The 223,042-nt window shown below is 69.8% G+C and carries 208 protein-coding genes and 2 tRNA genes (1 of these 210 cut by a window edge); 136 read left to right on the forward strand and 74 right to left on the reverse strand.

The genetic code is table 11. The features are described 5' to 3' along the window. Positions 1-132: 132 nt before the first annotated feature. The 4 genes from RAMLITH_RS00005 to RAMLITH_RS00020 all read left to right on the forward strand — a co-directional run bounded on the left by RAMLITH_RS00005 (position 133) and on the right by RAMLITH_RS00020 (position 2,336). Positions 133-390: a hypothetical protein gene (locus RAMLITH_RS00005; RefSeq protein WP_168105305.1), complete on the forward strand. Its 258-nt coding sequence runs from the start codon at positions 133-135 to the stop codon at positions 388-390. A gap of 41 nt (positions 391-431) precedes the next feature. Continuing rightward, the gene (locus RAMLITH_RS25515) at positions 432-905 is read left to right on the forward strand and encodes a DUF6429 family protein (RefSeq protein WP_202883213.1); all 474 of its coding nucleotides are present in this window, start codon (positions 432-434) and stop codon (positions 903-905) included. A gap of 296 nt (positions 906-1,201) precedes the next feature. Beyond that, a complete protein-coding gene (locus tag RAMLITH_RS00015; RefSeq protein ID WP_238343964.1) occupies positions 1,202-1,744 on the forward strand; it encodes a GNAT family N-acetyltransferase in 543 nt (180 codons plus the stop codon). A 100-nt stretch (positions 1,745-1,844) separates the two neighbouring features. Then, positions 1,845-2,336: a hypothetical protein gene (locus RAMLITH_RS00020; protein ID WP_168105307.1), complete on the forward strand. Its 492-nt coding sequence runs from the start codon at positions 1,845-1,847 to the stop codon at positions 2,334-2,336. A 27-nt stretch (positions 2,337-2,363) separates the two neighbouring features. On the opposite strand, the gene RAMLITH_RS00025 is transcribed toward RAMLITH_RS00020, so the two are convergent. Beyond that, the gene (locus RAMLITH_RS00025; protein WP_168105308.1) at positions 2,364-3,158 is read right to left on the reverse strand and encodes an IclR family transcriptional regulator domain-containing protein; all 795 of its coding nucleotides are present in this window, start codon (positions 3,156-3,158) and stop codon (positions 2,364-2,366) included. 108 nt (positions 3,159-3,266) lie between these two features. On the opposite strand from RAMLITH_RS00025, the gene RAMLITH_RS00030 reads away from it, so the two are divergent. The 5 genes from RAMLITH_RS00030 to RAMLITH_RS00050 are packed head-to-tail and all read left to right on the forward strand — an operon-like array spanning position 3,267 to position 7,614. After that, positions 3,267-3,968, forward strand: coding sequence for a 3-oxoacid CoA-transferase subunit A (locus RAMLITH_RS00030; protein WP_168105309.1), 702 nt, complete (start codon positions 3,267-3,269; stop codon positions 3,966-3,968). Continuing rightward, positions 3,968-4,612, forward strand: coding sequence for a 3-oxoacid CoA-transferase subunit B (locus RAMLITH_RS00035; RefSeq protein ID WP_168105310.1), 645 nt, complete (start codon positions 3,968-3,970; stop codon positions 4,610-4,612). Before RAMLITH_RS00030 ends, RAMLITH_RS00035 begins: the two co-directional genes overlap by 1 nt. A gap of 18 nt (positions 4,613-4,630) precedes the next feature. Continuing rightward, positions 4,631-5,836 (forward strand): 3-oxoadipyl-CoA thiolase, encoded by a 1,206-nt coding sequence (gene pcaF / locus RAMLITH_RS00040; RefSeq protein WP_168105311.1) that lies wholly within the window; start codon positions 4,631-4,633, stop codon positions 5,834-5,836. A 4-nt stretch (positions 5,837-5,840) separates the two neighbouring features. Beyond that, the gene (locus RAMLITH_RS00045) at positions 5,841-6,569 is read left to right on the forward strand and encodes an SDR family NAD(P)-dependent oxidoreductase (protein ID WP_168105312.1); all 729 of its coding nucleotides are present in this window, start codon (positions 5,841-5,843) and stop codon (positions 6,567-6,569) included. Between the two features lie 40 nt (positions 6,570-6,609). Continuing rightward, positions 6,610-7,614, forward strand: coding sequence for a Bug family tripartite tricarboxylate transporter substrate binding protein (locus RAMLITH_RS00050; RefSeq protein ID WP_168105313.1), 1,005 nt, complete (start codon positions 6,610-6,612; stop codon positions 7,612-7,614). Between the two features lie 78 nt (positions 7,615-7,692). Here the strand turns inward: RAMLITH_RS00050 and RAMLITH_RS00055 are convergent, their stop codons facing one another. Further along, positions 7,693-9,639, reverse strand: coding sequence for a PI-PLC domain-containing protein (locus tag RAMLITH_RS00055; RefSeq protein ID WP_168105314.1), 1,947 nt, complete (start codon positions 9,637-9,639; stop codon positions 7,693-7,695). 220 nt (positions 9,640-9,859) lie between these two features. Beyond that, positions 9,860-10,771, reverse strand: a complete 912-nt coding sequence (locus RAMLITH_RS00060; protein WP_168105315.1) for a LysR family transcriptional regulator — start codon at positions 10,769-10,771, stop codon at positions 9,860-9,862. A 50-nt stretch (positions 10,772-10,821) separates the two neighbouring features. On the opposite strand from RAMLITH_RS00060, the gene RAMLITH_RS00065 reads away from it, so the two are divergent. Genes RAMLITH_RS00065 through RAMLITH_RS00075 form a run of 3 tightly spaced genes read left to right on the forward strand, consistent with a single transcriptional unit; the run spans position 10,822 to position 13,528 of the window. Beyond that, positions 10,822-12,204 (forward strand): acyclic terpene utilization AtuA family protein, encoded by a 1,383-nt coding sequence (locus RAMLITH_RS00065; protein WP_168105316.1) that lies wholly within the window; start codon positions 10,822-10,824, stop codon positions 12,202-12,204. Then, positions 12,201-12,527 (forward strand): AtuA-related protein, encoded by a 327-nt coding sequence (locus RAMLITH_RS00070; protein ID WP_168105317.1) that lies wholly within the window; start codon positions 12,201-12,203, stop codon positions 12,525-12,527. Before RAMLITH_RS00065 ends, RAMLITH_RS00070 begins: the two co-directional genes overlap by 4 nt. Positions 12,528-12,559: 32 nt before the next feature. Further along, entirely contained in the window at positions 12,560-13,528 is a 969-nt protein-coding gene (locus RAMLITH_RS00075) for a Bug family tripartite tricarboxylate transporter substrate binding protein (RefSeq protein ID WP_168105318.1), read from the forward strand. Positions 13,529-13,568: 40 nt separating this feature from the next. Here RAMLITH_RS00075 and RAMLITH_RS00080 read toward each other — a convergent pair whose 3' ends face one another. Together RAMLITH_RS00080 and RAMLITH_RS00085 are read right to left on the reverse strand one after the other, a co-directional pair. Continuing rightward, positions 13,569-14,831, reverse strand: a complete 1,263-nt coding sequence (locus RAMLITH_RS00080) for a phospholipase D-like domain-containing protein (RefSeq protein ID WP_168105319.1) — start codon at positions 14,829-14,831, stop codon at positions 13,569-13,571. Positions 14,832-14,946: 115 nt separating this feature from the next. Continuing rightward, positions 14,947-15,390: a VOC family protein gene (locus RAMLITH_RS00085; protein ID WP_181017722.1), complete on the reverse strand. Its 444-nt coding sequence runs from the start codon at positions 15,388-15,390 to the stop codon at positions 14,947-14,949. Positions 15,391-15,577: 187 nt separating this feature from the next. On the opposite strand from RAMLITH_RS00085, the gene RAMLITH_RS00090 reads away from it, so the two are divergent. The 5 genes from RAMLITH_RS00090 to pdxA all read left to right on the forward strand — a co-directional run bounded on the left by RAMLITH_RS00090 (position 15,578) and on the right by pdxA (position 19,555). Further along, on the forward strand, positions 15,578-15,976 hold the full coding sequence (locus tag RAMLITH_RS00090) for a hypothetical protein (RefSeq protein ID WP_168105320.1): 399 nt from the start codon (positions 15,578-15,580) through the stop codon (positions 15,974-15,976). 66 nt (positions 15,977-16,042) lie between these two features. Beyond that, positions 16,043-16,429: a cytochrome C gene (locus tag RAMLITH_RS00095; protein WP_168105321.1), complete on the forward strand. Its 387-nt coding sequence runs from the start codon at positions 16,043-16,045 to the stop codon at positions 16,427-16,429. 64 nt (positions 16,430-16,493) lie between these two features. Continuing rightward, the gene (locus RAMLITH_RS00100; RefSeq protein ID WP_168105322.1) at positions 16,494-17,318 is read left to right on the forward strand and encodes a phosphodiesterase; all 825 of its coding nucleotides are present in this window, start codon (positions 16,494-16,496) and stop codon (positions 17,316-17,318) included. A 36-nt stretch (positions 17,319-17,354) separates the two neighbouring features. Beyond that, on the forward strand, positions 17,355-18,548 hold the full coding sequence (locus RAMLITH_RS00105) for a four-carbon acid sugar kinase family protein (RefSeq protein ID WP_168105323.1): 1,194 nt from the start codon (positions 17,355-17,357) through the stop codon (positions 18,546-18,548). 14 nt (positions 18,549-18,562) lie between these two features. Beyond that, the gene (gene pdxA / locus RAMLITH_RS00110; RefSeq protein ID WP_181956242.1) at positions 18,563-19,555 is read left to right on the forward strand and encodes a 4-hydroxythreonine-4-phosphate dehydrogenase PdxA; all 993 of its coding nucleotides are present in this window, start codon (positions 18,563-18,565) and stop codon (positions 19,553-19,555) included. A 340-nt stretch (positions 19,556-19,895) separates the two neighbouring features. Here the strand turns inward: pdxA and RAMLITH_RS00115 are convergent, their stop codons facing one another. Then, complete coding sequence (locus tag RAMLITH_RS00115) at positions 19,896-20,534, reverse strand: class I SAM-dependent methyltransferase (protein ID WP_168105324.1); 639 nt, start codon at positions 20,532-20,534, stop codon at positions 19,896-19,898. 248 nt (positions 20,535-20,782) lie between these two features. Between RAMLITH_RS00115 and RAMLITH_RS00120 the strand changes: the two genes are divergently transcribed. The 9 genes from RAMLITH_RS00120 to RAMLITH_RS00160 all read left to right on the forward strand — a co-directional run bounded on the left by RAMLITH_RS00120 (position 20,783) and on the right by RAMLITH_RS00160 (position 30,627). Then, positions 20,783-22,813, forward strand: coding sequence for a penicillin-binding protein 1A (locus tag RAMLITH_RS00120; RefSeq protein WP_168105325.1), 2,031 nt, complete (start codon positions 20,783-20,785; stop codon positions 22,811-22,813). A 157-nt stretch (positions 22,814-22,970) separates the two neighbouring features. Beyond that, a complete protein-coding gene (locus RAMLITH_RS00125; RefSeq protein WP_168105326.1) occupies positions 22,971-23,672 on the forward strand; it encodes an aspartate/glutamate racemase family protein in 702 nt (233 codons plus the stop codon). Between the two features lie 91 nt (positions 23,673-23,763). Further along, positions 23,764-24,345 (forward strand): DUF2889 domain-containing protein, encoded by a 582-nt coding sequence (locus tag RAMLITH_RS00130; protein WP_168105327.1) that lies wholly within the window; start codon positions 23,764-23,766, stop codon positions 24,343-24,345. A gap of 85 nt (positions 24,346-24,430) precedes the next feature. Further along, positions 24,431-25,075 (forward strand): glutathione S-transferase family protein, encoded by a 645-nt coding sequence (locus RAMLITH_RS00135; RefSeq protein WP_168105328.1) that lies wholly within the window; start codon positions 24,431-24,433, stop codon positions 25,073-25,075. Between the two features lie 123 nt (positions 25,076-25,198). Beyond that, complete coding sequence (locus RAMLITH_RS00140) at positions 25,199-25,681, forward strand: J domain-containing protein (RefSeq protein ID WP_168105329.1); 483 nt, start codon at positions 25,199-25,201, stop codon at positions 25,679-25,681. 46 nt (positions 25,682-25,727) lie between these two features. Beyond that, entirely contained in the window at positions 25,728-26,516 is a 789-nt protein-coding gene (locus RAMLITH_RS00145; RefSeq protein WP_168105330.1) for an SDR family oxidoreductase, read from the forward strand. 51 nt (positions 26,517-26,567) lie between these two features. Further along, complete coding sequence (locus RAMLITH_RS00150) at positions 26,568-29,198, forward strand: sensor histidine kinase (RefSeq protein ID WP_168105331.1); 2,631 nt, start codon at positions 26,568-26,570, stop codon at positions 29,196-29,198. Between the two features lie 143 nt (positions 29,199-29,341). Then, positions 29,342-30,214, forward strand: a complete 873-nt coding sequence (locus RAMLITH_RS00155; RefSeq protein ID WP_168105332.1) for a lysozyme family protein — start codon at positions 29,342-29,344, stop codon at positions 30,212-30,214. 47 nt (positions 30,215-30,261) lie between these two features. Then, a complete protein-coding gene (locus RAMLITH_RS00160; RefSeq protein ID WP_168105333.1) occupies positions 30,262-30,627 on the forward strand; it encodes a translation initiation factor Sui1 in 366 nt (121 codons plus the stop codon). A 36-nt stretch (positions 30,628-30,663) separates the two neighbouring features. On the opposite strand, the gene RAMLITH_RS00165 is transcribed toward RAMLITH_RS00160, so the two are convergent. After that, positions 30,664-31,314, reverse strand: coding sequence for a hypothetical protein (locus RAMLITH_RS00165; protein WP_168105334.1), 651 nt, complete (start codon positions 31,312-31,314; stop codon positions 30,664-30,666). Positions 31,315-31,568: 254 nt separating this feature from the next. On the opposite strand from RAMLITH_RS00165, the gene RAMLITH_RS00170 reads away from it, so the two are divergent. Together RAMLITH_RS00170 and RAMLITH_RS00175 are read left to right on the forward strand one after the other, a co-directional pair. Continuing rightward, positions 31,569-33,317 carry a 7TM diverse intracellular signaling domain-containing protein gene (locus tag RAMLITH_RS00170; protein WP_168105335.1) on the forward strand — a complete coding sequence of 583 codons (1,749 nt, stop codon included), beginning with the start codon at positions 31,569-31,571 and terminating at the stop codon, positions 33,315-33,317. Between the two features lie 54 nt (positions 33,318-33,371). Continuing rightward, positions 33,372-33,932: a hypothetical protein gene (locus RAMLITH_RS00175; RefSeq protein ID WP_168105336.1), complete on the forward strand. Its 561-nt coding sequence runs from the start codon at positions 33,372-33,374 to the stop codon at positions 33,930-33,932. Between the two features lie 20 nt (positions 33,933-33,952). Here the strand turns inward: RAMLITH_RS00175 and RAMLITH_RS00180 are convergent, their stop codons facing one another. The 12 genes from RAMLITH_RS00180 to RAMLITH_RS00235 are packed head-to-tail and all read right to left on the reverse strand — an operon-like array spanning position 33,953 to position 47,881. Then, on the reverse strand, positions 33,953-34,786 hold the full coding sequence (locus RAMLITH_RS00180) for an aldo/keto reductase (protein WP_168105337.1): 834 nt from the start codon (positions 34,784-34,786) through the stop codon (positions 33,953-33,955). A gap of 58 nt (positions 34,787-34,844) precedes the next feature. Then, complete coding sequence (locus RAMLITH_RS00185) at positions 34,845-35,219, reverse strand: RidA family protein (RefSeq protein WP_168105338.1); 375 nt, start codon at positions 35,217-35,219, stop codon at positions 34,845-34,847. Next, on the reverse strand, positions 35,216-36,670 hold the full coding sequence (locus RAMLITH_RS00190) for an N-acyl-D-amino-acid deacylase family protein (protein ID WP_168105339.1): 1,455 nt from the start codon (positions 36,668-36,670) through the stop codon (positions 35,216-35,218). The genes RAMLITH_RS00185 and RAMLITH_RS00190 overlap by 4 nt, the downstream gene beginning before the upstream one ends. 10 nt (positions 36,671-36,680) lie before the next feature. Then, positions 36,681-37,667, reverse strand: a complete 987-nt coding sequence (locus RAMLITH_RS00195; RefSeq protein WP_168105340.1) for an ABC transporter ATP-binding protein — start codon at positions 37,665-37,667, stop codon at positions 36,681-36,683. Then, the gene (locus tag RAMLITH_RS00200; RefSeq protein ID WP_168105341.1) at positions 37,664-38,698 is read right to left on the reverse strand and encodes an ABC transporter ATP-binding protein; all 1,035 of its coding nucleotides are present in this window, start codon (positions 38,696-38,698) and stop codon (positions 37,664-37,666) included. Before RAMLITH_RS00200 ends, RAMLITH_RS00195 begins: the two co-directional genes overlap by 4 nt. A gap of 2 nt (positions 38,699-38,700) precedes the next feature. After that, complete coding sequence (locus tag RAMLITH_RS00205; protein ID WP_168105342.1) at positions 38,701-39,585, reverse strand: ABC transporter permease; 885 nt, start codon at positions 39,583-39,585, stop codon at positions 38,701-38,703. Positions 39,586-39,590: 5 nt separating this feature from the next. Next, positions 39,591-40,526 (reverse strand): ABC transporter permease, encoded by a 936-nt coding sequence (locus RAMLITH_RS00210; RefSeq protein ID WP_168105343.1) that lies wholly within the window; start codon positions 40,524-40,526, stop codon positions 39,591-39,593. A gap of 11 nt (positions 40,527-40,537) precedes the next feature. Next, positions 40,538-42,121, reverse strand: coding sequence for an ABC transporter substrate-binding protein (locus RAMLITH_RS00215; RefSeq protein WP_168105344.1), 1,584 nt, complete (start codon positions 42,119-42,121; stop codon positions 40,538-40,540). 11 nt (positions 42,122-42,132) lie between these two features. After that, complete coding sequence (locus RAMLITH_RS00220; RefSeq protein WP_168105345.1) at positions 42,133-43,617, reverse strand: M81 family metallopeptidase; 1,485 nt, start codon at positions 43,615-43,617, stop codon at positions 42,133-42,135. A gap of 7 nt (positions 43,618-43,624) precedes the next feature. Continuing rightward, positions 43,625-45,214 (reverse strand): ABC transporter substrate-binding protein, encoded by a 1,590-nt coding sequence (locus RAMLITH_RS00225; RefSeq protein ID WP_181017724.1) that lies wholly within the window; start codon positions 45,212-45,214, stop codon positions 43,625-43,627. Between the two features lie 29 nt (positions 45,215-45,243). Beyond that, a complete protein-coding gene (locus RAMLITH_RS00230; RefSeq protein ID WP_168105346.1) occupies positions 45,244-46,713 on the reverse strand; it encodes a M81 family metallopeptidase in 1,470 nt (489 codons plus the stop codon). Between the two features lie 25 nt (positions 46,714-46,738). Then, positions 46,739-47,881 (reverse strand): NAD(P)/FAD-dependent oxidoreductase, encoded by a 1,143-nt coding sequence (locus RAMLITH_RS00235; RefSeq protein WP_168105347.1) that lies wholly within the window; start codon positions 47,879-47,881, stop codon positions 46,739-46,741. 258 nt (positions 47,882-48,139) lie between these two features. On the opposite strand from RAMLITH_RS00235, the gene RAMLITH_RS00240 reads away from it, so the two are divergent. Together RAMLITH_RS00240 and RAMLITH_RS00245 are read left to right on the forward strand one after the other, a co-directional pair. Then, on the forward strand, positions 48,140-48,793 hold the full coding sequence (locus RAMLITH_RS00240) for a helix-turn-helix domain-containing protein (RefSeq protein ID WP_168106372.1): 654 nt from the start codon (positions 48,140-48,142) through the stop codon (positions 48,791-48,793). Between the two features lie 47 nt (positions 48,794-48,840). Beyond that, positions 48,841-49,839 carry an aldo/keto reductase gene (locus tag RAMLITH_RS00245; protein WP_168105348.1) on the forward strand — a complete coding sequence of 333 codons (999 nt, stop codon included), beginning with the start codon at positions 48,841-48,843 and terminating at the stop codon, positions 49,837-49,839. A gap of 12 nt (positions 49,840-49,851) precedes the next feature. Here the strand turns inward: RAMLITH_RS00245 and RAMLITH_RS00250 are convergent, their stop codons facing one another. The 3 genes from RAMLITH_RS00250 to RAMLITH_RS00260 all read right to left on the reverse strand — a co-directional run bounded on the left by RAMLITH_RS00250 (position 49,852) and on the right by RAMLITH_RS00260 (position 53,084). Next, a complete protein-coding gene (locus tag RAMLITH_RS00250) occupies positions 49,852-50,751 on the reverse strand; it encodes a dienelactone hydrolase family protein (protein WP_168105349.1) in 900 nt (299 codons plus the stop codon). Between the two features lie 80 nt (positions 50,752-50,831). Further along, the gene (locus RAMLITH_RS00255; RefSeq protein WP_238343965.1) at positions 50,832-52,076 is read right to left on the reverse strand and encodes an MFS transporter; all 1,245 of its coding nucleotides are present in this window, start codon (positions 52,074-52,076) and stop codon (positions 50,832-50,834) included. A 9-nt stretch (positions 52,077-52,085) separates the two neighbouring features. Continuing rightward, entirely contained in the window at positions 52,086-53,084 is a 999-nt protein-coding gene (locus RAMLITH_RS00260) for an LLM class flavin-dependent oxidoreductase (RefSeq protein WP_168105350.1), read from the reverse strand. A gap of 62 nt (positions 53,085-53,146) precedes the next feature. Here RAMLITH_RS00260 and RAMLITH_RS00265 point away from each other — a divergent pair, with 62 nt between their 5' ends. Continuing rightward, the gene (locus RAMLITH_RS00265; protein ID WP_168105351.1) at positions 53,147-54,382 is read left to right on the forward strand and encodes an MFS transporter; all 1,236 of its coding nucleotides are present in this window, start codon (positions 53,147-53,149) and stop codon (positions 54,380-54,382) included. Here the strand turns inward: RAMLITH_RS00265 and RAMLITH_RS00270 are convergent. Further along, positions 54,351-54,638: a DUF4389 domain-containing protein gene (locus RAMLITH_RS00270; RefSeq protein WP_168105352.1), complete on the reverse strand. Its 288-nt coding sequence runs from the start codon at positions 54,636-54,638 to the stop codon at positions 54,351-54,353. The two genes, RAMLITH_RS00265 and RAMLITH_RS00270, sit on opposite strands and share 32 nt — an antisense overlap. Positions 54,639-54,655: 17 nt before the next feature. After that, positions 54,656-55,096, reverse strand: a complete 441-nt coding sequence (locus RAMLITH_RS00275) for a universal stress protein (RefSeq protein WP_168105353.1) — start codon at positions 55,094-55,096, stop codon at positions 54,656-54,658. Between the two features lie 163 nt (positions 55,097-55,259). Here RAMLITH_RS00275 and RAMLITH_RS00280 point away from each other — a divergent pair, with 163 nt between their 5' ends. The 3 genes from RAMLITH_RS00280 (at position 55,260) to RAMLITH_RS25585 (ending at position 57,775) form a co-directional block, all read left to right on the forward strand. Beyond that, positions 55,260-55,811: a hemerythrin domain-containing protein gene (locus RAMLITH_RS00280; protein ID WP_168105354.1), complete on the forward strand. Its 552-nt coding sequence runs from the start codon at positions 55,260-55,262 to the stop codon at positions 55,809-55,811. A 102-nt stretch (positions 55,812-55,913) separates the two neighbouring features. After that, entirely contained in the window at positions 55,914-56,987 is a 1,074-nt protein-coding gene (locus RAMLITH_RS00285; RefSeq protein WP_168105355.1) for a L,D-transpeptidase family protein, read from the forward strand. After that, entirely contained in the window at positions 56,984-57,775 is a 792-nt protein-coding gene (locus RAMLITH_RS25585; RefSeq protein WP_238343966.1) for a M23 family metallopeptidase, read from the forward strand. The genes RAMLITH_RS00285 and RAMLITH_RS25585 overlap by 4 nt, the downstream gene beginning before the upstream one ends. Here RAMLITH_RS25585 and RAMLITH_RS00295 read toward each other — a convergent pair. Then, positions 57,732-58,991, reverse strand: coding sequence for a YbfB/YjiJ family MFS transporter (locus RAMLITH_RS00295; protein ID WP_168105356.1), 1,260 nt, complete (start codon positions 58,989-58,991; stop codon positions 57,732-57,734). The two genes, RAMLITH_RS25585 and RAMLITH_RS00295, sit on opposite strands and share 44 nt — an antisense overlap. A gap of 112 nt (positions 58,992-59,103) precedes the next feature. Between RAMLITH_RS00295 and RAMLITH_RS00300 the strand changes: the two genes are divergently transcribed. The 3 genes from RAMLITH_RS00300 to trxC all read left to right on the forward strand — a co-directional run bounded on the left by RAMLITH_RS00300 (position 59,104) and on the right by trxC (position 60,558). Beyond that, positions 59,104-59,715 carry an FHA domain-containing protein gene (locus RAMLITH_RS00300; protein ID WP_168105357.1) on the forward strand — a complete coding sequence of 204 codons (612 nt, stop codon included), beginning with the start codon at positions 59,104-59,106 and terminating at the stop codon, positions 59,713-59,715. Between the two features lie 80 nt (positions 59,716-59,795). Beyond that, complete coding sequence (locus RAMLITH_RS00305) at positions 59,796-60,095, forward strand: hypothetical protein (protein ID WP_337786079.1); 300 nt, start codon at positions 59,796-59,798, stop codon at positions 60,093-60,095. A gap of 10 nt (positions 60,096-60,105) precedes the next feature. Next, on the forward strand, positions 60,106-60,558 hold the full coding sequence (gene trxC / locus RAMLITH_RS00310) for a thioredoxin TrxC (protein ID WP_168105359.1): 453 nt from the start codon (positions 60,106-60,108) through the stop codon (positions 60,556-60,558). Here the strand turns inward: trxC and thpR are convergent. After that, positions 60,551-61,075: an RNA 2',3'-cyclic phosphodiesterase gene (gene thpR / locus RAMLITH_RS00315; protein WP_168105360.1), complete on the reverse strand. Its 525-nt coding sequence runs from the start codon at positions 61,073-61,075 to the stop codon at positions 60,551-60,553. The genes trxC and thpR overlap by 8 nt on opposite strands. A gap of 59 nt (positions 61,076-61,134) precedes the next feature. Between thpR and RAMLITH_RS00320 the strand changes: the two genes are divergently transcribed. Genes RAMLITH_RS00320 through RAMLITH_RS00330 form a run of 3 tightly spaced genes read left to right on the forward strand, consistent with a single transcriptional unit; the run spans position 61,135 to position 62,046 of the window. Further along, positions 61,135-61,524, forward strand: a complete 390-nt coding sequence (locus RAMLITH_RS00320) for a hypothetical protein (RefSeq protein ID WP_168105361.1) — start codon at positions 61,135-61,137, stop codon at positions 61,522-61,524. Continuing rightward, entirely contained in the window at positions 61,524-61,784 is a 261-nt protein-coding gene (locus RAMLITH_RS00325) for a DUF5985 family protein (RefSeq protein ID WP_168105362.1), read from the forward strand. Before RAMLITH_RS00320 ends, RAMLITH_RS00325 begins: the two co-directional genes overlap by 1 nt. Positions 61,785-61,788: 4 nt before the next feature. Further along, on the forward strand, positions 61,789-62,046 hold the full coding sequence (locus tag RAMLITH_RS00330; RefSeq protein ID WP_168105363.1) for a DUF5985 family protein: 258 nt from the start codon (positions 61,789-61,791) through the stop codon (positions 62,044-62,046). Between the two features lie 10 nt (positions 62,047-62,056). Here RAMLITH_RS00330 and RAMLITH_RS00335 read toward each other — a convergent pair whose 3' ends face one another. Continuing rightward, on the reverse strand, positions 62,057-62,683 hold the full coding sequence (locus RAMLITH_RS00335; protein ID WP_168105364.1) for a CDP-alcohol phosphatidyltransferase family protein: 627 nt from the start codon (positions 62,681-62,683) through the stop codon (positions 62,057-62,059). Positions 62,684-62,857: 174 nt separating this feature from the next. Between RAMLITH_RS00335 and RAMLITH_RS00340 the strand changes: the two genes are divergently transcribed. From RAMLITH_RS00340 to RAMLITH_RS00350, 3 genes are read left to right on the forward strand one after another with little or no spacing between them, the layout of a single operon-like run. Further along, positions 62,858-63,529, forward strand: a complete 672-nt coding sequence (locus RAMLITH_RS00340) for a hypothetical protein (protein ID WP_168105365.1) — start codon at positions 62,858-62,860, stop codon at positions 63,527-63,529. After that, the gene (locus tag RAMLITH_RS00345; RefSeq protein WP_168105366.1) at positions 63,526-63,984 is read left to right on the forward strand and encodes a signal peptide prediction; all 459 of its coding nucleotides are present in this window, start codon (positions 63,526-63,528) and stop codon (positions 63,982-63,984) included. The genes RAMLITH_RS00340 and RAMLITH_RS00345 overlap by 4 nt, the downstream gene beginning before the upstream one ends. Positions 63,985-63,994: 10 nt before the next feature. Next, on the forward strand, positions 63,995-64,330 hold the full coding sequence (locus tag RAMLITH_RS00350; protein WP_168105367.1) for a hypothetical protein: 336 nt from the start codon (positions 63,995-63,997) through the stop codon (positions 64,328-64,330). 12 nt (positions 64,331-64,342) lie between these two features. Here the strand turns inward: RAMLITH_RS00350 and RAMLITH_RS00355 are convergent, their stop codons facing one another. Continuing rightward, the gene (locus RAMLITH_RS00355; protein WP_168105368.1) at positions 64,343-65,476 is read right to left on the reverse strand and encodes an ABC transporter substrate-binding protein; all 1,134 of its coding nucleotides are present in this window, start codon (positions 65,474-65,476) and stop codon (positions 64,343-64,345) included. Positions 65,477-65,604: 128 nt separating this feature from the next. Here RAMLITH_RS00355 and RAMLITH_RS00360 point away from each other — a divergent pair, with 128 nt between their 5' ends. The 3 genes from RAMLITH_RS00360 (at position 65,605) to RAMLITH_RS00370 (ending at position 70,137) form a co-directional block, all read left to right on the forward strand. Then, positions 65,605-66,879, forward strand: coding sequence for an MFS transporter (locus RAMLITH_RS00360; RefSeq protein WP_168105369.1), 1,275 nt, complete (start codon positions 65,605-65,607; stop codon positions 66,877-66,879). Between the two features lie 23 nt (positions 66,880-66,902). Continuing rightward, the gene (locus RAMLITH_RS00365; protein WP_168105370.1) at positions 66,903-68,648 is read left to right on the forward strand and encodes a 7TM diverse intracellular signaling domain-containing protein; all 1,746 of its coding nucleotides are present in this window, start codon (positions 66,903-66,905) and stop codon (positions 68,646-68,648) included. A 124-nt stretch (positions 68,649-68,772) separates the two neighbouring features. After that, positions 68,773-70,137: a TrpB-like pyridoxal phosphate-dependent enzyme gene (locus RAMLITH_RS00370; protein WP_181017725.1), complete on the forward strand. Its 1,365-nt coding sequence runs from the start codon at positions 68,773-68,775 to the stop codon at positions 70,135-70,137. Between the two features lie 45 nt (positions 70,138-70,182). On the opposite strand, the gene serB is transcribed toward RAMLITH_RS00370, so the two are convergent. The 3 genes from serB to mfd are packed head-to-tail and all read right to left on the reverse strand — an operon-like array spanning position 70,183 to position 75,037. After that, positions 70,183-70,899 (reverse strand): phosphoserine phosphatase SerB, encoded by a 717-nt coding sequence (serB, locus tag RAMLITH_RS00375; RefSeq protein WP_168105371.1) that lies wholly within the window; start codon positions 70,897-70,899, stop codon positions 70,183-70,185. A 24-nt stretch (positions 70,900-70,923) separates the two neighbouring features. Continuing rightward, positions 70,924-71,538, reverse strand: a complete 615-nt coding sequence (locus tag RAMLITH_RS00380; protein ID WP_168106376.1) for a hypothetical protein — start codon at positions 71,536-71,538, stop codon at positions 70,924-70,926. A gap of 10 nt (positions 71,539-71,548) precedes the next feature. Continuing rightward, positions 71,549-75,037 carry a transcription-repair coupling factor gene (mfd, locus tag RAMLITH_RS00385; protein WP_168105372.1) on the reverse strand — a complete coding sequence of 1,163 codons (3,489 nt, stop codon included), beginning with the start codon at positions 75,035-75,037 and terminating at the stop codon, positions 71,549-71,551. Between the two features lie 93 nt (positions 75,038-75,130). On the opposite strand from mfd, the gene ispD reads away from it, so the two are divergent. Then, the gene (gene ispD, locus RAMLITH_RS00390) at positions 75,131-75,832 is read left to right on the forward strand and encodes a 2-C-methyl-D-erythritol 4-phosphate cytidylyltransferase (RefSeq protein WP_168105373.1); all 702 of its coding nucleotides are present in this window, start codon (positions 75,131-75,133) and stop codon (positions 75,830-75,832) included. Between the two features lie 49 nt (positions 75,833-75,881). After that, positions 75,882-76,358: a 2-C-methyl-D-erythritol 2,4-cyclodiphosphate synthase gene (gene ispF, locus RAMLITH_RS00395; RefSeq protein WP_168106377.1), complete on the forward strand. Its 477-nt coding sequence runs from the start codon at positions 75,882-75,884 to the stop codon at positions 76,356-76,358. Here ispF and RAMLITH_RS00400 read toward each other — a convergent pair. Further along, on the reverse strand, positions 76,355-77,806 hold the full coding sequence (locus tag RAMLITH_RS00400; RefSeq protein WP_420376878.1) for a sensor histidine kinase: 1,452 nt from the start codon (positions 77,804-77,806) through the stop codon (positions 76,355-76,357). The genes ispF and RAMLITH_RS00400 overlap by 4 nt on opposite strands. Before the next feature lie 65 nt (positions 77,807-77,871). Continuing rightward, positions 77,872-78,603, reverse strand: coding sequence for an osmolarity response regulator transcription factor OmpR (ompR, locus tag RAMLITH_RS00405; protein WP_168105374.1), 732 nt, complete (start codon positions 78,601-78,603; stop codon positions 77,872-77,874). 249 nt (positions 78,604-78,852) lie between these two features. Between ompR and RAMLITH_RS00410 the strand changes: the two genes are divergently transcribed. The 3 genes from RAMLITH_RS00410 to RAMLITH_RS00420 are packed head-to-tail and all read left to right on the forward strand — an operon-like array spanning position 78,853 to position 81,418. After that, entirely contained in the window at positions 78,853-79,578 is a 726-nt protein-coding gene (locus tag RAMLITH_RS00410; protein ID WP_168105375.1) for an SIMPL domain-containing protein, read from the forward strand. A gap of 47 nt (positions 79,579-79,625) precedes the next feature. Next, complete coding sequence (locus tag RAMLITH_RS00415; RefSeq protein WP_168105376.1) at positions 79,626-80,609, forward strand: diacylglycerol/lipid kinase family protein; 984 nt, start codon at positions 79,626-79,628, stop codon at positions 80,607-80,609. Next, the gene (locus RAMLITH_RS00420) at positions 80,606-81,418 is read left to right on the forward strand and encodes a metallophosphoesterase family protein (protein ID WP_168105377.1); all 813 of its coding nucleotides are present in this window, start codon (positions 80,606-80,608) and stop codon (positions 81,416-81,418) included. The genes RAMLITH_RS00415 and RAMLITH_RS00420 overlap by 4 nt, the downstream gene beginning before the upstream one ends. A gap of 158 nt (positions 81,419-81,576) precedes the next feature. Here the strand turns inward: RAMLITH_RS00420 and RAMLITH_RS00425 are convergent, their stop codons facing one another. Beyond that, positions 81,577-82,347 carry a 3-hydroxybutyrate dehydrogenase gene (locus RAMLITH_RS00425; RefSeq protein WP_168105378.1) on the reverse strand — a complete coding sequence of 257 codons (771 nt, stop codon included), beginning with the start codon at positions 82,345-82,347 and terminating at the stop codon, positions 81,577-81,579. A 76-nt stretch (positions 82,348-82,423) separates the two neighbouring features. Here RAMLITH_RS00425 and RAMLITH_RS00430 point away from each other — a divergent pair, with 76 nt between their 5' ends. The 3 genes from RAMLITH_RS00430 (at position 82,424) to RAMLITH_RS00440 (ending at position 85,699) form a co-directional block, all read left to right on the forward strand. Continuing rightward, positions 82,424-83,359, forward strand: coding sequence for an alpha/beta fold hydrolase (locus tag RAMLITH_RS00430; protein WP_168105379.1), 936 nt, complete (start codon positions 82,424-82,426; stop codon positions 83,357-83,359). Further along, positions 83,356-85,554: a RelA/SpoT family protein gene (locus tag RAMLITH_RS00435; RefSeq protein ID WP_168105380.1), complete on the forward strand. Its 2,199-nt coding sequence runs from the start codon at positions 83,356-83,358 to the stop codon at positions 85,552-85,554. Before RAMLITH_RS00430 ends, RAMLITH_RS00435 begins: the two co-directional genes overlap by 4 nt. Positions 85,555-85,622: 68 nt before the next feature. After that, a tRNA-Val gene (locus tag RAMLITH_RS00440) sits at positions 85,623-85,699 on the forward strand. Positions 85,700-85,784: 85 nt separating this feature from the next. Here RAMLITH_RS00440 and RAMLITH_RS00445 read toward each other — a convergent pair. Then, on the reverse strand, positions 85,785-85,973 hold the full coding sequence (locus RAMLITH_RS00445; protein WP_168105381.1) for a hypothetical protein: 189 nt from the start codon (positions 85,971-85,973) through the stop codon (positions 85,785-85,787). Between the two features lie 96 nt (positions 85,974-86,069). Here RAMLITH_RS00445 and RAMLITH_RS00450 point away from each other — a divergent pair, with 96 nt between their 5' ends. The 3 genes from RAMLITH_RS00450 (at position 86,070) to rimO (ending at position 89,608) form a co-directional block, all read left to right on the forward strand. Next, positions 86,070-87,500: a choice-of-anchor L domain-containing protein gene (locus tag RAMLITH_RS00450; RefSeq protein ID WP_168105382.1), complete on the forward strand. Its 1,431-nt coding sequence runs from the start codon at positions 86,070-86,072 to the stop codon at positions 87,498-87,500. Between the two features lie 132 nt (positions 87,501-87,632). Further along, positions 87,633-88,169 carry a polyhydroxyalkanoate synthesis repressor PhaR gene (gene phaR / locus RAMLITH_RS00455; protein WP_168105383.1) on the forward strand — a complete coding sequence of 179 codons (537 nt, stop codon included), beginning with the start codon at positions 87,633-87,635 and terminating at the stop codon, positions 88,167-88,169. Between the two features lie 56 nt (positions 88,170-88,225). Next, a complete protein-coding gene (gene rimO / locus RAMLITH_RS00460; RefSeq protein WP_168105384.1) occupies positions 88,226-89,608 on the forward strand; it encodes a 30S ribosomal protein S12 methylthiotransferase RimO in 1,383 nt (460 codons plus the stop codon). Between the two features lie 191 nt (positions 89,609-89,799). Here the strand turns inward: rimO and RAMLITH_RS00465 are convergent. Next, positions 89,800-89,884 (reverse strand) — tRNA-Leu (locus tag RAMLITH_RS00465). 57 nt (positions 89,885-89,941) lie between these two features. Here RAMLITH_RS00465 and rnr point away from each other — a divergent pair. Next, complete coding sequence (gene rnr, locus RAMLITH_RS00470) at positions 89,942-92,158, forward strand: ribonuclease R (RefSeq protein WP_181017750.1); 2,217 nt, start codon at positions 89,942-89,944, stop codon at positions 92,156-92,158. 30 nt (positions 92,159-92,188) lie between these two features. Here rnr and RAMLITH_RS00475 read toward each other — a convergent pair whose 3' ends face one another. Both RAMLITH_RS00475 and RAMLITH_RS00480 read right to left on the reverse strand, forming a co-directional pair. After that, complete coding sequence (locus RAMLITH_RS00475) at positions 92,189-92,377, reverse strand: hypothetical protein (protein ID WP_168105385.1); 189 nt, start codon at positions 92,375-92,377, stop codon at positions 92,189-92,191. Positions 92,378-92,399: 22 nt separating this feature from the next. Then, positions 92,400-93,866 carry a multicopper oxidase family protein gene (locus RAMLITH_RS00480; RefSeq protein WP_168105386.1) on the reverse strand — a complete coding sequence of 489 codons (1,467 nt, stop codon included), beginning with the start codon at positions 93,864-93,866 and terminating at the stop codon, positions 92,400-92,402. Between the two features lie 243 nt (positions 93,867-94,109). On the opposite strand from RAMLITH_RS00480, the gene RAMLITH_RS00485 reads away from it, so the two are divergent. Beyond that, entirely contained in the window at positions 94,110-95,807 is a 1,698-nt protein-coding gene (locus RAMLITH_RS00485) for a hypothetical protein (protein WP_168105387.1), read from the forward strand. Between the two features lie 143 nt (positions 95,808-95,950). Then, positions 95,951-97,747, forward strand: coding sequence for an AMP-binding protein (locus RAMLITH_RS00490; protein ID WP_168105388.1), 1,797 nt, complete (start codon positions 95,951-95,953; stop codon positions 97,745-97,747). 27 nt (positions 97,748-97,774) lie between these two features. Here the strand turns inward: RAMLITH_RS00490 and RAMLITH_RS00495 are convergent, their stop codons facing one another. After that, entirely contained in the window at positions 97,775-98,209 is a 435-nt protein-coding gene (locus RAMLITH_RS00495; RefSeq protein ID WP_168105389.1) for a hypothetical protein, read from the reverse strand. Between the two features lie 113 nt (positions 98,210-98,322). Here RAMLITH_RS00495 and RAMLITH_RS00500 point away from each other — a divergent pair, with 113 nt between their 5' ends. After that, positions 98,323-99,444, forward strand: coding sequence for a 3-deoxy-7-phosphoheptulonate synthase (locus tag RAMLITH_RS00500; protein ID WP_168105390.1), 1,122 nt, complete (start codon positions 98,323-98,325; stop codon positions 99,442-99,444). 271 nt (positions 99,445-99,715) lie between these two features. Here RAMLITH_RS00500 and RAMLITH_RS00505 read toward each other — a convergent pair whose 3' ends face one another. Further along, on the reverse strand, positions 99,716-103,303 hold the full coding sequence (locus tag RAMLITH_RS00505; protein WP_168105391.1) for an indolepyruvate ferredoxin oxidoreductase family protein: 3,588 nt from the start codon (positions 103,301-103,303) through the stop codon (positions 99,716-99,718). Positions 103,304-103,426: 123 nt separating this feature from the next. Between RAMLITH_RS00505 and RAMLITH_RS00510 the strand changes: the two genes are divergently transcribed. The 7 genes from RAMLITH_RS00510 to RAMLITH_RS00540 all read left to right on the forward strand — a co-directional run bounded on the left by RAMLITH_RS00510 (position 103,427) and on the right by RAMLITH_RS00540 (position 108,417). After that, complete coding sequence (locus tag RAMLITH_RS00510; RefSeq protein WP_168105392.1) at positions 103,427-103,936, forward strand: Lrp/AsnC family transcriptional regulator; 510 nt, start codon at positions 103,427-103,429, stop codon at positions 103,934-103,936. A 123-nt stretch (positions 103,937-104,059) separates the two neighbouring features. Beyond that, entirely contained in the window at positions 104,060-105,067 is a 1,008-nt protein-coding gene (paaA, locus tag RAMLITH_RS00515; RefSeq protein WP_168105393.1) for a 1,2-phenylacetyl-CoA epoxidase subunit PaaA, read from the forward strand. 42 nt (positions 105,068-105,109) lie between these two features. Then, positions 105,110-105,403, forward strand: a complete 294-nt coding sequence (gene paaB, locus RAMLITH_RS00520) for a 1,2-phenylacetyl-CoA epoxidase subunit PaaB (protein ID WP_168105394.1) — start codon at positions 105,110-105,112, stop codon at positions 105,401-105,403. 8 nt (positions 105,404-105,411) lie between these two features. After that, the gene (gene paaC, locus RAMLITH_RS00525) at positions 105,412-106,185 is read left to right on the forward strand and encodes a 1,2-phenylacetyl-CoA epoxidase subunit PaaC (protein ID WP_168105395.1); all 774 of its coding nucleotides are present in this window, start codon (positions 105,412-105,414) and stop codon (positions 106,183-106,185) included. Beyond that, positions 106,182-106,706 carry a 1,2-phenylacetyl-CoA epoxidase subunit PaaD gene (paaD, locus tag RAMLITH_RS00530; RefSeq protein WP_337786080.1) on the forward strand — a complete coding sequence of 175 codons (525 nt, stop codon included), beginning with the start codon at positions 106,182-106,184 and terminating at the stop codon, positions 106,704-106,706. Before paaC ends, paaD begins: the two co-directional genes overlap by 4 nt. Before the next feature lie 8 nt (positions 106,707-106,714). Next, complete coding sequence (gene paaE, locus RAMLITH_RS00535; RefSeq protein ID WP_168105397.1) at positions 106,715-107,800, forward strand: 1,2-phenylacetyl-CoA epoxidase subunit PaaE; 1,086 nt, start codon at positions 106,715-106,717, stop codon at positions 107,798-107,800. Between the two features lie 14 nt (positions 107,801-107,814). Beyond that, positions 107,815-108,417 carry a TetR/AcrR family transcriptional regulator gene (locus tag RAMLITH_RS00540; RefSeq protein ID WP_168105398.1) on the forward strand — a complete coding sequence of 201 codons (603 nt, stop codon included), beginning with the start codon at positions 107,815-107,817 and terminating at the stop codon, positions 108,415-108,417. Between the two features lie 51 nt (positions 108,418-108,468). On the opposite strand, the gene RAMLITH_RS25975 is transcribed toward RAMLITH_RS00540, so the two are convergent. The 3 genes from RAMLITH_RS25975 to RAMLITH_RS00555 form a co-directional block, all read right to left on the reverse strand. Then, a complete protein-coding gene (locus RAMLITH_RS25975; RefSeq protein WP_168105399.1) occupies positions 108,469-112,890 on the reverse strand; it encodes an Ig-like domain-containing protein in 4,422 nt (1,473 codons plus the stop codon). Positions 112,891-113,182: 292 nt separating this feature from the next. After that, positions 113,183-114,391: a pyridoxal phosphate-dependent aminotransferase gene (locus RAMLITH_RS00550; protein ID WP_337786081.1), complete on the reverse strand. Its 1,209-nt coding sequence runs from the start codon at positions 114,389-114,391 to the stop codon at positions 113,183-113,185. An 8-nt stretch (positions 114,392-114,399) separates the two neighbouring features. Further along, the gene (locus RAMLITH_RS00555) at positions 114,400-114,750 is read right to left on the reverse strand and encodes a RidA family protein (protein WP_168105401.1); all 351 of its coding nucleotides are present in this window, start codon (positions 114,748-114,750) and stop codon (positions 114,400-114,402) included. A gap of 186 nt (positions 114,751-114,936) precedes the next feature. Between RAMLITH_RS00555 and RAMLITH_RS00560 the strand changes: the two genes are divergently transcribed. The 15 genes from RAMLITH_RS00560 to RAMLITH_RS00630 all read left to right on the forward strand — a co-directional run bounded on the left by RAMLITH_RS00560 (position 114,937) and on the right by RAMLITH_RS00630 (position 130,334). Next, positions 114,937-115,917 (forward strand): D-2-hydroxyacid dehydrogenase, encoded by a 981-nt coding sequence (locus RAMLITH_RS00560; RefSeq protein ID WP_202883214.1) that lies wholly within the window; start codon positions 114,937-114,939, stop codon positions 115,915-115,917. 85 nt (positions 115,918-116,002) lie between these two features. Further along, on the forward strand, positions 116,003-116,989 hold the full coding sequence (locus RAMLITH_RS00565) for a Bug family tripartite tricarboxylate transporter substrate binding protein (RefSeq protein WP_168105402.1): 987 nt from the start codon (positions 116,003-116,005) through the stop codon (positions 116,987-116,989). Positions 116,990-117,063: 74 nt separating this feature from the next. Then, the gene (locus RAMLITH_RS00570; RefSeq protein ID WP_168105403.1) at positions 117,064-118,647 is read left to right on the forward strand and encodes an ABC transporter substrate-binding protein; all 1,584 of its coding nucleotides are present in this window, start codon (positions 117,064-117,066) and stop codon (positions 118,645-118,647) included. An 18-nt stretch (positions 118,648-118,665) separates the two neighbouring features. Continuing rightward, positions 118,666-119,616 carry an ABC transporter permease gene (locus RAMLITH_RS00575; RefSeq protein ID WP_168105404.1) on the forward strand — a complete coding sequence of 317 codons (951 nt, stop codon included), beginning with the start codon at positions 118,666-118,668 and terminating at the stop codon, positions 119,614-119,616. Next, positions 119,603-120,520 carry an ABC transporter permease gene (locus RAMLITH_RS00580; protein ID WP_168105405.1) on the forward strand — a complete coding sequence of 306 codons (918 nt, stop codon included), beginning with the start codon at positions 119,603-119,605 and terminating at the stop codon, positions 120,518-120,520. Before RAMLITH_RS00575 ends, RAMLITH_RS00580 begins: the two co-directional genes overlap by 14 nt. After that, positions 120,513-121,499, forward strand: a complete 987-nt coding sequence (locus RAMLITH_RS00585; RefSeq protein WP_168105406.1) for an ABC transporter ATP-binding protein — start codon at positions 120,513-120,515, stop codon at positions 121,497-121,499. Before RAMLITH_RS00580 ends, RAMLITH_RS00585 begins: the two co-directional genes overlap by 8 nt. Continuing rightward, positions 121,489-122,460: an ABC transporter ATP-binding protein gene (locus tag RAMLITH_RS00590; protein WP_168105407.1), complete on the forward strand. Its 972-nt coding sequence runs from the start codon at positions 121,489-121,491 to the stop codon at positions 122,458-122,460. The genes RAMLITH_RS00585 and RAMLITH_RS00590 overlap by 11 nt, the downstream gene beginning before the upstream one ends. Then, positions 122,457-123,485 carry a succinylglutamate desuccinylase/aspartoacylase family protein gene (locus RAMLITH_RS00595; protein WP_168105408.1) on the forward strand — a complete coding sequence of 343 codons (1,029 nt, stop codon included), beginning with the start codon at positions 122,457-122,459 and terminating at the stop codon, positions 123,483-123,485. Before RAMLITH_RS00590 ends, RAMLITH_RS00595 begins: the two co-directional genes overlap by 4 nt. Before the next feature lie 10 nt (positions 123,486-123,495). Next, positions 123,496-124,533 (forward strand): threonine aldolase family protein, encoded by a 1,038-nt coding sequence (locus RAMLITH_RS00600; protein ID WP_168105409.1) that lies wholly within the window; start codon positions 123,496-123,498, stop codon positions 124,531-124,533. Between the two features lie 12 nt (positions 124,534-124,545). Then, complete coding sequence (locus tag RAMLITH_RS00605; protein ID WP_168105410.1) at positions 124,546-125,553, forward strand: succinylglutamate desuccinylase/aspartoacylase family protein; 1,008 nt, start codon at positions 124,546-124,548, stop codon at positions 125,551-125,553. A gap of 147 nt (positions 125,554-125,700) precedes the next feature. After that, a complete protein-coding gene (locus RAMLITH_RS00610; protein WP_202883215.1) occupies positions 125,701-126,963 on the forward strand; it encodes an ABC transporter substrate-binding protein in 1,263 nt (420 codons plus the stop codon). Positions 126,964-127,030: 67 nt separating this feature from the next. After that, positions 127,031-127,882, forward strand: a complete 852-nt coding sequence (locus RAMLITH_RS00615; RefSeq protein ID WP_168105411.1) for a branched-chain amino acid ABC transporter permease — start codon at positions 127,031-127,033, stop codon at positions 127,880-127,882. Between the two features lie 10 nt (positions 127,883-127,892). Next, positions 127,893-128,885 carry a branched-chain amino acid ABC transporter permease gene (locus tag RAMLITH_RS00620; RefSeq protein ID WP_238343967.1) on the forward strand — a complete coding sequence of 331 codons (993 nt, stop codon included), beginning with the start codon at positions 127,893-127,895 and terminating at the stop codon, positions 128,883-128,885. Then, positions 128,882-129,637 carry an ABC transporter ATP-binding protein gene (locus RAMLITH_RS00625; protein WP_168105412.1) on the forward strand — a complete coding sequence of 252 codons (756 nt, stop codon included), beginning with the start codon at positions 128,882-128,884 and terminating at the stop codon, positions 129,635-129,637. Before RAMLITH_RS00620 ends, RAMLITH_RS00625 begins: the two co-directional genes overlap by 4 nt. Further along, entirely contained in the window at positions 129,627-130,334 is a 708-nt protein-coding gene (locus tag RAMLITH_RS00630; protein WP_168105413.1) for an ABC transporter ATP-binding protein, read from the forward strand. The genes RAMLITH_RS00625 and RAMLITH_RS00630 overlap by 11 nt, the downstream gene beginning before the upstream one ends. 87 nt (positions 130,335-130,421) lie before the next feature. On the opposite strand, the gene RAMLITH_RS00635 is transcribed toward RAMLITH_RS00630, so the two are convergent. From RAMLITH_RS00635 to RAMLITH_RS00675, 9 genes are all read right to left on the reverse strand, one after another. Then, positions 130,422-132,602 (reverse strand): DUF1631 family protein, encoded by a 2,181-nt coding sequence (locus RAMLITH_RS00635; RefSeq protein ID WP_168105414.1) that lies wholly within the window; start codon positions 132,600-132,602, stop codon positions 130,422-130,424. Between the two features lie 89 nt (positions 132,603-132,691). Next, positions 132,692-133,663, reverse strand: coding sequence for an NAD(P)-dependent oxidoreductase (locus RAMLITH_RS25605; protein ID WP_168105415.1), 972 nt, complete (start codon positions 133,661-133,663; stop codon positions 132,692-132,694). After that, the gene (locus RAMLITH_RS25610) at positions 133,660-134,613 is read right to left on the reverse strand and encodes a sugar kinase (protein ID WP_168105416.1); all 954 of its coding nucleotides are present in this window, start codon (positions 134,611-134,613) and stop codon (positions 133,660-133,662) included. Before RAMLITH_RS25610 ends, RAMLITH_RS25605 begins: the two co-directional genes overlap by 4 nt. Then, complete coding sequence (locus RAMLITH_RS00650) at positions 134,610-135,392, reverse strand: sugar phosphate isomerase/epimerase family protein (RefSeq protein ID WP_168106383.1); 783 nt, start codon at positions 135,390-135,392, stop codon at positions 134,610-134,612. Before RAMLITH_RS00650 ends, RAMLITH_RS25610 begins: the two co-directional genes overlap by 4 nt. Next, complete coding sequence (locus RAMLITH_RS00655; protein ID WP_168105417.1) at positions 135,389-136,183, reverse strand: amino acid ABC transporter ATP-binding protein; 795 nt, start codon at positions 136,181-136,183, stop codon at positions 135,389-135,391. The genes RAMLITH_RS00650 and RAMLITH_RS00655 overlap by 4 nt, the downstream gene beginning before the upstream one ends. Before the next feature lie 17 nt (positions 136,184-136,200). Continuing rightward, positions 136,201-137,007: a transporter substrate-binding domain-containing protein gene (locus tag RAMLITH_RS00660; protein WP_168105418.1), complete on the reverse strand. Its 807-nt coding sequence runs from the start codon at positions 137,005-137,007 to the stop codon at positions 136,201-136,203. Positions 137,008-137,061: 54 nt separating this feature from the next. Continuing rightward, the gene (locus RAMLITH_RS00665) at positions 137,062-137,715 is read right to left on the reverse strand and encodes an amino acid ABC transporter permease (protein WP_168105419.1); all 654 of its coding nucleotides are present in this window, start codon (positions 137,713-137,715) and stop codon (positions 137,062-137,064) included. 4 nt (positions 137,716-137,719) lie between these two features. Beyond that, positions 137,720-138,391, reverse strand: a complete 672-nt coding sequence (locus RAMLITH_RS00670) for an ABC transporter permease subunit (RefSeq protein ID WP_168105420.1) — start codon at positions 138,389-138,391, stop codon at positions 137,720-137,722. Between the two features lie 83 nt (positions 138,392-138,474). Then, the gene (locus tag RAMLITH_RS00675) at positions 138,475-139,539 is read right to left on the reverse strand and encodes a substrate-binding domain-containing protein (protein WP_168105421.1); all 1,065 of its coding nucleotides are present in this window, start codon (positions 139,537-139,539) and stop codon (positions 138,475-138,477) included. Between the two features lie 412 nt (positions 139,540-139,951). On the opposite strand from RAMLITH_RS00675, the gene RAMLITH_RS00680 reads away from it, so the two are divergent. The 7 genes from RAMLITH_RS00680 (at position 139,952) to RAMLITH_RS00710 (ending at position 151,006) form a co-directional block, all read left to right on the forward strand. Beyond that, entirely contained in the window at positions 139,952-140,872 is a 921-nt protein-coding gene (locus tag RAMLITH_RS00680; protein ID WP_168105422.1) for a sulfide/dihydroorotate dehydrogenase-like FAD/NAD-binding protein, read from the forward strand. Positions 140,873-140,956: 84 nt separating this feature from the next. After that, positions 140,957-142,453, forward strand: a complete 1,497-nt coding sequence (gltA, locus tag RAMLITH_RS00685) for an NADPH-dependent glutamate synthase (RefSeq protein ID WP_181017727.1) — start codon at positions 140,957-140,959, stop codon at positions 142,451-142,453. 58 nt (positions 142,454-142,511) lie between these two features. Further along, on the forward strand, positions 142,512-144,425 hold the full coding sequence (locus RAMLITH_RS00690; RefSeq protein ID WP_168105423.1) for a 2-oxoacid:acceptor oxidoreductase subunit alpha: 1,914 nt from the start codon (positions 142,512-142,514) through the stop codon (positions 144,423-144,425). A 10-nt stretch (positions 144,426-144,435) separates the two neighbouring features. After that, complete coding sequence (locus RAMLITH_RS00695; RefSeq protein ID WP_168105424.1) at positions 144,436-145,404, forward strand: thiamine pyrophosphate-dependent enzyme; 969 nt, start codon at positions 144,436-144,438, stop codon at positions 145,402-145,404. 17 nt (positions 145,405-145,421) lie between these two features. Further along, positions 145,422-147,605: a hypothetical protein gene (locus RAMLITH_RS00700; protein ID WP_168105425.1), complete on the forward strand. Its 2,184-nt coding sequence runs from the start codon at positions 145,422-145,424 to the stop codon at positions 147,603-147,605. Positions 147,606-147,782: 177 nt separating this feature from the next. Continuing rightward, positions 147,783-148,907, forward strand: a complete 1,125-nt coding sequence (locus tag RAMLITH_RS00705; protein ID WP_181017728.1) for an NAD(P)/FAD-dependent oxidoreductase — start codon at positions 147,783-147,785, stop codon at positions 148,905-148,907. Then, a complete protein-coding gene (locus RAMLITH_RS00710; RefSeq protein WP_168105426.1) occupies positions 148,904-151,006 on the forward strand; it encodes a TonB-dependent receptor family protein in 2,103 nt (700 codons plus the stop codon). The genes RAMLITH_RS00705 and RAMLITH_RS00710 overlap by 4 nt, the downstream gene beginning before the upstream one ends. Before the next feature lie 89 nt (positions 151,007-151,095). On the opposite strand, the gene RAMLITH_RS00715 is transcribed toward RAMLITH_RS00710, so the two are convergent. Beyond that, on the reverse strand, positions 151,096-152,151 hold the full coding sequence (locus tag RAMLITH_RS00715; protein ID WP_168105427.1) for a quinone-dependent dihydroorotate dehydrogenase: 1,056 nt from the start codon (positions 152,149-152,151) through the stop codon (positions 151,096-151,098). Positions 152,152-152,187: 36 nt separating this feature from the next. On the opposite strand from RAMLITH_RS00715, the gene rpiA reads away from it, so the two are divergent. Next, entirely contained in the window at positions 152,188-152,859 is a 672-nt protein-coding gene (gene rpiA, locus RAMLITH_RS00720) for a ribose-5-phosphate isomerase RpiA (RefSeq protein WP_168105428.1), read from the forward strand. Here the strand turns inward: rpiA and RAMLITH_RS00725 are convergent, their stop codons facing one another. The 5 genes from RAMLITH_RS00725 to RAMLITH_RS00745 all read right to left on the reverse strand — a co-directional run bounded on the left by RAMLITH_RS00725 (position 152,860) and on the right by RAMLITH_RS00745 (position 159,973). Then, positions 152,860-153,522, reverse strand: a complete 663-nt coding sequence (locus RAMLITH_RS00725) for a glutaredoxin domain-containing protein (RefSeq protein ID WP_337786083.1) — start codon at positions 153,520-153,522, stop codon at positions 152,860-152,862. A gap of 18 nt (positions 153,523-153,540) precedes the next feature. Then, positions 153,541-155,595, reverse strand: a complete 2,055-nt coding sequence (locus RAMLITH_RS00730; protein ID WP_168105429.1) for a M3 family metallopeptidase — start codon at positions 155,593-155,595, stop codon at positions 153,541-153,543. Between the two features lie 177 nt (positions 155,596-155,772). Further along, positions 155,773-156,624: a bifunctional methylenetetrahydrofolate dehydrogenase/methenyltetrahydrofolate cyclohydrolase FolD gene (folD, locus tag RAMLITH_RS00735; protein ID WP_168105430.1), complete on the reverse strand. Its 852-nt coding sequence runs from the start codon at positions 156,622-156,624 to the stop codon at positions 155,773-155,775. Positions 156,625-156,751: 127 nt separating this feature from the next. Then, positions 156,752-157,378: a response regulator transcription factor gene (locus RAMLITH_RS00740; protein WP_168105431.1), complete on the reverse strand. Its 627-nt coding sequence runs from the start codon at positions 157,376-157,378 to the stop codon at positions 156,752-156,754. Between the two features lie 54 nt (positions 157,379-157,432). Beyond that, positions 157,433-159,973, reverse strand: coding sequence for a PAS domain S-box protein (locus RAMLITH_RS00745; protein ID WP_168105432.1), 2,541 nt, complete (start codon positions 159,971-159,973; stop codon positions 157,433-157,435). Positions 159,974-160,184: 211 nt separating this feature from the next. Here RAMLITH_RS00745 and aceE point away from each other — a divergent pair, with 211 nt between their 5' ends. Genes aceE through lpdA (RAMLITH_RS00765) form a run of 4 tightly spaced genes read left to right on the forward strand, consistent with a single transcriptional unit; the run spans position 160,185 to position 167,039 of the window. Further along, the gene (gene aceE, locus RAMLITH_RS00750) at positions 160,185-162,890 is read left to right on the forward strand and encodes a pyruvate dehydrogenase (acetyl-transferring), homodimeric type (RefSeq protein WP_168105433.1); all 2,706 of its coding nucleotides are present in this window, start codon (positions 160,185-160,187) and stop codon (positions 162,888-162,890) included. Between the two features lie 25 nt (positions 162,891-162,915). Further along, positions 162,916-164,592: a dihydrolipoyllysine-residue acetyltransferase gene (aceF, locus tag RAMLITH_RS00755; protein ID WP_168105434.1), complete on the forward strand. Its 1,677-nt coding sequence runs from the start codon at positions 162,916-162,918 to the stop codon at positions 164,590-164,592. Positions 164,593-164,637: 45 nt separating this feature from the next. Continuing rightward, positions 164,638-165,228: an Ntn hydrolase family protein gene (locus tag RAMLITH_RS00760; RefSeq protein WP_168105435.1), complete on the forward strand. Its 591-nt coding sequence runs from the start codon at positions 164,638-164,640 to the stop codon at positions 165,226-165,228. Beyond that, entirely contained in the window at positions 165,225-167,039 is a 1,815-nt protein-coding gene (gene lpdA / locus RAMLITH_RS00765) for a dihydrolipoyl dehydrogenase (protein WP_168105436.1), read from the forward strand. The genes RAMLITH_RS00760 and lpdA (RAMLITH_RS00765) overlap by 4 nt, the downstream gene beginning before the upstream one ends. A gap of 51 nt (positions 167,040-167,090) precedes the next feature. Here lpdA (RAMLITH_RS00765) and RAMLITH_RS00770 read toward each other — a convergent pair whose 3' ends face one another. Continuing rightward, entirely contained in the window at positions 167,091-167,648 is a 558-nt protein-coding gene (locus RAMLITH_RS00770) for a C40 family peptidase (RefSeq protein ID WP_168105437.1), read from the reverse strand. Positions 167,649-167,791: 143 nt separating this feature from the next. Here RAMLITH_RS00770 and RAMLITH_RS00775 point away from each other — a divergent pair, with 143 nt between their 5' ends. Next, positions 167,792-168,904, forward strand: coding sequence for a PQQ-dependent sugar dehydrogenase (locus RAMLITH_RS00775; RefSeq protein ID WP_168105438.1), 1,113 nt, complete (start codon positions 167,792-167,794; stop codon positions 168,902-168,904). A 21-nt stretch (positions 168,905-168,925) separates the two neighbouring features. Here RAMLITH_RS00775 and RAMLITH_RS00780 read toward each other — a convergent pair whose 3' ends face one another. The 3 genes from RAMLITH_RS00780 to RAMLITH_RS00790 all read right to left on the reverse strand — a co-directional run bounded on the left by RAMLITH_RS00780 (position 168,926) and on the right by RAMLITH_RS00790 (position 172,370). After that, positions 168,926-169,567: a response regulator transcription factor gene (locus RAMLITH_RS00780; RefSeq protein WP_168105439.1), complete on the reverse strand. Its 642-nt coding sequence runs from the start codon at positions 169,565-169,567 to the stop codon at positions 168,926-168,928. Positions 169,568-169,596: 29 nt separating this feature from the next. Continuing rightward, a complete protein-coding gene (locus RAMLITH_RS00785) occupies positions 169,597-170,688 on the reverse strand; it encodes a histidine kinase (protein WP_168105440.1) in 1,092 nt (363 codons plus the stop codon). 92 nt (positions 170,689-170,780) lie between these two features. Continuing rightward, complete coding sequence (locus RAMLITH_RS00790) at positions 170,781-172,370, reverse strand: 4-hydroxyphenylacetate 3-hydroxylase family protein (RefSeq protein ID WP_168105441.1); 1,590 nt, start codon at positions 172,368-172,370, stop codon at positions 170,781-170,783. A gap of 92 nt (positions 172,371-172,462) precedes the next feature. Here RAMLITH_RS00790 and RAMLITH_RS00795 point away from each other — a divergent pair, with 92 nt between their 5' ends. The 8 genes from RAMLITH_RS00795 to RAMLITH_RS00830 all read left to right on the forward strand — a co-directional run bounded on the left by RAMLITH_RS00795 (position 172,463) and on the right by RAMLITH_RS00830 (position 183,272). After that, positions 172,463-173,107, forward strand: coding sequence for a TetR/AcrR family transcriptional regulator (locus RAMLITH_RS00795; RefSeq protein WP_168105442.1), 645 nt, complete (start codon positions 172,463-172,465; stop codon positions 173,105-173,107). Next, on the forward strand, positions 173,091-173,684 hold the full coding sequence (locus RAMLITH_RS00800) for an isochorismatase family protein (protein ID WP_168105443.1): 594 nt from the start codon (positions 173,091-173,093) through the stop codon (positions 173,682-173,684). The genes RAMLITH_RS00795 and RAMLITH_RS00800 overlap by 17 nt, the downstream gene beginning before the upstream one ends. Positions 173,685-173,797: 113 nt before the next feature. Beyond that, positions 173,798-175,693 carry a propionate--CoA ligase gene (locus RAMLITH_RS00805; RefSeq protein ID WP_168105444.1) on the forward strand — a complete coding sequence of 632 codons (1,896 nt, stop codon included), beginning with the start codon at positions 173,798-173,800 and terminating at the stop codon, positions 175,691-175,693. 186 nt (positions 175,694-175,879) lie between these two features. After that, positions 175,880-178,750: a 2-oxoglutarate dehydrogenase E1 component gene (locus tag RAMLITH_RS00810; RefSeq protein WP_168105445.1), complete on the forward strand. Its 2,871-nt coding sequence runs from the start codon at positions 175,880-175,882 to the stop codon at positions 178,748-178,750. A gap of 99 nt (positions 178,751-178,849) precedes the next feature. Then, a complete protein-coding gene (gene odhB / locus RAMLITH_RS00815) occupies positions 178,850-180,097 on the forward strand; it encodes a 2-oxoglutarate dehydrogenase complex dihydrolipoyllysine-residue succinyltransferase (protein ID WP_168105446.1) in 1,248 nt (415 codons plus the stop codon). Positions 180,098-180,102: 5 nt separating this feature from the next. Next, positions 180,103-181,518 carry a dihydrolipoyl dehydrogenase gene (gene lpdA / locus RAMLITH_RS00820; protein WP_168105447.1) on the forward strand — a complete coding sequence of 472 codons (1,416 nt, stop codon included), beginning with the start codon at positions 180,103-180,105 and terminating at the stop codon, positions 181,516-181,518. Positions 181,519-181,551: 33 nt separating this feature from the next. Then, complete coding sequence (gene zapE / locus RAMLITH_RS00825) at positions 181,552-182,649, forward strand: cell division protein ZapE (protein WP_168105448.1); 1,098 nt, start codon at positions 181,552-181,554, stop codon at positions 182,647-182,649. Beyond that, positions 182,646-183,272, forward strand: a complete 627-nt coding sequence (locus RAMLITH_RS00830) for a hypothetical protein (RefSeq protein ID WP_168105449.1) — start codon at positions 182,646-182,648, stop codon at positions 183,270-183,272. The genes zapE and RAMLITH_RS00830 overlap by 4 nt, the downstream gene beginning before the upstream one ends. A gap of 16 nt (positions 183,273-183,288) precedes the next feature. Here RAMLITH_RS00830 and RAMLITH_RS00835 read toward each other — a convergent pair whose 3' ends face one another. Beyond that, positions 183,289-184,050, reverse strand: a complete 762-nt coding sequence (locus tag RAMLITH_RS00835) for a PP2C family protein-serine/threonine phosphatase (RefSeq protein ID WP_168105450.1) — start codon at positions 184,048-184,050, stop codon at positions 183,289-183,291. 110 nt (positions 184,051-184,160) lie between these two features. Between RAMLITH_RS00835 and RAMLITH_RS00840 the strand changes: the two genes are divergently transcribed. Both RAMLITH_RS00840 and RAMLITH_RS00845 read left to right on the forward strand, forming a co-directional pair. Next, positions 184,161-184,364 carry a DUF465 domain-containing protein gene (locus RAMLITH_RS00840; protein WP_168105451.1) on the forward strand — a complete coding sequence of 68 codons (204 nt, stop codon included), beginning with the start codon at positions 184,161-184,163 and terminating at the stop codon, positions 184,362-184,364. Next, positions 184,364-186,412 carry a DNA repair helicase YoaA gene (locus RAMLITH_RS00845; protein WP_168105452.1) on the forward strand — a complete coding sequence of 683 codons (2,049 nt, stop codon included), beginning with the start codon at positions 184,364-184,366 and terminating at the stop codon, positions 186,410-186,412. Before RAMLITH_RS00840 ends, RAMLITH_RS00845 begins: the two co-directional genes overlap by 1 nt. Here the strand turns inward: RAMLITH_RS00845 and RAMLITH_RS00850 are convergent. Further along, positions 186,375-187,175 carry an outer membrane protein assembly factor BamD gene (locus RAMLITH_RS00850; protein WP_168105453.1) on the reverse strand — a complete coding sequence of 267 codons (801 nt, stop codon included), beginning with the start codon at positions 187,173-187,175 and terminating at the stop codon, positions 186,375-186,377. The genes RAMLITH_RS00845 and RAMLITH_RS00850 overlap by 38 nt on opposite strands. Before the next feature lie 50 nt (positions 187,176-187,225). Here RAMLITH_RS00850 and RAMLITH_RS00855 point away from each other — a divergent pair, with 50 nt between their 5' ends. The 22 genes from RAMLITH_RS00855 (at position 187,226) to RAMLITH_RS00960 (ending at position 209,049) form a co-directional block, all read left to right on the forward strand. After that, the gene (locus tag RAMLITH_RS00855; protein WP_168106387.1) at positions 187,226-188,224 is read left to right on the forward strand and encodes an RluA family pseudouridine synthase; all 999 of its coding nucleotides are present in this window, start codon (positions 187,226-187,228) and stop codon (positions 188,222-188,224) included. Between the two features lie 114 nt (positions 188,225-188,338). After that, on the forward strand, positions 188,339-189,007 hold the full coding sequence (gene scpB / locus RAMLITH_RS00860) for an SMC-Scp complex subunit ScpB (RefSeq protein WP_168105454.1): 669 nt from the start codon (positions 188,339-188,341) through the stop codon (positions 189,005-189,007). A 3-nt stretch (positions 189,008-189,010) separates the two neighbouring features. Then, positions 189,011-190,504 carry a pseudouridine synthase gene (locus RAMLITH_RS00865; protein ID WP_181017729.1) on the forward strand — a complete coding sequence of 498 codons (1,494 nt, stop codon included), beginning with the start codon at positions 189,011-189,013 and terminating at the stop codon, positions 190,502-190,504. Between the two features lie 178 nt (positions 190,505-190,682). Beyond that, positions 190,683-191,108 carry a nucleoside-diphosphate kinase gene (ndk, locus tag RAMLITH_RS00870; protein ID WP_168105455.1) on the forward strand — a complete coding sequence of 142 codons (426 nt, stop codon included), beginning with the start codon at positions 190,683-190,685 and terminating at the stop codon, positions 191,106-191,108. Positions 191,109-191,208: 100 nt separating this feature from the next. Next, positions 191,209-192,357 (forward strand): dual-specificity RNA methyltransferase RlmN, encoded by a 1,149-nt coding sequence (gene rlmN / locus RAMLITH_RS00875; RefSeq protein WP_168105456.1) that lies wholly within the window; start codon positions 191,209-191,211, stop codon positions 192,355-192,357. 2 nt (positions 192,358-192,359) lie between these two features. After that, positions 192,360-193,187, forward strand: coding sequence for a type IV pilus biogenesis/stability protein PilW (pilW, locus tag RAMLITH_RS00880; RefSeq protein WP_181017730.1), 828 nt, complete (start codon positions 192,360-192,362; stop codon positions 193,185-193,187). Beyond that, positions 193,180-194,127, forward strand: a complete 948-nt coding sequence (locus tag RAMLITH_RS00885) for a helix-turn-helix domain-containing protein (RefSeq protein WP_168105458.1) — start codon at positions 193,180-193,182, stop codon at positions 194,125-194,127. Before pilW ends, RAMLITH_RS00885 begins: the two co-directional genes overlap by 8 nt. After that, positions 194,124-195,380, forward strand: a complete 1,257-nt coding sequence (gene ispG, locus RAMLITH_RS00890) for a flavodoxin-dependent (E)-4-hydroxy-3-methylbut-2-enyl-diphosphate synthase (protein WP_168105459.1) — start codon at positions 194,124-194,126, stop codon at positions 195,378-195,380. The genes RAMLITH_RS00885 and ispG overlap by 4 nt, the downstream gene beginning before the upstream one ends. A gap of 83 nt (positions 195,381-195,463) precedes the next feature. Next, complete coding sequence (gene hisS, locus RAMLITH_RS00895; protein WP_168105460.1) at positions 195,464-196,747, forward strand: histidine--tRNA ligase; 1,284 nt, start codon at positions 195,464-195,466, stop codon at positions 196,745-196,747. Between the two features lie 50 nt (positions 196,748-196,797). Continuing rightward, the gene (locus RAMLITH_RS00900) at positions 196,798-197,481 is read left to right on the forward strand and encodes a YfgM family protein (protein WP_168105461.1); all 684 of its coding nucleotides are present in this window, start codon (positions 196,798-196,800) and stop codon (positions 197,479-197,481) included. 68 nt (positions 197,482-197,549) lie between these two features. Beyond that, a complete protein-coding gene (bamB, locus tag RAMLITH_RS00905; RefSeq protein WP_238344003.1) occupies positions 197,550-198,629 on the forward strand; it encodes an outer membrane protein assembly factor BamB in 1,080 nt (359 codons plus the stop codon). After that, positions 198,629-199,972, forward strand: a complete 1,344-nt coding sequence (gene der, locus RAMLITH_RS00910; protein WP_168105462.1) for a ribosome biogenesis GTPase Der — start codon at positions 198,629-198,631, stop codon at positions 199,970-199,972. Before bamB ends, der begins: the two co-directional genes overlap by 1 nt. 131 nt (positions 199,973-200,103) lie before the next feature. Beyond that, positions 200,104-200,352, forward strand: a complete 249-nt coding sequence (gene hfq, locus RAMLITH_RS00915; protein WP_168105463.1) for an RNA chaperone Hfq — start codon at positions 200,104-200,106, stop codon at positions 200,350-200,352. 61 nt (positions 200,353-200,413) lie between these two features. Then, positions 200,414-201,592 (forward strand): GTPase HflX, encoded by a 1,179-nt coding sequence (gene hflX, locus RAMLITH_RS00920; RefSeq protein WP_168105464.1) that lies wholly within the window; start codon positions 200,414-200,416, stop codon positions 201,590-201,592. A gap of 41 nt (positions 201,593-201,633) precedes the next feature. Continuing rightward, positions 201,634-202,974 (forward strand): FtsH protease activity modulator HflK, encoded by a 1,341-nt coding sequence (gene hflK / locus RAMLITH_RS00925; RefSeq protein WP_168105465.1) that lies wholly within the window; start codon positions 201,634-201,636, stop codon positions 202,972-202,974. A 15-nt stretch (positions 202,975-202,989) separates the two neighbouring features. Then, positions 202,990-203,895 carry a protease modulator HflC gene (gene hflC / locus RAMLITH_RS00930; protein WP_168105466.1) on the forward strand — a complete coding sequence of 302 codons (906 nt, stop codon included), beginning with the start codon at positions 202,990-202,992 and terminating at the stop codon, positions 203,893-203,895. A 3-nt stretch (positions 203,896-203,898) separates the two neighbouring features. Beyond that, entirely contained in the window at positions 203,899-204,087 is a 189-nt protein-coding gene (locus RAMLITH_RS00935) for a DUF2065 domain-containing protein (RefSeq protein ID WP_168105467.1), read from the forward strand. A gap of 117 nt (positions 204,088-204,204) precedes the next feature. Then, positions 204,205-205,362, forward strand: a complete 1,158-nt coding sequence (locus RAMLITH_RS00940) for an ATP phosphoribosyltransferase regulatory subunit (RefSeq protein ID WP_168105468.1) — start codon at positions 204,205-204,207, stop codon at positions 205,360-205,362. Positions 205,363-205,480: 118 nt separating this feature from the next. Continuing rightward, complete coding sequence (locus RAMLITH_RS00945) at positions 205,481-206,809, forward strand: adenylosuccinate synthase (protein WP_168105469.1); 1,329 nt, start codon at positions 205,481-205,483, stop codon at positions 206,807-206,809. A 69-nt stretch (positions 206,810-206,878) separates the two neighbouring features. Beyond that, on the forward strand, positions 206,879-207,403 hold the full coding sequence (locus RAMLITH_RS00950; RefSeq protein WP_168105470.1) for a phosphoribosyltransferase: 525 nt from the start codon (positions 206,879-206,881) through the stop codon (positions 207,401-207,403). 202 nt (positions 207,404-207,605) lie between these two features. Further along, positions 207,606-208,805 (forward strand): PLP-dependent transferase, encoded by a 1,200-nt coding sequence (locus tag RAMLITH_RS00955; protein WP_168105471.1) that lies wholly within the window; start codon positions 207,606-207,608, stop codon positions 208,803-208,805. Between the two features lie 67 nt (positions 208,806-208,872). After that, a complete protein-coding gene (locus RAMLITH_RS00960) occupies positions 208,873-209,049 on the forward strand; it encodes a hypothetical protein (RefSeq protein WP_168105472.1) in 177 nt (58 codons plus the stop codon). Between the two features lie 3 nt (positions 209,050-209,052). On the opposite strand, the gene mnmH is transcribed toward RAMLITH_RS00960, so the two are convergent. After that, positions 209,053-210,111, reverse strand: a complete 1,059-nt coding sequence (gene mnmH, locus RAMLITH_RS00965) for a tRNA 2-selenouridine(34) synthase MnmH (RefSeq protein ID WP_168105473.1) — start codon at positions 210,109-210,111, stop codon at positions 209,053-209,055. Further along, a complete protein-coding gene (locus tag RAMLITH_RS00970) occupies positions 210,108-210,779 on the reverse strand; it encodes an arylesterase (RefSeq protein WP_181017731.1) in 672 nt (223 codons plus the stop codon). Before RAMLITH_RS00970 ends, mnmH begins: the two co-directional genes overlap by 4 nt. On the opposite strand from RAMLITH_RS00970, the gene RAMLITH_RS00975 reads away from it, so the two are divergent. The 4 genes from RAMLITH_RS00975 (at position 210,778) to RAMLITH_RS00990 (ending at position 213,358) form a co-directional block, all read left to right on the forward strand. Then, complete coding sequence (locus RAMLITH_RS00975; protein WP_168105475.1) at positions 210,778-211,467, forward strand: ABC transporter ATP-binding protein; 690 nt, start codon at positions 210,778-210,780, stop codon at positions 211,465-211,467. The two genes, RAMLITH_RS00970 and RAMLITH_RS00975, sit on opposite strands and share 2 nt — an antisense overlap. An 8-nt stretch (positions 211,468-211,475) precedes the next feature. Next, positions 211,476-212,210, forward strand: a complete 735-nt coding sequence (gene rlmB, locus RAMLITH_RS00980) for a 23S rRNA (guanosine(2251)-2'-O)-methyltransferase RlmB (protein WP_168105476.1) — start codon at positions 211,476-211,478, stop codon at positions 212,208-212,210. A gap of 80 nt (positions 212,211-212,290) precedes the next feature. After that, entirely contained in the window at positions 212,291-213,007 is a 717-nt protein-coding gene (locus tag RAMLITH_RS00985) for an SIR2 family NAD-dependent protein deacylase (RefSeq protein ID WP_168105477.1), read from the forward strand. After that, positions 213,008-213,358: a hypothetical protein gene (locus tag RAMLITH_RS00990; RefSeq protein WP_168105478.1), complete on the forward strand. Its 351-nt coding sequence runs from the start codon at positions 213,008-213,010 to the stop codon at positions 213,356-213,358. Positions 213,359-213,394: 36 nt separating this feature from the next. Here RAMLITH_RS00990 and RAMLITH_RS00995 read toward each other — a convergent pair whose 3' ends face one another. After that, positions 213,395-215,050, reverse strand: coding sequence for a sensor histidine kinase (locus RAMLITH_RS00995; RefSeq protein ID WP_168105479.1), 1,656 nt, complete (start codon positions 215,048-215,050; stop codon positions 213,395-213,397). 129 nt (positions 215,051-215,179) lie between these two features. Next, positions 215,180-216,826: a formate--tetrahydrofolate ligase gene (locus RAMLITH_RS01000; RefSeq protein WP_202883216.1), complete on the reverse strand. Its 1,647-nt coding sequence runs from the start codon at positions 216,824-216,826 to the stop codon at positions 215,180-215,182. Positions 216,827-216,940: 114 nt separating this feature from the next. On the opposite strand from RAMLITH_RS01000, the gene RAMLITH_RS01005 reads away from it, so the two are divergent. The 3 genes from RAMLITH_RS01005 to RAMLITH_RS01015 are packed head-to-tail and all read left to right on the forward strand — an operon-like array spanning position 216,941 to position 218,635. Next, positions 216,941-217,399, forward strand: a complete 459-nt coding sequence (locus tag RAMLITH_RS01005) for a DUF2784 domain-containing protein (RefSeq protein ID WP_238343968.1) — start codon at positions 216,941-216,943, stop codon at positions 217,397-217,399. Further along, entirely contained in the window at positions 217,399-218,154 is a 756-nt protein-coding gene (locus tag RAMLITH_RS01010; RefSeq protein ID WP_168105480.1) for an alpha/beta hydrolase, read from the forward strand. Before RAMLITH_RS01005 ends, RAMLITH_RS01010 begins: the two co-directional genes overlap by 1 nt. Positions 218,155-218,182: 28 nt before the next feature. Continuing rightward, positions 218,183-218,635, forward strand: coding sequence for a PaaI family thioesterase (locus RAMLITH_RS01015; RefSeq protein ID WP_168105481.1), 453 nt, complete (start codon positions 218,183-218,185; stop codon positions 218,633-218,635). Here the strand turns inward: RAMLITH_RS01015 and RAMLITH_RS01020 are convergent. The 5 genes from RAMLITH_RS01020 to RAMLITH_RS01040 all read right to left on the reverse strand — a co-directional run bounded on the left by RAMLITH_RS01020 (position 218,591) and on the right by RAMLITH_RS01040 (position 222,143). Then, complete coding sequence (locus RAMLITH_RS01020) at positions 218,591-219,163, reverse strand: chromate transporter (protein ID WP_238343969.1); 573 nt, start codon at positions 219,161-219,163, stop codon at positions 218,591-218,593. The two genes, RAMLITH_RS01015 and RAMLITH_RS01020, sit on opposite strands and share 45 nt — an antisense overlap. Further along, positions 219,160-219,753 carry a chromate transporter gene (locus RAMLITH_RS01025; protein WP_168105482.1) on the reverse strand — a complete coding sequence of 198 codons (594 nt, stop codon included), beginning with the start codon at positions 219,751-219,753 and terminating at the stop codon, positions 219,160-219,162. Before RAMLITH_RS01025 ends, RAMLITH_RS01020 begins: the two co-directional genes overlap by 4 nt. 7 nt (positions 219,754-219,760) lie before the next feature. After that, on the reverse strand, positions 219,761-220,663 hold the full coding sequence (locus RAMLITH_RS01030; protein WP_202883217.1) for a DMT family transporter: 903 nt from the start codon (positions 220,661-220,663) through the stop codon (positions 219,761-219,763). Positions 220,664-220,689: 26 nt separating this feature from the next. Beyond that, positions 220,690-221,628, reverse strand: a complete 939-nt coding sequence (locus tag RAMLITH_RS01035; RefSeq protein ID WP_168105483.1) for a bifunctional helix-turn-helix transcriptional regulator/GNAT family N-acetyltransferase — start codon at positions 221,626-221,628, stop codon at positions 220,690-220,692. Positions 221,629-221,696: 68 nt separating this feature from the next. After that, positions 221,697-222,143 (reverse strand): cupin domain-containing protein, encoded by a 447-nt coding sequence (locus RAMLITH_RS01040; protein WP_168105484.1) that lies wholly within the window; start codon positions 222,141-222,143, stop codon positions 221,697-221,699. Positions 222,144-222,219: 76 nt separating this feature from the next. Here RAMLITH_RS01040 and RAMLITH_RS01045 point away from each other — a divergent pair, with 76 nt between their 5' ends. Next, positions 222,220-222,861 carry a TetR family transcriptional regulator gene (locus RAMLITH_RS01045; protein WP_168105485.1) on the forward strand — a complete coding sequence of 214 codons (642 nt, stop codon included), beginning with the start codon at positions 222,220-222,222 and terminating at the stop codon, positions 222,859-222,861. Here the strand turns inward: RAMLITH_RS01045 and RAMLITH_RS01050 are convergent. Further along, positions 222,818-223,042, reverse strand: the 3' end of a protein-coding gene (locus RAMLITH_RS01050; RefSeq protein ID WP_168105486.1) for a beta-ketoacyl-ACP reductase. It continues 525 nt past the right edge of the window; only the last 225 of its 750 coding nucleotides appear in the window; the start codon falls outside the window, past its right edge — the gene reads right to left on this strand; its stop codon occupies positions 222,818-222,820. The two genes, RAMLITH_RS01045 and RAMLITH_RS01050, sit on opposite strands and share 44 nt — an antisense overlap.

Genomic DNA, 223,042 nt, shown 5'->3' on the forward strand with positions numbered 1-223,042 from the left:
AGGCTGCCAGAATCGGCTGGAGATCAAATCGGCGCCCCGAGCGAGCATGACCGCGATGCAATTCCTGTTCGATCCAATCGCCCACTTCGCTGCGGCCGCGAAGGCGGTTTTTGCACAGCCTCGTTAGACCGCATGGACACCCTTGTTGGCACCGCGATAGAGGTTCTCCTGGCCATAACTGGCCGGTTCGCGGTTTGGTTGTTCTCGCTCGGACGCTGGCGGGCGGAGTCGCTGGATGGTGAAGAGGGACGCATCTATGGAGCGGCCGGTGCTCTCTCGTTTATCCGTGAAGGCCGCCGTGTGATTACAGCCACAGGGCAGCTCTTTGCCGGGATTTTGTTTTGCGTCTTTTTCGCGGGGTTGGGGATGCTGTATGCCGTCTTGGTCTGACAGATCCTTCAACGCGCCGGTCAACTCCGTCGTCATGCGCCATGAGTGAAGGGGGCACAAGGCCGGAGAGCGAGTTCGCGGCGTACGTCGAGGCCGCAGAGGACCGCCTCGCCCGCCGCGGGGGTCCTGTCGCGGAACGGTTGCGGGTCGCCTATGAGCAGGTGAAGTCACGCTTCGAGGATGATCTGGGGCAAGACCGGGATCTCACTGTTTCTCGGGCCGCTGCCTTGATGCTCGTGGAAGCCGTCCTGCGCATGGCCGGGGTTGTCGCTGCCGAAGATGGGAATACTGGAACTTCCGTCATTGACGAAATGGCTTTGATCGTTGCCGCGGAGACCCTCCACGACGAGGTACGGGTATGGAAGACGATCGACTACTCGATCACTGAACGCTGGCAGCAGCTTGGCTGGATAGAAGATCCACGCGGAAGTGCCAAGTCGCTCGTCCTGACTCCCGAAGGGCTTCGTCGAGTCCAAGCAGCCCGCGACAGGCTGGTGAAGGGACGTGCAGCATGAGTGCTCGAAAGCGCAATTCCACTGGCACCCACTGGTGCTCAACTATGTTGGTCTCGCGTTCGGTGTCCGCCTCATGCTGGCGCTTCGCAGGGACATGGGCGCGCGTTCGTGAGGTCAACGGATCATTCGATGCGCATACGCAGCGGCATTGCCGCCCGCGCCGACGGGATCCATGTCGCTGGATGAGGGAACAGCCTTCCGGCGGCGAGCTGTCCGGAAAGGATTTCCTATGGCCGCTTTTCGCGCGCAAGCGGTGAGCCATGCCGAACCCATTGTTGCTTGAGCCGTCGCCCACCTTGGCCACCGCGCGCCTGATCCTGCGCACGCCGGCGCCCGGCGACGGGCCGCAGGTGTTCGAGGCGGTGGCGGAATCGCTGCAGAACCTGCGCAGGTACCTGGCATCCCTGCCTTGGGTGGCGGCCGAACCCTCCGTGGAGGCGTCCGAGATCTTCTGTCGCAACGCCCACGCGAATTTCCATGCGAGAAAGGACTTTCCGTACCTGATGCTCGAAGCGGACACCGCTCGCCTCGTCGGTGTGTGCGGGCTGCACCGGCCGGAATGGAACACACCGAAACTCGAGGTCGGCTACTGGTGCAGGACGTCGGCGCTCGGCAATGGCTACGTCACCGAAGCCGTGCAGGCCGTCTGCGCGCATGGGTTCGAGCGGCTGGCGGCCGCCAGGCTCGAGATCCTCGCGGACAGGGAGAACCTGCCGTCGCGTCGTGTCGCGGAACGCTGCGGGTTTGTCCTGGAGGGCACGCTGCGCTCGGAACGGCGCGACCCCCACGGCTCGCTGCGCGACACCTGTATCTATTCCCGGTTGCGGGACGAGCGCTGAGGGCAGCGCGATGACACGCCGGTCGGCCCGCACCGCGATGGGGATGGCGCAAGTCGGGTGGCGCGGCGCGCATCCGGATTGACGAGCGAGGTCTCCTTCGATGCATGACACACGGGTCACGCTGAAACTCGCAGGCCGCGCGCTCGCCGCGTTCCTCGTCGGTATCCTGCTGGTCCGCGCCGTCCTGCTGGTGATCGCGCTGGTGGCGGCCGCGCCCGGGCTTCGCTCGCTCATCATGGGGATCAAGGCGTCCGGGCTGCCGCCACCTGAAACGTTCTACGTGCTCACCAATTTCCTGCCGGCACTGTTGTCCTCGTTCGTGGCCGGTTGGGCGATGTTCCGCTTCCTGCGCGGCAGCAGGTGGGTTCTGTGGGTCGCGGCCGCTGCACCCTGGGTGCTGCATGCCCTCGATCTCCATGTCGATCTCTGCCAGGGGACGGACGTCGCCTGTTTCGGCCCGTACGGTATCGCGGGGCTGGCCGTGGTGCCGCTCGCGCTGCTGCTGGCGGCGATGATTTCGAGGCCGCCGCGCGCCGGCGGACGATGGGATAGCGAATTGCGGGAGCAGCACGGGGCGGCGCGACAGGCCTGACGCCGAGGGAGCGGCGGCCTTGGCCCGCTAGGTCTGTCCCAGCAGCCGCGAGATGGACTGCGCCGCCGCCAGCAGGGGCGGCAGCATCTTCTCCTGCATCTGGCGCGCGCTGGTGCGGTTCGCCTGGCCGCTGACGTTCAGGGCCGCGACGACGCGGCCGCCGCGGTTGGTGATCGGCGCCGCGATCGAGACCAACCCTTCTTCCAGTTCCTGGTTCACCTGGGCCCAGCCCTGGCGCCGCGCCTGCTGCACCTTGGCCAGCAGCGCCGCCGGATCGGTGATGGTGTGCCGCGTGTGCTGCACCAGCGGACCGGCCGCGAGGCGACGCATCACTTCTTCGTCGGGCAGTCCGGCCAGCAGCACCCGTCCCAGCGATGTGCAGCAGGCCGGCAGCCGCGAGCCGACGCCCAGCGCGATCTTCATGATCTTGCGCGTGGGGACGCGCAGCACGTAGACGATGTCGGTGCCGTCCAGCACGGCGGCGGAACACGATTCCTTGACCTGGTCCGCCAGCGCCTCCATCGCCGGTTCGGCCAGGTTCCACATCGGCATCGACGAGAGGTAGGCGAAGCCCAGGTCAAGGATGCGGGGCGTCAGCGCGAACGACTTGCCTTCGCTTTCCACGTAGCCGAGCGTCTGCAGGGTCAGCAGGATGCGGCGCGCGCCGGCGCGGGTGAGCCCGGTGGCGGTGGCCACCTCGGTCAGCGTCTGGCGCGGTGCCGCGCCGCTGAACGAGCGGATCACGTCGAGGCCGCGCGCGAACGACTGGACGTAGCTGTCGCCGGGCTTGAGGGGGGCGTCCTGGGTTGCCGGGGGTGGCATTTGCTCTTAGAATTCAATACGCGAACAATTGTTCGGTATTAGAACAAATGTCCCGCAATCCTGGCAAGTGCCGCGCGGCGGCGCCGGCCATCCAAAGGAACCATCCCGATGATCGACAAGATCGCGGCCTCGATCGACGAGGCGCTGCAGGACGTGCCGGACGGCGCGACGGTGATGATCGGCGGCTTCGGCACCGCCGGCATTCCCAATGAACTGATCGAGGGCCTCATCCGCCAGGGCGCCCGCGACCTCACCATCGTCAACAACAACGCCGGCAACGGCGACCATGGCCTGGCCGCGCTGCTCAAGACCGGGCGCGTGCGCAAGGTCATCTGCAGCTTCCCGCGGCAGGTGGACAGCCATGTGTTCGACGAGCTGTATCGCAGCGGCAAGCTGGAACTCGAACTGGTGCCGCAAGGCAACCTCGCCGAGCGCATCCGCGCCGCCGGCGCCGGCATCGGCGCGTTCTTCTGTCCGACGGCGTTCGGCACCGAACTCGCCAAGGGCAAGGAGACGCGCGAGATCGGCGGCAGGCAGTACGTGCTGGAGTACCCGATCCACGCGGAGCTCGCGCTGATCAAGGCGGAGGCGGGCGACCGCTGGGGCAACCTGGTGTATCGCATGTCGGCGCGCAACTTCGGCCCGGTGATGGCCACAGCGGCGAAGAAGACCGTGGCCACGGTGCACCGCATCGTCGAACTCGGCGAACTGGATCCGGAGGCGATCGTCACTCCCGGCATCTTCGTCAACAAGATCGTGAAGATCGAGCGCGTCGCCACGAAGGCGGGCGGATTCAGGAAGGCAGCGTGATGGGGTACCAGAAGCGCACCAAAGAACAGCTGGCCGCGCGCATCGCGCAGGACATCCCGGACGGCGCGTACGTCAACCTGGGCATCGGCATGCCCACCCACGTGGCCAACCACATCCCGGCCGGCCGCGAGGTGATCCTGCACAGCGAGAACGGCATCCTGGGCATGGGCCCGGCGCCGGCCGAGGGCCAGGAAGACTACGACCTGATCAACGCCGGCAAGCAGCCGGTGAGCCTGCTGGCCGGCGGCGCGTTCTTCCACCACGCCGACAGCTTCGCGATGATGCGCGGCGGCCACCTGGACATCTGCGTGCTGGGCGCCTTCCAGGTTTCGGCCACTGGCGACCTCGCCAACTGGAGCACCGGCGAGCCGGGCGCGATCCCCGCCGTGGGCGGCGCGATGGACCTTGCGATCGGCGCCAAGCAGACCTGGGTGATGATGGACCTGCTCACCAAGAAGGGCGAGAGCAAGGTCGTCGAGCGCTGCACCTATCCGCTGACCGGCATCGCCTGCGTCAAGCGCATCTACACCGAGCTGTGCACGCTCGCCTGCACGCCGCAGGGCCTGAGGCTCATCGACGCGGTCGAGGGCCTGAACCACGCCGAACTCGAACGGCTGGTCGGCCTGCCGATCGCCGCCGCCTGACCCCTCCGGAGAACTTTCATGACCCGACAAGCCTTCATCTGCGACGCCATCCGCACGCCGTTCGGCCGCTACGGCGGGGCGCTGTCGTCGGTGCGTACCGACGACCTGGCCGCCATTCCGCTCAAGGCGCTGATGGCGCGCAACCCCAAGGTCGACTGGCAGGCCGTCACCGACGTCATCTTCGGCTGCGCCAACCAGGCCGGCGAGGACAACCGCAACGTCGCCCACATGGCCTCGCTGCTGGCGGGCCTGCCGGTGGAAGTGCCAGGCGCCACCGTCAACCGCCTGTGCGGCTCCGGGCTGGACGCGGTGGGCACGGCAGCGCGCGCCATCAAGGCCGGAGAAGCCACGCTGATGATCGCCGGCGGCGTCGAGAGCATGAGCCGCGCGCCCTTCGTCATGCCCAAGGCCGACAGCGCCTTCTCGCGCAACAACGCGGTGTACGACACCACCATCGGCTGGCGTTTCGTCAACAAGCTGATGAAGGAGAAGTACGGCGTCGACGCGATGCCGGAGACCGCCGAGAACGTGGCGGCCGACTACAAGATTGAGCGCGAGGCGCAGGACCGCATGGCCCTGGCCAGCCAGTTGAAGGCCGTGGCGGCGCAGCAGGCCGGGTTCTTCGAAGGCGAGATCACGCCGGTGACCATCGCGCAGAAGAAGGGCGATCCGATCGTCGTCAGCCGCGACGAGCATCCGCGCGAGACCAGCCTGGAGGCGCTGGCCAGGCTCAAGCCGATCGTCAGGCCCGACGGCACGGTGACCGCCGGCAACGCCAGCGGCGTCAACGACGGGTCGTGCGCGCTGCTGCTGGCCGACGAGGCGAGCGCCGCCAGACACGGCCTGACGCCCAGGGCGCGCATCGTCGGCATGGCCACGGCCGGCGTGGCACCGCGCGTCATGGGCATCGGCCCGGCGCCGGCGACGCAGAAAGTGCTGGCCCTCACCGGAATCAAGCTCGAGCAGATCGACGTCATCGAGCTCAACGAGGCGTTTGCCGCGCAAGGCATCGCCGTCTTGCGCCTGCTGGGCCTGAAGGACGACGACGCGCGCGTCAATCCCAACGGCGGCGCGATCGCGCTGGGCCATCCGCTGGGCGCCTCTGGCGCGCGGCTGGCGACCACCGCCGTCAACCAGTTGCACCGCACCGGCGGGCGCTACGCGCTGTGCACCATGTGCATCGGCGTGGGGCAGGGCATCGCGGTGATCCTCGAGCGCGTCTGAGGCGATGGGCAAGCAGGAAATCACCCTGGTCACCGGCGGCAGCGCGGGCATCGGCCGCGCCATCTGCGAGGCGCTGCTGGCGCAGGGCCGCAGCGTGGTGAACGTCGACTACCGGCTGCCGGAGTGGAGCCACCCGGCGCTCACCTCGCTGCAGGCCGACCTGACGGACGAGGCGCAGACACGCGAGCGCGGCGCCGAGATCGCGGAGCGATTCGCGATCACTGCGCTGGTCAACAACGCCGGCGCCACGCGGCCGGGCACCATTGACACGCAGACGGTCGCCGACCTCGACTACGTCGTGGCGCTGCATTTCCGCGCGACCATGCTGCTCACGCAGGCGGCGCTGCCCGGCTTGCGCGCCTGCGGCCACGGGCGCATCGTCAACATCGCGTCGCGCGCCGCGCTGGGCAAGACCGAGCGCATCGCCTATTCGGCCACCAAGGCGGGCCTGGTCGGCATGACCCGCACCATGGCCATGGAACTGGGTGGCGACGGGATCACCGTCAACGCGGTGGCCCCGGGGCCGATCGCCACGGAACTGTTCATGAAGAGCAATCCGCCGGACGCACCGCGAACCCGCAAGATCATCGACAGCATCGTCGTCAAGCGCATCGGCCAGCCCGATGACGTGGCCCGCGCGGCGCTGTTCTTCCTGTCGCCGGACAACGGCTTCGTCACCGGGCAGGTGCTGTACGTCTGCGGTGGCACCACGCTGGGCCTCGCGCCCGTCTGACGGCCGTTCCCTTTCTCCAACCATCGCCAAAGGATCCTCCATGAAGCGAATCTCCGGTTCCCGCCGCGCGTTCACCGCCGGCACCCTCTCGCTGGCCGCCGTGCTGGCCGGCGGCCTCGTCGCTGCCACGCCCGCCGCCGCGCAGAACTATCCGAGCAAGCCGATCACGATCGTCGTGCCGTTCCCGGCCGGCGGCACCACCGACATCCTGGCCCGCATCGTCGGCCAGGGCCTGTCCAAGGAGCTGGGGCAGCCGGTGGTGATCGACAACCGCGGCGGCGCCGGCGGCAACATCGGCGGTGCGCTGGCCGCGAAGGCCCCGGCCGACGGCTACACGCTGTTCATGGGCACGGTGGGGACGAACGCGATCAACGCGGCGCTGTACAAGAAGATGCCGTTCGACCACATCAAGGACTTCCAGCCGCTGTCCCGCGTGGCGATGGTGCCCAACCTGCTGGTGGCGCATCCCGCGCAGCCGTTCAAGACCGTGAAGGAACTGATCGCCTACGCGAAGGCCAATCCCGGCAAGCTGAACTTCGCTTCGTCCGGCAACGGCACCTCGATCCACCTGTCGGGCGAGCTGTTCAAGACCATGGCCGGCGTGGACATGGTCCACGTGCCGTACAAGGGCAGCGCTCCCGCCGTCACCGACCTGATCGGCGGCCAGGTCGCCATCATGTTCGACAACATGCCGTCGGCGATCCAGCACGTGCGCACCGGCAAGCTCAAGCCGATCGCCGTGACCACGGCCAAGCGCTCGCCCGAGCTGCCCGACGTGCCGACCATCGCCGAAGCGGGTGTCCCCGGCTACGACGCCACCTCCTGGTTCGGCCTGTTCACGACGGCCGGCACGCCGGCGCCGGTGGTCGCGAAGGTGCACGGCGCCCTGATGAAGGTGCTGGCGGACGCCGAAGTGAAGAAGCAGATCGCCGGCCAGGGCGGCGAGCCGATTGCCGAGAAGCCGGAACAGTTTGCCCAGTTCATCGCCGCGGAAACGGCGAAATGGGCCAAGGTGGTGAAGGCCTCGGGCGCGTCGCTCGACTGAACGTCCAGCCGGCGGGAGAAGCGGCTCAGGCTGCCGCTTCTTCCTGCACCGTCCCGCCGGTCCGCCGGCGGCGGCGAGTCACTTGTTCAGCCGCCGGACCGCGTCCACGAAATCGTCGCTGACGGCGTCCTGGATCACGATGTTGAGCTTGCCGGAGCGCCAGCCGGGCAGCCAGCCCAGCATCTCGGCGTTCACCTGTTCGGCCAGTTCGACCAGCGTGCCAGGCGTGTTGGTCGCATCGAGGTACGTCTGGTTGAAGTCGGCCAGCTTCTTCCTGGCGTCTGAAAGTGCGGTATTCGCGTTGCCGAGGGCCGAACTCTCCGTCGACTTGGTCGCCTCGTAGCCAGAGATCAATCCGTTGGCGATGGCGATCTGTCCTTCGCGCCACTTGCGGCCAGGATAGTCCCAGAAGTACGGGTGGTCGTCGATCCAGTCCTGGAGTTCCTGGATGTGATTGCGGTTCTCCCGGATCTTCTGGTCGAGCCACGCGATGTCCCCCTGGCGGCTGCTGATCGCGCTTTCCAGGCCCGCGATCTTCTCGTTCGCGGCTCGCACGATTTCCGTCATGACCTCCTCCGGCGTTTCCAGCGAGAAGAACACCCGCGAGTAATACGCCACGTCCGGCGTCGCGATCGTCTGGAGCACGAAGAAGCTGCCGTCGGACAGCAGCGGGCGATCGTTGCGCAACCGGTCTTCCAGCACCGTCTTCACCTCGGCCGTCGTCGGCTTGTTCGGCCACCACTTCGTGCCGCCGGGCGTCCCGTAACGCCACAGTTTCGGGTCGGCGGCGGCATGGTCGTCCTGATAGATGCAGACCACCTGCCACCCGTTGCCCTGGATGCCGCCGACGGTGTACTGGTTGGCCTTCGGATTGGCGGCGCCGGCTTCGGCCGGACGAGGCACCAGCCGACCTTCGAACGCCGTGTTGATGCGCGCCATGAGGGTCGCGTGATGCGCGTCCGACATCGCCGTGAAATGGCTGATGTCGAGGATCACCACTTCCTTGGGATGTGCCGCCAGGAACCTCGCGACGTCGTCGATCATGTTCAGGATGCTGCCGCCGTACAGCGAGTGCACGATGAGCAGGTCGTCGCCGTTTCCGTTGTCGGCCGCTCCCGGCCGCAGGTCGAAATACCGGACGCCGGTATTCAGTTGCTCGGTGATGGACCTGCTTTGGGCCCGGGCGAAGCGGGCCATGAAGGTGTTGACCTGTGGGGCGAGCGTCGCGTTGGCGAGCAGCATCTTCTTGAAATCCGGCAGCTGGTCGAGCGGCAGGTCAGGCGAGAACGGCGCGCCGTCGGCAATGGAGTACGTGCCGGCGTCATGGCTTCCCGGGATCGCCAGTTTCGTGAGCGGGATGTCGCGCAGGGTGTCCGACATCTCCGTCATCCAGTACGCGAACGGCATTCCCCCGGGACTGAGCGCCCACCGCTCCGCGTCCTCGAACCTCATCTCGGCCTCCCTGGATGCGGGTTGGCCCGCATCGCGGGTCGAGAGGAAGGTAGTGCACCCCTGGCAGCCCCACATCTGGGTGATGATCATGTGGGCGCCGAAGGTCACGTTCGCGGTCGACTTCAGGTTCGACGCGTCCTGGAATTTCATGTCGGTCCAGAACGGAGGCAGCCAGGCCGACGCGTTGTTTCCCCAATCCGGGACGAAGTAGCCCTGCCAATGCGGTGAATAGAGCCGCACCGGGGCGTTGAACGTGACCGTCGCCGTCGAGTTCGGGTCATCGGCGTTGATGATCTTCCACCGCTCGGTGGTCTGGCATTGCGGGACTGTCGTCACCACCGGAAAGGCGGAACCGCTTTCCCTGGCCGCCAGACAGAGGTCCCACCGGACGGACCTGATCTGCACCTCATCGCCGTAGTGCAATTCAGGCGTGGAATTCCTCGCCGCCCCTCCGAGCAGCGGTCCGCCCGATCCGGGCAACCCGGATTCGGGTTCTGCTTCGTTGGCTCCGCCGCACGCGGCGAGCATCAGGACCATCACCGCCGACAGCACGGCCCACAGGTGCTTGTTCATCTGCGCACTTTCGTTGGAAGAAACGGCCGCCACGCGGGCGCGGGGTCTGCAGCCGCCCGACGACTCGTGGATCGCGGGCAGGCGTGCCAACAGTAGGCGTGGGCTTGCGCATGCACCTTGACGCCCATCAAGGTTGAGCAGACCGACCGCCCGGTACGCGAAGAACCGTGCCCGAGCTGCCCGACGTGCCGCGCGGGGCTTTCTTTCGTCCGCCGGCCCCTTACGGGCGAGCGCGCGCCCGCGCCGTGATGTCGTCGACCATGGCCTGGGCCGCGACCGAGAGCGCCTTCCCCTTGCGGCGCGCGAGGAAGATCGGCCGCACCAGTTCGCTGGCGCGCACCGGCACCGCCACCAGCGCCTCGCGGCGGAAGTGGAAGAGCGTCAGTTCCGGCACGACGCTCACGCCGAGGCCGCGCGCCACCAGCGCCGCCACCGTCGCCAGGTGCTCGGCCTCCAGCCCGGCCGGTCGCCCGAGGCTGCCCGCGCCGGCCGCCTCCAGGCAACGCCGGACACTGCTGCTGCGCGCCAGGTGCACGAAGTCCTCGCCTGCCAGCTGGGGCAGCGTCACGGTGCGCTTGCGTGCGAGCGGATGGTCGGCGAGGCAGACCAGGAAGAAGCGCTCCCGCTTCAGCTCCAGCAGGTCGAACTCGCGGAGATCGCCGCCGGCGGTCACCGCCAGGTCGACGGCGCCGGCGCGCAGGAGGTCGATGCTGCCCTGCGCCAGCGTGTCGAACAGTTGCACCCGCACCAGGGGATTGGCGCAGCGGTAGCGCGCGATCACCTCCGGCATCCACACCGCCGCCACCGAGGGCAGAGCGGCGACCGCCACGGTGCCGACCCGCCGGTGCGCGAGGTCCTGCAGCTGCATCACCGCGTCCTGCAGGTCCTGCCGGATGCGGCGCGCCTCCTGCGCGAACACCTCGCCTTCCGGTGTCAACGTGACCTGGCGCGTCGAGCGGTCGAACAACGCGACGCCCGCGGCGCGCTCGATGCGTGCGATCTTCTGGCTGAAGGCGCTCTGCGAAAGGTGGCAGCGCTCCGCGGCGCGCGTGAAGTGCTGCGCCTGCGCCAGGGCGAGGAACGCGTCCAGGTCCCGCGTCGAGAGATTGATCGAGCGAATGGATGGATCCATCGAATAAATCCATTTTACAGATGGCCCGCGCGGCGGGAACACTGTACGGCATGACTGTCCGGCCCGCCTCGTCCCCGCCCGTCCTGCGCATCGGTTGCGGCGCGGGCTTTTCCGGCGACCGCTGGGATGCCGCCGTGCCGGTGGTGGAGACGCTGGCGGCAGCGGGCGGGCCCGCGGTGCTGATGTACGAAACGTTGGCGGAACGCACGCTGGCGCTGGCCCAGTTGCAGCGGCGCCAGCAGCCGGACGCCGGCTGGGAGCCGACGCTCGAGCGCTTCCTGGAACCGGTGCTGGCCCGCTGCGTGGCCGCGGGGGTCCCCATCGTCGGCAACTTCGGCGCGGCCAATCCGCGGGGCGCCGCCGGCCGGCTCCACGCACTCGCCGCCCAGCTCGGGCTGGGTCCGCTGCGCATCGCCGTCGTCGAAGGTGACGACCTGCTCACGGCACTGCCGGCGGCGTCGCTGCGCGAGTTGCTGCCGGCCGGGCTCGCCGGCCAGCCGCTGGTGAGCGCCAATGCGTATCTCGGCGCGCAGGAGATCGCCGGCGCGCTGCGCGCCGGCGCCCAGATCGTCGTGACCGGGCGCGTCGCGGATCCGGCCCTGGCGCTGGGCGCCATCCTCGCCCACTTCGACTGGCCCGCCGACGCCTGGGACCTGCTGGCCGCGGGCACCATGGCCGGCCACCTGCTGGAGTGCGGCGCGCAAGTGACGGGCGGCTACTTCGCGGATCCGGGCGTGAAGGACGTGCCGCGGCTGGCCGAGGCCGGCTTTCCGATCGTCGAAATGCATGCCGACGGCCGCTTCGTCATCACCAAGGCGGCCGACACCGGCGGCTGCGTGGACCGGCGCACCGTCACCGAGCAATTGCTGTACGAAGTGCACGACCCGGCCGCCTACCTCACGCCGGACGTGACGGCCGACATCAGCCAGGCCGAACTGGCCGAGGACGGCCCCGACCGGATCGAAGTCCGCGGCGTGCGCGGCCATCCGCGGCCGGCCACGCTGAAGGCGACGGTTTGCTACGAAGGCGGCTGGCTCGCCGAGGGCGAGATCTCCTATGCCGGTCCCAATGCCGCGGCGCGCGCGCAACTGGCCGGCGAGGTCGTGCGCGATCGGCTCGTGCACGTGGGGTTGGGCCATGTGCCGCTGCGCCGCGACCTGATCGGCGTGGTCAGCGTGTTCGCCGACGACGCGGGCCGCTGGCTCGAGCAGCATCCCGCGGCGCCGGATGCGCCCGACGTGCGCCTGCGCGTGGCCGGCGCCACTACCACCCGTGCCGAGGCGGAAGCCGTCGCCCGCGAAGTGCTGGCGCTCTACACCTGCGGCCCGGCCGCCGGCGGCGGCGTGCGCACGACGGTCACGCCGCGCCTGGCCAGCGATTCCTGCTATGTCCCGCGCGACTGGCTGCAGCCGCGGTGGAGGTTCGTGCCATGAACGCGCCGAAGACGGTGCTGCTGCATGCGCTGGCCCACGCGCGCACCGGCGACAAGGGCAACCGCTCGTCGATCAGCCTGATCGCGTACGATCCGACCGATTGGCCGCTGCTGGTCGAGCAGGTGACCGAGGCGCGCGTGGCTAGGTTGTTCGCGTTCCGGCGGCCCGGGGCCGTGCGGCGCTATCTGCTGCCGCGCCTGGGTGCGATGAATTTCGTCATCGACGACGTCCTGGATGGTGGCGTCAACGGCGCGCTGAACCTCGACGCGCATGGCAAGACGCTGTCCGCCCTGCTGCTGAGCCTGCCGATCGAGCTTTCCTGACCACCACCTGTTTTCCCGAGGAGACTTTCACCATGCGTATTGCTGTTCGTTGGCTGGCCGCGCTTTCCGCGGCGGTGCTGTGCACCTCGATGGCGTCGGCCCAACCCTATCCCAACAAGCCGATCAAGGCCATCGTGCCGTTCGCCGCCGGCAGCGCCACCGACCAGATCGGCCGCGCCTTCACCAACAAGATGGCGGAGGTCCTGGGCCAGCCGATCATCATCGAGAACAAGCCGGGCGTGAACGGCATGCTCGGCGCCGACGCCGTGGCCAAGGCCGCGCCCGACGGCTACACGATCCTGATCGGCACCAACAGCACCAACGCGGCGCTCAAGAGCCTGATGAAGAAACTGCCGTACGACCAGGACACCGCGTTCACGCCGCTGGGCTACATGGGCTCGGTGCCGCTGATCATCGCCGTCAACAACGACGTGCCGGCCAGGACGCTGCGCGAGTTTGTCGACCTCGCCAAGGCCAAGCCGAACCAGGTGACGTTCGCGAGCGCCAGCACCTCGCAGCTGGTGTCGTCGGAAATGCTGGCCAGCATGGCCGGTATCCAGATGACCAACGTGCCTTACAAGAGCGGTCCGGCGGCGATGACGGACCTGATCGGTGGCCAGGTGAACATGTTCAGCGCCGATTTCGCGGTGATGCTGCCGCAGGTCAAGGGCGGCAAGGTCCGCGGGCTCGCCGTGACGTCCACCAGGCGCTCCGCCGCGATTCCCGAGCTGCCGACGGTCAACGAGGCGCTGGGCCTGAAGGACTACGAGCTGATCGCGTACTTCGCGATGTTCGCGCCGGCCGGCACGCCGCCGGAGGTCGTCGCGAAGCTCAACGCCGCGATCAACGCGGCGGCCCAGAGCAAGGACATCCAGGACAAGTTCGCCGGGATCGGCTTCGTCGTGGAACCCGGCTCCCCCGAGGCGCTGGCGCAGCGCTCGAAGGCCGAGACGGCCAAGTGGGCCAAGGCGATCCGCGACGCGAAGATCGAGCCGCAGTAAGGCGCCACGCCGGCACAGGGATGCCGGCGCGTTCGTGCGCTCACAGGAACTCGTTGCCCAGGTAGAACACGTGGTCCTTGAGCTTGTGCCAGAGGCCGCGCTGCTGCCACCGTTGCAGCTCGATCTCCTCGGCGCGGGCCACGTACTTCTCGAAGATGGCATCGAACTGCGCCGCCAGTTCGCGGTCGAGGATGCCCAGCGTGATCTCGTCGTTCGTCTCGAAGGAGCGATCGTCGAAGTTGCTGGAGCCGACGGCGCTCCAGGTGCCATCGACGGTCATGATCTTCTGGTGCAGCAGCGTGTGCGGGTACTCGAAGAGGCGGACCCCGCAGCGCAGGAGCTTGGCGAAGTTGCGATGCCCGGCATGCTGCACCATCGGGTTGTCCGATCCGCTGGTGGACGGCATCAGCACCCGCACGTCGACACCCCGCTTGACGGCTTCGCCGAACGCGTCGATCGCGTCCGGCTCCGGGATGAAATAGGGGTTCTGGATCCAGATGCGTTCGCGCGCCAGGCAGATCGCCGTGTGGTGCAGGATCTTTACCGCCGGAGCCGAGTTCTCCGGCTTGGCATAGGCCGCGTGCATCAGCACGTCGCCGGCGGGCTCCAGCGCCGGAAAGTACGCGTCGCCGACGAACAGCTCGCCGGTCTCGCCGCACCAGTTCTCGCTGAACGCGCCCTGGATCGTGTGCACGATCGGCCCGTGCAGGTGCAGGCTGACGTCGGCGAAGTGCCGGCCGTCCTCGGCGTTGCCGGCCCATTCGTCCTTGACGCAGTGGCCGCCGACGAACGCCTCGCGCCCGTCGATGATGACCATCTTGCGATGGTCGCGGTCGTTGAGCACCCCCAGGTTGCGCAGCGAGCGTTTGTGGAAGAACGCCACCCGGCAGCCAGCCTCGCGCATCTGGCGGACGGTGGCCTTGCCCGCGCGGCTGCCGCCGGTGGCATCGAGCAGCACGCGCACCTTCACGCCCGAACGCGCGCGCTCGATCAGCGCGCCGGCGACGCGCCGCTCCAGCTCGCCTTCTTCCCAGAGGAAGGTCTCGAAGTGCACCGAGCGGCGGGCGGCGGCGATGCGCTCGACCAGCAAGTCGAAGAACGCGCCGTTCTCGATCACTTCGGCGCGGTTGCCCGCCACCGGCGTGCCGAGCGCCAGGCCGGCCAGCGAGGGCACGAGCTCATCGATGGGCGCGTCGCTGCTGACGCGCAACTGGGGGTCGCGGTGGCGGCGGATCGACCAGATGACGAGCGCCAGCAGCACGACCGCAGCCAGGGACAGGCCGATCCAGAAAGTTGCGCTCATCGGTAGTGGGCTCCTCGCGCCGCCGCAAGCCGAGGCGCAAGCACAGCTTACCGGTGCGCAGCGCGCGGCGTTGTCGGCGGCCGGCCCGTGGCCAAGCCCGACAGGAGCGCGCCGGTTATTTCGCGAACAGCGAGTCCATGTCGGCGAACGCCTTGATCTCGATGGCGTTGCCGGACGGATCGAGGAAGAACATCGTCGACTGCTCGCCCACCTCGCCCTTGAAGCGGGTGTAGGGCTCGATCACGAACTTCGTGCCGGCGGCCTTGAGGCGGTCGGCGAGCTGGTTCCACTGCGGGATCGACAACACGGCGCCGAAGTGGCGCACCGGCACGTCGTGGTCGTCGACCTTGCTCGACTGGCGATGGCCACATTCCCCGGGGGCGAGGTGCGCCACGATCTGGTGGCCGTAGAAGTTGAAGTCGATCCATTCCGCCGAGCTGCGTCCTTCCGGGCACCCCAGCAACTCGCCGTAGAAGCGGCGGGCGGCGGCGAGGTCGTGCACGGGAAAGGCCAGGTGGAACGGGGGCATGGCGGCGGCGGCAGGCAGCAAGGCGGACATCGGACTGGGGGAGGGGTACAGCAGGCGGGGCGGCGGGCCGCCCCGGGCGAAGCGCGGATTATCGCTGCGTCCGGCAGTCGCCGCAGCGGGCGCGGCCGGCGCAGAAGGTGCCTGCGTAGGGAATTTTCTGCCTGTCGCGCTTGACAATTCTCAACGGCATTCCGGCGGTCTTTTCTAGCATTGGCGCATGTCCTTCCTGCTCATCAATCTCGTGGTGCTGGCCGTGGTCGCCGCGGCGGGCGTGCTGGCCTATGCGCAGATGCAGCAGTGGTCCGAAGCCGAGGAGGCGATCGTGCCGGCGCCCGGTATCGATTACGCCGCGTTGCAGGCGCACTGGCGCGGGCTGGCCCCGGCGCGGGACTGGGAGAGCCTGCGGGCCCAGGTGCGGCGCTGGCACGAAGCGGCTGCCTCCAGCGCGGGCCCGGACCGTTGCGAGGAGGTGGCGCGCAACCTCAACCAGGCCGTGTTCCGCTTCGCCGTCCCGGGCGAGCCGCTCGCGCTGGGCCGCACGCCGGTCGACGGCGGTGCCGACCGGCAGGCCGCGGCGTACTGCCCCGCACGCGTGCGCGGCCGCACCCGCCCCTGAAAGCAGCGGCCCCGGCCGCTTGACGCAGCGCATTGGCAGCGGCGCACGCCGGCCTAGCATCGGAACATGAGTTCGCCATCGTTCCGGCGCGGCGTGCGGGTCGCGCTCGCCGTGCTGGGCAGCACCTTCGTGCTTGCCATATCCGCCGCCGACGTTCCGTGGCCCGGTTCGGCGCCGCCGGCGGCGACGGTGCCGGTGCCGAGCCGCGGGGCGCTGCTGTACGACACCCACTGCATCGAGTGCCACACGGCCCAGGTGCACTGGCGCGACCGCCAGCAGGCGCGCGACTGGGCCACGTTGAAGGCCGAGGTCTACCGCTGGCAGGCGGCCGCGCGCCTCGCCTGGACCGACGCCGAGGTGGATGCCGTCACCGGCTTCCTGAACGACACGATCTACCACTTCACGGCGCCGCGGGAGCAGGCGCGCCGCGCGCCGCCGGCCGGGGCGAGGTAGCGGCGGCCCCACGGCCGCTGCGCCGGCGGACAATCGCCGGTTCGTGCCATCGCTTCCGCCGCCAATGAACACCTTGCTCGTCCAGCTCACCGACCTGCACATCCGCGAGCCGGGGCGCCTTGCCTACGGCCGCCTGGACACGGCGCCTTACCTGCGGCGCGCAGTCGCCTCGGTCTTGCGCCTGAAGCAGCGGCCCGACGCCGTCGTCATCACCGGCGACCTGAGCGACTTCGGCCGCCCCGCGGAGTACGGCCACCTGGCCGAACTGCTCGCGCCGCTGACCATGCCGGTGTACCTCATGCCCGGCAACCACGACGACCGCGACCAGTTGCGGCGCAGCTTCCCGGGCCACGCCTACCTGGGGGAAAGCGGTTTCGTGCAGTACTCGGTGCAGGTGGGCGGCCTGCGGCTGGTCGCGCTCGACACCGTGGAGCACGGGCAGAGCCACGGCGCGCTGTGCGACTCGCGCCTGGACTGGCTGGACCGCGAACTCGCGCAGCACGCGCACCAGCCGGTGATCGTGGCCATGCACCATCCGCCGTTCGAGACGCTGATCGGCCACATGGACAAGATCGGCCTGCGCGACGGGGCCGCGGACCTCGAAGCCATTGTCGTGCGCCACCCCAACGTCGAGCGCGTGCTCTGCGGGCACCTGCACCGGTCGATCGACGTTCGCTTCGGCGGCACCATCGCGTCGACGGCGCCCGCCCCGGCCCACCAGGTGGCGCTGGACCTGCATCCGGATGCGCCGGCGGGCTGGATGCTCGAGCCGCCCGGCTTTCGCCTGTGCGCGCTCGACGGCGCCGGCCGCGTCGTGAGCCACCTCGCGGCTGCGGGCGAATTCGAAGGGCCTTATCCGTTCCACGACGGCGGCGCGGTGATCGACTGAAAACGGCCCCCGCAGCGGGGGACGTATATTCGCCGGGTGCCATCCAGCCGACCGCTCCCATTCCTGCGCATCGTTGCCGACGATCTTTCGGGCGCCGCGGATTGCGCCGCCTCCTTCGCCGATGCCCGGCGGCCGATTCCGGTCCACCTGCATGGGCTGCCGCAAGGCCCGTGCTGGGCGCTGGACACCGACACCCGGGCCATGGACGAAACGTCGGCCGTGGCGGAGACGCGCCGCCTGTTCGGGCAACTCGCCGCCGGCGCGGCGCCGCAACTGGTCTACAAGAAGATCGATTCGACCTTGCGCGGGCATGTCGGAGCCGAACTGGCCGCGGCGCTGGCGGCCGCGCCGCAGTTCGCCGCCGCGCTGGTGGCGCCGGCCTTTCCGCAACAGGGACGCACGCTCGACGGCGGCAAGGTGGTGGTGCATGGCCGCCCGGGCTCCGACCTCGTGGCGCTGCTCGAGGCCGCGGGGCTGAAGACGGCCTTGCTGCGTCCGGCTGCGACCGGCGAGCTCCTCCCGTCGATTGCCGCCGCGCTGGCTTCGGGCGCGCGGGCGATCGTGATGGACGCCGCGAGCGACGGTGAACTGGCGCTGGTCGCCGACGCCTTGCTGCAACCGTCGGCGCCGCGCCTGCTCGCCGCCGGATCGGCCGGACTGGCGCGGGCGCTGGCCGCCCAGGACGCGCGCGAACCGGCCGTGGACACGCCAGCCCCCGGGGCCGTGATGACCGTGGTCGGCAGCTTCTCTCCGGCGTCGGCGGCTCAGGCCGCGCAGGTGGAGCAGGGCGGCGACGCGCTCGTGCTGCGCCTGACGGCGGCGCAATGGACCGGCGAGCGGCACGCGGCGCTGCGCGAGGACGCTGTGGCCGCCGCCCGTGCGGCCCTCCTGCAAGGCCGGCACGTGCTGTTCGCCGTTGCCGGCGAGGTCGTCCAGCCGTTCACGCGTTCGCTGGTGCAGGGCATCGCCGCCGCCACCGCGCCGCTGGTGCCGCAGACGACGGCCTGCGTGCTGACCGGCGGTGACACGGCCCGCGCGATGTTCGACGTGCTCGGCATCGCCTGCCTTCAGGTCACCGGCGAGCTCGAACCCGGCATCTCCGCAGGCCTCGCGGCGTCGCAGGTGAGCCGCCGTTTCATCCTCAAGGCCGGCGGCTTCGGCGATGCGCTGGCCCTGCAGCGCGTCATCCGCCGCTTCGGCGCCAACCCGGGCGCACGCGCGCCCTCGTGAAGAAAGAAATCGAGATGGAGCTTCCCATCGTCCTCATCACCATGGGCGATCCCACCGGCGTCGGGCCGGAGGTCATCGTCAAGAGCGTCGACCAGCCGGCGGTCCGCGCCCGGTTGCGGCCCATCGTGGTCGGCGACACGCGCCGCCTGCAGGAAGCCGCGGCGATCGCCGGCGTGCGGCTGGCCGTGCACACCATCGCCGAACCCGAACAAGCCAGGTTCGATCCGGGCACCATCGACTGCCTGGACCTTGGCGTGGTGCCGCCCGGACTGCCGTTCGGCCAGCTCTCGCCGGCCGGCGGCGAGGCGGCCTACCGCTGCATCGAGCGGGCGGTGCGGATCGCGCAGAGCGGCTTTTCCAGCGCGATCTGCACGGCGCCGCTGAACAAGGAGGCGCTGCACGCGGCGGGGCACCGCTATCCCGGCCACACCGAAATGCTCGCCCACCTCACGGGGACGCCCGAAGTGTCGATGCTGCTCGTGGCGCCGGGGCTGCGGGTGATCCATGTCACGACGCACATCGGCCTGCTGGACGCGGTGGCGAAGATCGAGCCGGGGCTGGTCGAGCGCACCATCCGGCGCGGCCACGAACTGCTGGTGCGCGCCGGCATGGCCAGGCCGCGCATCGCCGTGTGCGGCATCAATCCGCACGCCGGCGAAAGCGGCTTGTTCGGCCACGGCGAGGAGGACGCGAAGATCGCCCCGGCGGTGGCCGCCTGCGTGGCCGACGGCCTGGCCGTGCAAGGGCCGCTGCCGGCCGACACGCTGTTCTTCCGCGCGCGGCGCGGCGACTTCGACCTCGTGGTCGCGATGTACCACGACCAGGGACACGGGCCGGTGAAGGTGCTCGGCCTGGAAGCCGGCGTCAACGTCACAGTCGGGCTGCCGTTCGTCCGGACCTCGGTCGACCACGGCACCGCGTTCGACATCGCCGGCACCGGCCGGGCTGATCCCGGCAGCATGGTGGCGGCGCTGGAGCTGGCGGCGGAGTTCGCGCCGCGTCCGTGATCTAGGGAAGCTCTGAATAAATCGCGTCGCGCGCGCTCGAGGCAAGAACGGGATGATTTGTCCGCCAACGTTTCGCAGCCGGTGCTGGACGCACCGGCTGTGGAACTTGGTGGGCAAAGCGCCCGTTGTTGCCCGAGCCCTCCGGGACGGCGCTTTTCCGGGCGCGCGCGCCCAAGGGCGCGCTTCGCATTGGCCGTCAAGGACGCTGCAACCGCCATGGCGGTTGCAGAGGCCGCGTTGCCAGACCAGGCAAGCCGTCCAGGCTTGCCTTGGGGCTGGCGCCTTGCATCTCATCCCGGAAAAGCACCGTCGCGCACGGCGGGATTTGTTCAGAGCTTCCCTAGTGGGGCTGCTTGACCCAGGTGAACACCCGCACCGGCGGCACGTTCACCATCTCCCACTGCTTGTCCGGCTCGCCCAGGTACGGCGTGACGAACCCGGCGACATGGGCGCGCACCTGGTAGGCCACGAACCGGCCACCCGGCCGCAGCACCCGCGCGACCGCGGCCGCGATGCGGTCCGAGACCTCCGGCGGCATGGTCGAGAACGGAATGCCCGAGACGATCGCATCGGGCGCCGGCAGGTGGTGCGCGGCCAGGCAGTCGGCGATCCGCTCGGCGCTGCCGAGCTCCAGCAGCAGCCGCGGATCGGGCAGGCTGGCCCTCAGGTGCTGGTGGAAGTCGGGGTCGAGCTCGATCGCCAGCAGGCGCGCGGGGCCCGGCATGGCCTGCAGCAAGGCGGCGGTGGTGCCTCCGGTGCCGGGGCCGAGTTCGACGACGGTGCGGGCTTCCCTGATGCCGGCCTGGCGCACCAGGCGCTGTTCCAGCCAGCGCGAGCTCGGCACGACCGAGCCCACCTGGGCCGGATTGCGCACGAAACCGCGCAGGAACTCGAAGCTGTCGCGCAGCTGGCCGATGGCGAGGTTGCCGTTGGGCAGCGTTCCCTGGCCGATCGGCCGTCCTGCTCGTGGTTCGTTCATCGTGAGACGTCTGTTGTGGTTCTGGTGACGGCCTCGGGCGGCCACGGGGCCGGCCGGCGGCCCGGACTGCGCGTATTCTGGAGTTGGCGGCTCCTTGCCGGCTGTCGGACAGTTTCGCCTGTGTTGCGCCCGTTGTCGACAGGCCGCCCGGCGCGTCGACGCCGGCCGGAAGCGGCCCGTGACGGCCGCGCGGCGGTCTGGCCGCCGTCCTACACGGCCGTGGCCGGTGCGGCTCTAGGCTCGCGGCCATGACTCCGGCCGTCCGGCGCGCCGCCGACATCGCTGCTGCGCAGTGGCTGCGCGCGCGGGAGGCCGCCCGGCGGCACCCGGTGCGGGCCGCGCTCGTCCTGCCTGGATTGCTGCTGCTGTACCTGCTGGTGCTGGTTCCCCTGACGCCGGGCACGGATGACCTGCGCAAGGCCAAGTCGGAGGTGCCGACCCGGGTGCTCTCCGCCGACGGCGTGGAGCTCGCCGCCTTCAAGCGGCTGAACCGGGAATGGGTGACGCTGGACCGGATCTCGCCCCACGTGGTGAACGCGCTCATCGCGACCGAGGACCACCGCTTCTACCAGCACCACGGCATCGACCTGCGGCGCACCGCCGGCGCGGCGCTGAGCACGCTCTCCGGACGGCGGCAAGGCGGGTCGACGATCACGCAGCAGCTGGCGCGCAACCTCTATCCGGACGAGATCGGCCGCGCGCCGTCGCTGCACCGCAAGGCCAAGGAGGCGATCACCGCCCTGAAGATCGAGGCGGTCTATACCAAGAACGAGATCCTGGAGACCTATCTCAACACGGTGCCGTTCCTGTACAACGCGTTCGGCATCGAGATGGCCGCGCGGACCTATTTCGACAAGCCGGCGCGCCAGCTCGACGTGCTGGAGGCGGCGACGCTGATCGGGATGCTCAAGGGCACCAGCTACTACAACCCGGTCCTGAATCCCGAGCGGGCCCTCGGCCGGCGCAACATCGTGCTGGCCCAGATGGCCAGGCACGGCAAGCTCGGCGGCGCGAAACTGGAGGCGCTGCAGAAGCGGGCGCTGCGCCTCGATTTCGAGCGCCAGGTGGAGCCGCCCGGCCCGGCGCCGCACGTGGCGCAACTGATCCGGCAGTGGCTGATCGGCTGGGCCGACCGCAACGGCTACAACATGTACGCCGATGGGCTGGTGGTGCGCACCACCATCCACTCGAAGATGCAGCGGATCGCCACCCAGGCGGTTGCGCGTCACGCGGCGCAGTTGCAGGCGCTCGCCAACGGCAGTCGAAAGCGCGGCCAGGAGATGCCGGAACTGCAGGCGGGCTTCCTGGCGCTCGACCCGCGCGACGGCCACGTGCGCGCCTGGGTCGGCAGCCGGGATTTCGAGCGCGAACAGTTCGACCATGTTTCGCAGGCGCGCCGCCAGCCCGGCTCCACGTTCAAGCCCTTCGTCTATGGCGCGGCGTTCGTGCAGGGCTTTCCGGCATCGCACACGTTCGTCGACCAGCCCGTGAGCTTCGCTTCGGGCGACGAGGTCTGGACGCCGCGCGACGTGGCGCCGCCCAGCTACGAGCCGATGACGCTGCGCGACGGGCTGGTGCATTCGAGGAACTCGATCACCGCGCAGCTGATGGACAAGGTCGGCCCGTCCAGGGTGGCGCAGCTGGCCCGGGCGATGGGCGTGCGGCAGAGCAAGCTGGAGCTCGTGCCGTCGCTGGCCCTGGGCACCAGCCCGGTCACGCTGCGCGAGATGGTGGCGGCCTACGGCACCATCGCCAACGGCGGCAGCTACATCGAGCCGATCCTCGTGCTGCGGGTGGAAGACCGCACCGGCCGCACGCTGGAGGGATTCGTCGCGCAGCAGCCTGAGCCCGCGCTGCCGCGCGCCAGCGCCTTGACGCTGGTGAACGTGATGCGCGGCGTCATCGACGAAGGGACGGCCACGGCGATCCGCAGCCGCTGGGGCATCCAGGCCGACGTCGCCGGCAAGACCGGCACGACGCAGGACAACAGCGACGGCTGGTTCATCCTCATGCATCCGCAGCTGGTGGCGGGCGCGTGGGTCGGCTTCAACGACAACCGGGTCACCATGGGGTCATGGGGGCAGGGCGCGCGCAGCGCGCTGCCGATCGTGGGCGAGGTCGTCCAGCAGTCGCTGCGGCTGCGCTGGATCGACCCGAAGGTGGAGTTCGACATCCCGCGGCCGCGGCCGAGGGCGCCGCCCGAGCCGGCGCGGGTGCACGACCCCGTGCGCGACTTCGTCAACGACCTCTTCCGGGGCATCCTGCGGCAGTTCCAGTGACGCCGCCTTGGATGGCACCGCCTGCCACGGGGCCTGCCGGGTGCGAGGCACCCCCGGTCGCCGGCCTTGCCCACCAACGTGGAGCGCGCCGCCGGCCGGTGCCAACCAACGTGGCGTGCATCGTGACAAACCCAGCCGCCGCTCCCACAATCCCGACATGACCCGGCACATCGGCATCGTCGCGTGTTCCGCCGAAGGGGCGGCATTGTGCTATCGCACCATCTGCACGGAGGGCGAGCAGTTCCTCGGACGGCACGCGCATCCCGAGGTGACGATGCACACGCATTCGCTCGCGTCGTACATGGAGCGGATCTACGCCGGCGACTGGCCGGGCGTCGGTGAACTGATGTTGTCGTCGGCCCGCAAGCTCGCCGCGGTCGGGGCCGATTTCCTCATCTGCCCGGACAACACGATCCACCAGGCCTTGCCGCTGATCGAGGCGAAGTCGCCGCTGCCGTGGCTGCACATCGCGCGGGTGGTGGCGCAGCAGGCGGCACAGCGGGGCTTCAAGCGGCTGGCGCTGACGGGAACGCGCTGGCTGGTGGAGAGCGAGGTCTATCCGCAGGCGCTGCAGGCGCTCGGGATCGCCTGCGTCCGGCCCACGCCGGCCGAGCGCGAGGAGATCAACCGCATCATCATGGACGAGCTCGTCTGCGGGGTGTTCCGGCCGCAGTCGGTGGCGTACTTCCAGCAGCTGCTGGCCCGCATGAGGGACCCGGAAGGCTGCGACGCGGCGGTCCTGGGTTGCACCGAGATCCCGCTCATCGTGAACGACGCCAACTCGCCGCTGCCGACGCTCGATTCGACGCGGCTGCTGGCGCGCGCCGCGCTGCAGCGGGCGGTGCAGGGCGGCGATTGAGCGGGCGGGCGCCGCGCGGCAGCGCGGGCCTGCCGCGTTCTGAGGGAAAATCGGACGTTTCCGCAGTCTGCCGCCTTGCGGCGCCGCCTCCATGCCTTTGCCTCCCCCGCAGCCCCGCACCCATCTCCATACGCGCCAGGTCGTCTACCGCGGCTACCACCGCGAGGACGGGTTGTGGGACATCGAAGCGGAACTCACCGACACGAAGACCTACGCGCTCGAACGCACCGAGCGCGGCAAGATGCCGCCCGGCACGCCGGTGCATGGCATGGCGATCCGCGCCACCGTGGACGACCACCTGAAGATCCAGGCCATCGCCACCTCGATGGACCACACCCCGTTCGACGAGTGCCAGCAGGGCCACGATCCGATGCAGAGGATGGTCGGCGCCACGATGGGGCCCGGCTGGCGCCAGGCGATCGAGCGCGCGCTTGGCAACAGCAAGGGCTGCACGCACCTGCGCGAACTGCTGTTCAACATGGCGACGGCGGCCTACCAGACGATCCCCGGCTACCGCCACCACCTGCGGCGCCAAGCCGGACTGCCCGAGCCGCAGCTCGAGAAGCCGCCCTACCACGTCGGCCGCTGCATCGCGTGGGACGTCGACGGCGCCGTGGTGCAGCGGCACTATCCGCAGTTCGCGGGCTGGCAGCCGCTCAGGCGCAAGGCCTGAAGTCCACGCGGCCGATGTCGCGTCGGCGCCAGCGGCGCGCGCGCGGCCGCCACTACACTGCCGCGATTTGCCCGAGGAGACACGGATGATCCAGCTGCATGGTTTCGCGGTTTCGAACTACTACAACAAGGTCAAGCTGGCACTGCTCGAGAAGAACGTGCCCTTCACCGAGGTGCACCAGGGCACGCGCAGCACCGACGAGGCGGTGCTTGCCGCGTCGCCGCTGGCCAAGATCCCGTACGTCACCACCGACCAGGGCAGCCTGTGCGAGAGCCAGGCGATCCTGGAATGGCTGGAGGATGCCTATCCGCAGCCGCCGCTGATGCCGGCCGATCCGTTCGCGGCGGCCAAGGTGCGCGAGCTCACCACCTTCATCGACTGGCACCTGGAGATGACGGCGCGGCAGCTGTACGGGTCGGTGTTCTTCGGCGCGCCGCCGCTGTCCGACGGCAACAAGGCGCGCATCCGCCAGGAGCTCGAGAAGAACATCGCCGCCTTCAGGCGCCTGGCGAAGTTCTCGCCGTACGTGGCGGGCGAGCAGTTCACCCAGGCCGATTGCAGCGCGTTCAACAACCTGCCGCTGGTCGGCATGGCGACCAAGGGCGCCTATGGCGAAGACCTGCTGCTGGCCGGCGGCGTCGATTACAAGCCCTACGTCAAGCTGGTGTCCGAACGCGCTGCGGCGCAGAAGGTGGCGGCCGACCGCAAGGCGGCACAGGCCAAGGCCTGAGCGGCCGGGCCGGCAGCGTGCCTTCGAAGCGACAACACGGGCCGCGTGCGCGGCGTGCGGCGCCGCGCGCGCTTGCCTTGCCCACGGAGCCGCTGCTATCTTCGGCGTACTGCGCCGCCGCGAATGACCAGAACGCTTCGCCACACCCACTACGACACCTTGCAGGTGGAACGGGGCGCCTCCGGCGAAGGCGTGCGCGCAGCGTACCGCCGCCTCGCGCAGAAGTTCCATCCCGACAAGCATCCCGGCCGCGGCGCCGCGGCCGTCGTGATGGCGGAGATCAACCAGGCCTACGAGGTGCTGTCGGATCCCGTCCAGCGCAGTGCCTACGACGACTGGCTCGCGGCGCAGGAGGCTCCGGCGGTGTCGGCACCCAGGTTCACGCCGGATCGCTTCGGCTGGGGCGCCTGGCTGGTCTTCGCGACGACCTCGCTGGCCGTGCTCACCGTCGGCTACGTCGTGCTCGCGACCTGGACGCCGGCCACGCCAGCGCCGCCGGCCATGAAGCGTGCCGCGGCGCCGTCCGCAACCGATCTGCCGGGCGGCGTTTTCGCCGTGCCGGCCGTGCACCAGTCCCTCCCGCGTCCGGCGGCGGGATCCCATTGAGCCGGGCCGGCCGCGACAGCGCCGGCGGCTCCCACCTGGAGTTCGCGTGAATCATCCCCGCAAGGTCGCCATCGTCACCGGCTCGGGCACCGGCGTCGGCGCCGCCACCGCCTTGTCGCTCGCCCGGCGCGGCTGGGACATCGTGATCAACTATTCGCGCAGCGAGTCGGAAGCGCGCGCGTCCGATGCCGCCTGCCGTGCCGCCGGCGCCGACACGCGGCTGGTGCGCGGCGACGTGGCGCAGGACGCCGACTGCCGCGCCATCGCCCAGGCGGCCGTGGACGCCTGGCAGCGCATCGACGCGCTCGTCAACAACGCCGGCGTGTCGGTCTTCGGCAAGGACGCCGCGTGGGAGGCGCTCGATGCCCAGGCCTTCCAGCGCGTGCTCGCCGTCAACACGGTCGGCCCGTTCCAGATGGTGCGGGCCTGCCTGCCGCATTTGAAGGCCGCGCGCGGCGCCATCGTCAACGTGTCCTCGGTGGCCGGCTCGCTGGGCATCGGGTCTTCGGTGCCTTACATCGCCTCGAAGGGCGCCCTCAACGCGATGACCCTGCACCTGGCGCGCAGCCTCGCCCCCGAGATCCGCGTCAACGCGGTCTGCCCGGCCCTGATCACGTCGCGCTGGTTCGTCGATGCGCTGGGCGAGGCCGGTTACGAGCAACTCAAGGCGCGCGCCGAGGCCGGTGCGCCGCTGCACCGCGCGTCGACGCCCGAGGACGTGGCGGAGGCCGTCACGTGGCTGGTCGATGGCGCCCGCACGGTCACCGGCGAGCTGATCCAGCTCGACGCCGGGCTGCACCTGGGCGGGCCGGCTCCGCTAGCGCCTGCGCGATAGCAAACTGTTGTCTTTCGCAGTAAGCTGCAACCCTGAGACGAGGGGTGCGGTATGGCGGCGGACGAATGGCCTGGGGGGGCGGACGGCGGCAGGCAGCGCTGGCCGCCCGATGTCGAACGGTGCGCGGCCGCACTCGGCGAGCCGCAGCAGTGGTCCCAGGCGCTGCTCACCCTCCTGGGCCTGATGCGCCGCTCCGGCCTGCCGACCCTGCTGGCCTGGGGTCCCGAGCTGCGGCTGCTCTACAACGAACCGTTCGCGCCCGTCCTTGGCACCAGGCACCCCGACGCCTTCGGCGAACGCATGCAGGACGTCTGGGCGGACGCCTGGAGCACCATGGGACCGGCGGTCCAGCGCGCGCTGGCCGGCGAGGCCTGCACCCTCAAGGACGTGCCGGTGCCGGCGGGGCCCGGCAGCCGCGGCGCGCGGCGCTGGTTCACCCTCTCCTTCACGACCGCCTACGGCGACGACGGCCTGAGCGCGGGCGTGCTGGCGGTGGCCAGCGAGACCACCGAACACGTGGCGCTGGAGCGTCGCAATGCGTTTGAATTGCTGCTCGCGGACGAACTCGGCACCTTGACCACGGGCGCCGAGATCGCCCGCGAGGCCTGCCGCCTGCTGGGCGTGCACCTGGACGCAAGCCGCGTGTCCTACCTCGAGACCCGTGCCGGCGCCGGCACCGTGCTGGTGGTACAGGACTGGACGGCCGGGGAGCTGCCGTCGCAGGCCGGCCGCGAACTGGGCGTCGCCGATTTCGGCACGCGGGCGATGGCGCAGCTGCGAGCCGGCCGGGTGATCCGGGTCAACGACTTCGCCGACGAGCACCACCTGCACAACACGGCGTGGGACGGCGACATGGTCTTCGCCGAAACGCGCTCGCTGCTCGCCGTGCCGCTGTTTCGCGGCGGGCGGCTCGCCGCCGTGCTGCAGGTCGACGGCAGCAGCGCGCGCTCCTGGACGGACGACGAGGTGGCGATCGCGACCGAGCTGGCGCAGCGCACCTGGTCGGCGCTCGAGGCCGCCGCGGCGCAGGAGCGGCGGCTGCGGGCGGAGCGGGAACTGCACAGCGCCGCCGCGCGCCAGTCGTTCCAGCTCGAACTGGCCGACCTGCTGCGGCCGCTCACGCAGGCCGAACCGATCATCGCGGCGGCGAGCGCCCTGCTCGGGCGCCATCTCGGGCTGTCGCGCGTGCTCTATGCCGAGGTGGACGACGGCGAAGGCCTGTTTCGCGTGCGCAGCGACTGGACCGACGGGCAGGTGCCCAGCATCGCGCGCACGGCGCGGCGCAAGCTCGACGATTTCGGTCCCGCCATCATCGCGGCGCTGCGGCGCGGCGAGACCGTGGCCGTCGACGACGTGCAGCACGATCCGCGGACGGCGGCGTGCGCCGCGGCCTATGCACAGGTGCAGGTGCGGGGCCTCGTGCTGCTGCCGCTGCTGCAGGGCGGGCGGCTTGGCATCGTGCTGAACCTGCACCAGGCGCGGCCGCGTGCCTGGCGCGAGTCGGACCTGCAACGGGCGCGGGACATGGCGGCACGGACCTGGCTGGCGCTGGATGCGGCGCGCGCCCAGGCCGCGCTGCGGGCCGAGCGGGACCAGGGGCGCTACGTGCTGGACACCATCGGCGAGGGTTTCCTGCTGCTGGACCGGGCCTGCCGCATCGTGCAGATCAACGCCGAGGGACTACGTCTCGTGCAGCTTCGCGCCGAGGCCGCGATCGGCGCCATGGTCTGGGACGTCTGGCCCGACGTGCGCGACGGCGCGCTGGCGGGGCTGCACCAGCAGGTGGTGCGTACCGCGCAGGCGGCAGCCATGGAGTATCGCCGCGTGCAACCCGGGCAGCAGGACTCCTGGCTCGAAGTGCGTGCGCTGCCTGCGCTCAACGGCGGCGTGGCGGTGTTCTACCGCGACATCGGCAAGCGCAAGCGGGCCGAGGAGCAGCTCAAGGAGGCCGACCGCCGCAAGGACGAGTTCCTCGCGACGCTCGCGCACGAACTGCGCAATCCGCTGGCGCCGATCGCGACCGCCGCAAAGATGCTGGCGTTGGCCGGGCTGGAGCCGGCCGCCGCCCGCCGCGCGGGCGAGGTGATCGCCCGCCAGGCAGGGCACATCAGCCGGCTCGTCGACGAGTTGCTGGACATTTCGCGGATCAAGCGCGGCGTGGTGGCGCTGGAGCGCGAAGTGGTGGATCTCAGGGCCATCGTGCCGGATGCGGTCGAGCAGGTCCAGCCGCTGCTCGAGTCGTGCCGGCACCAGCTGGTGCTGGACATCCCGCCCGCGGCCGCGCCGGTGTTTGCGGACCGGCGGCGCCTGCTGCAGGTGCTGGCCAACCTGCTGACCAACGCGGGCCGCTACACGCCCGCGGGCGGGCGGATCACGCTGGCGCTGGCGGCCGACCCGGCGCAGGTCACCATCGCCGTGCGCGACAACGGCATTGGCATGACGCCGCAGCTGGCGGCCTCCGCCTTCGACTTGTTCGCGCAGGCCGAGCGCAGCAGCGACCGCAGCAATGGCGGGCTGGGCATCGGCCTGGCGCTGGTGCGGGGCATCGTCGAGCTGCACGGGGGCAGTGTCGTGGCACGCAGTGACGGCCCTGGACGGGGCAGCGAACTGGTCGTGCTGCTGCCACGGGCCGACCGGGCGTCCGTCGGCGACGCGGCCCTGCCGGCAGCGGCCAAGCCTTGAGCGGGACCGCTCGCCGGCTGTGCCAGCCCCGGCAATGTGTGGAAAGTTCCGCGCGTGCGCGCTCATCTGCCGATGCAATTGAAACAACGCTGAACTTCACTGTTGACGGCCGGTCCCTTGGTCTTTTGTCGGAAGAGGACTACATGACCAGCGCCAGCGTGAAATGGGCCGCGTACTCCGGGGCCGCCGGATTCGTCACCGTCGGGCTCGCGAGCTTGCTGCTCATCGGGCCGAAGGGCCCCTTGCACGGTCAGGTCAAGCTGCAGGAAGCGGGGTCGGTGGTTGCCACCAGCGCACCCCGCGGCGCGGCACGCCAGCGAGTGGCCGCCGCGGCGCCGCGCCCCGTGCACGCAGTGCCCGTTGCCGCGGGCACGGCGCCGGTCGCGAATGGCCATTACGACCAACTGCGCAGCCGCCTGCGCTGGGTGCAGACGCGCATCGGCGGCGACGAACTGCTGACGCCCGACCTGCACTCGCGGGTGCTGCTCGCCAAGTCCGCGGCCGAGCGCGCCGGCCTGGAAGAGGTCGGGCTGAGCTTCATGGACGTCTACGGCATCATCAGCGCGGAGACTTCGTGGGTGCCGCGGCTGGGCGCCAGCAAGGACGGGACGCCCAACCTCGGCATCGCCCAGTTCGAGCCCGCCACCGCGCGGCTGCTGGGGCTGCGCAATCCGGACGACCCGGTGGAGGCGATCCACGCCGCTGCGGTGCTCATGAAGGAGGCCGCCCAGTGGAGCGCGGACCGCCTCGACGGATTGAAGCTCGGCGCGGGCGAGCGCGCGACGAAGCTGCGCGAGGGCGTGTCGATCTACTACAACCTGTCCAGCAAGGGACGGGCCAGGTGGAACGTGCACAACACGCGCCAGTTGCCGCGCGAGACCCAGTTGCACATCCTCAACGCCCGCCTCGGCGCTGAAGAAGCCGCGCTGCACGAGGCGCAGATGCGCGCCGCTGCCTTCCGCCGCCGGCACGACGACGCCGTGCTCACCGCTGGCAACGCCGCCGCCGGCGGCTGACCGGTGCGCGTACAGTGCTGCCGGTCGAGCAGCATGAGGAAATTTCGATGGCGGGGATCAAGCCGAGGTCCGGCGGACTGGTGTATTCGACCGACGGGGGGCGCATGTGCCCGGTCTGCCGGCGGCCGCTGGCGCAGTGCGGTTGCCGCCGTGCGCCCGCGCGGCCGGCGGGCGACGGCGTGGTGCGCGTGTCGCGCGAGAGCAAGGGCCGCGGCGGCAAGACGGTGACCCTGGTGCGGGGCCTGGCACTCGACGATGCCGCGCTGGCCGTGCTGGGCCAGAAGCTCAAGGCCGCCTGCGGCTCGGGCGGCACGGTGAAGGACGGGGTGATCGAAGTGCAGGGCGAGCACCGCGAGCGGATCGTGCAACTGCTCCAGGCGCAGGGGTTGACGGCGAAGATCGCCGGCGGCTGACGGGGCACGAGCCGGTGCCCCTCGGCCGCGGCGGCTTCAGCGCTGCCGCGGCCGTACCGGGCGCAACGCCTGGGGCTGCGTCTGCAGGTACATCGGCCGGGTCGCGTCGGGGCTGCCGCTCTCGGCGGCGTGGCGCTTCAACTCGGCGTCGCGCACGGCGAACAGCTTGTCCAGGTCGTGCCGTACCGAATCCTTCGCATCCACCGATCCGGCCGGCGGGGTCGGGATCCGTACCGGGCCTTCGATGATGTCCCCCGCGGCGGTGGCGGCGGCGAGCGGTTGCCGCGCCTCGGTGCGGCGGTGTTCGGCCGTCCAGAAGCCGGCCTGCGGCATCGGCGGGCACGCCGCCTCGTCCGGCAGGGCGAACTGCCAGGAAATCCCCATCAGCCAGTCGGCGGCCAGCGGGTCGTAGCCCAGCAGCCGCACCACCAGGCTGTTCTGCAATGCCACGGCGTGAGTGAGCAGGCGCGGGTCCCAATGCTTGATCAGAAGGCGCCAGTGCATTCCGGCCTCGCGCCCCCTGGCCGTGGCAACGAGCATCTCGGCGCCGATCCAGGACGCGGGGATGCCGTGCCGCGTCAGGGTCTTGCGCAGCACCGTCCGCATCATGTCGCGCCGCATCGAGGCAAGTTCCGCTGCCGATGACCGCGGGTCGGCCGCCATGTCGGGCGAGAACTGCGAAAACATCCGGGAGGCCTGTGCCGCCCTGGGATCTTCACGTCCGAACAATTGCCTGAGAAAACTCATCGCGGCCTCCGTCTGCCCGAAGCCGCGGACGCGGCTGGATCTGAACCGTCGAGCATGGTAACAAATTGTTATATGCTTTGGGCGCCGGCTGTGGTTTCACCGCATCGCCACCGGGGGCAGGGTGGCAAGGCGGGACCGCCCTGCTCGGCAGGAGTACAACACGGCGGACGCCGACAACACGAAGAAGCAACCGGATGGAACCAGCGTCTTTGCCCCTCCGCCGCTGGTGGCAGCGGCTGGCGCGCTGCTGCGTGGCGGCGTGCCTGCTGCCCTTGCTGGCCGCGGCGGCCGGGCTCGCGCCGCCGGGCCTGGCGCCGAACGGCGTCCAGTACTGGCCGGACGCGACCGGCACCGCCGGCTTCGCGCAGGCGCGGGCCGAACTCGACCAGGGTCGCGGCCTGCGCGTCGATACGCACCGCGTGATGCCGCTGGGCCCACGGCGCGCCGTGTGGTACCGCCTCGACATGCAACCCGTTGCCCAGCCACGGCAGGTGGTGCTCACCTTGCCGATCGCCAGCATCGACCTGGTCGAGCTGTTCCGGCCGGACGGCAACGGCGGCTGGCAGGTGCAACGCGCCGGCGACGCCCTGCCGGTGGGCGAATGGCCCGTGCGCTACCTGCACCCGGCCTTCGCTTTGACACTGCGGCCCCAGGCCGAGCCGGTCGCCTACCTGCGCGTGCAGCACAGCCATCCCGTGAGCATCCAGTGGACGCTGCGGGACGCCGGCGCCTTCAACGAGGCCAACAAGCTCTGGCACCTTTTGCTGGGCGGGTATGTCGGCTTCCTGCTGCTGGTGGTGGTGCTCGCCGCGGCGCATGCGGTGCTGTGGCGCGACAGCATCCACCTGTACTACGGCGGGCACGTCATCCTGGTGGGGCTGGTGGTGCTGTCGCTGACCGGCCTGGCCGGCGAGTACCTGTGGCCGTGGAATGCCTGGTGGAACGACGTGGCGCCGGCGGTGCTGGCCGCGGCGGCGCTGGGCGGCATCGGCCTGTTCGTGCGCGAACTGGTAGCCGAGCGCGGCCGGCGCCTGCTGTCGTCGGTCCTGCTGCTGCTGGCGGCGGGCTGCTTCGTGGTGGCGGCCGCGTACCTGGCGTTCGGCCGCGAGCGGGTGTTCCTGGTGCACAACATCAATGCCGCCGTCAGCCTCACTGTCTTTGTTGCCGCCGCCGGCTGGTACGCGCTGCGCCATCCCAAGGTAGGCGGCTGGGTGTTCGCGGGACTGGCCGTGCTCGCCCTCGGCGCCGGCTTTCCGCTGCTGCGCAACCTGGGCCTGGAGCCGCCCGCGGCCGTCACGCCGTATGGGCTGCAGGTCGGTGCGGCATTGCAGATTCCACTGGTGCTGATCGGCCTGTACTTCCGCAGCCGCGAGCGCCGGGACAACCAGTTGCGCGTCCACGCCCTGGCCCGCACCGACCCGCTTACCGGCGTCGGCAGCCACCGGGTGCTGCTCGAGCGGCTGGAGCAACTGCTCGGACGGCACCGGCGCGATCCGCTCGCTGGCGCCGTGCTGCGCCTGCGCGTGAGCAACCTTGCGGCCATCGGTCACGATTACGGGCGCGAAGCCGCCGAAGCCGCGATGGTTCGCGCTGCCGAATGCGTGGTGCACGAAGCGCGGGAGGGCGACACCGTCGCCCGCGAGCAGGGCGGGGATCTCGTGCTGGTGCTCGAGGGGCGGAGCAGCCGCGACCAGGCCGCCGCGACCGGACGCAATATCATTGCCGGGGGGCTGAAGTTTTCAGGTCGCTTGCCGCCTGGTGTGACCCTGTCCTTGCACGTCGCGGGCCTGTGCGCTCCGTTCCCGCGGGGAAATGCGCAGTTGCTGCTGGGGGCGCTCGGGCAGATGCTCCAGGACATTGCCGCTGATCCGGGCGGCCGCGCCATGCGCATCGTGGATGGCAGCGACGGGGCGGACTCGGGCCACGGCGAAGTCGCCCGATGAGCTATCGTGCAGGCGGCTGCGGCGCCATTGCACACGAACAGGGAGGGGCAGTACATGGCCGGTGGTGAGAAGAAGGCAGTGCCACGGCCGGGCCCGGCAGCGGGCGAGCGGTACCTGCCCGGCGACCCGATCCCGGCCCCCGAGGCGGTCGAAGGTAACAGCGATTCGGTGTGGGACCTGTGGCACCGCACCCAGCAGGCCCAGGAGGCCGGTTATGCCGAGACGGCGCCGGCCCCGGTCATCCCGTCCGAGTCCTCGGACCCGTACGCGCCGACCGCGCCGGCGCGCCTGACCAGGCGCGAGGCCGAGCGGGTTCGGCCGCCGGCGCCCAAGCCGCCGACGATCAACGACGCCATGCTGGAGGTGCGCCGCAACAACCGGGTCTGCCCCAGCCCGGCCCGCTGGCAGCAGTTGTACGAGATGCTGCCCAATCGCACCGAATCGCGGCCGACACCGCCGCTGGTCGGGCCTTCCTGGCAAGCCACGCCTTCATTGTCCAAGCGCATGTGCCTGCGCGAGCACCTGGCCTGGGCCGAAACCCACGAATCGCTGCCGCAGGTGCTCGACTTCCTCAAGCAGTTGCCCGAGGAAGAGTGGCATCACATGGGCGACTAGCGTTTCCGCGCGCGAGCCCCCTACACGCCGAGTTCCGCCAGCCGCGGCCGCCAGAACGCCGGTCCGGGCAACTCGCCCGTCCCCGCGCCGGCGTTGTCCCGCATGTGCCGCGGCGACGACGTGCCGGGGATGACGCAGGTGACGGCGGGCTGCGACAGCACGAACTTGAGCAGCAGCTGGTTCCAGCTCTCGCAGCCGATGTCCGCGGCCCATCCCGGCAGCGCTTGCTGCCGCAGCCGCCCGAGGAGCCGTCCGCCGCCGAACGGAAGGTTCACCAGCACGGCGATGCCGCGTTCTGCCGCGAGCGGCAGCAGGCGCTGCTCCGCGGCCCGGTCGGTGATGGAGTAGTTGAACTGGACGAAGTCCAGGACCTCCGCGCTCATCACGGCCTCCAGCTCGGCGTGCGCGGCGTCCGTGTAATGCGTCACCCCCAGGTACGAGATGCGGCCCTGGCTTTTCCACTCGCGCAAGGTGGCGAGGTGGGTGCGCCAGTCCAGCAGGTTGTGGACCTGCATCAGGTCGATATGCGGCGTGCGCAGCAGCGCCATCGAACGTTCCATCTGCTCGATGCCGGCCTGGCGGCCGCTGGTCCAGACCTTCGTGGCGACGAATGTCTTGGCGCGCGAACCGCTGCGCTCCAGCAACTCGCCGGCCACCTGCTCCGAACTGCCGTACATCGGCGAGCTGTCGACGACGCTGCCGCCGGCGGCGAACAGCGCCGCGAGCACCTCACCGCGCTGCGGCAGTTCCGCTGGCTGGTTGCCGACGTCGAAACCGCGCCAGGTGCCCAGGCCGATGACCGGCAGCGGCGCGCCTGTGGAGGGAATGATGCGGGTGTGCATCCGCGCGACCATACTGGGCCGGGGCTGCACTGGCAAGCTGGGCGCTGAGCAAGTGCGGGCCCCGCCGGCCTCAGCGCCCCGGCGCGAAGGCAGTCACCTCGATCTCCACCTTGGCGTCGCGATAGAGCTTGGCCTCCACCGTGGAGCGGGCGGGCAGGCCGGCCGTGAAGTGCTTGCGGTATTCGTCGTTGAAGGCGGCGAAATCGTCGAGGTTGCCGAGCCACACGGTCGTCTTCACGACGTCGCCCATGCCCGAGCCGAGTTCCTGCAGCGTGGCGGCGATGCGTTCCAGAACGACGCGCGTCTGGACCGTGATGTCGCCCTCGACGATGCTGGCGTCGGCGTTCATCGCGAGCTGGCCGGAAAGGAACAGAAAGCCCCCGGCGCGCACCGCCTTGGAGAAGGGGACGGGCATGGGGGTGGGAATGCGTTCGATCTGGTTCATGTCATGGTCTCCTGGGGAGTGCGGGTGAGGACCTGGCCGTGGCGCGCGCCGGTGTGGACGCCGCCCTGCCAGGTGACCGCGCCGTTGACGATCACGCTGACGATGCCCTGGGCGGGCAAGGTCGGCGTTTCGTAGTTGGCGGCGTCGCGGACCCGGGTGGCGTCGAAGACGACGACGTCGGCGTGGTGGCCGACCTTCAGCGTGCCCCGGCCGGCGAGGCCGAAGTTGCGCGCGGTCAGGCCGGTCATCTTCCACACCGCCGTCTCCAGCGGAAACAGGCCCACGTCGCGGCTGTAGTGGCCGAGCACGCGCGCAAAGGTGCCCCACAGGCGAGGGTGCGGCTTGTCGCCGACCGGAATGCCGTCCGAGCCGATCATGGTTTCCTCGAACGCCATGATCCGCTGCACGTCGTCTTCGTCCATCATGAAGTAGATGGCGCTGCCGGGCTGGAGGCGGCGCGCCGCCTCGTCCTTCGCGACGCCCCATTGGCGGGCGATGTCGTCGAGGTCGCGGCCGGCGCATTCCGGGTGCGGCTCGCTGGAGGCGATCAGCACGCGGCCGTCCAGCATCCCGCGGTCGGTGCGGATCATCGTCGAGCCGGCGGTGTAGGGATAGCAGTCCAGGCCGATGCACTGGTGCTTCATCGCTTCGCGGATGAACGGCAGGGTCTGCGCCGACCGGCCGAAGTTCTGCGTGTTCTGCAGTTTGTGGTGCGACACCACGACCGGAATTTCCAGCGCCCGCCCGATGCGGAAGGTCTCGTCCAGCGACTCCAGCACGCGGTCGCCCTCGTCGCGCATGTGCGTGACGTAGAGCGCTTTGCGCGCCGTCAGCGGCCGTCCGACCTCGATGATCTCTTCGGTCGAGGCGGCGGTGGCCGGCGGGTAGAAGGTGCCCGTGGACATGCCGATCGCCCCGGCCTGCATGGCCTCCTCGACCAGCGCCCGCATGGCGGCGATCTCGGTGGCGTTGGCCGGCCGGTCGAGCGCGGCCATGGTCACGGCCCGCAAGGTGGTGTGCCCCACCATGGCCGCGACGTTGACGGAGGACGGCTGCGCGCGCAGTGCCTCCAGGTAGGCGGCGAAGGTCGTGAAGCGGCCGGTGGCCGGCGCCTCCAGCAGGCTCAGGGGCATCGGCAGGTCCATGCCTTCGCGCAGCGGCGCCGCGCTGATGCCGCAATTGCCGCCGACCACCGTGGTCACGCCCTGGGAGACCTTGAAGCTCATGTCGGCCCGGGACAGCACGGCCTGGTCGTCGTGCGTGTGCGCGTCGATGAAGCCGGGCGCGACGATGCAACCCTCGGCGGCCATCGTGGCGCGCGCCTGCAGGCCGGCGGTGTCCCCGATCGCCACGATGCGGCCGCCGTCGATCGCGACATCGGCATCGAAGCGCGGCGCCTTGGTCCCGTCGATCACGGTGCCGCCGCGGATGATGAGGTCGACCGTCTTCATGAGCGCTCCTTCAGCGGAAATGGCAGGCGACGAAGTGGCCTTCGCCTTCGCGCGGCGTCAGCGGCGGCTTGCTCTCCCTGCACACCGCCTGCGCCAGCGGGCAGCGCGTGTGGAAGCGGCAGCCGCTCGGCGGATTGGCGGGGCTCGGCGGATCGCCTTGCAGCAGGATCCGCTTGACCTTCTTGCGCGGGTTCGGCACCGGCACCGCCGACAGGAGGATCTCGGTGTAGGGGTGGCGCGGCGCCGAGAACAGCGTGTCGCGGTCGCCCACTTCGACGATGTGTCCAAGGTACATCACCGCGACCCGGTGGCTGATGTGCCGCACCACGGCCAGGTCGTGCGCCACGAACAGGTAGGCGATGCCGAATTCGTTCTGCAGGTCCATCAGCAGGTTGACGACCTGCGCCTGCACGGAGACGTCCAGCGCCGAGACCGGCTCGTCGCAGACGATCAGTTTCGGGTTGAGCGCCAGCGCGCGGGCAATCCCCAGGCGCTGGCGCTGCCCGCCGGAGAACTCGTGCGGATACTTGCTCGCGGCTTCGGCGCGCAGGCCCACCTTCGAGAACAGCCACTCGACCCGCTCGCGCCGCTCGGCGGCGCTGTGCACGCCGAAGTTGCGCAAGGGCTCGCCCACGGCTTCGCCGGCCGAAAGGCGCGGGTTGAGCGAGGCGTAGGGATCCTGGAAGATGATCTGCACGTGCCGGCGCTGCTGCCGCATCTGCTCCGCCGACAAGGTCAGCAGTTCGCCGCCGTCCAGCTTGACCGAGCCGGAGGTCGGCTGCACGAGGCGCAGCACCGACTTCGCGGTGGTGGTCTTGCCGCAGCCGGACTCGCCGACCAGCGAGAGGGTCTCGCCGCGCGCCACGTCGAAGGAGACGCCGTCGACGGCCTGGATGGGCGGCCGCGCCTTCGCGAGCCAGCGGCGCGGGGCGATGTAATGCTTGGTCAGCTGCCGCACCTGCAGCACCGGCGCGCTGTTGGTCACGGGCTCGATCATGCGAGCGCCTCCTCGGTGGCTGGCAGGCGGTTCTCTTCGACCGCGAAGCAGGCGACGACGTGGCCGTTGCCGTGCGTGGCGAGCGCCGGGGTCTCCGCGCGGCACCGTGCCTGCGCGTACGGGCAGCGCGCGGCGAACGCGCAGCCGCGCCCGAGCTCGTGCGGCGCCGGCACCATGCCGGGGATCTCCGCCAGGCGCTTGCTGTGCGTGTTCATCGCCGGCATCGACAGCATCAGGGCCCGGGTGTACGGATGCAGCGGCCGGTCGAACAGGTCGATGACGTCGGCTTCCTCCACCTTGCGGCCCGCGTACATCACGACCACGCGGTCACAGCTCTCGGCGACGACGCCGAGGTCGTGCGTGATCATCACCACGCCCATGCCCATCTCCTGCTGCAGTGCCTTCAGGAGGTCGAGGATCTGCGCCTGGATGGTCACGTCCAGCGCCGTCGTCGGCTCGTCGGCGATCAGCAGTTCGGGGTTGCAGGCCAGGGCCAGCGCGATCATCACGCGCTGGCGCATGCCGCCCGACAGCTGGTGCGGATACTCGGTGACGCGCCGTGCCGGTTCCGGGATCTGCACCACGCGCAGCATCTCCACGGCGCGCTCCATCGCCTGCCGTGGGGTGGCGCCCTGATGCAGTTGCACCGTTTCGGCGATCTGGCGGCCGACGGTGAGCACGGGGTTGAGCGAGGTCATCGGCTCCTGGAAGATCATCGAGATCCGGTTGCCGCGGATGTCGCGCATCTCGCGCTCGCTGAGTCTCAGCAGGTCGGTGCCGCGGTAGCGCACCTGGCCGCCGGCAAATCGGCCGGGCGGGCGCGGGATGAGACGCAGGATCGACAGCGCCGTGACGCTCTTGCCACAGCCGGATTCCCCGACGACGCCGAGCGTCTGCCCGGCGTTCACGGTGTAGCTGATGCCGTCGACCGAGCGCACGGTGCCGGACAGCGTGTCGAAGTAGGTGCGCAGGTTGTCCACTTCGAGCAGCGGCGCTTCCTGGCGGGGAGAGGCGGGTTGGGCCATGGTCATGGTCACAGCTGGCGCGCCAGGCGTGGGTCGAGCGCGTCGCGCAGGCCGTCGCCGAGCAGGTTGATCGCCAGCACGGTGAGCGCCAGCAGGATGCCGGGATACAGGATGATGTGGAAGGCCACGGCGACGTAGTTGCGGCCTTCGGCCATCATGTTGCCCCAGCTCGGGGTCTGCGCCGGCACGCCGACGCCCAGGAAGGAGAGGGCGGCTTCGATCAGCACGGCGGAGGCCGCCACGAACGTCGCCTGCACCACGAGCGGCGCCACCGTGTTGGGCAGCACATGCCGCCAGAGGATGGTCGGCAGCCGGGTGCCGACGGCGTGCGCCGCTTCCACGAACAGCTGCTCGCGCAAGGTGAGCGCCAGCGATCGCACCAGGCGCGCCACCCGCGGGATCTCGGGAATCGTGATCGCGACGATCACCGTCGTGAGGCTCGCCTGCGTCACCGCCATCAGCGCGATGGCCAGCAGGATGCCCGGGATGGCCATCAGGCCGTCCATCACCCGCATGATCGGGCCGTCGGACCAGCGCACGAAGCCGGCGGTGAGCCCGAGGAACACGCCGGCCATCGTGGCGAGCGCCGCCACCGACAGGCCGACGATCAGCGAAACGCGACCGCCCCACACGGCGCGGCTGAAGACGTCGCGGCCCAGGGCGTCGGTGCCGAAGTAGTGCTCGGCCGAAGGCGGCTGCATCCGCGCGATCGGATCGAGGTCCTGCGGATCGTGGGTGGCGATCCAGGGCGCCGCCAGCGAGATGACGACGACCAGGAGCAGCATCAGCCCGCCGATGATCAGCGTCGGGTGCTTGCGCGCCCAGCGCCAGCGCCGCAGCGGCGGCGCGCCCTCGTCGGGCAGCTGTTCCGGGATCGAAATGGTGGCGGACATGGATTTCAGTACTGGATGCGGGGATCGAACAGGCGGTAGCTCAGGTCGATCAGCAGGTTGATCAGGACGTACACGCCGGCCGAGATCAGCAGCACGCTCTGGATCACCGGATAGTCGTGGCGCTGCACGGAATCAATCACGAGCCGGCCGACGCCGGGGATCGCGAACACGGTCTCGGTCACCACCACGCCGCCGATCAGCAGCGCGATGCCGACGCCGACGGTGGTGGCGATGGGCACGGCGGCGTTGCGCAGGGCATGGCCGAGGACCGGCAGCACGCCCAGCCCCTTGGCCCAGGCCGTGCGGATGTAGTCCTCGTGCAGCACTTCGAGGACGGTGGCGCGCGTCATGCGCGTGATCAGGGCGATGTAGACCAGCGCCAGGTTCACGCAGGGCAGCACCAGGCTCTGCAGCCAGCGCCCCGGATCTTCGGCGAAGCGCACGTAGCCCTGCACCGGGAACCACTGCAGCTGGATCGCGAAGCCGTAGATCAGCAGGTAACCGACCAGGAACACGGGCAGCGAAAACGCCAGCACCGCGAACACCATGACGATCCGGTCGATCCAGGTGCCGGCGCGGTAGGCCGCCAGCGTTCCGAGCGGCACGGCGACCAGCAGCGTGATCAGCATCGTGAAGGCGGCGATCGACAAGGTCGGCTCGATCCGTTGTCCCAGCAGCTCGGTGACCGGCACGTGGGTAAAGATCGAGGTGCCGAGGTCGCCGGTGAGCAGCTTGCCCAGCCAGATCATGAACTGCTCCCAGAGCGGCCGGTCCAGGCCCAGCGCCACGCGCAGCTTGGCGATGTCCTCGCCGGTGGCCAGGTCGCCGGCGATCAGCGCCGCCGGGTCGCCGGGCGACAGGTGGATCAGCAGGAACACGATGACGGCCACCACCGCCATCACGGGCAGCGTCGAGAGCAGCCGGCGCAGGAAATAAGCCATGCGAGGAAACCTTACTTGTCCAGGACCCAGACGTTGGGAATGCCCGACCACAGCTTCTCGGCGCCCTTGAGCTCCTTGCGCGCCGCGGCGGCCGGCGTGTACTGGCCGAGCACGAGGTAAGGCGGGACTTCGAAGGCGCGCGCCTGGAACGCGTCGAGCGCCTGCTTGCGCTTCGCCGGCACCGTCTCGCGGATCCAGGCAGTGCGCAGTTCGTCGAGCCGCTTGTCGCACGGCCAGCCGGGCAGGGTGTTGCCGCAGGCGGCGCTGAGATAGGTGCTGACGATCGGGCTGTTGATGGCGAACTCGTTGGCGACGGTGGCGTAGGCGCTCCAGCCGCCGGCTTCCGGCGCGTCCTTCTTCGCGCGGCGGGCGCCGATCGAGGACCAGTCCATCGTGACGCCTTCAACGTTCAGGCCGATCTGGCGCATGGTCTGCAGCGTCATCAGCGACAGTGCGTTGAGGTACGGCACGTCGCTGGTCACGAGCAGCACCACCTTCTCGCCCTTGTAGCCGGATTCGGCGAGCATCTGCCTCCCCTTGGCGATGTCGGGCGTGCGGAACGGTTCGGCGCCGGCGAGCGTCTCGTTGGCGCTGCCGCAGATGAAGTAGGTGCCGCAGTAGGCCATGCGCATGTCCAGCGGATAGCCCATCGCCGCGTTGAACTTCGCCTGGTCGACGGCCTTGAGCACGGCCTGGCGCACCTTGGCGTTGTTGAACGGCGGGTGCAGCTGGTTCATCACCAGCTGCGCCTGCTGCGTGCCGGCCGACATCAGCTTCACGTTGGCGTCGGACCGCAGCGGCGTGATGTAGTCCGCCGGCACCTGTTCGATGAAGTCGACTTCCCCTTTCTTCAGCGCGGCGACGGCGCTGTTCGAATCGGGCAGGTAGAGCCACTCCACGCGGTCGAAGCGCGGCTTCTTGCTGCCGGCGAGGCCGCTCGGCGGCTCGCTGCGCGCGACGTAGTGGGGGTTCTTCACGAACACGGTCTTGCTGCCCGGCAGCCATTCGTCGCGCTTGAAGATGAACGGTCCCGAGCCCAGCACTTCGGAGATCGGCGCGTTCGTCGGCAGCTTGGCGAGGCGCGCCGGCAGCACCACCGGCGGAAAGCCCGATGGCTTGGCCAGGGCGTCGAGCACCATGCCGAACGGCTCCTTCAGGACCAGCTTGAAGGTCTTGTCGTCCACGACCGACCACTGGGCGCCGGCGGAGCGCATGGCCCCGCCGAAGGTGTCGCGCGAAGCCCAGCGCTCGATCGACGCCACGGCATCCGTGGAGGTCACCGCCGTGCCGTCGGAAAACTTGAGCCCTGGCCGCAGCGTGAAGGTCCAGGCGAGGCCGTCCTTGCTGGCCGTGTACTTGTCGACCATCTGCGGCTGCGGCTTGCCCTGGGCGTCCTGGGCGAACAAGGTGTCGTACACCATGTAGCCGAAGTTCCGCGAGATGTAGGCGGTGGTGAAGGTCGGGTCGAGGATCTTGACGTCGGCGTGGGCGACGAAGCGCAGCGTCTTGGCCTGGGCGTGGGTCACGGCCGGCAGCAGCGCAGCCAGCGCGAACGCGCCGGCCGCCGCGGCGCGGGCAAGAAGGGAGGGTTGCATGGAGGGTCCTGTCAGAGGGGGCGGGCGAGCGGCAGCAGCTCGGGCGTGGACACGTCGTCCAGCGGCCAGCGTGGCCGCCGGATCCTGGTGTAGGGCAGCGTCGGCGTGTGCGGCGTGGCCGCCCCGGGGGCGCCGACGTAGATCACCTGCGAGGCGATCTTCGAGAACGACGCGTGGAAATGCTGCGCCGACTTGACGACGATGAAGCGCCTGGCCGCAAGATCGCAGCCGAGCTGTGTGAAGACGTCCGTGCCGAGCGCCTGGTTGCGGATCGAGACCAGCACGATCTCGATGCCGTCCGCCTCGACCAGCGCGCAGTCGCCCATGTCGGTCGGTGCCCCGGCGAGCCCCGTCATGACCATGTCGGCCCGGAGCGACTTGACGGTGCAGTCGAGGTCCAGCGGCTGCCCCGAGAGGGGACCGATCTTGCCGCCGATGCGCAGCGCCAGTTTCGCGCCTTCGCCCGCCTCGAAGGCGATGCGCACGGCGATCGGGTCCCAGACCGGGCCGATCGCGCCGTTGGTGAGGCCGCGCTCGATCATGCGTCGCAGCACGAACGTCGAGTCGCCCGGGGCGCCGCTGCCGGGGTTGTCGGCGCGGTCGGCCAGCACCACCGGACCGGGGTCGGCCGCCACTGCCTCGTCGAGCGCCGCGTCGATCCCGGGATAGCGCACCGCAAGCCGCTCCCGCATCGCGATCATCTCCGTGGCGAGCCGCAGCGCGAGCGTCTCGGCCTGCTGCCGGTTGCCGTCGGTGTATACCAGCACCTTGCTGCCCATGTCGGGCACGTTGCCGTGGGCGAAGCCCTGGCCGATGGAGACCGTCAGCACGCCGTCCCTGCCTTCCAGCGACTGCACGCGGTCGATGAAGCTGCGGGCCGGTTCGCGCGTCGTGTGGATCGGGACCACCATGCGGCAGTCGACCAGCGCCGCGACCGGCCGGACCCGTCCGGCCGCCGCCGCCTCGCACAGGTTCACCAGTTCACGGGCGCGCTCCAGGACGTCGGTGTGCGGGTACTCCTTCATCGAGACCAGCACGTCCGCCTGTTCCACCATCCGCGGTGACAGGTGCATGTGCGGATCCAGCTCGGCGCCGACGACCACGCCGGGACCCACGATCTGGCGCACGCGGGCCAGCAGGTCGCCTTCGCAGTCTTCGTAGCCGTCGGCCACCATGGCGCCGTGCAGCCCGAGCAGCACCATGTCGACCGGCAGCGCCGCGCGCAGGTCCGCGAGCAGTTCGTCGCGCAGCTGCTCGTAGGCTTCGCGCGTCACCGTGCCGCTCGGCTGGGCCGAGGCCACCATGCCTTCGATCAGCGTCCAGCCGCGCTGCGGCGCCGCTTCGCGCAGGGCGTACAGCGGCCCCGCGAAAAGGTTCAGATCCTTCGGATGCCGCCCGGCGGGGAAGTAGCCGCGGTCCTTGAAGGACGCGAGCCCGGTCGGCATCGGGGCGAAGGTATTGGTTTCGGTCGCCAGCGACCCCGTGAACACGCGCATGGCCGGCTCAGCGGTCGAGCATCCACACGGTGGGCATGCCGTTCCACATCCTGTCCAGGCCCTTCAGGTCGGCCCGCGCGGCGAGGGCCGGCGAGTACTGGCCCGCATTGACGTAAGGCACGGCCTCGTAGGCGCGCTGCTGGAACGCGTCGAGCAGTTGCCGGCGCCTGGCGGGGTTGGTCTCCTTGAGCCACGCCGTGCGCAGTTCGTCGAGCTGCTTGTCGCAAGGCCAGCCGGGCAGGCTGGTGCCGCAGGGGGCGCCCAGGTAGGCGTTGGTGATCGGCGAGTCCACGTCGAACTGCCCGGCCACCGTCACGTAGACGTTCCAGCCGCCGGCCGACGGTGCCTCCTTCTTGGCGCGGCGGGCGCCGATCGAGGCCCAGTCCATGTTCTGCGCGTCGACGTTCATGCCGATGCTGCGCATCGCCTGCACCACCATCAGCCCCTCGGCGTTCAGGTAGGTCACGTCGCTGGGCACCAGCACCACGACCTTCTCGCCCTTGTAGCCGCTCTCGGCCAGCAATTGCTTCGCCCTGGCCAAGTCGGGCTTGCGGAAGGGCTCGGCCCCGGCCGCGGTCTCGTTCGGGCCGCCGCAGATGAAGTAGCTGGCGCAATAGGTGACCCGCATGTCCAGCGGGTAGCCCATGGCCGCCATGAACTTCTCCTGGCTGACGGCATGCGCCAGCGCCTGGCGCGCCTTCGGGTTGTTGAACGGCGCGTGCAGGTGGTTCATCACGATGAAACCCTGGTACGCGCCGGCGGCCTTCACTTTCAAGTTCGGGTCCTGGCGCAGCGGATTGATGTAGTCCGGCGGCAGCTGCTCGATGTAGTCGACCTCGCCCTTCTTCAGCGCCGCGGTGGCGCTGTTGGAGTCCGGCAGGTACAGCCATTCGACGCGGTCGAAGTTCGGCTTCTTGCTGCCGGCCAGGCCGCTCGGCGGCTCCGAGCGGGCGACGTAATTGGGGTTCTTCACGAACACCGCCTTGTTGCCCGGCACCCACTCGTCACGCTTGAAGATGAACGGCCCCGAGCCGAGCACTTCGGTCAGCGGCGAGGTCGTGGGCATCTTGGCCAGGCGCTCGGGCATGATCACCGGGGGAAAGCCGGACGGCTTCGCCAGGCCTTCGAGCACCATGCCGAACGGCTCCTTGAGCTTCAGCGTGAAGGTGCGGGCATCGACGGCGGCCCACTCCGCGCCGGCATTCCCCATGGCGCGGCCGATGCTGTCGCGGGCGCCCCAGCGCTGCAGCGACGCGACGGCGTCGGCGGACGTCACGGGCTTGCCGTCGGAGAACTTCAGGTTCGGACGCAGCGTGAAGGTCCAGGTGAGGCCGTCCTTCGAGGTCGTGTGCTTCTCCACCATCTGCGGCCTGGGCTGGCCCTTCGCATCCTGGGCGAACAGCGTGTCGTAGACCATGTAGCCGAAATTGCGGGAGATGTACGCCGTGGTGAACGACGGGTCGAGGATCTTGAGGTCCGCGTGGGCGACGATGCGCAAGGTCTTGGCCTGCGCCAGCGCCGGCGAGCCGCCGAGCAGGGCGCCGTAAGCGAGTGCCGCGGCGGCGGCGAGCGCAGTGAGGGAGCGACGGTGGATCATGGTGTCTCCTTGGGAACTGTGGATTCGGTTCAGGCGATGACGGGTGTGGGCACGACCGGGTCGAGCGGCCACTTCGGGCGCCGCACCTTGCGGTAAGGCAGCGTGGTCAGGTCGAGCGTCACGGCCCCGGGCGCCCCGGCATAGATCACGTGCTTCGCGACCTTCGAGAAGGAGGCGTAGAAGTGCTGCGACGACTTCACCACGATCATCTTCTTGGCGGCGAGGTCGACGCCCAGCTGGGTGAAGAGGTCGGTGCCCATCGCCTGGTTGCGCAAGGTGATGAGCACGATCTCGACGCCGTTGGCCTCGACCAGCGCGCAGTCGCCGAGCGGCATGGCGGTGCCCGCCAGGCCCGTCATCACCATGTCGCGGCGCAGCGCCCTGACGGTGCATTCGAGATCGAGCGGATCGCCCGACAGCGGGCTGATCTTGCCGCCGATGCGCAGCGGCAGTTTCGCGCCTTCGCCGGCCTCGAACGCGATGCGGACCGCGATCGGGTCCCACATCGGGCCTACGGCCACGCTGGTGATGCCCCGCTCGACGATGCGCCGCGTGATGAAGGTGGCGTCGCTCGCGGCGCCGCCGCCCGGATTGTCGGCGCCGTCGCTGATCACGACGGGACCGCCGGGGAACGCCAGCGCTTCGTCCAGTGTCTCGTCGATGGACGGGAAGCGTACGTTGAGGCCTTCGCGCATCGCGATCAGCTCGGTGGCGAGCTGCTTCGCCAGGGCCTGCGCCTGCCCGCGGTCGCCGTCGGTGTAGACCAGCACCTTGGTGCCCATCTCCGGCACGTCGCCCCAGGCGAACCCGTGCGCGACGGAAATGGACAGCACGCCGTCCTTGCCTTCCGGCGACTGGATCCGGTCCACGAAGCCGCGCGCCGGCTGACGCGAGGTGTGCATCGTCACGATCATCTGGCAGTCGGCGACGGCGGCGACCGGCTGCACCTTGCCTTGCACCTTGGCGGCGCACAGGTCCACCAGTTCCAGCGCGCGCTCGAGCACGTCGGTGTGCGGGTATTCCTTGAAGGCGATCAGCACGTCGGCGTGCCGCAGCATCTCCGGCGTCAGGTGGCTGTGCGGGTCGAGTTCGCCGCCGACGACCACCTTCGGGCCGACGATCTCGCGCACCCGCGCCAGCAGGTCGCCTTCGCAGTCGTCATAGCCGTCGGCGACCATCGCGCCGTGCAGGCCCAGCACCACCATGTCCACCGGCAGCGCCTGGCGCAGATCGGCCAGCAGTTCATCGCGCAATTGCTCGTAGGCGGCGCGGGTGGTGGTGCCGCTCGGCTGCGCACCGGCCACCATGCCCTCGACGAGGTCCCAGCCCTGCTCCTTGCCGCGCAGGCGGGCCGCCCACAGCGGCCCGGAGAAGAACGTCATCTGGTCCGGGTGCTGGCCGGCCTTGAAGTAGCCGCGGTCGCGGAACGACGCGAGGCCGGTCGGCATCGGGCCGAAGGTGTTGGTTTCGGTGGCGAGGGATCCGCTGAAGACGCGCATGGCAGGCTCGTGGTGAAGTGGGGACTCAGATCAGGCGGGCGGGCGACAGCATGGCCTCGGTGAGGCCGAAGGCCGCAATGCGCTGCGGCAAGGGCAGGCCGCGCGCGAGCGCGGCGCAGGCTTCGCCCATCGCCGGAGAAGTCTGGATGCCGTAGCCGCCTTGCGCCGCGATCCAGAAGAAACCGGGCGCCCGCGGATCGAAGCCGCCGACCAGGTCGCCGTCGGCCACGAACGAGCGCAGCCCGGCCCAGGTCCGGGTGGGACGCCGGATGGCGAGCGTCGTCATCTCCTCGATCCGGTGGATCGCTAGCGCGATGTCCAGCTCTTCGGGCTGAACATCCTGCGGGTCGACGGGGTCGGCGTTCGCGGGCGAGCCCAGCAGCATGCCCGCGTCGGGCTTGAAGTACCAGTCTTCGGTGACGCCGATCGCCATCGGCCAGTGCGTGATGTCGCAGTCTTCCGGCGGCGCGAAGATCATCGCGGAGCGGCGGCGCGGTTGCAGGCCGATCGGGGGCAGGCCGGCCAGCTTCGCCACTTCGTCGGCCCACGCGCCGGCCGCATTGACCACGACCGGGGCTTCGTAGACCTGGCCGCCGGCCTCGACCTGCCACATTCCGCCCTCGCGCCGCACGGCGCTCACCGGTGCGTCGGTTGCGACGCTCCCGCCGGCACGGCGCAAACCGCGCAGGTAGCCTTGGTGGATCGAATGCACGTCCATGTCGGAGGCGTCGGGCTCGAGCAGGCCGCCGGCGACCTTGTCGGGGCGAAAGGCGGGAATCAGGGCGCGCACTTCAGCGGCGGTGAGCCGGCGGGCGTTGCCAGCCACCGCGCTCAGCACGGCCCAGTGCTCTTCCAGCAGCGCCTCCTGGCCGGGCGCCGCCACCATCAGCGCGCCGCGTGGCGAGAGCAGGGGATAGTCGCTGAATCCGGCGGGAGGCTGCTCGAGGAAGGCCCGGCTGGCCATCGTGAGGGCACGCACCTGCGGGGTGCCGTAGCTTTCCATGAAGAGCGCGGCGGAGCGGCCCGTCGAGTGGTAGCCGGGCTGGGATTCGCGTTCCAGGACAACGACGCGGCCGTGCGGCGCCAGCCAGAACCCGGCGGATGCGCCGGCGATGCCGCCGCCGACAATGAGGAAGTCGGCCCGGCGGGCCGTGGTGAATGCCGTCATGGAGGGTCCTGGTGCCCCGGCATCGATGCCGGCGGGCCTTCAGCGCTTGCGCGAATGCGGCGCAGTGTAGCGACAAATTTGCGCATCCGCAAATTTCCTTGACGCTGCGCAGACGAAACGGTTAGTCTCGCCGCTGGAAATTTTGCGTTTCAGACAATTGTCGCAGCTCCGGCGCCGGCCCGGGACGGCGCGCGCAGCGAAGGAGAAGGCTTGGCCGCATCGACGAAGACCATCGCGCACCCGCCCACCGGCGGCACCATGCTGGACCGCGTCACGTTCGGCAAGCGGCTGCGGGCCGCGCGCAAGCACTATGGCTGGACGCTCGCGCACCTGGCCGAACTCTCCGGCATCTCCATCACGACGATCTCGCGCGCCGAGCGCGGCCAGCTGGCCCTCAGCTACGAGAAGTTCTCGGCGCTGGGGCGCGCGCTGCGCATGGACATGGGATCGATGTTCGCCGAAGCGGGCGTGCCCGCCACGCCCTTCGCCGGGCCGGTGCTCACGCGCGCGGGCAAGGGCGTCGTGTACCGCGGCGTCGCGTTCTCATACGAATTCCTTGGAACGTCGGCGCTGGGCAAGCAGATGAGCCCGATCCTGGGCACCGTGCATGCGCGCCGCGTCGAGGGTCCCGAGGATTTCGCGCGCCATCCGGGCGAAGAGTTCGTCTACGTGCTCTCCGGCAGCATCGACGTGCACTTCGAGCACGGCGAGGTGATGCAGCTGCGCCGCGGCGACTCGCTGTACTTCGACAGCCGCATTGGCCACGCGTACGTCAGCGTCAGCCGCGAACTCGCCAAGGTGATCGGGGTGATCACCAGCGAGAGCAACATGATGCGGGAGGCCCGCGAGGTCGAGGTGGGCGCGCCGGCGTCGCGGACCCGCCGCTCGAGGGCCGCTGGCGGCCGGTCGTGAGCGGGACCGCCGCCGGCGGTAAGCTCCCGGTCGTAAAGGAGACATCCATGCAATACCGCCGGCTCGGCAAGAGCAACCTGAAAGTATCCGCCCTGTGCCTGGGCACGATGATGTTCGCCGACCAGACCGACCGCGCCGAGGCGCAGGCGATCGTGGCCGACGCCCGCGAGCATGGCGTGAACTACATCGACACGGCCGACGTGTATTCGCTCGGCGCCGCCGAGACGATGGTCGGCGAGCTGCTCAAGGGGCAGCGCGAGGAATGGGTGCTGGCCACCAAGCTCGGCAATCCGATGTCCACGCGGATCAACGACCGCCACTTCTCGCGCACGTGGATGCTGCGGGCGCTCGACGCGAGCCTGCAGCGCCTGCAGACCGACCACGTCGACATCCTCTACCTGCACCGCGACGTCAACGGCATGGACCTCGAGGAGCCGCTGCGCGCGCTGCAGGCGATGCTGCAGGCCGGCAAGATCCGCTACTGGGGCGTGTCCAACTACCGCGGCTGGCGCATCGCGGAGATGATGCGCATCGCCGGCCAGATCGGGCTGCCGGCGCCCGTGGTCTGCCAGCCGTACTACAACCTGCTCAATCGCATGCCGGAGGTGGAAGTGCTGCCGGCCTGCGAGCACTACGGCATCGGCGTGACGCCGTACAGCCCGGTCGCGCGCGGCGTGCTGACCGGCAAGTACCCGCCGGGCCAGCCGCCGGCACAGGATTCGCGCGCCGGCCGCGGCGACAAGCGCATCGCCGAGACGGAGTTCCGCGAAGAGTCGCTGGTGATCGCGCAGAAGCTCCAGGCGCACGCGCAGGGCAAGGGCGTCACGCTGGCGCAGTTCGCGACCGCGTGGGTGCTGGCCCACCGCGCCGTGAGTTCGGTGATCGCCGGGCCGCGCACGCTACGGCAATGGCAGGACTACCTGCCGGCCCTGGACTGCAGCGTCACGCCCGAGGACGAGGAACTGGTGGATTCGTTCGTTCGGCCCGGACATCCCTCGACGCCGGGTTTCACCGATCCTTCCCATCCGCTGCATCCCCGTCGCTGACGGGAACGGTAATCAGCCGGCCGCCAGGTTCGCCTTGAAGAAGGCGAGCGTGCGGTCCCACGCGACCCTGGCCGCCGCCGCGTCGTAGCGCGGCGTGGTGTCGTTGTTGAAGCCGTGCTGCGTGCCGGGGTACTGGTGCATCTGGTACTTCACGCCGGCGCCCTTGAGCGCGGCCTCGTACGCCGGCCAGGCGGCATTGATGCGCTCGTCGACCGCCGCCAGGTGCACCAGCAGCGGCGCCTTCACCTTGGCGGCCTGTTCCGGCGCCGGCGAGTTGCCGTAGAAGGGCACCGCCGCATCGAGCTGCGGCAGGTCCGTCGCCAGCCGGTGCACGATGCCCCCGCCGTAGCAGAAGCCCACCGCCCCGAGCCTGCCGGCCGAATCCTGGCGCGCGTCGAGCCAGCCCGCCGCGGCGAGGAAGTCGGCGTAGGCCTTCGGCTGGTCGAGTGTGGCGAACGCCGCGCGCGCCTTGTCCTCGTCGCCGGGATAGCCGCCCAGCGGCGCCAGCGCGTCGGGCGCGAAGGCCATGAAGCCGTCGAGCGCCAGCCGCCGCGCGATGTCCTCGATGTGCGGGTTCAGCCCGCGGTTCTCGTGGATGACGAGCACGGCCGGCAGCTTCGTCGTTGCGGCGCTGGCCGGCCGCGCGAGGTAGCCCTTGGTCGTCGTGTTTCCGTTGGGTGACGGATAGCTCAACCATTCGGTCTTGATCCGGGAGTCGTCCCGCGCCACCTGCTGGCCGGCAGCGAAATTGGGGCTCAGCGCGGCGAGCAGGCCGGCCGCCGTGACGCCGGCCTTGGCGAACTTCCGCGCCTGCGAGAGGAAGCCGCGGCGGTCGAGGTCGCCATGCACGTAGGCGTCGAAGAGGATCAGCAGTTCCTGGTCGAAATCCTGGGCGGTGAGGCGAGGCGGCATCGTGGGCTCCCTGGAAAAAACGCGCAGCATACGCGCGGCGTGAATTTCCTGCCGGGCAGCGTGGAATGGCGGAGCGCCGCTCAGTGCCGCACGGTGGCGGGCTGCGGCAGCAGGCGGAAACCCAGCGCGCCGAGGACCAGCAGCACCGAAATCGCGAGCAGCACCGCGGTGTACGCGTCGGCCTGGGCGGCGCGCGCGACGCTCGCGACGACGCCGGTGAGCCACTGCACCAGCGCCACGCCCAGGAACATCGCCATTGTGAACACCGCCATGGCGCGGCCGGTCAGCGCCTCGGGATAGGCCGTGCGCACGTCGGCGTACTGCCACACGATGAATCCCGTGAGGAACCCGGTCGCCACCGCGATCGCCACGGCGGCCCAGGCGCCGGCCACCGCGAGCCAGGCAAAGAGCCCGGCAAGCACCAGGCTGAACGCCACGATGCGCCGGCGCCGCGCCCGCGGCGGCGCGTCGAAGCGGCCGAACACCGGCGGCCCCAGCAGGGAGGTGACCGACACCGCGAGCGCCACGTTCCCGCCTTGCAGCAGCGTGAAACCGTAGCGCTCGATCAGCAGCGGCCCCAGCCACAGCCCGCGCAAGGCGATGAACGAGGCATAGGTGACGGCGGCCAGCGCGACGATGCCGGCCGTGTGCGGCATCGCCAGCAGCGCAGCCGCCTCGCGCAGCGCCGGGACGACGGCCGGGCCGGCGTGGGCGCGCGGGGGCGCCGGTTCGCGCACCAGGGCGAAGATCACCAGCCATGCGAGCACGGAGCCCGCGGCGAGCACCAGAAAGCCGGTGCGCCACGAGCCGGTCTCGACGACCCAGGCGAGCGGCGTTCCGGTGACCAGCAGGCCGACGCCGCCCATGCCGAGGACCAGGCCCGAAACCGACGCGAACTGCGCCGCCGGAAAGCGGCGGGCGATGAAGACGGTGCACACCAGGAAAGCCGGGGCGCAGCCGATCCCGATCAGCGCCTGCCCGAACACGGCGAGCGCATAGGTGGGCGCGAACGCCGACAGCAGCGACCCCGCGATCGTCAGCGGAAAGGCGGCCAGCACGGTGCGGCGCACGCCGTGCAGGTCGATCCCGATCCCCATCAGCAGCTGCAGCGCGCCGAAGCTGAAATGGAACATCGCCGCGAACACGCCGAGCTGCTGCGCGGACAGTCCGAACTCCTGCTGCAGCTGGGTCGCCATCATCGCCGAGACCGTGCGATACGCCTGGCTCAGGGAAAAGCCGGTGGTGAGGGCCAGCAGCATGATCCACAGGCCGCGCACCGACGGTGCAGCGTCGCGGACCGCCGGCGCCTCCTGCGAGGGCTGCATATCCCGGCGTCAGGCGCCCGTGACGAGCGATGCGCGGACTTGCGCGGCGATCTCGTAGGAGCGCAGCCGCGCGCGATGGTCGAACATCTGGCAGGCGATCATCAGTTCGTCGGCGCCGGTGCGGTCGACGAAGGCCTGCAGCGCCGCTCGCACCGTGTCCGGGGCGCCGATGGCGGAGCAGGCCTGGACGCTGTCCAGGATGGCCCGCTCCGCCGGACCAGCCTGCTCGCGATAGCCCGGCCGCGGCGGCGGCAACCGGGCGGGCCGGCCGCTGCGCAGGTTCACGATCGCCTGCTGCGCCGAGGTCGCGAGCACCCGTGCTTCCTCGTCGCTGTCGGCGGCGAAGACGTTGAAGCCGAGCATCACGTGCGGCCGTTCCAGGTGCGGCGACGGCTTGAAGGTCTGCCGGTAGACCGCGATCGCTTCCATCATCTGCTGCGGGGCGAAATGCGACGCGAACGCATAAGGCAGGCCCAGCATCGCCGCCAGCTGCGCGCCGAACAGGCTGGAGCCCAGGATCCAGACCGGCACCTTCGTCCCGGTGCCCGGCACGGCGCGGATGCGCTGGCGCGGCTCGTCGGACAGCAGGTCCATCAGTTCCACGACGTCGCGCGGGAATTCGTCGGGATCGCTCATGAGATTGCGGCGCAGCGCACGCGCCGTCGCCTGGTCGGACCCCGGCGCGCGACCCAGCCCGAGGTCGATGCGTCCCGGATACAGCGACTCCAGCGTGCCGAACTGTTCGGCGATGACCAGTGGCGAGTGGTTGGGCAGCATGATGCCGCCGGCACCGACACGGATGGTGCGGGTGCCACCGGCCACATGGCCGATCAGCACCGACGTGGCCGCGCTGGCGATGCCCGGCATGCCGTGGTGCTCGGCCAGCCAGAAGCGGCGGTAGTCCCAGCGCTCGGCGTGCTGCGCGAGGTCGAGCGAGTTGCGGAACGACTGCGCGGCGTCGCCGTCTTCGGTGATCGGTGCGAGGTCGAGGACGGAGAGCGGAATCATGGTGGTGCAGGTTGGGGTCCCGGCGCCGCGGCAAGGCCCGCCCCCTCCGGTATGCTGGGTCGATGAGCATAGCCGTTCCGCGCCGGGTCCTGCCGGTGATCGTGCTGTCCCAGTTCGCCGGCACCTCGCTGTGGTTCGCCGTCAATGCCGTGATGCCCGACCTCGAGCGGGCCTGGCAATTGCCGGCCGGCGCCGTCGGGACCCTGACGTCCGCCGTGCAACTGGGCTTCGTTGCCGGCACGCTCGTCTTTGCCTTGCTGATGGTGGCGGACCGGTTCCGGCCGCAGCGGGTCTTCCTCGCGTGCGCGCTGGCCGGCGCGGCGCTCAACGCGCTCATGCTGGCGGTGGGCGGCGCCTTCGGACTGCTGGTGCTGCTGCGCTTCGCGGTGGGCTTCGCGCTGGCCGGCGTCTACCCCGTGGGCATGAAGATCGCGGCCAGCTGGTACCGCCAGCGGCTCGGCGCCGTGATGGGCATCCTGATCGGGGCGCTGGTGCTGGGCACGGCCTTGCCGCACGGCTTGCGCGCCCTCGCCGGAGCGGCGCCGGCCGGCGCGGCGGCGGACGGGCTCGCGCCGTGGCACCTGGTGATCGTCGGCGTGTCGCTGCTGGCCGCCACCGGCGGCCTGGCGACGGCCTGGCTGGTGCCGGACAGCCCCCAGGCCACGCGTGGCGCTCCCATCACGCCGCGTGCGCTGGCCCTCATCTGGTCCGACCGGCGCCTGCGCGCGTCGATCTTCGGCTACTTCGGGCACATGTGGGAGCTGTACGCCTTCTACGTCCTGGTGCCGCTGATCGTGGCCGGCCGCACGACCGGGCCGGCGGCCAGCGCCGTCGCCTTCTGGACCATCGCCGCGGGCGCCGCCGGCTGCGTCGCGGGCGGGCTGCTGGTGCGCCGCTTCGGCAGCGCCAGCGTCGCCAACTTCCAGCTGGGCACGAGCGCCGCCTGCTGCCTGGCCGCGCCCTTGCTGATGGCGGCTCCATGGCCGCTGTTCCTGGTCTGGCTGCTGGTATGGGGCACGACCGTGGCGGGCGACTCGCCCCAGTTTTCCACCTTGACGGCGCAGAACGCGCCACCGGCGGTCGTGGGCAGCGTGCTGACGTTCACCAACTGCATCGGCTTCGCCATTTCGGTCGTCAGCATCGAACTGTTCGTTCGCGCCGCGCAGGCCTGGCCGCTCGCGTACCTGCTGCCGGCCCTGGCGGCCGGCCCCGTGCTGGGCCTGTGGATGCTGCGCCCGCTGCTGCGCGGCCTGCCCGCGGCCGGGCCTAGCGCGGCGGCGCCGCCGGCCAGTCGCTGAAAGGGAAGGGCACGGCTTCGCTGCCGAAAGTCACGAAGTCCGCGATCTGCCCGAGATAACGCCCGATGCTGGCGCCCAGCGAGCGCAGGCGCTCGTTGGTGCCGTCGGTGGCCACCGCCAGCACCAGCTGCAGCACGGCGACGACGACCAGCACCCACACGGCGATCTGGAACGCCACGCACATCAGCAGCATCTGCAGGGCACGCAGCCAGAGGTTGCGCGGCTGTTCGCCGGGCAGGCGGTTCGCGTCGTCCATCGCCGCCGGACCTGCCGTCAGCGCACCACCAGCACCGGCACGGGCGAGTGCGCCACCACCTGCGCCGCGACGCTGCCCAGCATCAGCCGGCTGATGCCGGTGCGGCCGTGCGAGCCGACGACCACCAGGTCGGCCTGCTCCTGGCGGGCCATGTCGACGATGCCGCGCATCGCGGTGACGTCCTCCACCAGCCGCACTTCCAGCGGCACGGCCGGCTGTACCTTGTTGCACAGCTCGGAAACCCTGGCATGCGCCTGGGCAGCATGCTGCTGGGCCGCAGCCATGTACGCCTGGAAGCCCATCGGGTTGGTTTCCCCGACGCCCAGATAGGGATACGGATCGACGACGTAGAGCGCGGTGAGCCTGGCGCCGTGGCTGCGCGCGAGGTCGACGGCGAGTTCGGCGGCATGCTCGGAGGCGGCCGAGCCGTCGGTGCCGAGCAGGATGTGCTTGAACATGGTGTGCCCTTTGCTTGTGAGGAACGAGTCGATTGTGCAACTTCATCGTGGGTCGCGGATGAGCCGGGGCGGTTGACGTGCGTCAAGCGCGGGGCAGGTGCGCGCCCCTACATTGATCCGGCCACGCCTGCGCGCGTGCTTCGCCACCAACCAGCCAGCCGCCATGCACTCTGCCGCTCCCAGCCAGCACCCGGTCGACCCGCAGCCGCCGCTCGCCGGTTTCTCGCAATGCCACGTCGGCATCACGCGGCAACTCGAGGCCCTGGGAGGCTTGCCCGAGCTGGTGCACGCGGCGCAGCGGGCGCGCGAGGTCGCCGCGGCGACCGAGGCGCTGTTCCGGGATGCGGTGCTGCAGCATCACGCCGAGGAGGAGAAGGACCTCTTTGCGGCCGTGCTGCGCAGCGCGGCGCCGGGGGAGGAGCGCACGCTGGTCGAGACCATGGTGCAGCGCCTGACGGCCGAACATCGTGCCGTCGAGGCCCTGTGGCAGCGCCTGCGGCCGGCGGTGCACGTGGCGGCGCAGGGCCGTCCGGCCGAACTGGATGCCGTCCTCGTCGGGCAACTGGTGCATGGCTACCTGCAGCACGCAAGATTCGAGGAAGAGCAGTTCCTGCCCCTGGCCGCCGCCATCCTCGGGCGCGACGGCAACCACCTGGCGGCGCTGGCGCTGTCGCTGCACTTGCGGCACGTGCCGCAGCCGGTCGGCTACATCTGAAGGCCGGGCCGATCGGAACCTGCCGACCGGCAGGCGCGGCCTCTACCGACAGGGGACGTGGCGCGACGGCACTACGGTGGAGCATCAACTCGCTCCATCGCCATGCCCACGACGAATGACCGCTTCTTCCGCTCCGCCCTCTCACTTGCTGCGCTGCTGAGCCTGCCGGCGCTGCCCCTGCTGGCGCAGGGCCAATCCGCCGGCGTTCCGCCGCCGCCGCCGGCCCAGGCGTTGTCCGCGGCGCCCCAGTCCGCCCCGCCGCCGGCCGATGCCACGGCACAGATGGAGCAGCTCAACGCCGACCGTTCCACGCCCTTGCTCGGCCGCGGGGCGCGCGGCGCCGCGGTGGTGCGGGCCCAGGTGCTGCTGGATCGCGCGTGGTTTTCGCCAGGGGAGATCGACGGGCGCTTCGGCAGCAACATGGCCAAGGCCGTGGCCGCCTTCCAGCAGGCGCGCGGCCTGCCGGTCAGCGGCCGTGTCGATGCCGTGACGTGGAGCGCGCTGCAGGAGGGCCAGGCCCCGGCGTTCGCGACCTACGCACTGACCGAGCAGGACGTGGCCGGTCCGTACGCGAAGCTGCCCGACGATCCCATGGAGCAGGCGCGCCTGCCGGCGCTGGGCTACCAGTCGCTCGAGGAAGCGATGGGCGAGCGCTTTCACGCCAGCCCGAAGCTGCTGGCCGAGCTCAACCGCGGCCGCCCGCTGCAGGCCGGCGCGCTGATGGTCGTGCCCGACACCCTCAAGACGATGCCGCCCGCAGCCGCCGTCACGATGCTGCGCATCGACAAGTCCGAGCGGCTGCTGCACGTCATCGGCGAGGGCGACCGGGTGCTGGCGAGCTTTCCGGTCAGCATCGGCGGCGCCCAGGATCCGCTGCCGCTCGGCCGCCTCGCGATCACCAGCAAGGCGAAGAATCCGCAGTTCACTTACGACCCGGCCTTGCTGCGCACGGCCAAGCCGACGGACGTCAAGACGAAGTTGCAGCCGGGGCCGAACAACCCGGTGGGCCTCGTCTGGCTGGGGCTGAGCAAACCGCACTGGGGCATCCACGGAACCAGCGAACCGGGACAGATGTCTCGCGTGGAGACCAACGGCTGCGTGCGCCTGACCAACTGGGACGTGCTGCGGCTCGCGGACCTGGTCAAGCCGGGGGTGGCGGTGGAGGTGCAGGCTTGAGGCGCCGGTGGCCGGCGGCAGCCGCGGCGGCGCTCGTGCTGCTGGCAAGCGGATGCGGCCGCGAGCCGACACGCACCGTGGTGCTGAGCGGACAAGGAGGGGCCGAACAGGCTGCCCGTACCATGGGCGCGCCGGCGGCGCCGGCCCTTGCCACGGCGCCGGCTGCGCCGGCGAGTGCCTCCGCCAGCGCGCCACCGGCCGCCGCCCCGGCCGTGCCGCCCGTCGCCACCCTCGAGCCCGTGCCGGCTGCCCCCGCCGAGCCGCCGGGGTCGAGTCCGCGGGACGAACAGCCCAGCGGCCCGGCGCCAGCCACCGGCGCAGTGGCCGCGGACGCCGCTGCCTTGCTGGCGTCCCGGCCGCTGATCGTGCCGGTCGCGGGCGTCCCGCCATCGGCACTCACGGACATGTTCGACGACGCGCGCGGCGGACGGCGCCACGAGGCGATCGACATCCTCGCGCCGACCGGCACCAAGGTATTCGCGGTCGACGACGGAACGGTGGCGAAGCTGTTCACGAGCAAGCCGGGGGGCCTCACGGTGTACCAGTTCGACCCCCAGGGCCGGCTGGCCTATTACTACGCCCACCTCGACCGGTATGCGGAGGGCCTGAAGGAAGGCATGACCCTGCGGCGCGGCGACCTGGTCGGCTACGTCGGCACCAGCGGCAATGCCGGCAACACGCCGCACCTGCATTTCGCCGTGTTCCGGCTGGGGCCGGAGCGGCGCTGGTGGGAGGGCGACCCGGTCAACCCCTACCCCGCGCTGCGCCAGGCGCGGCCGGCCGGCTGACCAGCGGGTAGCGCCGCAGCAGCGCCAGGTACAACAGTGCGCCCGCCACCAGGGCGGCGGCGGCGATCGCGAGGCTGCGCTCGAACCCCTGGGCCGGCGTGGCACTGCGGGCGAGCACCGCCGCCGCCAGCAGCGGTCCGGCGATCTGCCCGGTGCCGTACAGCACCGTCAGCAGCCCCATCGCGCTGTGGGCGGTGGCGGGCCGAAGCCGCCGCACTTCCTGCATCGCGAAGAAGGTGATGGTGGTGAACGGCAGCCCCAGCAGCAGGCTGCCGACGCCGAATCCCGCTGCCGACGGCAGCCAGACGCCGACGGCGATTCCCAGCGCCTGGACCGCGTAGCAGCCGGCCAGCAGCGCGCGCATGTCGCGCGCCGCGCGCAGGCGCGTGACCAGCACGGCGCCGACGACCGCGCCGGCACCGAAGATGGGCCAGAACAGGTCCAGCCACGCCGAGCCGGGGATGGCCTCGCGTGCGATCACGGGCAGGAAGGTGGCCGTGATGATGTAGCCGAATCCGGCGAGACCGTAGGCAAGCGCCAGCAGCCACACCTCGGCCGCGCCCGCACCGGCCGAGGCAGCGCCCGTCCCGGCGGGCCGGGCCGGTGTCGCGCCCGGCCCGTCGCCGTCGGCCATGAACGCCGGCCACACCACTGCACTGAGCGCGGCACCGAGCAGGGCGAAGGCCACCCAGCCGAGGGCGGCCGACCGTTCCCATTGCACCAGCAGGCCGGCGGCCAGTCCGCTGGCCACGATGCCGGCTCCGGGGCCGGCGTAGATCAGCCCGCCGAGCGCCGGTTCGTTGCGGCGCGCGAGCTGCATCAGGCACCAGCCGGAGGTGAATACGAAGACCACCGCGCTCGCCACGCCGGCGGTGAAGCGCAGCGTGGGCCAGAGCGCCGGCAGCGGCAGTGCCATGCCGGCCGTTAGCAGGCAGGTGGCGGCCAGTCCCACGCGGACGACGGCCCCGCTGTGCCACGCCGGCCACCAGGGCGCGCGCGCCCGCAGCCACGGCCCGAGCGTGCAGAGCAGGGCGCCCAGCAGATAGCCGAGGTAGTTCGCGCTGGCCAGCCAGCTGGCCCCGGCCAGGTCCACCGTGCGCTCGGCGAGCATCATCGGCAGCAGCGGCGTGAAGGCGAACCGGCCGATGCCCATGGCGACCGCCAGCGACAGCATGCCGGCGACGGCGATGCGCAGGGCGGTGGGGGAGGCGGGCATGTATCGCAGTGCGGCGTCGGACCGGGAGTGGGGATCGTACTTGCCGCGGCGGATGAGCCCGACTAGGATGAAGTGGCTGTACGCCAGCCGCAAGAACCGCCGGGGAGGCCCCATGCCGCAGCTGATAGTGTCCGTGGAAGGCGTCGAGATCAGGCACGTGCCGCTGCGCAAGGACCGCACGACGCTCGGCCGCTTGCCGGACAACGACATCGTCTTCGAGAACATGGTGGTCAGCGGCCATCACTGCGCGTTCGACCTCAAGGGTGTCGCCGACGTTTTCGTCGAGGACCTGCACAGCACGAACGGCACCTACATCGACGGCAAGATGATCACCCGGCAGTTGCTGCACGACGGCGACGTCATCGCGATCGGCAAGTTCCGCATCCAGTACCAGGCGGCCGCCGCGCAGAACAGCGGCTTCGGCGCCACCATGTCCTGGCTCGCCGAGCCGCAGCGCTCGGCGCACGCGAGTTTCCAGGTCGTGAGCGGCTCGTCGGCGGGCCTGGAGATGCCGGTCGTCAAGGCCGTGACCACCTACGGCAGGCCGGGGGTGGCCGTAGTCGCGGTGTCGCACCGGCGCGACGGCTATTACGTGGCCTACCTCGAAGGCAGTTCGCAGCCGACGCTCAACGGCGCGCCGATCGGCGTCGACGCCGTCCAGCTCGTCGACAGCGACGTGCTCGAACTGGCCGGCACCCGGATGCTGTTCCGCCTGTCGGCATAAGCCCTGCCTTTCGCGCAGGGCGGCGCGCCCCTTGCATTCGCGGCCGGCAACCCCAGTTGCACCGCATGAATACTTCTCCCGTGTCAGTCAACAGGAACCTGGTCGTCCTCGCCCGGGTGCTGGACCGGCTGGAGCGCAGCGCACAGCCGGTCGATCCAGAGCAGTTCCGCTCGCTCGTCGGGCGGCTGGCCGCCGAACTCGAGGCCACGCCGCGCGATGCCGGGCTCGACTCGGTGCTGGAGACCTTCCCGGCGGCGGCGGAGCTCTACGAGAACCTGCACTACGCCCATGCGGGCCTGTGCCGGTCGGCGCTCGAACCGGCCCTGGCGGCCGAGCTGGCGGCGCGCGCAGCCATCGAGTCGGCCCGGCGCACGGCGTGACGGAGCGATGATGAGCGATCCGTTGCACGTGGTGTGCCCGCACTGCCACACGACCAACCGGGTCCGGCCCGGCGATCTGCCCAAGGGGCCGGACTGCGGCCAGTGCCACCGCGCACTGTTCACCGGCCACTCCGCGGCGCTGGACGAGGCGGCCTTCGAGCGGCACGTCGCGCGCAACGACATCCCCGTGCTGGTGGACTTCTGGGCACCATGGTGCGGCCCTTGCCGGCAGATGGCGCCGGCATTCGAGCAGGCGGCGGCGCAGCTCGAGCCGCGGGTGCGCCTGGCCAAGGTCAACACCGACGAGGCGCAGTCACTCGGCGCGCAGCACCAGATCCGCAGCATTCCCACCCTCGCGCTGTTCGTCGGCGGCCGCGAGGTCGCGCGCCAGCCTGGCGCGATGGGTGCGGCCGACATCGTCCGGTGGGTGCGGTCGCACCTGGGTACCGCCGCGTTCAGCTGAAACGCGCGAGCACCTCGTAACCGGCGCGCTCCGGCAGCGAGCGCACCAGGGCGAAGCCGGCGTCGGCCCGCCAGATGAACTTGGGGTGCGCCTTCGGCGGCGCCGCGCCGATGGCCCGGCGGGCCAGTGTCACGTGCGCCTTGTAGCGCCGGGATTCCACCGGCCTGTCCAGCCAGGCGAGCGCGGCGGCGAGCCGGCCGTGCAAGTCGAGGAGCGCGGGTGGCGTGGCATCTGGACGCACCACGGCAGTCCCCCCCGGCCACAGTTCGGCATGGCCGAAGGCGAGCTCGAACGGCTCGAACGGGACCCGTAATCCCGCCGTGAGGGCCGCAAGCTGTTCCACCGGGACAGTACCGAGGAAATGGAGCGTCAGGTGCAGCCGATCGGACGGCACCAGCGCCGCGCCGGGCGGCCAGGTCCAGGCGCGCTGCCACCCGGCCAGCGCCTCGCGAACGGCCCCGCCCGGCCATACCGCCAGAAACAACCGCCACGACGGCGCGGTCCGCGCATTCACCATCGAGCCATTGTGCGGGTTATCGTGCTCGACAGTTCGAGTTCCCTAGAATCCGCGCCACGATGACATACAAGGACCTGCCGGACGATGTCAGGCGCTTCATCCTGACCAGCGTGCCGTCGGTGCCCTATCTCGAGGCCATCCTGCTGCTGCGGGGCGAGCCGCGGGCCCCCTGGAACGCCGCCGCCGTGGCGCGGCGGCTGTATCTCGCCGAACCCGTGGCCGGACAGTTGCTGCAATCGCTGGCCAGTGCCGGCATCGCCCAACCGTACCCGGAATCGCCTGGCGCCTTCACGTACGGGCCTGCCACCCCCGAGCTCTCGGAGATGCTGGAGGCGGTCGCGAAGGCCTACGGCACCAACCTGGTCAAGGTGACCGACCTGATCCACTCCCGCGTCGACCGCCGGGCCCAGCAGTTTGCGGACGCGTTCCGCTGGAGAAAGGACTCCTGATGGCAGCGGTCATCTATTCGCTGTGCGCGTTCACGTGCCTGGTTGCCTTCGTGCTGCTGTTGCGCGGCTGGCGCGCCACGCGGCTGCGGCTGCTGTTCTGGAGCGCCCTGTGCTTCGCCGGCCTGAGCATCAACAACGTGCTGCTGGTGCTCGACAAGCTGGTGTTCCCCACGCAGGTCGACCTGTCCACGTGGCGCCTGGTCACGGCCCTCATCGCCGTGCTGCTGCTGCTGTTCGGCCTGGTCTGGGAAGAGGAGTGAAGCGATGAACCAGATGCTGTCGGGCGCGATCGCCGTCTCCTCGTTGCTGGCCGGTCTGTTCTTCCTGCGCTTCTGGCGCAGTTCGGGCGACCGCTTCTTCCTCTATTTCGCCCTGTCGTTCGCCCTCGAGGGGCTCAACCGCATCGCCCTCGGGCTGCTGGTCGATGCCAGCGAAAACAATCCGCTCTTCTACAGCGTGCGGGTGGTCGCCTACGGCCTGATCGTCGTCGCGATCTGGCAGAAGAACCGGCGCCGGCCCTGAGCGGCCCGGATCACAGCTTGGGAATGCGCAGGGTCTTGCTGATCATGAGACTGCCCGACAGCACGAACAGCAGCGCCAGCGGGTGGAACTCCCAGGGCCCGAGCTGCAGCGTGCCGCCCCACAGCGCATCGCCCAGGCGGTCCTGCCAGGCCGCCAGGGCGAGCACCCCGGTGAGCACGACGCTGGTCGGGATCGGCGTCCCCTCGAAATAGGCGACCTTGTCGGCACCGGCGGACAGCGATTCGGCGGTGACGTTGTAGCGCGCCAGCCGGCTGACACCGCAGCAGACGAAGTAGATCAGCGCCGCCGCGTCCCAGCCGCCCTGCATGCCGGCCGCGAAGCCGAGCGCCGCCGGCGCCACGCCGAACGAGATCACGTCGGAAAGCGAGTCGAGTTCGCGTCCCAGGGCCGAATGCTGGTGGCGGGCCCGCGCGATCCGTCCGTCCAGAACGTCGAAGGCGAAGGCCGCCGGCGCCAGCGCCGCGGCAGCCAGGAAGTGCGCGAGCTCACCGCTGGCCATGAACGCCATCGCGAGGAACACCGCGCCGACCCCGCAGGCAGCGTTGCCCAGGGTGAAGAAGTCCGCGAGGTGAAAGCCTCGCAGCATGGAGAAATGGCGGGGGGCGGCGTCGTGCATGAGTTCACCTTAGACGCGGCCATCGCCCCGTCCCGTCGGACCCTGGCCCCGTCGGGTGTCGGTGCGCGCCGACGCGCGGCGCGGCGGGATGGCCCTGCTGCGCCCAGGGGAAGCCGCCGGCGCGCACGATCCGCCAACGCGTGTCCGGCACGCCGCCTTGGACCAGGAGGAAACATGCGCGCCATCGAACCAACCATGAAGGTCCTTCGCTGCGGCATGGCGGTGGCGGCGGCTGCGCTGGTACTGCTGCTGGCGTCCTGCGGCGGCGGGTCGGACGAGCCCTTGTCCGGGCCACAGCAGCGCGCGGCGCTGCGCGCGCCGCAGGTCCCCGACGCCACGACCCTGATGGACTGGGCCGAAGGCGAATACGGCGTCTACTTCCCCGGCCACCAGGACAACCGCGCCTTCGACGTCTACGTGTACCGGGTGTACGACAACGGGAACTACGTCGGCGTCGCCGGCCAGGACGTGTACGTCTGGGGTCCGGTGTCCGGAAACAGCGCCGCGCCGGTGCGCGTTGGCGCGCTGGCGGACTTCGCGTGCCGGGTTTTCCCCGCCAGCTGCGCCCCGGCGGTGTCCGGCTTGCGGGGCCAGGCGCTCTATGCGGCGCCGCTGGGAAGCGCCGGTAATGCCTGCCGCGACTGCCACGGCGACCCGCCGGGCAACGGGATCGCCGCGATCCTCAACGCCGCCGGTCCACGGGACTCGCAGGGCGAACCGGGCATCATCCGGGCGAAGATCAACAGCTACTTCCTCATGCAGCAGTTCGCCGGCGTGAGCGACACCGACCTGGCCGACATCGCCGCCTACGTCAACGCCGTGCGTTGGGGCAAGCCGCTGCAATGAGGGCGGCCGGGCGCCCTGGCTGGCGGCGCTACCTCTGGCCGGCGGCCTATTCGGCGATCGGCCTGGTGCTGGCCTGGATCGCGGTGGCTTGCGGCGGCTGGTGGCGCGTGCGCGCCGGCGCGCTCGAATGCGGTGGCGGGCGGCTGGCGGCGCTGGCGGCCCGGCTGCCGCGGCGGTACGCTTTCAGCGCGATCACGCTGGGCCACGTGATCCTGGGCCTCGACGGCCCGACGCTCGATGCCGTACGCCGGCACGAGCAGGTCCATGTATGGCAGTACGAGCGCTGGGGCCTCCTGTTCGGGCCGGCCTACCTTGCCTCCAGCCTGCTGCAATGGCTGCGCGGACGCCGTCCGTACCTGGACAACCGCTTCGAGCGGGAAGCGCGCGGCGAGGCCGGACGCCGCATCGACGCGACCCGGGGTCGGGAGCCGGGGCGGCAGGGGAACAGGCCTTAGCATCGGGTCCATGGCGCCGCCGCGAAAGCGCGATCACTACCATGTCTACGTCGTCGAACTGGCCGACCAGGTGTGGAACTCGGCCCGCTTTCGCCAGGCGAATCCCGACTGGCAGCTCGGCAAGCCGTTCGTCTACGTCGGGATGACGGGACTCGATCCCGACCTGCGCTTCGACCGGCACAAGGCCGGCATCAAGGCCAATACCTTCGTGCGCGACCACGGGTTGCGGCTGCTGCCGCAGCTGTACGAGCGGCACAACCCGCTGCCGTACGAGGCGGCCCGTACGCTCGAAGTGGAGCTGGCGATCGCGCTGCGCCGCGCGGGTTACGGCGTCTGGCAGGCGTGAGCGGCCGCGAGCCTATTGCCGGATCTTGCCGGCACCGGTGACGATCGACAGCTCGACGAAGCGCGAGCCGGAGTGCATGCCGGGCTTGAAGCCGACGACGTAGCCGCCCAGGTTGTAGCTGTCCATCGCGTCGAGCGCCGCCGTGATGCCTTCGCGCGAAGGCTTGCCTTTCTGGCGCCGCACCGCTTCGACGATGACCTTGCCGGCGATGAAGCCCTCCATCATCGAATAGCTCACCGGCACCTCGAGCTTGGCGGTCTTGGCCACGAGGTCGATGAACTCCTTGGTGAGCCGGTTGGAGATCTTGTACGGGCTGGGTGTCACCTGGGCGATCGCGACGCCGTGCATCTGCTCCTCCGAAAGCCGCTTCAGGAGCTGCTCCACGTCGGCGCCGGAGTGGGCGAACAGCTGCGCCTTGCCCCCGTCCGCGCGATAGCCTTCGATGAAGGCCGCCGCGGCGGCGCCGGTGGACACCATGATGATCGCCTGCGGCTTGGCCTTGACCAGCGCCGCCACCGCGTCGTCGGCCTTGTTGCTGCCCACGGCGTAGCCGGCCTTCGCGACGATGGTGGCCTTGGCCTTGGCGGCGGCCTCGTCGGCCGCTGCGAGGAGCGCCGGGGCGCCCTTGTTTTCCTCGTAGAACAGGCCCAGCTGGGTGATGCCTATGGTCGCCAGGTGCTCGGTCAGCTTGTTGATCTCGTCGCGCAGCGTGGCGCGCACGCTGTAGAGGAGCGGGGACTCAGGCCGGATCTCGGCGACGCGGTAGCCGACCAGCGCGATCCTGTCCTGTTCCAGGATGCGCGAGGCCACGAGGTCATTGATGTTGCGGGTGCCGAAATAGCCGGCGAGCACCAGCGGCTTCTGCTCGGCGAGCAACTGCTTCGTTGCCGCCACGGTGTCCTCGGGCCGGCCGCCGTCGTCCTTGCGCACCAGCGCGAAGGTATTGCCGTTGACGCCGCCTGCCGCATTGGCAGCCTGGAAGGCGAGCTCCATGCCGACGGCATAGGCACGGCCCTGCGTGGCCTCGAGCCCGGTCATGGGCGCGACCTGGCCGACGACGATCTGCCCCGCATGGGCGACGCCCGTCGCGACCGCCCCGGCCAGCATCATGCCGGCGACCCACTTCAGTGCTTTCATCCTGCGCATCTCCAGTCGCGCTGTTATACCCGAAGCTGAGCCGTGGACCGGGCCCGCGCGGTCGCGGAACTGTGGAAAAGCAACGGGGGGCGGCGGTGTTTCGCGGATGTCGCGCCCATCTCGTGTCCAATACGCGCGTGGCCGCACCGCAATCCACCGCCGCCGACATCGAATCGCCTTACGCCTGGCTGCGGCTGGCGGTGTCGCTGGTGCTCATGACCATCGGCGGCTCCGGCATGTATTCAGTCACGGTGGTCCTGCCGCGGATCCAGTCCGATTTCGGCATAGCCCGCGCCGACGCGTCGCTGCCGTACACGCTGACGATGATCGGCTTCGGCTTGGGCGGCATCCTGATGGGACGGCTCGCCGACCGCTTCGGCGTGCTGGTGCCGGTCGCCATCGGCGCCCTGGGACTGGGCGGCGGGTTCATCGCGGCCGGGCTGGCACCGAACATCTGGCTGTTCGGCGCCGCGCAAGGGCTGATGATCGGCCTCGTCGGCACCTCGGCCACCTTCGCGCCGCTGGTTGCCGACACCGCCCAGTGGTTCGACCGCCGCAAGGGGATGGCCCTGGCCATCTGCATGAGCGGCAACTACGCCGCCGGCGCCGTGTGGCCGCCGGTGATGCAGTACTTCATCGACGCCGCCGGCTGGCGCCAGACCTACATCGGTATGGGCCTGTTCTGCCTGGCGGCCATCCTGCCGCTGGCATTCCTGCTGCGGCGCCGGCCGCCGCTGTATGCGGTGGCGCCGGTCGCGCCGGGCGCGGCCGGGCTCGCGCCGCCCGACGGCCTGCGGCCGATGGGGCTGCGGCCGATGACGGCGCTGCTGCTGCTGTCGATCGCCGGCGTGGCGTGCTGCGTCGCCATGTCGATGCCGCAGGTGCACATCGTCGCCTACTGCAGCGACCTCGGTATCGGCGCGGCCCGCGGCGCCGAGATGCTGTCGCTGATGCTCGGGCTGGGCGTGGTGAGCCGGCTCGCGTCCGGCTGGATCTCGGACCGCATCGGCGGCCTGCGCACCTTGCTGCTCGGGTCGGTGCTGCAGGGCACGGCGCTGCTGCTGTTCCTGCCGTTCCAGGGGCCGGTGTCCCTCTACGTCGTCGCGGGCCTCTTCGGGCTGTTCCAGGGCGGCATCGTGCCGGCCTACGCGCTCATCGTGCGCGAGCATTTCTCGCCGCGCGAGGCCGGGGCCCGGGTCGGCACCGTGCTGATGGCGACGCTGCTGGGCATGGCCCTGGGCGGCTGGCTGTCCGGCGCCGTGTTCGACTGGACCGGCTCTTACCGGGCCGCGTTCATCAACGGCATCGGCTGGAACCTGCTGAACCTCGCCATCGCGGGGTTCCTGCTGTACCGGGTCTCCTCGATGGCACGGGCGCGGCGGGCGGCAACGCTGCCGGTGCAGGTAACGTAACGAATTGTTATAGTGGGCCTGCCATGGCCCTTGTCGCCGCTCTGCGCCGCATCCTGGAATCGGCCGCCGCCGGGACCGGAGCGCCGGTGCCTCGCCGGGCGCGCAACTGGCTGCTGCTCATGGGCTGCGTGCTCGCGCTGGCGTCCGGCGCCGGCGCCGCGGCGGACGGCGAGTTGACCATTGGCGAGGCTCAGCGCTACCCGCTCTCGCGGTCCTTGACCTTCCTCGAGGATCCGTCGGGCGAACTCACGCTCGACGAGGTGCTGGAACCCGCGGTGCAGGCACGTTTCGGCGCGGTGCCGCAGCGCGGTGATGGGGTCAATTTCGGCTTCACGCGCTCGGCGATCTGGCTGCGTCTCGTGCTGCATGCCCCGCCGGAAACCCAGCCGGACTGGTTGCTGGAACTGGCGTACCCGCCGCTGGACAGCATCGAGCTGTACGCCCCCGACGGGCCGGGACTCGACCGCCAGGCAGGGGGCGACCTGCTGCCGTTCTCGGCGCGCGCGGTGCCGCATCGCAACCACGTGTTGCGCGTCACCCTGCGACCGGGCGGGTCCACGACCTTGTACCTGCGGCTGCGCTCGCAAGGCGCGGTGGTCGCCGCCGCCACGTTGTGGCGCCCGACGGCGCTATGGCAGCACGACCAGGCCGTCTATGGCGTGCTCGGTTCCTACTTCGGGCTGCTGGTCGGCTTGTTGCTCTACAACTTGCTGCTGTACCTCTCGGTGCGCGACAGCGGCTACCTGATCTACGCCGCGTTCGCCGCGGCGTTGGGCGCCGGGCAGGCGGCCCTGAGCGGAATGGGCGCCCAGTTCCTGTGGCCGCAGTGGACCTGGCTGAACAGCGTGCTCCCGGCGGCGGCGTTCTCCGCGGCCGCCATCCTGGGCGTTCAGTTCGCCCGGCATTTCCTCTCCAGCGCGGCGCGCCTGCCGCGCACGGACCGGTTCCTGAGGCTGCAAGTGGCGGGTTGGACCGCAGCGCTGGTCGCCGCCGTGACCTTGCCTTATACGGCGACGGCCTGGCTGGTGACGGTGATGGCGATGCTGAGCGTCGGCACCGGCGTCGTGGTGGGCGTCGTCAGCATCCGGCGGCAGTTTGCCGGGGCGCGCCTGTTCTTCACGGCGTGGGCGGTCCTCCTGGCCGGCGTGCTGACCCTGGCCCTGCACAACGCGGGCGTCCTGCCGTCCAACCTCTTCACGGCGAATGCGCTGCTGATCGGCTCGGCCTTCGAGATGGTCCTGCTGTCGTTCGCCCTCGCCGACCGCATCAATGTCGCCCGCCGCTTCAAGGAAATGGCGCAGGCCCGCATCGCCGCGGAGCATGCGCTGGTCGGTGCCCTGAGCCAGGCGCAGCAGCGCCTCACCAACACGCTGCACGAGCGCGAGGCCATGCTCAACAGCCTCGTCGAAGGCATCGTCCTCACCGTTCCCGGCCGCATCGAATGGGTGAACCGGCGCTTCGCGCAGATGCTCGGTTATCCGGCGGAAGCGCTGGTCGGACAGTCGCCGCAGCAACTGGACGCCGACCACGACGGCTGGGAAGACTTCCGGCTCGCGGCCCGGGCGGCCATTGCCGCCACCGGCTCGTGCCGAGCCGAACGCCGGCTGCGCCGTGCCAGCGGCGAACTGTTCTGGGTCGAGATGAGCGGGACCTGCCTGCGCGGGCGCGACGCGGACGCAAGCGTCGTCTGGAGCGTCCGGGAAATTCCCGGCCGGCAGGCGGCGCCCGGCGAACAGCGGCACCGCGCCGCCGGCGCGGGATCGACTTGATCGAGCGCAAGGCGGCCACCGCCGGGGCCGCAAGGCCGGGTAAATGCGGGTAGTTGGACATTTCGAGGCGCCCATACTGGCCGGCCCGATTCACTCGCCATTCACTCGCGAAGGAGCCGCCATCATGAGCCTGCAGACGAAGTACCTGCTCGACGAAAGCCGGATGCCGAAGTTCTGGTACAACATCCAGGCCGACCTGCCCGCCCCCGCGCCCGCGGTGCTGCATCCGGGCACGCTGCAGCCCGTAGGCCCGGACGACCTGGCGCCCCTGTTCCCGATGGAACTGATCGGCCAGGAGGTGAGCACGGAGCGCGAAATCGAGATCCCGCAGCCCGTGCGCGACGTGTACCGGGCCTGGCGTCCGGCGCCGCTGTACCGCGCCCACCGCCTGGAACGCGCGCTGGGCACGCCGGCGAAGATCTTCTACAAGTACGAAGGCGTGAGCCCGGCCGGCAGCCACAAGCCCAACACGGCCGTCGCGCAGGCCTTCTACAACCAGAAGGCCGGCGTGAAGCGCCTGGTGACCGAGACCGGCGCCGGCCAGTGGGGGACGGCGCTGTCCTATGCCGGCGCGCTGTTCGGGCTGCAGGTGGAAATCTTCCAGGTCCGCGTGTCCTACGACCAGAAGCCGTATCGCCGCGCCGTGATGGAAACCTATGGCGCGCGCTGCGTGGCGTCGCCTTCGCGCGAGACCGCCTTCGGCCGGTCGGTGCTGGAGAAGACGCCGGACCATCCGGGAAGCCTGGGAATCGCGATCTCCGAGGCCGTCGAACTGGCCGTGCAGCGCGAAGACACGAAGTACGCGCTGGGGTCGGTGCTCAATCACGTGCTGCTGCACCAGACCATCATCGGGCTGGAGGCCATGGAGCAGTTGCAGATGGCGGACGAATGGCCGGACGTGGTGGTGGGCTGCACCGGCGGCGGCTCCAATTTCGCCGGCATCGCGTTCCCATTCATCGGCCACGGCCTGCGCGGCGGCGCCAAGCCGCGCATCGTGGCGGTGGAGCCCGCCGCCTGTCCCTCGCTCACGCGCGGCAAGTACGCCTACGACTTCGGCGATACCGGCCGCATGACGCCGCTGACCAAGATGCACACCCTGGGCAGCCAGTTCACGCCGCCGGGCTTCCATGCCGGCGGGCTGCGCTACCACGGCATGGCGCCGCTGGTGTCCCACTGCAGGCAACTCGGCCTGCTCGAAGCAGTGGCCTACAACCAGGTCGAGTGCTTCGAGGCTGGCGTGCTGTTCGCGCGCAATGAAGGCATCGTGCCCGCGCCCGAGGCGAACCACGCCGTCAAGGGGGCCATCGTCGAGGCGCTGCGCTGCAAGCGGGAGGGCAGGGCCGAAACCATCCTGTTCAACCTGTGCGGCCACGGGCACTTCGACATGAGCGCCTACCAGAAGTACTTTGCCGGCGAACTGACCGACGAGCACTACGACGAGAAGGAACTCGCGATGGCCTTGGCCGGCCTCCCGAGCGTGCCCGCCTGAGGCACGGCCCGGCGGGATCCCGCCGCGCGGACAAGGCGGGCCCTGCTAACCGTAGGCGACCGAAGGGACGGTGATTTCCAGCAGGCGGTTCAGGCCGCCCGTGTCGATGCTCACGTTAGCGCGTTCGCGCACCTTGGGCTTGGCGCGGTAGGCCACGGACAGGCCGGCGAACTCCATCATCGGCAGGTCGTTCGCGCCGTCGCCGACCGCGATCACCTGTTCCGGCGAGCAGCCGATCTCCAGGCAGGCCTTGGCGACGGCATCGCGCTTGGCCTGGCCGTCGACCACCCGCCCGACGATGCGACCGGTCAGGGCGCCGTCCTCGATCTCCAGCTCGTTGGAGAACGCATAGTCCAGCCCCAGCCGCGGCTTGAGGCGGTCGGTAAAGTAGGTGAAGCCGCCTGAAACCAGCAGGATCTTCAAGCCGTCCCAGCGGGCGTAGGCCAGCAGTTCCAGCGCCCCGGGATTGAGGCGCAGGCGGTGTTCGTAGACGCGCTGCAGCACCGACGCCGGCGTGCCCGCGAGCAGGGCCAGGCGCCGCGCCAGGCTCTCCCTGTAGTCGGCGATCTCGCCGCGCATGGCGGCCTCGGTGATCGCGGCGACGGCCGGCCCCTTGCCCACGACGTCGGCGATCTCGTCGACGCATTCGATGTTGATCAGCGTCGAGTCCATGTCGAAGGCGATCAGGCGGAAGCGGGCCAGCGGCACCGGCGGCGTGAAGCCCTGGACGGTGAGGCCGGGCGCGAATTCGAATGCGGTCATGGGAGGTGCGGACAAGCTGCCATCTTACCGGCGCAGGGAGAGGGCATCGGACCAGGTGGCGAGCCACTGCGGCCGGAAGGCGACGAAGATGGCGGCGAGCATGCCGGTGACGAAGGCGTCGGCCCAGGCGGTGAGCCAGTGGGCGACGAGCGACAGGTTGGGGCCGACGCCAGGCAGTGCCTCGCCGCTCCACTGCCGCAGCACGCTGGCCGCGAACAGCGACAGCACCGAGCCCGCGAACGCGCGCCCCAGCACGTAGACGAACGGATGCGTGCCCAGCACGCGCCGCACGGCGGCGCCGATCGCGAGGCCAAGCGTGGCCGGCAGGACGCCGACCCAGGCCGCCATGGCGACGGCCTCGACCCAGCCGGCACCGGCGATCGCCGTGGCGATCACGGCGACGACGCACAACACGGGGATCGCGAGGGGCCAGCCCAGCATCAGCAGCACCAGGCAAGCGCCCGACCACTGCAATTGCAGCGGCATGGCGTGCAGCGAGGGCAGGGCCCAGAGCCAGGGCAGCACCACGAGGCTTGCCAGCAGCGGCGTCAGCAGCCGGCCTCCCGCAAGCAGCCGCCACGGCCGCAGCGCCAGGGCCAGCGCGAGCGCCAGCAGTACCACGGCCAGTTGCACGGCCAGCATGGCGGTCTCAGACGACCTCGGCCGCTTCGGTGCGCGGCTGGCCGAGCGAGCGCAGCACGTCCCGCACCATCTGCGCCCGCTCGCGCGGCTCGGCCAGCGCGCGCTCGATGCGCAGCTTTTCGTTACCGGCGAGCTTGATGTGGCGGTTCTTCTGCACCAGCTCGATGATGCGCAGCGGCTCGATCGGCGGATTGGCCTTGAAGGTGATGTGGATGACCCCGGGCGCCGCGTCGACCTTGACCACGCCGTACGGCCGCGCCATCACGCGCAGCCGGTGCACGTCGACAAGCGTCTGCGCCTGCGGCGGCGGCTTGCCGAAGCGATCGACGATCTCCTCGAGCAGGGCATCGATCTGGTCGGCGCTGCGCGCCGTCGCCAGCCGCTTGTAGAACGACAGGCGCAGGTGCACGTCGCCACAGTAGTCGTTCGGCAGCAGCGCCGGCGCGTGCAGGTTGATCTCGGTCGTGACCGACAGCGGCGCCAGCAGGTCCGGCTCCTTGCCCGCCTTCAGCGAGCGCACGGCTTCGGCCAGCATCTCGTTGTACAGCTGGAACCCGACCTCCAGCATGTTGCCGCTCTGGTTCTCGCCCAGCACCTCGCCGGCGCCGCGGATCTCCAGGTCGTGCATCGCGAGGTAGAAGCCCGAGCCGAGTTCCTCCATCTGCTGGATCGCGTCGAGCCGCTGCGCCGCCTGCTTGGTGAGGCTCTCCGTGTCCGGCACCAGCAGGTAGGCGTAGGCCTGGTGGTGGCTGCGGCCCACGCGGCCGCGCAACTGGTGCAACTGCGCGAGACCGAACTTGTCGGCCCGGCTCATGACGATCGTGTTCGCGGTCGGCACGTCGATGCCGGTCTCGATGATGGTGGAGCACAGCAGCACGTTGTGGCGCTGCGCCACGAAGTCGCGCATCACGCGCTCCAGCTCGCGCTCGGGCATCTGGCCGTGGGCGACGGCGATGCGCGCCTCCGGGAGCAGCGCCTGCAGTCGCTCGCGCCGGTTCTCGATGGTCTCCACCTCGTTGTGCAGGAAGTAGACCTGGCCGCCGCGCTTCAATTCGCGCAGCACCGCCTCGCGGATCACGCCGTTGCCCTCGTTGCGGACGAAGGTCTTGATCGCGAGGCGCCGCTGCGGCGCGGTGGCGATCACCGACAGGTCGCGCAGGCCCTCGAGCGCCATGCCCAGCGTGCGCGGGATCGGCGTGGCCGTGAGCGTCAGCACGTCGACCTCGGCGCGCATCGCCTTCATCGCTTCCTTGTGGCGCACGCCGAAGCGATGCTCCTCGTCGATGATGAGCAGACCGAGGTTCCTGAATTTCGTCGACTGGCTGAGAAGCTTGTGCGTGCCGACCACGATGTCGACGCTGCCGTCGGCCAGTCCCTTCAGCGTGGCGTTCACTTCCTTGGTCGACCGGAACCGGGACACCTCCGCCACCTTCACCGGCCACTTCGAGAACCGGTCCACCAGCGTCTGGTAATGCTGCTCGGCCAGCAGCGTGGTCGGCGCCAGGAACGCCACCTGCTTGCCGCCCGTGACGGCGATGAAGGCGGCCCGCAGCGCAACCTCGGTCTTGCCGAAGCCGACGTCGCCGCACACCAGCCGGTCCATCGGCTGCGGCGACACCATGTCCTGCATCACGGCGTGGATCGCGGCGTTCTGGTCGGCGGTTTCCTCGAAGCCGAACTCGTTGGCGAACGCCTCGTAGTCCTGCGCCGAGAAGCGGAACGCGTGCCCTTCGCGGGCGGCGCGCCGGGCGTAGATGTTCAGCAGTTCGGCCGCGGTGTCGCGCACCTGCTGCGCCGCCTTGCGCCTGGCCTTTTCCCACTGGCCGGAGCCCAGCTTGTGCAGCGGCGCTTCCTCGGCGGAGACGCCGGTGTAGCGGCTGATCAGGTGCAGCTGGCTCACCGGCACGTACAGGGTGGCCTTGTCGGCGTACTCGAGGTGCAGGAATTCCTGCACCAGCGGCTGGCCGTCATCGCCCACGCCCTGGCCGAGGTCGAGGTTGACCAGTCCCTGGTAGCGGCCGATGCCGTGCTGCGTGTGCACGACCGGGTCGCCGACGTTGAGCTCCGACAGGTCCTTGATCAGCGCCTCGACGTCGCTGACCTGTTCCTGCTTGCGCCGGCGGCGCATCGTCGGGCCCGCGGCGAACAGCTCGGTCTCGGTGACGAGGTCGATGCCGGTTTCGATCCAGGCGAAACCGGCGGCCAACGGCCCGGTGGCGATGCCCACGCGCTCGTCGCTGGCCTGGAACTCCGCCAGCGAGTCGAAGGCGGGTGGCGTGAGGTGGCTGGCGCGCAGGAAATCAAGCAGGCTTTCGCGGCGGCCATCGCTTTCGGCCAGCAGCAAGGCGCGGTGGCTGGTCGCCGCGAGGTGTTGCTTCAACCGCGCCAGCGGTTCGTCGGCGCCGCGGACCACCGCCAGTGGCGGCAGCGCCGCGAATTCGGCATACGCATCGGCCTCGGCGCTCTCGCCGCCGGCGGGCGGGCGGATCGCCAGTTGCGCGTGCTCGTTGGCCCGCCCGTAGAACTGCTCGACGCTCAGGAACAGCGCCTCCGGCGGCAGGGCCGGCCGGTCGGGGTCGCCTTGCACCAGGCGGTAGCGCTCGCGCGTGTCCTGCCAGAAACGCTGGAACACGCCTTCGGTCTCGCCGTGCAGCACCACCGTGGCGCGCTCGCCGAGGTAGTCGAACACGGTCGCCGTCTCGTCGAAGAACAGCGGCAGGTAGTACTCGATGCCGGCCGTGGCGACGCCGTTGCCGATGTCCTTGTAGATGCGGCTGCGGGTCGGATCGCCTTCGAGCAGCTCGCGCCAGCGGCTGCGAAAGCGTGCCCGCGCGTCGTCGTCCATCGGGAACTCGCGCCCCGGCAGCAGGCGAACCTCGGGCACCGGGTACAGGCTGCGCTGGCTGTCGGGATCGAAGGTGCGGATCGAGTCGATCTCGTCGTCGAACAGGTCGACGCGGTAGGGAACCGGCGAGCCCATCGGGAAGAGGTCGATCAGGCCGCCGCGCACCGCGTACTCGCCCGGACTCACCACCTGCGTGACGTGGCTGTAGCCAGCCAGCGTGAGCTGGGCCTTCAGCTTCGCTTCCTCGAGTTTCTGCTTGACCGCGAAATGGAAGGTGTAGCCGGCGAGGAACGCCGGCGGCGCCACGCGGTACAAGGCGGTGGTGGCGGGCACGACGACCACGTCGGCCTCGCCTTGCGAGATGCGCCACAACGTCGCCAGCCGTTCGCTGATCAGGTCCTGGTGCGGTGAGAAGGTGTCGTAGGGCAGCGTCTCCCAGTCCGGGAACAGCGCGCAGCGCAGCTGCGGCGCGAAGAAGGCGAGCTCTTCGAGCAGCCGCTGGGCGTCGGTCGCGTCGGCGGTGACGATGGCCGTGACACGGCCCTCCGCCTGCTCGCGTCCTGCCAGCCGCGCCAGCAGCAGCGCGTCGGCCGAGCCGGGCGGCCGCGGCAGGGTGAACCGGCGTCCGGCGTTGAGTTTCGGTAGATCCATCGGCAAGGCGGCGCGTGCGGCCGCGGCAAAAAAATACAAAACACCCCGCGCCTGATCAGGGCGGGGTGTGCCACGCGATTCTAGAATGGACCCATGGTCACGAGTGAAAGCAAACCGCAATCCCGCTGTTTCGCGCTGGTGCCATGTGCCGGCACGGGCAGCCGCGCCGGCACCAACGGCCCCAAGCAGTACGAGCGCATCGCCGGCCACCCCATGGTCTGGCACACGCTGGCCGCCTTCGGCGCGGTCCGCCGCATCTCCAGGACGCTGATCGTCGTCGCCCCCGGCGACGGTTTCTTCGAACGCAATCCGACCCCGGCGCTGGTCGTGCCGTGCGGCGGCCCGACCCGGGCCGCCAGCGTCATGAACGGCCTGTACGAACTCGGGCGCGCCGGTGCCACCGAGCGCGACTGGGTGCTGGTGCACGACGCCGCCCGCTGCCTGATCACGCCCGCGCTGATCGATGCCCTGATCGACGCCTGCATGGCCGACGAGGTCGGCGGACTGCTGGCGCACAAGGTCGTCGACACGCTGAAGCAGGAGGAGGGCGGCCGCTCGGTGGCCACCCTCGACCGCGAGCACAAATGGCTGGCGCAGACGCCGCAGATGTTCCGCCTCGGCGTGCTGCAGCAGGCGCTGGAGCGGGCCGGGCCGCACGTCACCGACGAGGCATCGGCGATCGAATCGCTGGGCCTGAAGCCGCTGCTGGTGCCCAACGGCACGCAGAACTTCAAGGTCACGTATCCCGGCGATTTCGCGCTGGCCGAAGCGGTGCTGAAGGCGCGGTTGCGGTGAGCGCCGGCCGCCGTCACGTCACGAGCCGGTGCCGGAGGCGACCGTGACGATGCGCATCGGCGAGGGCTGGGACGTGCACGCCCTGGTGCCGGGGCGACCGCTGGTGCTGGGCGGGGTGACGATCCCGTTCCACGCCGGGCTGCTCGGTCACTCCGACGCCGATGCGCTGGCGCATGCCATCACCGATGCGCTGTTCGGCGCCGCCGGGCTGGGCGACATCGGCCGCCACTTTCCGGACAGCGACGATCGCTTCCGCGGCGCCGACTCCATGGTGCTGCTTGCGGAAGCGGCGCGCCGGGTGCGTGCCGCCGGCTGGGAGATCGGCAACATCGACAGCACCGTCGTCGCGCAGGCCCCGCGCCTCGCGCCTCACGTCCAGGCGATGATCGAACGCATCGCGCAGGCGGCGCAGGTCGCGCCGCGCCAGGTCAACGTGAAGGCGAAGACCGCGGAGAAGCTGGGACCGGTCGGCGCGGGAATCGCGATCGAAGCCCGCGCGATCGTCCTGCTCACCAGGCCCGGCTAGAAGGTCGCCTCGGCCCGCGTCTCCGCCTCGGGCTCCGGCGTGGGCAGGCGGGCCCGCTGCAGCTTGATATGCGCCGCCAGGCCGCCGGACGCCGTGTTGGCCAGGGCGAAGATGCCGCCCATCCGCTGCACGGTCTTGTCGACGATCGCCAATCCGAGCCCGGCACCCGTCGCGGCCGTGCGCGCGGCATCGCCGCGGAAGAAGGGCTTGATCAGGTTGGGCAGCGCCTCCGGCGCGACGCCCATGCCGTGGTCGCGCACCTTCAGCAGCACCCATTCGTTGCGGGTCTTGGCGGAGATGTCCACCACGGCCATGCCGGTCTCCGGAGTCTTGCCGTAGCGGCGGGCGTTCTCCAGCAGGTTCGAGATCACGCGCGCGAGCTCGACCTCGTCGGCCATCACGTACAGGCCCTTGGCGATGTCGAGGTTGATCTTCATGTCGGTGTGGTCCTGCACCGCGTACAGGCAGGCCTCGATCACGTCGTTGAGCAGCACCGGCTTGAGCTCGGCGTGTTCCGGCCGGGCGTAATCGAGGAACTTGTCGATGATCGCGTCGAGCTGGTCGATGTCGGCGGCCATGTGCTCGCGGGCGTCCGGGTCGGCCACGCTCATCTCGGTCTCCAGGCGCAGCCGGGCGAGCGGCGTGCGCAAGTCGTGCGAGATGCCGGCCAGCATCACGGCCCGGTCCTGCTCGATCTTGGCCAGCTGCTGGGCCATGCGGTTGAAGCCGATGTTCACCTCGCGGATTTCGCTGGTGACGGCCTTCTCGTCCAGGCGGCTCGCATCGAAGTCGCCGTCGCGCACCCGGCTGGCGGCAAACGACAGCTGCTTGAGCGGCCGGTTGATCAGCCGCGCGATCAGGGCCGCGCCGGCCAGCGAGAGGCCGGCGGCCGTGATCAACCAGATCAGCCAGGTCCGGCCGCCGACGCTGGTGATGCGTGCGCGGTCCAGCAGCATCCAATAGCGATCGGCGTCGATGTGGAAACCGACCCACAGGCCGGGCTCCTTGTTGACGCTGGCGGCGACGATGGTGCCGGGGCCGAGCCGCGTGAGCAGCTCGTCCATGACCCGGCTGTCGAGCTCGCCTGGACTGAAGCTCGCGAACCGGTCGTTGGGCTCGCGCGGCAGGATGCGCACCCCTTCCTGGTCGGCCAGCGTCTTGATCAGCGAAACCCGCGCGATGGAATCCGAGTGCACCAGCGCGGCGCGGCTCAGGTTGACGAGGGAGGCGATCTGCTGGGCGGTCTGCACCGCCCGCGGCTCGAACTCAAGCGCCCGGAAGGTCTGCAGCCAGGCGACGATGCTGCCGATCAGCAGCAGCGACAACAGGAAGAAGGTGCGCCAGAACAGCGACAGCCCGACGCGCGGCGGCCGCATCTCCAGCGGCGCCGGCGCCGTTTCAAGCGGCGCCGGCCCGGTCGCGATCTCGTTCCGCTCGCCTCGGTCCACGTGCTGGTTCCCTGCTCATGTGTTTGCGCAGCCCCATTATTGCGGGACCGGCGCGCGGGGACGAATCAGCCCGCGCCGTCCGGCACGAAAACGTAGCCGACGCCCCACACGGTCTGGATGTAGCGGGGGGCGGCCGGGTCGACCTCGACCAGCTTGCGCAGGCGGGAAACCTGCACGTCCAGGCTGCGGTCGAACGGCTCGAACTCGCGGCCGCGCGCCAGCTGGGCCAGCTTCTCGCGGGACAGCGGCTGGCGTGGGTGCCGCACCAGCGCCTTGAGCATCGCGAATTCGCCGGTGGTCAGCGGCAGCTCCTCGCCGTTCTTGCGTAGCGTGCGCGCGCCCAGATCGAAGGCAAAGGGACCGAAGTTGACCACCTCGTTGTCGCTGGACGGCGCCCCCGGCGCCTCCTGGGCCGGACGCCGGCGCAGCACCGCGTGCACGCGCGCCAGCAGCTCGCGCGGGTTGAAGGGCTTGCCGAGGTAGTCGTCGGCGCCGACTTCCAGGCCGACGATCCGGTCCACGTCCTCGCCCTTGGCGGTCAGCATGATGATCGGAGTACGGTCGTTCGCCGCGCGCAGGCGGCGGCAGATGGACAGCCCGTCCTCGCCCGGCATCATCAGGTCGAGGACGATCAGGTCGGCGGTTTCCCGCAGCATCAGGCGGTTGAGGGCCTTGCCGTCTTCCGCGAGGATGACTTCGAAGCCCTCTTGGGTCAGGTACCGGCGGAGCAGGTCGCGGATCCGGGCGTCGTCGTCGACCACCAGGATCTTGTCGGTACGGGCGGCAGCTTGGGCCATGGTGCTCCTGAGGATTTGTAACAGAGGCGATTTTGAGGGGCTCAGCGCGGCACGTGCGGGGTTTCCCCCAGTCGCTGACATAGTGTTACAAATGTTGCGGCACGCGGCAAGCGGTCACCATGCCGCCGTCAACTTGCACGCCGCAACGACTGTCGAGCAGGTCTCCCTGCTGTGGGCGAGGCCGCCGCATGGCCCCGACCCTGCGGCCAGTGGCAGACTGGCGCGAGCTTCGAACCAGGATGAATCCCCATGACAAAGATCCGCTCCCTGTCCGCCGTGCGAATTTTGGCCACCGTTGCGCTGCTGGGTGCGGCGACGGTACTCCGGGCACAGGGATTGCCCTTGGCGCCGCCCCAGAACGTCCTGCAGCTGGCCGCCACCGGCACGGTGGAAGTGCAGCAGGACATCCTCAGCATCGCCGTCACCACCAGCCGGGAAGGCACGGACCCGGTCGTGCTGCAGGAGCAGCTGAAGAAAGCGCTCGACGCGGCCCTGGTGATCGCCAGGGCCGCGGCGCAGCCCGACCGGATGGAGGTGCGGACCGGCCAGTTCGGGCTGTGGCCCCGTCACCTGCAGGACGGCCGCATGAACGGTTGGCACGGTACGGCGGAACTGGTGCTGGAGGGGCGCGACTTCCCCCGCATCACCCAGGCCGCCGCCCGGATCCAGACGCTCACTGTTGCCCGGGTCGGGTACGACCTGAGCCGCGAGCAGCGCGCGAAGGTGGAGCGCGAGGCGCAGTCCCTGGCGATCGAACGCTTCAAGGGCAAGGCCGGCGACCTCGCCCGGGAATTCGGGTTCTCGACCTATGCGCTGCGCGAGGTGGCCGTGAACCTGAACGACCAGGGCTTCGCACCGCGCCGCAGCGCCATGGCCGCGGCCGTCTCGCGCGAGGCGGCCGGCATGCCGCTGCCGGTGGAGGCCGGGAAGACCGCCGTCACCGTGACGGTCTCGGGTTCCGTACAACTTCGCTAGCCGCCGTCCGACACTCCCGCCGGGGGTGGGTTGGCTAAGCTGGGCCGATGCTGGCCGAGCTCTCCCCGTCTGCCGCCGGCGTGCCGACTACCCCGGTGCGCCGGCCGCTGCACGTCGTCATCAACGCCGGTTCGGGCGAGCACGACGCGCAGCACACGCAGGCCGTCCTGGAAGAGGTTTTCCGGGCCGCGGGACACCCCGCGCAGTTCACGCGGCTTGGCGACCCGGCGGACCTGCCCGAGGCCTGCGAACGCGCCGCGGCGCAAGCGGCGGATGACGGGGGCGTGCTGGTCGCGGCCGGCGGCGACGGCACGATCAACATGGCGGCGGCGGCCGCGCTGCGGCATGGATGCGCGCTCGGCGTCATCCCGCAGGGAACGTTCAACTACCTCGCGCGCGACCACGGCATCCCGCTCGATGCGGAAGCGGCCGCCCGCGCGCTGGTACGGGGGCGGCCCCAGCCGGTGCAGGTGGGCCTCGTCAACGACCAGGTGTTCCTGGTGAATGCGAGCCTGGGCCTGTATCCGCAAGTGCTGCAGGACCGCGAAGCTTTCAAGGCACGGCTCGGCCGGCGCCGCTGGGTGGCGGCGCTGTCCGGGCTTGCCACGGTGTTCCGCTGGCACCGCCGGCTGCGGCTGGATATCGAACTCGATGGCGTGCGGACAGTGCTGACGACCACCACGCTCTTCGTCGGCAACAACCGGCTGCAGGTGGAGCAGGTCGGGCTGGAGGAGGAGGTGGCGCAGCGTACCGGCCGCGGCCGGCTGGCGGGCGTCGTCACGCGGCCCGCGGGGGCATGGACGATGTTGTGGCTGGCCCTGCGCGGCGCGCTGGGACGCCTCGGCGACGCCGACCAGGTCCGGACCTTTTCCTTCCACGAACTGCAGGTGAGGGTGCTCGGCGCCCGCCGGGTCAAGGTCGCGACCGACGGCGAGGTGCGGGTGATGGCGCCGCCGCTGCGCTTTGCCGCGGCGGCGCAGCGGCTGCAGCTGATGATGCCGGCGCCCGAGGACCGGGTGCCGCGCGAATGAGCGTCCTGCTGCACATTTCAGACACCCACTTCGGCACCGAGCAGCTTCCGGTCGTGGCGGCGCTCGAAGCGCTGGCGCGCGAGCGGCTGCCCGACGTGCTGGTGTTCAGCGGCGACATCACGCAGCGCGCCCAGCCGGCCGAGTTTGCCGCCGCCCGGCGGCTCTGCGACCGGCTGGGGATCCGCCGCATGCTGGCGCTGCCCGGCAACCACGACATTCCGCTGCTGGACCTGTTCGCGCGCGCGACGCGGCCGTACCACCGCTACCTGGCGCAGTTCGGGCCGCGCCTGGAATCCACGCTGGTCACCGACGACTTCTTCGTGGTGGGAGTGAACACCACGCGCGCCGCGCGGCACAAGAACGGCGAAGTCTCGGCCGACCAGGTGCGGCGCGTGGCCCGTGAACTGCAGGCCGCCCGCCCGCGGCAACTGCGCATCGTCGTGACACACCAGCCGGCCGCGGTCGTGCGAGCGGAGGATGAACACGATCGCCTGCGCGGCGCGGACGAGGCGCTCCAGGCGTGGTCGCGCGCCGGCGCCGACCTGGTGCTGGGCGGACACATCCACCTGCCTTACGTGCTGGACCTCGCCACGGCGTCGCCGCCGACGCCGCGGCCGATGTGGTGCGTGCAGGCCGGGACGGCCGTGTCCAGCCGCGTGCGCCATGGCACGTGCAACTCGGTCAACGTGATCCACTGGCGCGCGCCCGTCGCCGGCGAGGCGCGCCGCTGCGTCGTCGAACGCTGCGACTACCGCCCGGAGGCCGGCTGGTTCGAGACGGCGGAAACGAGGACGCTGGGGCTGGGGTGAGGGCGGGACGGGATGGGTTCGCGAGGCGCTTGTGCGAGGCGCTTGTCGCCGCCGCGGCGCATCGAGCGCCGCGCCAGCGAGCAGGTCCTGCGCGGGTCGATCCCCACGCAGGCGTGGGGCCCCTCGCCCAGCGCTGCGGACCTGCCCCTCGCCCTACCTCATTGGGCTGCCCACCCGCCATCCATGTTCCACGCCACGCCGCGAATGTTGTTGCCGGCGGCCGAGCAGAAGAAGACGGCCAGCTCGCCCAGCTCCTCGGGCGTAGTGAACTGCATCGACGGTTCCTTCTCGCCCAGGAGTTGCCGGGTCGCTTCCTCGTTGGAGCACTTGCCGGCGGCGGCGCGTGCATCCACCTGCTGCTGAACCAGCGGCGTCAGCACCCAGCCGGGGCAGATCGCGTTGCAGGTGACGCCCGTGGTGGCCGTCTCCAGCGCCGTCACCTTGGTCAGCCCGACCAGCCCGTGCTTGGCCGCGACATAGGCCGACTTCTGCACCGAGGCCACCAGGCCGTGGACCGAAGCGACGTTGATGATGCGGCCCCAGTTGGCCGCCTTCATCGCCGGCAGCGCCAGGCGGCTGGTGTGGAAGGCGCTCGACAGGTTGATGGCGATGATGTCGTTCCACTTCTGCGGCGGAAACTCGTCGACCGGCGCGACGTGCTGGATGCCGGCATTGTTGACCAGCACGTCCACCCGTCCGAACTTGCCGGCGGCGAACTTCATCATGGCTTCGATCTCGCCGGGGTCGGCCATGTTCGCGCCGTGGTAGGCGACCTCGGCGCCCAGCGCTCGGATCTGGGCCTGGGGACCGTCGACGTCGCCGAAACCGTTGAGGACGATGTTGGCCCCTTGCCTGGCCAGCGCCTTCGCGATGCCCAGGCCGATGCCGCTGGTCGAGCCAGTCACCAGGGCGGTCTTGCCGTTCAACATGATGGACTCCGTACTTGAATTAGGATCAGGACAGCCTGCGCCGTGCAGGCGAGAGTATCCGGTTTTCGTTTCCGCCATGCCTGACCCCAGCCTGAACTTCGTATCGTGCCCCGACGCCGAGGGGCGGCACCGCATGGGCTACTGGCAATGGGGCGATGCGCGGGCGCCGCACCTGGTGGCTTGCGTCCATGGACTGTCCCGCCAGGGCCGCGACTTCGACGTGCTCGCCCGGGCCTTGCTGCGTCGCGCCGCCGGGCCGCTGCGGATCGTCTGCCCCGACGTGGCGGGCCGCGGGCGCAGCGAGTGGCTGCGCAACCCCCTGGGCTACCAGGTGCCGCAGTACGTGGGCGACATGGTGGCGCTCCTGGCGCACCTGCATGCGCAGGCGCCCGTCGCGGCGCTCGACTGGGTCGGCACGAGCATGGGCGGCCTGATCGGCATGGGCGTCGCGGCCCAGGGCGCGGCGGCCCCGGTCCAGGGCGCTTCGCTGCTGCCGGCACCCGTGCGGCGGCTGGTGCTGAACGACGTGGGACCGCAGATCCAATGGGAGGCGCTGGCCCGGATCGGCACGTATCTCGGCCAGACCGGGCGCTTCGCGTCGTTCGAGGAAGCGGCGGACGCCATGTGGGCGATCTCGCGCAGCTTCGGTCCGCACGGCCGCGACGAGTGGCTGGCACTGTCGCGTCACATGGTGCGGCCGCTGCCCGACGGCGGCTTCACGCTGCACTACGACCCGGCCATCGCCGTGCCGTTTCGCACCCTGACGCCCGAAGCGGCGCTGCAGGGACAGGAGGCCCTGTGGCAGGCGTATGACCGGATCACGGCGCGGACCCTGCTGACCCGCGGCGCCGAGTCGGACCTGTTGCGGCGCGACACGGCGCTGGCCATGACGCAGCGCGGGCCGCGCGCCCGGCTGGTGGAGTTCGCCGGCGTCGGCCATGCGCCGAACTTCGTTGCCGTCGACCAGGTCGACGCGGTGGCGTCGTTCCTGCTGGAGCCCGAACCGCAATGAAGAGCGCGCTTGCCGAACACGCGGACGGGGCGCGGCCCGAACTGATCGCCGCCGCCGAGCAGGACCTGCCGCAGCAGGCGCATGCGCTGGCGCGCGCGCGGGCTTTCGCCGAGCCGTTCATCGCGGGCGAGACCCTCGACACGGGCGAGAACACGCTGGCGCACGCCGACGCGGTTGCCTCCATCCTCAAGGCCATGGGCGGCTCCGAGGCGATGCAGGCGGCCAGCTACCTGGTGTACGCGTGCCAGCACCTCAACAAGCCGCACGAGGTGATCGCCAAGGCCTTCGGCGAGAGTTACGCGACGCTGGCCGTGGAGACCACGAAGCTGGTGCGGATCCAGCAGCAGACGCGCGAAGCCGCCGACGGGGGGCAGCAGGTCGACGACCCGAAGGCGCAGACCGAGGTCGTGCGCAAGATGCTGCTGGGCTTCTCGCGCGACCTGCGCGTCATCATGCTGCGCCTGGCCTCCCGGCTGCAGACGCTGCGCTGGCATGCCGCCTGCAAGACGGCCGCGCCGCCGAGCGTGGCACGAGAGGCCCTCAACGTCTTCGCGCCGCTGGCCAACCGGCTCGGCATCTGGCAGGTGAAATGGGAGATGGAGGACCTCGCCTTCCGCTTCCTCGAGCCGGACACGTACAAGCGGGTCGCCCGCCTCCTCGACGAAAAGCGCGCCGAGCGCGAGGAGTACGTCGAGCAGCTGCGGGCGCGCCTGGAGCGCGAGTTGCGGGCGCAAGGCATCAAGGCCAGCGTGTTCGGGCGGCCCAAGCACATCTACAGCATCGTCAAGAAGATGCGGGGCAAGTCGCTCGGCTTCGACCAGGTGTTCGACATCAGGGCGCTGCGGGTGATCGTGCCTGAGATCAAGGACTGCTACGCCGCGCTCGCCTGGGTGCACGAGCGCTTCACGCCGGTGGAGGACGAATTCGACGACTACATCGCGCGGCCGAAGCCCAATGGCTACCAGTCGCTGCATACGGTCGTGCGCGAGGCGTCCGGCAAGGCCGTGGAGATCCAGATCCGGACCCAGGCGATGCACGAACACGCCGAGCACGGGGTCGCGGCCCATTGGGCGTACAAGGAAGCCGGCGCCAAGGGCTACGCGGGGGTGACGGCAAGCGGTGAATACGACGCCAAGATCGCGGTGCTGCGGCAGCTGCTCGCGTGGGAACGCGATCTCGCCGGCGGCGCGCCCGGGCTGTTCGAGGACCGCATCTACGTGCTGACCCCGGACGCGGCCGTCGTCGAACTGCCGCAAGGCGCCACGCCGGTGGACTTCGCCTACAGCGTGCACACGAACCTGGGCCACCGGTGCCGCGGCGCGCGGGTGGACGGGGCGATGGTGCCGCTCAACACGCCGCTGCAGAACGGGCAGACCGTCGCGATCGTCACGGTGAAGGAAGGCGGGCCGTCGCGCGACTGGCTCAATGCCGACCTCGGCTTCCTGGCCAGCAACCGCGCCAAGGCCAAGGTGCGCGCGTGGTTCAACGAGCAGCTGCGGCACGAGACGGTGGCGCGCGGTCGCGAGGCGGTCGAGAAGCTGCTGCAGCGCGAAGGCAGGACGGCGGTGCGGCTGGAGGAGCTGGCCTCGCAGCTCGGCTTCAAGTCGGCCGACGACCTGTTCGCCGTCGTCGGCAAGGACGAATATTCGCTGCGGCACATCGAGGCGCTGTTGCGCCCGGCGGAGGCGCCCGCGCCGCACGACGAGGTGCTGCTGAAGAAGGCGCGCCATTCGGAGCGCACGGGCAAGGGCGGCGTGCTCGTGGTCGGCATCGATTCGCTCATGACGCAGCTGGCGAAATGCTGCAAGCCGGCGCCCCCGGATGCGATCGGCGGCTTCGTGACGCGCGGCAAGGGCGTGAGCATCCATCGCCGCGACTGCAGCAACTTCCGCGAACTGGCCGCGCGCAGCGCCGAGCGGGTGATCGAGGTGGAATGGGGCACGGCGCCGGGCGAATCCGGCGCGGTGTATCCGGTGGACATCGCCGTCGAGGCGGCCGACCGCCAGGGGCTGCTGCGCGACATCTCCGAGGTCTTCGCCAAGGAGAAGATGAACGTGATCGGCGTGCAGACGCAGTCGGTGAAGGGCAGTGCCTGGATGACGTTCACGGTGGAGGTCGCCGACTCGGCGCGCCTCGCCAAGGTGCTGCATACCGTCGCCGACGTGCCAGGCGTGCACTGGGCGCGCCGGCGCTGACGCGATTTCGCAGACTCGCCGGCGAAGGGCGCCGCCGCTCTGCTACAATCGTAGGCTCGGACACACACAGGCGCGTAGCTCAGCTGGTTAGAGCACCACCTTGACATGGTGGGGGTCGTTGGTTCGAGTCCAATCGCGCCTACCATCTTCCCTGCGGAGGATGGATCGCCCGGCAACCAGGCCGGGCCCCGCCGCCAGGCCCTTCCGCCTTCAGGCCTCTCACCGCGGCTTCATCGAACCCCTGCGACTTCGCGCGCCGCCGTGTCGGCCCGCGCCCGCAGTACTTTGCGGACCAGGCGCGTGCTGCGGCACGCGCTGCAGTAATACAGCCGCCTTCCTGGAAAGAGCAGCCGCATCCACCAGGAGCGCTCGACGCGTTCCAGGTGCCCGGTACCGCACCCGCAGACCGTCAGTTTCATGGTCACCCTCTTTGTGACCGGATGTTACGCCTGCGGGTTGTCGTTGCGGCAGGGCCGCACCATTATTCTTCCGCCACTTTTCAGAGGAGAACCCGGATGACCTTTGTTGCGTACGACCCCGCCGTCCACGGATCCAATGCCCTCGTGTCGGCCATCTTTGCCGGCAGCGGCGGCGTGACGCTGGTGCCCGGGTCGACGGTCGTGAGCTACGGCACCGACCCGGACGGCGCGAGCAGCCTGTCCTTCTACGACGGATCGATCGCAAGCCTGAACATCGGCGCCGGCCTGCTGCTGACGTCCGGCGACTCGACCCCGCCGGCGACCAACGACGAAAGCGGGTACAGCGTTTCGCTCGAAGGCGACGCCGACGCCGACGCCCAGTTGCAGGCCACGGTGCATGCGGCATTCGAGGGCGCCGGCGAGGTCCGGGACGTGACGACGCTGCAGTTCCAGGTCCAGGTCACGGACCCGGCCGCCACCGGGCTGCGGTTCGACGTGGTCTTCGCCTCGGACGAGTACCCGGAGTTCCAGGAAAGCCCATTCGTGGACGTCGCCGGCGTGTACGTCAACGGCGTCAACTACGCGTTGTTCAACGGCAGCGCGGCCCAGCCGCTCAGCGTCGTCAAGGCCAACATCGACGCCGGCAACTTTCGCGACAACGATCCGTGGGACGAAAGCGCCAGCCAGAACCTGCCGATCGAGTACGACGGCGTGTCCATCCTGCTGCAGGTGACGGCGCCGCTGCAACAGGGCACGAACACGATCAAGATCGCGATCGGGGACACGGGCGACGAGATCCTGGACTCGGGCATCTTCGTGTCCGGCCTGCGGGCCGTGAATTACGCGGGTTACGGCCTGGCGCAGCAGGTGCCGGTGAGCGGCGGCACCGCCGTGACCGACACCGACGCCAACCAGGTGTACCAGGGCGACGGCCAGAACAACGTCGTCGCGCTGGTGAGCGGCCAGGACGTGGTCGACGGCGGTGCCGGCGTCGACAAGGTGACGTACACCTTCGGCACCAGCGGCGTTACCGGCTACAGCTGGGACGGCAACGTGCTGTCGCTGCACAACGGCGCCAACGCCAGCACGCTGGTGAACGTCGAGCGCGTGCAACTGGGCGATGGCTCGCTCTTCGCCCTCGACACCAGCGTGGGCGAGCACGCCTACAACGTGTACGCGCTGCTGAACGCGGCGTTCGGCACGCCCGACGTCGCCCGGCTGAGCGACTGGCTGGCGGATGCGGACAGGGCGGCTGCGGGCCAGGACCTGGGCGACCTGGCGCAGGCGATGATCAACGCTTATGCCGGCGGCGCGAGCAACGAGACGGTGGTGGCCTATCTGTTCCAGTCGATCGTGGGCCGCGCCGCGACGGCGCAGGAGGTGCAGGCATACACCGGCCTGATCGGCACCAGCTTCGAGACGGCCGGCGACCTGTTCGCGCATGCCGCGCTGCTGTCGCTCAACACGGACAAGATCGCCGGCATCGTCGGTTCGATCCTGCAACTCGATCCGGTCCATTACGTCTGAGTCCGGACCGTCGCCGGCGGCGGATCTCTTCCTCAGGGAAAACCTTGGCCTGGGCGGGAGGGGGCGCTCCTAGAATCTGTTGCACTGCAATAGATCGCGTCCGCTCCCGGCCGGCGCGAGGAGCCCCACCCAGTGCACAGCAAGAAAGCCAACGCGGCGCCGAAGCCGGCCCTGCGCGTCATCAAGAAGTATCCCAACCGCCGCCTGTACGACACCGACACGTCGAGCTACATCACGCTGTCGGAGGTCAAGCAGCTGGTGATGGACCAGGAGCCGTTCGTGGTCCGCGATGCCAAGAGCAACGAGGACCTCACGCGCAGCATCCTGCTGCAGATCATCCTGGAGGAGGAGGCGGGCGGCGCGCCGATGTTCAGCGAGGCGGCGCTGGCCAACCTGATCCGCTTCTACGGCCACGCGGCCCAGGGCTTCATGGGCAGCTACCTCGAGAAGAACGTGCAGGCGTTCACCGACATCCAGGCCAAGCTGGCCGAGCAGTCGAAGACGCTCACGCCCGAGATGTGGGCGCAGTTCATGAACATGCAGAACCCGCTGATGCAGGGGATGATGGGCAACTACGTCGAACAGTCCAAGCACATGTTCGAGCAGATGCAGGAGCAGATGGCCAGGCAGACCGAGCAGATGCTGGGCGCGTTCGGCATCAAGCGCTGAAATCGAAAGTCCACATCGGCGCCGGAGAAACCCCGTGTCGGGGACAATGGAGGGTTATGACGGAAGTACCCTCCAACCAGACCCGGACGCCCAAGGTCGGCTTCGTGAGCCTCGGCTGTCCCAAGGCGCTCACCGATTCCGAACTGATCCTCACCCAGCTGAGCGCCGAGGGCTACCAGACGGCCAAGACCTTCGACGGGGCGGACCTCGTCATCGTCAACACCTGCGGTTTCATCGACGACGCCGTGCGCGAGAGCCTGGACACCATCGGCGACGCGCTCGCCGAGAACGGAAAGGTGATCGTGACCGGCTGCCTCGGTGCGAGGACCGGCAGCGGCGGCGGCAACCTGGTGCAGCAGATGCATCCGTCGGTGCTGGCGGTGACCGGTCCGCACGCGACGCAGGAGGTGATGGACGCGGTCCATGCGAACCTGCCCAAGCCGCACGATCCGTTCGTCGACCTGGTTCCGGCCGCCGGCATCAAGCTCACGCCGCGCCACTACGCGTACCTCAAGATCAGCGAGGGCTGCAACCATCGCTGCACCTTCTGCATCATCCCCTCGATGCGCGGCGACCTCGTCAGCCGCCCGGTCGGCGACGTGCTGAAGGAGGCGCGCGCGCTGTTCGAGGGCGGCGTCAGGGAACTGCTGGTGATCAGCCAGGACACCTCGGCCTACGGCGTCGACGTGAAGTACCGCACCGGCTTCTTCGACGGCAAGCCGGTGAAGACGCGCATGCTGGAACTGGTGCAGGCATTGGGCGACCTGGCGGAGCCGTTCGGCGCCTGGGTGCGCCTGCACTACGTCTATCCGTACCCATCCGTGGACGAAGTGATCCCCCTGATGGCGAGCGGCCGCGTGCTGCCGTACCTCGACGTGCCGTTCCAGCACAGCCATCCCGACGTGCTGCGGCGGATGAAGCGGCCCGCCAGCGGCGAGCGCAACCTCGAGCGCATCCGGAAATGGCGCGAGGCCTGCCCGCAGCTCGTGATCCGCAGCACGTTCATCGCCGGTTTTCCCGGGGAAACCGAAGAAGAGTTCCAGCACCTGCTGGACTTCATGCGCGAAGCGCGCATCGACCGGGCCGGCTGCTTCGCCTACAGCCCGGTCGAGGGCGCCGCCGCGAACGACCTGCCGGGCATGTTGCCGCAGGCGCTGCGCGAGGAGCGGCGCGAGCGTTTCATGGCCGTCGCCGAGGAGGTATCGGTGGCCAGGCTGCGGGAACGGGTCGGCGCCACCATGCAGGTGCTGGTCGATTCGGCGCCGGCGCTTGGCCGCAAGGGCGGCGTCGGGCGCACGTATGCCGACGCGCCGGAAATCGACGGCACCGTCAAGCTCCTGCCGCCGCAAAAGCTCAGCAAGCAGCTGAAGGTCGGCGAGTTCACCCAGGCGCGCATCGTGGCCGCCGAGGGCCACGACCTCGTGGCGGTGCCGGTCTGACGGCACGGCTGCAAACGACGGAGCCGGCGTCAGCCGGCTTTGTTGCATCTTTCGCTCGCCCGATGCGCGGATGCGTGGCGCAGTGCCCAGGCACTGCTTTGCAGTTCACCAAAAGCGAAGTCCGCAGGGATTTCGCTTCCCGGCTCACCAAAAGACAAAGCCGGCTTGCGCCGGCTTTATCATCTGTCTTTTGGTGCCCAGGAAGGGACTCGAACCCCCACGATGTTACTCGCTAGTACCTGAAACTAGTGCGTCTACCAATTCCGCCACCTGGGCATTTCAGGAAAGAAGGGATTCTATATCAAAAACATTGGACACAGCAATACCGGGCTCCTGCTCGATGAGATCGAGGGCGTCATCCAGGGCCACCGGGACGGGCACGGATTCGTCGTGCGCGACGACGGCGAAGGCGACATCTACCTGCCGCCCAACGAAATGCGAGCGGTGCTGCACAAGGACCGCGTCAAGGCACGCATCGTGCGGCACGACCGGCGCGGCCGGGCCGAGGGCCGGGTGGTGGAAATCATCGAGCGCCCGCCGCATCCGATCATCGGCCGGCTGCTGCACGAAAGCGGCGTCTGGCTGGTCGCGCCCGAGGACAAGCGCTACGGCCAGGACGTCCTGATCCCCAAGGGCGCGACCGGGCTCGCCAAGCCCGGGCAGGTGGTCGTGGTCGAACTGACCGAGCCGCCCAGCCTGTACGGGCAGCCGGTCGGCCGCGTCAAGGAAGTCCTCGGCGAGATCGACGACCCCGGCATGGAGATCGAGATCGCCGTGCGCAAGTACGGCGTGCCGCACGAGTTCTCGGACGCGTGCCTGGCCCTCGCGCGCTCGTTGCCGGACAAGGTGCGCCCGCAGGACAAGGCGCACCGCGTCGACCTCACCGACGTGCCGCTGGTCACCATCGACGGCGAGGACGCGCGAGACTTCGACGACGCGGTGTATTGCGAGCCGGCGAAGGTCGGCCGCACCAAGGGCTGGCGCCTGCTGGTGGCGATCGCCGACGTCAGCAATTACGTGGAGACCGGGAGCGCGATCGACATCGACGCTTACGACCGCGCCACCAGCGTCTATTTCCCGCGGCGGGTGATCCCGATGCTGCCGGAGAAGCTGTCCAACGGCCTGTGCTCGCTGAACCCCGAAGTGGAGCGGCTGTGCATGGTGTGCGACATGCTGATCACGGGTACCGGCGAGATCTACGCCTACCAGTTCTATCCGGCCGTGATGTGGAGCCACGCGCGCTTCACGTATACCGAGGTCGCCGCCATCCTCGCGAACACGAACGGCCCCGAGGCCGTGCGGCGCAAGGAGCGAGTGCAGGACCTGCTGAACCTGCACGACGTGTACCGGGCGCTGCTGAAGGCGCGCATGCAGCGTGGCGCCGTCGACTTCGAGACGACCGAGACGCAGATCGTGTGCGACGAGAGCGGGCGCATCGAGCGCATCGTGCCGCGCACCCGCACCGACGCGCACCGGCTGATCGAGGAGGCGATGCTCGCCGCCAACGTGTGCAGCGCCGACTTCATCCAGGAGAGCAAGCACCCCGGCCTGTTCCGCGTGCACGAAGGCCCGACGCCGGAGAAGAAGGACATCCTGCGCAACTACCTCAAGGCGATCGGCGTCCCGCTCACGATCACCGAGGAGCCGCAGCCGGCCGAGTTCCAGCGCATCGCCGAGGCCACCCGGGACCGCCCTGACTCGCAGCAGATCCACACGATGCTGCTGCGATCCATGCAGCAGGCCATCTACACGCCGATCAACAGCGGGCACTTCGGCCTGGCGTACGACGCCTACACGCACTTCACCAGCCCGATCCGGCGCTACCCGGACCTGCTGGTGCACCGGGTGATCAAGGCGATCCTCGCCAGGCGCAAGTACGAGCTGCCTGCCTTGCCGACGCCCGGCGAAGCGCACGAGAAGCTGGCGCGCCGCCTCGCATCCAAGGTGCGGGCGCCGGCGCACAAGCTGAAGAAGCCGGCGCCACCGCCGAGCCGCGACGTCCAGGCCTGGGAGGCCGCCGGCCTGCACTGCAGCGCCAACGAGCGCCGCGCCGACGAAGCCAGCCGCGACGTCGAGGCCTGGCTCAAGTGCAAGTACATGCGCGAGCACCTGGGCGAGGAATACAGCGGCGTGGTGACGGCCGCCACCACCTTCGGCATCTTCGTCACGCTGGACCAGATGTATGTCGAGGGCCTGGTGCACATCACCGAGCTGGGCGGCGAATACTTCAAGTTCGACGAGGCCCGGCAGGAGCTGCGCGGCGAGCGCACCGGCATCCGCTACGCGATCGGTTCTCGGGTGCGCGTGCAGGTCAGCCGGGTCGACCTCGACGGCCGCAAGATCGACTTCCGCCTGGTGCGCGAAGGCGAGGAGCTGATCGCGCGCGCGATGAAGGAGAAGGGCGTCGCGCCGACCGGCGTGCCGACCAAGACCTCGACCAAGCGGGCGGCCAAGAAGGCGCTCGCGGAGCCGGCATCGTCGATCCATGGACTGCGTGCCGCGGTGAAGAAGGCGGCGAGCAAGGTGAAGAGCCGCAAGCCGCGGCGTTGATGGCGTGCTGCCGCCGAGCGGGAAGGGCGATCAGCCCTTCTCGTCGGGTGGCGGCGGCGGCGCCTGCTTCATCCAGAACACCCGGGGCGGCTTGTCCTGGGCGGCGTTAGCCGCTTCGAGCTGCTGCCGCAGCATCAGCGTGGAGGGGTGTTCCGGACCGAACACCTCCGCCGACTGGCGGATCAGCCTTTCGAGCGACTCGGCCAGGAGCCTGTCCACGTGCTCGTTCCCCTGCGCGCCGTCACTCGACGGCCACGGTCCCCATCATTCCGCCCGCCGCGTGTTCGAGGATGTGGCAGTGGAACATCCATTCGCCCGGGTTGTCGGCGACGAACGCGATGTCGACCGAACCGCGCGGCGCGACCATGACGGTGTCGCGCCATTCCCTGAATCGGGTGGGGCGGTCGTTGACGCGCAGCACGCGGAACGAGTGGCCGTGCAGGTGCATCGGGTGCTCGAACTCGGTCTCGTTGACCATCTTGAGCACGACGTGTTCGCCCTGGCGGAAGGTGAACATCGGCGTGTGCAGCATGGCGTGCTCGTGCTCGGCGACGTAATTCATGGTCCACGACAGGCCGCGCGACCGCATGATCTCGGGGATCTTCAGCGGCTTGCCGTCCACCATCCCGATCGCCGGCCGGCCCAGCAGGCCGCCTTCGAACACGAGGAAGTGCTCCACGGCCTTGACCGGATCCGGCTCGGGCAAGGCGTTGGCCTCGATGCGCAGCGGATCGCGCAGCGCGCGGCTGCGCACGGCCGGCTTGCGCTCGTACGCGATCGTCGCGATCTGGTAGCCGCGGTCGCGCCGGTCGATCACGGGATAGGTGTCGCCGGGAGCACCGTCGCAGTCGAGGACCAGGTCGGTGCGCATGCCGGGGCCGAGCAGCAACAGGCCTTGCGGCAGCGGGTGCGGCTCCACGGCCTGGCCGTCATGCGCGACGACCAGCGGCCGCTGGCCGCGGAAGTCGAGCAGGAAGATGCGCGCCGTCGCCGTGTTCACCAGGCGCAGCCGGATCCGCTCGCCGCTGCGCACGGCAAGCCGCCGGTCGCGTCCCGCCTGCCGGCCGTTGAGGGTGAAGACGTTGCCGAGCCGCCCGCCGCCACCGAGGTCCTGCAGGCGGCCGAAGTCGTCGACCTGCCGTCCCTTCGCATCGAGCTTGACGTCGCCGAGGGCCCACAGCACTTCGCGATCCACCGCGATCGGCTTGTCCTCGTCGACGATCAGCATGCCGTACATGCCGCGCGCCACCTGCTCGTAACTCATCTGGTGCGGGTGGTACCAGTACGTGCCCGCGTCCGGCACGCGGAACTCGTAGTTGAAGGTCTCGCCGACCGCGATCGGGTCCTGGGTCACCTGGGGCACACCGTCCATCGCGTTGGGCACGCGGATCCCGTGCCAGTGCACGGTGGTGCCCGCGTTGCGCGGCAGGGCGTTGGCGACGGCGATCTGCGCGACGTCTCCGCGGCGATAGCGCAGCACCGGGCCCGGCAGCGAACTGTTGAAACCCCAGACCTCGGTGGACTCGCCCGGCCGGATCGCCTGTGCAAAGGCGCTCGCCTTGAGGGACCTGACAGCCGCCGGTGCTGCCTGGGCCAGCGCCGCGGGCAGGGCGGCCAGGGAAAGGCCCGCACCGGATGCCTGCAGCAATTCGCGGCGCGACAGCCCCGGTTCGCGCCGTGGCGTTGCCGCCGGATGCGCATCGTTCATTCTGGACAACCCAGGGAAAAACCGCGTCCCGCGCGGCCGGGTCCGGCACGAGCGTCCCAGGACGCCGCATTTGTAGCCGCGGCCCGGCCGCCGCCACTTGCGTTTTCGCAAGAGGGGACGTTTCACCCGACGAGCTGTCCCAGGGCGGATACGCGGCCGGCGTGCGTGGTGTCTTCCCCGCGGCGAAACACGTATTGATTCAAAAAAATCGTCCTGATACATTTACTGTCGAGGAGAACAGCGATGCAGCAATGGGCGCGCGGTGTGTTCGCGGCCGTCTCGACGGCATTCCTGGTGGCTTGCGGCGGGGGCGGCCCGGCGGCGGATCCGCCGATCGCGGACGGTGCCGGCGCAAGCCAGGTCGCTGCGTTGCGCCAGGTACCCCAGCGGGCCGCACGCACGGTGGACGCGACGGCGCTGATGGACTGGGCCGAAGGGGTGTACCGCGACTACTTCCCCTCGCATGAACCGAATCAGGTGCTGGGCCCGTACGTCTATCGGGCTTACGCCAACGGGATCTACCTGGGCGTGGCGGACGGAGTCGTCTATGTGATGGGCTTGCTGAGCCCGGGTATCGACCGGGTCGGCACCATCGCCGACTTCGCCTGTTACGTCTACCCCGAGAACTGCCCGGTCATCTCCGGCGTGGCGGCCAAAGGCCTGCTCGCTGGAGCCACCGTCGGCGTCTACAACCTGAACGGCGACGGCACGCGCGGCGGCCTGCTGGCCAGCGCGGTCACCGCGGCGGATGGGCGCTTCTCGGTGACCTTGCCTGCGCCACCGGCCGGGCCGGTGCTCGTCGAGGCGAGCGGCGGCACCTACAGCAGCGCCTACAACGGTGCTGCCATCGCCTCGCAGACCACGGTCAGCGCGATGCTGGCGACGGTTTCGGCGGCAGGCGAGAGCGGCATTTCCGTGAACCCGCTCACCGACATGGCGGCTTCGCTCACGCGCACCTACCTCGCGCGCGGCGACGGATTGGCGCCCGCCGTTGAATTGGCGGAGAACTGGGTCGCCTGGCAGTACGGGCTGCGCTCCAGGCCCAGCCGGATCGTCCCGGTGTTCGATGTCGCCTCGGTCACGAGCAACCCCGAAGGCGTCCAGCTCGCCCTGGTGCTGGCGGCGCTGGACACGCTCGGCAGCCGCCTTTCCGCGGCCAACCCCGACGCGATCTTCGGCGCCCTTTCGGCCGATTTCTCCGATGCGGTGTTCGACGGCTGGACCATGAGCGGCCAGCCGGTCACCCTCAACGGCAGTGCACTGCCCGCCGGCGCCGGCAGCACCGAGTTCATGAAGGCCTTCGCGGTGAGCTTTTCCGGCACCAGCAGCGGCCTGCGCCCGGCGTACCTCGACGCCCATTTCAGCCGCGGCACCATCGTCGAGAACTACCAGGCCGAGATCATCCCGGTGTACGTGGCCCAGGAGGTCGCAGGCTACTTTCCGGCGCGGTACACGTCGCCTGTTCCCAATACCACCGCCCTGGACACTCGCGCGACCGGCTATACCTGCCCCGCCGGCGTCCCGATGACCTTCACCAACGGCGTCGGCTCGTGCGGTGCCTATTACTACTGCACCGGCGGTGCGACGCTCATCACCGTGAACGGCCGGGAAGCTTGTTCCGACGGGTCGATCGCGGTCTACCAGAGCGCCACCATCGCGCCGTACACCGCGCAGAGCATCGCGCCCTACACGGCCCAGACGATCGAGACCTACCAGGCGCAGACCGTCATCGCGCAGCCGGCGGCCGGGACCCCGGCCATCTTCCGCGCGAGCGCCGTGCATTTGTTGACGGCCGAGGAGCTCGCGGCCATGGCGGCCGCCGACCGGGCGGCCGGGGACGCCGCCGCGGCCCGCGTGTCGTCGCTGGGCCTGCCCACGCCCCTGCAGCTGGAGTGGATGCAGCGCATCAACGACGCCGTCATCGCGTCGGTGCGCTGGTAGCGGGGCGCCGGCGCCGGGCCGATACCTTGTCGGCGGTCAAGGCCGGCGGGGCCAATCCCACTTCACATCGCGCGGGATCGCGCGGATCATGTCCGGCATACGCCGGCGGCGACGTGATCGCCGGCGACGCAGGAGACACGACCGTGAACCACTTCCCGTTCGGCGACGAGCTCGCCCTGGCCCCGCCGCGCGTCGAGGTCCTGGCGCGGCCCGACGGCAGCCTGGTGCTGCGCAACCCGCTGCCTTTGCAGCCGTTCGCGCGCTGCGTCGGCGACTGGCTCGAGCACTGGGCCAGCGCCACGCCCGACGCACTGTTCCTCGCCGAGCGGGATGCCGAGGGCCGCTGGCGCAAGGTCGCCTACCGGCAGGCGCGCGAGCGGGTCGGCCGCATCGCGCAGGGCCTGCTGGACGCGCGCTTCGCGGCCGGCCGGCCGGTCGTGATCCTGTCGGACAACGCGATCGAGGCGGCCCTGCTGGGCCTGGCCGCGATGCACGTGGGCCGTCCGTTCTGCATGGTGTCGAGCGCCTATTGCCGGCTGACGAAGAACTATTCGAAGATCTCCGGCATCCTGGACATGCTGTCTCCGGCGCTGGTCTATGCGTCCGACGCGCGCGTGTACGGCCCGGCCGTGCAGGCGTGGGGCAGCAAGTCACCGGTGTACTTCGGCGCCAACGCCGCCGAGCACCCCGGGGCCGGCACGTTCGCGTCGCTGGAGGCCGCCAGCGAAACGACGGCGGTGATGGACGCGTTCGCGGCCATTCGTCCGGCCGGCCATGCCAAGTACCTGCTGACCAGCGGCTCCACGGGATTTCCGAAAGTCGTCATCAACACCCACCGCATGTTGTGCGCGAACCAGCAGCAGATCTCGCAGGTGTGGCCGTTTCTCACGCGGCACCCGCTGGTGCTGGTCGACTGGCTGCCCTGGAGCCACACGTTCGGCGGGAACCACAACTTCAACATGGTGCTGTCGCACGGCGGCGCCATGTACATCGACGAAGGGCGCCCGGCACCCGGCCTGATCGAGCACAGCGTTCGCAACCTGCGCGAGGTCGGGCCGAACTTCTACTTCAACGTGCCGCGCGGCTTCGACATGCTGCTGCCGTACCTGGAGCAGGACGAGGCCACGGCGCGCGACGTCTTCGCCAACCTGGAGGGCATCTTCTACGCCGCGGCCGCACTGCCGCAAAGCCTGTGGCAACGGCTGGAGGCCGTGGCAGCCAGGGTGCGGGAGCGCCCGGTCTGGTTCACTTCGGCGTGGGGCTCCACGGAAACCTCGCCGGGCATGACGGCGGTGCACTGGCGCATCGCGCAGGCGGGCTGCCTCGGGCTGCCGCTGCCGGGGGGCGAGCTCAAGCTCACGCCCAACGGCAACAAGCTGGAGATGCGGGTACGCGGCCCCAACATCTTCCCCGGCTACCTGAACCAGGACGATCTCACCCGCGCGGCGTTCGACGAAGAGGGCTTCTACCGCATCGGCGACGCCGGACAGCTGGTGGACCCGAAGGATCCGTCGCAGGGCGTCGCCTTCGACGGGCGCGTCGCCGAGGACTTCAAGCTCTCGACCGGAACCTGGGTGAGCGTCGGCACGTTGCGCCCACGCATCGTGTCGGCCATGGCCCCGCATGTCGCCGATGTCGTGATCACCGGGCACGACCGCGACGAGATGGGACTGCTGGTGTTTCCGACGCCGCAGGCGAGGGCGATTCCCGAGGCCGAACTGCATTCGCACCTGCTCGAGGCCATGCGCCGGCTCGCGGACGAAGGCGGCGGCTCGTCGCAGTTCCCGACGCGGGCGCTGGTGCAGGCGGAGTCGCCCAGCGCCGACGCCGGCGAGATCACCGACAAGGGTTACATCAACCAGCGCGCCGTGCTGGAGCACCGGGCGGCCGAAGTCGCGGCCTTGTACGGGCCCGCGCACGCTCGCGTGATCCGCCTCTGATCCCGCCGGCGGTCGACGGGCGCGCCGTCATCGCACCGCGGTCTGCTTGACGCCGGACTTCGCTTTCGGCTTAGGCCGGAAGCTGCCGTTGTCCAGCCAGTCCGGCCGGAACGGCGGCTGCGGGTGCGCGGCCGGCCGGTCCTGCAGCGCCTGCCAGCGCGCCACCTCATGCGGCGCGGCATCCCAGTAGCGGCCGTACAGCACGGGCCCGTACTGGTGCATGAACAGCGCGATGCGCGCGGCGTCGGCGTCGCCCTCGTTGGCGAGCGCGAAGAAGCGTCCGAACGCGTCGGAGAGGCGACCGGCACGGTACTGCTGCACCGCCTCGTCGAACGCGCGGCTGCGTGCCTGTGCCGGACCGGCGGCCGCGAGCGCCGCGACGGCCACCAGCGCGCACAGCGCGCGCAACAACCACCGCGGCGGCGCGTACCGCGGGCCCCCACGAACTTGTTGCGCAGGCATGGCAGCTTTCCCGATCCTTGCCGCAGGATGTCAGCTTTGCCGGCCGGCGCATTGACCTTCGTCATGCGCCGGCCGACGGCGGCACGCCCCGGCGCAGGACGTAGACTTCGTACATGAATCTCCCAGCCATCGAAGGCAGCCGGCGGAACGCGCTGCCCAGTGAAGACAGGCCCCAGGCGACCCGGCTGGACGACGTCCGCATCCGGCAGGTCCGCCCGCTCATTTCGCCCGCCTTGCTGCAGGACGACTATCCGGCGGACGCCGCGGTGCAGGGCTTCGTCGAGGCCAGCCGCGACCAGGTGGCCGCCATCGTCCACGGCCGCGACCCGCGCCTGCTGGTCGTCGTCGGTCCCTGCTCCATCCATGACGGGGAACAGGCGCTGGAATACGCGCGCCGCCTGCGCGCCCTGGCGCCGCAGCTGCAGGACGACCTGTTGCTCGTCATGCGCGTGTATTTCGAGAAGCCGCGCACCACCGTCGGCTGGAAGGGTTTCATCAACGACCCGCACCTGGACGGCAGCTTCCGCATGAACGAGGGCCTGCGCCTCGCGCGTTCGCTGCTGCTGTCGATCACGCGCCTCGGCCTCCCGGTGGGCACCGAGTTCCTCGACCTGCTGAGCCCGCAGTACGTCGCGGACCTGGTCAGCTGGGGCGCCATCGGCGCGCGCACCACCGAAAGCCCCAGCCACCGGCAACTGGCCTCGGGCCTGAGCTGCCCGATCGGCTTCAAGAACGGCACCGGCGGCGGCGTGCAGATGGCCGTGGACGCGCTCGTCGCGTGTCGCTCGCCGCACGCCTTCATGGGCATGACCAAGATGGGGCAGGCCGCGATCTTCGAGACCGACGGCAACGCCGATTGCCACGTCATCCTGCGCGGTGGCTCGCGCGGACCGAACTACCACGCTGCCGACATCGAGGCGGCGTCCGCCATGTTGCACAAGGCAGGCGTCTGCGAACGCGTGATGGTCGACTGCTCGCACGCCAACGCCGCGAAGAACTACCTGCGGCAGGTCGAAGTCGCCGGCGACCTCGCCCAGCAGATCGCCGCCGGCGAGCAGCGCATCCTCGGCCTGATGATCGAGAGCCACCTGAATCCCGGCAAGCAGGAGCTGCGCCCCGGCGTGCCGCTGCAATACGGCGTCTCCATCACCGATGGCTGCATCGGCTGGGAGCAGACCGAGACCGTGCTGCGCCAGCTGGCGCAGGCGGCGCGGCAGCGGCGCGAGCGCCGCTAGGGAAGCTCTGAACAAATCCCGCCGCGCGCGACGGCGCTTTTCCGGGATGAGATCCTAGGCGCCGGACCCAAGGCAAGCCTGGACGGCTTGCCTGGTCCGGCAACAACGGAGCTCGCCCGGAAAAGCGTCGTCCCGTAGGGCTCGGACGAAAACGGGCGCTTTGCCCACCAAGTTCCTGGCCGGTGCGTCCAGCACCGGCTGCGAAACGTTGGCGGGCAAATCATCCCGTTTTCGTCTCGAGCGCGCACGACGCGATTTATTCAGAGCTTCCCTAATGCGCCGCCACCGTCACCCGGATGCCGCGGATCTGCCCGGCCTGCCGTGACGCCGCCGGTCGCGGGTAGGTCGCGGCATCGAAGCGGTGCAGCAGTTCCGCTTCCTGGGCCTGGGCGAGCGCCACGTTGGCCGACTTCACGTGGCCGAAGCCGCGCATCTGCAGCGGCAGCGCGGCAATCTCGCAGGCGGTCTTCAGGCGCTCGCGCGTGAGCAACGGCAGCAGCGCTTCGATGCGGTCGCGATAGCGTCCGGCCAGTTCGCGCTCCATGCGGCGCTCCTCGGTGCGGCCGAAGACGTCGAACACCGTGCCGCGCAGCCGCCTGGCCCGCGCCAGCAGTTTCATCGCGGGCAGCATCCAGCCGCCCAGGCGGATCTTGCGCGGCGGCTGGCCACCGCGAACGCGCGAGAGGGCGGGCGGCGCCATGTAGAACTCCAGTTCGAATTCGCCTTCGAACTGCTCGCGCAGGGAACGGGTGAATTCGCCGTCGGTGTACAGGCGCGCCACCTCGTATTCGTCCTTGAAGGCCATCAGCTTGAGCAGGGCCTGCGCGACGGTGCGGGTCAATGGCAAGGATGGATCGGCGCCCAGCGAATCCTCGCGGCGGCGCACCTCGCCGACGAACCCGGCATAGCGTTTTGCGTAGCCCGCGTCCTGGTAGCCGGTGAGGTGGGCCACGCCGCGCGCGATCACCGCGTCGAGCGTGCCGTCCTCGCGCGCCGGTTCGGTGGGCGTGCCGCGCAGCAGCGCCACGACCGCCTGCGGCTCGCCCACGGTCAGCCGGCCGAGCGCCAGCGCCAGCTTGTTGTTCTCCACCGCGACGCCGTTCAGTTCGACGGCGCGCAGCAGCGCCTCCTGGCTCACCGGCACCAGGCCACGCTGCCAGGCAGCGCCCAGTGCCACGATGTTTGAGTAGATGGAGTCTCCCAGGAACGCCTCGGCCAGGGCCTGGGCATCCAGCGTTTCCACACGGTCGGCGCCGGCGGCAAAGCGCAGCTTCTCAAGCAGCTCCGGCGACTTCAGGCTGGCGTCCGGGTTGCGCAGGAGTTCGGCCACCGGCACTTCGTGCGTGTTGGCCAGGATGCGGGTGCGGCCGTGGCGCACCGTGGCGAGCGCGTCGGCCGACGCCCCCACCACCAGGTCGCACGCCAGCAGCGCGTCGGCCTGCTGGGTGTCGATGCGGACCTGGTTCAGGCGCGACGGCAGGTCGGCGAGGCGCACGAAACTCAGGACCGAGCCGCCTTTCTGGGCGAAGCCCATGAAGTCCAGCACGCTGGCGCTCTTGCCTTCCAGGTGCGCCGCCATGGCCAGGAGCGCGCCCACGGTCACCACGCCGGTCCCCCCGACGCCGGTCACCAGCAGGTCGTACGGACCCGTCCACGCATGCGGCGCCGGCAGCGGCAGGGCATTCACCTGCGACATGAAGACCTTGCTGCCGCTGGCGAGCGCGCCGGCGCGTTGTCGCGGCTTGCCGCCAACCACGCCGACGAAGCTGGGGCAGAAGCCCTTGGCGCACGAATAGTCCTTGTTGCAACTGCTCTGGTCGATCCGGCGCTTGCGGCCCAGCGGGGTCTCCAGCGGCTGCACCGCCACGCAGTTGCTCTGAACCGAGCAGTCGCCGCAGCCTTCGCAGACCCGGTCGTTGATGAACAGGCGCCGTGCCGGGTCGGCCAGCTCGCCTTTCTTGCGCCGCCGCCTCTTTTCCGCGGCGCAGGTCTGCTCGTAGATCAGCACCGTGACGCCGGGGATCTCGCGCAGGCGCCGCTGCACGGCATCGAGCCGGCCGCGGTCATGGAACTCGGTGCCGGCCGGGAAGCGGTCGCGCATGCGCTCGTACTTGGCGATGTCGTCGGACAGCACCACGACCTGCTTCACGCCCTCGGCCTCGACCTGACGTGCGATGCCGTCGACGCTGATGATGCCGTCCACCGGCTGGCCGCCGGTCATCGCGACCGCGTCGTTGAAGAGAATCTTGTAGGTCAGCGTCGCCTTGGCTGCCACGGCCTGGCGGATCGCGAGATAGCCCGAGTGGTAGTAGGTGCCGTCGCCGAGGTTCTGGAAGACATGCGGTACCTTGGTGAACATGGCGTGCGAGACCCAGTCCACGCCTTCGCCGCCCATCTGGATCAGGCCTTCGGTGTCGCGATCCATCCAGCTCGCCATGAAGTGGCATCCGATCCCGGCCTGCGCATGCGAGCCCTCCGGCACGCGGGTCGAGGTGTTGTGCGGACAGCCGGCGCAGAAGTAGGGCAGGCGCTTGACGCTGTCCGAGGCGTTGGACAGCAGTTCCGGCAGCGTGAAGTCGCGCACCAGGTGCCGCCGGTCCAGGTCGGGGAAATGGCCGGCCAGCCAGTTGGCCAGGATCTCGATCAGGCGGGAAGGCCGCAGTTCGCCCAGCGCGGAAATCAACGGGCGCCCGGCGCTGTCCTGCTTGCCGACGATCACCGGCCGCTGGGCGGCGTTGTAGAACATCGAGCGCAATTGCTCCTCGACGACCGGGCTTTTTTCCTCGACGACCAGGATCTCGGTCAACCCGCGTGCGAATTCGCGCATGCGCGTCGGCTCGATCGGATACGTGAGACCCAGCTTGTAGATGCGCACGCCGTGCTGCGCCAGCGTCTCGGGCGAGATGTCCAGCCGCCGCAGCACCTCCATCAGGTCGTAGTGCGCCTTGCCGGCGGTGACGATGCCGACGCTCGCGTGCGGACTCGCCACGATGTGCCGGTCGATGCTGTTGACGCGGGCGAAAGCGCGTACCGCGTCCAGCTTGGCGTGCAGGCGCTGCTCGATGGTGAGCGACGGCAGGTCGGGCCAGCGATAGTGCAGCCCGCCGGCCGGCGGCTGGTACCCGGTCACGCTGCGCACCGTTTCGCCGTCCTGCCAGGCGGCGACGCGGGCGTTGACCAGGTCCAGGTCGACGGTGGAACCGCTTTCGACGATTTCCGACAGCGCCGTGAAGCCGACCCAGTTGCCGGAAAAGCGCGAGAGCGCCCACCCGTACAGTCCGAACTCCAGGTACTCGGCGACGCTCGCCGGCGCGACGACGGGCGCGTGCCAGGACTGGAAGGCCTGGTCGCTCTGGTGCGGCATCGACGACGACACGCAGCCGTGGTCGTCGCCCGCCACCATCAGCACGCCGCCGTGCGGCGAAGCCCCGTAGGCGTTGCCGTGCTTCAGCGCGTCGCCGGCGCGGTCGACGCCGGGGCCCTTGCCGTACCACATGGCGAACACGCCGGCGCAGGTGCGCTCGGGGTCGGCCTCGACACGCTGGGTGCCGAGCACGGCGGTCGCGCCCAGTTCCTCGTTGATCGCCGGCAGGAACCGCACGCCGCTGGCATCGAGCTGCGCGCCGGCCTTCCACAGCGCCTGGTCCACCATCCCGAGCGGCGAGCCGCGGTAGCCGCTGACGAAGCCGCGCGTGTCCAGTCCCGCGGCGGCGTCGCGCTGGCGCTGCATCAGCATCAGGCGCACCAGCGCCTGCGTTCCGGTCAGAAAGATGGCGCCGCCGCTGGCGGCCAGGTTGTCGGTGAGGCGGTAGTCCCGCCGCACGAGCGACGGCGAATCGGTCATGGTTGTCTCGGCCATGCACTGCTCCGGCAGTTGTTGTGAAAGACGAGATTACGCAATTTCAGGGGGAACAGGATTCTTCTTTGCTGGTAATGCTAGGACGTAGCAGAATTTCATTCCCAGATTTGCCAGAACCACGAAATGAACAAGCTCGACCGCTACGACCGCCTGCTGCTCGGCGAACTGCAGCGCGATTCGCGCCAGACCGTCCAGCAGCTGGCCACGGCCGTTGGCCTGTCCAGCACGCCGTGCTGGAAGCGGGTCAAGGAGCTGGAGGCCAGCGGCGTGATCCGCCGCTACACGGCCCTTGTGGACCGCGAGAAGGTAGGCCTGTCCCTGTGCGTGCTGGCCGAGCTCAACCTCACGCGGCACAGCGAGGAAGACGTCCGCCAGTTCGAGCGCGCCGTCGCCGACTGCCCGCAGATCGTGAGCTGCTATGCCACCACCGGCCAGGCCGATTACGTGATCAAGGTGCTGGTGCCGGACATCAAGCAGTACGAGGCGTTCCTGCACGAGACCGCCTTCAAGCTGCCCGGTGTGACGCACGTGCGCTCGAGCGTGGTGCTCAAGGAAGTGAAGGCAGAAACCCGGGTGCCGGTGGAGGAACCGGCTTCGGAGGAGGCACCCGCCGTCCGCCGGTCCCGGCGCTGAAGCCGGAACTTCCCAGCTCCGCCGGTCCGAGCTGTTTGACCTGGATCAAGGTTTCCCGTACTCTATCGCCAACCGAACGGTCGGTAGAACGACTCCGACCCACCTGGAGCAGGGAGAAGACAGATGTACACGCAGGCCATGGACACCATGGGCAAGGAGGCGCCGGCGCGCACGCCGGTGCGCTCCGTCGAGGACGTGCAGCTGGAGGAGCGCTTCGAGGCGCGCATCGCCGAGGGCGAATTCATCGAGCCCAGGGACTGGATGCCGGAGCACTACCGCAAGACGCTGGTGCGTCAGATCAGCCAGCACGCGCATTCCGAGTACGTCGGCATGCTGCCGGAAGGAAACTGGATCACGCGCGCGCCGACCCTGAAGCGCAAGGCGATCCTGCTGGCGAAGGTGCAGGACGAGGGCGGCCACGGCCTGTACCTGTATTCGGCGGCGGAGACGCTGGGCACCTCGCGAGACCAGATGCTCGATGCACTGCATACCGGCAAGGCGAAATACAGTTCGATCTTCAACTACCCGACGCTGACCTGGGCCGACGTCGGCACCATCGGATGGCTGGTCGACGGTGCGGCGATCATGAACCAGGTGCCGATCTGCCGCTGCTCGTACGGGCCGTATGCGCGGGCGATGGTGCGCATCTGCCGCGAGGAGAGCTTCCACCAGCGCCAGGGCTTCGAGAGCCTGCTGGTCATGATGCAGCAGGGCACCGCTGCGCAGAAGGAGATGGTGCAGGACGCGGTGAACCGCTGGTGGTGGCCGTCGATCATGATGTTCGGCCCGCCCGACGACCAATCGCCCAATTCCGCGCAGTCGATGCGCTGGGGCATCAAGCGCATCTCCAACGACGAACTGCGCCAGAAGTTCATCGACGCGGCGGCGGAACAGGCCAAGGTGCTGGGCGTGACGCTGCCGGATCCCGACCTGAAGTGGAACGAGGAGCGGCAGCACTACGACTTCGGCCGGATCGACTGGGACGAGTTCTGGCGCGTGGTGAACGGCAACGGCCCGTGCAACCGGGAGCGGCTCGCCGCGCGCGTGAAGGCGTGGGACGAGGGCGCCTGGGTGCGCGAAGCGGCGCTGGCGCATGCGCGCAAGCAGTCGCGCGACGCGAAGGCCGCGTGATTGACGGTAGCCATCCGGTAACTGCATTCAAGAGGATCAGAGATGACCGACGTCAATAAGGAATGGCCGCTGTGGGAGGTGTTCGTCCGCAGCAAGTCCGGGCTCGACCACAAGCACTGCGGCAGCCTGCACGCCGCCGACGCGCAGATGGCGATCCAGGCCGCGCGCGACGTGTACACGCGCCGCCAGGAAGGCACCAGCGTGTGGGTGGTGCGGTCCGACCAGATCGTCGCCAGCGACCCCGGCGAGAAAGGCAGCTTCTTCGACCCGGCCGAAGACAAGGTCTACCGGCACCCGACCTTCTACAAGCTGCCGGCTTCGGTCGACCACATGTGAGGGCCGCGATGCAGGCATCGATCCGGATCGGCTCCAGCGCGGCGGTGCAGTACCTGCTGCGCATCGGCGACACCGCCTTGATCCAGGCGCAGCGGCTGGGAGAGTGGAGCGGCCATGCGCCGGCGCTGGAGGAAGACATCGCCCTGTCCAACATGGCGTTGGACCTGGTCGGCCAGGCGCGGGCCGTGCTGACGCGCGCCGGTGCGCTCGATGGCGCGGGCCACGACGAGGACCAGCTTGCCTTCCTGCGCGAGGAGCGTGACTACCGAAATGTGACGCTGGTGGAACTGCCGCGCGGCGATTTCGCGGTGACCAGCCTTCGCAACACGATGATGGCGACCTTCTTCAAGCTGCTGTGGGAGCGGCTGCGCGAGTCGACCGATGCGGAGCTGGCGGCGATCGCCGGCAAGGCGGTGAAGGAAGCGCGCTACCACCAGCAGCATGCCGCGGACTGGGTGGTGCGCCTCGGCGACGGCACCGAGGAGTCGCGGCGGCGCATGGAGCGCGCGCTCCAGGATCTCTGGCCCTATGTGACCGAGTTGTTCGCCGCCGACGCCGTGGACCGCGAAGCGGCCGCCCCGGGCCTGGGCCCCGCGTGGAGCGAACTGGAGCCGGCATGGCGAGAGGAGATCGACGCGATCCTGGCGGAAGCCTCATTGGCCGCGCCGGTTGCGACGCCGTTCCTCAGCACCGGCAAGCAAGGCGTGCACAGCGAACACCTGGGCTACGTGCTGGCCGAGATGCAGCACCTTCAGCGCGCCTATCCCGGAGGCGCGTGGTGACGGTCGCCGTGGCGCCGGCCACGCGTGTCGAGCGTGCCTGGCAGGTGCTCGACGGCGTGCTCGACCCCGAAGTGCCGGCGGTGTCCGTGTGCGAGCTGGGGATCGTGCGCGACGTCATCGACCATGGCGGCGAGATCGAGATCGTGCTGACGCCGACCTATTCCGGTTGCCCCGCGACCGAGATGATCGAGCAGAGCGTGCTGGAGGCGCTGCGGGCGCAAGGGCTGGGCCCGGCCCGCGCGACGCTGCGCCGCGCGCCGGCGTGGACCACCGACTGGATCACCGAGGAAGGCCGGCGCAAGTTGCTCGCATACGGCATCGTCCCGCCGGGTCCCGTCGCCACCGATGTCGGCGTTCCCGTGCGCTTCATGCCGCGCGGCGCGCGCGCGCCGCACCTGGCCTGCCCGCGTTGCGGCAGCGACGACACCGAGCGCGTGTCGCAGTTCGGCTCCACCGCCTGCAAGGCGCTGTACCGCTGCCGCGCCTGCCGCGAACCCTTCGAATACTTCAAGCCGATCTGATCGTCCACATGAGCGTCATCTTCCATCCGCTGCGCGTGCGCACCATCCAGCGCGACACCGAGGAGGCGGTCGTCGTTTCGTTCGAGGTGCCACCCGACCTGCAGCCGGTGTTCGGCTTCACGCAAGGCCAGTACCTCACGCTGCGCCGCGACATCGACGGCCAGGACCTGCGCCGCTCGTATTCGATCTGCGCCGGCGTCGACGAGGGCGAGCTGCGCGTGGGCGTGCGCAAGGTGCGCGGGGGCGTGTTCTCGAACTGGATCAACGAACACCTGAAGCCCGGCGACATCGTGAACGTGATGGCACCGCAAGGGCGCTTTTTCGTGCCCATCGAGCCGCAGGCGCAGCGCCATCACCTGGGCATCGCCGGTGGCAGCGGCATCACGCCGATCCTGTCGATCATGAAGACGGTGCTGGCGCGCGAGCCGGCGAGCCGCTTCACGCTGATCTACGGCAACCGGAGCCTCAAGTCGACCATGTTCAAGGAGGAGATCGAGGACCTGAAGGACCGCTACCTCACTCGCCTCGTCCTGCACCATGTCTTCTCGGACGAGCACACCGACTCGCCGATCAACATGGGCCTGATGGACAGGGCCAAGATCGGCGACTTCCTGCGCGTGCTGGTCCCGCCCGCCACGATCGACCACGCATATATCTGCGGACCGTTCCAGATGAACGATGAAGCCGAGGCGGCGCTGCTGGCCGCCGGCGTGCCGGAGGACCGCATCCACATCGAGCGCTTCGGCGTGCCGCAGCAGGCGGCCGGCGCCGTGGGCGCCGTCGTGCACGAGGCCAAGCCGGGCGACGCCGAGCGCTCGCGCGTCGTGATCGTGCGCGACGGCTTGCGGCGCGAGATCGACTTCTCGCGCGACCAGCCCAGCATCCTGGATGCGGCGTCGGCCGCGGGACTCGAGGTGCCGTTCTCCTGCACGTCCGGCGTCTGCGGCACCTGCCGCGCCAAGGTGCTGGAAGGCGACGTGCGCATGGAGCGCAACTTCGCCCTCGGCAAGCAGGAAGTGGCCGCCGGCTTCGTGCTCACCTGCCAGGCGCATCCGATGACCGAGCGCGTCGTGCTCTCGTTCGACGAGCGCTGACCCCGCGCCGCGCCATGGGAAGAGGACGGTCCGCCGGCTACGACGAGCAGCGCGAGATGATCCTCGCGCAGGCCGCGCAGTTGTTCGCACGCGGCGGTTACGCCGGCACCTCGATGAACCAGGTCGCCGAGGCCTGCGGGTTGTCCAAGGCCACGCTCTATCACTACTACCGCGACAAGTACGACCTGCTCGTCAGCATCGCCGACAGCCACGTCTCGCGGCTGCAGGCGATCGTCGGCGAGTCGCTGGGCGAGGATGCCCCGCCCGCCGTGCAGATGCGGACACTGATCCGTCGCCTGGTCGAGGAATATGCCGGCGCGCAACATGCGCACCGGGTGCTGACCGAGGACGTGAAGTTCCTCGAGCCGGGGGATCGCGACCGCATCCTGGGCAAGGAGCGCGAGGTGGTGAACGGTTTCGCGCAGGTGGTGGCCGCGCTGCGCCCGGACCTCAGGGAGCAGGCGCTCGGCAAGCCGCTCACCATGCTGCTGTTCGGCATGATCAACTGGCTCTTCACGTGGATGAAGCCGGACGGCCCGCTGGACCACGACGCCATGGCGCCGATCGTGGCCGACCTGTTCCTGGGCGGATTGGGCGCGGTGAAGGCGCCGGGCTGAGCGGCACCGGCAGCTTCTCGTCGCACCGCCGCGCCGTGCGGCCGGCGCAGTTCACGCCATCGGCGCGACGTCCTGCGCGGCGAACCCAACCAGCTTCACCATGGCCTGCGCCGTTGACCCGGCGGTGGTGAAAGTGTGGTCGCTGACGCCGGCGTAGGCGTTGCGCGCCAGGTCTTCGATCGCGTTGGCGCCGACGTTCAGGCGATAAGTCGTGCCGGGCAGCAGGTCGGCAGCCGGGTCGATCACCACGCTGGCATCCACGAAGCGCAGGCCGCTGTCGCCCGCGCCGAACGTCTGCACCACCTGTCCTACAGCCGTCTGCAAGGTGATCGTTCCGGAGCCTGCCTGCACCCCCTCGTCGAACGTGATGCCCAGGCTCCAGTCGGACGGAAGCGTGTTGCTGCCGGCGGCCGGGAAGAAGTCGATCGCCACCGGGGCCGTGGTGTCCCCGCCGCCTGGCGCTTCGCCGGCCGTGGTGAACGTGTGGTCGCTCACGCCCGCGTAGGCGTGGCCTTCCAGGTCCTGGATGGCGCCGGAGGCGACGATCAGCCGGTACGTGGTGCCGGGCACGAGATCGGCCGCCGGATCGACCACCACGCTCTTGTCGATGAAGCGCAGGCCGGGATCGCCCGCGCCGAACGTCTGCACCACCTGGCCGGCGACCGTCTGCAGCGTGATCGCTCCCGCGCCGCCCTGTACGATCTCGTCGAACGTGATCGCCAGGCTCCAGTCCGGCGGCAGCGTGTTGCTGTCGGCCGCCGGGAAGAAGTCGACGGCCACGGGGGCCCCCGTGTCCCCCCCGGCAGGCGGCTCGCCCGCCGTGGTGAAGCCGTAGTCGGCCACGCCGGCGTAGTCGTTGCCCGCGAGGTCCTCGATCGCGCCGGCGCCGACCAGCAGGCGATACGTGGTCCCCGCCAGCAGGTCGGCGGCTGGATCGATCACGACGCTGGAATCCACGAAGCGCAGCCCCGGATCGCCCGCGCCGAAGGTCTGCACTACCTGGCCCGCGTCGGTCTGCAGCGTGATCGTTCCCGAGCCCGCCTGCACGGTCTCGTTGAAGGTGATCGCCAGGCTCCAGCCGGGCGGCAGCGTGTTGCTGCCGGCGGCCGGGAAGAAATCGATCGCCACCGGCGCCGTCGCGTCCCCGGGTGGAGGAGGTGGCGGCGGGGCCGCGCCGCTCCATGTGACGGAGTCACCGGCCGCGCTGAAGTCCGCGGCGGCGAACGCTCCGGCCAGTTCGATCACCACGTCTGCGCCGGGCGTCGTGTTGGTGCCGATGAACAGCGTCGTCCTCGCGCCGGTGGTCGCGACCTGCACGCCGTTGGCGGCCACCGATGTGCCGTCGCCAGCGCTGACGCCGCCGGCGAATTGCGCCCCGGCCACCACGATGCGGTCGCCGGGCGCCGAGTCGGTGATCAGGTCGATGCCGCTGCCCCAGGCGGCGAAGGCAAAGGTGTCGTTGCCGCTGCCGCCGGTGAGCACGTCGGACGTGCCGGGGGTGCCGGCGAGCAGGTCGTTGCCGGCGCCACCCACAAGACCCACACGTTGCACTGCGGTCGACACCTGCAGCACGTTGTGTCCGGCGTCGCCGACCAGGGTCATCACCGGCTCCGGCATCAGGTCGGCATCGAAGCGCTGCAGGTACACGTCGGCGGTGCCGGTGTAGGCCTGCGTGCTTCCGCCGGTCCAGGTCGCCAGCGTGCTGCCGTTGGCCAGCGTGGCGACGTCGGGATAGCGCTGCTGGTCGGCCGCGCTGCCGCTGAGGACGGTCTCGACCCCCACGCGTTGTCCGGCGGCGTCCAGCCGCTGCCCGTAGACGTCGGACCAGGTCGATTGCCACGCCACCAGGTACCCGCCATCGGGCAGGGCGGTGGCGACCGGGAATGCGATATCGGGTGTGGCCGTGTCGACCTGGGTCGGGGACCCGAGGCCGGCCCCGGTGGCGTCGAACCGTTGCGCCTGCACGTGACCGGCCTCCAGCCACGTGAGCAGGAAGCCGCCCGCGGCATTCGCCACCACGTCGGGGCTGCTGCCGTTGCCGGTGAGGAGGGTCTCGCCGCCGATGCGGGCGCCAGTGGCGTCGAAGCGCTGCATGAAGACCTGCGAGCCGCTGCCATCGCTGGAGGCCCAGCTGACGACGTAGCTACCGTCCGCAAGCAGCGCCAACGCCGGATCGGTCTGCTGCGAAGCACCGGCCGGCGTCGCGGCCGTGCCCGACGTGTTCACCTGGACGGCAGCGCCCACCTTCGCCCCGGAGGCATCGAAGCGCTGCGCGAAGATGCCGGTGCCGCTGCCATCGGGCGCGCTCCAGGCCACCACGAAGCCGTTGCCGAGCGCAAGCACCTCCGGCGTCTGGTCGTTCACGGCGCCATGGCTGGCCACCGTCACGGCGGCCCCGACCTTCGCGCCGCCGGCGTCGTAGCGCTGCAGCAGGATGTCCGAGGACAGTCCGTTGCTCGCCTTCCACGTGACCACGAAGCCACCGTCGGCCAGGGCCGCGGCGGTCGGCCCCTGGTGCATGTTCGTCGCGGCGCTCACGAGCAGTTCGGGGCCGACCGGAGCCCCAGCCGCGTCGTAGCGTTGCGCAAACGACTGGAAGCTGCTGCCCCCGTACTTGCCGCTGCTGGTGACGTTGGTCTCCCAGGTCACGACGAAGCCGCCGTCGGCCAAGGGGGAGACGCGCGACCACTCCTGCACCGCCGGCAGCGTCGTGTTGACGCGCAGGTCGGCGACGGCGCCCCACTGCAGGTCGACGCTGCCGCTCGCGCCGCGCACTTGCTCGATCGACTGCAGGGTGTCCACCCCCTCGCCGGGCACCGTGAGGCGCAGCACGCGATCGGCCAGAAGTTCCCATCCGAGGCCGTCGAGGCTCGCTCCCACCATTGCGGTGTCGCGGCCGGGGCCGCCCAGCACCAGGTCATCGCCGTCGCCGCCTTGCAGGACGTCGTCCCCGGAGCCGGCGTCGAGCTGGTCGGCCCCGCTTCCCCCCTGCAGCGAGTCGTTGCCATCGTTGCCGGTCAGCAGCATGGGCGCGCTGCCGGAGAAGACGATCGTGTTGTCGCCGCCGTCGCCGGCCAGCGACGTGCCGCTGCTTTGCGCGACGCCGCTGCTGTCGATGCGGCGCGCCCAGACGCCGGTGCCGCTGCCATCAGGCCCCACCCACTGGACGACGGAACTGCTGTCGGCCAGCGCGGCCAGGCCCAGGTCGCCCACTCCGTGGGAGTCGGTCTGCTCATCCACCAGCGTCCTGGCGCCGCTCGGGTTCCCGGCCGCGTCGAAGCGTTGCAGGTACACACCCGGCACCTCGGTGGGGCCGCCGAACACGCCATGCGAAGCCCATGCGACGACGAAGCCGCCGTCGGGCGTGGCGGCGAGCTGCGGCGAGTTCGCGTAGGTGGTCGGCGAATTCACCGTGATCGGGGCCCCGGACGCAGCGCCCCCGCTGGTGAAGATCTGCGTGAACAGCTGGCCGTCGTTGCCGACCCACGCCAACGCCCAGCCGCCGCCGGCGAGTCCGGTCAGGATAGGCTGGGCACCGTAGCCCGCCAGTGTCGTCCCGCCTTGCGGCTGGCCGGACGCGTCGAAGCGCTGCTGCGCCACGCCGTTGCCGGCCCACCATGCGACCACGAAACCACCGCCGGCGAGCGCCGTCGTCACGGCATAGGTGGGCCCGTACTCGGCGGCGACCTGCACTTCGCCGCCGACCGGCGCGCCGGCAGCGTCGAAGCGCTGCATCCAGACCCCGTCGCCGGGCGGCGTCCCGCCGCCAGGGGGCGGGAGGCCGTTGGATTCCCAGACCACGACGAAGCCGCCATCCGCGAGCCCGCCCAGGCTGCGGCCTGTCTGGTACTGGGTGCCGGTGGTGGTGCTGTTGACGAGGATGTCGCCCCCGACCGGCGCGCCGCCGGCGTCGAAGCGCTGCGCGTGCACGTCGAACCACTGCGACGTGGGGTCGTTCTGCCAAGGCGCCGCCCTCGCAGCCCATGTGACGACATAGCCGCCGCCCTGCAGCGCGGCCACCCAGGAGCAGACGCGATCGGCCGCCGGCTGCACGCTCACGAGCGTCTCGCCGCCGAGCCTGGCGCCATTAGCGTCGAAGCGTTGCGTGTAGATGCCGGCGGCGCCGCTGCCGTCGCCGTCCGCATCGCTGGACCACGCGGCGACATAGCTGCCGTCCGCGAGCTTGGCCATCGATGCATAGCGCTGGACGCCGGCCGTCGTGCTGTTGATCGTGAACTCGGTGCCCGGCACCACCGTGCCATCCGTGAACTGCACGGCCTCGATGCTGTCCATCGTGTCAGCGCCTTGCGCGCTGGCGACGACCCACCGGTTCTGCGCATCCAGCGAAAACACCGCGCTGCTGCTCGGCGCCGCGATCTGCGCGGTGTCGCGTCCCTCCAGGCCGTGGAACACGTCGTCGCCGGCCGTGCCGGGAAGCCAGTCGTCGCCGGCCGTTCCGTGGATGTCGCTCATGCCGGTCCCCTGGCGAGCCGGCGGCAGTGCCAGGCGGCATGCCTGCAAGTGGAAGGGCGCGCAAGGTCGGCGTCGAGTGTCATCGCGGTCTGCTGGTGGGAGTTGCCTTCCTGGCAAGGTTGGGCTACCGCAGCGCAAGCGAACGTGTGCAAATGCATCACATGCGCGGCAGCGCAGACCACGCCGCCGGGGCGGCGCTCGCGCAGGAGCGCGCCCCGGCGCCAACAAACCTCACTGATTGTTGCGGCGCCTCAGCAGCAGGGCGGGGCAGCGCCGGGGCGAGGCCCCGCGATCACGCGAGCGAGCTGCAGGCCGCGGCAATGCGCTCGCAGGCCTGCCGCAGGTCGGCGTCCGATGCCGCATACGAGATGCGGAAGTAAGGCCCGAGCCCGAAGCAGCTGCCCGGTACCACCGCGACGTCGTGCGATTCCAGCAGGTAGCGGCAGAACGCCGAATCGCTGTCGATCACGGCGCCGGTGGCCGTGCGCCGTCCGATCAGCCCGGCGCAGCTGGCGAAGGTGTAGAACGCGCCCTCCGGACGGCGGCAGGAGATGCCTTCGATCGCGTTGAGTCGCTCCACGACAAAATCGCGGCGACGCTGGAAGACATCGCGCCATTGCGCGACCAGGTCCTGCGGGCCGTTCAGCGCCGCCACGGCCGCCGCCTGGCTGATCGAGCACGGATTGGAGGTGCTCTGGCTCTGCACGACGGCCATCGCGGCGATCAGCGCCTTGGGGCCGGCGCCGTAGCCGAGCCGCCAGCCGGTCATCGCGTAAGACTTCGACACGCCGTTGACGGTGAGGGTGCGCTCCTTCAGTTCCGGCTCGAGCTGCGCGGCCGTGACGAAAGCTGCGCCGTCGTACAGCAGGTGCTCGTAGATGTCGTCGCTCAAGAGCCAGACATGCGGGTGGCGCCTGAGCACGTCCAGGATCGGACGCAACTGCTGCTCGCCGTACGCGGCGCCGCTCGGATTGGACGGCGAGTTCAGCAGCAGCCACCGCGTGCGGGGCGTGATCGCCGCCTCGAGGTCCGGCGCCTGCAGGCGAAAGCCGTTGGCCTCGGTACAGGGCACAACCACCGGCTGGCCGCCGGCGATCACCACCATGTCGGCGTACGACGTCCAGTAAGGCGCCGCGAGGATCACCTCGTCGCCCGGGTCGAGCGTCGCCATGAAGGCGTTGTACATGACCTGCTTGGCGCCGGCGCCGGCCGTGATCTCGTCGAGAGCGTATTGGATGCCGTTCTCGCGCCGGAACTTCCCCTGGATCGCGACCTTCAGTTCGCCGGTGCCATCGAGCACGGTGTAGTGCGTCTGGCCGGTGCGGATGGCGCGGATCGCGGCTTCCTTGATGTGGTCGGGCGTTTCGAAATCGGGTTCCCCGGCACCCAATACGATCACCGGGCGGCCCTCGCGGCGGCGTTGCGCGGCCAGCGCGCCTATGCGCAGGATTTCGGAAACCTCGATCGCGGCGATGCGCCGGGCCCGCCCGAAGGTGTTCACCGCGCCGGTCACAGCGCTGCCGTGACGACGATCTCGACGCGCAGCTTGGCATCCGCCAGCCGCACCTCGCCGCAGCAGCGGGTCGGGGTCTGGCCAGGCTCGACCCAGGCGTCCCACACGGCGTTCATGCCTTCGTAGTCGTCCATCGAGCGCAGCCAGATCTGCGCCGTAAGCAGCCGCGACTTGTCGGTGCCGGCGGTGGCGAGCGTGCGGTCGATGTTGGCGAGCGCCTGGCGCGTCTGCTCGTCGATCGAAGCGGTCTTGTCGTCGGCGACGTGGCCGGCGAGGTACACCACCCCGCCATGCACGACGACGCGGCTGCGGCGGTGGTTCTGCTCGAAACGGGTGATCTCGGACATCCTCGAACTCTTTTCGTAGTCTGCGCACGAAGGTGCGGCGGAAGGTATGACGCGCGGCTCCAATGCGAGTGCGAAGCCCTAGGGATCATACTAGCCGCCTTCCCGCAGGTGAAGTCCTATAGTGGCCTGCGCCGTTCGCAGGCACGCTGGCGAACGCGCGACGAAACGCCAGAACCAGGACCGCCGATGACGTCACGCGCACTGCCGCAAAGAGACCAGCTCACCATCTGTTTCGCCCACCCCGCCTATCGCATGCAGGAGCGCTTCGCGCTTCGCAACACCGGGATCCGCTCCTTCGAGGTCCGCACCCTCGACGAGCTGAAGGCGCGCATCGGCGAGGCGCATGTCCTGTCCGTGTCCGGCTTCTGGCGCAACGAATTCGTCGAGCAGGCGCAGCAGCTCGCCTTCATCCAGTCGATCAGCGCGGGCACCGACCAGTACTCGCGCGAGATCCTCGGCGCCGCCGGCATCCGCGTCGCCAGTGCGCAAGGGGTCAACGAGCGGGCGGTGGCGGAGCACGCCATCGGCCTGGTTCTCGCCGTCGCGAGAAAGCTGCCGATGGCGTTCGCCAACCAGGCGGCCCACAAGTGGCGCGGCCTCATTTCGGAGATCGCGCAGCGCGAGGACGAGCTCGGCGGCAAGACGCTGGTGATCGTCGGCATGGGGCGCATCGGCTCGCGGCTGGCGCAGCTCGCCAAGGCGTTCGACATGCGCGTGATCGGCGTCAAGCGCGACCCGGCCAGGGGCGGCGGAGCGGCCGACCTCACCGTACCGCAGTCGCAGTTGCTGGAAGTGCTGCCGCAGGCGGACTTCGTCGCGCTGACCTGCCCGCTCAATCCCTCCACGCAGGACCTCATCGACGCCAAGGCGTTCGCGGCCATGAAGCCGACGGCGGTGCTGGTGAACGTCGCGCGCGGCAAGGTGGTGAACGAGCCGGCGCTGATCGAGGCCATGCGCTCCGGGGCGATCGCCGCCGCGGCGCTCGACTGCGTGTGGGACGAGCCGCTGCCGCCGGCGTCGCCGTTGTGGGACCTGCCCAACGTGTTCATCACGCCGCACAGTGCGGGCGAGACGCAGAAGTACGAGGACAACGTGATCGACCTGCTGCTGGAGAACCTGCAGCGGCTGGGGCGCGGGGAGACGCAGCTGAAGAACGGCTTCGTCTGACCGCCGCGGAAGAAGCACCGCTGCCGGCAGGCGGGTGCCGCCGGCGACATCAACGCACGGCGCCCACGCGCCAGGGAGAGACCGGATGAGAGTTCGCTTCACGTTGCTTTCTTCGTGCCGCTGGCTGGGCGCGGCGGCCCTGGCGATCGCGGCGGCAGCCCCCGCCATGGCCCAGGAGTACCCGGCCAAATCGATCCAGTTCGTCGTGCCCTATCCGCCGGGTGGCGCGTCCGACGTCGTGGCACGCACCATCGGACAGAAGCTGAGCGAGGCCTGGAAGCAGCCGGTCGTCATCGAGAACCGGCCCGGGGCCAACGGCATCATCGCCCTCAGCCATGTTGCCAAGTCGGCGCCCGACGGTTACACCCTCCTGATGGGGAACGTGGGGCCGAACGCGATCAATCCGAGCATCTACAAGCAGCCGTACGACACGGCCAAGGACTTCCAGCCGATCTCGCTGACCAACCTGGTGCCGCTGATGCTGGTTGTGAACGCCAACTCGGGCATCACTTCGGTGGAGGACCTGATCGCGAAGGCCAAGGCGAATCCGGGCAAGTTCTCGTACGGCACCGGCGGCACGGGCACCGCCGGCCACTTCGCCATGGAGCTGTTCATGATGAACGCCGGCATCAAGATGGAGCGCATCAGCTACAAGGGCGACGGGCTGGCGCTGCAGGACATGATCGGCGGCCACGTGCAGGCGATGTTCACGACCGGGCCTTCGGGGCTGCCGCACGTGCAGTCGGGCCGGCTGAAGGCGCTGGCCGTGGGAACGAAGAACCGCCTGCCGCACTTGCCGAACGTGCCCACCGTGGCCGAACTCGGCATGGCCGGATTCGAGGCGGTGTCCTGGGGCGGCGTGCTGGTGCCGGCCAATACGCCCAAGCCGGTCGTGCAGAAGCTCAACGCCGAAATCAACCGCGTCCTCAAGATGCCGGAGGTGCGCGAGGCGCTGGCCAGGACGGGCTCGGAGACCGTGGGCAATTCGCCCGAGGAGTTCGAGTCGTACATCGCCTTCGAAACCGGCAAGTGGGCCAAGGTGGCGAAGATCGCCAACATCAAGGGCGAATGAGGCGGGCCGGCGCAGCCGGCGCACGTTATTGACAACGGTCGCACGGCGGCCGGGAAGAACGAGGAGAGAGAGACATGACCATCACCACAACCGGCGGCCGCGCGGCGCTCGCCGCCTGCAAGGCGGCCGCGGCCATTGCCATCGGCCTCACGCTGGCCGCCGCGCCGCCGCAAGCGGCCGCCCAGAAGCGCAGCGCCACGCTCGTCTTCGCCCAGGAGGCGACGCCGCCCACGCTCGACCCGTACTTCTCCTCGTCGATCGCGACCCGCAACGTCGCCATGCACATCTTCGAGCAGCTGGTCACCCGCGGCGAGAGCAACCAGGTGATCCCGGAGCTGGCCGAAAGCTGGAAGGTGAGCGACGACGGCCTGACCTACACGTTCAAGATCCGCACCGGCGTGAAGTTCCACAACGGCAAGGAATTGACGTCGGCCGACGTGAAGGCCTCGTTCGAGCGCTACAAGCGCATGGCGCTGGCGCGCGTGAGCCTCGCGCCGGTGGCGACCATGACGGCACCGGACCGCAACACATTCGTGATCACGCTGACCAAGCCGCAGCCGATCTTCCTGGAGGAGCTGTCGGCGTTCGTCGTGCCGATCGCGATCCTGCCGGCCGAGCAGGCCGACCGCGAAGGCAACAAGATCGACCTGATCGGCACCGGGCCGATGCAGTTCGTCGAGTGGGTACCCGACAGCCACATCCGCCTGAAGCGTTTCGATGGCTACAAGCCGGACACCCGCTACAAGGGCAACGAAGGCTTCGGCGGCCAGAAGAACGTGTGGTTCGACACCGTGGACTTCAAGATCGTGAAGGAGCCGGGCGCGCGCGTTGCCGGCCTCGAGTCGGGGCAACTGCAGATCATCGAGGACCTGCCGCCGGAGTCGGCCAAGCGCCTGGCCGGCAACAAGAGCCTGGTGCTGTACGACCTGAAGAACTTCTGGCTGCACGGCGCCTGGGTCAACCACCATCGCCCGCCGACCAACGACCTGAAGGTGCGGCGCGCCATGCAGCTGGCGCTGGACATGGAGGAGATCATGGAGATCTCCACCGACGGCGCCTACGCGGTGCAACCGGGGCTGCAGTACCCGGGCAACCCGTACTACGTGACCGACGGCAAGGAGTTCTACAACGCGCGCGACCCGAAGAAGGCCGCCGCGCTGCTGAAGGAGTCCGGCTACAAGGGCGAGGAGCTGGTGATCATCACCAACTCCAGCTACCAGAGCATGTACAAGGCCGCGCAGATCGTCAGCGAGCAGCTCAAGGCCGTGGGCTTCAAGGTGCGCGTCGACGTCTTCGACTGGGCCACGGCGATGAAGCGCCGCGCCGACAAGGACGTGTGGAACCTGTGGTTCACCGGCCAGGGATCCGGCCCGTCGGTGGGACCGTTCTCCGCCATGAAGGACGTGGTCTCGCCGCAGAAGAACCAGGTAGTCGCCGATCCCGAGATCGACAAGCTGTATGCCGACCTGGTCTCCGGCACCACCGTGGACGCCCGCAAGGCGACCTTCGGCAAGTTCCAGTCGCGCGTCTACGAGCAGGTGCTGTTCCTCAAGTTCGGCGACCTGTATCGCAAGCAGGCGGCCCGCTCGAACATCAAGGGCTTCGCGCCGTATCGCATTCCGCGCCTGTGGAACGTCTGGGACGAAGGTGCGCGCTGACCGGCACCTGAGCCCTCGATGATCCAGTTCATCCTGCGGCGCCTGCTCGCCGCGGTGCCGGTGCTGCTGCTCGTCAGCCTGATCTCGGCTTCGATCATGCACCTGGTGCCCGGCGACGCGGCGACGGTGATCGCCGGGCAGAACGCCACCGACGCCGAGATCGCCCAGCTGCGCGAGCAGCTTGGCCTGAACCGGCCGTTCCCCGTCAAGCTGGCGCATTGGTACGCCGACCTGGCGCGGGGCGATCTCGGCAAGTCCATCCTGCTCAATCGGCCGGTCACCCAGGCGATCGCCGAGCGGGTGCCCGTGACGCTCGCACTCGCCGGCTTCGCGCTGCTGCTCACGGTGGCGATCGGCGTGCCGTGCGGGATCGTCGCCGCCATCCGCGCCAACACCTGGGTCGACCAGGCGGTGCTCACGCTGGCGCTGGTCGGCGTGTCGGTGCCGAACTTCTGGCTGAGCCTGATGCTGATCGTGCTGTTCGGCGTGATGCTGGATTGGCTTCCGGCCGGCGGCTACGTCCCCTTCGCCGACAACCCCGCGGAGTGGGTGCGGTCGCTGATCCTGCCGGGCATTTCGCTGGCCCTGCTGCAGATCGGGCTGCTGGCGCGGATCACGCGGGCGACGGTACTCGAGATCCTGCAGCAGGACTACATCCGCACCGCCCGCGCCAAGGGCTTGCCGCGCCTGATGGTCATCGGCAAGCACGTCCTCAAGAACGTGCTGGTGCCGGTCGTGACCGTGGTCGGCATCAGCTTCGGCCTGCTGCTGTCCGGCTCGGTCGTGATCGAGACGGTGTACTCGATCCCCGGGATGGGACGGCTGCTCGCCAATGCCATCTTCGGGCGCGACTATCCCCTGATCCAGGGCGGACTGCTGATCACGGCGGCGGTGCTGGTGCTGCTGAACCTCGTGGTCGACGTCCTCTATGCGGTGATCGATCCGCGCATCCAGTATGACCAGCGCTAGGCTCGACGTCGATCCAGGCCTCGTCGACCTGGCACCGGCGGCGGCCGACGAGCCCGCCGCGCCGCCGCCGCCGGCGCTGTGGCGCCGGCTCGTGCGCCACCGCCTGTTCATGACCGGGGCCGTGATCCTCGGCCTGATGCTGCTGATGGCGGTGTTCGCCGACCTGATCCAGATCCGCCCGCCCGAAAAGATGGCGGTGCGGTTCCGCTTCCGCACCCCCGCCTGGGAGTGGCCGCTGGGCACCGACAACTATGGGCGCGACATCTGGAGCCGCCTGGTGCACGGCGCGCGGCTGTCGCTCACCATCGGCGCCGCGGTGGCGCTGGTCACCGGCGTCGCAGGTACCTTGATCGGCGTGCTGGCGGGCTACTACAAGCGCCTGGACGGCGTGCTGATGCGCCTGATGGATGCGTTGATGGCGTTCCCGGCCATCCTGCTCGCCATCGCCATCGCCGCGGCGCTGGGGCCGTCCGCCGTCAACGCCGTGATCGCCCTGGCCATCGTCTACACGCCGCGGATGGCGCGCATCGCCCGTTCCACGGTGATGGTGGTGCGCGAGATGGACTACGTGAAGGCGGCGCAGGCCTGCGGCGCGCGCGACCGCTGGATCATCTGGCGCCACGTGCTTCCCAACAGCATGGCGCCGCTGCTGGTGCAGCTGACCTTCATCTTCGCGTACGCGATCCTGGCCGAGGCGATCCTGAGCTTCCTGGGCGTCGGACCGCCGCCGCCCACGCCGACGTGGGGGAACATGATCGCCGAGGGCAAGGACTACCTGCGCGAGGCCCCGCACATCTGCCTGTTCCCGGGACTCGCGGTCGCCTTCGTGTGCCTCGCGCTGAACCTCCTCGGCGACGGCCTGCGCGACGTGCTCGATCCACGACTGCGGGTGCAGCATGGCTGAGGAACTGCTGCGCGTGGAGAACCTGCGCATCGGGTTCGGACGGCCCGGCAGCGAGCACATCGCCGTGGACGGCGTGTCTTTCAGCGTCGACGCGGGCGAGGTGCTGGGCATCGTCGGCGAATCGGGATGCGGCAAGAGCATCACGGCGCTGTCGATCCTGGGACTGGTGCCCGATCCGCCCGGACGCATCACCGGCGGCCGCATCCGGCTGCGCGGCCGAGACCTCGTCGGGCTCGACGAAAGCGCGTTGAACGCGGTGCGCGGCAAGGAGATCTCGATGATCTTCCAGGAGCCGATGACGGCCCTGAATCCGCTGTTCACCGTCGGCGAGCAGATCGGCGAGACCTTGCGCGTGCACGAAGGCCTGTCGAAGGCGCAGGCGCGGGTGCGGGCGCTGGAGCTGGTGCGCAAGGTCGGCATCGGCAATCCGGAGCAGCGGCTCGATCAGTACCCGCACGAGCTGTCCGGAGGCATGCGCCAGCGGATCATGATCGCCATCGCGCTGGCGTGCGGGCCGAAAGTGCTGATCGCCGACGAACCGACCACCGCGCTGGACGTCACCATCCAGGCGCAGATCCTGGTGCTGCTGCGCCAGCTGCAGCGCGAGATGGGCATGGGCGTGATCCTGATCACGCACGACCTGGGCGTGGTGGCGCAGGTGGTCGATCGCGTCATCGTGATGTACGCCGGCCAGATCGTGGAGGAGGGCGCCGTCCATGCCGTGTTCGAGCGGCCGTCGCACCCGTACACCCGGCTGCTGCTGGAGAGCATTCCGGCGCTGGACGAGGAGCAGGAGCGGCTGCCGACGATCGCCGGGATGGTGCCTGCCCTGTCCAGCCTGCCGCAGGGCTGCCGCTTCCACCCGCGCTGCCCCAGCGCCCGCGCGGCCTGTCGGGAGCGGGCGCCGACGCCCGTCGAAATCGGCCCCGGCCACCGGGCCGCCTGCATCGCCTTGAACGGATATCGCCATGAAGCCTGAGCCGCTCCTGCAGGTGCGGGGCCTGGTCAAGCACTTTCCCATCCGCCGCGGTGCGCTGTTGCCGCGCACCGTCGGCGCCGTGCGCGCCGTCGACGGGCTGGACTTCGACATCGCGGCCGGCGAAACGCTGGGACTGGTCGGCGAAAGCGGTTGCGGCAAGACCACCACCGGCCGCCTCGTGCTGCGCCTGGTGGAGCCCACGGCGGGAACGATCGCTTTCGAAGGCGAGGATCTGACCAAGCTGTCGGTGGAGCAGATGCGCCCGCATCGCCAGCAGATGCAGATCATCTTCCAGGACCCGTACGCGTCGCTCGACCCGCGCATGACGGTCCACGACATCCTGGACGAGCCGATGCGGATCCACCGCGTCGGCGACCGCGCGGCGCGGCGGGACCGGGTGGCGCAACTGCTGCAGGTGGTGGGACTGCGCAAGGAGTACGCGCACCGCTACCCCCACGAATTTTCCGGCGGCCAGCGCCAGCGCATCGGCATCGCGCGCGCCCTGGCACTGAACCCGCGCTTCGTCGTCTGCGACGAGCCGGTGTCGGCGCTGGACGTGTCGATCCAGGCCCAGATCGTGAACCTGATGCGCGACCTGCAGCAGGAGTTCGGCCTGGCCTACCTGTTCGTCGCTCACGATCTCGCCGTGGTCAAGCACGTTGCCGACCGGGTCGCCGTGATGTACCTCGGCCGGATCGTGGAACTGGCCGACAAGCGCACGCTCTATGCCAGCCCGCAGCATCCGTACACCCAGGCGCTGCTGGCGGCGGTGCCGCGCGCGGCGCCCGGTGCCCGGCAGCCGCTGGCGCCGCTGGCCGGCGAGATCCCCAGTCCCAGCGCGCCGCCGCCCGGCTGCCATTTCCACACCCGTTGCCCGCATGCGCAGGACCGCTGCCGTGCGGAGCCGCCGGCGCTGCGCGAGACCGCGCCGGGCCACTTTTCCGCCTGCCACCTCATATGACCGAGACCGCTACCCCGAGACGCGCCAGCCGCATCACTTCCGAAGTGGATTTCGACCGCGACGGCAAGCAGGTCGGCTTCCTGCGCCTGCCGCATTCCGTGCATCGCTCCGCCTACGGCTGGATTCCGATCCCCGTCGCCTGCATCAGGAACGGCACCGGCCCGCGCGTGCTGCTGATGGCCGGCAACCACGGCGACGAATACGAAGGGCAGATCGCCTTCGCGAGACTGCTGCGCGAGCTGGAGGCGAAGGACGTGCGCGGCACGATCATCTTCCTGACCTCGGCGAACTATCCCGCCGCCAATGCCGGTACGCGCACGTCGCCGATCGACGACGGCAACCTCAACCGCTCGTTTCCGGGCGACCCCGACGGCGGCCCGACGGCGCAGATCGCCTGGTACATCGAGAACGTGCTGCTGCCGCAGGTCGACTACGTGCTGGACCTGCATTCGGGCGGCAGCTCGCTCATGTACGTGCCCAGCGCCAACTGCCAGCGCAGCGCGGATGCGCAGCGGATGGACCGGTCGCTGGCGCTGCTCAAGGCGTTCGCCGCGCCGATGTCGTACGTCACCGACGCGGCGCAGGGTGGCGACCAGACGCTGACAGCGGCGGCCCGGCGCCAGGGCGTGATCCACCTCGGCACCGAACTGGCCGGCGGCGGCACGTTGACGATCGCTGCGCTGCGTGCCGCGGAGCAAGGCGTGCGCCGCGTCCTGAAACTCATCGGGGCGCTGGCCGAATCCGTGCCGACGCAGCCGGCGCCGGAGACGCGGGTGCTGCAGGTGCGCGGCCCGACGTACTTCGTCTACGCACCCGATGCCGGCTTCTTCGAGCCGCTGGTGGAACTCGGCGACGAGGTCGCGGCCGGCCAGCGCGCCGGGCTGATCCATTTCCACGACACGCCATGGCGCGAGCCGAGCGTCGCCGTCTTCCAGCGCGGCGGCGTCGTCATGTGCAAGCGCATGCCGTGCCGCACCGAACGCGGCGACTGCCTGTTCCACCTCGGCGCGCCGTTCGAAGCCTGAGGCCATTCCCATGATCGATTTCCGCAGCGACAACACCGGGCGCGCCGCGCCGCAACTGATCGAGGCGCTGGCCGCCGCCAACGACGGCACGGCGCTCGGTTACGGCATGGATCCGCTCACCGCGCAACTGCAGGAGCGCTTCGCGCAGCTCTTCGAAACGCCGGTGCGGGTGTTCCCCGTGCCGACCGGTACCGCTGCCAATGCGCTGTCGCTGGCGGCCATCTGCCCGCCGTTCGGCGCCGTCTATTGCAGCGCCGACGCGCACATCAACACCTCCGAGTGCAACGCCACGGGATTCTTCTCCGGCGGGGCGAAGATGGTCCCGGTGACGAGCGAGTTCGGCAAGGTCGATCCGGCCGCGCTCGAAGCCGCGATCGCGGGCGCAGGCAAGGGCTTGGCGCACAAGAGCCAGCCGGCGGCGGTGAACCTGGTGCAGGCGACGGACCTGGGCGCCGTCTACGGCCTCGACGAAGTTGCCGCTGTCGCGAAGGTCGCCCATGCGCACGGCCTCAAGGTGCACATGGACGGCGCGCGGTTCGCCAATGCCGTGGCGCGGCTTGGCTGCACGCCGGCGCAGGCATCGTGGAAGTCTGGCGTCGACATCCTCTCGTTCGGCGTCACCAAGAACGGCGGACTGCTGGGCGACGCGATCGTCGTGTTCGCGCCCGACGCGGCGCAGCAGATCGGGTATCACCTGCGACGCGCCGGCCTGGTCTGGTCGAAGATGCGGTTCGCCTCGGCGCAGATCCTGGCCTACGTGCGGGACGACCTGTGGCTGGAACTCGCGCGCGGCGCGAACCAGGCGGCGGCGAGCATCGCGGTATTGGTGCGCACGCTGCCCGGCGTGACCCTGGTGGCGCCGGTGGAGGCCAACGAACTGTTCATCGAGATGGAGCCGGCGGCGCTCGATGCGCTGCAAGGCAGCGGCATCCTCTTCTATCGCCGCGGCCCGCGCCTGGGCCGCTTCGTGTGCCGCTGGGACACGAGCGCGGCCGACATCGACGCGCTGGCCGGCGCGATCGGTCGCTGCGCCAACCTGAAAGCCTGAGAGGACGATGCGATGAGCGCGACCAAGATCTGGACCCGGATCGACTACGAGAAGAACGGCAAGCAGGCCGGCTGGCTGCAGCTGCCGCACTCGGTCACCCGCTCCGCCTACGGCAACATCGCCATCCCGATCTGCGTGATCCGCAACGGCGCCGGCCCCACCGTGCTGTTGATGGCCGGCAACCATGGCGACGAGTACGAAGGGCAGATCGCCCTCACGCGACTCATCCGCGAACTCGATCCCGGCGAGCTCCAGGGCCGCGTGATCGTGATGCCCGCGGCCAACTACCCGGCGGCGATGGCCGGGGCGCGGGTGTCGCCGATCGACGACGGCAACCTCAACCGCTCGTTCCCTGGCGATCCCGACGGCACGCCGACCTACGCCATCGCGCACTACATCGACAGCGTGCTGTATCCGATGGCGGACCTGTTCCACGACATCCATTCGGGCGGCTCGTCGCTGCAGTACCTGCCGTTCGCCTCGATGCGCATGGGCGCCGACGCAAAGCTGAACGACCGCGCGCTCGCGGCGCTGCGTGCGTTCGGCGCGCCGATCGGGCTGGTGTGGGACTACAGCCCGGACCAGCGCCTGTCGCAGGTGGCGGCCATCAACCGCGGCCTGGTCGCACTCGGCGGCGAGTTCGGCGGCGGCGGCGCGGTGAGCGGGCGCGGCGTGCGCATCGTCGAGCGCGGCCTGCGCAACATCCTCGCCCACGCCGGCGTCATCGAGCGCAGCCGCGCGGTCGGCGACTTCGATGGTCCGACGCGCCTGATGCAGGTGAAGGGCCGCGACTACTACGTCTATGCGCCCGACGCCGGCCTGTTCGAGCCGGCCGTCGAACTCGGGGACAACGTGAAGGCCGGCGACCTGTGCGGCCAGGTGCACTTCGTCGACAACCCCGCGCGCCCGCCCGAGCCGTGCCACTTCGAGCGCGACGGCATGGTGATCTGCAAGCGGCATTACGGACGCGTCGAACGCGGCGATTGCGTCGTGCACCTGGCCACGGAATACCTCGGTTGACGCTCGCGGCGGCGCTGCTGCCGAGCTTGCCGGCTCGCGTTCCAAGCCTGCATGTCACGGTCGTGACGCACGCCGGGATTGTCCCTATCGACCATGCAGGAAAAAGCCGATTCACTCACGCTGTCGCAACCAGGCAGGAGACAACCCATGAAATTCCACGGAAGCAGGGTGGCTTCGACACCCCGCATCACCAGGTCCGCATTTCTGGTCAGCATGGCTTGCGCGGCCGCCGGCCTTGCCGCGCCCGCGGTGTTCGCGCAAGGCAAGCCGATCCGCATCGGCGTGCCGACCGCGATGCAGCTGCAGGTGGGGCGCGACACGCAGGACGCGGTGAAGATGGCGATCGACGATGTCAACGCCAGGGGCGGCGTGCTCGGACGCAAGCTCGAGATGGTGGTCGCCGACGAGACCGAGAATCCGGAAACCGGCATCAGCGCCATCAAGAAGCTCACCGCCGACGAGAAGGTGGACGTGCTGATCGGCGGCTACACCAGCGGCGTCACCCTGGCGCAGCTGCCGCACATCGCCTCGGCCAAGACCATCTACCTCGGCGTCGGTGCGGCGTCGCCGGCCATCACCGCGAAGGTGAAGCAGGACTACGACAACTACAAGTACGTGTTCCGCGTCGGCCCGCTCAATTCGGCCCACCAGGCGCGCCAGCTCACCGGCTTCATCTCCAACTTCGTCAAGGGTGAACTGGGCATCAGCAAGGTCGCCATCGTCGGCGAGAACGCCAAGTGGGTGCAGGACCTTGTGCCGTTGCTCAAGAAGGGCGCGACCGAGGCCGGCGCCGACGTGCGCGCGACCGAGTTCTTCGACGCCCAGACCTCCGACTTCTCGCCGCTGTTCTCCAAGGTCAAGGACTCCGGCGCCCAGTACATGGTGGTGGTGCTGTCGCACGCCTCCAGCGACATCTTCGCCAAGCAGTGGCACGACTCGCGCTTCCCGATGCCTTACGGCGGCATCGACGTCAAGAGCATGGACGGCGACTTCTGCCAGCGCATCGGCGGCAAGTCGGTGGGCGAGCTCGCGGCCAACTTCGCGGTGCGCGCGCCGCTGACGGCGCGCACGATCCCCTTCTTCGACGAATTCGCGAAGAAGACCAGCCGCTCGCCCGTGTACACAGCTTTCGGCGCCAACGACGCCGTGTACATGTACGCCGACGCCGTCAAGAAGGCCGGCAGCACCGACACCAATGCCGTGATCAAGGCGCTGGAGAAGGCCAGCTACGAAGGCATCACCGGCGTGATCGAGTTCGACGAGACGCACGACGTGAAGCCCGGCGCCGGCACGTTCAAGGGGCCTTCGCTGCTGCTGGCGCAATGGCGCGACGGCTGCAAGCGCGAAGTGATCTATCCCAAGGAGCGGCGCACCGCCGACTTCGTGTACCCCGCCTGGATCAAGAAGTAGGCGCGGGACATTCGTGTGACGTCCCCGCCGCGCGAGGCGGCGGGGAAACTTCAACGCCGGGGAAGCCTTGCTCGAGATCCTGATCATCGGCGCCGTCAGCAGCGCCATCTACGCCATGCTGGCCGTCGGGTTCACGCTGATCTTCGGCGTCGCCCGCATCCTGAACCTGGCGCACGGTTCGTTCTATGCGCTGGGGGCCTACGGGGCCTATCTCTTCACCTCGTTCAAGATCCCGCTGCTGCCGGCGGCGCTGCTGTCGATCGCGCTGGTCGCGGTGTTCGGCATCGTCGTGGAGCGCGTGCTGATCCGCCCGATGCGGCATTCGCAGCTCGCCGTGCTGATGATCACGCTGGCGGTGGCGCTGGTGGTCGAGCAGGCGCTGTTCCTCACCTTCGGCTCCGAGTACCGCAACGTGCCGGCGTTCGTTGACGCCAAGGTCACCCTGGGCGGCGTCGACGTGGCCGGTTCCCGGCTGCTCGCACTGGGCGTCGGCGCGGCGATCATCGGCGTGCTGTGGCTGTTCATCCAGCACACGCGGCTCGGCTCGGCGATCCTCGCCATCTCGCAGGATCCGCAGGCGGCGCAGTACATGGGCATTCCGAGCGACCGCGTGTTCGCCACCGTGATGGGGCTGTCGGCCGCGCTCGCCGCCACCGCGGGCATCCTGGCGGGGCCGTTCCTCACGGTACAGCCCACGATGTGGCTGCTGCCGATCGTCAAGGCCTTCGCCATCGTCGTGGTCGGCGGGCTGGGCTCGATCCCCGGCAGCATCCTGGCCGCCTTGATGCTCGGGTATGCCGAAACGATCGTCGCCTACGCGATCTCCACCTCGTGGACCGAGATCGTGTCGGTGCTCGCCACCCTGCTGATGCTGGTCGTGCGGCCGGCCGGCATTTTCGGCCGCCGCGCCGCTTTCTGACGCCGCGTCCATGTCGAGCAAATCAGTCGAACTCACCGCCATGGCGCCCGTCGCGCGCGAGTCCATGTTCAGCAAGCGCATCGACCTCGCGGGGGCCGCCGGCTTCGTCGCGCTGATGGCCGTGCTCCCGCTCGTCTTCGGCGGCAATTACCTGATCGGCGTGCTCACAGTGAGCGTGATCTACGGCATCTGGGCCGTCACCTGGGACTTCATGTCGGGGCTGACGGGCCGCGAAAACTTCGGCCACAGCCTGTTCATCGGGGTCGGCGCCTACACCGCGGGGTTCCTGAACACGACGTTCGGTTTCAACGGCTGGTGGAGCATCCCCGCCTCGATGGTGCTCGCCGCCGTGGCCGCCGTGCTGATCGGGCTGCCGACGCTGCGCCTGAAGGGTCCGTACTTCGCACTGGCGATGCTGTCCGGCGCCGTGATCATGCAGCGGCTGATGCTGATCTTCTGGGAGCAGACCGGCGGCGAGGAAGGCATCAACGGCCTGGAGCCGCTGATCCGCTCGCAGCTGGGTTTCTACTACTTCGCGCTGGCCACGCTGGTCGGCATCACGGCGCTGCTGCTGTGGATCGCGCGCTCCCACTGGGGAATGATCCTGCGCGCCATCCGCGGCGACGAGGCGACCTGCCAGGCGGCCGGCATCAACGTGACGTTCTACAAGATCGCATCGCTCGTGATCAGCGCCGCCTTCGCCGGCGCCGGCGGCGCCATGTACGCGCACTACCAGCTGCAGGTGAGCCCGCAGCTCTTCGCCGTGGTCACGTCGATCACCATCATCACCATGGTGTACGTGGGCGGCATGGCCAGCATCTACGGTCCGGTCGGCGGCGCCATCCTGCTGGTGCTGCTGACGGAGCTGCTGCGCGAGTTCGGCGAGTGGCGGCTGATGATCTACAGCGTCACCCTGATCCTGATCCTGTTCTTCCTGCCCAACGGGCTCGTCGCCCCGGTCTGGCGGCGGGTGCGGGCGGCCGTCGGAGGGCAGCAGTCATGAGCACGTTGCTGGACCTCGCCAACGTCAACAAGCACTTCGGCGGCCTGCACGCGGTGCGCAACGTCACGTTCTCGGTGCAGCGCGGCGAGGTCGTCGGCATCCTCGGGCCGAACGGGGCCGGCAAGACGACGCTCTACAACCTGCTCACCGGGTTCATCCGCCCGGATGCCGGCGCGCGGATCGTCTTCGACGGGCGCGACGTCGTGGGCATGCCGCCGCACCGGGTGGCCGCCCTCGGGATCTCGCGCACCTTCCAGCTGTGCCGGCCGTTCGTCGGCATGAGCGTGCTGGAAAACGTGATCGTGGGCGGCCTGGGAACGCACCGCCACGACGGCGCCGCGCTGGACGAGCGCGCCCGCTCGCTGCTGGGCCAGGTGGGGCTGGCGGGCAAGGAAGCGACACCGGTCGAAGTGCTGTCGTACGGCGACCAGCGGCGCCTGGAGATCGCGCGGGCGCTGGCCGCGCGGCCCAAGCTGCTGCTGCTGGACGAGCCGTTCGCAGGGCTCGGCAGCGGCGAGATCGCGGACCTGTCCGCGCTGATCCGGCAGGTGCATGCGGCCGAGGGCCTCACCGTGGTGCTGATCGAACACAAGCTGCGCGAGTTCATGCGGCTGGTCGACCGGGTGGTGGCGCTCGACTTCGGCGAGGTGATCGCGCAAGGCCTGCCGGAGGACATCGTGCGGCACCCGGCGGTGATCGAGGCCTACATCGGCCGCGACGTGCCCGAAACGGAGGCGGCCCATGCTGCTTGACATCGCCAAGCTCTCGGTCTCCTACGGCAAGGCGGTCGCGCTGGAAGACGTGACCATGCGCGTGGGCGAGGGCGAATTCGTCGCCGTGCTGGGGCCCAACGGTGCCGGCAAGAGCACCTTGCTCAAGGCGGTTTCGCGGGCCCAGCCCTCGGTGGGGCACCTGATGTTCCGCGGGGAGTCGCTGCACAAGTACGCCGCGCACGAAGTCGTGGGCAAGGGGATCTGCCATTGCCCGGAAGGGCGACGGCTGTTTCCCGAACTCACGGTGCTGAAGAACCTGATGCTGGGCGCGTACCTGCGGCGCGACAAGGACGGGATCGAGAAGGACCTGGACTTCGTCTACAGCCTGTTTCCGATCCTCAAGGAGCGCACGCACCAGATCGTCAGCACGCTCTCGGGCGGCCAGCAGCAGATGGTGGCCATCGGCCGGGCCCTGATGGGAAAGCCCTCGCTGCTGCTGCTGGACGAGCCTTCGGTCGGCATCGCGCATCGCCTCAAGATGGAAATTTTCGACGCCATCAAGCGCATCCAGCGCGGCGGCACGGCGATCCTGATGGCGGAGCAGGACGCGCAGTCGGCGCTGCGCATCGCCGACCGCGTCTACGTGCTCGAACACGGCCACATCGGGCGTGAAGGCACCAGCGCCGAGCTGGCTTCGGACGACTACATCCGGCAGGCGTACCTGGGCGTGGCCTAGGGAAGCTCTGAACAAATCCCGCCGCGCGCGACGGTGCTATCCCGTTTTCGTCTCGAGCGCGCACGACGCGATTTATTCAGAGCTTCCCTAACGCACGCTCTCCATGCTGTTGAGCAAGGCTGCCTCGGCGACGGCGTCGAGGGCGCCGGCCAGGATGGTCTGCCCGGACACCAGGCGCAGCGCGCCGATCGCGATCAGCGTTTCCAGCACCGAGCGCGTCATCGACCGGTACTTCCCCGCGCCGTCGGCGAACATGAACAGGAGCAGCTGCGGGCTGGCCCAGGCGAGGCGCCAACGGCTCCAGGCGCCGTCGATGAACAGGTCGGCCCATGCGCCTGCCTGCAGGTGCTCGATCGCCACCGGTGCGCGCGCGTCGCCGGGCTCGGCGCCGTGGTCGCCGGCGAGCGGCGCGTGTTGCGACACCGCCTCCCGATCCGCGGCGGGCACCGCTTCCATGAGACTGGACTCGAGGGCCTCCGTCGGCTCCAGCCAGAACTCGTGCTCGCGCTCGTCGTCCATCGGCGCGGCCGGGTGCGCCGCCGGGGGGGCGGCGGCCGCTTCGTCCGCGGCCTGCATGGCGAGCCGGTGCAGCGCGGCCAGCTCCCGCAGGAACTCGCGCGATTTCTCCTCCGGATACTCGATGCTGGCCAGGCCGCCGCGCAAAGCGGCGACCATGCCGGGCACGATCCTGGCGAGGCTGGGCCGGCTCTCGGCGGCCACCTGCCGCTGCGTGGTCCAGAGCAGGTCGTCCGCGACGGCGCCATAACCGCCGGGATCGTCGGAGCCGCTCGGGTCCGCCATCTGTGCCGCCGCCATCACCTGGGCCCAGGGGCCGGCCAGGAAGTGCCTGATGACCGCCGGCGCACCGCGCACGTCGGGGCGCTGGCGCAGGCGCTCGGCGATGCGGCGCGCGAGCAGGTTGCGGCGCTCGGCCTTGATCAGCGCCCGCGCCGCGTTCGCGCGTTCGCGGCGGCTGCGCTCCTCCTGCTGCGACCAGGCTGCCTCGAGCGAGTGGAGGGCGTATTCGAAAGGCTCCGCCGTCTCCATCGACATGGTCGCCAGGGCAGCGACCACCTGCTGCAGCGGCTCGAGGAAAGCGGCGAAGCCGGGCAGGTCCGCCGCCGGCCAGGCGAGGCTGCGTTCGGTCATCTCGGTGAGGAACTGCCGCGTGGGGTGGTGCGGGTCGCGGAAGAAGCGCGGATCGTTGGAGGCCAGTCGCAAGAGCGCCGGCTCGAGTTCGCGCAGCACCTGCCGCACCTGCGGCAGCAGCCGCCGGTCGCCGGCCATGGTGTCGACCATCAGCCGCACCACCTCCTGTCCGAGCGCCTGCGCCGGCGTGGTGACTTCCGAGGCCGCGTCGCCGGTCGAGCGCCGCTCGTGCAGGCGGTGCATGACCTCATCGAGCTGCCGCGTGTCCTGGAGCGCCTCGAGGGCCCAGGGGAGGGTCAGGCCGATCGTTTCCCCGGCGGCGGGCTCGGCCGCCGCGCCGGGCGAGCCGAAATCGGTAGGCGCCCATTGCGAGTGGCCCGAGCGCTCGCCCTCGCCGACCAGGAGGCGGCGCAAGTCCCTGAGGTTCAGCAAGGGGGCGAGCGCGGAGGGGCTGGGCGCTCGTGCGGGCGGTGCCGTCCGCAACGCGTACGCCGCGTCGGAGACGCCCTGCCGCCGCAACACGTCGGCGAGTTGCCGGTACACCGAAGCCAGTTCGGGGCCCAGCGCCTCGCTCAGGCGCGGTAGCCAGCGCACCAGCGCCCAGGCGGGCACTTCGCACTGCAGGCTCGCGCTGCGCAGCGCCTGGACCCAGGCCTCCGGCCGCAGCGGGTTGGCCGCCGCGCTGACGGTGGCACGGCCCTTGGCCGCCGATACCAGCGCGTTCAATGTCGCGAGTTCGGCCTCGACGGCGGACAGCACGGCCTGCTGGCCGCGCACGACCTCCACCGTTTCCTCGACCTGTTCCTCGCCCATCAGCTCGAGCGCCTCGAAGCTCAAGGGCTTGCTGCGCAGCGCCTCCTGGCGATCCAGAGCCGCGAATTCGCGATGCAGGCATCCCGGATAGGCATTGCGGAGGCACTCCCGGTACTGGGCCAGCAGGCGGCTGGCATCGATCAGCGCCCGGCGCTCGTCCGGGTCGACGGTTGCCGCCGCGCGCAGCAGGGCCTCGCCCGCCTTGCCGGCCACCCGCTGGGCCACGGACGCGCCGAACTCGGCCGCAGCCTGGAGGCAGGCGGAGTACTGGGGCGGCTGCGCTGATCCGCTTGAAACGGGTTGCATGATCGTGTAGCCAGATGTTACTTCCTTTGTGGCACATGCGTATGGGGCACGCACCTGGGAAAACACCCGGGTCTACGGAAGAGTTGACCCTAGCCGCCCGTGTACACGGCCTGCGGCTGTTCGCCAGCGAGGGCGGCGAGGAGATTGGTGGTTGCCAGTTCCGCCATCGCCAGCCGCGTCTCATGCGTGGCCGACCCGATATGCGGCAGGCAGGTGACCTTCGGATGGCGGCGCAGGGGCGACGACAGCGGGAGGGGCTCGGTCGCGAAAACGTCCAGGGCGGCCGCGCGCAAGGTGCCGTGGTCGAGGGCGTCGAGCAACGCCTGCTCCTGCACGATGGCGCCACGGGCGCCGTTGACGAAGATCGCGCCGGGCTTCATCAGGGAGAAGGCCCGCGCGTCGAGCAGGCCGCGGGTCTGCGCCGTCAGCGGCAAGGTGACGGCGACGATGTCGGACTGCCGCAGCACGTCGGCAAGCGCGACCTGCCGCGCGCGTGCGCCGAGCGCCGGCGCCTGCACCGGCGCATCGTTGTGATACAGCACCGGCATTCCGAAGCCGAGCGCGGCGCGCTGCGCCAGCGCCTGGCCGATGCGGCCGAAGCCGAGGATGCCCAGCGTCTTGCCGTGCACGTCCCAGCCGAACAGGTCTTCGCCGATGTTGGCGGTCCAGTGGCCGTCGCGAACGTGGTTGGACAGTTCCACCAGCCGCCGGCTGGCGGCCATGATCAGTGCGAACAAGGTGTCGGCGGTCGTCTGCGTCAGCACGCCCGGCGTGTGGCACAGCACGATGCCGCGGGCGCGCAGCGCCGCGACGTCGTAGTTGTCGACCCCGACCGAGATGCTGGAGATCACTTCCAGCCGCGGCGCGCGCGCGAGGAGCGGGCCGTCGATGCGGTAACTGGAGCCGATGAGCCCCTGCGCCCGGGGCAGCGCGGCCTCGAACGCGTCCTGCCGGCCCGCACGCGGATTCGCGACCGTGACGTCGTGCGCCGCCTGCAGCCGGGCCAGCTGCGCCGGCGGCAGTTCCCGAAAGACCAGGACCTGCTTGCGCGGCCCGCTCACAATCCGGCCGCCTGCAGTTGCGCGCGCGTCGGCAGGCCTTCGGTGTCGCCCAGCACCTGCACGGCGCGCGCGCCGATCCAGGCGCCGCGCCGGACCGCGTCCGGCACGCTGCGGCCTTCCAGCAGCGCGCTGATCACGCCGACCGCGAAGCCGTCGCCGGCGCCGACGGTGTCGATCACTTCCCTGACCGGGAACGCGGGCACGTGTCCGGTGCCGCCGGCGCCGTCGTAGTACGCGCCTTCGGGGCCCAGCTTCACCACGACCAGCTTCGCGCCGCGGGCGCGGTACCAGGCCGCGATCGCCTCGGGCGTCTGCTCCCCGGTCAGGAAGCGTCCCTCGTCGAGGCCGGGCAGCACCCAGTCGGCCTGCACCGCCAGGTGGTTGATCCAGTGCCGCATCAGTTCCGGCGTGGCCCAGAGGGTGGGGCGCAGGTTGGTGTCGAACGAGATCGTGCGGCCCGCGGCGCGCATCACCTCGAGCGTCCTGCAGGCCGCGGCGCGGCTGGTCTCCGAGATCGCGGGGAACACGCCGGTGGCGTGCAGGTGCCGCGCCGAACGCAGCCACGGCTCGTCGACGTCCCGCGAACCCATCTGGCTCGCCGCCGAGCCCTTGCGGTGGTATTCGACGGGCGGGTCGCTGCCGTCGGTGACGCGGCCCTTGAACTGGAATCCGGTGCGCGCGCCCGGGTCGCATTCGACGCGCGAGCAGTCGATGCCCTCGCGCTGCATTTCGGCCAGCAGGTAGCGGCCCATGGAGTCGGCGCCGAGCCGGCTGGCCCAGCCCACCTTCAGGCCCAGCCGGGCCAGGCCGATCGCGACGTTGGTCTCGGCGCCGGCCGTGCGCTTGTAGAAGCATTCGGCCTGCTCGATCGGGCCGGGCCGGTCGGCCACCAGCAGCATCATGGCCTCGCCGAAGGTGGCGACGTCGAAAGCGGGGGCGGGCGTGGTCATGCGTTGTCTCGGGACGACGCCGCGGCGACGGCGCGCAGGTGCTCGATCCCGGCGCGGGTGGCGGCCACCAGGTCGTCGCCCGCCAGAGGATATTCGATGGCCCACGGCACGTCGGCTGGCAGCGCGCGCAGCACGGCGCGCCACGGAGCGGCGGAGTCGGCGAGCGGTACCGCGACCCACTTGTGCGGCAACCGCTGCACGCCCTTGCAATGCACGTAGCGCACGCGTGCGGCCAGCGCCTGCGCCGCCTGCAGCGGGCACTCGCCGGTCCAGTGCCAGTTGCCCATGTCGAACGTCATCGGCAACGCCAGTCCGTGTGCCTCGCCGGCCACGAAGAACCGCTGCAGGGCAGCGAGCGTTCCCGCGGAAACGGTCTGGTCGTTCTCGATCAGCAGTTCGATGCCGGTGGCATCGAGCCGCTCCTGCAGCGCCGGCAGCGTCGCCGGTGATCGTGCATCGAAGCCGCCGATGGACATCTTCAGGCGCGGTGCGCCGAGCACGGTGGCCGCTTCGAGGGCGCGGTCCAGGGCGGGGCGGTCCAGGGTGCCGTCGGGGCGCCACAGTCCTTCCGGGCTCGAATAGACGACCTGCATGCTTGCACCGGCAACCGCTCGCGCGAGGCCGGGCAGCTCCGTGGCGGCGTCGACCAGCAATTCACCGCGCACCTCGACGCCGTCGGCGCCGGCGTCGTGCGCCAGGCGGGCGAACCAGAGCTGGCCGTGGCGGCGCACTTCGGCCGCGCCGTACGACGAGAGCGAAATCAGCACGCGGTGCATCAGTGTTTGCCGTGATGGGAACTGAGGATCTGCCCCAGGAACTGGCGCGTCTTCTCGTGGCGCGGGTGGCCGAAGAACTGCTCCGGCGGCGCCTGCTCCACGATCTGCCCGTCGGCCATGAAGATCACGCGGTCGGCGACGCTGCGCGCGAACCCCATCTCGTGCGTCACGCACAGCATGGTCATGCCGTCTTCCGCGAGGCCGATCATCGTGTCCAGCACTTCCTTGACCATTTCCGGGTCGAGGGCCGACGTCGGCTCGTCGAACAGCATGATCTTGGGCGTCATGCACAGCGCGCGCGCGATCGCCACGCGCTGCTGCTGTCCGCCGGACAGCTGGCTCGGGTACTTGTTCGCCTGCTCGGGGATGCGCACCCGGGTCAGGTACTTCATCGCGAGCGCCTCGGCCTCCTCCCTGGCGAGCCCGCGCGAGCGCATCGGCGCCAGCGTGCAGTTCTGCAGGATTGTGAGGTGCGGGAACAGGTTGAACTGCTGGAACACCATGCCGACCTCGCGCCGCACGGCGTCGGCATTGCGCTTCGCGGCCGTCAGGTCGATGCCGTCGACCACGATGCGGCCCTGCTGCACCGTCTCGAGCCGGTTGATGCAGCGGATCAGGGTCGACTTGCCGGAGCCCGAAGGCCCGCAGACCACGATCCGCTCGCCCGGCTGCACGTCCAGGTCGATGTCGGAGAGCACCTTGAACTTGCCGTACCACTTCTGCACGCCGGTCATGCGGATGATCGGCTCGCCCTGGGGCAGGAGGTGGGGCACGGAGGTTGCCGGTGCGCTCATGACGTCGTCCGCGCCGCTTACTGCATCTTCGGCAGTTCGGTCTCGAGCCATTTGACGTACAGCTTGTTGAGTTCGCCGTTCGCCGTGTTGCGTGCGACGAAGTCGTTCACCGTCTTGAGCAGCTCGTCCTGGCCTGGGCGCATGGCGACGGCCATCTCCTGCTGGCGCAGCACGAACTTCTGCTCGAAGGTGTTGGCGGGCACGCGCTTGGCGATCTGCGCCGCGACGGTGGTGGAGCAGCCGATCGCATCGACCTGGCCGGAGATCAGGGCCTGCATCGCCGACGCGTCGTCGTCGAAGCGGCGGATCTCCGTGCCTTGCGGGGCCATCTGCGTGACGGTGACGTCCTGCGTGCTGGCGCGCGCGACGCCGATGCGGAAACCCTTGAGGTCGGGCGCGCCCTTGATGGCGGCCTTCTTGCTGCCGTACATCACGATGGTCGCTGCCGAGTAGGGCTTGGAGAACGTCACCTGCTTGGCACGCTCGGGCGTGACGGCCAGCGACGCGACCAGCAGGTCGACCTTGTTGGTCAGCAGGAAGGGAATGCGGTTGGGGCCGGTCACCGGAACCAGGTTCAGCTTCAGGCCGAGGTCCCTGGCCAGCAGGCGGGCGACGTCGGCGTCGTAGCCGTCGGGCTGGTTCTGCGCGTTGGTGGTGCCGTAAGGCGGGAAGTCGACCAGCAGGCCGACGGTGAGCTCGCCTTTCTTCTTCAGTTCGGCCACGGTCTGCGCCGCGGCGAAAGGTGTGGCCACGGTGAGCAGCGCGCCGAGCCCAAGGGCGGCGATGGAACCGGCGAATGCGCGGCGTTGCAGGGACAAGGTCATGGGATTCTCCGTCGATGAAAGGGAAAGGCTCTGCTGGGGACCGTCGGTTCTTCCTCAGCGCGCGAGCGCCGCCGCCTGGCGGCGCTCCATCCGGGCGGCGAGCAGCGACAGCGGCCAGCACAGCACGAAATAGATCGCCGCGACCACGCTGAACACGAGCAGCGGCTGGAACGTGGCGTTGTTGATGATCTGGCCGGCGCGCGTCACTTCGGCAAAGCCGATGATCGCGGCCAGCGAAGTGCCCTTGATGACCTGCACCATGTAGCCGACGGTCGGCGGCAGGGCGATCTTGAAGGCCTGCGGCAGGATGATGTCCCGCATCTTCGCGACGTAGTGCAGGCCGAGCGCCTCGGCCGCTTCCCACTGGCCGGCCGGGATCGCCTGGATCGTCCCGCGCCAGATCTCGCCGAGGAAGGCGCTGGTGTTCAGGATGAGGGCGATGCCCGCGGCGAGCCACGGGTTGATGTCGAAGCCGAGGACCGGCGCGCCGAAGAAGATCAGGAACAGCTGCAGCAGCAGCGGCGTGCCCTGGAACACCTGCACGAAGCCCGATGCGATCGCGCGCAGCGCGGGACGATCGGAGGTGCGGGCCAGGGCGACGAGCAGCCCGCCGATGGCGCCGCCGACGAAGGCGATGAGCGACAGGGCGACGGTCCACTTCGCCGCTTCGGCGATGAACAGGAACTCCGGGAGACCGAAGGTGCGCATGGGTCTATCTCCGGTCCGGGTAGTCGAGCGCCCACCGGTAGATGGTCCGGAACAGTCCCGAAAACGCCAGCGCCAGCGCCAGGTAGATCGCCGCGACGACGATGTAGATCTCGAAGCTGCGGAAGGTCTGCGACTGCAGGTTCGCCGCCACCGACGTGAGGTCGTCGGCGGAGATCGCGGACACCACCGCGGAGCTGAGCATCAGCAGGATGAACTGGCTGGTGAGCGCGGGATAGATGGCCTTCAGGGCCGGCTTCAGGATCACGAAGCGGAAGACTTCGTGGTGCTTGAGGTTCAGCGCGAGGCCCGCCTCGATCTGGCCCTTGGGGATGGACTCGATGCCGGCGCGGATGATTTCGGTCGCGTAGGCGCCGAGGTTCACCACCATCGCGAACAGCGCCGCCGTATGCGCCGTCCAGCGCAGGCCCAGCGACGGCAGCGCGAAGAAGAAGAAGAACAGCTGCACCAGGAATGGCGTGTTGCGGATCACCTCGATGTAGGCGTTGACGAGCCAGCGCAGGGGTGCGGGGCCGGACGTCTTGCCCCACGCGCAGGCGATCGCGACCATCAGGCCGAGCACGGTGGCGGTGAGGGAGAGCTGGATCGTGGTCCATGTTCCCTGCAGCAGCAGCGGCCACGCGGCGAACACGTCCTCGAACTGGAATTGGTACTTCACGATGCTTGCGGAACCGGTCGAACTGAAACCGGTTTCTGGACCATTCTAAGAAACCGGTTTCAGCATTGTCTCAGTAGAAACCCTTATGTCACTTGACTCGCATCAGGACGCGACGATCCACGCAGCATGAGCCGTCCCGGGAGCAGGATCTGGCGCGGCGGCAGGTGCAGCCCGTTCAGCCGCTCGATCAGGCAGGTGGCGGCCAGCCGACCGAGATCGTCCGTCGGCTGCGCGATCGTCGTGAGGCCCGGGCCGAGCAGCGGCGCCCATTCGGTCTCGTCGAAGCCGATGAGCCCCAGGTCGGCGCCAAACCGCAGCCCGAGGCGGGCGGCGGCGGCGGCGACTCGCAGGCTGATCACGGCGTTGCCGGCCAGAACGGCGGACCTGGACTTGCGGCTGCGTCCGCAGCGCCGCAACGCATCGTCCAGTGCGTCGGGCGCGTCGGCGGTGCTCTCGAACGTGCGGCCGGCCACGCCCCGATGGTCTGCGACGAACGCGCGAAAAGCCGCTTCCCGCTCCAGGCGCGAGCTCACGCCGACGAGCGGTTCGGATACGAACAGCAGGTCGCGGAAGCCGGCCTCGATCAGGTGACCCGCGGCCAGTCGCACCGCGCCGGTGTTGTCGAGGGAAACGAAGTCCGTCTGCAGCTCGGGGTGGCGGCGATCGACGAGCACGACGGGCTTGCCGTGCCGCATCGCCTGCGCGATGGCGCCATGGTCGGCGCCCAGCGTGTTGAGGATCAGTCCCTCGACCTGGTAGGCCATCAGGGACTCGATGGCTTCGCGCTCGCGTTCCGCCTCGTTGCCAAGGTTGAACAGCACCAGGAGGTAGCCGGCGTCCTGGCACGCGCGCTCGGCGCCGCGCAGCACCGCCACGGAGTACGGGTTGGTGACGTCGGCGACCACCAGCCCGATGAGGCGCGAGCGACCGCGCTTGAGCGCCTGCGCCATCGGGCTCGGGATGTAGCCGAGGGCGTTGATGGCCCGCTCCACGCGCACGGCGATTTCCGGCGTGAGCAGCTCCTCGCGCCGGTTCAGGAAACGCGAGACGGTCGCCTTCGACACGCCGGCCTTGAGTGCCACGTCGGAGATGGTGGCGCGGGTCGGCGGCGGCGCGGCGCCGGGGCGGGGACGGTCGGAAGCGGGCACGGGTGGGCGGGAGTACTGAAACCAGTTTCAGGGCTGCAATCCTACCGCGGCGGGCGCGGGGGCGCAACGCGCCCGAAGCCGCGCCGGCGCTGCCCTGCTCTCATATGAATAGCACGGCGAAGCCACGCCGGCTGCGCCTGTTCGCTGCGCGAGGCACTCGGCGCATGCTCGCATGCGGGGGATCTTCCTGCCGCGATCAACCGCAAGGTTGACTGCGCCGCTCGCACACTGCGTGCGGGTTGGTTCTGGTTGACTTGTGTCAAGACCCTCCAGCCCGCGGGGAAGATACTCGGCGCACTGCTGATGGTTTACGCCCCTCTCGTGGAGCTGAAAGCGCGGCAGCGACGAGCAGATGCCAGCCTGACCGCGCCCCCGAGCTTGTCACGCCGGCCGAACATGGAGTCGACAACGTATGTCCCAGTTCGAGATCGTGAGCCGCGAGGACTTCTCGGAAGTCACTTACCTGCTGGAGGTGCGCCATCCGCAGATGGCGCGTGCGGCCAGGCCCGGTCAATTCGTGATCGTCATGCTCAACGAGCACGGCGAGCGCATCCCCCTCACCATCGCCGACTTCGACCGGCACCGCGGCACGATCACGCTGGTGATCCAGGCGGTGGGCAAGACGACGAAGCAGATGCAGCAGGAGTGCCGCGTCGGCACGTCGCTGTTCGGACTGGTCGGCCCGATGGGCATTCCGACGCACATCGGCAAGCCGAAGAAGGTGCTGTGCGTCGGCGGCGGGCTCGGCGTCGCGCCGGTGTTTCCGCAGGCGCGCGCGCTGAAGGAGGCCGGCGCCTACGTGATCGGCATCCTCGGCTTCCGCAGCAAGGACCTGATCTTCTGGGAAGACAAGTTCCGCGCCGCCTGCGATGAACTGATCCTGTGCACCAACGACGGCTCGGCCGGCATGAAGGGCCTGATCACCGACGGCATCGCCGTCGCGCTGGCCGGCCACGCCGACGTCGACGAGTGCGTGGCGATCGGCCCGCCGGTGATGATGAAGGCGTGCGCCGACGCGACCCGCGCGCGCAGGATCAAGACGATGGTCAGCGTCAACCCGATCATGGTCGACGGCACCGGCATGTGCGGCGGCTGCCGGGTCAAGGTCGGCGACGACGTCAAGTTCGCCTGCGTCGACGGGCCCGATTTCGACGGCCACCTGGTCGACTTCGACGACCTGATGACCCGGCTGCGCCGCTTCACGCCGGAGGAGAAGCGGGCCGAGCAGCGCTGGTCCGACAGCTGCCGGATGCCGCAGCCGCCTGCCATGCGCAAGGTCGGCGAGGACGGCCTGGAGCTGCCCGACCCCTCCGAGGAGGCGCTCGGTGGCTGAGCGGCTCCCCGCAGTTCCCGCGCCCGCGCGGTGCGAAGTGTCCCCGCGGCGCATCTTCCAATCACAGTAAAGAGGTCCCCCGGAATGGCCAAGAAGCGAACCATACGAACCATTCCGCAGGAGCGCACCCCGATGCGGGAACAGGATCCCGCCGTGCGGGCGAAGAACTTCGAGGAAGTGGCGTGCGGCTACAACCTCGAGGAAGCCCTGCGCGAATCGGAACGCTGCCTGCTGTGCCCGGACGAGCCCTGCATCTCCGGGTGTCCGGTCGGCATCAACATCCCCGGCTTCATCCAGAAGATCGGCGAGAAGAACCTGCGCGGCGCCTACGACATCCTGACCAGCACCAACCTGCTGCCCTCGATCTGCGGCCGCGTGTGCCCGCAGGAGAACCAGTGCGAAGGCGTGTGCACGGTGGGCGAGTCGCTGGAGGCGGTCGCCATCGGGCGGCTCGAGCGCTTCGTCGGCGACACGGCCATCAAGGAAGGCTGGAGCAACGTCCCGTACATCGAGCGCAACCGCTTCCGGGTCGGCATCGTCGGCTCGGGACCGGCGGGCATGGCCTGCGCCGCCGACATGGCCAAGGCCGGCTGCGACGTGACGGTGTACGAAGCGTTCCAGGAGCCGGGCGGCGTGCTGAAGTACGGCATCCCCGATTTCCGCCTGCCCAACCCCACGATCGACGCCGAGATCGACAAGCTGCGCCAGCTCGGCGTGCGCTTCGAGTGCAACACGCTGGTCGGGCGGCTGTTCACGATCGAGCAGATGATCGACGAGATGGGGTTCGACGCGGTGTTCGTCGGCGTGGGCGCCGGCTACCCGAGCGCGCTGAACATCCCGGGCGATTCGCTCAACGGGGTGCTGTCCGCCAACGAACTGCTCACACGCTGCAACCTGATGCGCGGCCGCGACTTCCCGAACTACGACACGCCGCTGCCGGTCGGCAAGCGGGTCGCCGTGGTCGGCGCCGGCAACACCGCGATGGACGCGATGCGCGTGTCGATGCGGCTCGGCGCCGACAAGGTCTATTGCATCTACCGGCGCTCGCGCAAGGAGGCGCCGGCGCGCCTGGAGGAAGTCCACCACGCCGAGCAGGAAGGCATCGAGTTCCACTGGCTCACCAATCCGGTCGCGGTGCTCGACGACGGCAAGGGCGGCGTGCGCGGCCTGCGCTGCGTGCGCATGGAGCTGGGCGAGCCCGACGAGTCGGGACGCCGCCGTCCGGTCGCGGTCGCCGGCAGCGAATTCGACTTCGAAACCGACCTCGTGGTGTATGCGATCGGCACCAATGCCAATCCGATCATGGGCCAGACGTCCGGGCTCAAGCTGAACAAGTGGGGCTACATCGCGACCGACGACAACCTGGCGACCTCGATCGCGGGCGTGTACGCCGGCGGCGACATCGTCACCGGCGCCGCGACGGTGATCCAGGCGATGGGCGCGGGCCGCAAGGCGGCGCGCAGCATGAAGGCCTTCCTGGGCATTCGCGATCCGGCCCTGGCCTACCACGAGGACGGCGCGAACACGTTCTTCGGCATCGACACCCGCGAGCGCAATTTCGCCCGGGTGCGGCTGATCTGAACACGGGACGGTGCGCGTGCCGCGCGATCACGAAGCTGACGGGAACACCATGGATGCAATGACGCTGCAGAAACCGGCCGCCAAGCCGGGCAAGAAGGCTCGCACGCCGGCCGGCAGGACGCCGACGCGGCTGACGGAACACATCATCGAGATCATCAGCGACTCGGGCGAGGGCGCGCAGAAATGCGGGCAGTCGCTCGGCTCGATCGCGGCGCAGATGGGCAACGGCATCTGGACCACGGAGATCATCCCGGCCGAGATCCGGCCGCCGGCCCGCAGCGTGGCCGGCGCCAGCGGCAACCGAATCCGGATCGGTTCGGAGCGCATCACCAACGGCGGCGACAAGACCGACCTGGTCGTCGCCTTCAACGAGCAGGTGCTCCTGGGCCGGGTGCGCGCGGGCGAGCTCAAGCCGGGCGCGATCATCCTGCTGGAGGGCATGTGGCGGTCGCACGCGGACGCCGCGATCGTCGCCTCGTATGCCGAGACCCACCAGCGGCTCGTCGCCGCCGGCTACCGGGTCCACGAGATCCCGATGGAGCAGGAGTGCAAGACCATCGTTTCGGATCCGAAGCGCGGCAAGAACATGTTCGCGCTCGGCATGCTGTGCCAGTTGTACAGCCTGGACCTGAAGCTTGCGACCGACCAGATCTTCCTCACCTTCGGCAAGAAGGACCAGTCGGTGATCGACACCAACGTCCGGCTGCTGGAGGCGGGCCACCGCTGGGCCGCCGAGAACCTGGACTTCTGCTACTCGATCCCGGCCACCCGGCCGCAGACGCCCCAGGTGGTCGTCAACGGCAACACGGCGCTGGCGCTGGGCACGCTCGCCTCGGGCATGGAGATCTGCGCCATGTACCCGATCACGCCGGCCACCTCGGCCTCGCACTACCTGGCGGACGTGTTCGAGAAAGTCGGCGGCGTGGTGCACCAGGCCGAGGACGAGATCGCGGCCTGCGCCTTCGCCATCGGCGCGTCGTATGCCGGCAAGTGCGCCATCACGATCACGTCGGGTCCGGGATATTCGCTCAAGCAGGAAGGGATCGGCCTGGCGGTGATGGGCGAGATCCCGCTGGTCGTCGTCAACGTGCAGCGCGGCGGACCGAGCACCGGGCAGCCGACCAAGGTGGAGCAGGGCGACATGCTCTCGGCCGTTTTCGGCAGCCACGGCGACGCGCCCAAGGTGGTGATGGCGCCCGCGACGATCGAGGAATGCTTCTACTCGATCATCACGGCACGCCGCATCGCCGAGACCTTCAACATGGTCGTCGTCGTGCTCACCGACGCGGGCCTGGCGACCTCGCAGCAGCCTTTCCCGCGGCCCGAGTTCAGCGAGGCGTGGCTGGCGCCGCCGATCGACCAGAGCCCGGTGCCGGCCGGCGCCAGGCCCTACGACTGGGATCCGGTGACGGGCCTGGCGCGCAGGTTCATCCCCGGCCAGCCGGGCGGCATGCACACGCTCACGGGACTGGCGCACGACCGCGACAGCCACGTCGCCTACGACGCGACGATCAACCAGGAAAGCATCCAGGCGCGCAGCCGCAAGCTGGCCGCGTTCCAGAAGACGCTGAAGGCGCCGCCGGTCTTCGGGCCGCGCCAGGGCGACCTGCTGGTCATCGGCTGGGGCAGCACCAAGGGCGCGATCGAGGAAGCGGTCGCCGGCATGCAGGCGCAGGGCCACAAGGTCTCTTCCATGCACATCGGGTTCGTGCAGCCGCTGCCGCCCGGCATCAAGGAAGCGATGAGCGGCTTCAAACGGGTGATGACGGTGGAAGGCAACTGGAGCGATCCGCCGGACGACAAGATCATCGACGAGACGAACCGCCGCTATTCGGCGCTGGCGATGCTGCTGCGCGCCCGCTACCTCGTCGACGTGGACTGCTGGAGCGAGGTCATGGGCCAGCCAATCAAGCCCGCGACCATCCGCGACGTGCTCCTGGCGAAACTCAAGACTCTGGACAAGGCAGCCTGACATGGACCTGATGAGCCCTACCGAATGCCTGCTGCAGCTGTGCGATGAGCACTTCGAGCTGGAGGACTACAAGGCCGGCGTGCCGCGCTGGTGCACCGGCTGCGGCGACAACGCCATCCTGGCGGCCGTGCAGCGGCTGTGCCGCGACGAGAGCCTGCGCCCGGAGAAGACGGTGTTCGTCTCCGGCATCGGCTGCTCGAGCCGCTTCCCGCACTACATGGCCACCTACGGCTTCCACGGCATCCACGGCCGTGCGCTGCCGGTGGCCGAGGGCGTCAAGATGTCCCGTCCCGACCTCACGGTGTTCGTCAACACCGGCGACGGCGACTGCTGCAGCATCGGCGCCGCGCACTGGATCCACGCGATCCGCTACAACATGAACCTCACGGTGTTCCTGCACGACAACCAGATCTACGGGTTGACGAAGAAGCAGGCATCGCCCACGTCGCCGATCGGCACCAAGAGCAACACGACGCCGCGCGGGAGCTATCTGGAGGCGCTGAATCCGCTCACGGTGACGCTGGGCGTGCAGAACGTCTCGTTCGTGGCGCAGGCGGTCGACTGGGCGCCCGACATGCTGTACGACATCGTGAAGGCGGCGTACCACCACCGTGGGCTGTCGTTCGTGCGCATCATCCAGCGCTGCCCCGAGTGGCTGCCCCAGGCGCTGGACCCGTGGATGAACGATCCCGCCAAGGTGCAGGTGCTGACCCACGCCGACGGTCTGCAGCCCAGCGCCGGGACGCTGAAGCTCTACAAGAACCAGGTGGCGCACGACCCCATCAACATCGACCGCGCCCGCGAGATCGCCAGCCAGCAGGACGTGATCCCGGTCGGCATCCTGTACCGCAATCCCGAGGTGCCTTGCTACGAGGACCTGCGCCGCTCGACCAAGCTGGTGACGCCGTCCTTCGTGCGCGCCGGCCTGAACGCCGAGCTCGACAAGTACACCGTCTGGCCCGAGAACGCCGCGCAATGACCGCAAGAGTGGACACCATGCAAGCCGATACCCAAGCCCAGGTTGCCTTTTTCCTGACCGGCAGGCGCCCCGGCGAATTCCTCGACGCCGTGGAGGGCCTGGACCTCCGGCCGGCGCTGTTCGCGGGCTACCGGGACCTGATCCCGCTGCGCTACGACTATCCGGTCGTGCTCGCGCCCAAGGGCGTCGAGTCGCTGTCGGGCCTCGTGGACCAGGCACTCGCCGCCGCGGCCAAGGGCGCCGACGCCGATCGCATCCGCCAGCACGGACTGCGCATCGAGCAGGAGATCCGCGCGGTGCTCGCCGGCGGTGCGACCGAGGGCACGCTGTCCATCGTCTGGGACCTGGCCGTCTCGCGCCTGACGCCCAAGCTCGACCCGGCGTTCGTCGACAGCGCCGGGCGGCTGCGCGCAGCCATCAAGGCCGATGGCGAACTCGCCGATTGCGACGGCCGCCTGCCGGCGCGCATGCTGCGCCACCTGTGGAGCGTCGCGCAGGAGGCGAAGGCGGCGCGGTTCCGCGAACGCATCGAACGCCTGGCGTTCAAGCTCGCCGACATCCTGCGCAGCGACTACGAGCGTTCGGCCCAGGGCCTGACGGCCGCGCGGCTGCAGGCCTCCGTCGGCGCCGCACACGGGAGCATGTTCGACTTCGAGGCGATGGCCGGTTTCCTGGGCAAGGTGCAGCCGAAGGAAGGCATGCCCGACGCCCGGCGGGCACGCATCACCGGGCTGCTCGACGTGCTGAAGAAGCAGCGCTTCGTCGCCACCGCGGGCGCGGCCGGCAAGCCGTACGAGTTCGCGTTCGACAGCTGCGCCGACGCGCTGAAAGCGTATCGCGAGCGGCTGCCGCGGCTGGTCGAACTGGCCAAGGCGCTGGTCGTTGCCGAGCTCGAGATCGAAGGGGAATACAACCCCGAGCGCCACGACGCGATGTTCGACGGCTACGGCGCCACCGGGCTGGACGCGCGGGAGCTCGCGCCGTTCCCCGACTACCTGGTCTGCGTGGGCGGCAAGCTGGGCGCGCAGGAGCACGGGCGCCTGATGGAGGCGCTGGCGTGCGGCTGGCCGATCAAGGTGCTGCTGCAGGTCGACGACCTGCACGAGGACGGCGCGGGCGAAGGCGGTTTCGCCGCCGGACTGCGCAGCAGCCAGATCGCCACGCAGGCGATGGGCCTGAACGACGTGTACGTGCTGCAGTCGGCCAGCTCCAACCTGTTCAAGTTCCGCGAGCGGGTGGCGCGCGGGCTCGCCTACCGCGGCCCGGCCCTGTTCAGCGTCTTCTCCGGCGCCGCCGCCCGGGACTCCGGCCTGCCGCCGTACCTGATGGCCGCCGCCGCGATGGAATCGCGCGCGTTCCCGGCGTTCTCGTACGATCCCGCGGCTGGCGCCGGCTGGGCCGACCGCTTCTGCCTGCAGGCCAACACCCAGGTGGAACAGGACTGGCCGGTGCAGGGCTTCGCCTACGAGGACGAGGAACACCAGCGTGTCGCGCAGGAGGTGCCGTTCACGCTCGTCGACTTCCTGGCGGGCGACCGCCGCTATGCCGGGCATCTGGCCCGCGTGCCGCGCGAACGCTGGAACGGCAGCATGATCCGGGTCGACGAGTCGCTGGCGCGCGAGGGCCGTGGCTTGCCGGACAAGATCCCGAGCGTGCTGATGGTGGACGCGGGGAACCGCCTGCAGAAGGTGATCGTCGACCAGAGCCTGATCCGCCAGGCGGACCGCTGCCGGCAGATGTGGCACAGCCTGCAGGAGCTCGGCGGCATCAACAACTCGCACGCGCAACGGCTGCTGGCCCGCGAGCAGAAGGCCTGGGAACAGCGCCTGCGCGAGCAGGTGCAGGGGCAGGCCGCCCAGTCCGCGCCGCCGGCCGCGCCTGCCGCGGCGACCCCGGCCGCCGCCGCCCCGGCAGCCGCCGCGGCACCGGTGGTGGAGGAGCCCGCCCGCAATCCGGACGAGGCCTACATCGAAACCGAGCGCTGCTCGACCTGCAACGAATGCACGCAGCTGAACGGCAAGATGTTCGCGTACAACGACAACCAGCAGGCCTACATCAAGGACATCAGCGCTGGCAGCTACGCGGACCTCGTGCAGGCAGCGGAGAACTGCCAGGTGTCCGTCATCCACCCCGGCAAGCCGCGCGACCCCAACGAGCCGGGCCTCGCCGAACTCCTGGAACGCGCGCAGCCGTTCCTGTGAGCAGCCGGATGCGCCTGACGCAGGCGCATCCGGTGTCCTCCACGTCACCGCTCGCCGGCGCCTCGGGCGCCGTCCGCGTTTCTGCGGCGACAATTCGGGCATGACGCTTCGCAGTACTTTCCTCCCTGGCACCGGTCATCGTTTCCCCAGGCGCCCCTGCATGGAGGCGAGCCGCTGATGGACCAGGTCGACAGCATCGTGATCGGGGCCGGTGCCGTCGGCCTTGCCGTGGGCCGGGCCCTGGCCGCCAGCGGCCGTGAAACCATCGTGGTCGAGGCCGAGCCGGCCATCGGCCAGGGCGTGAGTTCGCGCAACAGCGAGGTGATCCACGCCGGCCTCTACTACCCGACGGGTTCGCTCAAGGCGCGGCTGTGCGTGCGCGGCAAGGAGTTGCTCTATGCGCTGTGCGCCAGCCACGGCGTCGAGCACCGCCGCTGCGGCAAGCTGGTGGTCGCCACCACCGACGCCGAGGCGGCGGCGCTGCTCACCATCCAGGCCCGCGCGGACGCCAACGGCGTGCCGGTGCAATGGCTGGATGCCGGGCAGGCGAAGGCCCTCGAGCCGGCGCTGCACTGCGTCGCGGCGCTGCTGTCCCCGACCACCGGCATCGTCGACAGCCACGGCTTCATGCTGGCGCTGCAAGGCGATCTCGAACGCGCCGGCGGCATGGTCGCCCTCGGGTCGGCCGTCGATGCGGTCGTGCTGGGCAGCGGCGGCGCGCCCCACGTCGTGCGCATGGCAGACGGCAGCGAGGTCGCGGCGCGCGAAGTCGTGAACTCGGCTTCGCTGCATGCCTGCGCGCTGGCGCGGCGGTTCGACGGGCTCGACGCGCGGTTCATTCCGCAGGAGCACTTCGCCAAGGGCAATTACTACTCGCTGGGCGGCCGCGCGCCGTTCACGCACCTGATCTACCCGGCGCCGGCGGATGCCTGGCTCGGCGTGCACCTCACCCTGGACCTGGGCGGGCAGGCGAAGTTCGGGCCCGACCTGGAGTGGCTCCAGGCGCGCCGGCCGAAGGACATTGACTACACCGTCGATCCGCGGCGCGCCGACGGCTTCTACGCGGAGGTGCGCCGCTACTGGCCGGGCCTGCCCGACGGGGCGCTGCAGCCGAGCTACAGCGGCGTGCGGCCGAAGATCTACGGCCCCGGCGAGAAGGCGCCCGACTTCCGCGTCGACGGTCCGCCGTTGCACGGCGTCGGTGGCCTGGTGAACCTGTTCGGCATCGAATCGCCGGGCCTCACCAGTGCGCTTGCGATCGCTGAACACGTCACCTCGTTGCTCGAGGGAGCCACCACATGAAGACGATCTTCGCTGGCTTGCTGGCCGGCGCCGCAGCCGGCGCGCTGGCGCAGGTGCTGCCCCAGGTCACCGTCACCGCCACCCGCAGCGAAGCCTCACCGTTCGACGTGCCCGCGTCGGTCGACGTGATCGACGGCGAACGGCTGAGGGCCGCGGGCCGGCCCGAGATCAACCTCTCCGAAGGTCTTGGACCGGTGCCCGGGATCGTGGCCCGCGACCGCCAGAACTACGCCCAGGACCTGCAGCTGTCGATCCGCGGGTTCGGCGCCCGCTCGTCCTTCGGCGTGCGCGGCGTGCGGCTGTATGTCGACGGCATCCCGGCCACGATGCCGGACGGCCAGGGACAGCTCTCGCATTTCGACCTCGCGTCCGCGGGCCGGATCGAAGTGCTGCGCGGACCGTTCTCGGTTCTCTACGGCAACTCCTCGGGCGGCGTGCTGCAGGTCTTCACCGAGCCGGGCTCGGGGCGGCCGACCGTCACTCCCAGCCTCGCGGTGGGGAGCGAAGGGCTGGTGCGGCCGGGGGTGCGCGCGAGCGGCGCGGCCGGCGCGCTGCGCTATTCGCTCAGCGCCAACCGCTTCAGCACCGACGGCTGGCGCGAGCACAGCGCGGCCGAGCGCAACCTGGGCAATGCGCGGCTGGATCTCGACGCCGGCGAGGGCCGCGACTGGACGCTGGTGGCCAACACCGTGAAGCTGCGCGCCGACGATCCGCTGGGCCTGTCACGCTCGCAGTTCGAGTCCGATCCGCGCGGCGTCGATCCGGCGGCGCTGTCGTTCAACACCCGCAAGACCGTGCGTCAGGACCAGCTGGGAGCGATCCACGAGCACCGCCTCGGCGGCGGCCAGCAACTGCGCCTGATGGTGTACGCGGGCCAGCGCGACACGGCGCAGTTCCAGTCGATCCCGGTGGGGCCACAGGCCAACGCGTTGCATCCCGGGGGCGTGATCGACCTCGAGCGCCGCTATGCCGGCACGGATCTGCGCTGGACGGCGCAGTCGACGCTCGGTTCCGCGCCCCTCGAAGTGGTCGCCGGCCTTTCGTACGACCACCTGCAGGAGCAGCGGCGCGGCTGGCAGAACTTCGTGGGCGGCGTCATCGGCGTGCAGGGCGCCTTGCGCCGCGACGAGGAGAACCGTGTCTCCAATCTCGACCCGTACCTGCAGGCGGTGTGGAAGTTTCGCCCGCGCTGGAGCCTGACGGCCGGCGTGCGCCACAGCAGCGTGAGCTTCGAGTCGCAGGACCGTTACATCGCGGGCGTCAACCGCGACGACAGCGGCAACCTGCGCTATCGCGCCACGCTGCCGGTCGCCGGCCTCATGTACGCGTGGTCGCCGCAACTGAATGTGTACGGCGCCTGGGGCCGCGGCTTCGAGACGCCGACCTTCAACGAACTCGCCTACCGGCCCGACGGCAGCGCGGGGATGAACTTCGCGCTGCAGCCATCGCGCAGCCGCAACCTGGAGCTCGGGGTCAAGGGACGCACGGCGCTGGCCGGAGACTGGCGCAGCCAATGGACGGCGGCGTTGTTCCAGGTGGGAACGCGCGGCGAGATCGTCACCCGCACCAACAGCGGCGGGCGCAGCTCGTTCCAGAACGCGGGCACGACCCGGCGGCGCGGCGTCGAGCTCGCGTGGAGCGCGGCCACCGACGCCGGCTGGCAGGTGCAACTGGCGCAGACCTGGCTCGACGCGCAATACCGCGAGGCCTTCACGAGTTGCAGCGGCGTGCCTTGCACGCCGCTGGTGATTCCGGCGGGCAATCGCATCCCCGGCACGGCCCGCTCGATGTTGGCGCTCGAAGTGGCCTGGCAGCCGGCGCGGGGCTGGCGCGGCGGCGCGGAACTGCGCCGTTCCGGCGCCGTTCCCGTCAACGACGCCAACACGGACGCCGCGCCTTCGTACACCACGCTGGCCCTGCATGGCGGCTACGGCTTCAACGTGCGCGGCTGGGACCTCGCCGCCACGGCGCGCATCGACAACGTCTTCGACCGGCGGTACGCGGGCTCGGTGATCGTGAACGAAGGCAACGGCCGCTTCTTCGAGCCGGCGCCGGGGCGCGGCGGGGTGTTGAAGGTGGCGGGCAGTTACGCGTTCTGAGACTGCGACGCAGGGCGTGCCGCACGCCCTGGTGGCGCTCCGCCTTGGGTGGCGAGAATGCGCGGCGTGCCAGGCAAGATGGGAGACGCTTATCTGGTCTTGGTGCGCGGCATCGCCTTCAACGCGCTGGCAATCTCACCCACCAGCGCCGGACCGCGGTAGATGAGGCCGGTGTAGACCTGCACCAGGTCGGCGCCGGCGCGCATCTTGGCCACCGCGTCTGCGGCGCTCATGATCCCGCCGACGCCGATGATCGGGAAGCCGCTGCCGAGGGCCGCGCGCAGCTGCGCGATCACCCGGTTGCTCGACTCGAACACGGGGGCGCCGCTCAGGCCGCCCGTCTCCTGGGCGTGCGGCAGACCCTGCACGGCCTCCCGGCTGATGGTCGTGTTGGTCGCGATCACGCCGTCCATGCCGTGCCGCTGGAGCGTGGCGGCGATCACCCCCACCTGCGCTTCGTCGAGGTCCGGCGCGATCTTGACAAAGACCGGCACCTCGCGTCCGTGCTGCAGCGCGAGCCGCGAACGCCGCTGCGCGATCGCGCCCAGCAGCGCGTCGAGCGCCGCGTCGCTTTGCAGCGAGCGCAGGTTGCTGGTGTTGGGGCTGGAGATGTTGACCGTGACGTAGTCGGCGTGCGGGTACACGCCGTCCAGGCAGGCCAGGTAGTCGCTGGTGGCGTTCTCGATCGGCGTTGCCGCGTTCTTGCCGATGTTCAGGCCGAGGATGCGGCCGCGCTGCCGGAATGACGACCGCTTCACGTTGGCGACGAACGCGTCCAGGCCGTCGTTGTTGAAGCCGAGCCGGTTGATCAGCGCGCGGGCCTGTGGCAGCCGGAACAGCCGCGGCCTGGGGTTGCCTGGCTGCGGCCTGGGAGTCACCGTGCCGACTTCCACGAAACCGAAGCCCATCGCGCCCAGGCCGTCGATGCAGCGCGCGTTCTTGTCCAGGCCGGCGGCCAGCCCGACGCGGTTGGGAAAACGCAGGCCGGCGAGCGTGACCGGGTCCTCCACCAGGCCGTTGCGGTAGGCCCATTCGAGCGGCGTGCCTTGCGAGCGGGCGAGCGACTCCATGGTCAGCTCGTGGGCGCGCTCGGGGTCGAGCCGGAACAGCAGGGCGCGGGCGAGCGCGTAAGGCAGCAGCGACATGGATAATCAGGGGATCAACGAACCAGGGATTGTCGCGTGACGCAGGACGAACTCAAAGGGCTGGTGGGGCAGGCGGCATTGCAGTACGTGGTGCCCGGCGAAATCATCGGCGTGGGCACCGGATCGACCGTCAACAAGTTCATCGACGCCCTGGCGGCGATGAAGGACCGCATCGCTGGCGCCGTCTCGAGCTCCAACGCCTCGACGGCGCGCCTGGAGGCGCTGGGCGTCCGCGTCTTCGACGCGAACGAGGTCGGCGAGATCGGCGTCTACGTCGACGGGGCGGACGAGATCGACGGCAAGGGCTTCATGATCAAGGGGGGCGGCGCGGCACTCACGCGCGAGAAGATCGTCGCGGCGCAGAGCCGGCGCTTCGTGTGCATCGCCGACGAGAGCAAGCTGGTGCCGGTGCTGGGGCGCTATCCGGTGCCGGTGGAGGTGATCCCGATGGCGACGCAGCGCATCGTGCGCCAGTTCGCGGCGCTGGGCGGCACCGCCGCTGTCCGCCTGATCGACGGCGTCCCCCTCGTGACCGACAACGGGCAGCACATCCTGGACGTGGCGGGCCTGGAGATCACCGATCCCCTCGGCTTCGAGCGCGAGGTGAACCAGTGGCCGGGCGTCGTCACGGTTGGCGTGTTCGCGTTCCAGAAGGCGGCCGTGTGCCTGCTCGGCACCGCCGGCGGCGTCAGGACGCTCTCGTTCTGATCAGAACCGGATGCCGCCGTTGTACGGCGTGGTCGGCGGCAGCGGCGGCGGCGGCGCCGGCTGGGCGCTCGCGGTGGCCGGCTGCGGCGCCGAAGCCGGCTTGGCCGGCGTCACGGCGACCATCGGCGCGGCCGGCGTGCGCCGGAAGCCGGACGGCAATTGCGACGTTTGCGGATAGCCGGCGGCATCCAGGTACTGCGCCCATTCCTGCTCCGAATAGCCCCTGAGCTGCTGGCCGCCGATGGTGGCGACCGGCAGCGTGGGCGAGCCGGCCAGGCGCCGCAGCGCCTCGATGTCCTCGTTGCTGGTGACCGTCTTCTCGGTGAACGGGATGCCGCGCGTCGTCAGCATGGCGCGGGCGGACTGGCAGGGCGGGCATTCCGGTCCGGTGTAGAGGGTCACCGGATACGCCGCGGCGGCCTGGCGCAGCTCGAAGGGGAGGCTGGCCATGTCGCTGCCGGCCGTGCCGCCCGGCGGCGTGACCGGCGCGGAGCCCGCCTTCGCGGCCGCATCGGCTGGCGGGCGGTCCGAAAACGTCACCCGTCCGTCGGGCGTGACGATCCGGTAGATCTGTTGTGAGGACGCGTCAGGCGACCAGGCCGCGGCGGCCATGAACACCATGGCACCCAGGCCCAGGACAACGAGAGGCCGCGCAACGTACATCTGTGACTCCGTCCTTGTTCAGGCCATGCCCTGGTGCCGCAGCAAGGCGTCGAGCGTGGGCTCGCGCCCGCGGAATGCCTTGAAGGATTCGATCGCGGGCCGGCTGCCGCCCGCCTCGAGGATGGCCTGCCGGTATTTTCGCCCGGTTTCGCGACTTGGCAAGCCGTCGGAACCCATGGTTTCCTCGAAGGCGGCATACGCGTCGGCGCTGAGTACCTCGGCCCACTTGTAGCTGTAGTAGCCGGCCGCGTAGCCACCGGAGAAGATGTGACTGAAGGTGTGCGCGGTGCGGCTGAAGGGCGGCGGCTGCAGCACGGCGACCTCGGCCCGCACCTGTTGCAGCAGCGGCATGAAGTCCTGCGCCGGATCGTGCTGCGTGTGCAGCAACATGTCGAACAGGCCGAACTCGATCTGCCGCAAGGTCGCCAGCCCGCTCTGGAAGTTCTTGGCGGCGAGCATCTTGTCGAACAGCTCGCGCGGCAGGGGCGCGCCGGTGTCGACGTGGGCCGTCATGTGCCGCAGCACGCTCCATTCCCAGCAGAAGTTCTCCATGAACTGGCTGGGCAGTTCCACGGCGTCCCATTCCACGCCGCTGATGCCGGACACGTCGAGCTCGTCCACGTGCGTGAGCATGTGGTGCAGTCCGTGCCCGAACTCGTGGAAGAGGGTGATGACGTCGTCGTGCATCAGCAGCGGCGGCTTGCCGTCCACGCCTTCGGCGAAGTTGCACACCAGGTGCGCCACGGGCGTCTGCAGCGCGCCGGTGTCCGGCCGCAACCAGCGCGCGCGCACGTCGTCCATCCAGGCGCCGCCGCGCTTGCCGGTGCGGGCGGCCGCGTCGAGGTAGAACTGGCCGACCAGCCGGCCGTCGCGTTCGCCCGCACGCTCCGGGTGCGACCTCTCTATTCTGTAGAACTCCACAGTCGGGTTCCACGCCGGGGCGCTGTCGCGGCGGATCCCCACCTCGAACAGCGTCTCGACGATCTTGAACAGGCCGGCCAGCACCTTGGGTGCCGTGAAGTACTGCTTGACCTCCTGCTCGCTGAAGGCATAGCGCTCCTCCTTCAGCTTCTCACCGATGTACGACCAGTCCCAGGCCTGCGGATCCGCGATGCCGAGCCGGGCGGCGGCGAACGCCCGCATGTCCGCGACATCCTTCTCCGCATACGGCCGCGCGCGACGCGCCAGGTCGCGCAGGAACGTGACGACCTGCTGCGGCGAGTCCGCCATCTTCGGCACGACCGAGACCTCGCCGAAGTTGGCGTATCCCAGCAGGCGCGCTTCCTCCCGCCGCAGCGCCAGGATCTCGCGCATGAGGGCCGTGTTGTCGAACTTCGGATCGCCCTGGTCGCTCGCGCGCGTCACATACGCGCGGTACATGCGCTCGCGCAAGGCGCCGCTGTGGGCGAACTGCATCACCGGCAGGTAGCTCGGCATCTTGAGCGTGAGCTTGAAGCCTTCCCTGCCTTCCGCCTCCGCAGCCGCCCGAGCCGCCTGGACCACGTCCGGCGGCACCCCGTCCAGTTCGTCCGCGCGGGCGTAGTAGGCGAAGGCGTCGGTGGCGTCGAGGGCGTTCTCGCTGAATTTCTGGCTCAGCTCCGCCTGCCGCTCCTGAATTGCCGCGAAGCGCTCCTTGGCCTGGCCGGCGAGCTCGGCGCCGCCGAGCACGAAATTGCGGATCGCGTTCTTGTGCGCCTGGCGCTGCTCCGCCGTGAGGGTGGCGGGATCGATCGCCTTGTACTTCGCGAACAGGCGTTCGTCCGATCCCAGCCGGGTCCAGAAGTCGGTGACCTTGGGCAGCACTGCGTTGTAGGCGGCGCGCAGCTCCGGCGTGTCGGCCACGCCGTTGAGGTGGCTCACCACGCCCCAGGCGCGGCCGAGCCGCTCGGTCGCGGTCTCCAGCACCTTCGCGATGTCGGCCCAGCGGCTGGGGAAGCCGGCCGCGGTGACGGTGGCCAGTGCCTGGTCCGCCTGCGCGAGCAATTCGTCGACCGCCGGCGCCACGTGTTCGGGCCGGACTTCGTCGAAGCGGGGGAGGTCGGTGAAATCGAGGAGGGGATTGCTGCTGGTCATCCCGCTGATTTTGCGTCAGCGCGCGGCGACCCGCTGGAGCGCACAAGGGAAACCCAACAGCCGAACGCAGAAGCCACCAAAGTACACAGAAGCCGCAAGAAAAATCAAATTGAATTTTGGATTTCTTTTGCGGCTTCTGCGGAACCTCTGCGGCTTTCCGCGTCCGGCTGTTGACTCTTAGCGCGCCGCCCGCTCCGCCGCTTCCATCGTATTGACCAGCAGCATGGCGCGGGTCATCGGCCCGACGCCGCCGGGTACCGGCGTGATCCAGCCGGCGACCTCGCGCACGCCGGCGAAATCGACGTCGCCGCAGAGCTTGCCTTCGTCATTGCGGTTCATGCCGACGTCGATCACCACGGCGCCCGGCTTGACCATGTCCGCCGTCAGGACGTTGCGCTTGCCGACGGCCGCGACGACGACGTCGGCCTGCCGCGTGTGCGCGGCGAGGTCCGCAGTCGCGCTGTGGCAAACGGTCACGGTGGCGTTCTTCTGCAGCAGCAGCATGGCCATCGGCTTGCCGACGATGTTGCTGCGCCCGATGACCACCGCGTTCTTGCCGCGCAGGTCGTAGCCGATGGATTCGAGCATCTTCATGCAGCCGTACGGCGTGCACGGCACGAAGCCCGGCTGGCCGATCATCAGCGCGCCGGCGCTCGCCACGTGGAAGCCGTCGACGTCCTTGGCCGGCGAGATGGTCTCGATCACCTTCGCGGCGTTCATGTGCTTCGGCAGCGGCAGCTGCACCAGGATGCCGTGGATGGCCGGGTCGGCGTTGAGGGCGCGGATGCGATCGAGCAGCGCCGCTTCGGTCATGTCGGCCGGGTGGCGCTCCAGCACCGAGTGCAGGCCGGCTTCCTGGCTGTCCGTGACCTTGTGCTTCACGTACACCTGGCTGGCCGGGTCCTCGCCGACCAGGATCACCGCGAGGCCGGGCGTGACGCCCCGCGCCTTGAGCGCCTGCGCGCGCTGCGCGACTTCGGCACGGATGGATTTGGCAAGCGCGTTGCCGTCGATGAGTTGGGCTGTCATGGGAGATTCAATTCAACAGCCGAACGCAGAGGCCGCAAAAGTAACGCAGAGGCCGCAGAAGAATTCAATGATTTCTTTTCTGCGGCTTCTGCGCAACCTCTGCGGCCTTTGCGTACGGATGTCCGGTTCAGGATTTCGGCGCGTTCTGGCCCAGCGCGATCTTCAGCAGGTCGGCGACCGTGTTGGCGTTGAGCTTTTCCATGATGTTGGCGCGGTGCGCCTCCACCGTCTTGATGCTGATGCCCAGGTCATCGGCGATCTGCTTGTTCAGGCGGCCGGCGACGATGCGTTCGAGCACCTGCGCTTCGCGCGAGGTGAGCTTGGACAGCAGCGCGTCGCGGCTGGCGGCGCTCTGGTATTCGGCGAACGCGCCCTTGGCGTGTTCCAGCATCCGCTCGACCAGGCTGACCAGTTCGTCTTCCTTGAACGGCTTCTGGATGAAATCCATCGCGCCCTTCTTCATCGTGTTCACGGCCATCGGCACGTCGCCGTGCCCGGTGATGAACACGATCGGCAGGGGGGACTTGCGCTCCAGGAGGCGGTCCTGCAGTTCGAGCCCGGTCATGCCGCCCATGCGGATGTCGACGATCAGGCAGGCCACCTCGCGCGGGTCGTAGCGGGAGAGGAACGACTCCGCGGAGTCGAAGCAGCGCACGCGGTAGTCCTTGCCCTCGAGCAGCCACTGCAGCGAGTCGCGCACGGCCTCGTCGTCGTCGACGACGTACACGGTGCCCTTCTTCGGAATCAAACTCATTCGGTAACCTCCGCGCTACGCACCGGACCCTTGGGCCGGGCGCCCGTTCCCGGGTCACACCGCCACGCCGGCATTCTTGTTTTCCAAGGCATCTGGCGCGCCGGCCAGGGGAATCCAGAAGGAGAAACGGCAGCCGGCCACGTCGGTCCCATTGTAGATGTTCTCGGCCTGCATCCGCCCCTGGTGCGACTCCACGATGCTGCGGCACAGGTTCAGGCCGATGCCCATGCCTTCGGGCTTGGTGGTGAAGAACGCCTCGTACAGGCGCTCCATCACTTCCGGCGCGAGGCCCTGCCCCGAGTCGAGCACGGAGAACTCGATCACCGGCTGGCCGTCGATGTCCTTCGGGATCACGCGCAGTTCGACGCTGCGCCTGGAGGCGGGGCGGCGGGCGTGCTCGATCGACTCGGCCGCGTTGCGCAGGAGGTTCACCAGCACCTGCTCGATCAGGATCGGATCGACCATCAGCTTGGGCAGGCGCGCGGCGACGTAGTGCGACAGACGCACGTTGCGCCGGCGCAGTTCGATCTCGGCCAGTTCGACCGCCTCCGACACCAGGGTCGCCACGTCCGAGAGCGTTCGGTTCGGCTCGCTGCGCTTCACGAAGGAGCGGATGCGCTGGATGATCTGGCCGGCGCGCTGCGCCTGGCGCGCGGTCTTCTCCAGCGCCGCGAGCAGGTCCTCCTCGTTGATCTGCTGCTTCCTGATGCGCGACACCAGGCCGTTGCAGTAGTTGTTGATCGCGGTCAGCGGCTGGTTCAGTTCATGCGCGACCGACGACGCCATCTCGCCCATGGTGATCAGGCGGCTGGACGATTGCGCGCGCTCGGCCTGGGCGGCGGCTTGTTCCTCGGCATGGCGGCGCGGCGTGATGTCGGTGGCGATCACCATCTGCGCGAGCCGCCCGTCGACCCAGTTGAGGTAGCGCGAACGCACTTCCAGCCACTTGCCCAGCTCGGGCACGAAGATCTCCGCGTTCTCCGATCGCGCGGCGGTCAGCGTTCCGGTGGGCAGGCCGACGAAGGAGTCGACCGCGTCCAGCGACTCGTCCAGGCGCGGCTGCTCCGGCACACCGGCCTGCGCCACCATCTGCAGGTGGCCGGCCGTCTGGACCCCGAACCAGAGGCGGTACAACTTGTTGGCGAACAGCAGCTCCTCGCTGCCCAGCGGCGCCACCGACACCGAGGCGTCCAGTGCCTCCAGCACCGTGGTGAAGCGCTCGTAGGACGCGGAGAGCTGTTCGCGGATGCGGTTCGGCTCGGTGATGTCGGTCATCGACGTCATCCAGCCGGTCTGCTGGCCCTTGGCATCGATCAGCGGCGACAGGTACAGGCGGGCGTCGAACAGGCTGCCGTCCTTGCGCTTGACGCGCACCTGGAAGCCGCCGGCGACGGTGCGCCCGTGCAGCTCGTCGTCCAGCCGCGCCATCAGCTGCTCGCGGTCCTCGTCGGGCCAGTACGGAAAGGGCGGGGTGCGCCCAACCAGTTCGCCCTCGCTCCAGCCGGTCATCTGGCAGAAGGCGGCGTTGACGTAGGTGATGCGGCCCTGCATGTCCAGGGCCCGCATGCCGGTGAGCATGGAGTTCTCCATCGCCCGCCGGAAGTTGGTCTCGGCCACGAGGGCGCGCTGGGCCTGCATGCGGCGGCGCGTGTGGCGCCAGTTGCCGATCAGCATCCAGGCGGTCATCGCGCTCAAGGCGCCGACCAGCCAGAACAGGCCGCTTCCGATGACGCCCAGCGACGTGCGATAGGCCTGCGCGCGGATGATCAGGCCGTTGCCGACCGGGGAGACCGGCACCTCGTATTCGTTCGGCTGGGCCGCCCACGGCAGCAGCTGGCTCGGTCCCTTGCGCGGCGGCACCGAGTTCCCGGCGATGATCCGGTTCTTGCCGTCGAGGAGGGCCACGGCGTACTTGGCCGACACCTCTGCCGGCACCGCGTAGCGCAGGATGGCATCGATCGAGTACTCGCCGAGCACCACGCCGGCGAACTTGCCTTGCTGGTTGGACAGCGGGATGTGCAGCTGCAGCAGGCCGCTGCCGTCGGCGCCCGCGGCCGGCTGCGAGTAGACCGGCTGCTGCAGGTCGCGCGCGAGGGTGTAGATGCTCTCGGTTTCGCCGCCGCGCAACACGCCGCCGGCCGGGCGCAGCTGGCCCGCCGCCACGCTGGGCGCCGCATAGCTGGCGCGGATGCGGCGGCGGTCGTCGATCCAGGCGACCGCCTGCAGCTCCGGGTACTGGATCACCATCGCCTCGATGCGGCTGACGAACTCGTCGCGCTCCAGCTGCTGGTTGGAAATGTCGTGCGCCACGCGCATCAACTGTTCCTGCCGCTCCAGCAGCCGCAGCCGTACCCGCTGCTGCGCGTATTCGACGTCGCGCCGCACGGCTTCGTGCTCGCGGTCCATCTCCTCGAGCCGCAGGTACCAGAATGCGGAGACGATGGCGGCCAGGAACAGGAGCACCGCCGCGACCGGGGCCAGCATGGCGAAGCGGTCCTGGCGACCGGGGGTCTGGCTGCCCCACCAGCGGCGCCACCAGCCGGTGGGCGCGCCCGCGTCGTGCGGCGGCTCGTGGGCGGAAACGGGGTCTTGCATGAAGCTCAGAGTGTAGGGGCAGGGCAGCAGGCGGGATGGGGCGGAGACGCGGCTCGGTGTTCGACCATGACGGCGTGCATGCGTTCACCCCGGTCGAAACCACAATGTGAAATGTATAGGCACTATTTGAAAATGACGCAAACTGTGAGACACTCCCGCGCTCGCGGCAGCACCGTACTAAATTAGCGACACCCAGGAGACAGGTTTCCCTATGTCAGCACAGCCCGACAACCTCTTCGGCCCGGCGGCCAACGACTCGGATGCGCAGGAAACGCGCGAGTGGCTCGACGCCCTCGCCGCAGTCATCGAAGCGGGGGGCCGCGAGCGCGGCCACTTCCTGCTCGAACAGCTCCTGGACCAGGCGCGGCAGCATGGTGTCGACATGCCGTTCTCGGCCACCACGGCGTATGTCAACACGATCGATGCCGATGACGAGGAGCGTTGCCCCGGCAACCTCGAAATCGAGGAGCGGCTGCGTGCCTACATGCGCTGGAACGCGATGGCGATGGTGGTCAAGGCCAACCGCCTGCACCCGGAGGATGGCGGCGACCTCGGCGGCCACATCAGCTCGTTCGCTTCGGTGGCCACCATGTTCGGCGCCGGGTTCAACCATTTCTGGCACGGCGAGAGCGAGCAGCACGGCGGCGACTGCCTCTACATCCAGGGCCACAGCGCTCCCGGCATCTACGCTCGCGCCTTCATGGAAGGGCGGCTGACCGAGGAGCAGCTGCTCAACTTCCGGCAGGAGGTCGGCGGCAAGGGCCTGTCGAGCTATCCGCACCCGAAGCTGATGCCCGAGTTCTGGCAGTTCCCCACCGTCTCGATGGGCCTGGGCCCCCTGATGGCGATCTACCAGGCGCGGTTCCTCAAGTACCTGCACGCGCGCGGCATCGCGAATACCGAGAACCGCAAGGTGTGGGTGTTCTGCGGCGACGGCGAGATGGACGAGGTCGAGAGCCTGGGCGCGATCGGCGTGGCCGCGCGCGAGAAGCTGGACAACCTGATCTTCGTCGTGAACTGCAACCTGCAGCGGCTGGACGGCCCGGTGCGCGGCAACGGCAAGATCATCCAGGAGCTGGAAGGCACGTTCCGCGGCGCCGGCTGGAACGTGATCAAGCTGATCTGGGGCAGTTACTGGGACCCGCTGCTGGCCCGCGACAAGGACGGCATCCTGCGCCAGATCATGATGCAGACCCTGGACGGCGACTACCAGGCGATGAAGGCCAACGACGGCGCCTACGTGCGCAAGAACTTCTTCGGCCGCCATCCGAAGACGCTCGAGATGGTCGCCAACATGAGCGACGAGGACATCTGGCGCCTGCAGCGCGGCGGCCACGATCCGCAGAAGGTCTACGCGGCCTACCACCGCGCCGTGAACACGAAGGGCCAGCCGTCGGTGCTGCTGGTCAAGACCGTGAAGGGCTTCGGGATGGGGCGCGCGGGCGAGGGCAAGAACATCGCCCACCAGGCCAAGAAGATGAGCGACGAGGACATCAGGACCTTCCGCGACCGCTTCAACATCCCGATTCCCGACGACAAGCTCGCCGAAGTGCCGTTCTACCGGCCGGAGGAGCACACGCCGGAGATGAAGTACCTGCACGAGCGGCGCCAGTCGCTGGGCGGTTACCTGCCCAAGCGCCGCACCCGCGCCGACGAACACCTGAAGGTCCCGCCGCTGGAGGCGTTCAAGGCGGTGCTGGACCCGACGGCCGAGGGCCGCGAGATCAGCACCACGCAGGCCTACGTGCGCTTCCTCTCCACGCTGCTGCGCGACAAGGAGCTCGGCCCGCGCGCGGTGCCGATCCTGGTCGACGAGGCCCGCACCTTCGGCATGGAAGGGCTGTTCCGGCAAATCGGCATCTACAACCCGGAAGGGCAGAAGTACACGCCGCAGGACCGCGACCAGGTGTCCTACTACAAGGAAGACCAGCAGGGCCAGATCCTGCAGGAGGGCATCAACGAGGCCGGTGGCATGGCCAGCTGGATCGCGGCGGCCACGAGCTACAGCACCAGCAACCGCATCATGGTGCCGTTCTACATCTACTACTCGATGTTCGGCTTCCAGCGTTTCGGGGACCTCGCCTGGGCGGCGGGCGACATGCAGGCGCGGGGCTTCATCCTGGGCGGCACCTCCGGCCGCACCACGCTCAACGGCGAAGGCCTGCAGCACGAGGACGGGCACAGCCACGTGCTGGCGAGCACCATTCCCAACTGCATCAGCTACGACCCGACCTTCGCCCACGAAGTCGGCGTGATCCTGCACCACGGCCTCAAGAGCATGGTCGAGCGGCAGGACAACGTCTTCTACTATGTGACACTGCTCAACGAGAACTACGCGATGCCGGGCCTCAAGCCGGGCACCGAGGAGCAGATCATCAAGGGTATGTACCTGTGCAAGGAAGGGCCCAAGCTGAAGACCCGGGTCCAGCTGCTGGGCAGCGGCACCATCCTGCGCGAGTCGATCGCGGCGCAGCAACTGCTGGAGACGGACTGGGGCGTCGCCGCCGACGTCTGGAGCTGCCCCAGCTTCACCGAGCTGGCGCGCGACGGACAGGACGCCGAGCGCTGGAACCTGCTGCACCCGACGCAGGCGCCGCGGGTGCCGTTCGTGGCGCAGCAGCTCGAGGGCCATGCCGGTCCGGTGATCGCCTCCACCGACTACATCAAGTCGTATCCCGAGCAGATCCGTCCCTTCATCCCAGCCGGCCGCCGCTACAAGGTGCTGGGCACCGACGGCTTCGGCCGCAGCGACTTCCGCAGCCGGCTGCGCGAGCACTTCGAGGTGAACCGCCACTACATCGTGGTGGCCGCGCTCAAGGCCCTCAGCGAGCAAGGCACGGTGCCCGCGGCCAAGGTGGCCGAGGCGATCGCCAGGTACGGCATCGACAGCGACCGCGTCAATCCGCTGTACGCTTGACGCCCCAGGCCGGAGAAGAAGAAACATGGCATTGATCGAGGTGAAGGTCCCCGACATCGGGGACTTCAAGGACGTGGCCGTCATCGAGTTGCTGGTGCAGCCCGGCCAGACCGTCAAGGCGGAGCAGTCGCTGGTCACCGTGGAGTCGGACAAGGCGTCGATGGAGATTCCGTCGTCGCATGCCGGCGTGGTCAAGGAGCTGAAGGTGAAGCTCGGCGACAAGCTGTCCGAAGGGGCGGTGCTGGCCCTGGTGGAGAGCAGCGACGCCGCGAGCGCCCCGCCCCAGCCCGCGCCGCAGGCCGCTGCGCAGCGGGACGAGCGGGTGGCCGCAGCACCCCAGGCAGCTGCCCCGGCTCCCGCGCGAGCCGCGGGAGGCGCGGGGGAGAGCGGCCCGGTCGAAGTGCGGGTCCCGGACATCGGCGATTTCAAGAACGTCGCGGTGATCGAGCTGCTGGTCAAGGCCGGTGACACCGTGAAGCCGGAGCAGTCGCTGATCACCGTGGAATCCGACAAGGCCTCGATGGAGATTCCGTCGCCGGCCGCCGGCGTCGTGCGCGAACTGAAGGTGAAGCTGGGCGACAAGCTGAACGTCGGCGATCTCGTCGCCGTGCTCGAAGGCGCCGGCGCGGCCGCTGCGCCGAAGGCGCCGGCCTCTGCCGTGGCGCCGCCACCCGCGACGGCCCTGGCCGAGGCGGTGCCCGAATCCTCGCGTGCCGTGCCGCGCACCCTGCCCACGGCGGCGCTGCCGCCGCATGAGCCGGGCGCGCCGTCGGGCCCGCTGTCGCACGCATCGCCGTCGGTGCGCCGGTTCGCCCGCGAACTCGGCGTGCCGCTGGACCAGGTCAAGGGCAGCGGACCCAAGGGCCGCATCACGCAGGAGGACGTGCAGGCGTTCACCAAGGCCGTGATGAAGGGCGAAGTCAGCCTGAAGTCCGGCGCCGGGGCCAAGGCCACCGGCGGCGGCGAAGCTCTGGGCCTGCTGCCGTGGCCGCAGGTCGACTTCGAGAAGTTCGGCCCGGTCGAGCGCACCGACCTCGGCCGCATCCGCAGGATCGCCGCGGCCAACCTGCACCGCAACTGGGTGATGATCCCGCACGTCACCAACCACGACGACGCCGACATCACCGAGCTGGAGGCGTTCCGCGTCCAGCTGAACAAGGAAAACGAGAAGGCGGGCGTCAAGGTCACGATGCTCGCGTTCCTGATCAAGGCCTGCGTGGCGGCGCTGAAGAAGTTTCCCAACTTCAACGCGTCGCTCGACGGCGAGCAGCTGGTGCTCAAGCGCTACTGGCATATCGGTTTCGCCGCCGATACGCCCAACGGCCTGATGGTGCCGGTGCTCAAGGACGCGGACAGCAAGGGCATCCTGCAGATCAGCCAGGAACTCGCCGACCTGTCGGCCAAGGCGCGCGCCGGCAAGCTCGGCCCGGCGGAGATGACGGGCGCCACCTTCACCATCTCGTCATTGGGCGGCATCGGCGGGCGCTACTTCACGCCGATCATCAACGCGCCGGAAGTCGCGATCCTGGGCGTCTGCCGCAGCAGGACCGAACCGGTGTGGGACGGCCAGCAGTTCCAGCCCAGGCTCATGCTGCCGCTGTCGCTGTCCTGGGACCACCGCGTGATCGACGGGGCGTCCGCCGCTCGTTTCAATGCCTTCCTCGGCGCTATATTGACGGACTTCCGGCGCACGATGTTGTGAGCGCCGCAGGTCAGCAGGAACGCGCACGCGGAGCACTCTGAAAAAATGACAACTGTTGTAGTGGTGAAGAAAGCAGGGCAGATCGCGATCGCGGCCGACACCCTCGTGACCTTTGGCGACACGCGGCTCGCCAACCGCTATGAAGACAACACCAAGATCTTCAAGGTGGAGACCGACAGCGGCCCGAGCTACGTCGGCATGGCGGGCACCGTCGCGCACTTCCCGGTGCTGCGCAAGGCGATCGGCTCGATGCCGCGCGAGCTGCTGCGGCTGGGCAGCAAGGACGAGGTGTTCGACACCTTTACCAAGCTGCATCCCTACCTCAAGGACAACTTCTTCCTGCAGACCAAGGAGGAGGACAGCGATCCGTACGAGTCGAGCCAGTTCAGCGTCGTCATCGCCAACGGCACCGGCATCTACGGGCTGTACAGCTACCGCGAGGTGTTCGAGTTCAAGGAGTTCTGGGGCATCGGCTCGGGGCGCAGCTTCGCACTGGGCGCGATGCATGCCAGCTACGCCAGGGCCAAGACCGCGCGCGAGGTCGCCGAGGCCGGCATCGCCGCCGGCTGCGAATTCGACCGCAACTCCGCCGGTCCCGCCGACATCTTCACGCTCAAGATGAAAGAGGCCAAATGACGGCCATCGTGGAAGTCAAGGTCCCCGACATCGGCGACTTCAAGGAAGTGGCCGTCATCGAACTGCTGGTCAAGCCCGGCGACACGATCGCGGCGGAGCAGTCGCTGGTCACCGTGGAGTCGGACAAGGCGTCGATGGAGATCCCTTCGAGCCATGCCGGCGTGGTCAAGGAAATCAGGGTCAAGCTCGGTGACAAGGTGGCCGAGGGATCCGTGCTCGCGCTGGTGGAACCAGCGGCGAGCACGGCCCCTGCGGGCGCAATGGGCTCCCCCCCACCCTCACCCTCCCCCTCGAGGGGGAGGGAGGAAGCCGCCCCCTCCAAGGTGCGGGCGGACGCACCCCCTGCCGCAGCCGCGGCCTCGCACGCCGGCGGCGCCGACATCGAGTGCGACATGCTCGTGCTCGGCGCCGGGCCCGGCGGCTACTCCGCCGCGTTCCGCGCCGCCGACCTGGGCATGAACGTCGTGCTGGTGGAGCGCTACGCCACCCTCGGCGGGGTGTGCCTCAACGTCGGCTGCATTCCGTCGAAAGCCCTGTTGCACGTCGCCGCCGTGATGGACGAGGTCAGCCACTTCGAGGCGCTGGGCATCAGCTTCGGCAAGCCGGCCGTCGACCTGGCCAAGCTGCGCGCGCACAAGGAGAAGGTCGTCGGCAAGCTCACCGGCGGGCTGGCGGCGATGGCGAAGATGCGCAAGGTCACCGTCGTGCGCGGCGTCGGCGAGTTCGTCGATCCGCACCACCTGCAGGTGAGGGAAACCGGTGGCGCCGGGCGGGAGGCGAGCGGCAAGCAGCAGACCATCCGCTTCGCGCAGTGCATCGTCGCCGCCGGCTCGCAGGCGGTGCGGCTGCCGTTCATGCCGAAGGACCCGCGCGTCGTCGACTCCACCGGCGCGCTGGCGCTGGCGGCGGTGCCCAGGCGCATGCTGATCCTCGGCGGCGGGATCATCGGGCTCGAGATGGGAACGGTGTATTCCACGCTGGGCGCGCGGCTCGACGTGGTCGAGATGCTGGACGGCCTGATGCCGGGCGCCGACCGCGACCTGGTGCGCGTCTGGCAGAAGATGAACGCGCCGCGCTTCGACAACATCATGCTGAAGACGAAGACCGTGGCGGCCGAGGCGACGAAGGACGGGATCCTGGTGCGCTTCGAGGGCGAGCAGGCGCCGAAGGAGCCGCAGCTCTACGACCTCGTCCTGCAGGCGGTCGGCCGCGCGCCGAACGGCAAGCTGATCGGCGCGGAGAAGGCCGGGATCGCCGTCGGCGATCGCGGATTCATTCCGGTGGATACGCAGATGCGCACCAACGTGCCGCACATCTTCGCGATCGGCGACATCGTGGGCCAGCCGATGCTCGCGCACAAGGCGGTGCACGAAGGGCACGTCGCCGCCGAAGCGGCCGCCGGCCAGAAGTCGGCGTTCGATGCGCGCGTGATTCCGAGCGTGGCCTACACCGACCCGGAAATCGCCTGGGTGGGCCTCACCGAGGACCAGGCCAAGGCGCAGGGGATCGCCGTGACCAAGGGGCATTTCCCCTGGAGCGCCTCCGGGCGGGCCATCGCGAACAACCGGGACGAAGGCTTCACCAAGCTGCTGTTCGACGCGCAGTCGCACCGGATCGTCGGCGGCGGGATCGTCGGCACGCATGCCGGCGACATGATCGGCGAGATCGCGCTGGCGATCGAGATGGGCGCCGACGCGGTGGACATCGGCAAGACGATCCATCCGCACCCGACCCTCGGGGAGAGCATCGGGCTGGCCGCCGAGGCGGCGCACGGCACCTGCACCGACCTGCCGCCGCCGCGCAAGCGCTGAGATCCTTCGAAAGGGGTGAGCACCGGTCCGGCGCCGGCCGGACCGCGACGTTCAGTGCTGGCCCTGCGGAGGCTGGGCGGGCTGGCCGGCCAGCACGCGCCGCGCGCCGTCGAAGCGCCGCTTCCAGTACGACACGCCCATGTCCTCGACTCGCACCTGCGCGCCCGGCTTGGGCGAGTGGATGAACTTGCCGTCGCCGATGTAGATGCCCACGTGGCTGAAGGTGCGCTTGAGCGTGTTGAAGAACACCAGGTCGCCCGGCTGCAGGTCCTTCCGGTCGATCGATTCGGTCGCGGCGGCCTGCTCGTTGGCCCGGCGCGGCAGCACCAGGCCCACGGTCGACTGGTACATCGCCTGGACGAAGCCGCTGCAGTCGAAGCCGGTGTCCACCGAGCTGCCGCCGCGGCGATAGGGCACGCCCAGGAAGCCCATGGCCGTGACGACCAGGTCCGAGGCGCGGTCGGTGACGCTGTGGCTCATCTGGCCGAGCGTCGCCAGTACGCGGTTCTCGGCGAGGAACTGCCCCAGGTCGTCGTCCGCCGCCGTCTCGGGTGCCGCCTGGACCGCCGCGCCGGCGGCCAGCAGCAGGATGCAGAGCCATTGTTTCATTGCCGCGCGAGGATACCTCGCCACAGCCCAAGCGTGCAAGGCGGCAGTTCACGCAAGCCCTTGATTTTCCAAGGAGCGGGCCCACGGCGCTGCACGGTGGCGCGGGCTTGGCAACAATGGCGGTTGTCCATGTGGAGGTGACGATGAACTTCCTGCGCTTGCGGCTGGGCCGCATTGCCGGCGGCTGGGCGCTGGCCCTGGCCTCGCTCGCCGCCCCTGCCCAGGCACTGCGGCCGCAGACCGTCGCCGAAGGCCTGGAACATCCCTGGGCCGTCGCGTTCCTGCCGCAGGGCCGGTTCCTCGTCACCGAGCGGCCCGGACGCCTGCGCGTGGTGCGGCCGGACGGCGTCATCAGCCCCCCGCTGCAAGGGCTGCCCAAGGTGGCTGCCGGTGGCCAGGGCGGGCTGCTCGACGTGGTGCTCGACCGCGAATTCGCGCGCAACCGCCAGTTGTTCTTCTGCTTTTCCGAACCAGGCGAAGGCGGCAACAGCACCGCACTGGCCCGGGCCAGGCTGGCGGACGACGAGTCGCGGCTCCAGGACGTGCGGGTGATCTTCAGCCAGCGGCCCAAGGTGGCGAGCAGCCTGCACTTCGGCTGCCGGATCGTGGAAACGTCCGAGGGACACTTGTTCCTCACGCTGGGCGACCGCTTCCACCGGATGCAGGACGCGCAGGCGCTGGACAACCACCACGGCAAGGTGGTTCGCGTGACCAAGGACGGCGTGCCCGCTCCTGGCAATCCGTTCGCCGGCCACGCGGGTGCGCTGCCGGAAATCTGGAGCCTGGGCCATCGCAACGTCCAGGGCGCGGCGCTCGGACCGGGCGATCGGCTCTGGATCCACGAGCACGGTCCCCAGGGCGGCGACGAGGTCAACCTGCCGCAGGCCGGCCGCAACCACGGCTGGCCGGTGGTCACGTTCGGCGAGAACTACGGCGGCGGCAAGATCGGCGCCGGGATCACGCAGGCGGCGGGCATGGAGCCGCCGCTGCATTACTGGGTGCCCTCGATCGCGCCCTCGGGGATGGTTTTCCTCACCAGCGACCGTTACGGCGCTTCGATGAAGGGCAGCCTGTTCCTCGGCTCGCTCAAGTTCGGCTACCTGGCACGGCTGGAACTCGCCGAGGGGCGCGTCGTGCGCGAACACAAGCTGCTGACCGGCGTCGGCCGGGTGCGCGACGTGCGCCAGGGCCCCGATGGCCTGCTGTACCTGCTGACCGACAGCGCGCAAGGCAAGCTGGTGCGGGTCGTGCCGTGAGGCCGGGCGGCGCGCGGCCGGTCAGGGCTTGACCAGACCCTTGCGCACCGCGTACAGCGTCAGGCTGGCGATGTCGTTGAGCTGCAGCCGGTCCATGATGCGGGCGCGGTGCACGTCCACGGTCTTGGGGCTCAGCCCGAGCTCGAAGGCGATCTCCTTGGAGGCGCGCCCCTGGGCGATCAGCTTCAGGATCTCCACCTGCCGCGTCGTGAGTTCGTCGTCGGCCGTGGGCTCGGACGGCTGCAGCAGCCGCTGCGCGATCACCGGGCTGTAGTAGCTGCCGGTCGCCATCACGCTGCGCACGGCCTGCTCCAGCTCGAACGGCGGCGCGTCCTTCATCAGGTAGCCGCAGGCGCCGTTGGCGACGGCGCGCTTGACGAAATCCACCGTGTCGTACATCGACAGCACCAGCAGCTTGACCTGGGGATGGCGCTGGTGGATTTCGGCGATGGCCGTGATGCCGTCCATCCCGGGCATCGAGATGTCGGTCATCACCAGGTCGGGGGTGAGGCTGTCCACCAGCTGGATCAACTCGCTGCCGTCGCTCGCCTCGGCGATGACTTCGACGCCGTCCACCATGGACAGGAGGGACTTGATGCCGGATCGGACCAGTTCATGGTCGTCGGCCAGGACCACGCGCACGTGCTGCGGGGTGGGGCTCATTTTCATTGGGGTCACTACCTCGGAAGCGTTCAAAGGACGGCGCGGATCGCGACGCCACGGCCGGGCCGCGTGCGGATGTGGAGGCGGCCGCCGGCCAGTTCGGTGCGTTCGATCATGCCGTACAAGCCGACGTTGCGCTCGCTGGGGGCGCCACCCAGCAGGTCGCGCTTGTCGAAGCCGACGCCATCGTCGACGACCAGCAGCCCGATGCGCTCCTGCGGCAGGAAGCGCAGCCGCACGTGCACCGTCGCGGCATGCGAGTGGCGCACCACGTTGTTGAGGGCTTCCTGCGCCAGCCGCAAGGCGACCGAGGCCGTCTCGCCAAGGCTCTTCGGCTCCGTGCCGCGCGAGCTGAAGCGACAGGCGATGCCGGCCGCATCGGTGATGCGGTGCGCCGCCGACTGCGTCGCCGTCACCAGGCCCAGCAGGTCGAGCTGCGCCGGCCGCAGTGAAAACGACAGCGTTCGCACCTGCTTCACGGCCGTCTGCGCCATCTCCATGGCGGTCTCGCGGTGCCGCCCGGCCTCGCTTTCCCCGGGAGCGCGGTCGGCCGCGTGCAGGTGGATCACCATGCCGGTCAGCGTCTGCCCGAGCTCGTCGTGCAGTTCGCGCGAGATCAGGGAGCGTTCGCGCTCCTGGGCCACCACCAGCCGGGCCGACAGCTTCTTGAGCCGCCGGTAGGCGTCCTGCAGTTCATTGGTCAGGCGCTCCTGCTCGCGCACCCGTTCGCGCTCGGTCATCACCCGCTCGATCACCTGGGGCAGCGTGCCGAGCTTGTCCTTCGTGACGTAATCCTTGGCGCCGCAGCGCAGCACGTGGACGGCTGCTTCCTCGCCGATCGCCCGGGTCACCACCACCAGCGGGGTGCCGCAGTCCCGCGTCATGAGGATCTGCAGCGCCGCGTACGGCGAGAAACGCGGCAGGTTGAAGTCGCACAGGATGGCGTCGAAACCGCCCTCGTCGAGCGCGGCAACGAACGCGCCGGCCTCGTCGACCCGGTGCAGCCGGTACTCGCGCCGCGGGTCCGCCTGCTCCAGCGCGATGGCCATCAGCTCAACGTCGTCGGGGTTGTCCTCCACGCAGAGCAGTCTGATCGTGGCGGGTTCGGGCGGGCGTGACACGGGCACACTTTGGCTGATCGGGGCGGCCAGTGTAGCGTGGCGGGTTACACCCCCACTGGGAATGTTTCTTAAGGTAACTGCCGCCAGATGGGTTAGCGCCGCGACCGTGGCAGGTCGACCATCACCGGCTGGCCCGGCGCGGTGCAGCCCATGTCGCAGCACTTGCCGGCCTGCCGGTTGCGGGTGATCGGCCGTGCCGGGTCATCGGAGAGTCCGCGTTCCAGCAGCCGCTCGACCAGGTCCACCTTGGAACCGACGGGGTAGTTGCGCCAGATTTCCTGCTTCATGGCGGCCGGCGAGCCGCCGCCGTGCAGGCTGATCAGACTGTACCAGCCGCCCTGGTAGCCGGCCGTCAGGTCTTCCAGGAAACGGGCCGTCTGGATGCGCTGCTCGTACGGCACCGCCGGATTGGCGCGGAGCACGTCCGCCAGCCGGGCCGCGGTTTCGGGGTTGTGGTCCTCGTCCGGGCCCGGCAGGCTGACGATCAGCCCGCCGCTCACGTAGTGCGCGATGCGGTGCATGTCGTAGATCTGGGTGGCCAGCAGCAGCTTGCCGATGTTGACGAACACCGGATCGGGCACGAAGCTGCCGCTGTGCTCGTCGGCCCTGGCGTAGACGCTGCCGGCCACGCCGCAGGCGTAGAAGCCCTCGGTGATCTTGATCAGCTCGACCATCTGCTCGCGCAAATGGGTTTCCTTTCCCGGATCGAAGCCGTTCGCCTCGCACATCAGCGCCCCCGCGCCGATCAGCAGGTCGCCGAACCCGGCTCGCGCGGCGATGCAGGTGTGGCGGTGGTGGGTGGCGTAGCTGTAGGTGAGGTGGCCGCTGTGCTCCCAGTCGCCGGCGTAGAAGACGTTCTCCCACGGCACGAACACCCGGTCGAACATGCACACGGCGGTGGTTTGCCCGTACTTGCGCGAAAAGAGCGCCTCGCCGTGCTCCACCTTCTCGCCCGGCCGGCCGGCCGGGCGCGCCACGATGGTGAGGCCCGGCACGTCCACCGGCACGCTGCAGCAAACGGCGAAGTCGGCGTCCTCGGCGCCCATGTTGCGGCAGGGCATCACCAGCAACTCGTGCACGTAGGGCGCGCCGGTGACGATCGCCTTGGTGCCGGAGATCACGATGCCGCGGGCGTTGCGCTCGACGACGTGCACGTAGGTGTCGACATTCGCCTGTTGGTGCGGACGCAGGCTCCGATCCCCCTTGGCGTCGGTCATCGCCACGCCCAGCGTGAGGTCCTGGTCCTGCACCCGGTGCAGGAACTCGAGGAACTTCGCGGTGTTTTCCCTGGTGCCCTTCGCGTCGTCCAGGCGAGCGGCGACCTGGCCGATCGCATTGACCGCGTCGTGGGTGAGATAGCGCTGCGCGCAGCCGGTCTCCTGGCACAGCAGGCGGACCATCTCCAGCTTGTTGAGGAGATCCTGTGGCCCGGTGTCGATGTGGCTGAGGCGGTTGACCCGCTTGCCGCTGGTCTGCTGCACCGCCGTCATCAGCGTTTCGTACTCGGGCTTGAGCGCGTAGTCGTAGGTCAAGGCGATCGCGTTCACGCCCGGCCGCAACGATGGCTCGTCGGCCACGCTTTCGACGCGGTGCCCGTCGACGAACACTTTCGGGCGCAGGCGGCGCAGCGATTCGCGGTACTGCTCGCCGGACATCAGGGTGGGGGAAGCGGGGGCGTTCATGGCTGTCTCCACTGTATTTGCGGACAATTTGAACGCCGTTCAATTTTCCTGTCAATGTTCAGGCGAGGCGGCCGCCCCGCTATAGTGGGCCCATGGAAACCAGGCAACTACGCCAGCAGGCGCTGAGCGAAACGCGGCGCGCGCTGGTGCTCGACGCCGCCCGCGCCGTGTTCGAGGAGCACGGGCTGGAAGGCGCCAGCATGCGGGAGATCGCGCGGCGGGCCGGCTACACGCCGGGGGCGCTCTATTCCTACTTCGACAGCAAGGAGGCGATCTACGGCGCCCTGCTGGGCGAGTCGCTCGCCCGGCTGAACCGGGCCGTGCGCGATGCCGTCCCCGCCGACGGGCAGCCGGCTTCGCTGCTGCGGGCGAAGGCAACCGCGTGGTTCGGCTTCTATGCGGCCAATCCGCGCGAGCTGGACCTGGGCTTCTACCTGGTGCACGGGCTGGCGCCGCGCGGCCTGACGTCCGACCTGGACCAGCGGCTGAACGACCGCCTGTACGAGGCCCTGGCGCCGGCCGAGGAGGCGCTGCTGGCGATGGGACTCGATGCCGCGGGCGCGCGGCGCGAAAATACCGCCTTGTTCGCGCACGGGGTCGGCCTGTTGCTGCTGCAGCACACCGGGCGCATCCGCATGTTCAGGCAGGACGCGGCGGACCTGTTCTCACATTACCTGGCGGTGCTCGTCGCGCGCACCGCCGCCACCGGAGGCAAGAGCGATGCTGCTGGATCATGAGGAATGCCAACTGGTGCTGGTGGACTACCAGGCGCGGCTGATGCCGGCGATCCACGAGTCCGAAGCCGTGCTGCGCAACGCGATGCGGCTCGCGCAGCTGGCGCAATTGTTCGAGGTGCCGGCCTGGGGCACCGAGCAGAACCCGGCGCGCCTCGGGGAAAACCCGAGCGAGCTCAAGGCGCTGTGCCGCAAGACGCTCTCGAAAATGCACTTCGGCGCCTGCGCCGACGGCCTGGCCGAACTCCTGCGGCCGGCGCCGCGCCAGGGTGGCAACGCGCGCAGCCTGCCCAGGCACCTGCAGAAGGCCCCGGCGGCCGAGCGCGGCACCATCGTGCTGGCCGGCTGCGAGGCGCACGTCTGCCTGCTGCAGACGGCCCTGGAGCTGATCGAGGAGGAGTTCGACCTGTGGGTCGTGACCGACGCGTGCAGCTCGCGCACGGAGCGCAACCGCGACGCCGCCTATGACCGGCTCGCCGCCGCCGGCGCCGAACTGGTCACCACCGAGATGGTTGCCTTCGAGTGGCTGCGTACTGCGGAACACCCCATGTTCAAGCAGGTGCAGGCCCTGATCAAATAAGGCAGGGCGCCTGCCATCCACCGGGCCGTCCGGCGTGCGGCCCGCGGTGTCAGCTTCGGGCAAGCATGCTGGCCACAATGGGCGGCACGAGCGAGAGCCCCGAAGGAGACACGATGAGCCGTTACGCCGATTTCCATCGCCGGTCGCTGCAGGACAGGGATCGCTTCTGGGCCGAGCAGGCCGAGCTGATCGAGTGGCGGCAGCAGCCGCAGACCATCTGCGACCATTCGCGCCCGCCGTTCGCGCGCTGGTTCGTGGGCGGAACCACCAACCTCTGCCACAACGCCGTCGACCGGCACTTGCGCGACCGCCCCGACCAGCCGGCCCTGATCTACGTCTCGACGGAGACGGGCCAGGAGCGCACCTACAGCTTCCGCGAACTGCACCGCGAGGTGCAACGGACGGCGGCCGCGCTCAAGGACATGGGCGTGGTCAAGGGCGACCGGGTGCTGATCTACATGCCGATGATCGCGGAGGCGGCGTTCGCGATGCTGGCGTGCGCGCGCATCGGCGCCATCCATTCGGTCGTCTTCGGCGGCTTCGCGTCGGTCTCGCTGGCGTCGCGCATCGAGGACGCGACGCCCAAGGTCGTCATCAGCGCCGACGCCGGCTCGCGCGGCGGCAAGGTCGTCGCGTACAAGCCGCTGCTCGACGAGGCGATCCGCCTGTCCACCCACAAGCCGAAGGCGGTGCTGCTGGTGGACCGCGGGCTGGCGCCCATGGAAAAGGTGGCCGGGCGTGACCTCGACTGGGCCGCCACGTTGCGTCGCCACGACGGCGCGCATGTCGACTGCGAGTGGCTCCAGTCGACCGACATCAGCTACACCATCTACACCAGCGGCACCACCGGCCAGCCCAAGGGCGTGCAGCGGGACGTCGGCGGCTACGCCGTCGCGCTGGCCGCCAGCATGAAGCACATCTTCCTGGGCGAGCCGGGCGAGACCTACTTCTCCACCAGCGACATCGGCTGGGTGGTGGGCCACAGCTACATCGTGTACGGGCCGCTGCTGGCGGGGATGGCGACCATCATGTACGAAGGCCTGCCGATCCGGCCCGACGCCGGCATCTGGTGGAGCCTGGTCGAGAAGTACAAGGTGACGGCGATGTTCAGCGCGCCGACGGCGGTGCGCGTCCTGAAAAAGCAGGATCCGGCGTTCCTGAAGAAGTACGACCTGTCGACGCTGAAGGCGCTGTTCCTCGCCGGCGAGCCGCTGGACGAGCCGACGGCGCGCTGGATCAGCGAGGGGCTGGGGGTGCCGATCATCGACAACTACTGGCAGACCGAAAGCGGCTGGCCGATCCTCGCGCTGGCCAACGGCGTGGAGCGCCAGCGCAGCAAGTTCGGCAGCCCCGGACTGCCGATGTACGGCTACGACCTGAAGCTGGTGCACGAGAGCACCGGCGAGGAACTGACGCGTCCCAACGAAAAAGGCGTGGTCGTGATCGAGGGCCCGACGCCGCCCGGCTTCATGCAGACCGTGTGGGGCGACGACGCGCGCTACGTCAACACCTACTGGAAGACGATTCCCGGCCGGATGCTGTACAGCACTTTCGACTGGGGCATCCGCGACGAGGATGGCTATTACTTCATCCTGGGCCGCACCGACGACGTGATCAACGTGGCCGGCCACCGGCTTGGCACGCGCGAGATCGAGGAGAGCATCTCCAGCCATCCCAACGTCGCCGAGGTCGCGGTGGTGGGCGTGGCCGACCAGCTCAAGGGCCAGGTGGCGATGGCCTTCGTCGTGGCCCGGGACGCGAGCGGGCTGATCGAGGAGCGCGGGCGGCTGAAGCTCGAGGGCGAGATCATGAAGGTGGTGGACGAGCAGCTCGGCGCCGTGGCCCGGCCGGCGCGGGTGCGCTTCGTCAGCCTGCTGCCCAAGACCCGCAGCGGCAAGCTGCTGCGCCGGGCGATCCAGGCCGTCTGCGAAGGCCGCAATCCGGGGGACCTCACGACGATCGAGGATCCGGCGGCGCTGCAGCAGATCCGCGACCTCATGAGCGACTGATCGCGCGGTCCCTGCCACCGGGGCATGCCGGGTTTTCCCTGAAAGGCCCGGCATTCGGTGGCACAATCCCGGGTCGCAACAGGCCTTCCAGCCACCAAACGCATCCGCCATCCGGTCCAGCCGTGTCGCGGAAGGTTTCCCGAACCAGCCAAAGCCTCCCGCAGGGAGGCGGAAAGTCAGCGCAGCATGAGTGAATCCCGCTCCGTCTACACGGCCTACCAGGGCAATTCCTATCTCTTCGGCGGCAACGCGCCATACGTCGAGGAGATGTACGAGAGCTACCTCGCCAATCCCGGCAGCGTCCCCGACAACTGGCGCGACTATTTCGACGCGCTGCAGAACGTCCCGGCGGCCGACGGCAGCGAGGCCAAGGACGTCCCCCACCTGCCCGTGATCAACGCCTTCGCGGAACGGGCGAAGCAGGGCGGCACCCGGGTGGTCGGCGCCCGCGGCGCGGATTCGGAGATGGGCCGCAAGCGCACTGCCGTGCAGCAGCTGATCGCCGCCTACCGCAACGTCGGTGCGCGCTGGGCCGACCTGGACCCGCTCAAGCGCGCCGAGCGCGAGAAGATTCCCGAGCTGGACCCGGCCTTCTACGGCTTCTCCGATGCCGACCAGGAAGCGGTGTTCAACATCAGCAACACGTTCTTCGGCAAGGAAAGCATGCCGCTGCGCGAGCTGATCAACGCGCTGCGCGAGACCTACTGCGGCACGATCGGCGCCGAGTACATGTACCTGTCGGACCAGGTCAAGAAGCGCTGGTGGCAGCAGAAGCTGGAGTCGATCCGCGCCAAGCCCAACTTCTCGCCGGAGAAGAAGAAGCACATCCTCGACCGCGTCACGGCCGCCGAGGGGCTGGAGCGCTACCTGCACACCAAGTACGTTGGGCAGAAGCGTTTCTCGCTCGAGGGCGGCGAGAGCTTCATCGCCTCGATGGACGAGCTGATCCAGCAGGCCGGCGCCAAGGGCGTGCAGGAGATCGTGATCGGCATGGCGCATCGCGGCCGGCTGAACGTGCTGGTCAATTCGCTGGGCAAGATGCCGGCCGACCTCTTCGCCGAGTTCGACCACACCGCCAAGGAGGAACTGCCGTCCGGGGACGTCAAGTACCACCAGGGTTTCAGCTCGGACGTCGCCACGCCCGGCGGCCCGGTGCACCTGAGCCTGGCCTTCAACCCCTCGCACCTGGAGATCGTCAATCCGGTCATCGAAGGTTCGGTGCGGGCGCGCATGGACCGCCGAGGCGACAGCCAGGGCAAGCAGGTGCTGCCAGTGCAGGTGCATGGCGACGCCGCGTTCGCCGGGCAAGGGGTGGTGATGGAAACGCTGGCGCTGGCCGAAACCCGCGGCTACTTCACCGGCGGGACGGTGCACATCGTCATCAACAACCAGATCGGCTTCACCACCAGCGATCCGCGCGACGCCCGCTCGACGCTGTACTGCACCGACGTCGTCAAGATGATCGAGGCGCCGGTGCTGCACGTGAACGGCGACGATCCCGAGGCGGTGGTGCTGGCCACCCAGCTGGCGCTGGAATACCGGATGGAGTTCGCCAAGGACGTGGTCGTCGACATCGTCTGCTTCCGCAAGCTGGGCCACAACGAGCAGGACACGCCCGCGCTGACGCAGCCGCTGATGTACAAGAAGATCGGCGCGCACCCGGGAACGCGCAAGCTGTACGCCGACAAGCTGGCGGCCCAGGGCCTGGGCGAGCACCTGGGTGACGACATGGTCAAGGCGTACCGTGCCGCGATGGACGCCGGCAAGCACCCGGTCGACCCGGTCCTGACCAACTTCAAGAGCAAGTACGCCGTCGACTGGACGCCGTTCATCGGCCGCAAGTGGACCGACGCGGGCGACACCGCCGTCCCGATGGCCGAATGGAAGCGCCTGGCCGAGCGGATCACCACCGTGCCGGAGAACTTCACGCCGCACCCGCTGGTGCGCAAGGTGCTCGACGACCGTGCCGCCATGGGTCGCGGCGAGGTCAACGTGGACTGGGGCATGGGCGAGCACATGGCCTTCGCGTCGCTGGTGGCCAGCGGCTACCCGGTGCGCCTGTCGGGCGAGGACTGCGGCCGCGGCACCTTCACGCACCGCCACGCCGTGCTGCACGACCAGAACCGCGAGAAGTGGGACGTCGGCATCTACACGCCGCTGGAGAACGTCGCCGAGAACCAGGCGCCGTTCGTCGTGATCGACTCGATCCTGTCGGAAGAGGCGGTGCTCGGCTTCGAGTACGGGTATGCCTCGAACGACCCGAGCACGCTGGTGATCTGGGAGGCGCAATTCGGCGACTTCGCCAATGGCGCCCAGGTGGTCATCGACCAGTTCATCGCCTCGGGCGAAGTGAAGTGGGGCCGCGTCAACGGCCTCACGCTGATGCTGCCGCACGGCTACGAAGGCCAGGGCCCGGAGCACAGCTCGGCTCGCCTCGAGCGCTTCATGCAGCTGTCGGCCGACATGAACATGCAGGTCGTGCAACCCACCACCGCGAGCCAGATCTTCCACGTGCTGCGCCGGCAGATGCTGCGCCAGCTGCGCAAGCCCCTGATCATCATGACGCCGAAGTCGCTGCTGCGGAACAAGGATGCGACCTCGCCGCTCTCCGAGTTCACCCGGGGCGGCTTCCAGACCGTGATCCCGGACAGCCGCGAACTGAAGGCCGAGAAGGTCAGGCGCGTGATCGTCTGCTCGGGCAAGGTGTACTACGACCTGGCCAAGAAGCGGGAGGAAAAGGGTGCCGACGACGTCGCCATCCTGCGCGTGGAGCAGCTCTATCCGTTCCCGCACAAGGCGTTCGCCGCCGAGCTGCGCAAGTACCCCAACCTCGTCGACCTCGTGTGGTGCCAGGACGAGCCGCAGAACCAGGGCGCCTGGTTCTTCGTGCAGCACTACATCCACGAGAACATGGCGGAAGGCCAGAAGCTGGGCTATGCCGGCCGCAGCGCCTCAGCGTCGCCCGCCGTCGGCTACGCCCACCTGCACCAGGAGCAGCAGAAGGCGCTGGTGGAAGCGGCATTCGCGAAGCTGCGCGGCTTCGTCCTCACGAAGTAAGGGGCCGGGCGCCGGCGAGGCGCCGGCCGGCCTGCGCGCCGCCGGGACGGCCCGTTGCCGCCCGTCACGCGCTGAAATACAGAACACACAGGAATTGATATGGCGATCGTCGAAGTCAAAGTGCCGCAGCTGTCGGAATCCGTCACCGAAGCCACCTTGCTGCAGTGGAAGAAGAAACCGGGCGAGTCGGTCGCGATCGACGAGATCCTGATCGAGGTCGAGACCGACAAGGTCGTGCTCGAGGTCCCGGCGCCGGCTGCCGGCGTGCTGGCCGAGATCGTGCAGGCCGACGGCGCCACGGTCGCCGCCGAACAGGTGATCGCAAGAATCGACACCGAAGGCAAGGCGGCCGCCGCCGCACCGGCCGCACCGGCCGCTGCGTCGCCCGCCGCAGCCGCTCCGGCGCCGGCCCCGGGGACCGGCGGTGCGAAATCGGGGATCGCGATGCCCGCCGCCGCCAAGCTGATGGCCGACCACCAGATGGCCGCCGGCTCGGTGCCAGGCACCGGCCGTGACGGCCGCGTCACCAAGGGCGACGTCCTGGGCGCCATGGCCAGGCCGGCGGCGCCGGCCGCCGCACCGGTGGCGGCGCCCACCGCCGTGCTGCCGCAGGTGCATGCCGCGGTGTCGCAGGAGCACCTGGGCGAGCGCCCGGAGCAGCGCGTGCCGATGACGCGCCTGCGCGCCCGGGTCGCCGAGCGCCTGCTGCAGTCGCAGGCCAGCAACGCGATTCTCACGACGTTCAACGAAGTGAACATGGCGCCCGTGATGGAGATGCGCAAGCGCTTCCAGGAGAAGTTCGAGAAGGAGCACGGCGTCAAGCTCGGCTTCATGAGCTTCTTCGTGAAGGCCGCCGTGCACGCGCTCAAGAAGTACCCGGTGATCAACGCCTCGGTGGACGGCAACGACATCGTGTACCACGGCTATTTCGACATCGGCATCGCCGTCGGTTCGCCGCGCGGCCTGGTCGTGCCGATCCTGCGCAACGCCGACCAGATGAGCTTCGCGGACATCGAGAAGAAGATCGCCGAGTACGGCGCGAAGGCGCGCGACGGCAAGCTCTCGCTGGAGGAGCTCTCCGGCGGCACGTTCTCGATCTCCAACGGCGGCGTGTTCGGCTCGATGCTGTCGACCCCGATCATCAACCCGCCGCAGTCGGCGATCCTGGGCGTGCACGCCACGAAGGACCGCGCCGTGGTGGAAAACGGGCAGATCGTGGTGCGGCCGATGAACTACCTGGCGATGTCGTACGACCACCGCATCATCGACGGCCGCGAGGCCGTGCTGGGCCTGGTGGCGATGAAGGAAGCGCTGGAAGACCCGGCGCGGCTGCTGTTCGATCTGTGAAAACCATGAAAACATTCGACGTCATCGTCATCGGCGGCGGCCCCGGCGGCTACATCGCCGCCATCCGTGCGGCGCAACTGGGCTTCAACACCGCCTGCATCGACGAGTGGAAGAACGACAAGGGCGCACCCGCGTTGGGCGGCACCTGCACCAACGTCGGCTGCATTCCGTCCAAGGCGCTGCTGCAGTCCTCCGAGCACTACGAGCACGCCGGCAGGCACTTTGCCGAGCACGGCATCGAGGTCAAGGGGCTGGGCCTGAACCTCGGACAGCTGATCGCGCGCAAGGACAAGGTCGTCAAGCAGAACAACGACGGGATCGCATTCCTGTTCAAGAAGAACAAGGTGGCGTTCTTCCACGGCCGCGGCTCGTTCGCGGGGCAGGCGGAAGGCCTCTACCAGATCAAGGCGGGTGACGAGACCATCGCCGGCAAGCACGTGATCGTCGCGACCGGCTCCAATGCCCGCGCGCTGCCGGGCGCGCCGTTCGACGAAGAGTTCATCCTGTCCAACGACGGCGCCCTGAGGATCAAGGCGGTGCCGAAGAAGCTGGGGCTGATCGGCTCGGGCGTGATCGGCCTGGAGATGGGTTCCGTGTGGCGGCGCCTGGGCGCCGAGGTCACCGTGCTGGAGGCGTTGCCGACGTTCCTCGGCGCGGTCGACGAGCAGATCGCCAAGGAAGCGCGCAAGGCCTTCGACAAGCAGGGCCTGAAGATCGAACTGGGCGTGAAGGTGGGCGAGGTCACGACCGGCAAGAATGGCGTGGCCGTGGCGTGGACCGACGCCAAGGGCGAAGCCCGGACGCTGGAGGTCGACCGGCTGATCGTGTCGATCGGACGGGTGCCGAACACCAACGGGCTGAACCACGAAGCCGTCGGCCTGCAGCTGGACGAGCGCGGCGCCATCGTGGTCGACGACCAGTGCCGCACCAACCTTCCCAACGTCTGGGCGGTGGGCGACGTGGTGCGCGGCCCGATGCTCGCGCACAAGGCCGAGGAAGAAGGCGTGGCCGTCGCCGAGCGCATCGCCGGCCAGCATGGCCACGTCAATTTCAACACGATCCCCTGGGTGATCTACACCAGCCCCGAGATCGCCTGGGTCGGCCAGACCGAGCAGCAGCTCAAGGCTGCGGGCGTCGCCTACAAGGCCGGCACCTTCCCGTTCCTGGCCAACGGGCGCGCGCGGGCGCTGGGCGACACGACCGGCATGGTCAAGTTCCTGGCCGATGCCGCGACGGACGAGATACTGGGCGTGCACATCGTCGGGCCGATGGCCAGCGAGCTGATTTCGGAGGCCGTGGTGGCGATGGAGTTCCGTGCTTCGTCGGAGGACATCGCGCGCATCTGCCACGCGCACCCGTCGCTGTCGGAGGCGACGAAGGAAGCGGCGCTGGCGGTGGACAAGCGGACGCTGAACTTCTGAAGCAATACGGACGGGTGTCCGCTTTCTTGATTCATGAGCGTCAAGGACGTCTATGACCGCGAACTCGCCGAGCGCGGCTACCAGAGCGATCCGGCGCAACTGCGCGCCGTCGAAGCCCTGGACCGCTGCGCGCGCGAGTGGGCCGACTTCAAGGAGCGCCGCTCCAACGCCCTCAAGAAGCTGATCAACCGCCCGGCGATTCCGCGCGGCGTGTACCTGCATGGCGGCGTGGGACGCGGCAAGAGCTTCCTGATGGACTGCTTCTTCGGCGCGGTGCCGCTGAAGCGCAAGACGCGGCTGCACTTCCATGAATTCATGCGCGAGGTGCACCGGGAACTGGCCGACCTGCAAGGCACCGTGAATCCGCTGGACAAGCTCGGCGAACGGATCGCGAAGCGCTACCGGCTGATCTGCTTCGACGAGTTCCACGTCGCCGACATCACGGACGCGATGATCCTGCACCGGCTGCTCGACGCGCTGTTCGACAACGGCGTGGGCTTTGTCACCACGTCGAACTTCAAGCCCGACGACCTGTACCCGGGCGGCCTGCATCGCGACCGAATCCTGCCCGCGATCGATTTGCTCAAGGACAAGCTCGAGGTCCTGAACGTCGACAACGGCGTGGACTACCGGCGCCGGGCCATGGAGCACGTGAAGCTGTACCACACGCCGCTCGGCCCCGCGGCCGACGCCGAGATGGACGAGGCCTTCGGCCGGCTCGCGGCGACGCACGACGAAAGCCCGGTCCTGCACATCGAGGCGCGCGAGATCCGGGCGCGGCGCAAGGCGGGCGGCGTGATCTGGTTCGACTTCCGCACCTTGTGCGGGGGTCCACGCTCGCAGAACGACTACCTGGAGATCGCCACCCAGTTCCACACGCTGCTGCTGAGCGACGTGCCGTACATGCCGGTGCGCATGGCGTCGGAAGCACGCCGTTTCACGTGGCTGGTGGACGTGCTCTACGATCGCCGGGTGAAACTGATCATGTCCGCCCAGGTGCCGGCGCCCCAGCTGTACACCGAGGGCCCGTTGGCCCACGAGTTCCCGCGCACCGTTTCGCGGCTGCAGGAGATGCAGTCGGCGGAGTATCTGGCGCTGGACCACCGCACGGTCGACACCCGGCTGACATGAAGGCCGTGCTGCCCGCTCTCCTCGCCGCGGCCGCCGCCTGGCCGGCCGCGGCCGAGGCACCGGCGGCCGAGCGGGCCCGCATCGCGGCCGACCGCAGCCGCGTGGAGGCGCAGTACCAGGACCAGGAGCGGGCCTGCTGGGCCAGGTTCGGCGTCAACGACTGCCTGGCGGAAGCCCGCGCGAAGCGGCGCTCGGCACTGGCCGACCTGCGCCGCCAGGAAATCGCCCTGAACGACGCCGAGCGCAAGCAGCGCGCGGCCGAGCGGCTGCGCTCGATGGAGCAGAGCCAGGGCCAAGCCGCGCCGGGGTCCTCGCCGCCGAAGGTGCGCGATGGTGGCGAGCGCGATGCAAAGGCGGCGCAGCGGGCGGCCGAGCAGGCGGCCCGGCAGGCCGAGCATGCAAGGCGCACCAGGGGAAAGCGGCAGGCGGACAGCGCCGTGCAGGTCGACGAGGAACTGGCGCGCCGTGAAGCGCAGCGGGCGAGCCGCGCCGAGCGGGCGGCGGAAAACGTCCGGCGCCGCGAGACCCTGCAGCGCGAGGCAAGGGAGCGGCAGGAGGCGCTGCAGCGCCGGCTGGACGCGCGGCAGAAAGCGCCGGCGGCGCCGCTGCCGGTGCCTCCCTAGACGCCGGTGGCGACCGTCAATCGTCCAGCGGCTCGAGCTTCACCACCACGAGCGACAGGTTGTCGCCGCCGCCACGTCCGCGCATGCGTGCCTTGTCGATCAGGTACTCGGTGGCTTCGCGCGGCGCAAGCGACGCGAGCACCGACCCGAGCTCCTCGGTGTTGAAGTAGTGCCACACGCCATCGCTGCAGGCCATCAGCACGTCGCCCGGCTTGAGCTGCGGGATGAAATGCAGGTCGCACGGCGGGTCGTCGTCGGCGCCCAGGCAGCCCATGAGGATGTTGGACTGCGGGTGCACGTTGGCTTCTTCCTCCGTCAGCTGCCCGGCATCGACCAGCGTCTGCACGTAGGAGTGGTCCATGGTCCGCTTGACGAGCTGGCCGGCGTGGAAGTGGTAGATGCGCGAGTCGCCGGCATGCGCCCAGTGGCAGTCGCCGGCCGGGTTGATGATGAACGCGGCCAGCGTGCTGTGCGGTTCCTGCTCCGAGGAGATCGCCGTCAGCTTGATGACGATGTGCGCTTCGGACACCATCTGCTTGAGCAGCGCCTGGGCATCGTCGTGGTCGGGGGAATAGCGTTCGAACAGCTGCCGCGCCGTGAGCATCACCTGGTTGGACGCCTTGCGCCCGCCGCTGCGGCCGCCCATGCCGTCGGCAACGACGCCGAGCACGCAACCGGGGTAGCGCGGATGGCTGAGCAGGGCGATCTGGTCCTGCTGGTATTCGCGGTCGCCCTTGTGGATGCCGGTCGATGCGCTGAGTCGGTAACCCTTGGCCATGGTGGAACGAGGTGCTGCGAGCCTCGGGGCCACGCTTGCGCTCGATTATTGCTGCCGAAACACGTATTATTGAACGAACCCGACCGTGGCCCCGGCCACTGTGGCTTTCCGTGGACACGAACCTGCACTCCCCCGAGCGACACCTGATCGAGCTGCGCATGGAGCATGCCGATCTGCAGGCGTCGCTGCAGCGGCTGCGTGCCGCCGAGCCGCTGGATCAACTCGCCATCCGGCGGCTCGAAAAGCGCGGGCTGCAGCTGCGCGACCAGATCGCGCGGCTGGAACTCGTGCTCGATCCCAAAGAACCGGCCTGATGCCCGGCCAGCTGCTCGCCGGGCCCGTGCACGAGGCCTTCGCGCCCGGCGGCGTGTTGTCGCGCGCGGCGGAGCAGTTCCGGCCGCGGGCCGCGCAGACCGACATGGCCCTGGCCGTGGCCCGGACGATCGAGGATGGCGGCGCGCTGGTGGTGGAGGCCGGCACCGGCGTCGGCAAGACCTTCTCCTACCTGGTGCCTGCGCTGCTGAGCGGCGAACGCGTGCTGCTCTCGACGGCGACCAAGACCTTGCAGGACCAGCTGTTCGGACGCGACCTGCCGCGCCTCATCGAGGCGCTGGGCCTGCCGGTGCGCAAGGCGCTGCTCAAGGGGCGCGGCAGCTACCTGTGCCTGCAGCGCCTGGAACTCGCACGGCGCGACGCCACATTGCCTGACCGCAGCGCGATTCGCGCACTGGCCCGCATCGAGGAATGGTCCCAGTCCACCCGCACCGGCGACCTCGCGGAACTGCCTGGCCTGGACGAGCGCTCGCCGCTGATCCCGCTGGTGACTTCCACCCGCGAGAACTGCCTCGGCAGCCAGTGCCCCAAGTTCCGGCAGTGCCACGTGAACCTGGCGCGCCGCGAAGCGCTCGCGGCCGACGTGGTCGTGATCAACCACCACCTGTTCTTTGCCGACCTGGCGGTGCGCGAGTCGGGTATGGCCGAATTGCTGCCGACAGTGCGGGTGGCGATCTTCGACGAGGCGCACCAGCTCAACGAGACGGGCGTGCAGTTCCTCGGCCGCCAGCTCGGGACCGGGCAGGTGCTGGACTTCGCCCGCGACCTGCTGGCCGCCGGGCTGCAACTGGCGCGCGGCCTCGCCGACTGGCAGGGCGTCGCCGCGGCGGTGGAGCGCGCGGCGCGCGACCTGCGCCTGACCGTGGGCCGGCGCGCGGCCGGTGTCCGCCTGCGCTGGGCCGATGCGGCGCCGGACGGGGTCGACCCCGGCAACTGGCGCGATGGCCTGGAGCAGTTGCAACTCGCCTCCACGCAGGCGATGGAGGCGCTGGACACGGTCAGCGAGCTGGCGCCCGATTTCGTGCGGCTCTACGAGCGCGCGGCCGACATCGCCGAACGCGCCGAGCGCTTCGCCGGCGCCTGCGAGCCGGGCGCCGTGCGCTGGGTCGACGTCGGCGCGCAACTGCGGCTGGTCGAGTCCCCGCTGGACATCGCGCAGGCGGTGCAGGAGAAGCTCCTCAAGGCCGCGCCCGGGGAGGACGCGGGGTCAGCCGGCGAGACGCGTTCGCGGGCCTGGATCTTCACGTCGGCGACCCTGGGCGACGACGAGCGGCTGTCCTGGTTCACCGAGCCGTGCGGCCTCGAAGCGGCCGAGGTCCTGCGCGTGGGCAGTCCCTTCGACTACGCGGCGCAGGCCGCGGTGTACGTGCCGCGCGAGCTGGCGCGGCCGAACGACCCGGCGCACAGCGAGCAGGTGGCGTCGCTCGCCGCCGACGCCGCCGCGCGGCTCGGGGGGCGCACGATGGTGCTGACGACGACATTGCGGGCGCTGCGCACGATCGGCGAGGCGCTGCAGCGCCGCTTCGATGGCTCCGGCGAACTCGAGATCCTGGTGCAGGGGCAGTGGCCGAAGCGGCGGCTGATCGAGCGCTTCCGCGAGGGCAGCACGGCCGGGCGCCCGGGCTGCGTGCTGGTCGCTTCCGCCTCCTTCTGGGAGGGCGTCGACGTCCCGGGCGACGCCTTGCAGCTCGTGGTGATCGACAAGCTGCCATTCCCACCGCCGGGCGACCCCCTGGTGGAGGCGCGGGCGCAGCGCCTGCAGTCGCAGGGGCGCAGTCCCTTCAACGACTACTTCGTGCCGGAGGCGGCGGTCGCCCTGAAGCAGGGCGCGGGCCGGCTGATCCGGCGCGAATCGGACCGCGGCATGCTGGTGGTGTGCGACACCCGGCTGGCGACGATGGGGTATGGCCGGCGCCTGCTGGCGGCGTTGCCGCCGATGCGGCGTGTCGCGACGCGGGAGGAGTTCGCGGCGGTGCTGGAGGAGCTGGCGGCTACCAGATCCGCCACCACGGACCCTGCGCTGACCTGAAGCCGCGGGTGAGGTAGTCGCTGTTGGGATAGTTCGTGGCGAGCACGCGCTTGGCGTCGTCCCGCAGCTGCTCGAGGCCCAGCGCGTCGTACGACCGCACCAGGATGAACAGCGCTTCCTCGAGCGCCGGCACGCCCTGGTAGTCGGTCAGCGCGTTCTGCGCCCGGCTGATCGCCGCGACGTAGGCGCCGCGCTGGAAGTAGTAGCGGGCGACGTGCACCTCGTACTGCGCCAGCGAATTGACGATGTACGTCATGCGGGCCTTGGCATCGGGGGTGTAGCGCGAGTCCGGGAAACGCGCGACCAGTTCCTTGAACGCCTCGAACGACTCCTTGGCCGCCTTCTGGTCGCGCTCCGACAGGTCCTGGCGGGCGAGAAAGGAGAAAGGACCGAGTTCGTCGTTGAAGTTGACCAGCCCCTTGAGGTACAGCGCGTAGTCGAGCGCCGGGCTCGCCGGGTGCAGCTTCATGAAGCGGTCGAGCGCCGCGATCGCCTGCGCCTGGTCGCCGGCCTTGAAGTGCGCATAGGCCTTCTCCAGCTGGGCCTGCTGCGCCAGCGGGGTGCCGGCGGCGCGTCCTTCGAGCTTCTCGAACAGCGGGATGGCCTTGTCGTACGAGCCGGCCGCGACTTCGTCCCTGGCCTGCGCGTAGATCTTGTTGGGGCTCCAGGCGGCGGTCGCGTCATCGGGCGTCGAGGAACACGCCCCCAGCATCGCGGCGGCGAGTGCCAGGACGGGAACGGCCGATAATTTGGCACGCAGCATGGGTCGCAACTTTCTTGAAACAGGGCAAATTCATTCTATCAGCCGACCCTCTGGCGACTGACGCCGCGGCCGGCTTCGAGGACGCCGCCGACGCCGGGCCCGAAGCCGAATTCCGGCCCTTCGTGATCGCCCCCGGCCAGCACGGCGAGCGCCTCGACCGGGCCCTGGCCGTCCTGGTGCCGGAGTTCTCGCGCAGCTACCTGCAGCAGTTGATCGATGCCGGGGCCGTCACCATCGGCGGCGCCGCGGCGCGCCGGTCGTCGCAGCGCGTCAAGGCCGGTGACGAAGGGGTGGTCGAACTGCGGCCGACGCCGCAGAGCCAGGCGTTCCGGCCGGAGCGGATGGCGCTTTCGGTGGTGTTCGAGGACGAGCACCTGCTCGTGATCGACAAGCCGGCCGGGCTGGTGGTGCATCCGGCCCCCGGCAACTGGAGCGGCACCTTGCTCAATGGCCTGCTGGCGCGCGACGCCGGCGCCGCGCTGCTGCCGCGCGCCGGCATCGTCCACCGCCTCGACAAGGACACTTCGGGCCTGATGGTGGTGGCGCGCACCCGGGCCACGATGGACGCCCTGGTGGGCCTGATCGGCGCGCGCGAGGTGACGCGCCAGTACGTCGCGCTGGCGCACCGTCCGTGGAGCGGCCCCGGGATCCGCCACGTCGAGGCGCCGATCGGACGCGACCCGCGCAACCGGCTGCGCATGGCGGTGGTCGAAGGCGGCAAGCCGGCGGCGACGACCTTCGAGCGCCTGCAGGCCTGCGACCGCGGCTGCTGGGTCCGCGCCACGCTCCACACCGGCCGCACCCACCAGATCCGCGTCCACATGGCGCACATCGGTCACCCGCTGGTGGCGGACGAGGTCTACGGCGGCGCGCCGGCCGCCGGCCTGCAACGCCAGGCGTTGCACGCGTTCCGGCTGGCGTTCCGGCACCCCGCGACCGGGGCCGCGCTGGAGTTCGAGGCGCCGCTGCCGGCGGACCTCGCCGCCGCGCTCGCGCTCTGGGGCCTGCGTTACAATGGGCGCGAATGGCTCACGAGCCACGCCCCTTAGCCTCGGGGGCCACCGCCACCAGCCGCTGGTTGTTGCGCGGCCCCGCCAGAAAAAACCGCCCCTGTTCAGCCCTGAGACGCGCCACCGGCGCGCCTCTTCCCGGAACGGCACGACATGAATACGACGGATGCCAGGCGCGTCCTCGAAACCGCCCTGATCTGCGCGCAGCAACCGCTCCCGGTGCGGGAGTTGCGCGTGCTCTTCAACGACGAACTCGGCGCCGACACCATCAAGAGCCTGCTCGGGGACCTGCAGCAGGAGTGGGCGCAGCGCGGGGTCGAACTGGTGCAGGTGGCCAGCGGCTGGCGCTTCCAGAGCCGGCCCGCGATGCGCGAATACCTGGACCGGCTGCATCCGGAAAAGCCGCCCCGCTATACCCGGGCCGTGCTCGAGACGCTGGCGATCATCGCCTACCGGCAGCCGGTCACGCGCGGCGACATGGAGGAAATCCGCGGCGTCACGATCAACGCGCTGATCCTCAAGCAGCTCGAGGATCGCGGGTGGATCGAGGTGATCGGCCACCGCGAGGCGCCGGGCCGCCCGGCGCTGTTCGCCACCACGCGCCAGTTCCTCGACGACCTCGGACTCGCGTCCCTCGACCAGCTGCCGGTCCTGGAAACGCCGGCGCAGCAAGCCGGAATCCTTTCTTCGCTCGGCCCGGCCGGCGACGACAACCAGCCGAGCCTGGACATCGAAACACCTGCCGAGCCCGTGGTCGCGGACGCGGTTGCCGCCACGGATGAACGCGCCGACGACGACCAGGCGCAAGCTGTCGAGACCTGAAGCATGAACGAATCTGAACCCGGCGCAGCGCCCGCACCCCTCGCCGACGAGGCCGCCAACAAGGACGACCTCGCGGTGCCGGCGGCGCCGGCCACGGGGGGCGAAGTGTCCGTCGCCGCGTCCAACGACGGCGACGAGGCGCCACCGGCGCGCGTCGCCGGCGAACGCGACGAGCAGCCGCGGGATGAAGCCGGGGGCGTCGGCGAGGAGGGCAGCGACGACGACGACGATGACGAAGACGAGGGTGGCAACCGGCGCCGCCGCAAGCGGGTCGCCGAACCGGCGGCCGCGCCGATCCGGTTCGCCGACGTCGTCTCGGGCCAGTTCGACGCCCAGGCCGAGAGCGAGGAGGCGGGCGCCGCCAAGCGGGTGCTGGCGCCGCAGGCCGAAACGCCCAAGCTGCACAAGGTGCTCGCACAGGCGGGCCTGGGTTCGCGGCTTGAGATGGAACAGCTGATCATGGAAGGGCGGATCTCGGTCAACAACGAGCCGGCCCACATCGGACAGCGCATCCAGTACGGCGACCAGATCAAGGTCAACGGCAAGCCGATCCGGTTCCGCATCGCCCCGCCGCCGGCGCGCGTCATCGCGTACCACAAGCCGGTGGGCGAAGTGGTGACCACCGACGACCCGCAGAACCGGCCGACCGTGTTCCGCAAGCTGCCGAAGCTGCAGCAGGGCAAGTGGCAGTCGGTGGGCCGGCTGGACCTCAATACCGAGGGGCTCCTGCTGTTCACGAGCTCCGGCGAACTGGCCAACAAGCTGATGCACCCCCGCTTCGGTCTCGAGCGCGAATACGCCGTGCGAGTGCTGGGCGCCCTCAGCAACGAGGAAAAGCAGCGGCTGCTCGATGGCATCGAACTCGAGGACGGGCGGGCGCAGTTCGGCTCGATCGAGGAGGGCGGTGGCGAGGGTGCCAACACCTGGTACCGCGTGACGATTTCGGAAGGACGCAACCGCGAGGTGAGGCGCCTGTTCGAGGCCCTGGGCCATGCCGTCAGCCGCCTGATCCGCATCCGCTACGGCGCCATGATGCTGCCGCGCGGACTCAAGCGCGGCGCCTGGATGGAACTCGACGAGCGCGACATCCAGGCGTTGATGCGGGCCGCGGGCGACAACTCCGGCGGCCGCCCGGCGCCGCGTGGCGATGGCGCATCCGAGGGCGAAGGCGGCGGGCGCAACCGACGGCGCGGCCGCGGCGGCAACCGGGCGGGCGGCCCCGAAGGTGCGCCGCGCAACCAGGGCCAGCCCGGCCAGCGCGGCAACAACGCCGGTGGCGGCCAGCAGCGCCGCAAGGAGCGCGGCGACCGCGGCGACCGGCCCGGTGGCGCGCAACCCGACCCGATGAAAACCTCCTTCGGCTACATCGGCGCGGACAGCTTCACACGGCAACGGCAGGGGCAGGGCGCCAGCCAGGGCCAGCGCCGCCGAGGAGGAGGCGGCGGTGGCGGCGGCGGCGGCGGCGGGCAGCGCCGCGGCGGCGGCCGCGGACGCTGAGGGCCCGTCCACCCGGCCCCTCGCGGCCTGGAGCCGGCAACCCGAGGCGCCGGTGCGGCGGCTCCGATCCGCTCGCCCGGTTAAAATCAATGGCTTTGCCGAACTTCTGCGGCCCCGCGTGCTCCCACAGCGGGGCCGTTGCACACTTTTCACACCAACCTAGCTCAGGAACATCCAGATGGCTCTCGAACGCACCCTCTCCATCATCAAGCCCGACGCCGTGGCCAAGAACGTCATCGGCCAGATCTACGCGCGCTTCGAAGCCGCCGGCCTGAAGGTCGCCGCCGCCCGCATGGCCCACCTGTCGCGCCGCGAAGCCGAGCAGTTCTACGCCGTCCACAAGGAGCGTCCCTTCTTCAAGGACCTGGTCGAGTTCATGATCTCCGGCCCGGTGATGATCCAGGTGCTCGAGGGCGAAAACGCCATCGCGAAGAACCGCGAGCTGATGGGCGCGACCGACCCCAAGAAGGCCGACAAGGGAACGATCCGCGCCGACTTCGCCGACAGCATCGATGCCAATGCCGTGCATGGCTCCGACGCCCCCGAAACCGCCAAGGTGGAAGTGAGCTTCTTCTTCCCCGGCATGAACGTCTATTCCCGCTGAGCATGTGCCTTGAACGCCCCGCCACCGCCGGCCGCCCCCCGGGCGCTCGCCGGCCTGCGCGGGGCGGGCAGGGGACGTGCCGCGCGGGCACCGCCGCCCGATGAACACCAACCTGCTCGATCTCGACCTCGACGGCCTGGCCGCCTTCTGCGAAGGGCTGGGCGAGAAGCGCTTCCGCGCCACCCAGCTGTTTCGCTGGATCCACCAGCGCGGCGCCCGCGACTTCGCGCAGATGAGCGACCTGGCGAAATCCCTGCGCGAGAAGCTCGCCGTCCACGCCCGCATCGAGGGACTGTCCGTCATCTCCAGCCACGAGTCCGCCGACGGCACCATCAAGTGGCTGTTCGACGTCGGCGGCGGCAACGCGGTCGAAGCCGTGTTCATCCCCGAGGACGACCGCGGCACCTTGTGCATCTCCTCGCAGGCGGGCTGCGCCGTCGGCTGCCGCTTCTGCTCCACCGGCCACCAGGGCTTCGCGCGCAACCTCACCACCGGCGAGATCGTCGGCCAGCTGTGGTTCGCGGAGCACTTCCTGCGCGGCCACCTGAAGACCGGCGAGCGCGTCATCTCCAACGTCGTGATGATGGGGATGGGCGAGCCGCTGCAGAACTATTCGGCCCTGGTGCCGGCGCTGCGGGTGATGCTGGACGATCATGGCTACGGGCTGTCGCGCCGCCGCGTGACGGTGTCCACCTCTGGCATGGTGCGCAACATCGACAAACTGGGCGAGGAATGCCCGGTGGCGCTGGCCGTGTCGCTGCACGCGCCGAACAACGAGCTGCGCGACCACCTGGTGCCGCTGAACCGCAAGCACTGCCTGGAGGACCTGCTCGACGCGTGCAACCGCTACCTGGAACACGCGCCGCGCGACTTCATCACCTTCGAGTACTGCATGCTCGATGGCGTCAACGACCAGCCGGAGCACGCTCGCCAGCTGATCGACCTGGTGAAGCACCACGGCGGCACCGGTGTCCCCTGCAAGTTCAACCTGATTCCGTTTAATCCATTTCCTGAATCCGGCCTGACGCGTTCGCCCCACAAACAGGTGGTCGCGTTCGCGAAATTGCTGAGCGATGCTGGTATCGTCACGACTGTGCGGAAGACCAGAGGGGACGACATCGCCGCGGCCTGCGGACAGCTGGCGGGCGACGTCCAGGACCGCACCCGTGTGGGCGAGCGCATCGCCCGGCAACGCACGATCATGCTCAAGCCGGTGCCGGCCGCCATGGCAGTGCGCGACGAGGAGTGAACATGGCAAGGTCCGTCGCCACGACGTGGAACGCGCGGCGCAGCCCGCACTGGGCGGTGCTGGCCGGCGCGCTGCTGCTGGCGCTGGCCGGATGCGCTTCCCAGCCCGCCGACCTGGCGGCCAGCCGCGATCCCCTCACCGAATCGGACGAGCCCGAGTCGCGCAAGCGCGCGCGCATCCGGATGGAGCTCGCCGTGGGCTACTTCGACCAGGGCAAGACCGACATCGCGCTCGACGAGCTGAAGCAGGTGATCGCGGCCGATCCCGCCTTCCCCGACGCCTACAACCTGCGCGGGCTGATCTACATGCGGCTGAACGACCAGCGCCAGGCCGAGGAGAGCTTCCGGCGCGCCGTCGCGCTGAACCCGCGCGATTCCAACGTGCAGCACAACTATGGCTGGCTCCTGTGCCAGCAGGCCCGCTACGACGAGGCGCAGCGCGCCTTCGACGTCGCCATGGCCAATCCGGTGTACGGCGGCCGCGCCAAGACGCTGCTGACCCAGGGCCTGTGCCAGGCGCGGGCCGGGCGCACGGCGCAGGCCGAGCAGAGCCTGGCGCGGGCCTACGAACTGGACGCCGGCAATCCGGTCACCGGATACAACCTGGCGCAGCTGCTGTACCGGCGGGGCGAGTTCCAGCGCGCGCAGTTCTACATCCGCCGCCTGAACAACACCGAGCTGGCGAACGCCGAGACGCTGTGGCTCGGCGTGAAGGTGGAGCGCCGGATGAACGACCAGGTGGCCATGCGCCAGCTCGGCGAGCAGCTGAAGAAGCGCTTCGGCCAGTCGCGGGAGGCGATCGCGTACGAGCGGGGAGCCTTCGATGATTGAGGTGGGCGCACCGGAAGCGCGCGGCACGGATCCGGCGGCCGCCGCCGCGCAGGCGCAGACGGCCGGCGCAATGCTGCGCAACGCGCGCGAGGCGGCGGGGCTGCACGTCGCCGCGCTGGCCGTGGCGATGAAGGTGCCGGTGGCCAAGCTCGATGCGCTGGAGAACGACCGCCACGACCTGCTGCCCGACGCGGTGTTCGCCCGGGCGCTGGCCGCGAGCGTCTGCCGCACGCTCAAGATCGACGCCGCGCCGGTGCTGGCACGGCTGCCGCAGACCGGCAAGCCGCGGCTGGTGCAGGATACCGACGGCCTCAACGCGCCGTTCCGCAGCCCGCGCGACACGGTGTCCTCGCACTGGAAGGACCAGCTCACCCGGCCGGTGGCGCTGATCGTGGGCGCGCTGCTGGTCGGCGCGCTGGTCGTGCTGCTGTTGCCACGGCACCCGGACGAGGGTGCCCCGGTCGCCGGCACTTCCTCGACCGAGGCTGCGGCCACGGCGTCCCCGACGGCGCCGGCAGCCGGCCGCGAAACCGCGGCGCCGGCTCCGGCTGCGGTCACGGCGCCGGCGGAGGTCATGACGGCCTCCGTGGCCATGGCCCCGCCCGCGGCCGCGGCTGCGCCGCCCGCTCCCGCCGTACCCGCGGCCAGTGCCGCGGCTTCGACCGCCGCCGCCGCTGCTTCGGCCCCGGCCGCGCCGGTGGCCACCGGGGTGATCGTGTTCCGCGCCAGCGCGCAGTCGTGGATCGAGGTGCGCGACGCCAAGGGCGCCGTCCCGGTGCGCAAGCTGCTCTCGACCGGCGAGACCGCCGGCGCGTCCGGCGCCATGCCGCTGCAGGTGACCGTCGGCAACGCCGGCGCGACCGAGGTGCAGGTGCGGGGCAAGCCGTTCGACCTGCGCGCGATCACCCGCGACAACGTTGCCCGATTCGAGGTGAAATGACCGATTCCTGCCTGCCAGTGGCGCCGGCGGCGCCACTCCCCCGCCGTTCGCGCCAAGCGCGCGTCCAATGGGGCGACCGCGTCGTCACCGTGGGCGGTGACGCGCCGGTGCGCGTGCAGTCGATGACCAACACCGACACCCAGGACGCCATCGCCACGGCGATCCAGGTCAAGGAGCTGGCCGTCGCGGGCTCCGAAATGGTGCGCATCACGGTCAACACGCCCGAGGCCGCGGCGCAGGTGCCGTACATCCGCGAGCAGCTCGACCGGATGGGGATCGACGTGCCTTTGGTCGGCGATTTCCACTACAACGGGCACCGCCTGCTCACCGACTTCCCCGAGTGCGCGCAGGCGCTGTCCAAGTACCGCATCAATCCCGGCAACGTCGGCAAGGGCGACAAGCACGACCGCCAGTTCGCCCAGATGATTGAGGCCGCGGTCCGCTGGAACAAGGTGGTGCGCATCGGCGTCAACTGGGGCAGCCTCGACCAGGACCTGCTCGCCCGCCTGATGGACGAGAACAGCCGGCGTGGCGAGCCGTGGGAAGCCAGGTCGGTGATGTACGAGGCGCTCGTGAGCTCCGCCATCGACTCGGCGCGGCGCGCGCAGGAACTCGGGCTGCCGGGCCACCAGATCATCCTCTCGTGCAAGGTGAGCGGGGTGCAGGACCTCGTCGCCGTCTACCGGGAACTGGCGCGCCGCTGCGACCACCCGCTGCACCTGGGCCTGACCGAGGCCGGGATGGGCACCAAGGGCACGGTGGCCTCCAGCGTCGCGCTGGGCATCCTCCTGCAGGAGGGCATCGGCGACACGATCCGGGTGTCGCTGACGCCGCAGCCGGGCGAGTCGCGCACGCAGGAGGTGGTGATCGCCTCCGAGATCCTGCAGGCGCTGGGCCTGCGCCACTTCGTGCCGAGCGTCACGGCCTGCCCCGGCTGCGGACGCACCACCAGCACCACCTTCCAGGAACTGGCCAAGCAGATCGACGACTACCTGCGGGCGCAGATGCCGGTCTGGCGTTCGAGGCATCCGGGCGTGGAGAACCTGCGCGTGGCGGTGATGGGCTGCATCGTCAACGGCCCCGGCGAGAGCAAGCATGCCGACATCGGCATCAGCCTGCCGGGCACCGGGGAGGCCCCGGCCGCTCCCGTGTTCATCGACGGCGAAAAGGCGCTGACCCTGCGCGGCGACAACATCGCCGCCGAGTTCCACGAGATCGTGGAGAAGTACGTGCAAGAAAAATACAGGAGCTAGGCGCCGGGGCTGGCGCCGAGGGAAAGCCAACCGCGCCCACGGTTCCCCTGGCCCCTGCCCCGAGGCCTCAGGCCCCAGACCCTATGAACTCGAAAATCAACGCCGTCAAAGGCATGAACGACATCCTGCCGCCGGAATCGGCGCGCTGGGAATGGCTGGAGGACAAGGTCCGCGAACTGATGGCGCGCCATGCGTACCGCATGGTCCGCACGCCGATCGTCGAGCCGACGGCGCTCTTCGTGCGCGGCACCGGCGAGACCACGGACATCGTCGAGAAGGAGATGTACTCCTTCGAGGACCGGCTCAACGGCGAACAGCTGACGCTGCGGCCTGAGAATACGCCCGGCGTCGTGCGGGCGGCGATCGAGCACAACCTGACCTACGACGGCGGCAAGCGGCTGTACTACATGGGCCAGATGTTCCGCCACGAGCGGCCGCAGCGCGGGCGCTATCGCCAGTTCTACCAGCTCGGCGCCGAAGTGCTGGGCTTTCCGGGGCCGGAGGTCGACGCCGAGCTGATGGTGCTCGCGCACCAGTTGCTGGCCGACCTGGGCCTCGCCAACGTCCGGGTCGAGCTGAACAGTCTGGGCGTGCCCGCCGAGCGGCGGGCCCACCGCGAGGCGCTTGTGGCGTACTTCGAGCGGCACGCCGCCCTGCTGGACGCGGACGCCCAGCGGCGCCTGCACACCAATCCGCTGCGCATCCTCGACACCAAGAATCCCGCGATGCAGGAAATGGTGCAGGCCGCGCCGCAATTGCTGGACTACCTGGGCGAGGCATCGCTCAAGCACCTGCACACGGTGCAGAAGCTGCTCGATGCCTGCGGCGTGCCGTGGACGGTCAACGCCCGGCTGGTGCGCGGGCTGGACTACTACAGCCACACGGTCTTCGAATTCATCACCGACGAACTGGGTGCCCAGGGCACGCTGTGCGGCGGCGGACGCTATGACGGCCTGTTCGAGATCCTGGGCGGCAAGCCGACGCCGGCCGTCGGCTGGGGCATGGGGATCGAACGCGTCCTGGAACTGCTGGTGCTGCAACTGGGCGAATTCGGCGCCCCTGCGCCCGATGCGTACGCGATCGTTCCGGCGGCGGAAGCGCTCCCGCTCGCCATGCCGGCCCTGCAGGCCCTGCGCGCCGAGGGCGTCAAGGTGCAGATGCACGCCGGGTCGGGCGAAGGCATGGGCAGCATGAAGTCGCAGTTCAAGAAAGCCGACGGCAGCGGCGCCCGGTATGCGCTGGTGTTCGGGCCCGACGAACTGGCGATCGGCATGGTCACGGTGAAGGCCCTGCGCGACGGGACCGGGGCCCAGGTACAGCGCCCGCTGGGGGGCTGCGCCGATTGGGCGGACACGCTCAAGGCGTAGCCCGCGGGGCGGGCCCTCATACAATCCAAGGCTCCCCACAGAACTCAACCATGGCAAAACAACTCGATCTCGAAGAACAGGAACAGCTTGACGAGCTCAAGCACTTCTGGCGGGAATACGGCAACCTGATCACCTGGGCACTGATCGCGGTGTTCGGCGCGATCGCCGCCTGGAACGGCTGGCAATACTGGCAGAACAGCCAGGCCGCGCAGGCCTCCGCCATGTACGACGAGATCGAGCGTGCGGTGCAGGCCGGGGACACGGACCGCCTGGAGCGTGCGTTTTCCGACCTGAAGGAGCGCTTTGGCCGCACCACCTACGCGCAGCAGGCCGGCCTGCTCGCAGCCACCACGCTGCAGGCCAAGGGCAAGGCCGACGCGGCCAAGGCCACGCTGGCCTGGGTCGCCGAGAAGTCGCCCGACGAGGGCTACCAGGCCCTGGCGCGCTTGCGGCTGGCCGGCGTGATGCTGGAGGCGAAGGCGTACGACGATGCCCTCAAGCAGCTCGCCGGTAATTTCCCCCCGGAGTTCGCGCCGCTGGCCGCCGACCGGCGCGGCGACGTCCTGAGCCTGCAGGGCAAGAAGGCCGAGGCCAGGGCCGAATACGAGAAGGCCTACAAGGCGTTCGACGAGCGCAGCGATTACCGCCGGCTGATCGAGGTCAAGCTCGGCGCGCTGGGCGTCGACGCGAAACAGCTTGCGGCGCCGGGCACCGCGGCGGGAGCCAAGTCGTGACGCGCCGCGCGCTGCGCGCCGCCTGCTCCGCGATCGCCGCCGCCGCCCTCCTGGCCGGCTGTTCGGCCATGCCGTCCTTCCTCGGCCTGGGCGGGGCCGAAAAGCCGAAGCCGGCGGAGCTGGCGCCCAACGTGGCGCTGATCGCGGTGCGCCCCGCCTGGACGGCCCGGGTCGGTGAAGTCTCCGCACCGATGTCGGTGAGCGTGAACGGGAACACGATCGCCATCGCCAGCGTGGACGGCACGGTGGCCGCCATCGACGCGGCGAGCGGCCGCGACCTGTGGCGCGGCAGTGCCGGCGGCCCGATCGCGGCCGGTGTCGGCAGCGACGGCACGACCGCCGCGGTGGTCACCCGCGCCAACGAACTGGTCGCGCTGGCCGGCGGCAAGCCGGTGTGGCGCGAGCAACTGCCCGCCGTCTCCTATACGGCCCCGTTCGTCGCCGGCGGGCGCGTGTTCGTCCTGACCGCCGACCGCTCGGTGAGCGCGTTCGATGCGCGCAACGGGCGCCGGCTGTGGACGCAGCAGCGTCCCGGCGAACCCCTCGTGTTGCGCCACGGCGGCGTGATGCTGGCCGTGGGCGACACGCTGGTGGTGGGCCTGTCGGGCCGGCTGGCGGGGCTGGACCCCTTGACCGGCCGGGTCCGCTGGGAGGCGCCGATCGCGGTCCCGCGCGGCGTGAACGATGTCGAGCGGCTGGTCGACCTGGTGGGCAGCGCGAGCCGCGTCGGCGACTCGGTCTGCGCGCGGGCGTTCCAGGCCGCGGTCGGTTGCGTGAACGCCGCCCGCGGCGCCGTCGCCTGGACCAAGCCGGCCAGCGGCGCCGAGGGCCTGCACGGCGACGAGCGGCTGGTGTTCGGCACCGAAGCCGACGGCAAGGTCGTTGCCTGGAAGCGCGAGAACGGCGACCGCGCCTGGGTCAGCGAGCTGCTGCGCCACCGCGGCCTCACCGCACCGCTGTCGCTGGGCCGCTCGGTCGTGGTCGGTGACAGCACCGGCCTCGTGCACCTGCTCTCGCGCGAGGACGGCAGCCCGCTCAACCGGCTCGCCACCGACGGCTCGCCGATCATGGCCGCGCCGGTCGTCGCCGGCAACACGCTGGTCGTGCTGACGCGCAACGGCGGCCTCTACGGGTTCATCCCCGAGTGATGAAACCCGTGATGGCCCTGGTGGGCCGCCCCAACGTCGGGAAGTCCACCCTCTTCAACCGGCTCACCAAGTCGCGTGATGCGATCGTGGCCGACTTCGCGGGGCTCACGCGCGACCGCCACTACGGCAACGCGCGCCAGGGGCGGCACGAGTTCATCGTCATCGACACCGGCGGCTTCGAGCCGACGGCCGAGAGCGGCATCTACATGGAGATGGCCAAGCAGACGCGCCAGGCCGTCGCCGAAGCCGATGTGGTGATCTTCGTGCTGGACGCCCGCGGCGGCCTCTCCGCGCAGGACCACGACATCGCGAGCTACCTGCGCAAGCTGGGCAAGCCCACGATCCTGGCCGCCAACAAGGCGGAAGGCATGACCGAAGGGGTCCAGCTCACGGAGTTCTACGAGCTGGGCCTGGGCGAGGTGCACGCGATCTCCGCCGCCCACGGGCAGGGCATCCGCAGCCTGGTCGACCTGGCGCTCGCCACCCTCAACCTGCCCGAGGAAGAAGAGGAAGAGCAGGCGGTGGACACCGGCGTCATCAAGCTCGCGGTCGCGGGCCGCCCCAACGTCGGCAAGTCCACGCTGATCAACACCTGGCTGGGCGAGGAGCGGCTGGTGGCCTTCGACCTGCCTGGCACCACGCGCGACGCCATCTCGGTGCCGTTCGAGCGGGCCGGCCAGAAGTTCGAGCTGATCGACACCGCCGGCCTGCGCCGCAAGGGCCGCGTGTTCGAGGCGATCGAGAAGTTCTCGGTCGTCAAGACGCTGCAGGCGATCGAATCGGCCAACGTCGTGCTGCTGCTGCTGGACGCCACCCAGGGCGTGACCGACCAGGATGCCCACATCGCCGGCTACATCCTGGAAAGCGGCCGGGCCGTCGTGCTGGCCGTCAACAAGTGGGACGCGGTGGACGAGTACCAACGCGAGCAGCTGCAGCGGCAGATCGAGACCAGGCTCGCCTTCCTCAAGTTCGCGCCCATGCATTTCATCTCGGCGATCAGGCGGCAGGGACTCGGGCCGGTGTGGCAGTCGATCGCGCAGGCGCACCGCTCGGCCATGATCAAGATGCCGACGCCGGTGCTCACCCGGCTGTTGCTGGAAGCCGTGCAGTTCCAGCAGCCCAAGCGTTCCGGCATGTTCCGGCCGAAGCTGCGCTACGCGCACCAGGGCGGCATGAACCCACCGGTGATCGTGGTCCACGGCAACTCGCTCGAGCACGTGACCGAAGCGTACAAGCGGTTCCTGGAAGGCCGGTTCCGCAAGGAGTTCAACCTGATCGGAACGCCCTTGCGCATCGAGATGAAGACCTCGAAGAACCCCTACGCCGAAAAAGAAAATAGCTGAGGCTCTTGTACTCGCGCAAGGCGCCGCCAAATAGTGGGGACTGAACACTTCCGGCCGCACGCGCCCAGCGTTGCGCTGTGGTAAGGTGCAGTTTCCAACAACATTTCCGGCCGCGGAACACGGAGAATATCGTGAGCAACAAAGGGCAGCTTCTACAAGACCCATTCCTGAATACCTTGCGCCGCGAGCATGTGCCGGTGTCGATCTACCTCGTCAACGGCATCAAGCTGCAGGGGCAGATCGAGTCCTTCGACCAGTACGTCGTCCTGTTGCGCAACACGGTGACGCAGATGGTCTACAAGCACGCGATTTCCACCATCGTGCCGGGCCGCGCCGTGAACTTCTCCACCGCGGAAGGCACGGAAGCCGGCACCACCTGAAGGCCCCGACGCCAAGGGGGGCCGGTCGACCGCCTGACACCGAACCCCGACCCACCCGCACTTGAGTTTTCCTGAACAGCCAAATAGTCCCGCCACCCCCACCATCCTGGTCGGGGTGGACCTCGGGCTGCCTCACTTCGACGCCGAACTGGAAGAGCTGGGCCTGCTGTCGCAGACGGCCGGGCTGGCGCCGGTGGCGCGCGTGGTCTGCAGGCGCAAGGCGCCCGACGCGGCGCTGTTCATCGGCAAGGGCAAGGCCGACGAGATCAAGCAGCTGGCCGACGAGATGGGCGCGGCCGAGGTCCTGTTCGACCAGGCCCTGAGCCCGGCGCAGCAGCGCAACCTCGAGCGCCATCTGGACCGGCCGGTGAACGACCGCACCTTGCTGATCCTGGAGATCTTCGCCCAGCGCGCCCGCAGCCACGAAGGCAAGCTGCAGGTCGAACTGGCGCGGCTGCAGTACGTCAGCACGCGGCTGGTGCGGCGCTGGTCGCACCTGGAGCGGCAGGCCGGCGGCGCCGGCGTGCGCGGCGGCCCCGGCGAAAAGCAGATCGAGCTGGACCGCCGGATGATCTCGGAAGCGATCAAGCGCACCCGCGAGCGGCTGGTGAAGGTCAAGCGCCAGCGCCAGACGCAGCGGCGCCGCCGCGAGCGGCAGGGCGCCTTCAACATCTCGCTGGTCGGCTACACCAACGCCGGCAAGTCGACGCTGTTCAACGCGCTCGTCAAGGCCGGCGCGTACGCGGCCAACCAGCTGTTCGCCACCCTCGACACCACGACGCGCCAGCTGTATCTGGGCGAAGCGGGCCGGTCGGTGTCGCTGTCGGACACGGTCGGCTTCATCCGCGACCTGCCGCACGGCCTGATCGACGCGTTCCAGGCCACGTTGCAGGAGGCCGCCGACGCGGACCTGCTGCTGCACGTGGTGGACGCCGCCAACCCGAACCACCCGGAGCAGATCGCCCAGGTGCAGCAGGTGCTGCACGAGATCGGGGCGGGCGACGTGCCGCAGCTGCTGGTCTTCAACAAGATCGACCTGCTCGAGCCGAGCAAGCAGCCGCGCCGCGAGGTCGACCAGTTCCAGCTCGAAGGCGTGCAGGTGCCCCGGGTCTTCGTCAGCGGGTTCACGGGCGCGGGCCTCACCGCCCTGCGCGCCGAGCTGGCCCGGGAAGTGGGCGAGCGCAGCCCGCCGGCGGCGCAGGAAGACCCGAACCCCAAGGTTCACGACAGCCACGCCTGATTGGGCACAATGCGGTTGTTACAAAGAAGAGATCCACGCGCATGAACCTCCCACTTCGCAACCTGTCCTGGGCCGGGCTGAAGGGCCGCTTCTGGGGCATGTTCAACCTGAACGACCCGCGATGGGGGCGCGGCGAGGACGGCAAGCAGCCCGAGAACAACCGGCCCGACAAGCCAGAGGGCGGGGGCCGTGGGCCCAACCAGGGCCCGCCCGACCTCGATGAACTGTGGCGCGACTTCAACCGGCGCCTGGGCGGCCTGTTCGGCGGCCGCCGGCGCGGCGGCGGGGACGGCGGCGGCTTCGGCGGCGGCAATTTCCAGCCCGACATGAAGAGCGCCGGCATCGGCGCCGGCCTGGTCGCCGCCATCGTCGTGCTGATCTGGCTGGGCACCGGCTTCTTCATCGTGCAGGAAGGCCAGCAGGCCGTGATCACGCAGTTCGGGCGCTACAAGTCCACCGTCGGCGCCGGTTTCAACTGGCGGCTGCCGTACCCGATCCAGCGCCACGAGCTGGTGTTCGTCACGCAGATCCGCTCGGTGGATGTCGGCCGCGACGTCGTGATCAAGGCCACCGGCCTGCGCGACTCGGCGATGCTGACCGAGGACGAGAACATCGTCGAGATCCGGTTCGCCGTGCAGTACCGGCTGAAGGACGCCCGGGCCTGGCTGTTCGTGAGCAAGAACCCGGCCGAGGCCGTGGTGCAGGCCGCCGAGACGGCGGTGCGCGAGGTGGTCGGCAAGATGCGCATGGACTCGGCCCTGGCCGAGGAGCGCGACCAGATCGGTCCGCGCGTGCGCCAGCTGATGCAGGAGATCCTCGACCGCTACGGCATCGGCGTAGACGTGGTCGCGATCAACCTCCAGCAAAGCGGCGTGCGCCCGCCCGAACAGGTGCAGGCCGCGTTCGACGACGTGCTCAAGGCCGGCCAGGAGCGCGAGCGCGCCAAGAACGAGGCGCAGGCGTATGCCAACGACGTGATCCCGCGGGCGGTCGGCTCGGCCTCGCGCCTGACGCAGGAAGCCGAGGGCTACAAGGCGCGGATCGTGGCCCAGGCGCAGGGCGATGCGCAGCGCTTCAAGTCGGTGCTGACCGAGTACCAGCGCGCGCCTCAGGTCACGCGCGACCGCATGTACCTGGACACGATGCAGCAGATCTACAGCAGCGTCACCAAGGTCCTGGTGGACTCGCGGCAGGGCGGCAACATGCTGTTCATGCCGCTCGACCGGATCCTGCAGCAGGTGGCGCAGGGCGGCGCGGCGACCGTCGTGCCGCCGCCGGAACCCGGCGCTGCGCCGGGCTCGGCGCCCGCGGCGCCGGCGTCGGGCATGACCGACTCCCGCACGCGAGACGGCGGCCGCAGCCGCGAGCGCGAGACGCGCTGAGCGAAGGACAGGACAATGAACAGAATCGGATTCATGGTGACCTCGGCGCTGGTGGCGCTTGCGCTGCTCAGCTCCATGCTGTTCGTGGTGGACCAACGGCAGTTCGGCGTGGTGTTCGCGCTCGGCCAGATCAAGGAAGTGATCACCGAGCCCGGGCTCAACTTCAAGCTGCCGCCGCCGTTCCAGAACGTCTCGTACATCGACAAGCGGCTGCTGACGCTGGAGAGCCCCGATACCGAGCCGATGCTGACGCTGGAGAAGCAGCGCGTGGTGATCGACTGGTACGTGCGCTGGCGCATCATCGATCCGTCGCAGTACATCCGCAACGTCGGCCTGGACGAGGCCGCCGGCGCGAACCAGCTGAGCCGGGTGGTGCGCAACGCGTTCCAGGAAGAGGTCAACCGCCGCACGGTGCGCGAACTGCTGTCGGCCAAGCGCGAGCAGGTGATGAACGACGTCCAGCGCGAGGTACTCGAGGTGGTCAAGGGGGCCAAGCCCTGGGGCATCGACGTGATCGACGTGCGCATCAACCGCGTCGACTATGTCGAGGCGATCACCGAATCGGTCTACCGCCGGATGGAAGCCGAGCGCAAGCGCGTCGCCAACGAGCTGCGCTCGACCGGCGCGGCCGAGGGCGAGAAGATCCGCGCCGACGCCGACCGCCAGCGCGAGGTGACCATCGCCAATGCCTACCGCGACGCGCAGAAGATCAAGGGCGAGGGCGACGCCCAGGCGGCGGCCGTCTACGGCGAGGCCTTCGGCCGCGACCCGCAGTTCGCGCAGTTCTACCGCAGCCTCGAGGCCTACAAGGCGACCTTCAACAAGAAGGGCGACGTGATGGTGCTGGACCCGGCAGGCACCGAATTCTTCAAGGCGTTCCGCGGCAGCGGCGCCGCCGGCCAGGCACCGGCGAAGAAATAGGCCTTGGACGGCGATACCTTCTGGGTCGCGCTGGGGCTCGTCCTGGTGCTGGAGGGGCTGTTCCCCTTCGTCTCGCCCGGCGGGTGGCGCCGCACCTTCCTGCGGCTGCTGCAGTTGCAGGACGGGCAGCTGCGCTTCTTCGGCCTGTGCAGCATCCTCGGCGGGCTGTTGACGCTGTGGCTGTTCGGGTGAGGCCGGCGTCAGGCGCGCCCGCCGCCGCGAAGTCCCGAACGCAGCGGGCCGCGCCCCGCTCAGCCGGAGGCCGCACTGCCGGCCGGTAAAATAGCCGTTTTCACAGCGCCCCTCCACATGTCCGCCTGGGTCCTGCCGGATCACATTGCCGATGTTCTGCCCGCCGAGGCCCGGCTGATCGAAGAACTGCGCCGCGAACTGCTCGACACGGCTTCCGGCTACGGCTACGAGCTGGTGATGCCGCCGCTGCTGGAGCACCTCGAGTCGCTGCTCACCGGCACCGGCGAGGCGCTGCGCCTGCAGACGTTCAAGGTGGTCGACCAGCTCTCCGGGCGCACCATGGGCCTGCGTGCCGACAGCACGCCGCAGGTCGCCCGCATCGACGCCCACCTGCTCAATCGCCAGGGCGTGGCCCGCCTGTGCTACTGCGGTCCCGTGCTGCACACGCGGCCCGACCGGCCCCACGCCACGCGCGAGCCGCTGCAGTTCGGCGCCGAGATCTACGGCCACGCCGGCCTGGAAGCCGACCTCGAAGCCCTGCTGCTCGCGCTCGACTGCCTCAAGGCGGTGCAGGTGCGCGACCTCACCGTGGACATGGCCGACACGCGCATCGTGCGCGCCCTGCTGGCCGGACTCTCGCTCTCCGACGACGCGGTGGCGCGGGTGCACGCCGCGCTGGCGGTGAAGGACGCAGGCGAACTGGCACGCCTCGCGAAGGAATTCCCCGCCGCGGTCCGCGAGGCGCTGCTCGCGCTCGTGTCGCTCTACGGCGACGAGCAGGTGCTGGACGAGGCGCAGGGCCGCCTGCCCGACCTGCCGGGCCTGCGCGAGGCGCTGGCCAACCTGCGGTGGCTCGCCGGCCACCTGCAGGGCGCGAAGGTCAGCTTCGACCTCGCCGACCTGCGCGGGTACGCGTATTACACGGGACCGCGTTTCGCGATCTACGCGTCCGGCGCCAGCGATTCGCTGGTGCGCGGCGGCCGCTACGACGAGGTGGGCGCCGTGTTCGGTCGCAACCGCCCGGCCGTCGGTTTCAGCCTGGACGTGAAGGAACTCGTGCCCGTGGCGGCGCGGCGGCCGCTGCGCGGCGCCATCCGGGCGCCGTGGGCCGACAACGGCAATGGCGGCGCGCTGCGGGCGGCCATCGCCGCGCTGCGCAGCCGCGGCGAGACCGTGGTGTGCGCGATGCCGGGCCACGAGAGCGAAGCCGACGAGTTCCTCTGCGACCGCGAACTTGCGCGTGCCGGCGACCAGTGGGTCGTGAAGGCCATCTGAAGTATGTTCACCCCCACGCTTGCCGCTGCGCGTCTGCGCTGCCCCCCGAGGGGGCCGTCAGTCGCCTTGGGGCGGCCCGGCGGCGACTGAATCCGAATTTTTCTCCCGAAAGCATGCGATGACGAAGACAAAGGGCCGCAACGTGGTCGTGGTCGGCACCCAGTGGGGCGACGAAGGCAAGGGCAAGCTGGTCGACTGGCTGACCGAGATGGCGCAGGGGGTCGTGCGCTTCCAGGGGGGCCACAACGCCGGCCACACGCTCGTGATCAACGGCGTCAAGACCGCGCTGCACCTGATCCCCAGCGGCATCATGCGCCCGGGCGTCAAGTGCTACATCGGCAACGGCGTGGTGCTGTCGATGACCAAGCTGCTGGAGGAAATCGAGGGCCTCGAGAAGGCGGGGGTCGAGGTGCGCTCGCGCCTGCGCATCAGCGAGGCCTGCCCGCTGATCCTGCCGTTCCACGCCGCCATCGACGTCGCGCGCGAGTCGCTGCGCGAGCAGGGCGGCAGCGAGAAGATCGGCACCACGGGCCGCGGCATCGGCCCGGCCTACGAGGACAAGATCGCCCGCCGCGCGTTGCGCGTGCAGGACCTGAAGCACCCCGAGCGCTTCGCCGAGAAGCTCAGGACGCTGCTGGAACTGCACAACTTCGTCCTGACGAAGTTCCTGAACGCGCCCGCCGTCGAATTCCAGCCGGTGTTCGACGAGTGCATGCGCCAGGCCGCGATCATCCGGCCGATGATGGCCGACGTCTCGCGCGAGCTGAACGAGGCGCACGTCCACGGCGACAACCTGCTGTTCGAAGGCGCGCAAGGCACGCTGCTGGACGTCGACCACGGCACCTACCCGTATGTCACCTCCAGCAACTGCGTCGCCGGCAACGCGGCGGCCGGCGCCGGGATCGGCCCGGGCATGCTGCACTACATCCTGGGCATCACCAAGGCGTATTGCACGCGGGTCGGGGGCGGGCCGTTCCCGACCGAGCTCGAATGGGAAAAGCCCGGCACGCCGGGCTGGCACATGTCCACCGTCGGCGCCGAAAAGGGCGTCACCACCGGGCGCAGCCGCCGCTGCGGCTGGTTCGACGCGGCGCTGCTCAAGCGCAGCGCGCAGGTCAACGGCCTCTCGGGGCTGTGCATCACCAAGCTCGACGTCCTCGACGGGCTGAAGGAGCTGCAGCTGTGCACCGGCTACGAGCTGGACGGCCAGCACACCGACATCCTGCCGATGGGCGCCGACGAGATCGCCCGCTGCAAGCCGGTGTACGAAACCATGGCCGGCTGGACCGAAAGCACGGTGGGCGTCACCGCCTACGACAAGCTCCCGGTGAACGCGCGTCTGTACCTGCAGCGCATCGAGCAGGTGACGGGCGTGCCGATCCACCTGATCTCGACCGGCCCCGACCGCGAGCAGACCATCCTGATGCGCCACCCGTACCTGGCGTGATTCCCTTGCCGCCCCGGCGCCGGCGCGAGCGGCGGCGGGGCGCGCCACTCGAAACCTGGAGACCTCCGAATGTTGACGGAAGACGGCAAGCACCTGTACGTGAGCTACGACGAGTACCACAACCTGATCGAGAAGCTCGCGATCAAGGTGTACCAGTCGGGCTGGCAGTTCGACACCATCCTGTGCCTGGCGCGCGGCGGCATGCGCCCCGGCGACATGCTCTCCCGCATCTTCGACAAGCCGCTGGCGATCATGTCGACCAGCTCGTACCGTGCCGACGCCGGAACGGTGCAGGGGCACCTGGACATCGCGCGCTACATCACGACGCCCAAGGGCGAGATCGCCGGCCGCGTCCTGCTGGTCGACGACCTGGCGGACTCGGGCCACACGCTGCACGCCGTCGTCGACCTGCTGCGCAACAACTATCCGCCGATCACCGAACTGCGCACGGCGGTGGTCTGGACGAAGGGAATGTCGAAGTTCACAGCCGACTATTCGGTGGAATTCCTGCCGACGAATCCCTGGATCCACCAGCCGTTCGAGGTCTACGACAGCATGGGGCCGGAGAAGCTGCTGGCGAAATGGAGTCACTGAAAAAGTCGCGCACGACTTTTTCCAGTGGCCTGATCAGTGTGAAGAGGACCGGCGAAGCCGGATCCTCTCCACAAGAGGGACCGCCCTGCACGCTGTTCCGTGCGGTCCACGTGCCGCTGCGCGGTGGGCCCTCACCCCAACCCTCTCCCGCCGGCGCGAGAGGGTTGGGGTGAGGGTGGGGCGGCCCGGTACCATTGCGTGCATGAGCTCCCCCATCACCGACCTCATCCACCATCCTTACGCCCCTCCCGCCGGCTTTGCCGCGCCGCAGCCCGGCGTGTTCAAGGCCTCGACGGTCATCTTTCCCAATGTCGCCGCGATGCGCGCGCGGGACTGGAAGCAGAAGGGCGGCTACACCTACGGCCTGCACGGCACGCCGACCACCTTCCTCCTCGAAGAGCGGATCGCCGCGCTGGAAGGCGGCAAGCACTGCCTGCTCGTTCCCAGCGGGCTGGCCGCGATCGCCAACGTTTCGCTTTCGCTGCTGGGCGCCGGCGACGAGGTCCTGGTCCCGGACAATGCCTACGGTCCCAACAAGGCGCTGGCCGAAGGCGAGTTGCAGCAGTGGGGCATCACGCACCAGTTCTATGACCCGATGGATCCGGCGGATCTGCAGTCGCGCCTGGGCCCGCGCACGAAGCTGGTCTGGCTGGAGGCTCCCGGCTCGGTGACGATGGAGTTCCCCCCGCTGGCGCGGCAGGCCGCCATCTGCCGCGAACGCGGCGTCACCACGGCGCTGGACAGCACCTGGAGTTCGGGCCTGGCCTACAACGGTTTCGACCTGGGCGGCCCCATGGGCAGCGGCGCCGACATCGTCGTGCACGCCCTCACGAAATATCCCAGCGGCGGCGGCGACGTCCTCATGGGCGCGGTGGTCACGCGCGACGACGCCTTGCACCTGAAGCTCAAGCTCACGCACATGCGGCTGGGACTGGGTGTCGGCGCCAACGACGCCGAGGCGATCCTGCGTTCGCTGCCGAGCCTGGCGCTGCGCTATCACGCGCAGGACCAGGCGGCGCGCCGCCTGGCCGCCTGGCTGCGGCAGCGGCCCGAGGTGGCGCGGGTGCTGCACCCCGCGTTCGAAGGCTCGCCCGGCCACGCGCACTGGCAGGCCACGTGCGGCGCGGATGGCGCGGCGGCGGGGCTGTTCTCGGTCACCTTCCACGAGCGCTACTCGCCGCGGCAGGTGGACGCCTTCTGCGACGCGCTGGAACTCTTCAAGCTGGGCTACTCCTGGGGCGGGCCGGTAAGCCTGGTGGTGCCGTACGACCTGGCCACCATGCGCTCGGCCAGGTTCGGCGGCACCCTGTGCCGCGGGATGCTGGTGCGCTTCTCGGTCGGGCTCGAGGCGGTGAGCGACCTCCAGCTTGACCTGGAACACGCGCTCGCGGCCCTGGGATGACCCTGGGTGCCGGCGGCCGCTGATATCGCGTACATTGGGCCTATCACTGGATAGGAGCGGAACACCTGTGGCTACACCCAATTACGGTTACGAGAAACGGCAGAAGGAACTTGCCAAGAAGCGCAAGAAGGAGGAAAAGCTCAAGGAGAAGGCCGCCCGCAAGTCGGCGCCGGGCGACGCCAATGCCGCTCCCGACGAATCGGGGCTGGAACCGCAGCCGCCCGCCCTGCCGCCGGAGCGGTGATCCTCAGGCCGTGCGCGCCAGTTGCGCGGCGACCTCTTCCATCGCCGCGACCGAGCGGTCCCTTGGCGCGATCACCGGCGCCGCCTCGTAGCGGCTGAAATTGCGGCGGATCGACGCCGCGTAGCCCGGGTCGTAATGCTTGAACAGCAGTTCACGCACCACGTTCTCGATCCGTCCGGCCGCGACCTCGTCCTGCCATTCCTGCACCACGGCCTTGCCCCGCAACTCGGCGAGCGCGGCCAGCCGCTGGCGGAAGAGGTCTGGATCGCGAACGAAGAAGTCGTACTCCTCCAGCAGCAGTCCGACGCGTTCGTCGTCGGCGAGCTCCAGCCGCAGGCATTCGCTGGCCCGCATGCGCTCGATCAGCGCCTCGGGCACGGCCACGTTGCCCACCTTGCGGCTCTCGCTCTCCACGAACACGGGGCGGCCCGGATCGAATCGCCGCAACCTGTCCCACACCAGCGTGTCGAACGCCTTCTGGGTCGGCTGCGGCTGCCCGGGAATCAGGCCCAGCACCGAGCTGCGGTGACTGGCCAGCCCCTCGAGGTCGAGCACCTGCGCGCCGGCACGTTCCAGCGCGTGCAGCAGGCGCGTCTTGCCGGCACCGGTCGGCCCGCAGACGACCCGGTACTGCAGCCGCTGCGCCAGCGCCGGCAGGGCCGCCAGCACGCTGCCGCGGAACGCCTTGTAGCCGCCTTCGACGACGCTGACGCTGAAGCCGATCTGCCCCAGGACCAGGGCGAGCGAGCCGCTGCGCTTGCCGCCGCGCCAGCAGTAGACGAGCGGCTGCCAGTCCTTGCCCTTGTCCAGCACCTCGCGTTCGATGTGCCGGGCGATGTTGGCGGCGACCAGGGCAGCGCCGCGCTTGCGCGCCTCGAACGGGCTGACCTGCTTGTAGATGGTGCCAACCTCGTGCCGCTCCGCGTTGTCCAGGGACGGCCAGTTCACGGCGCCCGGCAGGTGGTCTTCCGCGTATTCGGCCTCGCTGCGGGCATCGAGGATCGCGTCGAACCGCTCCAGCCGCTCGATCGCCTCCGCGGCGCTGATCGTGTGCACGCTCACGGCTTGGGCTTCCGCGCCGGCTGCACGGCGGCGACCAGCTTCTTCAGTTCCGGCCAGACGTTCTCCAGCATCCGGCGCTGGGCGCGTTCGTTGGGGTGGATGCGGTCCTGCTGGAACCAGTGCAACGGGTCAGGCGCATCGGCCACGCCCTTCAGCAGGAAGGGGACGAGTGCTGCCTGCTGCGCCTTCGCCACCTGCTGGTAGAGGGAGGCGAAGCGCGTCGCATAGTCGGCGCCGTAGTTCGGCGGCATCTGCATGCCGACCAGCAAGACCCGGGCGCCCGACTCGCGCGCGGCCTTCGCCATCGCCTCCAGGTTGCGCTGCGTCATCTCCAGCGGCAGGCCCCGCAGCGCGTCGTTGCCTCCGAGTTCGAGGACCACCACGGCCGGCTGGTGCTGACTCAGCAGCGCCGGCAGGCGCGAGCGGCCGCCCGAAGTCGTGTCGCCGCTGATGCTGGCATTGACCACGCGCGCCGGGAGGCCCTCGGCCGCCAGCTTCAATTCCAGCAGGGCGACCCACCCAGTGCCCCGTCTCAGGCCATACTCGGCGCTCAGGGAATCTCCCAGCACCAGGACGGCCGGCGCCGGCGCGGCCATGGCTGGCAGGCCGGCCGCGCCGGCGAGGAAGGCCGCGATAAAGTGACGGCGGCCCCACGATCTCAACAACATGTCTGATCCAATCATCTCCGTCGAGCATGTCTTCAAGTCGGTCACCGACTCGACGGGCACCCTCGACATTCTGCGCGATATCGATTTCACCCTGGCGCGCCGGGAAACGGCGGCCATCGTGGGCGCGTCCGGCTCGGGCAAGAGCACGCTGCTGTCGATCATCGCGGGGCTCGACACGCCCACCCGCGGCACGGTGCGGCTGGACGGCGAGGACCTCTTTTCGATCGGCGAGGATGCCCGTGCCGCGCTGCGCGCGCGCAAGGTGGGTTTCGTGTTCCAGAGTTTCCAGCTGCTGGCGAACCTGACGGCGCTGGAGAACGTGATGCTGCCGCTGGAGCTGGCCGGCCAGCGCGAGTCGCGGCGGCTGGCCACCGAGATGCTGCGCCGCGTGGGGCTGGGGGAGCGCCTCGGACACTATCCGCGCGTGCTCTCCGGCGGCGAGCAGCAGCGGGTGGCGCTGGCGCGGGCCTTCGTGGTCGAGCCGGCCGTGCTGCTCGCCGACGAGCCGACCGGCAGCCTCGATTTCGCGACCGGCGAGACCGTCATGGAGCTGATGTTCGCGCTCAACCGCGAGCACGGCACCACGCTGCTGCTGGTGACGCACGACACCGCGATCGCCACCCGCTGCGAGCGGCGCATCACGATCGAGGCCGGGCGCATCGCGGATCCGGCGGCGCTGGCCGGATAATCGGCCGCATGTCCGCCCCCAAGGTCCTGTTCGGCTTCCACGCCGTCGGCGTGCGCCTGAAGACCGCGCCGCAATCCATCGTCGAGATCTACTACGAGCCGACGCGCCGCGACGCCCGGATGCGCCAGTTCCTGGAACGGGCGCGCGAGGCCGGCGCGCGGCTCATCGAGGCCGACGGCCTGCGCCTGGCCAAGCTGGCCGGCAGCCACGGCCACCAGGGCGTGGCCGCGCGGGTGACGGCCCTCGCGACGGCGCACTCGCTCGACGACCTCCTGGACGGCGTGCAAGGGCCGCCATTGCTGCTGGTGCTCGACGGCGTGACCGACCCGCACAACCTCGGCGCCTGCCTGCGCGTGGCCGACGGCGCCGGCGCGCATGCCGTGATCGCGCCCAAGGACCACGCGGTGGGCATCAATGCCACGGTGGCCAAGGTGGCGAGCGGCGCGGCCGAGACGGTGCCGTATTTCATGGTCACCAACCTGGCGCGCACGCTGGGCGAGCTCAAGGAGCGCAACATCTGGTGCGTGGGCGCCAGCGACGACGCGCCGCGCACCATCTACCAGGCCGATTTCAAGGGGCCGCTGGCATTGGTGCTGGGCGCCGAGGGCGCCGGCATGCGCCAGCTCACGCGCAAGACCTGCGACGAGCTCGTCGCGATCCCGATGCGCGGCGGCGTGGAGAGCCTGAACGTTTCCGTGGCCAGCGGCGTCTGCCTGTACGAGGCGCTGCGGCAGCGGTCATGAGCGCCGCACGGCCGCCCGAAGGCGCGAAGGCCCCCTCTGGGGGCAGCGACCCACGTAGTGCGACGCGCGGGGGAGTCATGATGGCGGAGCAGGTCCGCGAGTGGGTGCGCGCCGCGCGGCATGTCGTCGTGCTGACCGGCGCCGGCATGAGCGCGGAGTCGGGCGTGCCGACGTTCCGCGACTCGCAGACCGGCCTGTGGGCGAAGTTCGATCCGCAGCAGCTGGCCACCGAGGACGCCTTCCGCGCGAATCCGGCGATGGTGTGGGACTGGTATGCGCACCGCCGCGAGGCGATCGCCAAGGTGCAGCCCAACGCGGGGCATCGCGCACTGGCCGGTTTCGCGCAACGCCACCCCGGGCGGCTGACGCTCGTCACGCAGAACGTCGACGGTCTGCACCAGCGGGCCGGCAGCGAAGGCGTGCTGGCGCTGCACGGCAACATCGCGCAGGACCGGTGGCTGGACACTCCCCGCAATTGCTGCAACGCCGACGCCGCGGCGGCCGGCAGTCCTCCGTATTGCGATCGCTGCGGCAACATGCGCCGGCCGGCGGTCGTCTGGTTCGGCGAGATGCTGCCGGTCGACGTGCTGGAGGCCGCCGAAGCCGCCGCCCGCCGGAGCGACCTGATGCTGGTGGTCGGCACTTCCGGCATGGTGCATCCCGCCGCGGGCCTGCCGCGCCTCACTCAGGGTCGCGTGGTGGTGATCAACCCCGGCGATACCGTGCTCGACGCCGCCGCCGAAGTGGTGCTGCGCGGTACCGCCGCCACGCTGCTGCCGAAACTCCTGGAGGATTGAATGCTTTCTCCCTTTCCTGCCCGTGTCCTGGCCGTCGCAGCGGCCGCAACCTTGCTGCTTGGCGCCTGCACGCAGGAGCAGCAGAACAAGCTGGGGCGCGGCATCCAGAACTGGACCGGCACCAACGGCGTGATCGAGGTCTATGCCGGCGAGAAGCTGGTGCGCCGCTGGCTGCAGGTCGACAAGGTCAGCACGGCGATGGGCACCAGCGACAATGCGCCGCGGGCCTATCGTTTCGGGTACGGCGTCCTCGACGAGAACCTGAATTTCACGGTGGATCCCGGCGAGAAGAAGGTCTACTTCGAGGTGAGCGACTACAGCACCTACGTCTTCTTCGAGAACCCGCGCTGAGGTCGCCGAGGCGCTTGCCGGGCGCGTGACGCGCGGTCAGCCCGGGGCCGGCCGGTGGGTTCCCTCCGGGGCGGTGCAGCCCAGGTGGATCTCCAGCGTGCTCACCCCCGTCTCGATGCGTCCGCCCATGCCTTCGATGCGGCGCCGCGCGGACTCCAGGCGCGGATCGGCTGTGGGCAGGCGGCAGTGGCCGGCGGCGGTGGTCGAGAAGCGCAGCGTCACCTCCTGCCCGTCGGACCGGGTGGCCACCACGAGCGCACGGTCCGCACCGGGCTCCTGCTCGCAGGCCTCCTCGAGCGCCTGCAACAGCCCCATCAGGACCTCCGTCAGGTGGTCCGGGACACCCTGGCAGGCGGGGAGCCGCTCCCCGAGCCGCAACTCGATGGGCGTGCCGCCGAAGCGCTTGTCGAACGCGAGGAAGCCGCACACCGCCCGGACCAGCTGGTTGATGTCCAGCGCTTCCGGCGTTTCCCGGCCGGCCGTCGCGAAATCGGTGATCCGGCGCGTCATGTCGGCGATGCGTGCGGTCTGCTCCACGATCATCTTCGGCGAGGCGGCGTCGAAGTCGCCGGCTTCCCGCCACTGCGCGATGTCCTGTGCCAGCCCGGAGATGATCGCCAGCGGATTGCCGACCTCGTGCGAGACGTTCGCGGCCATGGCGGCCATGGTCGCCATCTTGTCCTTGTGCCACTGCTGCTCGCGCAACGCCGCCTGTTCCCGCGCGCGTGCCTGCTCGTCGATGATGCGCTGGCCGTTGCGCACGAAGAACAGCAGTGCGCCGTAGATGAACACCAGCAGCGCGGCGATGGTCAGCAGCAGCTTCGTTGCATTGGCCGCCACCGTGCCCTGGTTGCGTTCCGCCGCTTCCTCCAGCCGCACCTGGTTGCGCGCGGTGGCCTCCTGGATGCGCGACGACGCGCCGTCGATCTGCCGCAGCAGCGGCGTCACGTCGGAATAGATCTCGAACACGCCGCTGACCACGCCCCCGGGCCCGGGGACGGGGACATAACTCTGGAGCAGGTCGCGGTTCTCGACCTCGCCCTCGAACGCGCTGAAGCGGTTGCGGTGAACCAGTTCGCTGGCCGGGGTGCCGGTGGCCGCGGACTGCCAGCCCGCGTTGCCGGCCTTGTCCTCCCCGACCTGGACCGACTCCGACGAATACACCGTCAGCCCGCGCAAGTCGTAAACCTTGACCTTGAACACCGTCGTCCCGCGCATCAGGGCGCGCGCGGCAGCGTCCGCGGCCGCGAAGCCCGGCAGGGCGATGATCCGTGCGCCGATGTCCCGGAGGCACGCCTGCTGGGCCTGCGCGGCCGCCGGCATGCCGCCCGCGCCCAGCCGGCGGCACTCGTCGAGTGGCATCGACCGGGCCTGGTCCACCAGCGGGGCGATGCGCGACGACCACAGCGCATTGGCGAATACGTGCGTCAGGGCGATGTGGCTGCCCTCGTGCACCGCCACCAGGTTGCCGCGGGCGGTGTCCCTCTGCTCGCGCAGCAGCTGCGCCTGCACCTCGGCAAAGAAGGCGCTCTGCTCGCGCTGCACCGACGCGAAGAACTGCTGCTCGCCCCGCTCGAGGAAGTACAGCGCGACGCCGAGGACGACGAAGGCGACGAGGCTGGTGGCGGTGAAGTAGCGCGTGAGCTGGAACGGCGCCGGCGGCGGCGACGGATCCCCGGGCCGCGTGTTCATGCGGCCTGCCATCCCAGGAACGGGCAGGCGCCGTGGCGGCACCGGGCGGTCATCACGCGGCGAGTCTACTGAACAACGCGGCGCCGGCCCTTTGCGCCATGTCAACGCCGTGACAGGGCCCCGGCCGCGTCAGCCCAGGCCGATGATGTTGCCATCGTCGTCGACGTCCATCCGGGAAGCTTGCGAGACGCGCGGCAGGCCCGGCATCAGGAGCACGGTCCCGGCCAGGACCACGATGAAGCCTGCGCCCGCCGCGAGGAAGGCGTCGGAGACCGTCAGCGTCCAGCCGGACGGCACGTTGCGCAGCGCCGGATTGTCCGAGAGCGACGACGGCGTCTTGGCCATGCACACCGGCAGGTGGCCGAACCCGGCCGCCGCGAACATGGCCAGCTTCCTGCGCGCGGCGGATTCGAAGTGGATTCCGTCCGCGCCGTAGATTTCCCGGGCCACCAGGCCGATCTTCTGTTCGAGCGTGAGCTCGCGGTCGTACAGCGGCCGCACCTGGCCGAGGTCCACGCCGTCGGCGGCCGCCATCACCTGGTCGGCCAGTTCCAGCGCGCCCGCCCCGCCTTGTTCGAAGACGTCGATGGCGGCGCAGGCGACGCCGCGGTCGCGGCAGAAGGAGCCGATGGTCCTCAGCTCCTCTTCCCTGTCCCCGGGAAAGCGGTTGATCGCCACGATCACCGGCACGTTGAACTTGCGCAGGTTCTCGATGTGCCTGGCCAGGTGCGGCAGGCCGCGCCGCAGCGCGGCCGGATTCGCGCCGGCGGCGTCCGCCGGCGAGGAGCCCTGGTGCACCAGGGCGCGCACCGTGGCGATCAGCACGGCGCAGGCGGGCCGGATGCCGCACGCCGGCATCACCAGGTCGAAGTACTTCTCGGCCCCGAGGTCGGCGCCGAAGCCCGCCTCGTTGACCACGTAGTCGGCCAGGTTCAGCGCGATCTTCTGCGAGATCACGCTGCTCGTGCCGTGGGCGATGTTGGCGAACGGCCCGGCGTGCACGAATGCCGGCGTGTGTTCCGTCGTCTGCACCAGGTTGGGCATCACGGCTTCGTTGAGAAGGACCAGCAAACCGCCGGTGGCGCCGATGTCCCCGGCGCGCACGATTCCGCCGTCGACGTTCAGGCCGATCACGATGTCGTTCAGGCGCCGGCGCAGGTCCTGGCGCGAGCTGGCCAGCGCCAGGATCGCCATCAGCTCCGAGGCCGCGGTGATCACGAAGCGGCTCTCGCGCGGCACGCCGTTGGCCTTGCCGCCCAGGCCGACCACGATGTGGCGCAGCGCCCGGTCGTTCATGTCGATGGTGCGCGGCCACCAGATGTTGTCCACGTCGATGCGCAGGGCGTTGCCGTGGTGGATGTGCGAGTCGATCGCGGCCGCCAGCAGGTTGTGCGCGGACGTGACGGCGTGGATGTCGCCGTTGAAGTGGAGGTTGATCTGCTCGCTCGGCAGCACCCTGGAGCGGCCGCCGCCCGTGGCGCCGCCCTTCACGCCGAACACCGGGCCCAGCGAAGGCTCGCGCAGCGTGACGATCGACTTGCGCCCGCGTCGGGTGATGGCCTGCGCCAGCCCGATGGAAACGACGGTCTTGCCTTCGCCGTGCGACGTCGGCGTGATCGCGGTCACCAGGACCAGCTTGCCTCGCGGGGGTTGCGGCGGGGCTTCGAGCAGCGCGAGGCTCAGCTTGGCGGTGTACTTGCCGTAGTAGTTCAGGTGGTCTTCCGTGATTCCCAGGGAGTCGGCGATCTCCTTGACGGGCAGCATCCTCTCGGTCATGGACGGATCGTAGGCAGTGGATCCACGGTCGGGTTTGATCTGACGCAGCACGGGCGCGCCAGACGAGCGACCCGGTCGGTACGGTGCTGTCGCCGGCAGGACCACAATGTGCGGATGGGCCCCGCCTGCAAGCGCCGCCCGCCGCCCATGTCCACGCCGCTCGCCTACCGATTGCTTGCCGACGCCGTCCTCGCGCTGCATGTCGCCATCGTGGTCTTCGTGGCGGGTGGCCTCGTGGCGGTGCTGGCGGGCAACTGGCGCGGCTGGGGCTGGGTCGATCGCCTCTGGTTCCGGGCGAGCCACCTGGCCGCCATCGGGATCGTTGTCGCCGAGGCCTGGGCCGGTGCCGTCTGCCCGCTGACGACGCTGGAAACCTGGCTGCGGGTGCAGGCTGGTGGCGGCGGCTACGGCGACAGCTTCATCGGGCACTGGCTGCAGCGATTGCTGTACTACGACGCGCCGCCGTGGGTCTTCGTCGCCGCCTACACGGCGTTCGGCGTCGCGGTGCTCGCCGCCTGGTGGCTGTTTCCGCCGCGCCGCGCCGGCGACCGGCGGCACGAGGCGGCGCCTTGATGCGGATGCTCCTGACGCTCCTGCTGCTCGCGGTCGCGCTGTACGCCGCCGCCTGTGGCGCCGTCCTGCTGCTGCAGCGGTCGATGATCTACTACCCGCAGCCGGCGGCGGGGCGTCCCCCGGAGCGGCTGCAGCTGGCCGTCGACGGCGCACAGGTGGTGGTCTCGGTGCAGCCGCGCCCCGGCGCCGGAGCGGTGCTGTATTTCGGCGGCAACGCGGAGGACGTCTCGCTGAGCCTGCCCGAACTGGCCGCCGCCTTCCCGCGACGCGCCGTGTACGCGGTGCATTACCGCGGCTACGGCGGCAGCACCGGCGCGCCGTCGGAGCGGGCGCTGCACGCCGACGCGCTGGCCCTGTTCGACCACGTGCGCGCGAGCCATCCGGAAGTGCTGGCGGTGGGCCGCAGCCTCGGCAGCGGACTGGCCGTGCGGCTGGCGTCGCAGCGCCCCGTGTCGCGCCTGGTGCTGGTGACGCCGTTCGACAGCCTGCCGTCGCTGGCCGCGCCGCTGTTTCCGTGGCTGCCGGTGCGCTGGCTGCTGCTGGACCGGTACGACTCTGCAGGGCTGGCGCCGCGGATCGCGGCGCCGACGCTGATCCTGGCCGCCGAACGCGACGAGGTGGTGCCGCGCGAGAACACCGAGCGCCTGCTGCGCGAGTTCACGCCCGGCACGGCGAAGATGGTCGTGATCCCCGCGAGCGGCCACAACACGATCTCCGCGAGTCCGGCCTATAGTGCGGCCCTGCGGGCGCTCTGAAGCCGCGCCCGCGCACCAAGGAGACAAGATGCTGTCGATGGAAACGATGGACAGGCACATCGCCCCGCTGTTCCCCGGGCTGATCGGCGTGAAGCTGGTCGAAATGACGCCCGAGCGCGTGGTGGCGCACCTGGCGGTGCGGCCTGACCTGTGCACCGCGGGAGGGATCATGCACGGTGGCGCCTACATGGCGTTCGCCGACACGCTGGGCGCGATCGGCACCGTGGTGAACATGGAGCGCGGCAAGCGCACGACGACGACCGATTCCAGCACCAAGTTCATCGGCGGCGCGAAGTCGGGCACGACCGTCGTCGGCGAATCGATCCCGCTGCACCGCGGCCGCACGACGCAGGTCTGGCAGACCTCGATCAGGACCATGGAAGGCAAGTTGTGCGCGGTGGTCACGCAGACCCAGCTGATCCTGGAGGCGCCGGCCTCACACCAGCCCGAACCACCCCAGCAACGCGCCGGCGCCCAGTAGCCACAGCAGGTGTACCTTGGTGCGCCACACGATCACCGTGGCGGCGGCCGCCACCAGCCACACCGGCCAGTTGTCCAGGCGATAGCCGTTGCCGGTCGCCAGGATCCAGCCGGTGGCCACCAGCAGCGCGATCACGATCGGGGTCATGCCTTGCTTGAACGCGCGCACGTCGCGCCGGTTGCGGTTCTCGTGGCCCCAGCGCGTGGCGAAGTAGGTGAGGGCGGTGCTGGGCAGCATGATCCCGCCCAGGCACAGCGCCATCCCCAGCATGGCCGGGCCGATGCCGCCGGCATTGAGGCCGACGTTCCAGCCCATGAGGGCCACGAACAGCACGTTGGGCCCGGGCGCGGACTGGGCGATGGCGATCGAGGCGCCGAACTGCGCGTCGGTCAGCCACCCGCGCTCGTCGACCAGGTAGCGGTGCATGTCGGGCGCGGCGCTGACGGCGCCGCCGACAGTGAGCAGCGATAGTGCGAGGTAGTGGACGAACAGGCTGAGCCAGTCGCCGAAGTCCATGGCGATGCTCATGCCGCGTGTTCCGGCAGCTTGCGGTACGTCAGCACGCAGGCGAGGCCCCCGACGCCGAACAGCATGTACACCAGTGGCAGGCGCGCCAGTGCGATCCCGGCGAAGCAGGCGAGGGCGAGCGCCACCGACAGCGGCACGCCGAGCGGATGCCGGCGCAGCGCCGGAGCCAGCTTCAGCCCCGTGGCGGTGATCAGCCCCGCGGCGACGGCGCCCATGCCGCGCAGGGCGCCGGCCACCTGCGGGTTGCCGGCGAAGCGGGTGTAGACGAGAGCCAGGCACAGCACGACGATGAGCGGGCACACCAGCATCCCGGCGACGCCGGCCAGCGCGCCGCGCCAGCCGAAGTAGCGGCTGCCGATCATCAGCGACAGGTTCACGACGTTGGGTCCGGGCAGGGTCTGGGCCACCGCCCAGTCCTCCACGAACTCCTCGCGCGTGAGCCAGCGCTTCTTCTCGACGAGTTCGCGCTGGACGACGGCCAGCACGCCGCCGAAGCCCTGCAGGGCGAGGATCGTGAAGGAGAGGAACAGGTCGGTCAGCGACTGCGGCTGCGGGCGCTTCTCGGAGAGCGCTTCGGGCGGGGACATCATCGCGCGATTATCGCGGCCGCGGCGGCCCCGCGCGGGTCGCGACCCACAGGGCCAGCGCGATCACCGCCAGGGCGCCGATCGCGGCCGCGGGCAGGCGCTCGCCGAGCACGGCCCAGCCGAGGAAGGCGGCCGTCACCGGATTGAGCGCCAGGAACACGGTGACGCGGGTGGGCGACTCGTGCTTCAACGCGTACAGCCACCAGAAGTAACCGACGCCGCTGGAGACGCCGATGAACGCCACGGCTGCCCATGCGGGCGCGCTGATGCCCGCGAGCCGCTGCGGCCATTGCTCGGTAGTCGCCAGCAGCGCCAGGAAGACGACCGAGGCCAGCATCGCAAAGGCCGACACCGGCACCGTCGGATAGCGCCGCAGGAAAGGCCGGTACAGCACGCTGCAGGCGGCGCCGGTCAGGGCGGCAGCGGCGACCGCCAGTTCGCCCCACCAGTGGTTGGCGCCACTGGCGGCGGTGCCGAGCTTTGGCCCGAGCGCGAGCGCCACGCCGGCGATCGACAGCAGCACGCCGACAAGCAGTTGCCAGGTGATGCGTTCCCGACCGAGCGCCGCCGCCAGCAGCAGCGTGAGCAGCGGGAACAGGCTGAAGATCAGGGCCGCCTGGGCAGCGCCCACGTGCTGCAGCCCGAAATTGAGGAGCGCGATCAGGATGCCGAACTGGCCGATGCCCAGCGCCGCCATCGCGAGCAGGTCGCGCCACCGGCTGCCGGCCACCGGCGCGAGCGACGGCGACCCGAGGGTGCGGATCGCCTCGCGCCAGGCGAACGGCAGCAGGCAGACAAAGCCGATCGCGTAGCGCAGCATCGCCAGCGTGAGCGGCGGCACCTCGGCGACGGCAAACCGCGAGGCAACGATCGCGGCGCCCACCTGCACGCCCGTGGCCGCGGCCGCGACCAACGGCCAGTTGACGCGCCGTGGCGCGCTCAGAGCCTGCGCTCCCACACTTCGCTGACCAGCTTGCGGCCGAACGCCGCGTAGGGTTCACGCTTGACGATCTCGAAGCCGCGCGAGCGGTAGATCGCCCGCGCCGGCAGCAGGATGCTCTGGGTCCACAACATCATCTTGCGGTAGCCGGCGGCGCGTGCGAAGGCGATGCACTCGTCGGTCAGCCGCGCGCCCAAGCCGCGCCCACGGGCGGCGGGGGCCAGGATCAGCAGACGAAGCTGGGCCACCGTGGCCGAGCGGCGCACCACGAAGACGGAGCCGGCGCGCTCGCCGTCGACTTCGGCGATCCAGCCTTTCTCCCGGGCCGGGTCGAAGTTCTTCAGGTAACGGGCGGCGACCTCGGCCACGAGGGCCTCGAACTCGGCGTTGAAGCGGTATTCGCGCGCATAGAGCTCGCCGTGCTGCTGCACGACCCATCCCAGGTCGCCCGGGCGCGGGTCGCGCAGGAGAACCGTCGGCGCCGCAGCGGCCCGATCGGGCTCGAGCACCCGCTGCATGTTCTGCATGGCCGCCAGCAGTTCCTCCCGCCGTACCGGCGCAAGCGCGGCGAGCAGCCCCGCCGCTTCGCTGCGCGAGCGCTGCTGCAAGGGAGCGAAGGCGCGCCGGCCGGCGGCGGTGAGGCGCAGCAGCGTCTGGCGGCGGTCGGTGGGGCAGGGGTCGCGCCTCACCCAGCCGCGGGCCCCGAACCGGCCCAGGATCCGGCTCAGGTAGCCGGCGTCCAGGCCCAGATCGCGGCGCAGCTCGCCGGCCGTCGGCGATTGGCGGTGCGCCAGCTCGTAGAGCACGCGCACTTCGGTGAGCGACAGGTCGCCGCCGAGATACGGGTCGAGCACGCCGACGCGGCGGGTGTAGAAGCGGTTGAACGCGCGGACGGCCTCCACCTGCGCCGCCGGCACGCCCGTTGAGGTGCGTGACATCTTGACATCGTCAGCCAGATGGTTGACGCAGTCAAGCAGCACGGCGGCCCGCGGGCGCGGCGGACCGATCAGCGCGGCAGGAACTCGATCTGGTGGCGCCGGCCGATCTGCGGCACCTTCGCCATGTCGGGCGGGCCTTTCACCTCGCGGTCCACCTCGCGGAAGAACGACTCGGCGTGCGCCGGCGCGTCGAACACCAGCAGGCGGGCCGGCTCGCCCTGCGTCGCGCCGTGGAAGCCGTGCAAGGTACCGCCGGGCGCGTAGATGAAGTCGCCCACGCCGAACACCTGCTCGTCGCCGTCGAGGCAGAAACGCACTTCGCCGCTGACGACGTAATACGCCTCATCCCACGGGTGCAGGTGCGGCGGCGGCCCCGCGCCTTCGGGCAGGGCGACCTCCATCAGCGACCAGGCGCGGTCGGTGCGTTCCGCCGAACACAGGAACTTGACGCCCGCGCCCATCACGCTCAGGCTTTCGCCCTCGCCGCTCTTCACCACAGTCAGTTGTCTCGCCATGGGATCCTCCCGTCGAAGATGTCATACACTATGACATCAAGGCAGATGCGCTGCAATATGCGACCCGAGGGAAATCGTGACCGACCGTAGCGCCGACGACGCAACGCTGAAGGACCGCCAGCTGGCGCTGACGCGCGAGCTCATCCTGGATGCCGCCATCGATCTGCTGGAGCACGGTGCTGTGCAGGAACTGACGATGCGCTCGGTGTCGCGGCGCGCCAATCTCGCGGAGCGCACCATCTTTCGCCATTTCGCTTCCCGCGACGACCTGCTGGATGCCTTGGCGGCGGAGGTGTCCACCCGTCTGGAGCTGCCGGCGCTCCCCGCCAGCGCCTGCGAGCTGCCGGCAGTACCGCGGGCGTTGTACCGCGCCTTCGAGGCGCGCGCGAACCTGACGAGGGCGGCTTTGCACTCGGAGCTGTTCGACCGGATCCGCCAGACGACCGCCAGCGCGCGCTGGCGCGCGGTGCAGGCGCTGGTTGACGCCCACGCGCCGCACCGCAGCGAGCGCGACCGCAGGCTCGCCGCGGCCAACATCCGCTTCCTGCTGGCGGCTACAAGCTGGCACTACTACCGCTTCTATTTCGGCTTCAGCCTGACCGACAGCATCGCCGCCGCGGAACTCCTGATCCGGCAGACGGTGGACGGCCTGGAGCGGGCGCCGCCTGCCGGCGCTACACCGTCATCCCGCCCGAGACCTCGATCACCGCACCGTTGACGTAGCTCGCCTCGTCGCTGGCGAGGAAACAGTACACGTTGGCGATCTCCTGCGCCGTGCCCAGCCGCTGCAGCGGGACGCGCCGGCGCAGGTCCTCCAGCACCTTCTCGGGGACGGTGTCCATCATGCCGGTCGTGATGAAGCCGGGAGCGACCGCGTTGACGCGCACGCCCTTGGGGCC

The sequence above is a fragment of the Ramlibacter lithotrophicus genome (assembly GCF_012184415.1).
Taxonomy (GTDB): domain Bacteria; phylum Pseudomonadota; class Gammaproteobacteria; order Burkholderiales; family Burkholderiaceae_C; genus Ramlibacter; species Ramlibacter lithotrophicus.

Excerpts from the sequence above, each read along its gene's own strand:
- RAMLITH_RS00410 (WP_168105375.1), top strand. The coding sequence starts at position 78,853 with ATGACAAAGATCCGCTCCCTGTCCGCCGTGCGAATTTTGGCCACCGTT.
- hflC (WP_168105466.1), top strand. The coding sequence starts at position 202,990 with ATGAACAGAATCGGATTCATGGTGACCTCGGCGCTGGTGGCGCTTGCG.
- RAMLITH_RS00945 (WP_168105469.1), top strand. The coding sequence starts at position 205,481 with ATGACGAAGACAAAGGGCCGCAACGTGGTCGTGGTCGGCACCCAGTGG.
- RAMLITH_RS00770 (WP_168105437.1), bottom strand. The coding sequence starts at position 167,648 with ATGAAACAATGGCTCTGCATCCTGCTGCTGGCCGCCGGCGCGGCGGTC.
- RAMLITH_RS00320 (WP_168105361.1), top strand. The coding sequence starts at position 61,135 with ATGACATACAAGGACCTGCCGGACGATGTCAGGCGCTTCATCCTGACC.
- bamB (WP_238344003.1), top strand. The coding sequence starts at position 197,550 with ATGCCGTCCTTCCTCGGCCTGGGCGGGGCCGAAAAGCCGAAGCCGGCG.
- RAMLITH_RS00190 (WP_168105339.1), bottom strand. The coding sequence starts at position 36,670 with ATGAAGACGGTCGACCTCATCATCCGCGGCGGCACCGTGATCGACGGG.
- RAMLITH_RS00165 (WP_168105334.1), bottom strand. The coding sequence starts at position 31,314 with ATGTTTTCGCAGTTCTCGCCCGACATGGCGGCCGACCCGCGGTCATCG.
- RAMLITH_RS00495 (WP_168105389.1), bottom strand. The coding sequence starts at position 98,209 with ATGCCTGCGCAACAAGTTCGTGGGGGCCCGCGGTACGCGCCGCCGCGG.
- RAMLITH_RS00240 (WP_168106372.1), top strand. The coding sequence starts at position 48,140 with ATGCTGGACCGCGTCACGTTCGGCAAGCGGCTGCGGGCCGCGCGCAAG.
- RAMLITH_RS00800 (WP_168105443.1), top strand. The coding sequence starts at position 173,091 with ATGCTGCTGGATCATGAGGAATGCCAACTGGTGCTGGTGGACTACCAG.
- RAMLITH_RS00120 (WP_168105325.1), top strand. The coding sequence starts at position 20,783 with ATGACTCCGGCCGTCCGGCGCGCCGCCGACATCGCTGCTGCGCAGTGG.
- RAMLITH_RS00085 (WP_181017722.1), bottom strand. The coding sequence starts at position 15,390 with ATGTCCGCCTTGCTGCCTGCCGCCGCCGCCATGCCCCCGTTCCACCTG.
- RAMLITH_RS00125 (WP_168105326.1), top strand. The coding sequence starts at position 22,971 with ATGACCCGGCACATCGGCATCGTCGCGTGTTCCGCCGAAGGGGCGGCA.
- RAMLITH_RS00280 (WP_168105354.1), top strand. The coding sequence starts at position 55,260 with ATGCACTCTGCCGCTCCCAGCCAGCACCCGGTCGACCCGCAGCCGCCG.
- RAMLITH_RS00020 (WP_168105307.1), top strand. The coding sequence starts at position 1,845 with ATGCATGACACACGGGTCACGCTGAAACTCGCAGGCCGCGCGCTCGCC.
- RAMLITH_RS00425 (WP_168105378.1), bottom strand. The coding sequence starts at position 82,347 with ATGTTGAACGGCAAGACCGCCCTGGTGACTGGCTCGACCAGCGGCATC.
- lpdA (WP_168105447.1), top strand. The coding sequence starts at position 180,103 with ATGAAAACATTCGACGTCATCGTCATCGGCGGCGGCCCCGGCGGCTAC.
- RAMLITH_RS00575 (WP_168105404.1), top strand. The coding sequence starts at position 118,666 with ATGATCCAGTTCATCCTGCGGCGCCTGCTCGCCGCGGTGCCGGTGCTG.
- RAMLITH_RS00480 (WP_168105386.1), bottom strand. The coding sequence starts at position 93,866 with ATGAACGATGCGCATCCGGCGGCAACGCCACGGCGCGAACCGGGGCTG.
- RAMLITH_RS00080 (WP_168105319.1), bottom strand. The coding sequence starts at position 14,831 with ATGAGCGCAACTTTCTGGATCGGCCTGTCCCTGGCTGCGGTCGTGCTG.
- RAMLITH_RS00990 (WP_168105478.1), top strand. The coding sequence starts at position 213,008 with ATGCTTTCTCCCTTTCCTGCCCGTGTCCTGGCCGTCGCAGCGGCCGCA.
- RAMLITH_RS00205 (WP_168105342.1), bottom strand. The coding sequence starts at position 39,585 with ATGTCCGCCACCATTTCGATCCCGGAACAGCTGCCCGACGAGGGCGCG.
- RAMLITH_RS00780 (WP_168105439.1), bottom strand. The coding sequence starts at position 169,567 with ATGAGCCCCACCCCGCAGCACGTGCGCGTGGTCCTGGCCGACGACCAT.
- RAMLITH_RS00155 (WP_168105332.1), top strand. The coding sequence starts at position 29,342 with ATGACCAGCGCCAGCGTGAAATGGGCCGCGTACTCCGGGGCCGCCGGA.
- RAMLITH_RS00180 (WP_168105337.1), bottom strand. The coding sequence starts at position 34,786 with ATGGTCGCGCGGATGCACACCCGCATCATTCCCTCCACAGGCGCGCCG.
- RAMLITH_RS00345 (WP_168105366.1), top strand. The coding sequence starts at position 63,526 with ATGAGGGCGGCCGGGCGCCCTGGCTGGCGGCGCTACCTCTGGCCGGCG.
- RAMLITH_RS00005 (WP_168105305.1), top strand. The coding sequence starts at position 133 with ATGGACACCCTTGTTGGCACCGCGATAGAGGTTCTCCTGGCCATAACT.
- RAMLITH_RS00805 (WP_168105444.1), top strand. The coding sequence starts at position 173,798 with ATGAGCCGTTACGCCGATTTCCATCGCCGGTCGCTGCAGGACAGGGAT.
- RAMLITH_RS00975 (WP_168105475.1), top strand. The coding sequence starts at position 210,778 with ATGTCTGATCCAATCATCTCCGTCGAGCATGTCTTCAAGTCGGTCACC.
- RAMLITH_RS00420 (WP_168105377.1), top strand. The coding sequence starts at position 80,606 with ATGAGCGTCCTGCTGCACATTTCAGACACCCACTTCGGCACCGAGCAG.
- RAMLITH_RS00970 (WP_181017731.1), bottom strand. The coding sequence starts at position 210,779 with ATGTTGTTGAGATCGTGGGGCCGCCGTCACTTTATCGCGGCCTTCCTC.
- RAMLITH_RS00485 (WP_168105387.1), top strand. The coding sequence starts at position 94,110 with ATGCAGCAATGGGCGCGCGGTGTGTTCGCGGCCGTCTCGACGGCATTC.
- RAMLITH_RS00245 (WP_168105348.1), top strand. The coding sequence starts at position 48,841 with ATGCAATACCGCCGGCTCGGCAAGAGCAACCTGAAAGTATCCGCCCTG.
- RAMLITH_RS00740 (WP_168105431.1), bottom strand. The coding sequence starts at position 157,378 with ATGAGTTTGATTCCGAAGAAGGGCACCGTGTACGTCGTCGACGACGAC.
- RAMLITH_RS00995 (WP_168105479.1), bottom strand. The coding sequence starts at position 215,050 with ATGAACACGCGGCCCGGGGATCCGTCGCCGCCGCCGGCGCCGTTCCAG.
- RAMLITH_RS00090 (WP_168105320.1), top strand. The coding sequence starts at position 15,578 with ATGTCCTTCCTGCTCATCAATCTCGTGGTGCTGGCCGTGGTCGCCGCG.
- RAMLITH_RS00070 (WP_168105317.1), top strand. The coding sequence starts at position 12,201 with ATGAACGCGCCGAAGACGGTGCTGCTGCATGCGCTGGCCCACGCGCGC.
- RAMLITH_RS25975 (WP_168105399.1), bottom strand. The coding sequence starts at position 112,890 with ATGAGCGACATCCACGGAACGGCCGGCGACGACTGGCTTCCCGGCACG.
- RAMLITH_RS00270 (WP_168105352.1), bottom strand. The coding sequence starts at position 54,638 with ATGGACGACGCGAACCGCCTGCCCGGCGAACAGCCGCGCAACCTCTGG.
- RAMLITH_RS00025 (WP_168105308.1), bottom strand. The coding sequence starts at position 3,158 with ATGCCACCCCCGGCAACCCAGGACGCCCCCCTCAAGCCCGGCGACAGC.
- RAMLITH_RS00830 (WP_168105449.1), top strand. The coding sequence starts at position 182,646 with ATGAAGGCCGTGCTGCCCGCTCTCCTCGCCGCGGCCGCCGCCTGGCCG.
- RAMLITH_RS00730 (WP_168105429.1), bottom strand. The coding sequence starts at position 155,595 with ATGACCAGCAGCAATCCCCTCCTCGATTTCACCGACCTCCCCCGCTTC.
- RAMLITH_RS00705 (WP_181017728.1), top strand. The coding sequence starts at position 147,783 with ATGGACCAGGTCGACAGCATCGTGATCGGGGCCGGTGCCGTCGGCCTT.
- thpR (WP_168105360.1), bottom strand. The coding sequence starts at position 61,075 with ATGGTGAATGCGCGGACCGCGCCGTCGTGGCGGTTGTTTCTGGCGGTA.
- rlmN (WP_168105456.1), top strand. The coding sequence starts at position 191,209 with ATGAACACCAACCTGCTCGATCTCGACCTCGACGGCCTGGCCGCCTTC.
- RAMLITH_RS00265 (WP_168105351.1), top strand. The coding sequence starts at position 53,147 with ATGAGCATAGCCGTTCCGCGCCGGGTCCTGCCGGTGATCGTGCTGTCC.
- RAMLITH_RS01010 (WP_168105480.1), top strand. The coding sequence starts at position 217,399 with ATGCGGATGCTCCTGACGCTCCTGCTGCTCGCGGTCGCGCTGTACGCC.
- RAMLITH_RS00620 (WP_238343967.1), top strand. The coding sequence starts at position 127,893 with ATGTCGAGCAAATCAGTCGAACTCACCGCCATGGCGCCCGTCGCGCGC.
- ompR (WP_168105374.1), bottom strand. The coding sequence starts at position 78,603 with ATGGCCCAAGCTGCCGCCCGTACCGACAAGATCCTGGTGGTCGACGAC.
- paaE (WP_168105397.1), top strand. The coding sequence starts at position 106,715 with ATGAGCGTCATCTTCCATCCGCTGCGCGTGCGCACCATCCAGCGCGAC.
- RAMLITH_RS00885 (WP_168105458.1), top strand. The coding sequence starts at position 193,180 with ATGATTGAGGTGGGCGCACCGGAAGCGCGCGGCACGGATCCGGCGGCC.
- RAMLITH_RS00060 (WP_168105315.1), bottom strand. The coding sequence starts at position 10,771 with ATGGATCCATCCATTCGCTCGATCAATCTCTCGACGCGGGACCTGGAC.
- ndk (WP_168105455.1), top strand. The coding sequence starts at position 190,683 with ATGGCTCTCGAACGCACCCTCTCCATCATCAAGCCCGACGCCGTGGCC.
- RAMLITH_RS00050 (WP_168105313.1), top strand. The coding sequence starts at position 6,610 with ATGAAGCGAATCTCCGGTTCCCGCCGCGCGTTCACCGCCGGCACCCTC.
- RAMLITH_RS00900 (WP_168105461.1), top strand. The coding sequence starts at position 196,798 with ATGGCAAAACAACTCGATCTCGAAGAACAGGAACAGCTTGACGAGCTC.
- ispD (WP_168105373.1), top strand. The coding sequence starts at position 75,131 with ATGGTCACGAGTGAAAGCAAACCGCAATCCCGCTGTTTCGCGCTGGTG.
- RAMLITH_RS00690 (WP_168105423.1), top strand. The coding sequence starts at position 142,512 with ATGACGCTGCAGAAACCGGCCGCCAAGCCGGGCAAGAAGGCTCGCACG.
- RAMLITH_RS00660 (WP_168105418.1), bottom strand. The coding sequence starts at position 137,007 with ATGACCTTGTCCCTGCAACGCCGCGCATTCGCCGGTTCCATCGCCGCC.
- RAMLITH_RS00565 (WP_168105402.1), top strand. The coding sequence starts at position 116,003 with ATGAGAGTTCGCTTCACGTTGCTTTCTTCGTGCCGCTGGCTGGGCGCG.
- RAMLITH_RS00810 (WP_168105445.1), top strand. The coding sequence starts at position 175,880 with ATGAGTGAATCCCGCTCCGTCTACACGGCCTACCAGGGCAATTCCTAT.
- RAMLITH_RS00450 (WP_168105382.1), top strand. The coding sequence starts at position 86,070 with ATGACCTTTGTTGCGTACGACCCCGCCGTCCACGGATCCAATGCCCTC.
- folD (WP_168105430.1), bottom strand. The coding sequence starts at position 156,624 with ATGACAGCCCAACTCATCGACGGCAACGCGCTTGCCAAATCCATCCGT.
- serB (WP_168105371.1), bottom strand. The coding sequence starts at position 70,899 with ATGACCGCATTCGAATTCGCGCCCGGCCTCACCGTCCAGGGCTTCACG.
- RAMLITH_RS00325 (WP_168105362.1), top strand. The coding sequence starts at position 61,524 with ATGGCAGCGGTCATCTATTCGCTGTGCGCGTTCACGTGCCTGGTTGCC.
- RAMLITH_RS00555 (WP_168105401.1), bottom strand. The coding sequence starts at position 114,750 with ATGTCCGAGATCACCCGTTTCGAGCAGAACCACCGCCGCAGCCGCGTC.
- RAMLITH_RS00790 (WP_168105441.1), bottom strand. The coding sequence starts at position 172,370 with ATGAACGCCCCCGCTTCCCCCACCCTGATGTCCGGCGAGCAGTACCGC.
- RAMLITH_RS00250 (WP_168105349.1), bottom strand. The coding sequence starts at position 50,751 with ATGCCGCCTCGCCTCACCGCCCAGGATTTCGACCAGGAACTGCTGATC.
- RAMLITH_RS00330 (WP_168105363.1), top strand. The coding sequence starts at position 61,789 with ATGAACCAGATGCTGTCGGGCGCGATCGCCGTCTCCTCGTTGCTGGCC.
- RAMLITH_RS00695 (WP_168105424.1), top strand. The coding sequence starts at position 144,436 with ATGAGCCCTACCGAATGCCTGCTGCAGCTGTGCGATGAGCACTTCGAG.
- RAMLITH_RS00745 (WP_168105432.1), bottom strand. The coding sequence starts at position 159,973 with ATGCAAGACCCCGTTTCCGCCCACGAGCCGCCGCACGACGCGGGCGCG.
- pcaF (WP_168105311.1), top strand. The coding sequence starts at position 4,631 with ATGACCCGACAAGCCTTCATCTGCGACGCCATCCGCACGCCGTTCGGC.
- RAMLITH_RS00865 (WP_181017729.1), top strand. The coding sequence starts at position 189,011 with ATGAACGAATCTGAACCCGGCGCAGCGCCCGCACCCCTCGCCGACGAG.
- RAMLITH_RS00510 (WP_168105392.1), top strand. The coding sequence starts at position 103,427 with ATGAACAAGCTCGACCGCTACGACCGCCTGCTGCTCGGCGAACTGCAG.
- RAMLITH_RS00095 (WP_168105321.1), top strand. The coding sequence starts at position 16,043 with ATGAGTTCGCCATCGTTCCGGCGCGGCGTGCGGGTCGCGCTCGCCGTG.
- paaB (WP_168105394.1), top strand. The coding sequence starts at position 105,110 with ATGACCGACGTCAATAAGGAATGGCCGCTGTGGGAGGTGTTCGTCCGC.
- hflK (WP_168105465.1), top strand. The coding sequence starts at position 201,634 with ATGAACCTCCCACTTCGCAACCTGTCCTGGGCCGGGCTGAAGGGCCGC.
- RAMLITH_RS00700 (WP_168105425.1), top strand. The coding sequence starts at position 145,422 with ATGCAAGCCGATACCCAAGCCCAGGTTGCCTTTTTCCTGACCGGCAGG.
- RAMLITH_RS00210 (WP_168105343.1), bottom strand. The coding sequence starts at position 40,526 with ATGGCTTATTTCCTGCGCCGGCTGCTCTCGACGCTGCCCGTGATGGCG.
- RAMLITH_RS00585 (WP_168105406.1), top strand. The coding sequence starts at position 120,513 with ATGGCTGAGGAACTGCTGCGCGTGGAGAACCTGCGCATCGGGTTCGGA.
- RAMLITH_RS00635 (WP_168105414.1), bottom strand. The coding sequence starts at position 132,602 with ATGCAACCCGTTTCAAGCGGATCAGCGCAGCCGCCCCAGTACTCCGCC.
- RAMLITH_RS00160 (WP_168105333.1), top strand. The coding sequence starts at position 30,262 with ATGGCGGGGATCAAGCCGAGGTCCGGCGGACTGGTGTATTCGACCGAC.
- trxC (WP_168105359.1), top strand. The coding sequence starts at position 60,106 with ATGAGCGATCCGTTGCACGTGGTGTGCCCGCACTGCCACACGACCAAC.
- RAMLITH_RS00115 (WP_168105324.1), bottom strand. The coding sequence starts at position 20,534 with ATGAACGAACCACGAGCAGGACGGCCGATCGGCCAGGGAACGCTGCCC.
- pdxA (WP_181956242.1), top strand. The coding sequence starts at position 18,563 with ATGGAGCTTCCCATCGTCCTCATCACCATGGGCGATCCCACCGGCGTC.
- RAMLITH_RS00055 (WP_168105314.1), bottom strand. The coding sequence starts at position 9,639 with ATGAACAAGCACCTGTGGGCCGTGCTGTCGGCGGTGATGGTCCTGATG.
- RAMLITH_RS00795 (WP_168105442.1), top strand. The coding sequence starts at position 172,463 with ATGGAAACCAGGCAACTACGCCAGCAGGCGCTGAGCGAAACGCGGCGC.
- RAMLITH_RS00580 (WP_168105405.1), top strand. The coding sequence starts at position 119,603 with ATGACCAGCGCTAGGCTCGACGTCGATCCAGGCCTCGTCGACCTGGCA.
- RAMLITH_RS00950 (WP_168105470.1), top strand. The coding sequence starts at position 206,879 with ATGTTGACGGAAGACGGCAAGCACCTGTACGTGAGCTACGACGAGTAC.
- RAMLITH_RS00135 (WP_168105328.1), top strand. The coding sequence starts at position 24,431 with ATGATCCAGCTGCATGGTTTCGCGGTTTCGAACTACTACAACAAGGTC.
- RAMLITH_RS00370 (WP_181017725.1), top strand. The coding sequence starts at position 68,773 with ATGAGCCTGCAGACGAAGTACCTGCTCGACGAAAGCCGGATGCCGAAG.
- RAMLITH_RS00185 (WP_168105338.1), bottom strand. The coding sequence starts at position 35,219 with ATGAACCAGATCGAACGCATTCCCACCCCCATGCCCGTCCCCTTCTCC.
- RAMLITH_RS00230 (WP_168105346.1), bottom strand. The coding sequence starts at position 46,713 with ATGCGCGTCTTCAGCGGATCCCTCGCCACCGAAACCAACACCTTCGGC.
- RAMLITH_RS00220 (WP_168105345.1), bottom strand. The coding sequence starts at position 43,617 with ATGCGCGTGTTCACGGGGTCGCTGGCGACCGAAACCAATACCTTCGCC.
- RAMLITH_RS00630 (WP_168105413.1), top strand. The coding sequence starts at position 129,627 with ATGCTGCTTGACATCGCCAAGCTCTCGGTCTCCTACGGCAAGGCGGTC.
- aceE (WP_168105433.1), top strand. The coding sequence starts at position 160,185 with ATGTCAGCACAGCCCGACAACCTCTTCGGCCCGGCGGCCAACGACTCG.
- RAMLITH_RS00340 (WP_168105365.1), top strand. The coding sequence starts at position 62,858 with ATGCGCGCCATCGAACCAACCATGAAGGTCCTTCGCTGCGGCATGGCG.
- RAMLITH_RS00985 (WP_168105477.1), top strand. The coding sequence starts at position 212,291 with ATGGCGGAGCAGGTCCGCGAGTGGGTGCGCGCCGCGCGGCATGTCGTC.
- RAMLITH_RS00030 (WP_168105309.1), top strand. The coding sequence starts at position 3,267 with ATGATCGACAAGATCGCGGCCTCGATCGACGAGGCGCTGCAGGACGTG.
- zapE (WP_168105448.1), top strand. The coding sequence starts at position 181,552 with ATGAGCGTCAAGGACGTCTATGACCGCGAACTCGCCGAGCGCGGCTAC.
- RAMLITH_RS01025 (WP_168105482.1), bottom strand. The coding sequence starts at position 219,753 with ATGATGTCCCCGCCCGAAGCGCTCTCCGAGAAGCGCCCGCAGCCGCAG.
- RAMLITH_RS00590 (WP_168105407.1), top strand. The coding sequence starts at position 121,489 with ATGAAGCCTGAGCCGCTCCTGCAGGTGCGGGGCCTGGTCAAGCACTTT.
- gltA (WP_181017727.1), top strand. The coding sequence starts at position 140,957 with ATGGCCAAGAAGCGAACCATACGAACCATTCCGCAGGAGCGCACCCCG.
- RAMLITH_RS00430 (WP_168105379.1), top strand. The coding sequence starts at position 82,424 with ATGCCTGACCCCAGCCTGAACTTCGTATCGTGCCCCGACGCCGAGGGG.
- lpdA (WP_168105436.1), top strand. The coding sequence starts at position 165,225 with ATGACGGCCATCGTGGAAGTCAAGGTCCCCGACATCGGCGACTTCAAG.
- RAMLITH_RS00605 (WP_168105410.1), top strand. The coding sequence starts at position 124,546 with ATGAGCGCGACCAAGATCTGGACCCGGATCGACTACGAGAAGAACGGC.
- RAMLITH_RS00140 (WP_168105329.1), top strand. The coding sequence starts at position 25,199 with ATGACCAGAACGCTTCGCCACACCCACTACGACACCTTGCAGGTGGAA.
- RAMLITH_RS00065 (WP_168105316.1), top strand. The coding sequence starts at position 10,822 with ATGACTGTCCGGCCCGCCTCGTCCCCGCCCGTCCTGCGCATCGGTTGC.
- ispF (WP_168106377.1), top strand. The coding sequence starts at position 75,882 with ATGCGCATCGGCGAGGGCTGGGACGTGCACGCCCTGGTGCCGGGGCGA.
- RAMLITH_RS00175 (WP_168105336.1), top strand. The coding sequence starts at position 33,372 with ATGGCCGGTGGTGAGAAGAAGGCAGTGCCACGGCCGGGCCCGGCAGCG.
- RAMLITH_RS00600 (WP_168105409.1), top strand. The coding sequence starts at position 123,496 with ATGATCGATTTCCGCAGCGACAACACCGGGCGCGCCGCGCCGCAACTG.
- RAMLITH_RS00215 (WP_168105344.1), bottom strand. The coding sequence starts at position 42,121 with ATGCAACCCTCCCTTCTTGCCCGCGCCGCGGCGGCCGGCGCGTTCGCG.
- RAMLITH_RS00505 (WP_168105391.1), bottom strand. The coding sequence starts at position 103,303 with ATGGCCGAGACAACCATGACCGATTCGCCGTCGCTCGTGCGGCGGGAC.
- RAMLITH_RS00835 (WP_168105450.1), bottom strand. The coding sequence starts at position 184,050 with ATGGCCAAGGGTTACCGACTCAGCGCATCGACCGGCATCCACAAGGGC.
- scpB (WP_168105454.1), top strand. The coding sequence starts at position 188,339 with ATGAATACGACGGATGCCAGGCGCGTCCTCGAAACCGCCCTGATCTGC.
- rimO (WP_168105384.1), top strand. The coding sequence starts at position 88,226 with ATGACGGAAGTACCCTCCAACCAGACCCGGACGCCCAAGGTCGGCTTC.
- paaC (WP_168105395.1), top strand. The coding sequence starts at position 105,412 with ATGCAGGCATCGATCCGGATCGGCTCCAGCGCGGCGGTGCAGTACCTG.
- RAMLITH_RS00445 (WP_168105381.1), bottom strand. The coding sequence starts at position 85,973 with ATGAAACTGACGGTCTGCGGGTGCGGTACCGGGCACCTGGAACGCGTC.
- RAMLITH_RS00625 (WP_168105412.1), top strand. The coding sequence starts at position 128,882 with ATGAGCACGTTGCTGGACCTCGCCAACGTCAACAAGCACTTCGGCGGC.
- RAMLITH_RS00415 (WP_168105376.1), top strand. The coding sequence starts at position 79,626 with ATGCTGGCCGAGCTCTCCCCGTCTGCCGCCGGCGTGCCGACTACCCCG.
- RAMLITH_RS00365 (WP_168105370.1), top strand. The coding sequence starts at position 66,903 with ATGGCCCTTGTCGCCGCTCTGCGCCGCATCCTGGAATCGGCCGCCGCC.
- hisS (WP_168105460.1), top strand. The coding sequence starts at position 195,464 with ATGAACTCGAAAATCAACGCCGTCAAAGGCATGAACGACATCCTGCCG.
- RAMLITH_RS25515 (WP_202883213.1), top strand. The coding sequence starts at position 432 with ATGAGTGAAGGGGGCACAAGGCCGGAGAGCGAGTTCGCGGCGTACGTC.
- RAMLITH_RS01020 (WP_238343969.1), bottom strand. The coding sequence starts at position 219,163 with ATGAGCATCGCCATGGACTTCGGCGACTGGCTCAGCCTGTTCGTCCAC.
- paaA (WP_168105393.1), top strand. The coding sequence starts at position 104,060 with ATGTACACGCAGGCCATGGACACCATGGGCAAGGAGGCGCCGGCGCGC.
- mfd (WP_168105372.1), bottom strand. The coding sequence starts at position 75,037 with ATGGATCTACCGAAACTCAACGCCGGACGCCGGTTCACCCTGCCGCGG.
- RAMLITH_RS00655 (WP_168105417.1), bottom strand. The coding sequence starts at position 136,183 with ATGAGCGCACCGGCAACCTCCGTGCCCCACCTCCTGCCCCAGGGCGAG.
- RAMLITH_RS00335 (WP_168105364.1), bottom strand. The coding sequence starts at position 62,683 with ATGCACGACGCCGCCCCCCGCCATTTCTCCATGCTGCGAGGCTTTCAC.
- RAMLITH_RS00200 (WP_168105341.1), bottom strand. The coding sequence starts at position 38,698 with ATGACCATGGCCCAACCCGCCTCTCCCCGCCAGGAAGCGCCGCTGCTC.
- RAMLITH_RS00045 (WP_168105312.1), top strand. The coding sequence starts at position 5,841 with ATGGGCAAGCAGGAAATCACCCTGGTCACCGGCGGCAGCGCGGGCATC.
- RAMLITH_RS00295 (WP_168105356.1), bottom strand. The coding sequence starts at position 58,991 with ATGCCCGCCTCCCCCACCGCCCTGCGCATCGCCGTCGCCGGCATGCTG.
- odhB (WP_168105446.1), top strand. The coding sequence starts at position 178,850 with ATGGCGATCGTCGAAGTCAAAGTGCCGCAGCTGTCGGAATCCGTCACC.
- RAMLITH_RS00940 (WP_168105468.1), top strand. The coding sequence starts at position 204,205 with ATGTCCGCCTGGGTCCTGCCGGATCACATTGCCGATGTTCTGCCCGCC.
- RAMLITH_RS01035 (WP_168105483.1), bottom strand. The coding sequence starts at position 221,628 with ATGTCACGCACCTCAACGGGCGTGCCGGCGGCGCAGGTGGAGGCCGTC.
- RAMLITH_RS00665 (WP_168105419.1), bottom strand. The coding sequence starts at position 137,715 with ATGCGCACCTTCGGTCTCCCGGAGTTCCTGTTCATCGCCGAAGCGGCG.
- RAMLITH_RS00035 (WP_168105310.1), top strand. The coding sequence starts at position 3,968 with ATGGGGTACCAGAAGCGCACCAAAGAACAGCTGGCCGCGCGCATCGCG.
- ispG (WP_168105459.1), top strand. The coding sequence starts at position 194,124 with ATGACCGATTCCTGCCTGCCAGTGGCGCCGGCGGCGCCACTCCCCCGC.
- RAMLITH_RS00500 (WP_168105390.1), top strand. The coding sequence starts at position 98,323 with ATGAATCTCCCAGCCATCGAAGGCAGCCGGCGGAACGCGCTGCCCAGT.
- RAMLITH_RS00355 (WP_168105368.1), bottom strand. The coding sequence starts at position 65,476 with ATGCGCAGGATGAAAGCACTGAAGTGGGTCGCCGGCATGATGCTGGCC.
- RAMLITH_RS00680 (WP_168105422.1), top strand. The coding sequence starts at position 139,952 with ATGTCCCAGTTCGAGATCGTGAGCCGCGAGGACTTCTCGGAAGTCACT.
- der (WP_168105462.1), top strand. The coding sequence starts at position 198,629 with ATGAAACCCGTGATGGCCCTGGTGGGCCGCCCCAACGTCGGGAAGTCC.
- RAMLITH_RS00435 (WP_168105380.1), top strand. The coding sequence starts at position 83,356 with ATGAAGAGCGCGCTTGCCGAACACGCGGACGGGGCGCGGCCCGAACTG.
- RAMLITH_RS00170 (WP_168105335.1), top strand. The coding sequence starts at position 31,569 with ATGGAACCAGCGTCTTTGCCCCTCCGCCGCTGGTGGCAGCGGCTGGCG.
- RAMLITH_RS00955 (WP_168105471.1), top strand. The coding sequence starts at position 207,606 with ATGAGCTCCCCCATCACCGACCTCATCCACCATCCTTACGCCCCTCCC.
- aceF (WP_168105434.1), top strand. The coding sequence starts at position 162,916 with ATGGCATTGATCGAGGTGAAGGTCCCCGACATCGGGGACTTCAAGGAC.
- RAMLITH_RS00595 (WP_168105408.1), top strand. The coding sequence starts at position 122,457 with ATGACCGAGACCGCTACCCCGAGACGCGCCAGCCGCATCACTTCCGAA.
- RAMLITH_RS01000 (WP_202883216.1), bottom strand. The coding sequence starts at position 216,826 with ATGACCGAGAGGATGCTGCCCGTCAAGGAGATCGCCGACTCCCTGGGA.
- RAMLITH_RS01005 (WP_238343968.1), top strand. The coding sequence starts at position 216,941 with ATGGGCCCCGCCTGCAAGCGCCGCCCGCCGCCCATGTCCACGCCGCTC.
- RAMLITH_RS00150 (WP_168105331.1), top strand. The coding sequence starts at position 26,568 with ATGGCGGCGGACGAATGGCCTGGGGGGGCGGACGGCGGCAGGCAGCGC.
- RAMLITH_RS00775 (WP_168105438.1), top strand. The coding sequence starts at position 167,792 with ATGAACTTCCTGCGCTTGCGGCTGGGCCGCATTGCCGGCGGCTGGGCG.
- RAMLITH_RS00710 (WP_168105426.1), top strand. The coding sequence starts at position 148,904 with ATGAAGACGATCTTCGCTGGCTTGCTGGCCGGCGCCGCAGCCGGCGCG.
- RAMLITH_RS00225 (WP_181017724.1), bottom strand. The coding sequence starts at position 45,214 with ATGATCCACCGTCGCTCCCTCACTGCGCTCGCCGCCGCCGCGGCACTC.
- RAMLITH_RS00715 (WP_168105427.1), bottom strand. The coding sequence starts at position 152,151 with ATGTCGCTGCTGCCTTACGCGCTCGCCCGCGCCCTGCTGTTCCGGCTC.
- RAMLITH_RS00350 (WP_168105367.1), top strand. The coding sequence starts at position 63,995 with ATGGCGCCGCCGCGAAAGCGCGATCACTACCATGTCTACGTCGTCGAA.
- RAMLITH_RS00760 (WP_168105435.1), top strand. The coding sequence starts at position 164,638 with ATGACAACTGTTGTAGTGGTGAAGAAAGCAGGGCAGATCGCGATCGCG.
- rlmB (WP_168105476.1), top strand. The coding sequence starts at position 211,476 with ATGTCCGCCCCCAAGGTCCTGTTCGGCTTCCACGCCGTCGGCGTGCGC.
- RAMLITH_RS00075 (WP_168105318.1), top strand. The coding sequence starts at position 12,560 with ATGCGTATTGCTGTTCGTTGGCTGGCCGCGCTTTCCGCGGCGGTGCTG.
- RAMLITH_RS01015 (WP_168105481.1), top strand. The coding sequence starts at position 218,183 with ATGCTGTCGATGGAAACGATGGACAGGCACATCGCCCCGCTGTTCCCC.
- RAMLITH_RS01040 (WP_168105484.1), bottom strand. The coding sequence starts at position 222,143 with ATGGCGAGACAACTGACTGTGGTGAAGAGCGGCGAGGGCGAAAGCCTG.
- RAMLITH_RS00100 (WP_168105322.1), top strand. The coding sequence starts at position 16,494 with ATGAACACCTTGCTCGTCCAGCTCACCGACCTGCACATCCGCGAGCCG.
- RAMLITH_RS00285 (WP_168105355.1), top strand. The coding sequence starts at position 55,914 with ATGCCCACGACGAATGACCGCTTCTTCCGCTCCGCCCTCTCACTTGCT.
- RAMLITH_RS00610 (WP_202883215.1), top strand. The coding sequence starts at position 125,701 with ATGAAATTCCACGGAAGCAGGGTGGCTTCGACACCCCGCATCACCAGG.
- RAMLITH_RS00850 (WP_168105453.1), bottom strand. The coding sequence starts at position 187,175 with ATGCTGCGTGCCAAATTATCGGCCGTTCCCGTCCTGGCACTCGCCGCC.
- RAMLITH_RS00570 (WP_168105403.1), top strand. The coding sequence starts at position 117,064 with ATGACCATCACCACAACCGGCGGCCGCGCGGCGCTCGCCGCCTGCAAG.
- RAMLITH_RS00300 (WP_168105357.1), top strand. The coding sequence starts at position 59,104 with ATGCCGCAGCTGATAGTGTCCGTGGAAGGCGTCGAGATCAGGCACGTG.
- RAMLITH_RS25610 (WP_168105416.1), bottom strand. The coding sequence starts at position 134,613 with ATGACCACGCCCGCCCCCGCTTTCGACGTCGCCACCTTCGGCGAGGCC.
- RAMLITH_RS00845 (WP_168105452.1), top strand. The coding sequence starts at position 184,364 with ATGCCCGGCCAGCTGCTCGCCGGGCCCGTGCACGAGGCCTTCGCGCCC.
- RAMLITH_RS00130 (WP_168105327.1), top strand. The coding sequence starts at position 23,764 with ATGCCTTTGCCTCCCCCGCAGCCCCGCACCCATCTCCATACGCGCCAG.
- RAMLITH_RS00195 (WP_168105340.1), bottom strand. The coding sequence starts at position 37,667 with ATGATCGAGCCCGTGACCAACAGCGCGCCGGTGCTGCAGGTGCGGCAG.
- RAMLITH_RS00275 (WP_168105353.1), bottom strand. The coding sequence starts at position 55,096 with ATGTTCAAGCACATCCTGCTCGGCACCGACGGCTCGGCCGCCTCCGAG.
- RAMLITH_RS00235 (WP_168105347.1), bottom strand. The coding sequence starts at position 47,881 with ATGACGGCATTCACCACGGCCCGCCGGGCCGACTTCCTCATTGTCGGC.
- RAMLITH_RS00540 (WP_168105398.1), top strand. The coding sequence starts at position 107,815 with ATGGGAAGAGGACGGTCCGCCGGCTACGACGAGCAGCGCGAGATGATC.
- RAMLITH_RS00560 (WP_202883214.1), top strand. The coding sequence starts at position 114,937 with ATGACGTCACGCGCACTGCCGCAAAGAGACCAGCTCACCATCTGTTTC.
- pilW (WP_181017730.1), top strand. The coding sequence starts at position 192,360 with ATGGCAAGGTCCGTCGCCACGACGTGGAACGCGCGGCGCAGCCCGCAC.
- RAMLITH_RS00255 (WP_238343965.1), bottom strand. The coding sequence starts at position 52,076 with ATGCAGCCCTCGCAGGAGGCGCCGGCGGTCCGCGACGCTGCACCGTCG.
- RAMLITH_RS00725 (WP_337786083.1), bottom strand. The coding sequence starts at position 153,522 with ATGTACGTTGCGCGGCCTCTCGTTGTCCTGGGCCTGGGTGCCATGGTG.
- RAMLITH_RS00260 (WP_168105350.1), bottom strand. The coding sequence starts at position 53,084 with ATGATTCCGCTCTCCGTCCTCGACCTCGCACCGATCACCGAAGACGGC.